The following is a 230,686-nucleotide window of genomic DNA, read 5'->3' on the forward strand; positions in this document are numbered from 1 at the left end:
GCTCCAATCTTTTGACCTGCAAGTCAAGACTGTAGTTGTTGAGCTGAACAGGCATATCTTAACGCGTGAGTACCATGAGTCAACGGTATTAAGAGAAGGCGATCGAATTGAGATTGTACATTTTGTAGGAGGCGGTTGATGATGTTGAACATTGGTAAATATACGTTTGAGTCCAGATTGTTGCTCGGAACAGGCAAGTTTTCGGATCTGGAAGTGCAAAGTCAGGCTGTGGAAGCATCTGAAACGGAAGTTTTAACCTTTGCTGTTCGTCGTCTGAATCTGGAGGAACGTAATCAGAAGCATTTCCTGGATACGTTGGATCTGGACAAATACACTCTTCTTCCGAATACCGCTGGGGCTTCCACTGCGGAAGAGGCGGTGCGGATTGCCGAGCTTGCGCGGGCTTCAGGACTTTGTGATATGATAAAAGTCGAAGTCATCGGAGATGGAATTACGTTGCTCCCAGATCCGATTGAAACGTACAAGGCTTGCGAAATTTTGCTTGAAAAGGGCTTCACGGTATTGCCTTATATTTCGGATGATGTCATTCTGGCCAAAAGGCTACAATTGCTTGGCGTACATGCTGTAATGCCTGGCGCTTCTCCCATCGGAGCTGGCAGAGGCATCATCAATCCCTATAACCTTGAGATCATCATTGAGCAGGCCGTTGTACCTGTAATTGTGGATGCAGGATTGCGCTCCCCAAAAGATGCTGCTTATGCGATGGAACTTGGTGCAGATGGCGTATTGTTAAATACAGCCGTATCTGGATCAAGTGATCCGGTGAGCATGGCTAAAGCGATGCGATTGGGGGTAGAAGCGGGCAGACTGGCATATGAAGCAGGCATGATTCCCGTAAAGCGTTATGCAGCAGCCAGCAGTCCGGTGGAAGGAATGGTTCATACATGATAGATCAACAATCAACATCTTCCGAGCAGGCCGATCGGTATTCCAGACAGGAACGCTACGCGCCACTTGGCAAGGAAGGCCAGGCCAGATTAAAGGGCAGCAGAGTTTTAATTATAGGCGCTGGCGCACTCGGAACAGGGATTGCAGAAACGTTAGTTCGTTCAGGAGTCGGACACTTAACGATTGTGGATCGTGATTATGTGGAGTGGAGTAACCTGCAGCGACAGCAATTATATGTAGAGCAGGACGCGATTAAGCGGATGCCAAAGGCGATGGCGGCGGAAAAACGGTTATCTGCCATTAATTCCACGGTTCATGTGGAAGGGAAAGTGTTGGACGTCAGAGTAGATGAGTTGGAAGAACTCGTTCAGCATACAGACTTGATCATGGATGCAACGGATAACTTTGATACCCGACTACTCATTAATGATATGGCACAGAAGCACCGCATTCCCTGGATTTATGGTGGATGCGTAGGTAGTTACGGTATCACCTACACGTTTATGCCTGGAGATACGCCATGTTTAAATTGTTTGCTGGGTGAAGTCCCTCTGGGTGGAGATACCTGTGATACGTCTGGCATCATACCTCAAGCGGTACAGATGGTAACGGCGAATCAGACAGCAGAAGCGATGAAATTACTTAGCGGCAATGCAAATGCATTGAGACGTAAGTTATTGTCATTTGACGTGTGGAGGAACGAATACATATCCATCAATGTGGATGGTGCGAAAAAGCAAGACTGTCCTTCCTGCGGCACTTCGGCAACGTATCCATATCTTTCTGCGTCCAATCTGGAGAAAACCGATGTGTTGTGTGGCAGGGACACCGTTCAGATCCGACCTGCACGGCGCATGAATCTGGATCTTCAACATACAGCGGATCGCCTGAACAGGCTTCAAGAAGGAAAAGTGGAATCCAATCCGTTTCTGGTTTCTTTTACAACAGGAGTCCATAGAATGGTTATTTTCCAAGATGGACGTGTCCTCGTACACGGAACAAAAGACACAGCTGAAGCACGTACGCTCGTCCATCGCTACTTTGGTTAAAGCAAGAAAGAAGCAAAGTCTGTTCCCTTGAGGGAATGGACTTTTTCATTTTACGGCATGCTATCTGTACCAACCATTGCTGCGAGCAGTGGGGATAGAGACAGGCCGGGTGAAAAAGAGTGAAAACAGCCATTTTGCTGATTGGAGTAGCAGAGCAGGTCAGCCTTATTCAGGATATTTTATGTAGCGAAGGGTATGACGTGCAACGAATGGAGTCGTCCGAACTAAACCAATCCGTCGAGCCTTCGTTGCTGCATATTAACCTGATCATCCTGGTAGACCGGGAAGAGGGGAAGAAACATTGTGGCCAGGATCAGAAATTAGAGTTAAAACGATGGTTAGATAAAGGTCAGGTTATACCTCTACTGGTTATTACTTCAAATGTATCTCCTCAATTCATCGTGGAATGGCTGGATTATGGAGCTAATGACGTGATGGAGGAACCCATTCACTTGAACGTGATGCTGGCTAGAATACGAAATTTATTGCGTGTTTTTGCGAATGCAACACCAGAGGGTGAAGAAGTTATTGTAGTTTATGATCTTAAAGTGAGTTTGCGTTCAAGACGGGTAAGTCGTGCAGGTGAGTACCTGACATTAACGCCAAAAGAGTACGAATTGCTGGAATTTTTGGCCCTGCATGTGAATGAGGCATGTACCAGAAGTGATATTTTGCGGGAGGTATGGGGATATGAGTATGCGATGGATACCAACGTTGTGGATGTGTACATCAAACATCTGCGGGTTAAGGTGGATAAGGGAAGAAGTGTGAAACTGATTCATACTGTGCGTGGGATCGGTTATATGCTTCATGATAAAAATTAGATTTTCACCGCATTCCATGAATCACCAGTTTAAAGTGTGGCAAAAAGAGGGTAAAAATAAAAGACCGGATAGTAACCTCCGGTCCTTACTGATTAGCTATGATGTGATTCTAAAGCACACGACGAGCTTTAACATACGTTCTTTCCCATGTACCGGAATTCAGATCCGAGATGGTTACGCCTGGAGATCCATACGTATGCAGAATCTTTCCGTCCCCTGCGTACACAGCTACATGGGTAATGTTGGAACCAGTAGAACGGCTACCGCTGGAGAAGAATACAAGGTCGCCGACACGCAGATTAGCTTTGGATACAGCTGTACCTTCTTTGGATTGGCTCACGGAAGTGCGCGGCAAGTCTACACCATACTTTTTGAAAATATATTTCATAAAAGAAGAGCAGTCAAAAACTTTGGTTGTTGATGTTGAAGCACCAAATTCATATGGAGTTCCAGTAAATTGTTTACCATAGTTAACAATCTGTTGACCTGTAGACACAGATGCGGTTGCTGCCTGTGCAACAGGGGCGTTAGTCATTAATACAGCTCCAAAACCTAGTGTAGCGCACAACCCGACGGTTACGGCCTTTTGGACAAAGATGTTTGTTTTCATATTAGTTAGTACCTCCAAAATTCGTTTTCGTTAAGTTGCTAGAGCGAGTATAACAGCTTTGTAACAGCCTAGAAATTGGATAGGGGAGTGTAATCCCTTGCGCCACAATGGTTTGGGTATGTTTATTAAAATATGATTAAAAATGTCAAAAAATTAATCATTGACGGATGAAGAATAATGATGAAATAACAAAGACCCTTGAATATCAAGGGTCTTTGTTATGTGTGAGCCTATTTTCTTAACGAAATCACTGGTTACAAAAACGTAATAAATAACTATGAAGCACTCGAATAGATTCAATCTTTGCTCTGAATAATCAGTAATAAGCCGCTATCGATAGTGACTGTACCGGAGGAGCCTAAGAGCTGGTTACTTACACCCAAGGATTGTCCCATGCGTATGGTGGCTTGATCTAGCGGATACATAAAACCATCTAGAGTTATTCCTGTAACTTCATGAGTCAAGGGGAGCAGAGAAACATATTTATATTCACGGTGCTCAACGACAGCTTTGGATGTGGTCAGTGTCATGTAATTGTGCTTGTCCTGAATGGCACAGGAGATATGATGCTGCATCGCGCGAACCATGATATGTACATTGGCGAGTGTGTGATCCATACGTGTACCTGTAGCACCTAACATTAAGATGTGAGAAGGTTCGTAATCTAGCGCTGTCTCAAAAGCCATTTCTGTATCAGTAAGATCCTTATGAACAGGGTCACATGCAATGAAACGAATGCTATTGTTGCTTACAATGATACGTTCCTCTTCAGTAATGGAGTCGAAGTCTCCAACTGCAATGTGAGGCTGAATGCCGTGTTCAATTAAAAATAATGCACCGCGATCGGCCGCGATGATCATATCATCTTCTCGTATTTCCTGAAGTAATTCTATAGATAAGTTTCCGCCTGTAAAAATAACAATCCGTTTCGCCGTCATTTTATTTCATCCTTCCTAATTCTTTCACCAAACCAGTATAATCCACAAAATGTGGTTGCACAATTTCAGTGCTCGCGGATACAATGGGTAGAGCGACATGGAGATGACTTGAAAAGTGAGGTTTGAACAGGTTGGACTTACACATTTTTGAAGTATTCAGCATTATAGGCACTATCGCATTTGCAATGTCCGGTGCCTTCGTGGCAATGGAAGAGGAGTATGACATTCTGGGTGTACTAGTGCTTGGACTTGTCACGGCATTCGGGGGCGGGATTATCCGGAATGTACTTATAGGTATACCTGTAACGACACTATGGAGTCAGGGATCACTTATTATGTTAGCCTTAGTATCTGTAGCGATTGCGTTTATATTACCTCTCAAGTGGATTAGTCACTGGAAGCGAACAGAGGCGTTGTTTGATGCAATCGGACTCGCAGCATTTGCAATTCAAGGGGCGCTGTACGCGGCCAACATGGGACATCCCATTAGCGCAGTTATCGTTGCAGCAGTAATGACCGGTATTGGTGGAGGCGTTATTCGTGATGTGCTTGCTGGACGTAAACCGCTTGTATTGCGTGACGAAATCTATGCTGTATGGGCAATGACAGCCGGTTTTGTTATAGGTATGGGTTGGTTAACAACGAATGCTGGATTATTATTTTGTTTTGCGGCCGTTGTGTTCTTCCGGATGTGTTCTGTACATTATAAATGGAAACTGCCACGGCGTTCGTTGGTGCCATCTGAGAACGGAAATGTCAGTCCTCAGCCCGAGAGCATTGTGACACAGCCAAAATCGTCGGTACTTCAAGGTACGCTAAGCAAGGGGGATTAATATGATTAATGTTTTGTTTGTATGTCTGGGCAATATATGTAGATCACCAATGGCTGAAGCCGTTTTGCGTCACAAAGTCCTGGAGAAGGGGCTTGAACACCAGATTCGTGTGGATTCTGCGGGTACAGGGGACTGGCATGTTGGTAAACCTCCGCATGAAGGGACTCGAAAATTGCTGGATTCGTACCAGATTTCTTATGCCAATATGGCAGCGAGACAATTCGCGAGCGAAGACTTTACTCAATTTGATTACATTGTGTGTATGGATAATTCGAATGCAGATAATGTGCGCAACGTTCCAGGCGGAGCTGAGGCGGACATCATCAAGTTTATGGACATGCTTCCGGAGGAAAAACTCAGAGAAGTACCTGACCCATATTACACAGGCAATTTTGAAGAGGTGTACGAGTTGGTTAACGCAGGCTGCGATGTTCTGTTGAGAAAGATTGAAGAGGAACATACTTTAACCTAGTAAATAAACATGATCTGATATGTAACTTGTAATCGGACAAAGAAGCAGGTGTGAGCACTCAAGCAAGCAGGATATCCTGCTTCTTTTTCAGATTATAATTGTAAGCGGTGTCATTGTGATTTAAAACAAAAGCGGCATTTCAGCCGCCTGTTAATGTGGTCCTTTTATCTTTCCTGGAGAAAATAAAGTAATGCTTCGGGCAATTCCTTCTGCCAAAAACCCCATTGGTGTTTTCCGTCTTTCTCCTGGTAGGAGACGAGGGCACCACGTTTCTCCAGCAATTCTCGAGTATCCCGGTTTAATTGAACAAAATTATACGTACCCGTGTCTGCCTCGAAATCAGTCTCCTGCAAACCAACGATCATCCAGATCGAGAGCCAAGACAGATCTTCAGCTGCAGCATAGATTTCTTGAGAAGCAGAGTAGAAGGCACCAGACATGCTGATGACACGTGTGAACAGATCCGGATATAACAGAGCAAGGTGAAGCGAAACACTGCCACCAAGCGAGTCTCCGGCAAGAATGCGTTCCTGCGGAGAACGGCGCACAGGATATTTCTCCTCTATATAGGGAATAATCTCTTCAGCGAAGCAAGCGGTATATGCCTTGAACCGATCTCCGAATGGGGCATATTCCTGCGTTCTCACAGACACATCGACCTGAACCCCTACAATAATGAAAGGTTCGGCTCCTTCGTCCAGAATAATTTGGTTAGCTGTTGTAGCAATTCGTCCGAAATTAAAAAATTCTTCGCCATCCTGACAATAAACGACAGGGTAGCTAAGCAATTCGTTATAGCCCGGAGGAAGGTAAATACGGAGCGTTCGCTTCTCACCGAGATAGCGACTTTCAATCTCTTCCTTCACAATCGTGCGTTTCAAATAGCGGGAATCCGTCATAAAACGTCACCTTTCTCGGTTAATTTTTTTGCATTCGACCGCGCAATACGGTAAGATTACCCTTGTGCGGGGTTAGGTCAAACACGCAATCATGTATTATGCTGTTATACCAATATTCAGCCCCTGTTATACATACAATCCGGCAGGAAACATAAAAAAAATACGGATTTCTTTGACGTATGGAGTGAAACAGGTGTATTATAATATTATAACAGCGGAACTTGATATTCAAATTTTTTGTTGAGGTGAAGAAAAAAATGAGCAAGGTTCCTTATGAAGTGTATACAGAGGATGTAGAAGCTCTGTCCGTGCTGTCTCCTGACGGCGAAATTGTTAACAAAGACATGATGCCAACACTTTCCGATGATCAATTAAAAGAAATTATGTACCGCATGGTATTTACCCGTACTTGGGATGACCGTGCAGTAAACCTGGGCCGTCAAGGTCGTCTTGGTTTCTATGCTCCAGTATCTGGTCAAGAAGCGACAATGGTTGGTAGTGAATTTGCAATTGAAAAAGAAGACTTTGTATGTCCTGGCTATCGTGACATTCCGCAACTCGTATGGCATGGACTTCCTCTTTATCAAGCATTCTTGTACTCCCGTGGACACCAACATGGTGGACAAATTCCAGATGGCGTTAATGTATTGATGCCACAAATCATCATTGGTGCACAAATTCTGCATGCAATGGGTATCGCTATGGGTTACAAATTGAAGAAACAAAAACAAGTTGTTATCACGTACACAGGTGATGGCGGTTCTTCTGAAGGTGACTTCTATGAAGGTCTGAACTACGCTGGTGTATACAAACTGCCTGTTATCTTCTTTGTACAAAACAATGGTTATGCCATCACAACTCCTTTTGCTAAGCAAACAGCAGCTCTGTCCATCGCTCACAAAGCGGTAGCAGCAGGTATCAAAGGTGTTAAAGTTGACGGTATGGACATCTTCGCTGTTATCAAAGCTGTCCAGGAAGCTGCTGAGCGTGGACGTAACGGAGAAGGCGCAACATTGATCGAAGCAGTAACTTACCGTTTCCGTCCTCACTCCCTTTCGGATGATGCTTCCAAGTATCGTACAAAAGAAGAAGAGGCAGAATGGTCTGCTAAAGATCCTATCGCACGTTTCGCTAAATATCTGGAGAAAAAAGGTCTTTGGACTGAAGAAGATACAGCACGTGTGAAAGAAGAAGCAAAAGCTAAAGTAAATGAAGAGATCAAAAAAGCGGAAAAAACCGAGAAAATGACGATTTCAGGCTTGATCGACAGCATGTTCGAACAAACGCCTAAGCACTTGGAAGAGCAAAAAGCTGATTTCCAATAAGTTTTTTCCGATAAAGCATAAACATCCGCGACTTTAATGTCCCGGTATACATGTACGAATTCAAATGTGAACTGTCAATGTTTAAGGAGGAAATGAAGCAAATGGCACAAATGAACATGAAAGAAGCAATCCGTGATGCGCTTCGCGTGGAGTTGAAACGTGATCCTAACGTTCTGCTTTTCGGTGAAGACGTAGGTAATGTAGGCGGCGTTTTCCGTGTAACGGAAGGTCTGCAAAAAGAGTTTGGCGAAGAGCGTGTATTTGATACTCCACTGGCTGAGTCCGCTATCGGTGGTTTGGCTGTAGGTCTGGGTGTACAAGGCTTCCGTCCGGTTGCTGAGATCCAATTCGTTGGTTTTATCTTCGAAGCCCTTGACCAAATGGTAGTGCAAGCTGCTCGTATGCGTTTCCGCTCTGGTGGAAAATACAATTCTCCAATCGTATTCCGTACACCATTCGGTGGCGGCGTAAAAGCGGCAGAATTGCATACAGATTCCCTGGAAGGTCTGCTCACGCAAACACCAGGTATCAAAGTAGTTGTTCCTTCTAATCCTTACGATGCAAAAGGTCTGATGATCGCTTCTATTCGCGATAACGATCCTGTATTCTTCATGGAGCACTTGAACTTGTACCATGCTTTCCGTGCAGAAGTGCCGGAAGAAGATTACGTTGTTGAATTGGGCAAAGCGAACGTTGTTCGTGAAGGTTCTGATGTTACTATCATTACTTACGGTATGATGGTTCACACTTCTGTGAAAGCAGCAGATGAACTCGAAAAACAAGGAATCAAAGTTGAAGTTATCGACCTTCGTACGGTTAGCCCGATCGATATCGATACTATCGTTGCTTCTATTAAGAAAACAAACCGTGCAATTGTTGTACAGGAAGCTCAAAAGAGCGCAGGTGTTGCAGCTGAAGTCATTGCCCAAATCAATGAAAAAGCAATCCTGCATTTGGAAGCACCGGTTCTGCGTGTAGCTGGTCCGGATACTGTATATCCTTTTGCACAAATCGAAGATTCATGGCTGCCTAACCCAGCGCGTATCGTTGCTGCGGTTAACAAAGTCGTAAATTTCTAATTTAATCATCTGACATGCCGCAAGGCGCAGTATGGTGATTCACACCGCAGCGCGAGCTGCACTGTAAACAGCCATTAGCCCCTTGAGTAACAGTTATTTGCATTAGCAGTAACAGTTGTTTCTTGGAGTTAAGGGTTGTTTTCAGGATTGAGCACATAATCAAGGAGGTTTTTCAGTTGGCTAAATTTGAATATAAATTCCCTGAACTGGGCGAAGGCCTTCACGAAGGCGAAATCATCAAGATGCACATCAAAGTCGGTGATAAAGTAACTGACGACGATATCATCATGGAAGTACAGAACGACAAAGCGGTAGTTGAAGTACCTTGTCCGGTAAACGGAACAATTACAGAAGTATTCGCTAAAGACGGTCAAATCTGTCACGTTGGCGAAGTTGTAGCCATCATTGATGCAGAAGGTGAACTTCCTGAACAAGACGACGCTCCTGCTGGCGATCAAGGCGAGCAAGAGAAAGATGCAGCTCAAGGCGGAGCTGACACAAGCGGTTCTTCTGCAGCAGCTTCCAGCTCGGATGCAGCTAAAGAGGGCGGCAACAACAGCGTTCCGGCAGTACCTGCCAAAGACGTTCTGGCAACACCAAGCGTGCGCAAATTTGCTCGCGAACAAGGTGTAGACATCTCTCAGGTTAACGGCACTGGTAACAACGGTAAAGTAACCAAAGAAGATGTTGAATCCTTCAAAAACGGTGGCGGTTCTTCCGCGGCGGCATCTTCCGAAGCTCCGACTCAAGAAGAGAAAAAATCCGCAGCACCAGCAGTGGCTGCAGCTGATCAACACGTTGAAGAAGAGCGCGTACCATTCAAAGGTATCCGTAAAGCGATCTCTAATGCAATGGTTAAATCGGCTTACACAGCACCTCACGTTACAATCATGGACGAAGTGGACGTAACTGATTTGGTTGCTTTCCGTACTCGTATGAAACCAATTGCAGAGAAAAAAGGAACAAAAGTTACTTATCTGCCATTCATCGTTAAAGCACTGGTTGCGGCTTCCCGCCAATTCCCGGCTCTGAACGCTATGATTGATGAAGAAGCTAACGAAATTGTTTACAAAAAATACTACAACATTGGTATCGCTACAGATACAGACAATGGCTTGATCGTTCCTGTTATCAAAGATGCTGATCGCAAATCCATCTGGATGATCGCTGATTCTATCCGTGATCTGGCAGCTCGTGGTCGCGAAGGTAAATTGAGCGCGAACGAAATGAGAGGAAGCACAATCTCCATCAGTAACATCGGTTCTGCTGGCGGAATGTTCTTCACTCCAATCATCAACTTCCCTGAAGTTGCTATTCTGGGAACAGGACGCATCAGCGAAAAAGCTGTTATCAAAAACGGTGAAGTAGTTGCAGCACCTGTAATGGCTCTTTCCTTGAGCTTTGACCACCGTATCATCGATGGCGCAACAGCACAAAACTTTATGAATTACATTAAACAGCTGCTCGCTAACCCTGAGCTGCTTGTTATGGAGGTGTAAGATATGGTAGTAGGCGACGCTTCTCTTGATATCGACACATTAGTAATTGGTGCAGGACCTGGTGGCTATGTAGCTGCCATCCGTGCTGCTCAATTGGGCCAAAGCGTATTGATCGTAGACAAATCCGAACTGGGCGGCGTTTGTTTGAACCGTGGATGTATCCCATCCAAAGCCCTGATCTCGGCTGCGCACCAATATGAGTCTGCACTTCACGGTGAAGCTTTTGGTATCTCTGCTGAGAACGTAAAAGTGGACTTCAGCAAAACTCAAGAATTCAAAAACGGCGTTGTTAAGAAAATGACTGGCGGCGTAGCTGGTTTGCTCAAAGGTAACAAAGTGGAAGTTTTCAACGGTGAGTGCATGTTCATTAACGAAAACGAAGCACGTGTATTCAACGATCATGAATCTCCGCGTTACCGTTTCAAAAATGCAATTATTGCAACAGGTTCCCGTCCAATCGAACTGAAACCTTTCCCGTTTGGCGGACGCATTCTGTCTTCGACAGAAGCATTGAACTTGCCTGAAGTACCAAAAAGCATGATCGTTATCGGTGGCGGATATATTGGTGCCGAGCTTGGTCAAATGTACTCTAAATTCGGTGCAAAAGTAACAATCATCGAAGGTTTGGATACAGTACTGCCAGGTTTCGATAAAGACATGACTAGCCTCGTGGCTAAAAACATGAAGAAAACAGGCATCGAAATCGTAACGGGTGCAAAAGCTGAAAGTGCTGAGCAAACGGATAAAGATGTAACTGTTAAATACTCTGTAAATGGTGAGTCCAAAGAAGTGACTGCAGATTATCTGCTTGTTACCGTTGGACGTCGTCCAAATACAGATGGTGAGCTTGGTCTGGACATGATTGGCGTAGATGTTGACGAGCGTGGATTCGTTAAAGTTGACCACCAAGGCCGTACTAGCATCCCGCAAATCTTTGCAATTGGTGATATCGTATCTGGTCTGGCTCTGGCACACAAAGCTTCTTACGAAGGTAAAGTGGCTGCTGAAGCAATCGCGGGACAACCATCTGTAGTTGATTACAAATGTATGCCAGCTGTTGTGTTCACAGATCCAGAGTGTTCCAGCGTAGGGTACACTGAAAAAGAAGCTAAAGAAAAAGGTCACAAAGTAAAAGCGGGCAAATTCCCTTATGCGGGTAACGGCCGTGCTGTATCTTTGAACCACGCTGAAGGCTTCGTGAAAATCGTAGCTGACGAAGAAAGTGGCCTTGTATTGGGTTGCCAAATCGTAGGTCTGGAAGCTTCCAACTTGATTGCTGAGCTTGGTTTGGCAATTGAAATGGGTGCTACTCTGGAAGATCTGGCTCTCACTATTCACGCTCACCCAACTTTGGGCGAAATCGTAATGGAAGCTGCGGAATTGGTTATGGGTCACCCGATCCACATCATCTCCCGTTAAGATCGTCTAAGCTTCGGATTCGTCCGGCATTATACGTATATCAGAAGAGACGAATGACGCTAACGCGTTATTCGTCTCTTTTTTCTGAGCAAGAGCCGAGAAATTTAAGATACTCGTGTATGTGATATGATGAAAATTTACACGCTCAAAAGTTTCATTGAATTGATTTTATCCAACAACTCAATTGTGGTACACTGTAGTAATGATCAGTCATGATGTGGCTCTAAGCCAATCACGGTCTATGTATTAGTATTTAAGTTAAACTTTTATACTTATGAAATAAGAGTGCGAGGGGATATCAACATGAAAAACTATCTCGATTTATTGCAGGATATTCTGAACAACGGCGCGCATAAAGGAGACCGTACAGGAACAGGAACACAATCTGTATTTGGCAGACAACTCCGTTATGATCTCTCCGAAGGATTTCCACTGGTAACAACCAAACGAATTCATCTCAAATCGGTTATTCATGAACTGTTATGGTTTTTGAGTGGCGATACCAATATATCTTATCTGAAAGAAAACGGTGTGAAGATCTGGGACGACTGGGCGGACGAAAATGGGGATCTGGGACCGGTATACGGCTCGCAGTGGCGCACATGGGAAGCACCAAACGGAGAAAAAATTGATCAGATCGCTGGGGTCATTGATTCGATCAAAAATAATCCGGATTCACGTCGTCACCTTGTCAGCGCATGGAATGTGGCTGAGATCAATAATATGAAGCTTCCACCTTGTCATTTTGCGTTTCAGTTTTACGTTGCAGAGGGTAAATTATCATGTATGCTTACGATGCGTTCCGTGGATACGTTCCTCGGATTGCCGTTTAACATCGCGAGTTATGCGCTCTTGACTCATATGATCGCCCAGCAATGTGATCTTGAGGTGGGTGATTTCGTTTGGTCTGGAGGGGATGTTCACATCTACTCCAATCACGTAGATCAGGTTAAAACTCAGCTGGAGCGTGAACCTTATGCTTTACCTAAACTGGTAATCAAACGTAAGCCGGATTCTATTTTTGATTATAAGTTTGAAGATTTCGAGTTTGAGAACTACCAGCATCATCCGGGCATTAAAGCTCCAATTGCAGTCTAATTATGTGTTCAATCTCGATAAGAGACTTGGATTGAAGGAGTGTATTACCCTTGAGTATTGAATTGGTATGGGCAATGGGGGAAAACGGTGTGATCGGATTGAATAATTCGATTCCATGGCGGTTACCCAAGGATATGGCCTTTTTCAAACAACGTACGCTGAACAAAACGATTATCATGGGACGTAATACGTGGGAATCTTTTGGCGGTAAGCCGCTTCCTCAGCGCCGTAATATCGTAGTGACAAGAGATCTGAACTACAAGGTGGAACAGGCTGAAATCGTACATACGATTGAAGAGGGTCTGGGTGTAACCAAAGGTGAGGAACTGTGCGTAATTGGGGGTTCCCAAGTGTATCGTGAGTTCCTGCCACTTGCAGATCGTCTTGTGGTGACCAAAATTCATGAGAATTTTGAGGGAGATACGTTTTTCCCTGATGTGGACTGGTCCGAATGGGAACTGATTGAACAGATTGAAGGCGAACAGGATGAAAAAAATGTTCATGCGTATACATTCGAATTTTACGAACGTAAACGGTAAATATGGCATAAGAAATTCCTGACTTCGGTCCTATTTGTATGATGAGAGGCGCTGATTACGAAATATTCGTGAACAGCGTCTTTTCTTTAGAAAAAAATGGGTCACTTGTTTAAACTGGAATACATATTACATTAATATAACATAATTAATTGATATTCATGTATATTATACATACGATTTAGCATTAAACAGTAAAAAAGTGTAAAAAATTTGAGGTTTTAACGTTGTGAAGTCCTAAAATGGGTCTGATATTCGGAATTGAGAACGATTTATAGCAAAATATGTTGGATTTGATGACAAATTATCTGACATTTACTTAATGTTTCGACCTTTTATTTCTTTAACACACACCAGATTTCGCAGTTCAAATCCACATTTAACACCATAATAAGGGTATTGACCATGGGTAGACTTGAAAGATATGATGTATAAAATACAAATAATTATGCGGATAATCCATTTAATATTCAGCACAGTAAATGCTACTATAATTGAAATATCTTCGAGAAGATTTTGTGATACAATAGACAAAAACTCAAGTAATGAGTAATCCATTTCATATAGAACCATGCACATGAAGGGATTAAGACAAGAACGGATGGGGGAAAACGTAAGATGTCTACACCTACTGGATTTATGGAATACAAACGTCAACTGCCAGCAGATCGTGAGCCAGCGGAGCGGATTAAGGATTGGGAAGAGTTTCATAAACACATGGCTGAAGAAGAGCTCAGAACACAAGGTGCACGATGCATGGATTGTGGTACCCCGTATTGCCATACAGGTATAGATATGATTGGCGGCACGTCAGGTTGCCCCGTGCATAACCTGATTCCAGAATGGAATAATCTTGTATATCGCGGACTGTGGAGAGAAGCGCTTGAGCGCCTTCACAAAACGAATAATTTCCCAGAGTTTACAGGTCGCGTCTGTCCAGCTCCTTGCGAAGGATCATGTACAGTTGGCTTAATCGGTCAGCCTGTAACCATCAAAACGATTGAAGAAGCAATTATTGAAAAAGGTTTCGAAGAAGGATGGGTCGTTCCCCAACCTCCTGAAAAACGTACGGGTAAACGTGTAGCTGTGGTAGGTTCAGGTCCAGCGGGATTAGCTACTGCGGCTCAGTTGAATAAAGCAGGACACTCGGTAACCGTATATGAGCGTTCGGACCGTGTCGGCGGATTGCTGATGTATGGCATCCCGACGATGAAATTGGATAAGAACGTAGTTCAACGTCGTGTTGATCTGCTTGAAGCAGAAGGCGTTCAATTCATCACGAATACCGAGATCGGTAAGGATATTGCAGCACAACAACTCGTAGATGATTATGATGCTGTTGTATTGTGTGGTGGTGCAACGAAGCCGCGTGAATTCAATATTGAAGGCAGCGACTTGAAAGGCGTCCATTACGCGATGGATTTCCTGAATGGTAGCATTAAGAGTTATCTGGACTCCAATCTGGAAGATGGTCAATATCTGTCAGCTAAAGATAAAGATATTATTGTCATTGGTGGCGGCGATACAGGATCTGACTGTGTTGCTACATCGCTGCGTCATGGTTGTCGTACTATTACTCAATTCGGTACGCATACACAAGCGCCTATGGAGCGTGATCGCATTAACAACCCTTGGCCGCAATTCCCGAACGTGTACACACTTGATTATGCGCAAGAGGAAGCCAAAGCGTTGTTTGGTCAAGATCCGCGTGAGTTCTCCATCATGACAACGAAATTTGTCGGAGACGATGAGGGGAACCTCAAAGAATTGCATACAGTACAGATCGAGCGTATTGTGGATGAGACTGGTCGCAAGATTTATCAGCCGATTCAAGGCACAGAGCGTGTATTCCCGGCTCAGATGGCCATGATTGCCATTGGTTTTGATGGACCGGAACAAACGTTGGTAGAGCAACTGGGACTTGCAACAGATCGTCGTACAAACGTTAAAGCACGCTACGGCAAATACAACACCAATGTGGATAAAGTATTTGCAGCAGGTGACATGCGTCGTGGTCAAAGCTTGGTTGTATGGGCGATTAATGAAGGCCGTGAGGCTGCTCGTGAAGTGGACAAATACTTGATGGGTGCTTCGGTTCTGGTGTAAAATTATAGAACAAGATATCAATGACAACCTTCGCGATCAGCGAGGGTTGTTTGCTGTTATTTTAACTAATTTGACTACATATTTCATGTAAGTGTGAGCAATATCATTGCTTTTTAAGCGATAAAGATTTATTATTATATTATAATGATTATAAATAAGGATTCACTGAAACCAACAATCAGAACGATAAAAGTAAAATTCAATGAATATAAACCGGAGGTGCGACCTGCTATGGCAAGTAACCGGGACAAGTCCATTTCAGAACAGATCTTTCACATTAAAAATCAACTGGTTGAAAAAGGATATAAATTAACACAACAACGGGAAGTTACTGTACGTGTATTGCTTGAACATGAAAAGGATCATTTTAGCGCAGAGGAAGTATTTCTCCTGGTTAAGGAGCAGTTCCCTGAGATTGGATTGGCTACCGTATACCGCACTCTCGAACTGCTGAGTGACCTTCAGGTCGTTGAAAAGATTAACTTTGGTGACGGCGCAGCGCGCTTTGATCTGCGAAGTACAGATGGTTCCCATCACCACCATCATTTGATCTGTACAGAATGTGGTAAAGTGGAAGAGATTATGGAAGATGGTCTGCTTCGTTTGGAACAACAAATCGAGCGTCAGTATGGCTTTGCTGTTACGGATCATCGTCTGGATTTCCAGGGTGTATGCAAAGAGTGCAGACAAAAGCATGTATTAAAAGAACAGGCAGTGGGATAATTCATTTCGGGAAGGTGCTCCCGAATCCAAAATCTGATATAATGAGTTTCAGAAGCAAGGGGCTTCCGTCGGCGGAATGCCCCTTTTTGCCGTCATGCGGACGGTGAAGGAGGAGAGATGGACGGATGAAGACACTGGTTATAGCGGAAAAACCCGACATGGGTCGAACCATTGCCGCCGTCATAGAACCAAAGGCCAAGAACAATCGCACGTATCTGGAGGGTGAGCATTACATCATCACATGGGCGATAGGGCATTTGCTTGGACTGGCTGAACCGGATGCCTATGATACAAAGTACAAGCGCTGGAATATAGCGGACCTGCCGATCATACCCGATCAGTTCAAGATTGTACCCAATCCTAGGACTAAAGATCAGCTTAAAATGATTGGAGAACTGGCAAAACGGGCTTCAGCGATCGTTAATGCTTGCGATGCAGGGAGAGAAGGTCAGTACATCTTCGCCCTCATACAACAGCAATTGAAGCTGCGTCAGCCTGTAAAGCGTTTATGGATATCGGATTTGACGGCAGAGAGCATTAGACGTGGTTTTGATGGTCTGAAGGATGCTTCTGAATTTGAAAATTTGACCCATGCTGCTCGCGCCAGAAGTGAAGCCGATTGGCTGATCGGCATGAATGCCTCACGGGCGTTTACAACCCGCCATAATGCATTGTTGTCTGTAGGCCGTGTACAGACGCCGGTACTCGCGCTAATCTACGATCGGGAAATAGAGATTGAAGCGTTCCAGTCACAGACCTTTTATGAAGTGGCCGCCTGGTTTCGGCAGGAAGGTGTCGAGTACCGGGGACTGCGTCAGGGAGATAAGTTGACCGATGCGGAGGCAGCAGAGGCTATTGCAGCCAGTGTGAAGGGCAAGACAGGGCATATTACCAAATACGAAGCGAAGCAGACGAAGGAGTATCCGTATCGTTTGTATGACCTGACCCTTTTACAGCGTGAAGCCAATGCCAAGTTCGGATATGGTGCCAAAAAAACACTGGATATCGCGCAGGCTTTGTATGAAAAACACAAGGTGATTTCGTATCCTCGGACGAACTCCAACTATGTTACAGAACAGAATATCGAAGGTATGCACAAAACGCTAAACCTGCTTAAAAATGGTACCTATAATGAGCTTGCGCAAGGGGCCAAGCCAGAGCTTGTTCATAAGAATAATAAAGGGGTATGTAATCCGAGCAGGGTTGAAGATCACCATGCGATCTTACCTACATTAAAGCGATCAGGTACCTTATCCAAGGATGAACAGAACATCTATGATTTGATTGTAAGGCGTTTCTTGTCTCACTTTTATCCTCCGGCGGAGTATAAGCAACATACCGTGCTCACCGAAGTGGAGAAACATCAGTTTAAGACATCTGTCAAAGAGCTACTGTCCCTCGGATGGAAAGTGGTTCTCGGTTCCGTAGATCAGGAACAGGGCGGTGCAGGCAAGAAGAAGGTCAAGAAAAACGGCAATGAAGAAGAGGAAACCGAAGAGTGGACGGACAAGGCTTTTAGTGTACAACCTGAATTGCCTGTTCAATGTACGAAGAGTGAGTTCAAGGAGAAGGCGACCCAGCCTCCCAAAAGTTATACCGAGGGGACATTGCTCAAAGCGATGGAAAGTGCAGGCAAGCAGATCGAGAATGAAGAGCTGCGAGATGCGATGAAAGACAGTGGTCTGGGTACTCCGGCTACACGTGCTGCTACGATTGAGCGTCTCAAAAACGTAGGTTACATTACGCTGCAGGGGAAGAAAATGCAGTTAACGCTCAAAGGCAGAACGGCTATCGAATTGATTCGTCGAGCAGGCGTAGATCTGTTAACCTCACCTGAGATGACTGGGCAATGGGAAAGAAGGTTATACCAGATTTCCAAAGGTGAGGCGGGTCAGGACAAGTTCATGGAGAACGTTAAGAAATTCACGTTGTCCATCATTGAGAAAGTGCGTGTGCAAGCTCCGGCGCCGGCAGATGCTTTTGGAGAAGATTCGCGTGCAGGCAGAGGGAAAGGCAAGGGAGCCAGAACCCAGGCCGGCAATACAAGGACATCTGCCAAGACAGCTAGTGGCGGTTCAACTGTAAAAACGTCCCGTCAGACTTCGGCATCTTCATCGAGAGCTGGCAGTGGGAAAAGCACGACCACCAAGGCGCCATCTTCAACTACGAGCTCATCCGGAGTGAGAGAGTTACTGGCACCTTGTCCTTCTCCCGGCTGTACAGGTCAGATTATAGAGGGCAAGAAGGGTTATGGATGCTCACGTTTCAAAGAAGGCTGTTCATTTGTGGTCTGGAAAGAGTATGCGGGTAAAAAAATCACCAGTACGATGTTAAAATCGCTGATTGAGAAGGGGAGTACCCAGGTACTATCGTTCAAACGAAAAGACGGGAGTTCGGTGAAGGCACGTATTATTTTGCAAGACGTGGTAACAGGCAAGTTATCTGGTGAGAAACAGGATGCTTGATGTTAGTCATCATAAAGTAAAAGGACCCTTATCCAAGGGTCCTTTTCTGTTGGTGCTGTTGTATGTTTTCGTGTATGACTTTTGGTACCTCTTCCAGTGCAGTGATGGTATACATCGACGTTTCCGGATTAGGCTGAAGTTCTACGATGTTGTATTGCCATTCATTCGGTTGTTTGATATATATGCTGTGAATTCCGGCTTTTACCGCAGGCATAATATCTGTGCGTAGTGAGTTGCCAATCATCCAAGTTGCACGACGATCAAACGGACCATTAGACAGAATGCCTTCCAGTGCCTCGATGTTTTTGTGTTGTCGGATATAGATCCGATCATCAAAATAAGCCGAGAGTTTCATCTGATCAATCTTCCGCTGCTGGATTACGGTTTCGCCGCCAGTATATAAGTAGAGGGAATGTCCTGCTACTTTGAGGTTCTCAAGCGTTTCGACCATATGAGGGTAGGGTTCAACCTCCTGATCGTACACACTCATACCCAACTTGCTCAGATAAGACTCTTCTCTGGGAGAGGTTAATCTGGCGAACTTGCCGGAGAAATAACGATAGGTATCAATCAGGGATTGCGGAAAATGATGACTCGCAAAACCAAGCTTGTTCACTCCGGTTACATCGATCTCCAGCTGTTTTTCCCGAATCTCTTGTGTTGTCAGAGAATGTCCATCAAACCACTCTTGCATATTCTCAAAGAATTCTCCCAGAATCAGGTTGAAGTACTTGTTGCAATATACGAGTGTATCATCAAGGTCAAACAAAATATGTTGTTTCATTATTTTCATGATCTAACTCACTCCTTGTAGCCAGTAAATCCACAATGGTTCAACTAAATTAAATGCGAATATAGGATTCCAGGAACATATTCAATTCAGATACGCCATCCGGCCGAATACTGTATTTCTCTTTACGGTTGCTTCCGAGCAGATGGGTCCGTAGCAGACCTGCGATGCGTAGCGCCATAACCTGGTCTTTGACCGTGTCTTCGTCTTTACCCAATTCTTCACACATCTCAGCGAGGGATTTGGGTTCATCCGATACGTAACGAAGCAGGCGAAGTCTTTCGGGATCAGCTAGCGCATGGGTAAAACGTAAAAGACATGTTGGTGGCTGGTCTTCGTTCTCTTCTGGTGCATCTACGGGATACTGCATGATCATCATACCCTCATAGAAGCAGTACATATTAATAGGACGATTGTGCACCGTTGGGAAGAGGATGACTTCGTTCAGTCCAGGCATCGGTTCAACAAGAACGCCCGCTGTAGCATATTCAATAAGCAGTTCAGAGCCCATTTTATCAAGCAAAATGCGTTTTTCTTCGGCATCTTCTTCCAGCCACACACGCTGATCTTCGCTCATATTCTGACAGTAGTGTTCATCCCATAGTCGCAATAATGGGACATAACTGTTCCGAATGCGCGTTGATTCTTCTATTGTAAGAGCGGGCAGAAGAGGAGAGACGCGTGCAAACAGGTCTTCCGCTGTCATTCCGGCAAGCATGTCCAGGAAATCACGATTCTCCGATGTGTCATTTTGATAGGCTGCCCATGCAAACAAAACATCAAAATCATCAAAAGGCCAAGTGGCAGCAGGTGCGAGCGCAGCTCGTACATTGGAACTTAGTGTTCCTTCCACTTCCAGGATCCATTCAGGACCAATATCCAGATGCTGAATCCATTTTTTCGTGACATAAACCAGAAAGCTGTTAAGCATTTCATATATCGGTGAAACATCAATTTTCACATGATAAGCCATAATGTTGCAGAATCCTCCCGTCACATCTAAATGTACGCAGCGACTTAAGTACTATTAGTGCGTGTTCAAAAAGTCTGGTTTCATCTTCGAAGTTGATGATGCTACTAGGCATGATTCGTAATCAAAAGTGAACTTTTTGAACATCCTCTATTATGGCTTGTTTTGCAGGGCGTTGTCCACTATAATGTTCAAGTCCGGGGCAAAGCCCCGATCTTTGAATAGCAGTTTAAAACCATATGTATAACATACAAAAGTCGTCAGCGATGGCGATTTTTCTTTGTGTGCTCGCAGGAGGAATGAATTCGTGTCATCGATTACTCGTCCCAAACTATCACACTCGACAGCCAACTATCTCATTTTGATTACGGTTATTGTGGTGGCGGGAATAAGTCAGGGGCTTTTGCTGCCTGTGCTTTCGATTTTTTTGGAGCAAAAAGGGGTTTCACCAGGTTTAAACGGATTAAACGCCGCCGCGTTGTACATTGGCTCTTTTGCCATGACTCTCGTTGCGGAACGGTTATTGGGAGCACTAGGGTTCAAAAAGCTGATTGTAGGTGGCCTGATATTAGTCATGGTCCCTTTAATACTATTTCCGTATTTACCAAATATTAAAATATGGTTCATTTTGCGTCTGATCGTTGGAATAGGAGACAGCGCACTTCATTATGCGGCTCAGCTCTGGGTGCTACTTGTCACTGCACCTGAAAAGCGTGGACGCTACATATCGCTATATGGCATGTCCTATGGTCTGGGATTCAGCATTGGTCCGCTGGGCATCAAGCTGCTTGGATTCGGTGTTGCAGTGCCTTTCTGGGTGTTGTTCGTATGTACTGCCGCAGTGCTTATACTGGTATTAATGAAGCTTCCGGATACGAAGCCAGAAAAAGCAGAGCATGGCCAACTGCCGGAACGTCGCTTCCGTCGAAGTCTGGCATGGGCCTGGTATGCACTTTTACCAGCACTCTTATACGGATATATGGAAGCAGGTATGAATAGTAACTTCCCCGTGTATGGGCTGCGTATTGGATTCGATACCAATCAGATTTCGTCGTTGCTTCCTTTTATCGGGATTGGAGGTTTGTTCCTTCAATTGCCTCTCGGAATGTTAAGTGACCGATATGGGCGTAAGAAGATATTGATGTTTGCGGGTATTAGCGGGGGAATCATCTTCATGCTGGTTCCAGTCGCAGGTACGCATTTCTGGTGGACGCTTGTATTGTTAACAATCGCAGGTGGCCTGGTCGGCTCCTTTTTCTCACTAGGCCTGGCCTACGCCGCAGATATTCTGCCTAAAGTATTGCTGCCTGCAGCCAACGTTGTGGCGTCCTTTCATTTTACGATTGGAAGTATTATTGGACCGAATCTGGGTGGTCAGATGATCAACTGGATTTCACCCGGAAGCATGTTCACCTTGCTCGGAATCCTGTACCTTCTTTTCGGCGTGGCAGGTATATTATTTCGTCGTAAACCTGAGTTCGAATCTGTGTTAAAATAGAAGCTGGTGTTCGCATGGAAATTGATGTCCATTTCCGAGTACACTAGTGGTAGGGAAAAACATGGACAAGAGGAGACATCGCGATGATCAGAGTAGAGAACTTGAGTAAATCCGTTGGCGTGGACCGCGTTCCCGTTCTGCGGGATATTCGATTTGATATGCAACAGGGTGAAATGATAGCTGTAGTTGGCTCAAGCGGTAGTGGGAAAAGCATGTTGCTTAAATGTTTGGCCATGATGGAAAAATGGGATTCCGGCCGGTTTACGGTGGATGGTGCCGAGATTTTGAAAGAAGGCTGGTCCGGAAAACGGAAAATCAAACGGGAATGGGCATACTTGGAACAGAATCCAGAATTATTTCCTAGACGTACGGCTCTTAAAAATGTATTAATCGGACGATCGGGTCAGACTCCAGTATGGAGAATGGTAACCGGTATGGTGCGTTCCGATGATTATATGGGTGCGATGGATTATCTCGAAAACTTGGGATTACTCGATAAAGCACATCAAATAGCAGAGAAGCTCAGTGGTGGCGAGAAGCAGCGTGTTGCTATTGCAAGAGCACTTGCTCATGGTGCCAAAGTCGTTTTGGCCGATGAACCAGTAATTGGTCTTGACCCTCACACAGCAGATTCGGTGCTGGAAACGCTGCGCAAATTATGTGAAGAAGAACGTGCAACAGTCATTGCAGTACTGCCTATTGAGCTTGCTGAGAAACATGCCACACGGATCTGGGGATTGGCAGAAGGCAAGATTGCTTTTGATATTCGTGGACGAAGACTGACACAGCAAGAAAAAAACCAGATTTAAACTATTGAAAAGAGTGATGAGATTGTTTAATTCACGGTGGGGACGCTTTGTAGCAGCAGGAACTATGGCGATTATGCTTGGTTCTGTTCTAAGCGGATGCACAGTCATAAGTGACCCCAAGGGTTTGATGAGAAAACCAATGATGTCCACCGATAAGGAGAAACTGTACAATGTGGTTCAGGTTAAACTGCCACCAGAGAGCACGTTGATCCGTCCCAAGGATATGAATAATACCAGTATGATTCGGGTGGAAGACCTGAACGGGGATGGAACTCGGGAAGCGATTGTTTTTTATGAGACACCAAATGAGAATGTACGAATCCATGGCATGATTTTGGAAGAGCAGGGAGGCACATGGGTTAAAAAACTTACATTTGATGTGCCGGGAAATGAGCTGCAATCCTTTAAAGTATTGGATATTACGAATGACGGAAATCCGGATATTATTCTTGGTGTAAGTTTGCAGGAGCAGAAGGCCCTGACTGCATATTCCTACAAGGGTGGGGCACTGGAGCAGGTCTTGGGTGGAGTGCCGTATAATCAATATATCATTGATGATGCGCAGGGGAACACGCTGGATTTGAGCGGAGATGGTAAAAGTGATTTTGTTATCATTTCGCTGAACAATAGCGGCTTTGCAACCATTGCGTTATACCAGTACGAAGATGGCAGCTTCAAGGAAGTTGATCGGGTGCAGACCGATTATACGGTTAAAGAAGTTTATAATGCTCTGGGCGGAGAGATCGCCGAAGGACAGATGGGCATTGTACTGGATGCTGAGCTGGATGATCGGAGTTCCTTCTCGCAAATTATGTATGTTAAGGATAACAAGTTAGTCAATGCTTTCAAATCACCGGATCAAACGTATAGAGATGACAAAATTTTAAGCGGTGATGTTGATAATGATGGTATTATTGAGTTTGGACTTAAAGAGACTCCAAAAGGCTGGGAGCATTACGTATTTGACTCTCGGTTGTGGTTTTACACCTATTATCAGTGGGATGGCAAAGACAGCAAGAAATTTGTCTCGTTCCAATTCCGGGATGATGCTGATTTATTTCATCTAAACCTCAAGCCAGAGTGGTACGGTAAGATCACTATTGACACCAAATCGGAAAAGGACAAATATATTCGATTTAAAATGATTGATACGGACGAAACCGTAGCAGAGATCAAATATTTCACCCTTTCCAAGTGGGAACAGGAGAAGGGTAAAAGCTGGAAGGAAATTACGCGTACCAAAGATCGGGTTATTGCTTCACGGGTAGCACAATCAGAGGCGGGTAAAGATGCACTGAGCAATACTTCTCAGCTGAATAGAAAGGGAGAACTTAATGAGTAAAGTACTTATTCTTGAGGATGAAGAATCCATCCGCAGTTTTATAGTGATTAATTTAAAAAGAAACGGATTCGAAGTGCTTGAAGCGGGTGACGGTCATGAAGCGCTTCGCATACTGCAGACGGTACCGGATATTGATCTGGCTCTGCTGGATGTCATGGTACCAGGTATTGATGGATTCGAGGTGTGTCGACGGATCCGTGAAACCAATGAACGTCTGGGCATCATTTTCTTAACCGCGAAAGTTCAGGAACAGGATAAAGTGTACGCACTCTCCGTTGGTGCAGATGATCACGTCAGCAAGCCTTTCAGCCCAACAGAGTTGATTGCACGTATTCAATCATTGTTACGCCGCGTGAACGTGCATCGGGAAACTGCGGCAAAGGTTACGTTCCAGTCTGGGCCATTCTCACTGGACCTGATCTCGAAGCAATTCAAAAAACAGAATGAAGCGATTGAATTAACTCCAACGGAATTTTCCCTGATTCAGTTTTTCCTGGAAAAAGAAAATACACCGCTCAGTCGCGATGTGTTGTTAGATCACGTATGGGGAAAAGAGTACATGGGTGATCCAAAAATTGTGGATGTAAACATTCGTCGTCTGCGTCAAAAAATTGAGAACAATCCTTCCGAGCCCGAATACCTGCAGACAGTATGGGGTCACGGGTACAAATGGAAGGGCCGGGAACAATGATTAAAAAAGGCATTACACGGCAGATCGTACTACATTATTTCTTTGTAGTTTTTCTCGCTCTGCTGTTGGTCGAATTCGTATTTATGTTGGCAGTTCAAAGGTATTATTATGAGAGTATCTACAATACGATTAGTACCCACATTTCTAATTCAAAGGACTTTTTCGAGCCAATCGCTCGTGAGAATACTACGGAGGATGGCAATAATCTGTCTAGACTCCTTGTGAACTTGGCATTGTCCAATACTGAATTGGAAATTTTGGATCTGAACGGGCGCGTATTGGCGAGTTCGACTGCTTTTGAATCTGACCGTGCTGTGCTGCAAACCAGTGATATTATGCAGGCTCTGAATGGGGATATGGGACGTTGGATTGGAAGACAACCAGGTACTGGAGAATCCGTCATGGCCGTTTCACACAAGTTTGATCTGGGCGGCGAAAATACTTATGTTATTCGATATCTGACATCACTTGAAGATGTGAATTCAAAGCTGTTGAATATGGGACTACTCGCCGCTGCCGTCGGTGTTGGAGTGCTTGCTATAGTGTTGATCATCAGTATTGGTATGGCAAATTCCATTGTACGTCCAATCAATAACATCACTGCAGTATCTGCCCAAATGGCCAGAGGGCGGCTGGATGTCAGGGTTAAGGGGAATTATAAGCACGAACTGGGCGAATTGGCATCAACACTTAACTTCATGGCACATGAAATCGTGCGCAGTAATCAGATCAAGGATGATTTTATCTCTTCGATTTCACATGAATTAAGAACACCTTTGACCAGCATTAAAGGCTGGAGCGAGACACTGGATTCAGGCGGTTATGATCCGGAAGAAACCCGTATCGGTATGGGTATTATCTCCAAGGAAACCGAACGACTGATTGGACTTGTTGAAGAGATGCTGGATTTCTCCAAATTGCAGCAGAATCAGATGAAGCTGGTCAAAGGAACGGTCAACATTCGTGAAATTGTACAGGAAACGATGTTGAATGTCTGGGCCAAAGCGGAACAAAAACAGGTCCATCTCAAGTTGGAAACGGACGAGACTCGTGCTTATAATGTCCATGGAGACGGCAACAGACTGAAACAAGTCTTCCTGAACGTTGTGGATAATGCGATCAAATTTTCACATGAGAATTCCTGGATCTTCTTGTCCGTCAAAGAGGAGAATGGTCAGATCATTGCAGCTGTTCAGGACACGGGTATCGGCATCAGTGAGGAACACCTAATTAAAGTGCGGGACCGCTTCTTCCAGGTGAATCATCAAAATGGGGGAACGGGACTGGGTCTTGCGATTACGCAGGAACTGGTAGAACTGCATGAGGGAACCATCTCGATGCAAAGTGAACTCGGATCGGGGACAACCGTTACGGTTACGTTACCGGCTGTGGCTGAGGAGATGGGTCCAGAAGAATCTGTAACCGCGTCTGGTGATGCTGAAGTCACAGATGAGCGGACAGCAAGTGATACAAAATCAGATCTAGAAAAGTCTTAAGGTTTTAAAAGATAAGAGAATTTTCTAGCTGATGAGCGAGCATGTACGCTTTATAACATCCATATCAACACCAAAAAAGGCGAGCCATCTGAGGCTCGCCTTTTTCATATTATGTTTACTTCATTATGAAGAGAGTTCACCAGCGCGCAGGCGCCCACTTTTCTCATATACTTCTTTCAACATACGAACAGGTTGCGTACGGACAGCCGGTTTGGCAGAGATGATCTCGTTAGGTCCAACGACCACAATTTCATCTGCCGTACCTTTAACGATTGCACCGTCCTTGATTATTGCACCTTCACCGATGATGGCGCGTTCGATGTGAACCCCACGGCCTATGCGTGCGTTAGGCATAACGACACTGTCTTTAACCTCAGAGCCTTTACCCACTTCTACACCGCAGAAGATAACGGAACGTTCTGAACGACCTTCGATTGCACAAGAGTCGTGAATCATGGAAGTCACATGTTCGATCTTTGTATGTCTTGCTTTGTAAGCACTTGGCTTGGAGCGCCAGTCGCGAGTATACATCGGCCAGTTTTCTTTTTGCAGACTCCAGTCTTCCTTGTTGTGTAACAGATCCATATGTGCATCCCATAGGCTCTTAACCGTACCCACATCTTTCCAATAACCATTAAAGTTATAAACAAAGAGGGGATTATTTTCGTTCAACATTTGAGGAATAACATCTTTACCGAAGTCATGGCTTGATTCAGGATTAGCGGCATCTTGCAAGAGATGGCGTTTCAGATAATCCCATTTGAACATGTAAATGCCCATTGAAGCCAGATTACTTTTTGGTTCAGCCGGTTTCTCGGCAAACTCGGTTACACGCAAATCAGCATCGGCAGCCATAATCCCAAAGCGATGTGCTTCATCCCATGGAACTTCCATAACTGAAATCGTTGCTGCGGCATTATTGGCTTGATGCGCCTCCAACATATCGCGATAATTCATATGATAAATGTGGTCACCCGACAAAATTAGAACATTTTCGGGGTTTTGTTGATCAATATAGTCGATATTTTTATAAATAGCATCCGCCGTTCCCAAGTATTCGTCATTTCCTGTATGATAAGATGGAAGCAAGGAGATTCCTGCCTCACTTGAGTTGCCATGTCCCCATGGTTCTCCTCCACCGATGTGATCGTGTAAAGATTCCGCTTGGTACTGCGTCAATACTCCTACAGTATCGATCCCTGAGTTTACGCAGTTACTGAGAGGAAAATCGATGATCCGGTAGTGCCCGCCAAACGGTACAGCGGGTTTTGCGATACTCGAGGTTAAAGGGGCTAATCGCTTCCCTTCTCCTCCCGCCAACAGCATAGCGATGCATTCTTTATTAAACATAATCGTTTCCCTCCCAAAATATTGTGCATTGTAGTACATCATTAACGCAAAGTAGAGCAAATGAAACGAAGCTTACTGTAAAAATTCTGAAAAAATACAACTTTTTCTAAAGCACCGCATTTTTCTTTTCAACTTGGCTAGAATGGGGTAATGGTAACTGTTATATCTATTTTCTGGAGAAGAAGGTGATCTCTTGGCCATTCAACCGTTAGCACACCCGGACATATTGCCGGAGCATATTTATTTATTTCATGAAGGTAACCTTCATCACAGTTATCGAATGTTGGGCGCGCAGCCTGAGACTTGCGATGGCCTTCGGGGGTATCGCTTTACCGTGTGGGCACCAAATGCCGTAGAAGTAGGACTGGCTCTGGACCGCAATGAATGGAAAGGCGAAAAGGAACCTTTATATAAGATACCCGAATCAGGATTTTGGAGTCGTTTTTTTCCGGAAATCAGCGAAGGAACTTTATACAAGTTCCGTATATTAACGGAAGATGGGACAGAATTGCTCAAAGCGGACCCATATGCCTTTCAAGCAGAGGTTCGACCTCAGACAGCCTCTGTCACCAGTTCAATCGAAGGGTACAAATGGAATGATGGAGCCTGGAGACGCAAACAACGTGCCATGTATAACAAACCTCTACATATTTACGAAATGCACATGGGAACCTGGAAGCGCAAAGAAGACGGAAGCCTCTATAGTTATCGCGAGATGGCTGATTTGCTTGTTCCTTACTTATTAGAAATGAAATATACACATGTTGAAATGATGCCCCTCAGTGAGCATCCGTATGACCTTTCGTGGGGCTACCAAAACACAGGGTTTTATGCGCCAACCAGTCGTTATGGGCATCCAAAAGATCTGATGTATCTAGTGGATACACTACATCAGGCTGGGATTGGCGTATTGCTGGATTGGGTACCTGCACATTTTGCCAAAGACGCTCATGGGTTGCGTATGTTCGATGGAACGCCTTTGTATGAGTATGCAGATCCGATGTTAGCAGAGAAGCCAGGCTGGGGTACACTTAGCTTTGACTACTCGAAACCTGAGATTCGTTCATTTCTGATCTCCAATGCATTATATTGGATGGAGATGTATCATTTTGACGGACTCCGTGTTGATGCGGTTACGAGTATGCTTCGGCTTGATTTTGAGAAGCAGCCAGGACAATATCGTACTAATGATGAGGGTGGTCTTGAGAACAAGGAAGCTGTAGCCTTTTTGCAGCAACTGAATGAGACGGTGTTCAAGTATTTCCCTTATGCATTGATGATGGCTGAAGAATCCAGTGCATGGCCAATGGTGACTTTACCTGTAGATGAAGGCGGTCTGGGTTTTAACTACAAATGGAACATGGGCTGGATGAACGATACGCTTGATTACATGGAATCTGATTTTCATGAGCGTCCTTCCAAACATCATTTGCTGACTTTCCCGGTCGTATACTCCTTTGCTGAAAATTATGTGCTACCTCTGTCACATGACGAGGTGGTTCATGGCAAAAAGTCGCTCCTCGACAAGATGCCAGGAACCTATGAGCAGAAATTTGCCGGCATGCGTGCTTTTCTGGGCTATTTTATGACTTTCCCAGGGAAAAAGCTGCTGTTTATGGGTGGAGACTTTGGCCAGTTCATCGAATGGAAAGATGAGGATCAACTGGATTGGTTCTTGCTGGATTATGACAGTCACCGCAATTTGCATAAGTTTGAGCGTGAGCTGTCTAACCTGTACTTGAGTGAAAAAGCTTTGTGGGAGCTTGATCATTCCTTGGACGGTTATGAATGGATCACTCCGGATGATCAGGACCAGAGTGTCATTTCATACGTACGCAAAGGAAAAAAACCTGCGGATACACTCCTTGTGCTCATTAACTTTCAGCCGGTCAAGCGGGAGCGTTACCGGATTGGTGTCATGCGTCCCGGTATGTATACCGAAGTACTGAACAGTGACCATTCCGTTTACGGCGGTTCAGGCATTACTAATGATATGCAACTGCCTACCGAAAAGATTCCTTTTCATGGGCATCCGCATAGTCTCGAATTGGTATTGCCTCCGCTTAGCATCGTGATTCTAAAAAAGAACACACGTCGGAAAACGGATGAATCACCTGTGAGTGTCACTTCCGTCAGTTCAAAAACGAAGAATAAAAAATGAAAGCAACACGCTCAAACCGAAGAGGAGGACAAAGGCATGAATATTCTATTTGCTGCTGCTGAAGTACATCCATTTATCAAAACAGGAGGCCTTGCTGACGTAATCGGTGCTCTCCCGTTTGCATTGAAGAAGAGCGGTGCAGATGTGCGGGTGATTATGCCTAAGTACAAAGGGATTCCCGATGAGTATAAAGACGCGTTACAGCCCGTAATTACAACAGATGTGCCTCTTGGCTGGCGGAGACCTTATTGTGGAATAGAAATGCTGGTTCATGATGGGATTCCAGTATATTTTGTGGATAATGAGTATTATTTTGGACGTGACGGAGTGTACGGGTATATGGATGATGGCGAGCGCTTCGCCTTCTTCAACCGTGCAGTGCTCGAAGTGTTGCCACAGATTGAGTTCAAGCCTGACGTGCTGCACAGTCATGACTGGCATGCAGGAATGATTCCTTTGGTGCTTGAAGCCCATTACAGACATGATTCATTCTACAGTGATATTCGTACGGTATTCACCATACATAACTTGTTGTACCAAGGGGTATTCCCGCATGAGTTATTCAGTGAAATCCTTGAGCTGGACGATCGATATTTCACCGTGGATGGAGCCGAATATTACGGTAACGTCAATTTTTTGAAAGCAGGAATTGTGTATGCTGACCATGTGACAACCGTAAGCCCAACATACGCACAGGAAGTGCAAACGTCTTATTATGGATACGGCCTGGACGGACTGCTCAGTTCACTTGGAGATCGTTTCAGCGGGATTGTGAACGGGATTGATACCAAGAGTTACAACCCGGCAACGGACACCAAAATTCCAGTGAAATACAGAACAAGTCTGTCCAAAAAAACGGAGAACAAAATCGAGCTGCAAAAGGAACTTGGACTTCCTGTTCGTCCTGATGTACCACTCATGGTGATGGTGACAAGGCTCGTGGATTCTAAAGGACTTGATCTGGTCTGCCGCATCTTGGATGAATTGTTGTACTATGATGACATTCAATTTGCGGTACTGGGGACAGGGGAGCAGGCGTATGAACACTGGTTCCGTGAAGCCGCGAATCGTTATCCACTCAAAATGTCTGCCCAGATCACGTTTAACGATGGATTATCCCGCCGTTTCTATGCAGGCAGTGATATATTCCTGATGCCGTCCAGATTCGAACCGTGTGGTATTAGTCAGTTACTGGCTCTGCGGTACGGTAGTGTGCCTCTCGTAAGGGAAACAGGCGGTCTGAACGATACTGTGCAGGCATATAACGAGTTTACTGGAGAAGGTAATGGTTTCTCATTCACAAGCTTTAACGCTCATGACATGATGAGTACCATTCGGCGTGCTGAGGAGATCTACAAACAGCCAGAACACTGGAAGAAAATTGTGAAAAATGCAATGGGCGGAGAATACAGCTGGAACGTCTCAGCTGAAGAATATATGGACATTTATCGTCGGATCACACTTGACCCTGTAAACTGATGCAATCCTGAATAAGTCACAGCATATCATGCTGTGGCTTTTTTTAATTAAATAAAGAAAAACACTTCCAAAAGTTCAGAATGAAAGTCATCATCTGAGACGGTGGAAGTGTTTTTCTTTTATATGACTGTCTGAATTTAAACCTCAGTTGTGTAGGATAGTTGCCGGATCAAGCTGTCTGTACAAAATGCGGTACCCATAGGGGTCAAGCTTAATATTCATCATTCCATCGGTTGGAAACACAGGCTCTTCAGTTAATGCATCTTTCCAGTCTTTCGTTTCCATAGGATGAGAAAGCGTTCGATCTTGAGGTGTATTGTTCATCCATACGGTAAAGTGAAGGTTGTCATCCACACGCTCGTACACGATACAGGGATCATTGTGATCAGCCTTGAGGAATCGGAAGCGCCCTTTGCGCAGGGCTTCATTGCTTTTGCGTAAATCGATCATCAGACGATAGAAATCATACAATTCTCTGTCTTGCTTGTCCGGGTCCCATTCCATACATTTTCGACAATCCGGGTCAGCATCACCACTAATTCCCACCTCATCGCCGTAGAAGATACAAGGTGTACCGATATACGTGAAAAGAAATACAACCGATAACTTTAATCGGCGTTTATCTTCCCCTAACCGAGTGAGCAGGCGAGGGGTATCATGGCTACACAGCATATTAAAGATCACTTCGTTTGTTTGTTGCGGATAGCGCATAATCAGTGAACCCATCTCGTTGGCAAAATGATAACCATCCATTGAACCGCAGAAGAACTGAAGCACTTTGTCGGCAAATGGATAATTCATGACGGAATCGAATTGATCCCCCATGAGCCATGTCAAGGAGTCGCTCCATACTTCACCAACAATATAGGCTTCAGGATTCGCTGCCTTAACAACCTTGCGAAAATCACGCCAGAAATGGTTGTCCACCTCATTTGCTACATCCAGACGCCACCCATCCAGCTTGATCTCCTTGATCCAGTACTCAGCTACATCAAGTAGATATGCCTTAACCTCAGGGTTGGCTGTATTGAACTTGGGCATGTTGCCATAGAAACCAAATGTATCGTAGGTTGGTATACCGTCCTTGATCTGAACCGGATATTCATTGATGTGGAACCAATCGGCATACTTAGAGTTTTTTCCATTCTGGAGAACGTCTTGAAAAGGAGGGAAGTCTTCGCTGCAATGGTTAAACACCGCGTCAAGCATGACACGTATACCCAGGCGATGACATTCTTCTGTCAATTGTTTGAGCAGGGCATTATCACCGAAATGGGGGTCGACTTTTTTATAATCAATCGTGTCGTATTTGTGGTAGGAATTGGCTTGGAATAACGGGGTAAAGTAAATGGCGTTCACGCCAAGTTCATTTAAGTCACACAGATGATCCAGCACACCTTGCAGATCTCCACCAAAATAATTGTCCAACTCAGGTTTGCCACCCCAGTCATGGGTTTCTTTTAGACTCAGCTTAGGATCTCCATTAGCAAACCGTTCCGTCATGATCTGATAAAAGACGGCTTCTTTGGCCCACTCGGGCACCTTAAACACATCAATTTCATGTATATACGAGAACTCATAATATCCTCCGGTTGGATAGGGGGTCTCATAATGAATTCCGTTATCCGCAAGAAAAACATCTTCTGAACCGGCAGTTATCCGAAATATATAGGTGAGACGTTTGAATTGTGGTTTGACGGCAGCCTCCCAATAATCAAACATGTTATCCGAAGCAGCCTTCTCCAATTGAATTTCCTTGTACGTTCCATTCCAATCGTACTTATCTCCGGTCAGTGCAGTCACGTATTGCACATCATTACGTTTGGTTCGTACGCGCAGATGTATGGTAGACGAATTATAAGCATAAGCCCACTTGTCACGAGGAACATGATACATGGCTTCGAGCAGCATGACAGCACCTCCTGAATATAGGATAAGTTATGAAAACCGGTCTTTTGAACACGCACTTATAGCTATAATTAACCAAGTTAGCCAGCAAATGAATCACATTTACTGTAATGAAATGTATTGTTTTCATCGTTTTCAAAGGTTTCTTTCACAGCATTTCCAGCTTCTTACTGAATATACTTACAGCTAATTTAGAAAAAGGGTGCCCTGAACAGCTTGGAATTCAAGATTGTTCAGGGCACCCTTATATAACATGTTGAAAGTGAATCTTAGCGAATAGCTTGCTCGAACTCTGTGCGGATGGATTGAAGCAACTCCGGCCGGCTCAGTACGTCATAGGCTGTTGTAGCAAGTGCCTTTGCTCCCAGAATCATGCCATCCAGCGCGCGCTCTTGAAGTGCAAGATCACGGAAAGCTATGGAGTGCAGTGTATGCACCTCATCCACAACACGAATGTAGGGATGGATTGCAGGACATTTCAGGGAAACGTTACCGATGTCCATAGAGCCGTGATCATTACCACTCACAATCTCTTCTTGCGGGATACCAAGTTCCATCAGATTTTGACTAAACGCAGCTGAGAATGCTTCATTGGTAACCATCTCGTCATACGACGTTTCATAGTTGGATGTCACCAGCTTGCAACCTGTCTGGAGAGCAGAACCTTCAGCGATCTGAATCACACGTTCTGTGAGGATATTCAGTTCTTTACGAGTTGCTGCCCGTACATAAAATTGCGCAGAAGCATAGTCAGGAATGATATTTGCTACCTGACCTCCGTTGTTGATCACACCATGAATCCGAACGGTGCTTTTCACTTGTTGACGGAATGCATTAATCCCGTTGAACGTTTGAATGACAGCATCAAGTGCATTAATACCTTCGTGCGGACTTGCAGCGGCATGTGAAGATCGGCCATGGAATTCAAATTGCACAGCATCAATAGCCAGCGAGCTGCCTGACTTTTCGTAGGCATAATATGGATGCGCCATGAGAGCGACGTCACAGTCATCGAACAAACCTGCTTCCGCCATCGGAACTTTGGCACCACGTGTCTCTTCAGCGGGTGTGCCAAACACTTTAATCGTTCCACCTACTTCATCCAGAATGGATTTTAGCCCAACAGCAGCTCCAAGACTCATCATACAGATCAGATGGTGACCACAAGCGTGACCGATCTCCGGCAAGGCGTCATATTCGCACAATAAAGCAATGGTAGGGCCGGGTGTGGCGGCTGAATAGGTTCCGATAAAGGCTGTCTCCAGACCGAGGATTGGAGCCTCTACAGTGAAACCGTGGAAGAGCAGTTCTTCTTTCAAACGGGCAGAAGCGAGATACTCTTCATTTCCCAGTTCGGGGTTGGCACCGATATATGATGAAATGGCTTTAAAACGGGAAGCATATTGATCAATAACCGTCAGAATTTGTGATTTGTTAGCTGTCATTAGTAAACTCCTTATGCAAAAATGAAAATAATTCATTGATTATATCATGTTTGCTTTATTTTTTCAGAAACAAGTCAAGATTCGTAACGTCAAAATGCATTGCATAATCATGCATTGTACTTTATAATGACTCAGTCATCAACATGAGAAGCATACAACGTATTGTAAGGGGAGAGAACAAGGTTGAAATTAATAAGTCGTTACACCATGATGCTGTTGACCTTTGTTGTTCTGCTGACGACTGCCGTTCCTGTGGCACTTGCAAGTGGGACTACAGACAATTCAAGCAGTAAAAAACTGGTGCTCGGTACAAGTGCCGATTTTGCACCATATGAATTCCATAAAGTGATTAATGGCAAAGATGAAATCGTCGGCTTCGATATTGAGATCGCCAAAGAGATTGCCAAAGATCTTGGCGCTGAGCTTGTGATTGAGGATATGGGCTTCGACGGTCTTCTGCCTTCATTGCAGAGCGGGCGTGTTGATCTGGTGATTTCAGGTATGACGCCGACGGATGAGCGGAAGAAAAGTATCGATTTTTCCGACACCTATTATAAATCAAAACAAGTGATTATGGTTCGCAATGTGGATAAAGACAAATATCCAACTATGGCAGAACTTGAAAATGCGAAGATTGGCGTTCAGAAAGGCTCCATTCAGGAAACGATCGGACAGAGTATTCCAGGAGCGAAGCTTACTGCGCTGGATAAAATCTCGGATATCGTGCTTCAACTGCAAACAAAACGCATTGACGCGGCAATCGTTGAAGATACCGTTGCTGCAGGTTATCTGGACGATATCATTGGACTTGCTGCTGCTGTTCCGGACGAAGAGCAAGCAGAAGCGGCAATTGGGATTCGTAAAGGTAATACCGAGCTGCTAGCTGCAGTAAATGGAACACTGGAGCGACTGAAAAGTGAAGATAAAATCAATCAGATGGTGACGGACGCCAGCCTCTTGATGGCGGATAAAGCGAACAAATCACAAAATATTTTCCAAGTATTCTGGGAGTACAAAAGTTTCTATGCTACAGGTGTAGGATACACACTTCTGTTGTCTGCACTTGGGGTTATCTTCGGGGTAATTATTGGATTGATCATCTGTTTGTTCCGTTTGCATGACGCTGCAATCTTGCGCTGGATCGGTACGGCTTATGTTGAAGTTATCCGTGGTACACCGATGCTGGTACAGCTGATGATTATCTATTATGGTATTTCCTTGACGTTTGGAATTAATTTCTCTGCTCTTCAAGCGGGTATTCTCACTCTTTCCATTAATAGTGGTGCCTATCTGGCGGAGATTTTCCGTGCAGGTATCCAAGGTGTGGATCGTGGTCAGTTGGAGGCAGCGCGTTCCCTCGGAATGGGCAGAGGGGCAGCAATGCGTTACATTATATTGCCACAAGCCTTCAAAGCTGTATTACCAGCGATCGGTAATGAATTCGTGACTATTATCAAAGAATCCTCCATTATCTCCGTTATCGGTATGGTGGACATTATGTATCAGGCTAGCGTGGTCAAGAACATTACGTTCCAAGGGTTGAGTCCGTTTCTAATTGCAGCAGCCATCTACTTTGTAATGACGTTCATTTTGTCCAAGCTGCTGGGACGACTGGAAAGGAAGTTGAGTGCAAGTGATAGACGTTAGACAATTACACAAATCTTATGGAAATAACGATGTGCTTAAGGGCATTAACGTGACGATTGGCAAAGGTGAGGTTGTCGTGGTCATCGGTCCTTCCGGTTCAGGTAAAAGCACTTTCTTGCGTTGTCTGAATTTGCTGGAACAGCCTACCTCAGGAGAGATTGATTTTGAAGGCGTGTCAATCACGGACCCTAAGCATAACATTAACGCAACTCGTGAGAAAATGGGCATGGTGTTCCAGCACTTCAACCTGTTCCCACACAAAACGGTACAGCAAAACATCACGATTGCTCCGATTAAAGTGAAGAAACAATCCACTCAGGAAGCGGAGAAAATTGCTGCTGATCTGCTTAACACCGTGGGCTTGTACGATAAAAAAGATACATTTCCGAATCAGCTGTCCGGTGGACAGAAGCAGCGGATCGCCATTGCAAGAGCATTGGCTATGCAGCCGCATGTGATGCTGTTTGACGAGCCTACTTCGGCACTGGACCCCGAGATGGTCGGTGAAGTGCTGGATGTCATGAAACGTCTTGCAGAAGGTGGGATGACCATGGTCATCGTAACGCATGAGATGGGTTTTGCACGTGAAGTGGGAGACCGAATCCTGTTCATGGATGGCGGGGTTATTGTGGAAGAGGGAACACCTGATGAGGTGTTTGGAGCACCGAAAAATTCACGTACACGTGATTTTCTTGCCAAAGTACTCTAAATGAAGTGATCGAATAGCGTTACTGACTTCGAGTCGGTAACGCTATTTTTTTATGGATAATAATCACGTATGGATTAGGAAAAGTAACTATTCTGTTACCAAATGTAAAGGAATCGGGTCGACCAATTTTTTTGAATTAACCAGTATTCTTACAAATGCTTACATGCTAAAAACCATTTGGTAAGAATTACTACAAGTCCAGGTTACAAAATTGTGATATATTGAACTCTGCCGAAACTTCCTGACAGGGAGTGCGGGGGATGTAACGATGCAGATTGTGCAGGGGGAAGATCTACAGCACACTGCTTGGGGTGAATTAGGGGTACATACCGTCTCAAATGTAATGAAGAACCTATAGGGTGGGCTCCTCATCCGAATCCGACAACTAACTTCGCAGGCATAATGAGGGAGGAAGACCATGATTAACAAGAAACGTATAGCCAAAACAGCAGTAGCATTATTGACAACAGCAATGCTCATTCAAGCCGTTCCGGCTCACGCCGATTCAGTTCATGTGGCCAAAGAAGGGGATACCTTCTACACCTTATCAAAACAATATGGAGTAGCAATCAACACGTTGGTTAAAGCAAACAACGACATTTCGGCTTACAACATTTATGGTGGTTTGAAAATTACGATTCCCGGTAAGGCAAACAATGTAGCCGCAGCTGCGGCTACGGAGAGCAAGACCCAAGCGAAGACTGTTACTACAGCAAGCTTGGACGTTAACGCAGATAACAAAGTTGTTCAAGCTTGGGGTAAAACATTCGATTACAGCAAAGCCGTGAACGTAAAAGCAACGGCTTACTCTGCAGATCCTTCTGAAAACGGAGGATGGGGTGCAGTCGATTATTTCGGAAATGACCTTGAACTGGGTACGATTGCAGTTGATCCAAGTGTAATTCCACTCGGAACCAAAGTACTGGTAACAGGCCATAGTCATCCCGGATTGCCAAAACAGGCTTTTGTAGCCACAGCACGTGATGTGGGCGGTGCAATCAAGGGTCACCGGATTGATATCTTTATCCCTGGTAGCAAGCAGTCTGTAAGCACATTTGGTTTCCAAGATATCGAGCTGTACATTCTGAAGTAGAGAGTAAATTAAATGAATTCAAACAGGGTGTCTGCCAATCGCTAATTTGCGATTGAACAGGCACCCTTTTAACATCGTTATCATTTCCTATCAAGGTTATCCTAATCTTTGGCCTTTGGCAACTCCAACATCTCGTCCAAGGTGACCAGTTCATACCCCCGATTACGCAGTTCCACAATAATTTCGGGCAAAGCCTCAATCGTGCCTTTCAGGTTCGATCCTACACCGCCTCCTGCATGTTGTAGAACGATGGAGCCTGGTTTCACTGCAGATAGGATGTTATCTTTCACCTTTTCCTTGGATAGGCCTTTCCAGTCCAGCGAGTCAACGTTCCAGTTCACAATGCTATAATGTTGTCTGGCAGCCCATTGCAGCTGTTCTTCATTAATGTCTCCGTAAGGTGGCCGAATCATCTTGGGCGTATATCCTGCCAGGTGATGGATGATATCCCCGGTATGTAAAATTTGTTTGCGAAAGGCATTCATCGATAGCTTACTGAATTCCGGATGATTGTAGCTGTGATTGCCAACGATATGACCTTCCTTAACCATGCGTTTCACGAGATCCGGATGTTTCTCAGCGCGACTACCCACGATGAAGAATGTAGCTCTGACTTTGTATTTCTTTAACACATCCAGCACCTGTGGAGTAAATCGTGGATCGGGCACATCATCAAAAGTCAGTGCAACCTGCTTCGTTGAAGGACCATTGGTTTTGAACGTATCTGCATATTTTTGCCGGAGCTGTCCCAATGTCAATTGTTCTTCTTCCACGGAATCTGAACCTGAACCTGAACCTGAACCTGAACCTGATACCGATTCACTTGGCGGGCTTGAAGCATCCCGCGATGAAGCTGGAGCATGATATCCTCCCAGAAAAATAACGATAACCAATACCATGATGAGGCGTACGCGCATTATAACGGCCTCCTTTTCCAAAATGAAGTTCTCCTTGTTATGCCCGGGGGTTCCATAAAATATGCGTAGTGTGAGAAGTTTCATTGCCGATTTAGCTCATGACAGCCATAATTCCTCCATATATAACATATAGAAAAGGATAGGTGGATGGGTATGAGTACATATGATTTGAAATCCATACGTTTACAGGTGATTGCAGCAGGAGAAGATAAGGTTTTTCTCGTTACCGGAGGAAAGGCGCATATTGGCGCCGTAGCCACGTTCTACGTGGATTATGAGCGCGTAAGCGGGACGACGGTACATATTCCTGGGCATAAAGAACAAGAGCTGTGTGAGCGGCTTGCCCGAAAGGCTGCCTTGCAGCTGAAAGTAACCGTTACGGTGATCATGGGTATCCATTTTGATTCCATTACACGGATGCAGATCGACGAAATCGTGCAGACTGCAGAAAGGTTGATGGAGGATCATCTGAACAAAGATAAACGATCTTCCTGACATAAGAGCCATCGAATGTTTTGATTTTATTTGCTAAAATTGAAACGAGTTGTAGGTTGTTACGTATGTATGTTTATATACGATGTAATATCGACTAGGAGGAATAACATAATGTCCATTTTCAAACGTTTGCGTGATCTAACCATGTCTAATGTTAACGCCATTATTGACAAGGCGGAAGATCCAATCAAGATGACGGACCAATATATCCGTGACATGCAAGAGGATCTGGAAGATGCGGAGAAAGCAGTAGCTCAACAGATCGCTATTGAGAAGAAATTCAAGCAGTTGTTCGAAGAGCAGGAAGCTCTTGTGAAGAAACGTGAAGAGCAGGCGCATACGGCGGCACGTGCTCAGAATCTGGATCTGGCGCGACGCGCTCTGGAAGAGAAAAAGGTTGCTGAAGAGAAGATGGCTGAGTACAAAACCAGCTATGATCAAAATAAGGCTTCTGCAGATAACCTGCGTGGCAAGCTCGATGAGATGCGTAAGCAGTTGACTCAAATGAAGAACAAACGTGAGACATTGGTAGCTCGCTATAACGCAGCAAAAGCTCAAACGGAAATCAACAAAGCGCTGAATGGGTTTGGCTCTGATACCGCAAGTGCTGGCATGAAGCGTATGGAAGAGAAAATGATGCAGATGGAAGCACAGGCAGAAGCAAGCAACGAAATGTCATCCAAAGGCAAGTCTTTGGATGAAGAGTTCGAGAAGTTGGGTAAAGATCAGGCTGTTGAAGACGAACTCGCAGCATTGATGAAACAATACGATAATAAGAACTAATACCTTGGTTGTCAGCAGGGTTAACCAGCGGAGGAGAAGAGCGTTTCTCCTTCGCTTTTAAATGCGGTTCATGTTGATATGTGGGGGCTGTGTAAATGGATTTGAATATTTTGGCGATGCTGGTCTGGACAGTATCTGGTTCGGTTTTGCTGTTTGTTTTGATGTATGTTGATTCACTGTTCACGAAATATAAAGATTTTGCTGAAGTTAAGGCCGGCAATATGGCCGTTACTACACGTATGGTTATGAAGTTATTTGCTCAAGGATATGTACTCGCTACGTCCATTTCTACGGCTGGTCATCTTGGAGAAGCATTGCTGGTCTCCGTTGTATCCTTTATCATTTTGTTGATTTTGGAGAGTGTCGTACACTTTATGATTCGCAGATGGGCCAATCTGGATCTGGATACCGGAATTCAGCAAGGGAAGACAGGATATGGCTTGTTCTCTGGCGCTTTACATATCGTGGGCGCACTGATTATTGCAGCTTGTTTATAAGATAAGGAACAGGAGTAATTCTCATGAGTGTATGGAAACGAATTAAAGGAATACTAACGAAACCTGAACCACTGCAGGCAGAGAAAACCATGCTTCAGCTTGCGCCTGGTGATATCTGTGAGGTTTCTCTGGTCACTTATGAAGTCGTTGGTCGGGTTCAAAATCGTGCTCGAAATGCGGTTGTGCTCACGCTGCAGGATGGTACCGCATTTCGATATTTGCATATCGAAGAACGAGAAATCACCCGTTATGCCTTATATACACCAATCGATGGCAGACTAGATGCACCTGATGAGGTGCCTACATTGCTGGACCTGGATGGACGCGCATATCATCTGGAGGAAGAGTATGGAGGCATGGTAACTACGGCAGGTAGAACTCCATATGGCCAGGCTGGAGAACAATTGGTATGGCAGTATCAGTCGGATGATAATATGCTTCTTCGCGTGGAGTGGCAAGACAGAAAATTTACACTGTATGAGGGTGAGTCCATTATTCCTGCGGATATCAAAGTGATTCGTTCGAGCTAGGAGAGGTTCCAATGAAAAAACGCTTGGCACATGGATTAAAATTAATGCTGGTCCTCAGCCTTGTGATGTCTCTGTTGTCCGCGTGCGGAGCAGCACCTTCTGTTCAGGACACATATCCGCTTGAATCGGTTAACGGGAGTGGTAACTCAACGTCCTATGTGTACCGGGCTTCGGACCGTACCGTTCCGGAAGTGGCTCAGGAATTGTCTGACCAGCGGCAACCGGATCAGATCTCGGCAGAGAACACAGAGCGTATGTTCCTCGTGTATCAGGACGAGTATTATCACCTGCAACAAGACCCTAACAAGCCGGAGGATACCTTGGTTGAGGTGGACTCCAAGGAATATGTTCGGCAGAACTACGATTCATCTTTTTTGCAAGGTTACCTGACCGCTACATTAATAGGTAATCTGTTCGATTCTTTTGGCGGGCGAGGTTATGGCAACTATCGAGGATATACCAATAAAGATACGTATAAACCGAGTGCAGGATCTTATCGTGCACCAACAAGTAATGATAAGAAGCTTGCTCCACCTATTACTGTTGATCGAAAAGGTACGATCACAAGGCGCGGAAGCGATAAAGATTCAAGCGTGGGATCTGGCGGAGGATTATTCAACCGCAACAAGGATCAGAGCAAGGGAACCATTGATCGCAACAAGAGCAGTGGTGGGTTGTTTGATTCACCTAAGAAATCCTACAAAAAACCAAAAACCAGAGTGGGCGGCGGCCGAATTAAGAGGCGAAGATAATAAACATCTAATTATAAGCATCGTTGTTAAACGCAAAGTTCATTTAAGAACAGTGACAAGGGAAGGCGGATTCACCTCGCCGACATGACCTTGGAGCTGTTCTTTTTGGTTTACGATTTGCGAACATGATTGGATTTACGTACACGGGGAATCGTTGTAGCAGGCTGTTTGCGAATCCAGCGGATAAATGGAATCATTCGTTCATCCTGTCTCAAGGATTGCAGATCAGTGAGACCAAGGGTTACAATGTCGCGATTGGTGTATAGCGAATGAATCTGTTTGTGACAGGGGATGCACAGGTTGGCTGTTGGCAGAAACGTTCCTCCCATTTCTTTGGGTGTCAGATGATGAACGGTCGTATTCACAGGTTCTCTTCCGCATAATTCACATCGATTACTCATGATCATCGCCTCCCTTTGTCACTTATATTATGGGCAGACAAGATGCCTTTCATGTTGAATATAGATCTAGGAATGTTACACCTGTAAGAATAAGATTGTGTCACAGGATTCAATAAGTGATGTACTTGTTATCTTACAGTATTCGGGCTACACTTTCTTAAAAGATGATATGTCTCTAGGAGGTAAGAATACTTTTGAAAACAAACTCACATTCACATGATATGACAACTGCCAAATTCAATCGTACGGCTGTACAGGTACCGGATGCCCAAGCCACAATAGCTGCAAGAGTGAATCTAGGCTCCATAGAAAAAGTTCACCTTGAATCTGCTCATGGCCGCACACTTGCAGAGACGATTCAGGCACCTCATCCGTATCCATTCTTCCGGAGATCGGGTATGGATGGATTCGCGATTATAAGTACAGATACCATAGATGCATCGAGTGATCATCAAGTTTGGTTTCGAGTAATTGATGAAATTCCTTGCGGCTACACCTCGGACCACACCATTGTTTCCGGTACGACGGCTCGTATCATGACCGGCGCACAGGTTCCGGAAGGTGCGGATGCGGTAGTCATGATGGAGATGACCGAGAGCAAGGTAGAGAACGGAGAACAGTGGATAGCATTGAAACGGCACATATTGTCAGGTGCTAACATCACCCCAATCGGACTGGAAGTCCAAGAGGGACAGCAACTGCTCGAAGCAGGAACGATCATCAGGGCAGGAGAGCAGTCCGTGTTAGCTACTTTTGGCATAGCAGAAGTTCCCGTATTTCAACGTCCAAAGGTGGCGATATTCGCAACCGGTACGGAATTGCTTGATGTAGATGAGCCATTACAACCAGGTCGAATTCGAAACAGCAACAGTTACATGCTGCGCTCTCTGGTTGTTGAAGCAGGTGGAGAGCCTGTGATGTACGGTTCTATTGCGGACGATGTGAATACGGCAAGGGCCAAACTGGAAGAAGCCATTCAAGATAATGATATCGTGGTGACCACAGGTGGTGTATCCGTCGGGGATTATGATATTATGGGCGAACTTGTGCTGGAAGAGCATGTGGAGATGTTGTTTAACAAAGTGACGATGCGACCAGGCAGCGTGACCACAGCTGCTATATATAAAGATAAATTGCTTTTTGCACTTTCGGGTAACCCGGGGGCTTGTTTTGTAGGTTTTGGTCTGTTTGTTCGTCCAACCATTCGTTCCATGCAGGCGGATGCTCATCCTTATATGGAAGAATGGACTGCGATCTTGGAAGAAGAGTACACCAAAGTTAATAATTTTACACGGTTCGTACGTGGACGCACAGAGATCCGCAACGGCATGGTGTACGCGATACCGGCTGCCGCCCGTATAGATGAATCCAGCGTGATGATCACCATTAAAGACAGTGATTGCCTGATTGTTGTTCCACCTGAGAAAAAAGGTATTTCTGCGGGTGAGCAGGTACGCATTCTCAAACTGCCCACAGGTCATGTGAGGTAGTGGTAGATGACTACAATAAGTGATACAAAGCCACATATCATACAGATTGTTGGATACAAAAACACGGGCAAGACAACCCTGACAGCCGCGCTGATCGGGCACTTTTCTTCTATGGGACTTAAGGTAGCGGCGATTAAGCATGATGGACATGACCATTTCGAGATGGATCAAGAAGGAACGGATTCGTATCGATTTGGAGAGGCAGGGGCCTCGGCGGTGGTTGTTATGTCAGAGAAACGTACTGCGATTATGGAGCGACAGGCAACCAAGCTGGAGGATATGCTGAGCTATCTGTCGGGTTATGATTGGATTGTTGTTGAAGGATTCAAGGATGCTTCTTATCCCAAATTCGTGATGGTTCGAGAAGAGAAAGATCTGACCTTGATTAATCAGCTTAAAGGGGTAGTGGGTATGATCTCATGGTTACCTTCAGAGCAGTTTATAGAGCAGAGCACCGTAAGCAGAGATATAACATGGTACTCGGTTCATGAAACGGAGTATATAGCCAATGCTTTGTTACAGATGGTTGAGAGCGAGTGTAGGCAGAATGGTGAAGTCTAATCGTAGAAACGTCAAGAAGTGTTATATTATGGTCGCTGGATATGATTGAATGTACAGAGAGCGTGATTGATCGCCTTTGAGTATAACGTAATTTTTATTATGTAAACTAAATTATTTCCTGCTTTTGCTATTCTCCTTGAATAATGCAAAAAAACAAAAAAGCAGCAAGACCTTTCTCGGATCGAAATCCTTGATGCGGTTTGCTGCTTTTATTATGTTCGGGATGTTACATCCCGTCGTCAGTACGACGTTCGATGGCTTCGGACATCGTTTTGTCGGTAAGGTGAGCATAGATCTCGGTCGTTTCCGTAGAAGCGTGTCCAAGCTGCTCTTTTGTTTTGTAAATATCATTTTGCAAATAATAGTCGGTTGCGAATGAATGGCGTAATTTGTGTACGGTCAAGAATGGTTTGCCAAAACGTTTAGCGTATTTCATAATCATGGCCTGGATCGCTCTTTTGGTCATTCGGCTGCCTTCTGATTCTCCGTTTCGCATGGCAATGAACAGACCTTTCTCCCGCTTGGGCGTACGGTAACGTGATTGCCGCAGATTCATATAGGTTGCGAGTTCGTCCTTGGCCTGTTCCCTGAAATAAACGGGTGTTTTGTAAGTCTCATCATTGTTACCTTTGCGATATACATACAGGAGTTTGTTGTTCAGATCGAGGTCATCGACGTTTAGATTCACGACTTCCGACACCCGTAAACCTGAATTTAGAATCAGGCTGGCAATACAGGCATCCCGTTCTTTGTTGATTTCATGGGAGTACAGGGCCTGCTTGTTCTTCTCCATATCAACAGCGTAACCTTCAAGGATATAGCCGATAAATTCCAGCAGTTCCTCTTCCTCCAGGATTTTACCTTTGAGTTTGGCAGCGGTGTCCTTGGGTTTATGGGTACGCTTGATCTCAATCTTGGCCATAATATTCCGTTTCAGCAAAGGGTAAAAGTCTTCATCTTCCGCAATCTGACTCAGGTAATGGAACAGGGAGCGGAGGGAAGAGAGTTTGCGAGAGACGGTAACTCTGGAGTTTGCTCCTTCCCGCTTCGTTGTGAGAAATAACCGATAGGCGGTAACCGAATCCATACGAAGGACTTCCAGTTCAGTCAACGTAACTTCTTTATTAGAGCTTGCCTCAGATAGTCCTTCTGCTCGCAACCAACCGAAGAAAGCTTCGTAATCTCTCAGATATTCGAGCAGGGTAGATGGGGACAGATCAGGCAGCTTGTAGTCCATGAATTGCTGAACGAACCAAGGCATGGAAGGTAGTTTGTCATCCAGCTTGCGTCGATCAATCTCTTTTTGCACGTTGGTCAAGTTCGACACCTCCATGTGAAAACATATAAAATTAATATTCAAATTAATAGTATTCTATGCTCTAGTGTACCATAATTTACATGCTCACAGCTTGCTCACCGAAGTAGGCAGTAAGTAGGGGATGCTTCCTTGCCCTTCGGCGCGTAAACCTTTAAAGTAATCAGTATACGTAGAGCAGAGGAGGTGAACCGGATGAATATGAAAATAGAGCTGGTTCCCCGGGAACGCAGTCAGGTGATTCGGCATTTAATGCAATTTTATCTATATGATTTTACCAAATATCTGAATATTGATGTGGACAGTAACGGTATTTTTCCGGAATATCCGGGTTTAGAAGCATTCTGGACAGAAGAAGACCGCAAGTTTCCTTTTTTGATTACAAGTGACGGGGCACCTGCAGGGTTTGCTCTGGTGGAGAAATTGGAGCCTGGCAGTAAGGATAACGACTACTATTTGACTGAGTTTTTTGTTATGCAAAAATATCGGCGCAGTGGAGTGGGCACCCGGGCAGCCTATGAGCTGTTTAAACGTTTTCCAGGAAGATGGAAAGTGACCCAAGTTCGTAACAATGTCATTGCGCAGGCGTTCTGGCGAAAGATTATAGGGGATTATACCGGAGGCCGTTTTCGAGAGAAGTTCCATCCGGAACTGGGTAATCCAAGCCAGTATTTTGTAACCTGATTCCCATCAGGGCTTCACTTACATATAAAGCATTCTGTTTGAATGCAGAAATTAAGAAACTAATAAAGGAGTGACTAACATGAACGTACCTACCTTCCATCTTGATGGACAGACAGCACTGGTGACAGGGGCGGGGAGAGGGATCGGAAAAGCAATTGCGATTGGACTTGCCCAGTCAGGCAGTGACGTTGTACTTGTATCCCGAACGATGAGAGAGATTGAGGAAACAGCTGCCTATATCTATGAACAGACAGGGCGTAAAGCGCTCGCTCTGACTGCGGATGTGACATCAAAAGAACAAATGGAAGAGACGTTTCAAGAGGCGATCTCGGAGATGGGTAGTCTGGACATTCTGGTGAATAACGCAGGTATGAACATACGGACACCAGCACTTGAAGTAACGGACGAGCAGTGGGAGACCATCATGCAGACAAACTTAAAATCGGCTTTCTTCGCTTCGCAATTGGCTGGTCAGCATATGAAGGAGCGCGAGGGTGGGAAGATCATCAATATCTCTTCGGTAGGCGGCCATACGGCTCTTCGAACAGGGGTCGTATATGGCGCGACGAAAGCTGCATTAATTCATATGACCAAAGTGCTCGCACTGGAATGGGGCAAGTATGGAATCCGTGTCAATTCAGTAGGGCCATGGTATTTCCGAACACCTCTCACTGAAAAACTTCTGGATGATCCCCAGTATTTGCAGGAAATTGTAAGCCGTACACCGCTACAGCGAGTGGGAGAACTGGAGGAAGTGGTAGGACCGGTTGTATTCTTGGCATCAGATGCAGCGGGATACATAACGGGTCAGACGTTATTGGTTGACGGTGGAATGTCCATTTATGGTTTCTAAATAAATGAAGTTGGTTGAAGTTTGGAAAAGTGGGTGGCATAACCCACTCATGGGTAATAACATAGGGAAGTTGAAGTTAATCTGTATTTCTATTTATCTGTACCCAATTCACTGAACTTGGAGGAAGATAACCATGGAAACGCGCAAGTACGGTAATACTGGCATGAACGTAAGTACACTTGGATTTGGCGGAGCGGAAATAGGCAAAAATGTATCCAAAACGGATGTAGCGACATTGCTGAATAGTGCCCTCGATGCTGGATTAAACGTGATTGACACGGCTGAATGTTACGGTGACAGCGAGGAATTAATCGGTGAGGTGCTGTCACATCGGCGTGATGACTACTATTTGTTCACCAAATGTGGACATGCTGCCGGGATCGAAGGTCCGGATTGGGATGCCAAAGTACTGGAGCAAACGATTGACCGTAGTCTGAAACGGTTGAAAACAGACTATGTGGATGTTATCCATTTGCATAGCTGCTCTGAGGAAGTACTTCGACAAGGAGCAGTAATCGAAGTACTGCAGCGTGCCAAGGAAGCAGGGAAAACCAGATTTATCGGATATAGTGGGGATACAACAGATGCGCTATATGCGATTCAGACCGGAGTATTTGACAGCCTGGAGACTTCATTAAATATCGCAGATCAGGAAGCAATTGATCTTACGTTGCCTGAGGCAAGGAAGAGAAACATGGGTGTAATCGCGAAAAGACCAATTTCCAATGCGGCCTGGACGTATGATACACTTTCGGAAGAGGCTTATCCATTTATATACTGGAAGCGCTTAAGCGAACTTAACTATGGTTTTCTGGGTGAAGATGCCCAGGCAGCGGTAGAAACTGCACTGCGTTTTACGCTAAGTACCGAAGGTATAGATACGGCTATTGTAGGAACAGCCAAGCCCAATCGCTGGCAGCAAAATGCTGATCTTGTGGCTAAAGGCGCACTTCCACAGGAATTGTATGATGAAATTAGAGCACGGTGGAAAGAAATCGCCGGAGTAGATTGGACTGGCCGAACTTAAATCGGAAATATTAGCAAAGCCGCCATATGGCGGCTTTTTTTACGACAAACATAAAATATTTTCAACATATGAAAAATTCACAACAATGATTGGAAAAGAGGCTGCGAAAATTACTAGAGAATAATGCCTATACGTCAGCCTAGTCCGAAACGGGTGAAAAAGGATGAAAGAGGAAAAATCCCAGGAAGTAGCCCTTCTTATAAACAACTAAATTTATAAAAAACGACGAAGCTATTGAGATAATACAAAATAAGAGGCAGTCTGCGTTCGAGATAATAGATATAACGACTTAATTTATAAAATTTCAATATATGAAAAATTCACAATAGAAAGATCATTTTCTCACCTTAGTTACCATCTCTCATACAGCCACATTAACGCACCACCAAGTTTAAAAGGAAAACCATTCTAAGCGATTCAAGTCAACCACTTTTTTTGCGGATTTAAATCAAATTGAAAATATATCTTTATGAATGATGCCTAAAAGCATGCAGCTTAAATTCATCATCAGAATGATTTTAACATATTAATTATTATGTAAACCAATAACAATTCTTTTGGCAATACAGACATAAAACCTCCATGACCTGTAAATCGTAAGGGGATAAGGCAGAAGGAGGAGCTTCATGAACAGTCAGCAACACCGTAAAAAAGACGACGATAAATTAAGTTGGGTCAGCCTATCCTTGTTTGGCGCGGGTTGCACACTGGGAACGGGATTTTTTCTAGGGACCAGTCTGGCGATCCATTGGGCCGGCATATCCGTACTTATATTGTTGGTGCTGGCGGCGACAGGTACTTACTTTGTATTTGGTGCGCTGGCACAGATGACGGCAGATGATCCAAAGGAAGGCGCTTTTCGAACCTATGCGGGCGAAGCATTTGGACCTTGGGCTGGTTTTGGTAGTGGATGGATGTACTGGTTTTCTGAAATGCTCATCATGGGCAGCTCATTGACGGCACTTGGGCTGTTCTCTCAATTCTGGTTTCCCAAGTTTCCGCTTTGGGCATTTGTTGCGGTCTATGCCGCTATAGGTCTGTTCATTGCTGCCCTGGGCGCCAAGGGATTAACCAAAACGGAGAATATTCTTGCGGTCATCAAACTTGCTGCAACGGTTGCATTTATAGCTATAGCAGGAGCGGCTTGTCTGGGTTGGTTACCTGTAAAAGTAACACCAGAGCAATTGAAGAATGAATGGTTCCCGCATGGAGGTAAAGGGGTATGGACCGGTTTCATCTATGCATTCTTTGCTTTTGCCGGGATCGAGGTTATGGGCTTGATGGCAGCTAACCTGAAAGAACCAAAAGATGCAGTGAAATCAGGTCGAGTAATGTTATTATCGGTGAGTACACTCTATGTGATTGCAATTGCGTTGATCCTATGGCTTGTGCCTTCAGCTCAGTTAACTCCAGATGAAAGTCCGCTTGTCAAAGCCATGTCAGCCATTGGATTCACCGTAGTGGTCCATATTCTCAACGGAGTTCTGATTATTGCCGGATTCTCAACGATGGTGGCTTCGATATATGCCATTACGTCCATGTTGGTGAAACTCGCAGAAGATGGAGATGCACCAAAGCTGTTCACGAATACCTGGGGAAAAAAGGACATGCCACTCCAGGCGTTGTGTTGCACAGCGGCTGGATTAGTCCTGTCTACGTTGATGGCATTATGGATGCCCAAGAGTTTGTTTGAATATGTGACGACAGCAGGTAGTCTGGTATTAATGTATACATGGCTGCTCATCTGCATCACGTACATTAAAAAAATGAAGCCTGTGAAGTGGAATCGCATCAAAGTGTGGATTGCCATAGTATTAATTGTGGCTGCTGTGGCAGGGACAGCGATGGAAAAAGCCAGCAGAACGGGTCTGCTGGCAAGTGTGGGACTTTTGGTGTTCCTTGGGATCATCACGTATGTTGTTCATAAGGTACGTGGCTCGAAACCGCCGCAGTCGGCACCATCCAAGACATAAGCAACTTTCAGCAACTTTCGTGGAGGTCGTACAACGAATTAACGAGTGCTTTAAGATTATTTCGTCAACTTGCCTATGGCTTGCTTCATCCGCATGAATGGACATTTGGAAGGTGTCTGCTCATCATCAGGCAGGAAATACTGTTTCCATTCCAGATTATCTTGCTGACCATACCACATCAGCGAAGGGTGAGCAGGTACGGCATCATACGCAGCGAGACGTTTGCGAATCAAGGTTTTCATTTTACGCCCAAGAGGGGTGTTGTCATTAATGGATTCGAATACCCACCGTGGTTGAAAAGCAAACATGAGATAAGGAAAATGCCGGCTGGCTCGGAGTTCATGTGCAGGAGTTGCACAGAAACAAAAGTAAGGCTCTCCGCCAAAGCAAAACTCCCATGATGAATCATGAGGATCGGTTGAAATATGTTCCGGCCACGGCTCGGTATCGTGTGAACTTACCCGATTAAGCATTTGCCAGAATAATGCCTGATATTGCTCTACCGTTGTATGATCTTTCAGATCACTTGGCGTCTCACAGATCACGACCAAGGAAGAATAATGACCGGTGTCTCTGGATACAGGACCATATTGTCTAAGCAGATCGGCCATATCTTCAGCAGCATGTTCAGATCGGGGGTCACACGTAAAGCCGTACCTCAAATGTCCGGACAGAAATCCCATTCGTCCAGGTACACATGGATACGTATTATTTTCATCGGCGATCATATCTGCAAATTGCGAATAAGCGTCCTGCTGCCAAGATGGAAGACGCTCAAACAAGGTATTAATTTCGTCGGCACTATACAGCTCCGCCATTGATTCCCAACTCCATTCCACATGATACCGTTACAGTATTAATGTGGGGGAAGTTGGGTGACTGTCCAGCCTGATATTGTTGTCAGAAAAATATGGAACGTACAGCTTCGTACCCAAAATACAAACCAAATCCGATCAGGCAGATTCCCGAAATGATGGAGATCCAGCGCAATACGTTCTCACTACTATGTTTATGGAATCGACTGGCCATGCCAGCCATTATGACATCCCACACCAGAATGCCAATAAATATGCCTGAACTGTAGAGCAGCAAATGAGCGGTATCTGTATGTTTCACAGTTGTCGCAAGAATGGAGCCATAGATCCCAAGCCAAAACAAAATATTCAGTGGATTGGACAGGGCCATCAAAAAGCCGGATATAAACGATTTTCGAACAGTCGCTTCCGCAGTAGATGTACCTTGAATGCCTTGCTTTAGCTTCGAGAGCGTTTCCACTCCCGTGTAAATCAGAATAAAACTACCAAATGACCAGAGAAAAGAGCGCATGAACGGCGTGTCCAGAAAATGGGCAACTCCAAAATAAATCAGCAGCATATACACCAAATCCGCAAACATGGCGCCGAGCCCCAAAATCCAGGCATGCATGAATCCATGTCGAGCCCCACGGTCGAGTTGGGCGGCGTTAATCGGACCGATTGGAGCAGACAATGATATTCCCAGAATAATATAACTGAACAGTACAGACATAAACACGTTCACTCCTTAACGGGTTCGATGAATTGTACCAGTCGTCACAGAAAATGGGTACAGGTCATCGTATTCCCGCAAGGAGTGAATTAGAACAAATTACTTTTATCTCATACTGCGTCATGGCCTTGTTATTCTGTTAAAGTTCCACATCCAATTGAATTGGGGTGCAGTTGTACCCGTTGCATGAGCTTTCTTCACAAGGACAGGCGGAGAGCCCAATCGTGAGATCCATTAATGCCTCCATCTCGATATAATCACCTGCACGAGAGTCGGGAGATACAACATCAATCTTGCCTTCACTGTCTACAACGGACTTCATAAACAGGTTAAACGGATAGTGTTGATCTGGTGGTAGAATCCCGAAGGGTTCCAGTGCCATGTTCAGATTGTGATAACAACTGGCATGATCCTTTTTGTCGTATAACACCTCATACATCTCTGGGCGACAAGCAGAGTTGAAGAAATCATGTACCCCAACGGTGTCACGGACAATCTTAAGTAATGGTTGATATTGATTGGAATACACAAACTGTCCTGGTTTAATACGATAAGTACGCAATACGTCCATTGTCACGCCGGGGTCCAAACGATGGTTAGCATCTGTAGCATCGTATGCCACAAAATCAATGACTTGCTGTCCCTCCAGATCCGTTATGCGTAGTAAAGAACCCTTGTTTACTTTCAAGGCATATCCCGTTTTGGCAGGGATACGATAAGACTGTTTATGGCGCTGATTCGTATTCATCCGTCACATTCCTCCGCTACTTTTTGTTTTCAGTATGCGGAGCAGATGAAGCTTTCATGCACTGTTATGGCGACGCACTGTACTCAGGCAAGAACATCCAATGGTGAATTTTTAAAAAAACCAAATTATACGCCTTTATGCTGGAAACAGTGGATTACCTCTCATTCCAATCCAGAGGTCTGATTGTTCAAGCTGTCCAGCCAGATGTAATAACCAATCTTCACGTCCCTTGGTTGCCATCACTTGAACGCCCATTGGCAAACCTTCAGGTGTCATATGCAGAGGTACACTTATCGCAGGCTGGCCTGTCAGATTCGCAAGCTGGGTAAATGGTGTATACGTAAGACTTGGCTCAAACATTTCATAGATGAGTTGCTGCTGCTGGGTCTTGTCCAATTCACTAATTCGCATCAGATTACAGATCTGTTCGTCATGAGGTGTTAATTCACCAATCTTAGGCGCAGGAAAAGCATTAACAGGTGTGACGTAGAAGTCATAACGCTCAAACAAGGTGGACATCTGGGCTGCAGCTACATCCCATTCAGCTAAGCTATGTACAAATTCCGCAGCGGAAACCTTTTTGCCAGCTTCAGCCAGAACCCAGGATTCAATCTCCATATCATCGGAGGTCAGAGCCCGGCCCATGGATCGTTCCATGGAAGAGATCATCGCGGCCATCTCACCGCTGTTCATCATGTAATAGTTCTCCATCAGCCTGACTCCATTGACTGGACTCAGCTTTTCTTCAACATGATGACCTTGATCTTCCAACCAGCGAACGAGCTTGTATACAGACTCTTTGGCTTCTGCGCAGACAGGTGTACCCACGGGCGAATCCGTTGTGTATGCAATTTTCAGTTTGCGTTGATGTGGATAGCTCATATCAGCCAAGTAACTGCCTGGAAAGAGTGGAGCATGGAACGCAGCTTCGGGCTGAATGACTTGTAACGTATCAAGCAATGCAGCACTGTCCCGAACCGAGCGAGAGAGGGCAAAATCAATCGATGCGCCTTGCCATTGACGACCAACTCCCGGTCCTACAGGTGTGCGCCCGCGGGTTGGCTTTAATCCAAACAATCCGCTAAAGGAAGCCGGGATACGAATCGAACCTCCTCCGTCACTGGCTCCGGCAAGAGGAACAATACCCGAAGCTACAGCAGCAGCGGCACCACCACTTGAACCACCCGGGGAGTGATTGATATTCCATGGATTGCGAGTTGGGCCATGAAGACGGGGTTCGGTAATATTTTTTAAACCAAATTCAGGCGTATTGGTATGTCCTATGAAGATAAAGCCTGCATCACGGAGTCGAGTGACAAAATTGGAATTGCGTAATGCACGATGCTGGCTGAACAAACGTGAGCCTGAAGTCAGAAATTCACCTTCCAAGGATTGCGAGATATCTTTCAGGAGCAGGGGCACACCGGCAAAAGGTTGTTCTCCAGGGCGAACCAAACCGGCTTCCTCCCGTGCACGGGTTTCATATGTACGAATGACCGCATTAAGTTGCGGATTCACTTCTTCAAGGCGTGCAAACGCCGCTTCCAGCATTTCAACCGGGGAGACTTCCCGGGATCGGATCAGTTCAGCCAAACCTACGGCGTCGTAGGAGGTATATGAGAATGAAGACATCATGATCGTTCCTCTCTGAATATAATTCATCTGTTTATTCCATATGTCATCGTACCATCGGATTAGACAAAAGACAAAACATAGAAGAGACTTAGCACGATGATTTTGATATTCGGTATGAGAGGAGAGAAAAGAGGGGAGGATTTGCGACATAGAAATAAAGCACAGGGTTAATAGCTCATACTGCTAATTGAAAAAATGATCGAGTAATATCGAGTCATGGAAATAAAGAAACCACTGCTCATCTAATTTGATGTGCAATGGTTTTATTTTTATATTTATTATTGGTTTACATGTGATCCTCGGATATATCCACTTACTCTGTACGCAGCTTCGGTGCCGCATCGGCCGCAGTTGATGATCTTTCCTGCTGTTTGGAAATGGCGAAGAGGGCCACCCAGATCAGGATAAAACCAAGCAGCTGCTCCCATGTAATCAGTGTACGGAAAGCAATCCAGTTCACCAACACCCCCGCCATAGGGAAGCTAAGTTCTGCGAGTGTTGCAACAGAGGCTTTGGTTGACGACAGACCTTTGTAATACAACAGAAGACTGAGCAAACCAGGTAACAATGCCTGACCGAGAATGTTGAGGATGACAGCAGTCTGTTCACCCGTTCCGGACGGAAACGTCCATGCCGCACCTTCGTTCCACGTCATAAAGATCAGGAGCGGGAGCGCAACGACAAAGCGAAGGGAGGTGACGGTTTCGTAACGCGCCTGTCCCAGCATCAATCGTCCCATAACGGTTGAACCTCCCCATAAAGCTGCAGCCCCAAGGGATAACAAGCTTCCGGCATGAATCCAGTTGTCCCAGTTACCTAATGGCAATGTGAAGCCAAATGTAAGCAGGTACGTTCCTGCTAATGCAATGAAGAACAATCCACCGAAGCGACGAGGCAACGTTTCTTTTAATAACAGTTTAGCCAGCACGATAGCGAAGAGGGGTTGCATTTTTTGCAATAAAAGCACCGTATTCGGATCGTTATGTGTTAGTGCCATGGTGAACAATACCGTTGCAAGTGCGGATCCTCCCCATGAGATAAAAATCACGGCAATCCAGTGGCGAGCACGCAGGTTTTTCAGGTCAGACCGGAATTTCCACAGCACGGGAATGGCAATAAGACTGACGATGATGTGTTCCACAAGTACAATCTGTGTGGATGTCATCGTATTTAGCAAAATAATGCGGAAGAGTGGGTCGACACCCCATAAGGCGGCGCCGAGAACTACAAGCCAGAATCCGGTATTACTTCGTTCCTTGCGGTAAACAGGTGATGCTGCTGATGTCTTTTCCATATTCAGGACTCCTTCGTCAGAACACGGAATCTTCAGTTGGCAAAATCGACAAAAGCCCCCGTTTTGGTATATACCAAATAAACGGGGGCTCATCCAAGGACATGCGTCAGGAAAGAGGCCTTCCCGTGAACGGCATGTCAATGTGTTGATCTTCTCTCATCCGGACTGTACCGTCGGCCTTGGATTCACACCAAGTCAGTCGCTGAATGTCCTTCGTTAAGAACAATTAGCGAGTCGCGGGCTGGTTCCGAAGAACATCACCGCCGGTTGGGAATTGCACCCTACCCCGAAGATCCTATTCAATTATATAGTGTGTTGAACAAGCTGTAACATTAATAAGTTCATCTTATTCCTGTAAGCGCTAGCAGTTCAAGCATTTTTTTCAGAAAACGATTTTCCAGCTTCCTTGCTGTCTGCGAAGGAGCACGATCTGACCTGCGTGATAGGCATCATGGAGTACCCAGCGAGCTAGTTCGTGTGCCCATTTCTCTTCGGAGTCCATATATGCGGCTTCAAGATCTGACTCTTGTAGTGCAGCCAATTGATCTCGCAACTGTTGGGCTAATCGAGTTGTACCCTGTAACAGTGTATTCCATCCGGCTGCGTCCGTTGCATCTCCAGGATTCCCAAACGTGTATTCATTGGAGTCTACAGCAGGGAGGGTAGGCTCCTTACCTTGCATGCGACATAATAAGCGATGGTTGTAATAATACATATGGTTAACCAACTGCCAGATGCTTAATCCCCCTGAGGGTGGAATCCAGGCTGCTTGTTCTGCTGTAAGACCCTCCAAGGATTTCGACAAAGGTACAATCCAATTACATTGATCCCAGGTGTCATCCTTTTGAATAAGTAACACATCTAGTGCTGTTGTTTTCGTCATTGCCTTTCCCTCCTTGCGTATAATTGTGATTTGTGATGTAACTAGCTAAAATTGATTAATGAGGTTACACTTAATATAACACATCAAAGATGAGTTGTAACCTTCTTTATTTAATTAGAAAGTTACATGAACGGGGGTATATATGGACAAGTTATGGACCGATTTTGTAAACAGCGATTATCACGACTGGCGTGGGGGAGATCGATCGGAGGACAGGCTTGGGAAGGCGAGCTGGCAGCAAGATTTTCTGGAGCGATGGCACCTTAACGCTTCTGTCCCTGCATCTCCAGAAGATGAGTTGTCGATGAGAAACTTCAGGAATGAATTGTTGGCTCTTGGAGCCCGCGTGTCTTCAGGAGCATCATTAACGGATATAGAAAAACAATGGTTGAACGGCGTTATGGAAGCAGGGCATGTGAGAAGAACATTGAATACAATTGATCAGGAAATTAAACTCCAACTGGTAGCTGTAGAAGCGCATTGGCAGCAGGTTATGGCTGAGGTAGCCGCTGATTTTGCTTTGACTTTGGTGGAGGGAGAAGGGCGTAGGATTCGGATCTGTGATAATTCGGATTGTCGATGGATGTTCTATGATGATACCCGAAGCAGAACACAGAAGTACTGTGATGATAAGATGTGTGGCAATCTGATGAAGGTCAGAAGATTTCGGGCGAAACGAAAATCCCAAAATTGATAAATACTAACAATAACTATATAATGTATATATACTAGCGAAAAAATAGTCAGAAGCAGTACAGATTCGTAAGCAGGATGTGATCGTCTTTCAAACCAAATCAGATGGGAGATGTGTATTGTGCGGACAAGTTATCTGTTGAAAAATGGCTGTGTGTTGTCGATGGATGCTAAAATTGGACAGTATAAGAGGGCGGACGTTCTGATCCAGGATTCACTGATCATGGCGATCCAGCCCGACCTGGATATTCCGGATGCGGAGATCATTGATGCTTCATCGATGATTATTATGCCTGGGTTGGTGGACACACATCGGCATGTGTGGGAATCACTTGTCAAAACAGCGGGAACCAACTGGTCGTTACCAGTTTATTTGCAAAATCTCTATTATGGTGCGATGGGAAGCAAGCTCCGTCCACAAGATAGTTATATTGCCAACCTGCTCGGTTCCTTGGAAGCGCTTAATGCAGGAGTTACGACGGTGTTGGATTGGAGCATGCCGTATACCCCTGACCATACGGATGAACTGATTCGTGGACTTCAGGATGCTGGCATTCGGGCGGTATTTGCTCATGGAATCCCTGGTGAGACGGACTACTGGAATCGGGATAGTCAACTCACGTATTCGAATAATGATGTGAGAAGAGTCAAAGAACGTTATTTTTCATCACGGGATCAATTACTTACTTATGGGCTGGCCATTCGTGGTCCGGAGTTCAGTCATTGGGATACAACCGTGAAAGAGATCGAACTAGCACAAGAGCTGGATGCGATCTGTTCCATGCATGCCGGATTTGGCAGTTGGGGATCTGTGGATCGTTCGATTAGTCAATTGTACGAAGAGGGACTGTTAAGTCCACGGGTGAATATCGTTCATGGTAACACCATGGGCATGGATGAATACAAAATGCTGGCAGATAGCGGTGCTTCCTTGTCGGTCACACCTGAGGTTGAAATGATGATGGGTCATGGATATCCGGCCACCGGCTATTTTCTTGAACATGGGGGAACCCCTACACTTGGTGTAGATGTGGTGACGTCCACAGGCGGAGATATGTTCTCGCAGATGAAGTTTGCACTTCAAGCTGAACGATCCAGAGCCAATGAACAACTTTTGCAGCAGGGTGAGATGCCTGGTGAGTTGAACTTGCAGTCCAGCCAAGTGCTGAGATTTGCAACTTCGGCTGGTGCCCAAGCATTGGGATTGGAGCAGAAGGTTGGAACACTGACCCCAGGGAAGGAAGCGGATCTGATCATGATTCGTACCACCGATCTGAATATGTTCCCCGTCCATGATCCAATCGGCGCTGTCGTGCAATTTGCCAATCCATCCAATGTGGATACGGTCTTTGTGGCAGGTAGACTCGTGAAGCGAGAGGGTAAGCTGTTGAATGTTGATCTGGATGCGATTCGTCATGCGGCGATGCAGAGCAAAGATTATTTGTTAACCCAATACCGGATGTCGGACGCGGAGAGAATTGCTTTCTCATAATTTACTTTTTCATAAAAACCTGAAATGAAGTCAGTTCGTATTTTTATATACACCTCTACCTATAGTAAGAAATAAAGGGCCGCATAATGATATGCGGCTCTTTTACGTGCCTTCATATCATGGAATTAGACAGGATAAGGTAGGAAGGGACAGCAGAAAAAGACGAAAAGAGCTCTCTTTTTCTTAAATTCAGATAACAAGGAGTATAAGATGTTTTCCGCGGAAAATTAGGCTCATAAAAACTGCGCATAATATAAATTATACGCAGTTTTGTTTTAAATCCATTTTCATATTCATCCACGTGCAACAGATCATGATAAATTTCGCGATAAAAGAACAAAATAAGTGATCTTCAAAAATAAATTTAACCAAGCAACGCGATAACGTGTAGAATTCGATAGGTTTTTATAGGTGATCGATAAGATAGAACAAACGACTTTTTCATAGAACAGTTGGGAAGCCATCCAATCGCTACTACATCCATAGCACATTCAAGATTCATGACGAGAGGAACATGACTATGCGTGAGAACAAACAACGATCTTCATTATTTCGTAAAAAACCAATTGCTTCGGAGGGCGATAACAGCAGTGCATTGAAAAGGGCGCTTGGTCCGTTGGACTTAACCACACTTGGGGTGGGTGCCATTATTGGTACGGGGATTTTTGTGCTGACTGGTGTAGCTGCCGCAACGTATGCCGGCCCGGGCCTTGTACTGTCATTTTTGCTGGCAGGTATCATATGTGCATTCGCGGCATTATGTTACTCGGAATTTGCATCAAGCATACCGGCATCGGGTAGTGCGTACACGTATAGCTATACGGCTTTTGGTGAAGTTATTGCCTGGATTCTGGGATGGGATCTGATATTGGAGTATGGTTTTGCGAGTGCGGCGGTAGCCAGTGGATGGTCTGGATACTTTCAAACGTTGTTGTCCGGATTCGGGCTGGAGTTACCACATGCTCTTACGAGTGCGTTCAGCCCGGAAAAGGGAACTTATTTTGACATCACTGCTGCGGTCATTACGTTAATTATTACTTTCCTGCTTACCCGAGGGGTGAAGGAAGCTGCTCGTGCGAATAGCATCATGGTAGCGATTAAAATTATCGTGGTGTTGATCTTCATTGGTGTAGGAGTTTTCTATGTAGAGCCAACTAACTGGCAGCCATTTTTGCCTTTTGGTATCTCAGGTGTAACAGCTGGAGCAGCTACGGTATTTTTTGCTTACATCGGATTTGATGCGGTCTCCACAGCGGCAGAAGAAGTTAAGCAGCCACAACGGGATTTGCCGATTGGAATTATTGCGTCACTGGCAATCTGTACCGTTCTCTACATTGTTGTATCGTTGATCCTCACAGGGATTGTGCCTTATAACATGTTGAATGTAAGTGATCCGGTTGCGTTTGCATTTGAATATGTCCAACTGAAGGGATTGTCCTGGATTGTTTCTCTTGGAGCGATTGCCGGCATTACGACCGTATTACTGGTCATGATGTATGGTCAGACACGTTTGCTCTATTCCATGTCTCGTGACGGACTGCTGTCTCCGGTCTTCTCCAAGGTTAGTGGCAAGAGTCAGACACCAGCGGTAGGAACATGGGTTGCAGGCATTATCGTCGCTCTGTTCTCTGGGTTCATCTCGTTGGGACATTTGGCGGAGCTTACGAACATCGGAACGTTGTTTGCTTTTGCAGTGGTAAGTCTGGGCATTATCGTATTGCGTAAAAATAACCCTGATCTCAAACGTGGCTTCCGCGTTCCCTTTGTGCCACTGATTCCGATTCTGAGTGCCTTGGGTTGTGCATACCTGATGACACGCCTTGCGGCTCTGACATGGATTACGTTTTTTGCTTGGTTGATCATCGGATTGATCATTTACTTTGCGTATGGACGCCATTACAGTCATCTGAATCCGGCACGCCGGATCTCGAGTGCTCTCAGAGCGAAGGATAAGTAGACAAGCCAAGAATAACTTCAACCGTTCCTCATTTCGTGTCGCCTTGGCGAAGCGGGATGGGGAATTTTCTTATAAAAAGATAAAGGGTGATAACAGCAGAAGAAGGTTGGAATTTTCTTCATATATGGGTAAGTAATAAGGGGCATGAAGAACTTAATCACGGGGTCGGGGTTGCGGCTAATCCAAATATGAAATATATTTGGGGATGTGATATGCCATCAGACATAAGAGAGGGGATGTATCATGAACACACCATTACATACGAATTCAGATCATCAAAATGCAGCTTTTGGATTTGCACTAGCTGACTCATCCGTACTTGCAGAGGCGCAATTAATTGTTTCACAATTAGAGGATTCACAAACCTTACAGTTGGATATTGATCCGCAGCGCCTTCTGAAGGATGGACGTAAAGTATCTGTCATTTCACAACAGTTGGATTCACCGGTCAATCGTCAGGATGCTAATATCATCTATGGTCAAGAGCTAGCATACGTGCAGTATGCTGTTAACCTGAAACCGGATAGCTCGATCTCCATTGCTTCTATTGAAGGCGTTGAACAGTCTGTTAATCTTGGTTGGGCAGCATTTACAGAGGGGGAATACGAACTTCGAATCTCCCTGCATATGAAAACACCTCGTATTGCTGAAGACGCGCTCGAACCTGAACAACTTGCAATGGTTAAGTATGCGCAGGTGATTACCGTATATATATCGCTTTTCCCGGCAGAAGCAGCGTCGTTGAGTTCACCATCTCAAGCTGTGTGGAGCAGAAACCATCATGTGTTTGACTCCTACGGGAGAGGAGGATTCATTCTCGCTGACCTGCCTCGACTCGCTGAACGTGTAGAGGAACTGATGGGACCGGGTAACCATAATCTGATCGAGCAATTTGCCGAAGGCAATCTGTCAGATACTTTGCTGGAAGAGGGGCTGATGGCGATTGCCTGGGGCGTGACTCCGTGGTGTTATTCACTCTATTCTGCACCAGATGAGCAGTCTGCTCGAATACTTGCCGTGGACAAGCTGGGCGATGAACCTGAACGGCAAGGGATTTACCATCTTGATCCGTCCATTCAACAATTAAGTATCGTACCTGCGAATGAGCTAGCTTACTGGCCTGCCTGTGTGCAGAACGATTGGCCTGTTATTGATGTAGCGGGCGAAGGCGAGACGTTGCATATGGATCTGTATACTCAGATCTGTGAATCCGTGAATGGGCTGCACGAGAATCCATTGCCATCGTTTGTACTTACCCGTAGTCAGGGCAAGCCCGAAGCGATCATCCCGCTGATTGACGTTGTCATTGTGGACGAAGCATAGGAGCACTGTTCAACTTATAAAGAATCGAATTGAGGTGACGTAGACAGATGATGACCGAGGAGATTCAGGAGCAATATGCGGACGAGCTTGAAGCTTTTCACATATGGATGAAGGACGCCGGATATACAGGACATACGTTAAAATCATACACGGGTGACGTGGTAGAATTCCTGGTCTCCATTCAAGGAAAGTCACTGGAGCAGGTCAAAAAGCTGCATGTATTGTCTTTTCTGTCCCGCGCTCGGGAGCGTGGGGTTAGTGATGCCACGAGAAATCGCAAACATGCGGCGGTGAACTGTTTTTACAAGTCCCTCATTGAACTCGAATTGTTAACGAATAATCCGGCGTTTGGGATCAAAAAATCCAAAACCGAGAAAAACCGTGCGCCCGTTTTCCTTGATGAAAGTGGTCTGACACGTTTCCTGGAGTCGGTAGATGGCAAGTATCGCACACGTAATCTGGCTGTTTTTCTGCTGATGGGCTATATGGGATTACGGGTTGGAGAAGTACATGCTTTGGATTGCAAAGATTATAATGCGGAGCGGCGTACATTGGATGTATTTGGTAAAGGTCGTAAATGGCGCTCGCTTCCTGTACCGGAGACCGTGGCAGACGTTTTATCTCAAGCTATGGCTGAGCGTCTGGACCCTTGGCGGCCAAAAGAGGAAGCTCTATTTGTCTCGCAAAAAGGGAAAAGACTGTCGATTCGCAGCATCCAGCTCATATCTACGGAAACCTTTGAACGTTTCCAGCAGGAATCACCAGCCAATCAACGTCAAAATTACTCCAGTCATAAGCTGCGTCACTCCTTCGCGACTATGATGTTACGGCGTGGAGCCGATCTGCGTACCGTGCAGGAGCTGCTTGGTCACGCGTCGATTCAAACGACCACCGTCTATACACATGTCACCAGTAGGGAGAAAGAAGAGGCTATGGCTCTGCTGGACGTTAAACTCCCGACATATTAGAAGATAAAGCCAGTATGTAATCCGAAGAGAAGTCTGTCCAAGTGACAGGCTTTTTTGTTTTCATTCAGATTATTAAACATAATAAATATTATGTAAACCTATATCTTGAATAATCATTTTTATAATTAAAATCAAACCAAAGGACCATCTGAATCTTCTCACTGGAAGAAGCAAATGATCCCTTTGGCTAAGACAGATATGTTAATTCACAACGGTTAACGTGCTTAATCGTTCACGACATGAATGATTACGTGGTCGGATTACTCCAATCCAGCGATTTGTTCTTTTAATTTGTTAGCAGAAGCCTGGAAAGCTACTTTCTCGGTCTCATTCAACGGAAGAGGCAGAATTTCGCGCACACCGTTGCGATCTACTACACATGGAACACCCAGATAGACATCCGATACGCCATTGTAATCTTCAAGGAACGTGGACACGTTCAGAACGGAGCCTTCGTTGCCCAGAATTGCAGCTACAATGCGGTCCAGAGCAAGGGCGATTGCATAGGAAGTCGCGCCTTTGGCATTAATAATCTCATACGCTGCATTTTTGGTGCGGTCGAAGATATCCTGTTGTGTTTCTTCATCCAGTTCCAGATCTGTTCCTGCAACGTTAGCCAGGCTCCATACCGGTACTTCGGAATCACCATGCTCACCAATAATGTGGGCGTGAATACTACGTGGGTCGATCCCTTTGTTCTTACCAATCAGGTAACGGAAACGTGCGCTATCGAGCAATGTGCCTGAACCGATGACACGGGAAGCAGGCCATCCGCTTTGTTTCCACGAAGTATAGGACAGAATATCTACAGGATTGGTTGCAATCAGCAAAATACCATGAGAGTTCACTTCAGTAATACGCTCAATAATATCTTTGAAAATGCTTGCATTTTTCTTCAGCAGATCAATCCGGGTCTCGCCTGGTTTCTGGGAAGCGCCGGCTGTAATAATAATGATATCTGCATCTTTGCAGTCGGAGTAATCGCCAGCCCATACTTTCACGCCACCCGTAAACGGAAGACCGTGGTTCATATCCAGCATTTCGCCGGTTGCTTTATCATGATTCACATCCACAAATACCAACTCGGACGAACGCTGTCTCAGCATTAGCGTGTATCCCGTTGTTGTTCCCACCGCACCCATGCCTACAATCACGACACGACTTGGTTTCAATGCTGCACTGTTTGTCATGTTCATATCCACTCCCTTGGGGTTATACTCCCATCCATATTAAGGGATTGAAGAATATAAAGCGAGTGTTGTCTATAAAATAGTTCACATTTCATGTCTTTTTACCAATTAATCCGTCGAAAAACAGATTAGGATGAAATTAATGGTAATAAATGTGCGACATATAGCCCAGAGCATCAGCTGGAAAAAGGGAGCGGGCTGATCAGGAGTGGGCAATGAGCCTTTTACACAAGGTTTGTGGTAGAATAGGAGCAGTGGATTCTGATGAATCGTAAATAAAAACGCCATAGGACAGGCATGCGCGCCTGTATATTGGATGAGAGAGGTGGAACCCACTTGCGTTTGCAATGGATTAAAATCGCGCAGACAGCATTGCTGTCTCTAGGTATAGCAGCTGTATTGGCTGCATGCACCGACTCAGATCAACCTCCGGAAGCAGAACCTCCGCAGCAACAGGAGGATGCTGGGAATACAGGGCAGACATTAACTGTCGTTCCCCCTGTCAACAGTACAGAATCTGCGGATAACGCCAAGTACCAAATACAGACCCGTTTGACCGATTTTCAGTTGCTCAATGACAACGGAGGATTGGCGTGGGGTGTGACGAGGAATGCGCTGCGCCTGTACTACACTCAGGATCAGGGAAAGACCTGGACCAATATTTCACCTTCGGAAAATGTACAGTTTCCGGCTAACCCTAAATATGGACAAAGCATTTATTTTGTAGATCGTGCACATGGTTGGATTGTTCGTGAAGGTATGGGTGGAACAGATACCATGGTGCTTCGCACTAACAATGGAGGCGTAACTTGGAGTCTGTCTTCTCTGTCCAAGACGGATAAAGTGACTGCGATCTCATTTGTATCTCCTGAAAAAGGCTGGATTCTCACCACGGTCGATACCGCTATTGGTAAACAGGACAAGAAACTTTACTTTACCGAGGACGGTGGAATTACCTGGAATCGGATGTCATCCAGTGATGAAGATGGCAAACAGGAAGCAGAAGAGATTTCCAAACGTGGATACACCACGGGGATGACTTTCTCGGATCCAAAACATGGTTTCTTAACAGCGCTGGAGTTCGGCACACCGAAGTTGTATGTAACATCAGACGGCGGAGAGAACTGGAATACTGGACCATCCTTCTTTGATCGAAACAAATTCAACGGGTGTGGTAATTTCAGTGTCAGTTCACCACAATTTTTTGGACGTGAAGCACAGTCAGCCTGGATGTCAATGTCCTGTTCTAAAGGCGAGAGCACGACATTTAATGGATTCTTTACCACCGATGGCGGAAAGAGCTGGAAGCTGTCCAATTTCACTTTAAACAAACAAACGGGTGCGAATCGTAACCTTTCACCGGTATTTCTGAACGCATCGGAAGGTTGGGCGATGCAAAAGGGCATAACCTACCACACCAAGGATGCGGGCAAAACGTGGAGCGCTCTTCCTGCAAGCAGTGTACTGGAGAAAATTCTCGAAGACTATCCGGAAATTGTGAAGATTCAGATGGTTACCCCTAAGCTTGGCTGGATATTGGTTGAAAATACAGATGCCAAAAGATCGTTGTTATTGCAAACGGTAGATGGCGGTGTACATTGGAAAGTACTATAAACGTAGAGTTTTATCGATGTGAATAGATAGGAGAAGGAGAGGAGCCTACGGGTTCCTTTTCTTTTTTTCTTAGTTTGTGAAATAAATCACAAATAAATCCGCTAGAAGGTGATATATTTAACTCAACAAGAGAAGGAGTGATGAAGATGAGAACCAACGGTCAAACTCAATTCACGCAGGCGGATGAATTAACCAGATATATGCTTCAATTATGCTACACATGCGACGATGCTAATCGTTGTACAACAGAGGATGCAGTGAAGGCTTGCATGGCAGAACACGCACAGGCAGACCAGCCCGAACCAGCCGAAGGTGGAGATGTAACTCGCGGGTATATGGATCTAATGTACGCATAGGCTAATGATACACGGATCAATCACGGAGAACGCTCCTGCGGGAGGGTTCTTTTTGATTTGTAGTAAAATGTATGCGCTTTTAAATTCACTTCGCAAATATTGCAGCATGGGTTATTATAGAAATTATTAAGGTGAATTACTCAAAATGTGGAATTGTTTTTATTGACTCTTAGTTTGGAGGTCGATGATATGGAGAAGAGTTCAACGGGAACGTGATCAGTAAGGGCATGAGATAGTAGAAAGGATGAAACCATGAATATTCAGGATCTCCCCATTGAAATAAAAGAACATATAGGGAAAGTTCAGAACATCACTTTTCCTAAGCAAGGTCATACCTCTACTGTGGCTATTCTGGATACGTTTGACCAAAAGTACATCATCAAGAAGACAGAAAACGATCTTTATAATGAATGGTTATCCGATGAATATAAGGTGCTCCAATACCTTTACCATACCGGACTCCCTGTTCCAAAGGTATATTCATTTCATACTGAGGAGACATCGAGATGGCTTCTGATGGATTATATTGATGGAATAAGTTTAAGAGAATTTCTCTCTAAGATGCCTGACCTCCGAAGTAAAGAAAAAGCGATTTTTAACTTTGGGCTTTGTTTAAAGAAAATGCATGAATGCTCTTGTCCTGTTGAATTATTGAACAATGACAGTCCTTGGTTAGATACAATGCTTAGTAAAGCAGAATATAATCTAACTCACTTTGCTGTAGACGGATCAGCAGAACTACTTCAACAGTTGAAAGAAGCAAGACCAAAACCAATAGACAACACTTTCATTCATGGAGATTTTACTATAGATAATGTGCTAGTTAATGATTGCAATATTGTTGGAGTTATTGACTGGGCAGGAGCAGCTTATGGTGACCCAAGATATGATGTAGCCTTAGCCATTAGACCGAAACATAATGCGTTTGACAATGAAAGAGATAGAGAAATATTTTATAACGGGTATGGAAAGTTAAGAATAACGGATGAAGAATACAATTATTTTGAAGATGGGATATATAACTTCTTTTAGCCTGGATATAAATTGTTCTTCAAACGTATATTAATCTCTCTAGAAGGAGTCGAATAAATGAGCCCTCCCAAACATATCTTATCTGCCGCTGCAATCGTGATCAACGAACAAAATGAATTATTACTTATTAGAGGACCACGAAGAGGTTGGGAAATGCCAGGTGGTCAAGTAGAAGAAGGAGAATCCCTAAGTCAAGCTGCGATCAGAGAAACGAAAGAGGAGTCCGGAATCGACATTGAAATTATCAAATTCTGTGGAATATTTCAAAATATCGAGAATTCAATATGTAACACATTATTTCTAGCCAAACCAATAGGAGGAGAATTAACGACAACATCGGAGAGCTTAGAGTCTGGTTTCTTTCCGATCAAAGAAGCCATTTTAAAAGTCGAATGGAAAAACTTCAGAGAAAGAATAGAGTATTGCTTAAAACCTGAGATGCAACCTTTTTGCATTGAGTTCAGTGATAAGAATAATATTTAAAACTTACTACAAGAACGGCTTTAAAAGCTTACTTAATGGCAATGAGATTACATATTTCAACGAAGGTAACAAGTGATGTTCTGAATGTAGTGTATAAGGGAGGCTATCAGATGAACAAGTACAGTGTTTATGAAACAAATAGCTTTTATTGGGATACAAAAGGGAATGACTTTTTGAGAGCAATCGTGCTTCCACATTATGGAGCATTTATCTCAGAAGAAAAACACCAACTTTTTGGTGATGTCTCAGGATTAAAGATGTTAGAGGTGGGCTGTGGAAATGGTCAATCCTTGCAGTATCATGGAGACCGCAAAGCTGGGGAGCTATGGGGTATGGATATATCCCAGAAACAGATAGAAAAGACACAACAACACTTGAGGACATACGGAATTCCTGCAACATTGATATGTTCACCCATGGAAGAGGAATGCGGTATTCCTACTAATTATTTTGACGCTGTGTATTCGATTTATGCCATAGGTTGGACAACCGATCTTGAAGGTACTTTCAGCCGAATCGCTTCTTATTTAAAGAAAGATGGCATTTTTATTTTCAGCTGGTCTCATCCAATTCATAGATGTGTCGTTGAAGAAAATGATAGATTTGTCTTCAATAAGCCATATTCTGATGAATCGTGGTATGCGGTATCTCCTGACTTTTGTCAGGGTGAATTAACCTTGGCTGATCGTCAACTATCAACCTATGTCAATGCGTTAGCGAAATCGGGATTTGTCATTGAACAAATGATAGAAGAATCCGATAGGGATATCATGCAATTACATAATATTAGCGATAGTCTCCTTAAAAGAGCAAAGATGTTACCTGTATCCTTTGTGATTAAAGCAAGAAAACGGTGATTAAATGAATCGGAGAGTGGGCTATGTTTAAATATCAAATGGATACTGCTACCTATATATCGCTATCATTTATGGCTTGAAAGCAGATCAATGGAGAACGCAATAAATCAAATTTTATTTTAACTAAAGGAGCTAGTTATGAGCAAATTACCGCTGTTTGTAGTGACAGGCGCAAGCGGAACAGGAAAAACAACGATCTCTTCGCATGTTCGGAAGCAGCTACCCGAATTTGACGTCTTTGATATGGATATCATCGATAACATGGATTGGCAGATTGCCAAAGAGAATTGGTTGAGGATTGCGTATAACATATCGCTAAGTGGACGAGGGACTGTTTTATGCGGAACGATGGTGCCGGAAAACATTGCATCGTCCGATTACATAGATCGATTTGATCGAATTCTATATATGAATTTGCATTGTGACGATGTTACTCGCAAGACGCGTTTAAGAGCCCGTGGGTGGAACGAGAACCTGGTTGAAGAACACAAAAACTTTGCCAACTGGTTACTCCAGAATTCGGAAACTGCGTTTGACCCGCCAATGCAAACAATTGATACGACAGAGCTTACAGCAGTGGGAGTAGCTGAACAAATTAAAGAATGGGTTTTAAAGAACTGGTGCGAGGAATGAACACCTAAAAGACATCTTGATGAAGCGAAGGAGGTCATGTATTGTTTCTCAATGTATTACTTTGGTTGATTATTCTCTGGGTGATCTCCCTTTATTTCAGTTTTCCTAAGAAAGATCGCATGTACACAGTCAGTGTGCCAAGCACATATTACATTCAATCTTCAAATCGGTTGGATATTCAGAAAAACTACGAATGCGCTGCATTTTCGAGTGCGTTCGTCTTGAGACATTTCGGTTTGGAGTCCAACGGAACAAAGATTTATGAAACCTATCCTCGCAAATTACTGGATGGAACCGTATATCCCAAAGCGGTCGTTGTTTTTTTCAGGAAGCTAGGATATCAGGCAATGTACTTACGAGGAAATGTGAACACGTTGAAGAAGCAGATCAGCCAAGGGGTGCCAGTTATTTTATTTATTAGAGTACATCCCAAACAACGTTATTTGCATTTTGTTCCCGTCGTTGGCTATGATGAAACACATTTTTACTTGGCAGAATCGTTAGATCACAAGATTAATTGTGATGAAGAATATTACAATCGAAAAATCAGCATTAGTGAACTGAACACGTTATGGAGGTCATGGTTGCCCTTTTGTCAAAACTCATATATCGTCGTACACCCGATGCAGATTTAAGACGGCCCTCTTTCAAGGGGCATGATATATTGGCTTTGAACGAACTAATAGGCTTTGTTCGGAACGTCTGCGTGGTTAAATCCTGCAACTCATGCCCAAATGGCATGAGTTTTTTTGTGAACAAGTCTCCTCATGTAAATCAACTCGCTTGAATCGATGATTATGAACAAAATAGATCAAACGTATAGGCAGTTGCTACTAATTTTATTGTTTTACCTGATAATTAGCGGAGTTTTTAGTTAAAATGGTTGTTCGTCCACGCATCTATTCATCTACATACGTACGTTAAACTATGTCTATAGGGAGGTGTCCACACTGTGAGTCATTCAGAAGTGAAGAAACGTATGAAGAGAAAAAAGGCAACAGTATGTCCATGTAAAGTTAAAAGAAAAGACCGCCGATTGAAAGTGGTTAAAAAGTTCGTTCAAGTAAAATGTCCGCCTCCAGAAGTAAATATATCTACCCCTACTGTTGTTGGTCCAACAGGACCACAAGGTACACAAGGCGTACAGGGTATCCAAGGTAAACAAGGGGTTGAAGGACCACCAGGAGCTCAAGGACCAGCGGGGGGGCCACCTGGACCACAAGGGCCCCAGGGACAGCCTGGTCCTGCTGGAGCGGTAGGTTCTCAAGGTCCGGTCGGACCTGCTGGACCTATGGGAGCGCAGGGGATTCCGGGAGAAGCAGGGGCTGTAGGGCCACAAGGTCCGCAAGGTAATCCCGGACCTGCCGGAGCAATTGGACCTCAAGGTTTTCCAGGAGCTGTTGGGCCGACGGGTGCGACAGGAGCAGCAGGAGCGGTAGGCGCTGCTGGAGCAGTAGGCCCGGCAGGCCCAGCCGGTGCAACAGGAGCGGTAGGCGCTGCTGGAGCAGTAGGCCCGGCAGGCCCAGCTGGTGCAACAGGAGCGGTAGGTACTGCTGGAGCAGTAGGCCCGACAGGTGCGACAGGAGTAGCAGGTCCCGCTGGAGCAACGGGAGCTACAGGTGCAACAGGGGCAGCCGGAAGCGTACTTGGATTCGCTGACTTTTTCGCACTGATGCCACCTGATAATGCTGCAACGGTTGCTCCCGGTACAGATGTAAGTTTTCCTCAGGATGGGCCGACAAGTGGAACAACTATCGCACGCACAGGGCCTAGTTCCTTCAATCTGGCAGCCATTGGTACGTATCAGATTTTGTTCCAGGTGAGCATCAATGAAGCGGGTCAATTAATCTTAACCCTCAATGGGGCAGATCTGGCTTTCACAGTAGTTGGGCGAGCAACGGGAACGTCTCAGATTGTTGGTATGGCTTTGGTTCAGACAACCGTGATTAATTCTATTCTGACCGTGCGGAACCCGGCTGGTAATGCTACAGCATTAACAATCACGCCACTTGCGGGCGGAACTAGACCTGTATCCGCACATCTTGTGATCACACAATTAGCATGAGTCCGTTAACAGGCTAGCAAACTCTCCTTAACTTTATTAAATATGCATCCACAACGGTAACATGGGTTTGCTTGAACTGAGATAGCAGTGTTTTACCTGAGGCTGTTATCTCAGTTGGAGCGGATAATGGTACAGGAGTAACTACATATCGGATACCCTTTTTGTTTTGTGAGGAATGGTGAAAACGTCACTATAAATTTTTTTCAGAACAGGATCTGGCTGTGACGAAGACCGACAGTGAGGATAAGATTACGTATGGAATGAGTCAGGAAGAGGTGGAGAAAATCCTCGGTGCGGGAACATCAACCAGTGTGGGTCAATCCTATCAATACAATAACGGGATTACGATTGGCTACAGGGATAGCAAAGTCGTTAGTATCATCTTGAATAAGGACTCGAAAGGTTACTTTAAGACGGCTCGCGGGGCAGAGGCGGGGATGACACATCAAGAGATTCTCGATCTGTATGGCAAGGAACATGTTTTGGTTGAATCTGAACGTAATATTGATTATGCCTATCATATTCAGAAGGAAACATTCCTGGATGAGAAGTCGCTGCAAGCGGAAAAAGATGATTTGGCTATCTATCGTGCATCGTTTATGCTGACAAAAGAGGGACAGGTTATATTGTTGGATCAACGATTTGCAACAACCTTTAAGTAAAACAGGGCTGCTAGGCAGCAGGGTATTAGATAATGAGATAGTACTTATTTTCGTATAAAGCAACCCTTCGGTATTCTGCCGGAGGGTTTTTCCCTTCACACCGTTCGATTTCAATCCGGATAACAAGTTCTTTGTTTAAGTGCATATACATTTACAGGAGACGGGTCAAGACTCCGGCTGTCCTAAGTTGTATGAACGGAGGGAGAGACATGGGCATTGAATCATCCTGGATGTTTGATTTGTTTGGAACCGTCTTTCCGGTTGTATTTGTTCTGATTATAGGTATAGTCCTTCTGTCGATGGGAAAGGAGGTATGGAGGTGGGGACGCAACAACTCGGAGCCGCTATTGACCGTGCCTTCACGAATCACCAGCAGACGGATGAAGATGAGTCAGTCGCAATCTGAACCGGGCAGTACAGCACGAACGTTATACTACGTCACCTTTGAAGTAGAAAGTGGAGATCGGCTCGAATTCAAAGTCAATGGCGAAGAGTATGGTTTGTGCGCTGAGGGGGATGAAGGACGGCTCTCGTTCAAAGGAACACGTTATGTAGGCTTCGAGCGATATAATCGCGTATATTCTGAACGCCTACGGGGTTAAACTGAGCAGCTTGCGCCAGAATGGCGTGAGCTTTTTTTGATTATTTGCTGGACAAGCGTTTCTTAATGGGCCTAACGTGTTTTTATATAAGAAGAGGCTTAATGAGATTATGATCAAAGGATCATTACCATAGAGGAGGCAATCAATATGTCATTTACAGATCAGGTCGTTGTTGTAACCGGGGCCGCTCAGGGAATAGGACGAAGTGTGGCTGAGGCTTATGCAGTCGCCGGGGCCAAAGTTGTACTTGCTGACTACAAGGAAGCAGAAGGGGCGGCAGCTGCAGCTTCCATTCGTAATGAAGGCGGAGAAGCCATCTTTGTCCAATGTGATGTTCGGAGCGAGCAGGATATTACGAATCTTTTTCGTACAACCGTGGAAGAATTCAAGCAAATTGATGTTCTGGTGAATAATGCAGGACTCGCCAAATGGAAATCACCCTATGAGCTGACGCTGGAAGAATGGGACGATGTGCTCAATACCAATGTGAGAAGTTGCTTTTTGGCGAGTCGGGAAGCAGCCAAACATATGAAAAGCAATGAACATGGAGGTGCCATTATCAACATGGCTTCTACTCGTGCGCTGATGTCTGAGCCGGATACCGAAGCTTATGCCGCATCCAAAGGAGCGATTGTAGCTCTGACGCATGCGCTGGCGGTCTCACTGGGCAAAGACCAAATTCGGGTCAATTGTATCAGTCCGGGATGGATTGAGACAGGTGACGTGGAGAAATTGAAAAAGGAGGATCATGAACAGCATCCCTCCGGTCGTGTGGGTGTTCCTTCGGATATCTCCCGTGCTTGTTTATATTTGTCTGATCCAAGCAATACCTTTGTCACAGGGACCAACCTCGTTATTGATGGAGGCATGACCCGAAAAATGATATATGAGGACTAGAACCGGGATTGAACCGGGCGAGCCCTAAGCTGTCCCAACTTAAGAGTGATAAGCCCAAGTTAAGCACTTGGGCTTATTTGTTTTTAATAACTCGGTTGCTATAATAAATGTGATTTTACAACAGTAGAGGAATGGAGGGAGTATATGTTCGGGAAACAATCCCGGAAGGTATTTTGGCTGTTACTGCTGATCGGAGGGATGATAATGATATGGAATGAGTCACCTGCTGAAGCTGACGGCGCAGATATACGGGCGGCCTGGGTATGGCAGGCACAGTCTGTTAGCAACGGAGATGAGCTGTTGGCCAATGCAGCTAAACATAAGATAAACAGGCTGTACGTGAATGTAGACATGACGCTGTCCAAAGAGGTATACCAGACGTTTATAGCCAAAGCAAGCCGTGCAGGTATTGCGGTTGAAGCGCTGGGAGGTGATCCATCCTGGGCACTCAGTGGTCGTGAAGGCCCCATGCTCAGATTAGCGTCGTGGGTAAGTGATTACAATCAAGCTGCTGAGCCCAACGAGCAATTTGATGCCATACATCTGGATATCAAGCCCTACGTGTTACCAGCTTGGAAAGAAGATGCCAAGCCACTGGTACAATCCTGGGTAGCCAATATGAATCTGTTATTTGAGCAAGTGAGACAGGATGGCGCAGTTGCAGTGAATATTGACCTGCCATTTTGGCTGGATTCCTATACCGTCACAGGAAATAGAGTTTCTGAGGATGCAGATAACGAACCATTGTCACGTTGGTTCATTGAACGAGTGGAGCATGTCACTTTACTCGCTTACCGTGATAACGCACAAGGGAACAATGGTATCATACGTTTAATTGAACAGGAAATGAACTGGGCCGATGCCAGCAATGTGAGCGTCACGGTTGGGTTGAACACCAAGCCAATGCCTGGCGAGGAGTTCACGACATTTGCCGGGAAAGGTGCAGCACAACTGGAAAGCGTTATTGAAGAAGTTGCCTCAGCATTCAGCGGACATAGTTCCTACGCAGGTTCTGCAGTACATGACATCGTATACTGGGGACAACTGGAGCCGTCAGAACTGCCATCACCGGAGATTCCATCCAATCAGCCAGAGATTCGGGGAACGTATATCTGGGAGGCCTCTCAGGTGACGCATGACGGCGGAGAGCACATACTAGCGTTTGCTAGAGAGCAGAATATTAACTGGTTGTATGTGCGGTTAGATCTGGATCAACCCTATTCCAGTTATCGCAGTTTTGTGAAACGGGCAAAAGCGCAGGGCATTGAGATCCATGCGATGGGTGGACACCCCATCTGGGGCAAAAAGGAGAATCGTCCACGCATTCAGCGATTGATTGATTATGTGAAAAACTATAATGCTGAATCCGAGCCGGATGAACGATTTGAAGGCATCCATCTGGATATTGAGCCTTACACATTGCCGGAGTGGGAGAATAGTCGGGACACCCTGTTGACCGAATGGGCTGCCAATATTACATTTTTCCAGGAAGAAACAAAGAAGGACAGTGATCTCGAAACAAGCGCAGACCTTGCTGTATGGCTGGATAGCTTCGCGTTGCCAGGAAAGGATACATCTGTGGCTGAATTTATGATCCGTACACTCGATCATGTGTCGCTGATGGCCTTCCGTAACAACGCCGAAGGTTCCAATGGGATTGCTGCTGTTGTGAGTCAGGAGATGGAGATCGCGGATCGTTTGGGAAAAAGGTTGATGATTTCGGTCGAAATGAAGCAGAACCATGAAGGTCCTCATATTTCCTTTTATGAGAAAGGGGCAGCGGAGATGGAACTTCAGCTTGCCAAGCTTCCGGATCTGCTGGCCGAACATCAGGCTTACCAAGGCAACATTGTTCATGCCTATGATTATTGGATTGAAGCCAAGCCCTGAACAGGCGAGTATTATAAGAAACGAGTTGCTTCGGGACTTCACCTTGGGTGAGGTTCCGGGCTTTTTTTTATGGAAAAAAGATGGAATCGTGTCACCGAATGGGCTCCTGCACAATACGATGTACGGAGATGAACAGCTGAAACAAGGGAGGAAACAGACTATGGCTGTTATTAAAGCCAACTCAGAGGACGTCAAGCTGCTGGCTAGGCTCATGAGGGCAGAGGCTGAAGGTGACGGCGAACAGGGTATGTTGCTTGTGGGCAATGTAAGTGTGAACCGGGTGCTGGTGGATTGTCTGGACTTTAAGGATATTCGCGATATCAATCGTATGGTATTCCAGAATCCAGGAGGCTACGAGTCAACACAGAAGGGGTACTTTTACCAACGGGCAAGACAGTCCGAGATTCGTCTCGCACAACGGGTGATTAATGGAGAGCGCTTCTGGCCTGCCAGCAATTCATTGTGGTTCTTCCGACCTGTGGCCGAGTGTCCGGAAACGTGGTATGACCAGCAAAATACAGGACGTTTCAAAGCGCATTGTTTCTTCAGTCCTTCAGGCGAAGACTGTCCGGAAGTATATTAAATTTGGGGAGGAATCATCATGATTAATCAGCCTTATCAACCAACAACTCAAACACTGGGTCAGCAAGCGAATTCCGTGTTGGGTCAGCAAGCGAATTCCGTGTTGGGTCAACAAGCCAATTCTCAGGTTCAAGGTACGTCTTACAAAATCGGTAACGGAATGCCTGCCATGTCACCAACGCCAGGGATGGTGTCCCCAAGCTCCACAAGTGTACCCCCACTCGTATCCAGTGGAAGCCCAATGACACCAACGGGTGCAGTGATTACAACAACGGCTCCACAGTTTGAGCAGTCATACATTGAGAATATTTTACGTTTGAATCTCGGGAAATTCGGTACGTTCTACATGACATATGAGGGCAACAAAGAATGGAACGCTCGTATATTCCAAGGTATTATTGAAGCAGCGGGCCGTGATCATATTATCATCAGTGACCCGAAGACAGGAAGAAGGATCATGCTGTTGATGGTCAACTTCGACTATGCTACATTTGATGAGCCGTTGTTGTATCAATATCCTGGAGTGGTAGGCAATTACCCGCAAGCTCCAAGCAGATTTTAATTGGCGCTTCACGATTTCAATTGATATTTGACATGTCTAACACATAGTGAATTGCAGGCTGTCCCGAATGTGGAGGTTATCCGCAAACGGGGCAGCTTTTTACATAAGCATATATACTAAGGTTACTATAGGTTTAGAGTCATACGTAACCTTTTGGCGATAACATGGCACTTATACATGAACAGAACAAGCAGCATGCTTATATGAAGGGAGTCCATAGCATTGAATTCATGGATTGAAGGAGCGATGAAGGGCGAACCCGAAGCTTACGCACAACTGATGTCTCAATATCGCGGGATGGCACTTGCTGTTGCCTACCACCGACTGGGGGATACATTTTGGGCAGAAGATGTCGTTCAGGAAGCATTTACTGAAGCCTTTGGCAATCTGTCCAAGCTGGAAGCTCCTGAGGCTTTTCCCGGGTGGTTCAAGGTGATTGTGGAGAGGCAGTGTTATCGCTGGCTAAGACGCAAGCAGCATACCATGATTCCAGTTCAGGAGCTGGAGCATGTATTCCATGAAGAGGATCAGGCGCATGATCCGGAAAAACAAGCGGTGCAAAATGAAATGCATCGTACGCTGCGTGATTCTATCTCAATACTGCCATCATCGATGCGGATTGCTGTTGAACTGTTTTATTTGGAAGGATACTCGCTCAAGGAAATATCGGATTTCCTCGGGGTGAAGGTACCTGCATTAAAGAAAAGACTGTTCGATGCCCGATCCAAACTTAAGCGCTCTATGCCAGTAAGGGATCTGGTCTCTGTATTCAGTGACTTGTATGAAGGGGGAAAAGGATTGTTACACATTATGAATGGGGATCACGCTGCCAATCGTTTAAGAGAGAGTGGAATTCAGGGAGACATCCTGGTATGGAGAGAGTTGTACACGTTTGGCCCGGTAGCCAAAGAGATGGGGGTTACGAAGGAGCGGCAGAATCGGGCATCCGTGTTAGAGCAGCAGTTGGGCATTCCACAGGCGGAATACTTGAAGATTGAGGAGCTTGAACGCAAGTTGCATTCGTTTCAACAATATAAGGAAATTGTCTTATGGTTCGAATACGATCTCTATGATCAGACGATGTTATCTTATCTATTGCATTATTTCAGAGGACAAGCACTCCAGAATACGAAACTGAATCTGCTCTGCATTGACTCGTATCCAGAGATTGAGCACTTTAGAGGACTCGGACAGCTTACCTCCACACAGATTGAACGTCTGTCCGGCAGTTGGCATGTGATTGAGAAAAACGAGTTACAAGCCGGTGCACAGTTCTGGGAAGCCTATACGTCGACTGATTTCCGGCATCATCTGGATTACTTGCAGGCAGATACTTCTGCGCTACCCTTTGCGAAAGCTGCCTTTAAGGCACATTTGTCCCGGCTGCCATCTGTATCGAACGGTCTGGGACTCATTGAGCAGACAACACTGGAGACTATTAGAGCAGGTGTGGAGCATCCGTATCCATTATTTCGCGAGGTAGGAGACAAGCTGCATATTCTCGGAATGGGTGATCTTGAATACTGGGCACATCTGAGGCGGATGACAGAAGGACCTCATGCTCTACTTCAGATGAGCGGTGCAACCACTTTCCCTAATTTCAAGCAGCATGATGAAAAATTCCGTGACGGAGTCCTGTCGCTAACGGAACTCGGAATTCAGGTGTTGAATGAAGAAGTCGATTGGGCACTGCTGAAGCAGGATGAATTCTGGATCGGTGGATTGCATAACGCAAGAGGGAAACAAGCCAGATGGCGCTGGAACCCCGCTTCGGAAACCGTAGTGGAGATTGAGTCTACATCGTAATTAGCGGATAGAATCTGAGAAAATAACAGTATTGCAAAAAGAGAGTATCCAGCCATGCGGAAGCATGAGCGAGGATACTCTCTTTAGTTTGGTTAGATCATTGTTGGCGAAATGTTAAAAAACAGCGTAATCGAGACTTTTGTTAAAGAAAAAAGGCGTTTGTGCCATTTCGTTGTCATAGGACACGGATTGACTGTGTAGTGTAGAATTATATAATAAAAGAAGCATATCTTTATTATTCGACAGAACAAGGTGGAGGTGGAAGCATTGGGAAGTTGAAATTGCATATGAGCGGCAGAATGGCAAATATCCTACATTTTCGAAGGAGGTGGACCTATTTGCCGAAGAATGACGGCGAATAGGATGAAAATTTGAGTGACCCCTTACCGAGTATTTTAAATTTAGTAATAATTGGTTTACTTGTATTAATGAATGGTTTCTTTGTGTCGGCGGAATTTGCGATGGTGAAAGTTCGTGGAAGTCGGATTGAGGCTTTGGTGGAAACAGGCAACAAAAATGCCATCTATGCTTCCAATATCGTACGTAATCTGGATGCATATCTGTCAGCTTGCCAACTAGGTATAACTTTGGCTTCACTGGGACTCGGGTGGCTGGGAGAACCGGCAATTGCACATCTGTTAGAGCCCGTGTTTACCGCATTTGGACTGGGACCAGTCTACGTTCATGGAATCTCTATTGCCATTGCATTTGTGATTATTACGATCTTGCACATTGTACTGGGAGAACTTGCCCCCAAAACGATGGCGATTCGAAAGTCTGAGACGATCACGTTGTGGTCTGCGGCTTTGCTAACGTTCTTCTACAAGTTAATGTATCCATTCATATGGGCACTGAACGGTATGGCTAACGGCTTGTTGAGACTGTTCCGAATAGCACCAGCTTCGGAGATTGACTCGGCACATAGCGAAGATGAAATACGTATTCTGATGAAAGAAAGCAATAAGAGCGGTTTAATTGATAACACTGAATTAGCACTTGTTGATAATATATTTGATTTTACGGATACAACCGCCCGTGAAATTATGATTCCGCGGACGGAGATGATCTGTCTGAATGCCAATGAGTCCATGCTGGAAAATCTGGAGATTGCCAGCGAGAGTATGCGAACAAGGTATCCGGTATATAACGGAGACAAGGATCATATTATCGGCTTTATTCACATTAAGGATCTGATGCGATCCCAACTCACGGATACCATCTCCGTAATCCGGCCCATCCTGGCTGTGCCAGATACCACGCTGATTAGTGATCTGCTGAAGCGAATGCAGCGTAGCAAGACACAGATTGCGATTCTGATTGATGAATACGGCGGAACCTCCGGGCTTGTCACACTTGAAGATATCATGGAAGAGATCGTAGGCGAGATTCAGGATGAATTCGACCATGAGCGTCCTGCCATTGAACAAGTGGATGAGATGGAATACTCTATTGATGGATTGATGCTGATTGAAGAAGTCAGCGAACGATTCGGACTGGAGATGGATCGTGCCGATTACGATACCATCGGGGGCTGGTTATACTCCAGAGTAGATGCTATTCCACCTGAGGTCGGTCAATCGGTTGAGTATGGGGGTTATGTATTTGTCATTCAAGAGACAGAGCATAAGCGGATTTCCCGAGTAAATGTGATTAAGCTGGAACTATTGGTTGAAGAAGAAGGCGCGTAGCCAGATCGAAATTGTAACAGATGAAGCTGTATGGTGACGTAATGGTCATCGTACAGCTTCTTTGCATGCTCATGATTCTTTGGGTGCATGAATGACAACATCGGCGTAACGGCTCTCTGTGACGAAGCTATTCTTGATATACATACGGAATGGAGTAATTTAGGTTTCACAATGCTGGAGATGCAAGCGTAGACAAAAGACGCTGCCGACAGAAACATCGGAGCGTCTAATTTTTTTTGAAACCTGTCACCCGATCCGTCCGTTTATACCCTTACACAAAATCAAGTATGGAAGCGGAGGATGGATCAATATGCGGAAAATGAATAATAAGAGTGCAGCATCTATACTAAAAACAACCCTTGTTGCCTTGTTAATGGTGCCAACAATCCTGGCTATACCTACGTCCGAACCAGCCGTTGCAAGCCCGATGATCAATGTGTCCTCTGGTGCTCTTACAGCTCCGCCTCCGCCAGAACCATCCATCCATTCGCTTGCTAACACTCGAGAACTTGGACATATCTATCAAGCGGTCGGTGCAGTCATTCCTGGGGGTGGACTATCGGCTATCGTCAATACCAAGACCATGACATATACAGCAATGAAGACACTTTCCGTAGATTATCGACTTGAGCGCTGGACAGGAACAGCATGGGTAACTTTTAAAACGAATTCCAACAATGCAACGAATACAAACTTACTGAATGCCGCATCGGATTGGACCGTCATGCCAGGATATTATTATCGCGTTACCAGTATTCATACAGCGTATGATGGAAGTACCACGGAAACAAGCAAACATGTCTCTGGCACCGTGTTATTCTGATCTTATCGACGGGTGCTGCCGGGAAACTTCTGCTCTTGAAAATCGTTGGCAATAGCAGTCATTTCTTCTTCCGAAAGGGTGCCAAACAGACTCATATTGTTGGAACCCATCATCCACTGAAATGAGTTATAGGGTGGGCCGATATACATCAGTGCTTCCGAGCCATCCGCCAGCTTTACGGTGCTCATATCACGAAGCATGGCCCCTTCAATTTTCTCCCCAGGCATGACATGGACATAATCAAACTGGATGATCTCATCCTCTATGCTCTTGCCTTCACTGGTATATTGAACTCTCATTTGTGTGGACTCATAATAATCGTCTGGATTCACAGGGTTTTCAGTATCAAGCACGAGTTCGAATTTGACCTTGTTGAATCGCTCGGGAATGGCATTGGATAACAGAAAGTCACCCATGAACCCTTCGCGTGCGATCTCTTCCGTAACAAGTACTGGACGAAACAGATGGCTCGATAACTCATACGAAGGTGTATTAAGAGCTTCTTCTTCTTGTACTTTAAGAATGTCGTCTAAGCTGGTTTCCGGCGGTGGAGGCGTTTTGGCTGTTGACGGATCAGCCCCCAGTTGGGTCGTGCGATCCTCAATGATAATGGATTTCATGCCATTACCCCAATCTTTGATGGATTGCACAAAAGGGGATACCGCTTGCGTACCGGACGGCAGGCTGAAAATAACGGCTCCGATGGTCACGGACGCAGCTACGACGATTGTAAGTCGCAAGGTACGTATTCTTTTTTTACGTAAACCGATTCTGTTAATTTCCCTGTTTACCTTCTGCCAGGATTGCTGCATGGCTTCGGTATGGGAGGCGGAAGGGGCAGAGACGGCCTGATGGAAAGCTTCATCAAAAGCCAGGTCAAACGCAGCGTCGAAATATTCGTCTTCCAGCTCTGAATCGAATCGCTCCGCGTTTTTATCGGACTTGCCTTTGCTCAATGCTTCCACCCCATTCCTTATGTAATTTCTTCTTGATACTGCCACGGGCTCTGAACAAGCGTTGCTTCACAATGTCTTCGGAGGTATCCAGCAGTTCGGCCATCTCTCGGTAAGAGAGACCTTTTTTCCACCGTAACTCCACCAGTACACGATATTCCGGTTTGAGCTGTCTGAGATAATATTCAATGGACTCTTCCATCATCTGCGTTTCTACCATGCTTTCCACGGAAGCTGCCGTCTGATTCATCGTCTCCATATCTATAAAAACACTATCCGTATCCAATTGGTTACGGTTATTTTTATTTTTTCTCAGATAATTAATAGCTGTGTTCCGTGTGACAACCTTGAGCCAAGCTTTCAGTTTGACCTCGTCTTCAAAGATGGGTTTGTTTTTAATGATTTTGATAAAAGCTTCCTGAATAATATCTTCTGCTGCAGCACGCTCCTTGATGATATAAACGATAAGACCATGTACCATATTATAATATTCATAATACACTTCTTCTTGAAGTGCAGAGCCTAAATTATGGAAATCTGAGGCTAGTAATAACTGGAGCCGATTGGCCATGATGTTCTCCTTTCTGGTGAACAATCCACAAACATTGGTATCATTACATTTTACAACATAATATGGAAACGGTACAATGGGAGGTTGGTCCGGGAAAAACCAGATGAGGGAAGTGTGTATAACATGCGGGAAAGTTTGCTGAAAATTAATAAAAGGCTGTCTCGCCAACCATGAATTCATGGTTGCAAGACAGCCTTTTCGACTGTTCAGTGAAAATACATTACAGGAGATTACTCTCCGTAATCAGTTAGAATGCCCAGTCTCCCTTAAGGAAGATGGCTTCGCGTTCGCCGTTTGCCGTGATACCGTAAATGTCCGTCTCGGGAGAGCCCATCATGAAGTCCACGTGGGTGATGCTGGTGTTCATGCCGCGAGCTGCAAGCTCTTCAGGAGACATCGTTTTGCCACCTTCGATATTGAATGCATAGGAACTGCCAATCGCAAGATGGCACGACGCATTCTCATCATACAATGTAGTGTAATACAGGATACCACTCTCAGAGATCGGTGAATGGAAGGGAACCAAAGCGACTTCGCCGAGATAATGAGATCCTTCATCCATGGAAATGAGTCTTTCCAGCGTATCCTGACCTTCTTCAGCATGAAAATCAATGATGCGTCCGTTCTCAAATGTGAGTGAAAAACGATCAATGATACTGCCGCCATAGCTGAGTGGTTTGGTGCTGGACACCTTGCCGTTAACACCGTGCTTGGCTGGAGCAGTGAATACTTCCTCTGTCGGGATATTGGCGACAAAAGGGGTGCCTTGCTCATTCACGCTACCTGCCTGTGCCCAGATATGTCCTTCTGGAAGCTCAACGGTCAGATCCGTTCCTGGGGAGAGGAAATGTAATGCTTGATACTTCTTGTTGTTCAGGGCAACGGCTTTGGTCTCCAGTCGTTCAATATGCTGTTCCCAAGCCGTTACAGGATCCTCCAGATCGGCTCTCACTGCAGCAAAAATGACTTCCCACAGCTGGCTAACCTGCTCGGCTGCCGGGAGATCCGGGAATACTTTGGCTGCCCAATCGGGGGAAGGACAAGCCACACCCGTCCAGCTCATTTTATCCGCCTGTTGATACTGACGGTACTTGGCCATCGCCTGACCATATGTACGCTGATGGGTAGAGATCCGCTCCGGGTCAATACCTTTCATCAGGTCTGGGCTGGATGACAACACGGTCAGGAAGGCTGCATTATTGGCCGCCAGTTCTTCAAGCTCCGCTGCATGCCATTTCGGCGGCTCTTGGAAGGATTCCTCAGGGGCCAACTCAAACCGCAAACGATTGACGGTTTCATCTCCGTATTTTACAATAACCTGCTTGGCGCCAGCCTCATATCCCTTGCGTACCAGCAAACGTACGAATTCAGCGGTATCAATCATCGCACTGATGACAAATACTTGCCCTGGCTGCACGTTAGCACCTACTCTTACAGCAAGTTCAGCGTAACGATCCAGTTTTTGTTCAAAACTTAACATATGAGTTCCCTCCAATTGTTGAATTGTTGACCTGTTGACGCAGGAAAAGAGAGGAGTAATCTCCTCTCTCCTAAATCACATCAAACGGGATTAAAATGCCCAGTTTCCTTGCAGGAAGATCGGCTCTTCCGCGCCTTCGGAGGTCACGCCGTGGATGTTCATTTCTCCGGATCCAATCATGAAGTCTACATGAGTGAGACTGGAGTTCATGCCACGTTCAATCAACTCTTCTTTGGACATCGTTTTACCACCTTCCAGACAGAAGGCATAGGCATTACCAATCGCCAAATGGTTGGAGGCATTTTCATCAAATAGAGTATTGTAGAACAAAATATTGGTATCGGAAATTGGGGACTGATGTGGAACGAGGGCTACTTCACCCAGATAGTGTGCACCTTCATCCATCTCGATCAGGTTTTTGAGTGCATCGAGACCTTGATCGGCGGTATAGTCAACGATTCGGCCGTTCTCGAATGTTAGTGAGAAACCGTCAATCAGGTTGCCGCCGTAGCTCAGTGGTTTCGTGCTTCGCACTGTACCGTTAACACCCGTTTTCAGCGGAGCCGTGAATACTTCTTCGGTAGGCATATTGGCAATAAAGACATGTCCTTGCTCATTCACACTTCCACCGGATACCCAGATATGGCCTTCTGGAAGTTCGATGGTCAAGTCTGTGCCTGGAGCTGTATAGTGAAGCTTGTTGTATTTCTTGTTGTTCAGCAGATCAGCGCGGGAATCGAGATTTTGCAAATGGGTTTTCCATTCGGCAACAGCATCCTGTTCACCGATCCGTACTGTTTTGAAAATAACATCCCACAGGCGGTCCACTTGTTGTGCTTCCGGCAGGTCCGGGAACACTTTAGCTGCCCATTCCGGAGAAGGAACGGCTACGATAGACCAGCTGAATTTGTCAGCCATCTGATAAGAACGATATTTTTCGAGCGCTTTGCCGCGTACTTTTTGGTTAGTAATAATGCGTTCCTGAGCTACACCGTTCAGAAGATCCGGATTTTCAGCGATGACGTGCAGAATAGCGGCACCTTCTTCAACGAGTTCAGTCATTTCAGCTGCAAACCATTTCGGTTCAATGGAGAAGGCTTCATCAGGTGCAAGATCGTAATGAAGACGTGTAACGGTTTCATCGCTCCAGTTTACTTTGACCAATTTCGCACCTTTACCGTAAGCTGCTTTGACAATCAGTCGTACAAAATGTGCTGCCGAGATTGGAGCGTTAACCACGAGTGTCTGTCCAGGATGGACATTGACACCAACTTGTACAGCCAGTTCAGCATATTGCTGCAGATTCGTTTCAAAAGTATTCATGCTATTTTTTCCTCCAATGTGATAATAATATCGTAGCTTGTTGGCTATTATAGATGTTGTTCAAACACGTATTATAGTCCTCATTACAACGATGTAAGGACTCAGAATGGTTCCTTCATTGAATAAGGTATACGTTGCTACGTTATATATTGTACAATTAACCAATAATAATTACCAAACTAGGTTTACCAGAAATGTTGGAGACCGACTGTAGATGAAAGATTAAAGGAGAGAATGATTGTGAATATTGAAATTATAAGTGTTGAAATGCGCCGTGAAGGTGAAAAAGGGTACGTGGGAAATACCGTTTACCGCACAGAAGGCGAAAAGTCCGTGTATGAGATTACTTTCATGAGCAAGAACGGAAAAGACTGGGACTACAGCTTACATTTCACGGAGCAATCCGGTGATGAAGATGAGTTGCTTCGTATGGACGAGCTGCTTGAGAATGATGACGATCTGTACAATCAATTGCTCGATGCTGCATTGGAGGCATATCCGGCTTAACTAGCCGAGATATTCTTGTTCTATTGTGTCGTGTTGATGACTATACTAGACGGTGTATGCCCGAAACAGGGTGTATACCGTCTATTTTATTGGTTATGTTGAATAGATGATCCAGAAAAGGGAAGTCTACGAGATGAATGGAACCAGAGAGACAATCCGCCTATTGGGAGGTAACCGTGAATGGCATCTGACAATCTGATTACAGAAGGGTTGACGGGGCTTGAAGAAGTCGCGCCCGATATTCTCAGTTTGCGTACACTATTCGTTAATGTCGTGTTCATCGGAGAGCCAGGAAGCAGGAACTGGGTCCTCGTGGACACCGGAATGGCGAGGTTCACGGATCATATTGTTCAGGTTGCAAGCGAACGTTTTCAAGGTCCACCGTCTGCGATCATATTGACACATGGTCACTTCGACCATGTAGGAACCGTTATTGAGCTGGAACAATTTTGGGGTGTACCCGTGTATGCTCACCCGCTTGAAATTCCGTATTTAACGGGATTGAAAGATTACCCACCAGCGGACCCTTCTGTAGGTGGAGGTTTAATGTCCAGATTGTCATTCGCTTATCCCAATGAGGCAATCAATCTGGATGATCGGATATTCAGTCTACCCAAAGATCATTCCGTTCCAGGCGTATCGGGATGGGAATGGGTGCACACACCAGGTCATACACCCGGACATGTGTCACTATTTCGGAAAGCGGATCGTTTGCTGATTGCTGGAGACGCGATCATTACGGTGAAGCAGGAATCGCTGTGGAGTGTTTTGCTTCAGGACAAACAGTTGCATGGACCGCCGTCCTATTTCACAACCGATTGGCAGGCAGCACATCAATCTGTCCAGCATATAAGGCATCTGGAACCGAAACTTGCGATTACCGGGCATGGGCATGCCTTGAGCGGAGATATGCTGAGTGAATCCTTGAAGCGGCTTGATCTGGACTTTGAAGAGAGCACTGTGCCGGATCACGGCAAATATGTGGATTAATTGAACCCTGATATGAATGGTGACAGAGACAGCCGCAGCCGTTTGCAGCTGTCTTTTTTGTGGCTCAATCATGAATTTGTTCTCTATCATAGATTGGTATTTTGGGCTCGGGCATGATATAGTCGAGCCGTATAATATAACCTTAGTATGCAGGAGGTACATATAACGATGACACAGCAAAATGCAGCATTTGAAGAACAATTTGGAGGGATTCCGGCCGTTTGGCTTCGTTTTAATCAGTTTGAAGCGGCGGTTATTCCAAGCGTGGGTGCCAACCTCGTTGCTTTCCGTGATACAGAAAAGGGTTTCCGTTACTTGAGAGAGCCGAATCAGGATCAGATGGATGAATTTATGGCTGCACCTGCGGTCTATGGAATTCCGATTCTTTCGCCACCGAACCGTTATGAGGATGGACGTTTCCCCTGGAATGGTAAAGTCTATCAGTTGCCTGTGAACGAACCGACTACGGGTAACCATTTGCATGGATTTTTGCATGATACCGAGTGGAAGGTCGAGGGATACGGTTCTGATCAGCTGGAGAGTTATGTGTTGCTTAGTCAGGACGTGAAAGAAGGACATACATTCTATAAGTACTTGCCGTTTACGTTCACGGTGACGCTTCGTTACTCTTTGAGCAGCCAAGGACTTCAGCAGCAATTGATCGTCCGCAACAACGGGACTGAATATATGCCGAATTTGTTTGCATTCCACACGGCGATTGCTGTACCTTTTGCACCGGACAGTCAAGCCTCGGATTACACGGCCAAAGTTACGATTGGACAACGTCGTGAATTGAACGAGCGTTCTCTGCCAACAGGACAATTTCAACCGCTTACACCTGAGGAAGAACAATTGAAGAAAGACGGGGTAAGTCCGTTCTTTGCTGCCATGGATAATCATTACACTGCGGAGCCTCAGAATGGACGTAACTATATGGAACTTACGGATCACCGTACTGGAGACATACTGGTCTACGATGTGGGTACCTCCTACAAGCACTGGATGATCTGGAACAATAACATGGGTGGCGAATTCTTCTGTCCTGAACCACAGATGAACCTGGTTAACGCTCCTAATGTTGAAGGCATCCCTGCAGAAGAAATCGGATTGATCGGTCTGGAACCAGGTGAACTATTCGAACAGAGCAGCCGATTGTATCCCATTGCGTCACAAAAATAATTCACGCTCATTTTGAGCTACGCTTACAATTTTGTCAAAAAGGTGAAAACCTGCTCGTAAATCATGTATAATATGACGAGATACACAAGCTTTGTAGAGACCCAAACCATCTTTTTGGAGGAGGACAAGCAAGTGGAATACCGCATTGAGAGAGATACGTTAGGCGAAATGAAAGTACCAGCCGACAGGCTGTGGGGAGCTCAGACGCAGCGCAGCAAGGAGAACTTCCCGATTGGCAATGAACATATGCCGATGGAAGTTATCCGTGCCCTTGCCATTTTGAAAAAAAGTGCTGCGGCCAGTAACCATAAATTAGGTAAATTATCTGCGGCTAAGTCCGATGCTATTGCTTATGCAGCAGACGAGATCATTGCAGGCCGAATTGATGACCATTTCCCACTGGTAGTATGGCAGACGGGAAGCGGAACGCAATCCAATATGAACGTGAACGAAGTGATTGCCAATCTGGGGAACCAACTTCTGGAGCAAAAGGGCAAGGAAGAGCGTCTGCATCCAAATGATGACGTGAATATGTCCCAGAGCTCCAACGATACATTCCCAACGGCTCTGCATGTCGCAGGTGTTCTGGCTGTTGAGGATCAACTCTTGCCAGCCATTGCGGTATTAAAAGCTACTTTTGCAGACAAGTCGGAGGCATTCAAGGATATTATCAAGATTGGACGTACCCACCTCCAAGATGCAACACCAATTACGCTTGGCCAGGAGATCAGTGGTTGGGAAGCCATGCTGGGCAAGAGTGAGCGTATGATCCGTGAAAGTGTACAGTACCTGAAGGAGCTTGCGATCGGCGGTACAGCTGTCGGAACGGGCATTAATGCGCATCCGGACTTTGGTGACTTCACTGCCAAGGAGATTGGCAAGCATACGGGGAAAGATTTTGTATCTGCACCAAACAAATTCCATGCACTTACAAGTCATGATGAAGTTGTATATGCGCACGGTGCGGTTAAAGCGCTTGCAGCTGATTTGATGAAAATTGCCAATGATGTTCGCTGGTTGGCCAGTGGTCCTCGTAGTGGATTGGGCGAGATCCGTATTCCTGAGAATGAGCCAGGCAGTTCCATTATGCCGGGTAAAGTCAACCCAACTCAGAGCGAGGCCATTACTATGGTGGTTACGCAGGTCATGGGTAATGATGCAGCGATTGGTTTCGCGGCAAGTCAGGGTAATTTTGAACTGAATGTATTCAAACCGGTTATCATCTATAACTTCTTGCAATCCGTGCAACTCCTGGCGGACTCCATTATTGCGTTTAATGACAAGTGTGCCGTAGGCATTGAGCCTAACCTGGATCAGATTGAACATAATCTTAACAACTCGCTTATGCTGGTTACAGCGCTTAATCCGCATATTGGTTATGAGAATGCAGCCAAAATTGCGAAGCTTGCACATAAAGAAGGCTTGTCCTTGAAACAGGCGACGTTACAAACCGGCCTGCTTACCGAAGAGCAATTTGATCAATATGTCGATCCAGCCAAAATGATCGCTCCAAAGGCCTAAAATCAGCCATAATGAGCAATATAGATCAATGAAGAGGACGACCTGCAGAAGCAGGTCGTTTTTCTCATGCTTACCGATGAACTTAAAGCTTGTCAGACTATACGTATACATATAAACTACATATGCACCGTTTTAATTTAATTGAATGGGATACGTATATATTTGGAGGTTTCCGCGTTGTCAAAAACGAGAAGATTTACGATACGCTCCAAAATTTTATTTGGCTATCTTGTGGTTGTGCTTTTGTTTGGTGCTGTTCTGCTAGTGCTTACGGCCCAAATTAATGTGTTACAGAAGGAAAATGACTTTATCTCCCATCATGATCTGGAAGTACATAATCTGACCAACGCGATTGAAAAAAATGTCTTGAACATGGAGACAGGACAGCGTGGGTTCATGATTACAGGCAATGAAAGTTACTTGGAGCCTTATTCCCAAGGCCTATCCCAATGGAGTTCCAACTATAATCAGTTGAATGCTCTCATTAGCGATAATCCTTCACAGCAGCAGAGTCTGCAAAGCATCAAAGCTCATATTACACGCTGGATTGAGATCGCTGGGGAGCCGTCGGTGGACTTGAAAAAGCAAGGGGATCAAGCGAAAGTAGTTGCATTCTTTCAATCTGATCCGGGTAAAACTGAAATTGATCTACTGCGCTCTCAACTTACAACCTTTCGCAACACAGAGATCGCTCTGACCGAGGCGAGGGTTACTGAACTTGCCAGACGCAGCTCCACACTGCTGACGATTATGTACACGCTGTGGGGTATTATTGCAGCATTATCCATTGCAGCCGCGATTGTGATATCAGGAAATATCGTCAAAACGTTGCGAGATGTTATGCAGACTATCAGTGATATCTCCAAAGGTGGAAACCTGAAGCAGCGAATTCAGGTGCGGACACATGATGAAGTGGGAGACCTGGGCCACGAAACCAACAAATTACTTGATGAAGTACAGGAACAGAATCGGGTCAAGGACCAGATTACAGGGATTGCCACACTCTTACAGAACCCGACCAATCTGGAGGGATTGTCCCGCTTGTTCCTGAACGAGCTAGCCGTGTTGTTTGAAGTTCCATATAGCGTCTTATATTACTGGAAAGACAATCGACTGCTGCGCGTGGCTGCATATGCTGGGGATGGAGAGAAAGAACGTTCGCTCGGTAAAGTGTCGCTTGCCCCGGGTGAGGGGCTTGTAGGTCAAAGTGCTGTGGAGAAGCGAGTTTTACGCATGAATGATCTGCCCCAGAACTATATCCGAATCTCTTCGGGTCTCGGGTATACATCTGCCACATCACTTACTGTCGTACCGGTCCTCTTCGAAGGTAGAACGATTGCGGTAATCGAGCTTGCTTCAATGAAGCCGTTGCAAGAGAATGATATGAAGCTGATGCAAGAACTGACGGATATTTTTGGTGTTTCACTACACTCGACCGTCACTCGAATGGAGTTACAGCAATTATATGATGAGTCACAAGTTCTGAATGAAGAATTACAGACACAATCAGAGAAACTTCAGGCTCAGACCGAAGAAATGCTGTCTCAGACGGAGGAACTGCAGATGCAGACCGAAGAGCTTCATATGCTGAACGATCGTCTGGAAGTACAGAAGAGTGCTGCAGAGACATCAGCCAATGAACTTTCGGTTGTGGCGGATCAGTTACGAACGAGCTCGGGGTACAAATCCGAATTCTTGGCGAACATGTCCCACGAACTGCGGACACCGCTCAACAGCATGTTGATTTTATCTGAGATATTGTCTGAAAATAAAAATCAACACTTGAATAGTGAAGAGCAGAACTATGCTTCAGTCATTCACAAATCAGGAAAAGACCTGCTGAATCTGATCAATGATATTCTGGATCTATCCAAGGTGGAAGCCGGACAGATGGAAGTGGATTTCGATGATGTCTATCTGGGCAGTGTTCCTGAAGTCATGAACCAGTATTTCCTGAAAACAGCGGAACAGAAAAAAATGGATTTCCGGATTCAGCTCCAAAGTCCTTTACCGGAAACGATCGTGACGGATGAGATGAGATTGCATCAGATTCTCCGAAACCTGCTCTCGAACGCATTCAAGTTCACGAGTGAGGGTGAAGTTGCCTTAAACATCTCCAGAATGAGTCTGGCGAACCCTGAAGCGAAAGGCCAAGAGACAGACGTGATTGCGTTCTCCGTCAGTGATACTGGGATCGGGATTGCGGATAACAAACTCGTGCAGATCTTCGATGCTTTCAAACAGGCGGATGGAGCTACAGCACGTAAATACGGGGGGACCGGACTTGGCCTGTCCATCTCTCAATCGCTTGCGAATTTGCTGGGTGGTTCAATCTCGGCTACAAGTCGTGAGGGGCAGGGCAGCGTGTTCACGCTATTCCTGCCACTGCGAAGAGATGAACCTGAGACTATGAATGCATCGCGGTTGTTCCTGAATGAGGTGGCTACCACTACACCTGAGATCAATAAGCTTCCTTCAATGACTTCCGGACAATCGGATGTTTTATTGACATCTCTGGAAGAAGCGTTGCTCAGCGGACGCCAAGTACTTGTCGTTGATGATGATATACGTAATGTATATGCCCTGGCTAACGCCCTTGAGAAATACGGTATGAATGTCATCTCAGCCCAGAACGGGTACGAGTGTCTGGAATTGTTGGAGCGTGGAGGAGTCAAACCTGATATCATCATGATGGATATTATGATGCCGGAACTGGATGGTTATGAGACGACTCGCCAGATCCGTGAACGACTTGGCATGACCCAGCTTCCGATTATTGCACTGACAGCCAAAGCCATGAAAGAGGATCGGGAGAAATGTATTGCAGCAGGTGCTTCGGACTATCTCAGCAAACCGCTTAATATCAAAGATGTATTATCCCGTATGAAATTATGGATGAATCACGAAACAATGGAAATCTGATCTAAAAACCTATGCCGATTACAGGAAAGTACGCTGTAATTAGGTCATAGGTTTTATTTTTTTGCCGTGTAAGCTTTATTCCGGAATTTGATGTTATAATACTTAACAATAAACGAAATTAAATGGATGAATATAGATTTAATTAGAAGTATAATCCAGAATTAAGTATGTTGAAACGAGAATAACACGATATTGTGTTATATATATGGGAGGTAGTGTCCATGCAACTTACGGTTAAAGAGGCTTTACAGGTATACCCGTTGTCAGAGGCCAAACTGGTTGCGGGTGGAGAAGGGACTTCACGGATGATGAAATCCGTTAACGTCATGGACGCTCCTGATATCGCGGATTGGATCAAATCCGGAGAAATGTTGTTCACCACCGCTTTTATTATGAAAGACAGTGAAACAGATGCATTACGTTTGATGCGACGATTGAATGAACGCGGCTGTGCAGGACTCGGCATCAAGCTGGGACGCTTCTGGCAGTCCATTCCCCAAGGCATTGTCGAGGAAGCCGATCGACTTCGTTTGCCGCTGCTTGAGCTTCCCTTTCAATTCACCTTCTCCGACCAGATGAATGCCTTATTCAAGGCTGAACATGAACGTAGTAACCGATTACTCAATGAGGTCGTGCAGAAGCAAAAGAAATTAATGCAGTTTGCACTGCAACAGCAGCCACACCGGAATGTGTTTGCCGAACTTGCCACGGTGCTGAACTATCCGATTGCCGTCATTGGTTCTCGTGGGCATGTGCTGTATGGTAGTGAAGGCATTGCAGGGGATGCTGTAACACAGGGCTGGCCTTGGAAATCCGTCATGCATCGAGTGAAATGGAATCAAGGAAGCTGTCACCGCGTACCAATTAAGCAAAATGATGAAGAATACGGATCGTTGCTTGTGTTTACCGATTCAGCCTTATCCCTTCGGGCAGAAGAAGAGCTGTTCCAGCAGGCTGCCGATGTACTGGCATTTTATATGGATATGACTTATCGCGAGCATATTAATCCGACTGTGCAAGATGAGATGCGTACGCTGCTTTCACAGTATCTAGATAACAAAATGACCATCCAGGAATTGACCACTTTGAGTGAAAACAAAGGTGTACATCTATTCCAGGGAACTTATCAGTGCGTATTGATTACGCTTGAATCGACTCTGTTTTCCGAAGGAAAGCTACTTAAACAGATTCATCGCGAATTACAATACAATCCGCTAATGCAATTCACGGCCTCACAGCATTTTCAGATTGAGGATGGCATTCTGTCCATCTACACCTGTCCAACAGGGCGAGATTATGGAGAGGAACTGTCAGGTTTTCTGTTGAACCGGTTCGGTGATGTTCTGGCAGCACAAGAAGCAAAAGGGGCACCGGCTCCGCGTTTCTGGATCAGCAAAATGAAACATGAACCCAAATCGCTCCGTGAAGCATACCAGGAGTGTCTGGATACACGACAACTGGCTCGTCGGTTCGGCATGAAAGACCGTGCGTTGCGATTTGAAATGCTCGAATTTGCCTATGTGTTCCAACACGTACCGGATAACATTATGGAGAACTACTGTAATAAAGTACTCGAACCACTGCTTGCCAGGGACGGTGATCCCAATCAGGTATTGATGAATACATTGGAGTCCTTTATCGAGAATGATGGACTGATCAATGAAGCTGCCAAGCAACTGTTTGTGCATCGCAACACGGTCACTTATCGGATGGAGAAAGTCGGCAGCTTGCTGCAAATGGACTTTAAGAAAACAAATGATCTGCTTAAATTAAAGCTGGTATTCACCTTCCGCAAGTTTGTACGGGACAAAGCAGCTACAAGACCACACAATGTCCAACTCTAGACCGCACATTGTGCAACATGACAATGCTACCGGGTCAGACCCCCAAGAACCGCATTCCCTTGATGGAGTGCGGTTTTTTCATGTTTGAGGACAACAAAAGCTGATCTTCCCGTGCACAGCAAACAAATCACAACTCTGATGTTATGTTATATTACAAAATTGCGTAAATATTGTTGTCGCGACATTGAACGACACTTAGAATGAAGAACAATAATCCACAACAGACCGGAGGTTCTAACATGAGCGACTTCATTAAACTTGTTAACAACTGGTCTATCACGCAGTTTGTGCATACGTTTGGCGGCTTATTTGAGGAATCACCATGGGTGGCTGAGCGTTCCGGGCTTTTACGACCTTTTGATTCATTTGAACAGATGATGAAAGTGATGAAAAACGTGGTTCAGGCATCGGATGACCAGGTGAAGTTGCAGTTGTTTCGAAATCACCCAGATCTTGGAGCACGAATCAGCATGAGCAGCAACTCCGTTCAGGAGCAGGCTGGTGCAGGGCTTGATTCACTCTCACAGGAGCAATATAACGAACTTCAACATTTAAACAAAGCATATACAAGCCAATTTGGCTTTCCTTTCATATTGGCCGTAAAAGGCCATACCGCAAGCTCCATCCTCGAATCCATGAGGCAACGTCATCGCCGAGGCAGGGAAGAAGAATTCGAGACTGCATTGAAGGAAGTATTCAAGATTGCGGGCATTCGCTTGGAGCAGTGGCTTGCACAGATCGGTCATGAACATGAGTTCGTGAGCAAGCCAGCCGCATTGCAGCAGCGGACCATGTATTACGGCAAAGGGGATGTGTGGATGTACCGTTCCTACGCCAAGCCATTGACGGGTATACAGTCCATTCCGGAATCTCCTTTTATGGGACGCAGCAATATTCTGTTTGGATTGAACATTAAGGTCGCTGTGCAGGGCGATGAATTCTTGCCTTCTTTTGCAGAAGGGGATAATTCGCTGGTGGTCGCAACCGATTCGATGAAAAATTTTATTCTCAAACATGCAGCGGATTACACAGGAGCGACGGTGGAAGGATTTCTTGCGCTGGTAAGTCGGCGTTTCCTGGAGACGTATCCGCAGATGAGCAAGGTTCAGATGACAGCGGACCAGATTCCTTTTGAAGATATACCCATTGGATTAGAAGGGAGTTATCGACCGAGTGCGCTCGTATTTCGTTATTCGCAGAATGATCGTGCGACAGCTGCGGTGGAAGCGGAACGAACAGGAGACTCGATTGAACTAAGCAACCATTTCAGTGGTGTAGCCGATCTGAGACTGATCAAGGTCAAAGGCAGTGAATTTGCCGGATTTATGCAGGATGAATATACCACTCTTCCAGAGACATGGGATCGACCGTTATTTATTTTCCTGAACATCAATTGGCGTTATGAAGATTCGAGGGATGGCATCGACGATCAGCGTGGACGGTATGTAGCGGCGGAACAGGTCAGAGATTTGGCTGCTGCGGTATTTCATGAGTGTCGATCCGCTTCCATTCAACATCTGATCTACCAGATTGGACGAAGGTTGTTAAGCCGATTCGAGCAACTGAGTGAGGTTTCATTTGAATCCAACAATCGGACATGGGAGACAGTGCTGGAGGAAGTGAAAGAGGGAGAAGGCAAAGTATTTACCGAGCCGAGACCACCATATGGATTCCAGGGTTTCTCGATGACAAGGGATGATCTGGGAACAGACGGCCGTGACTCCGTGAAAGAAGGTGACGTCTGATGTCGATATCTGGTGGACGAATTACAACACATGTGCTGGATACATCCAAAGGCGTGCCTGCTGCGGGTGTTCGGATCGAGCTGTATACCCTGAAGAGGGATGGAGAGCAGGAAAACAAGACAAAAGTTGCGGAGTCGGTGACGAATGCGGATGGGCGTTTGGATATGCCGCTGCTGGATGGCGGCAAGCTGGAGCAAGCGATATATGAGCTTCAATTCCATGTCGAGAGTTATTACGAACAGCGTTCGTTGGAGAAGCTGGGACAGGCGCTATGGACGATTGTTCCGATTCGTTTTGCTGTATCTGATGCCTCAAGCCATTACCATATTCCATTATTGATTGCTCCAGGAGGTTACAGTACATACCGGGGAAGCTGAATATGCACACATCCGGTTCTGATTCAGGGGGAGGGTCATCCATATGACAACATTTGATACCATCATCCGGGGGGCCCGGGTGGTGCTGAAAGATCGGGTAGAGCAACTGGATATTGGCATTACTGGTGAAAAAATAACAGACATATCCACACGGCTGGCCGCTGGCGAAGCGACTAGGATTATAGAAGCTGAAGGCCTTACGGTGATGCCGGGTGTCGTGGACATTCATGTACACTTCAATGAACCCGGACTCGCCAGTTGGGAGGGATTCCGATCGGGTTCGGCAGCCCTTGCCGCAGGGGGAATCACGACCTATGTCGATATGCCACTTAACGGCGTACCGCCAACCACAAGACCGGAAGCATGGGAAATGAAAATGAAAGCAGCGGCAGACCAATCCTATGTCGATTATGCCTTCTGGGGAGGCTTGGTTCCCGGCAATCGTGAGGAACTTGCTCCACTGTCACGGCTGGGTGCAGCCGGATTCAAGGCATTTATGTCCGAGCCGGGTGGAGAAGGGGAAGACATCTTTGCCAGAGCCGATGACCATACGCTGCTGGACGGGATGAATGAAATTGCAACTTTAAACCGTGTGCTTGCACTTCATGCAGAGGACGAAGGCATCGTTGCCGAACTCGGTGCGAAAAGTATCGCTGAGGGAAAGACTGAACCGATGGATTATATCCGGTCCCGTCCTGTTGAAGCCGAAGGCGTTGCGGTTGCCCGGGCGTTGAAATATGGTGAACAGACCGGATGTGCGCTGCATTTTGTGCATATTAGTACCCGGGAAGCACTGGACTTGATTGCAGCGGCAAAACGGCGTGGGCAGAATGTCACTTCGGAGACATGCCCTCATTATCTGACGCTGACCGATCAGGATGTGGTCCGATTGGGTGCTGTAGCGAAATGCGCTCCACCGCTTCGCAGCTCATCTGAACAGGAGCAGTTATGGGATGCACTGACGTCAGGATTAATTGATGTTATTGCCTCAGACCATTCGCCATGTCCTCCATCCATGAAACAATCTGATAACTTCTTTGAAATCTGGGGCGGCATATCCGGGGCACAAAGCACACTGCTAATTATGCTGGAGGATGGACATCTTCAGCGTGATATCGAACTTCCGTTGCTCGGAAGAGTGCTCTCCCTGCAACCTGCCAGAAGGCTTGGTCTGGAGAACAAAGGAGAGATTGCAATTGGCAAAGATGCAGATCTGGTTCTGATTGACTGGGAGAAGAGCACAACCCTGAATACGGAGGATCTGCTCTATACGCATAAACAGAGCCCTTATGTGGGACGTACATTTAACTGTCAGATTGCAGACGTATTTTGCCGTGGGCAGCGCGTCTACAACTCGGAATCAGGGTTATCTCCCAAACCAATCGGGCAACACATTGCGGCTTACTCTTTTAGTCCCATCGAAGCGGGAACGGAGGAAACGCCATGACGGAGTCTGGAGTATACCGGTCATCCGGTACAAACGCACCTCTTCCTTTGCCAAATGTAGAACAGGTGGAGCTGCAAGCCATGCTTGACTGGCTATCGACATATGGTGCAGACGCACAGGGCGGCGTCACACGACTGTTGTATGACGCGGCTTGGTGTGAAGCACAAGGTGCCCTTGCTGCCAAAATGCAGGAGAAAGGGCTGTCTCCCGAGTTCGACCAGTCCGGTAATCTGTATGGCACACTCAAGGGCGAGGGTGAGGAATCAGCGACTGGTGCTGAAGAATTACCGGTAGTGACCGGATCACATATTGATACTGTGGTGTATGGCGGCAAATATGATGGTGCTTACGGTGTGGTGGCAGGTGTTCTTGCTTTGGAGTATTTGCAGAAGCATTTCGGAGCACCGAGGCGCACACTTCAAGTGGTGTCGTTATGCGAAGAAGAGGGAAGTCGCTTTCCTTTTGCGTATTGGGGTTCACGCAGTATAACAGGAATAACGGCTCTGGAAGATGTAGTGCATTTGAAGGATCAAGACGGTATTACTTTTGCACAAGCGATCCAAGATGCGGGTTTTGGGCCCAATAGTGCATATAGACCGGCCGCGAAAAATTATGGTGCCTTTATTGAGCTTCATATTGAGCAAGGTCAGGTTCTGGAACGTCTCGGGCATTCGATTGGAGTTGTATCCGACATTGTAGGTCAGAAGCGGTTCAGTATTACGGTAAGCGGAGAAGCAAATCACGCGGGGACGACGCCGATGTCCTGGCGCAAGGATGCACTTGCCGGAGCAGCCGAGATGATTGCTGCGGTAAGGAATATCGCATTGGAAGCAGGAGAACCGCTCGTAGCCACGGTTGGGCGAATCACAGCTGATCCGGGTGTTGGGAATGTGGTTGCAGCAAGGGCGGTGTTTTCACTGGATATCCGCCATATCCGGCAGGAGAGTATTGATCGCTGCTGGCAGGATATGCTCCAGGCATTTAGTCGAATTGCAGCCGAGCAGCAGCTCGGACTGGACTGGGAAGAACATCTGTCGGTGACACCCATTCCTATGAATGCAGAGATGATCTCAGACATTCAGGATACCTGTGAGCAGGAACAGTTGTCCTACTGGTTAATGCCAAGCGGCGCGGGACATGATTCGCAGATTTTTCAGCCGGCTTGTCCAACAGCCATGATCTTTGTGCCGAGTCAGGACGGTATCAGTCATAATCCACTTGAATATACAGCTGAAGCAGACCTGATGCACGGTTTTCGGGTTCTGGTCCGGCTACTCTATAAATACGGTTACGGGAGTTGAATGAAGATGTCCAACTATAAAGAGTTATCTCCGTCCTTGCGGACCATTATGACCCCGGGCCCCGTTGAGGTTGATCCGCGTGTGCTAAGAGCATTATCCTTTCCAATCCTGGGTCAGTTTGACCCGGAGTTCACATCTTTGATGAATGAGACGATGGCGATGCTGCGTGAGCTATATATGACAGATAACGAGTGGTGTTATCCAGTCGATGGTACATCCCGTTCAGGCATTGAAGCTGTGTTAGTTAGTCTGATCCAGCCCGGTGACAAAGTTCTTGTCCCCATCTACGGACGATTCGGACATCTGCTGGTTGAAATCTCGGAACGCTGTGGTGCAGAGGTTGTCTTTTTTGAAACGGAATGGGGAACGGTATTTGATCCGGAAGAGGTGATCAAGGCGATCCATGCCCATAAACCGAGTCTGGTCGCGATGGTTCACGGTGAGACTTCCACCGGTCAGATGCAGCCTCTTGCTGAGATTGGCAAAGCCTGTCGCGACCTTGATATCTTACTCGTCGTGGATGCTGTAGCAACCATTGGTGGGACTCCGGTGGAGACGGATGCGTGGCATCTGGATGCGGTTATGGGTGGAACGCAGAAATGCCTGTCCGTTCCTTCAGGGATGGCACCTCTCACGTACAACAGTCGTGTGGAAAAGAAACTGATGAGCCGCAAAACAGTTGAACGCGGACTGCGAGATGCAACCAGTGCGCGGGCAGAAGGCCGCACGATTGCCAGCAATTATTTTGACCTAACCCAATTGCAGGATTACTGGAGTTCAGCACGGTTGAACCACCATACGGAGGCCACCTCCATGCTCTACGGTCTTTACGAAGGATTACGTATTCTGCTACAAGAAGGATTGGAGGCCAGGTTCCAGAGACATCTGGTAAATGAACGTGCGTTGGTCGCTGGAATTCAGGGAATGGGACTACAGTTGTATGGGGATATGTCCAGTAAACTTCCGGTGGTCACTTGTATCACGATTCCGGAGGGGATTGATGGTGAGTCGGTGCGCAGTATGTTGCTGAACGATTTCAGCATTGAGATTGCCAGTTCATTTGGACCGTTGAAAGGGCAGATCTGGCGGATCGGTACAATGGGATTCAGCTGCCAACGCAAGAACGTACTTCATGTGCTGGGAGCGCTGGAAGCTGTTCTTCTCCGTCATCATCACGTATTACCAGCCGGTGAAGCGGTGCAGGCAGCATTGGATGTGTATGCAGGGAAGGAGGGCGCCTTATGTTAAATCAGATGCCAATCTCCAGGGAGGTCATGGTTACTACTCCTCATTATCTGGCGAGTGCAGTGGGAAGCTCCATCCTCCAGCAGGGCGGGAATGCTTATGATGCTGCTGTTGCGGTCAGTGCGGCACTAGGTGTGGTATATCCGCATATGACCGGACTTGGCGGGGATGCCTTCTTCCTGATTCATGACGGAGCCAGCGGTGAGATTACCGCCTATAACGGAAGTGGCCGCTCAGCCGCAGGCATTCATGCGGATACGTTCAAAGCGATGGGGATGAGTGCCATTCCTCAGCGCGGTGTACTTAGTGCCATCACGGTTCCGGGAATGGTCGATGCCTGGTGGGAAGTCTGGTCACGGTACGGTAAGTTATCGTGGGAGCTGTTGCTTGAACCTGCCGCGCAGTATGCGGAAAAAGGATGCCCTGTATCCCGGAATCTCCGCCTGTGGATGGAAAGGGATGAAGATTTCATACTGGGTCATACACCGCTGCGAGCGGTATTTGCCCCTTCGGGTACACTTTTGCAGGAAGGCGAGCTGCTGATCCAGCCTGAACTCGCTGCCTCCATTCGTCTGATTCAGACGGGAGGGCGAGACTCTTTTTATACAGGGGAACTTGCGGATCGTCTGACTTCAGCTATTCGTGAGGATGGGGGCATGCTTGCACCAGTGGACTTTGCAGGTCATCGGGGCGAGTGGGTAAAACCGATTAGTACGGGGTATCGTGGCTATGAAGTTCATCAGATGCCGCCCAACTCGCAGGGATTCTCGATGCTGATGATGTTAAATATGTTGGAGCATACCGATCTGTCCTCTGTAGCACGTACCTCACCTGAATTCTATCATCTGATGGCGGAAGTGGTAAAAAAGGCGTTTCGTGATCGTGATCGTTATCTGACGGACCCGGATTTCAGGGACATTCCGCTGGATCATCTGTTGTCCAAGAGTTACGGAGACCAATTGTGGAATGAGATTCAGTCTGCTCCACCTGTGGCGCAGCCGTTTTTGTCCAAAACAATAGGTCAGGACACGGCGTATGCAGCGATTGTCGATAGCGAAGGCAATGCCGTTTCATTCATCCAAAGCCTGTATTTCGACTTCGGTGCAGCCTATGTTCCAGGGGATACGGGGGTTATCATGCAGAACCGGGGGTCGTTTTTCTCTCTAGATCCGAGAGATGCCAACGTACTGGAACCGAACAAACGCTCATTCCATACCCTCATGCCGGGCCTTGTTACACGAGATGGCAAACCTTATATGCTCGTAGGTACACAGGGGGGAGAAGGTCAGCCGCAGACACAATTATCGGTGCTTACCGGAGTGCTTGATTACGGACTCAACATCCAGGAAGCAATCAGCCTGCCGCGTTGGGTGTACGGACGTACCTGGGGCGAAGAAGGCGATACGATGCGTGTGGAGAACCGATATCATGATGACGTATGTGCAACCCTTGCCCAGTGGGGACATAACGTTGAAGCGAGAGCGCCGTGGGACGGTATTATGGGACAGTCGCAAGGCATTGTCATTCGTGAGGACGGCATGATTAGCGGCGCAGCAGATCCGAGAGGAGACGGTATGGCTATTGGATGGTAACAGACAGCGATCGGAAGGTTAGTCTGTCATTAGAGTGAAAGTGTAAATAAGTATGAGTTGTACTATATAGACAGACACAGATAGGGGAGATTGGCATGGGAACGATCCTGCTGAAAGGTGCACAGCTTGTGACGATGAATGCAGAAGAGGAAGTGTTCATCGGAGATCTGTTGATCGAGGATAACAAAATCAAGGAGATTGCAGCTCACATCGACGTTCAGACTGACCAGGTCATTGATGCTCGTGGCAAAGTGCTTTTGCCAGGCTTCATCCAGACGCATATTCATCTGTGTCAGACCTTGTTCCGTGGACGTGCGGATGATCTGGAACTGATGGATTGGCTCCGTCAACGTATCTGGCCGCTGGAAGCAGCACATGATGAGGAGTCCGTCTATTATTCTGCAATGCTTGGATTGGGCGAATTGATCTCCAGCGGAACCACGACCATTCTGGATATGGAGACGGTACATCACACGGACTCGGCGTTTCAGGCGATGGCACAGAGCGGCATCCGGGTCATTTCCGGCAAGGTTATGATGGATCATGGGGACGAGGTTCCGGAACCCCTGCGTGAGGATACAGCAACTTCGCTGCAACAGAGTGTGGATCTGCTGGAGAAATGGAACGGGTTTGGCGGAGGTCGCATTCAATATGCTTTCTGCCCACGCTTCGTTGTATCGTGTACCGAAGAATTGCTGGTAGAGGTGCGCGACTTGTCTAATAAATATCATGTCAAAGTCCACACCCATGCCTCCGAGAATCGCGGAGAGATTGAACTGGTAGAACACGAACGCGGAATGCGTAACATTGTATACCTCGATCATATCGGTCTCGCGACCCCAAGACTGGTGCTTGCTCATTGTGTATGGCTGAGTGAGGAAGAGAAAGAAATCATCCGCAAGCGCGGTGTCAAAGTCACTCACTGTCCTGGATCAAATATGAAACTTTCCTCCGGGGTAGCGGATATTCCGGATCTGCTGAATCGACAGATCGCGGTTGGGATTGGGGCAGATGGTGCCGCGTGCAACAACAATCTGGATATGTTTCAGGAGATGCGCCTCACAGCGCTGATGCAGAAAATTCCTCATGGTCCAACAGTGATGGATGCCCGGACCGTATTGCGCATGGCTACCATGGGCGGAGCAGAGGTGCTTGGCTTGTCGAAGGAAATCGGAAGTCTCGAAGTGGGCAAAAAGGCAGATATGCTGCTGCTGGATCTGGATGATTTCCACACGTACCCTTCCTATGAGACGGATGTCTATTCCCGCGTAGTGTATTCCGCAACACGTAGCTGTGTGGATACCGTTATTATTGAAGGAAGTATCGTGCTCAAGAATCGTAAGATTCAGACGATTGATCGTGGCATTGTGCTGCGTGAGTCGGATAAGAGCATTGCGAGATTAATGAAACGTATCTGATCGAAGGAAGCTTATGCGATTCCAGAAAGGATGGAGACCGATATGGAAATGCATGATCTGTGTGCAATTGCAGCCCGTGAAACGCGCTGTGTGCTCGCAACAGCGATCAAAGTAGAGGGTCATGCTTACCGTAAGCAGGGAGTCTCTATGCTGTTGACCGATGATGGTAGAATGTATGGCAGTATCAGTCCGGGATGTCTGGAGAGTGATCTTCAGGCCCGGGTGAGCCATGTGCTGGATACAAACCAGATGGAATTCGCGGAGTACGACATGCGTCCCGAGGATGATCTGTCCTGGGGGGAGACGATTGGCTGCGGCGGACTCGTTGTTGTGTTGCTTGAACCTGTGTATGGTGAACTTCGATATACGTTGCAGAAGATGTATGAGTGTTTTCAATCCGGCGTTGCAACAGCGTTAATCCGTACGTTCAAAGATGATTATACGAGGGTAGAATATGACTGGAAACGGATTGAACCAACGGGTACCCGGCACCAGCCAGTATTGCTTCCTTCGCTCGTCCCTCCTCATAATCGTGTGGCGAATTATAATCTAACTTCATTGCAGGTTGATGTACAACACAGCAGTGGTAATATCAAGCATGAACATACGGGATCGACACAACATTCTCCCGATATACCTCGCCTTACGCTTGTGCCTGAAGTGGTACCTGCTACGTCAAACAGATCTCACTCTTCCCATCTATCCGCTAATTCACAACATATCTCTGATGCTGATGCTGAAATAGCGACAAACAACACGGGTTCAACGAATCCCTGGGACCTCCCGCAGCAACTTACTTCGCTGTACACACCTAAACCACGCCTGATTATCATCGGAGCCGGGAATGATGTTATTCCTGTTGCCAGACTCGCCCAATCCGCAGGATTCCGAGTAGTTGTAGCCGATTGGCGAGAGTCCTTATGCACCTCTGAAAGGTTCCCTGAAGCTGAACTAGTAATGGGTTTCCCATGTGAGATCATGCCTCTGCTCAACGTAAACAAAGGGGATTATTTAATTTTGATGAGTCACAATTTCCCCCGCGAACGTGAACTGTTGGAGATGGTAGTGGACTGTGAGTACGCGTATCTTGGCATCATGGGTTCCAAAACACGAACAGCCCGTCTGCTGGATGGCTTACCACCGTTGAAATATGTGCATTCTCCCGTTGGTTTGAGCATCGGAGCAGACGGTCCAGAACAGATCGCCATCAGCATTGTAGCGGAATTGATCGCATGTAAACAAAAGGTCTCTTCCTTGAGTTCCGAGGTGCAGAGGGGGAGCGTTGCACATGCGAATGACGGGCATAGTTCTGGCAGCAGGTAAGAGTCGTCGCCTTGGTCGGGATAAACTCTCGGTTGTCATGCCTGACGGAAGGTCACTGGCTGCATGGTCATTGGAAGCTGCGCTGAATTCGGAGCTAGATCAAGTGGTCTGTGTGGTCAAACCGGAAGATTCGCTGGCATGGCTACCTGTAAAATGGTTTGATTCTGCTACGTATGCCTACCATCCCACAGCGAGACTTCGAATTGTGGTCTGTGCTGACTATGCCTGCGGCATGGCCAATTCTCTTCATTCTGGCGTATTGTCGGCCATGCAGTACAAACCGGAGGGCATTCTCATGTTACTGGGTGATCAGCCTTTATTAAAAGCGCAGGATATTAATCGGGTGACTACAGAACTGGCTACCCACAAGTTATGTGACTATGTCGCAGCTACCGACGGTGAGGGAGGCAAGCCGCCCGTTGCTTTTCGCTCCCATATGTTCGGTCCTCTGTTGTCCTTGCATGGAGATGAGGGGGCACGCAAAATTATGCGCAGCGCTAACTATTCAGGTGTACATGTACCACTGTCTGAGTCTAGTTTCTGGGATGCGGATACAGAACCGGAATTGGAACGCATTTTGAATCATGTATATGAATCGGAGCAGGCAGACTAAATAACAGGAGAAGATTATTAACTATGTATAATTTAATTACATGATCAGGTCAGCCAGGCAGTCTGGTTGGCCTATTTGTCTCCTTTTAACGTGTGGTGAAAGAGAGCTTGTGTTAGCTTTCGATAGATCATGATGCATCAAGCACAAATGGAACGCAGGTTTTATACATTTATCCAAAACGATGTGAAGGTAATTGACGTTGCTGCTGAACTCTCATATGATTTGAAGAATTATTTGGATTAGACGGTTGAATTTCCTGCCCATGGAAGAGAGAGAAAGGGGATGCAGCGATGGTAACACCGGCATACGGTTCTGGAGCCATGCCATCGGTATGGCAGCCTGAGAATCTGCAAGAACTGCAAACGTTGAGAAGTGGACTGAAGGGAATATGTTGTTTCACGGCAGGTGGAACATTGCTACGAACCCAGTGGGAAGGTGGCTTGATTCCAGCGCCTGAACACATGATTAGTCTGGGTCGTATTCCTGAAATGAGCGGTGTATCTATTCGTGGAGATGAGCTGGTCATTGGAGCCATGACCCGATTAAAGGAATGTGCTTCACAAGCATTGCTGCATCAACTGCCGATCCTGCAGGAAGCGGTGAATGCAATTGCTGCTCCTTCCATTCGCAATGTGGCAACCATTGGCGGGAATGTTGTATCCGGAGTCGGGGATACACTGACTGCTTTGCTTGTATATGATGCGGAGCTGCACTGGTTGACGGACAGTGGAATTGAGATCCGCAGTGTGTCTTCCTGGCTTCAGGGTGGACGGGATGGCAGCCGTAATCCAGGGGATGTATTAATCTCGATTCATATTCCGATGAGATCGTCCTCTATGCTAGATGTGGAAGGTGAGTACAGACCTGTTGCACGAGAAGTTTCCTTTTACCGCAAGCTGGGTAGAAGGGAGACGTTCAGCGCATCGCTGGTTACGGTTGCGTTGTTTGGGGAGATTGATTCGGATAACCGCTGGACCAAGATTGCGATTGCGGCTGGGGGAGGATCAGGCATGGCGATGCGACTTCTGGAGTCGGAACGACAGCTTCTTGGTAGCGAAGCTTCTGTCATGCAAGCGGCGAATCTCGCAGCTGCTGTGGCTGAAGAGTTTACGACGTATGGCGATGCATTTGCAACGGAACATTATCGCAAACAGACCGCGGGCAACATGCTTGGTGCCGGGCTATGGGAAGCACTTCACGAATAGAAGACTTCGATCACACAAAGGGGGAGAGGCATCATGCTGCTGAATCGGAAACAGAGCGGGAAACGCTGGCACTTGCGGCCAGATGGTGCACCCAAAGTAACAGGGCAGCTTCAATATCTGACGGATATGACGCTACCTGACATGATTCATGGCAGAGTGTTGCGAAGCGAATATCCTTATGCTCGCCTATTGTCTATAGATACTTCGGAAGCTGAGGCGTTGGAAGGTGTCTATGCGGTTCTGACCTCCAAAGATGTGCCTGGACTGAATCGTTTTGGTATTGCGACCCCGGATCAGCCTGTATTCTGCGAGGATATTGTACGTTATGTCGGTGACGCCATTGCAGCGGTTGCTGCGGATTCCCCGGAACGTGCGGCGCTTGCGCTGGATGCGATTCGCGTAGAGTATGAGGAACTTACACCTCTGAATAGTACAGACGCTGCATTGGCTCCAGGTGCACCAGAGTTGCATGAGCATGGTCCAGGTAATGTGCTGCATCGGACGGAGATCAAACGTGGAGATGCCGAGCAAGCCTTTGCCACGTGTGATCATATCGTGACAGAGACGTATTATACGCCTCGCCAGATGCATGCGTACATGGAGACAGAAGGTGGCCTGTTTGTCCCAGATGAAGAGGGAAGGCTGAATGTATACGCGGCAACGCAACATGGTTATAAAGACCGGATGCAGCTTGCGCGAATCATTGGTTGTCCTGAAGAAAATATCCGGGTGGTGTCTTCACCGATTGGGGGTTCATTTGGCGGAAAAGATGAACTAAACGTACAGCCTTATGGTGCACTACTGGCCTTGAGATGCGGACGTCCTGTGAAAATGCATAATTCTCGTAAAGAATCCGTGCGTGCAGGGCTGAAACGGCACCCAATGAAGATTGAAATGCAGACTGGCATGAGTCGAGAAGGCATCATACAGGCGCATCGTGTCCGCATTACAGCAGATACAGGAGCGTACGCCACACTTGGCGCACCCGTGCTGAACTTCTGTACCGAGCATTGCCTTGGACCCTACGCCATTCCAAATGTGGATGTGGAAGGTGTGTCTGTGTATACGAATAACGGGCTGTCAGGTGAGTTTCGCGGATTTGGCGGGAACCAGGCGATTTTTGCCATGGAAGGCCAGATGGATCGGCTTGCAGCAATCATGAACATGGACCCTTGGGAGTTCCGAAGACGTAATATGAGGGAAAAGAATGATCCTGGACCGCTGAATCAACGGATTCTGGTTACGGATGGACTTTCACAAGTATGGGAGGCATTGGATCGTTCTGAATTGTGGCAAAAACATCAGCATCCCCCGGCAGATCCTTCTATGCCGCCGTGGATCAAACGCGGAGTCGGAGCAGCCATCGCCATGCACGGTGCAGGGCTGGGTTACGGCATTCCGGACCCTGCGGGAGGCCGCCTGTCCCTGAATAACGAAGGCAAGATTGAGGTGGCGTTCAGCTACGAGGAATTTGGTCAGGGGCTTATTGCAACGCTGGAAATTATGTTATGTGATCTCTTTCAATGCAGTATATCGGATCTCAGTATCATCATTGGAGATACGGATCGTGTACCACACAGCGGATCAAGCACAGCTTCACGTTCAACAACGATGGCCTGGATGGCTCTTCAACGTTTGCAGACTCCATTTCGTTCCCGTGTTCTTGCTGTAGCGTCTGAAATGTCGGGCATTCCGTCGGATGAACTGGTAACAGGACCCGGTGGTGTATGGCGCAAAGGCCAGCTTCCTGCCGAAACTTCAGAAGTAGAAACACCAGAGAAGGCTGAAGGAACTAAAGTGGCTGAGATCGTTGCTGTAGGGTCTGAAAGTGATCAAACTGCTGAAAGTTATTTAGGCGCATCTCAATACCAGGCGAAAGAGGGAGTTTCATCAGGCTTATTGATCTCGTATGCTGAACTCGCAACGCAGGGCGAAGCCGATGAATGGATTTTCGATACAAAGTTCGATTACCCAACTACGCCAGACCATGTGGTAGGCGGGCATTATTTGTATACGTATGCGGCGGTTGCGGCAGAGGTGGAAGTAAATACTTTGACCGGAGAAACCAAGCTTCTTGATACGCGCCATGTTGTTGCGGCAGGTCCAGTTATCAACCCGATGGGTTATATCGGACAGATTGAAGGCGGCAGTGTCATGGCGCTTGGATTCACGTTAACGGAGGATACGGTCATGCAGGACAGCCGTTATGTAACCACGAACCTCGACACGTATCTGATCCCAACCATTCAGGATATTCATACCAATCTGGAGGTTGAGGCTATTGAAGACTTACCCGAAGGTGATGCGTTTGGCCCTAGGGGGATCGGTGAGATAGGCTCCGTAGCGCTTGCGCCGGCCATAACAGCTGCAATTCATCAGGCAACAGGTATATGGGTTAACCGTCTTCCTGTACCGAGGGAACAACTGGTCAGACCTTTAAATGTACCTTTGCAGGAAGGAGTGAGCCCATCATGAGTAAGCCACTTGAGAATCACTGGACAGCCGTTGTGAATGGCGAGCAGAAACATCTGCAGATTGCGCAAACGACCAGACTTGTCGATGTGCTTCGAACTCATTTGCAACTAACGGGTACCAAAGTATCCTGCGAAGTTGGTCGCTGCGGCGCATGTATGGTTTTGATGGATGGAGAGCCGGTGAATTCCTGTCTTGTCATGGCTTATCAATGTGAAGGTAGTGACATTATGACGATTGAAGGTCTGCATGGCGAGGAGAAAGGCACTCTGCATCCAATTCAACAGGCTTTTGTGGAGGAAGGTGGTTTTCAGTGCGGCTACTGTACTCCGGGCATGGTGATCTCAACCAAGGCATTACTGGATGCACATCCTGACCCTTCACAAGATCAGATTGAAACGGGATTGTGCGGGAATCTGTGTCGTTGTACCGGCTACGGTGGCATTATTCGAGCGGTACGCAAGGCAGGGGAACGCTGTGTGATAAAGGAAACATCTGCCGAGGAAAATGTAAGTTGAGCCGGGACGCAAGACGCAGACATAAGCAAGGAGGATTGAAGAAACGTATTCGAAAAAGCATCCGATCCAGGAATGCTTTTTTTTGTTTTTTTAGATTTTCTGTCAAGTACAAGTATATAACGGAAGATGAAGTTTAGGCCCGAAACTGGTTAGATAATGAACCGTTTTCGATTGTCTTCAATATTGGTGAAACGATGGAGTAATGTTGTTCAAAGTACTGGTACAAAAGAATTTAAAACATTCTTATTCACCATATATTTACAAATATTGATGTGCATGCTATGTTTAAAATGAAAGCGCCATCATAAATGGGTTCATTGACATTTCATTATCATATTTCACTTGGGAAGGAAGATGGAATTGATGAAAAATTTGCTTAAAAAGGCAACCGCAATGATGCTGGCATTGGTCCTACTGCTTGGATTAATGACAGCGCCCGTTCATGCAGACACACCATTGTTCACCATCGAAAGCGAAGATGCGCAGCTCACCCCGGATCTTCAAGTGGTTACTTCAATCTATGGACAACCCAAGCCCGGATTCTCCGGTGCCGGATTTGTCTGGATGCAGAACTCTGGCACATTAACCTTCACAGTTACTGTCCCGGAAACCGGCATGTACGCAATCTCCACACGATATATGCAGGAGCTTAGTGCAGATGGCAGGTCACAAAATTTAATCGTGAATGGTGTTACGAAAGGGGCGTATATGCTGCCTTACACGACAACATGGTCAGACTTCGATTTTGGCTTTCACAAGCTGAATCAGGGTGCCAACACGATTGAGCTGAAGGCTGGCTGGGGCTTCGCGTATTTTGATACTTTTACAGTGGATCATGCTGATCTGGATCCCCTGAATGTGCAGCCAGTTCTCACTGATCCTGAAGCTACACCGGAAACTCAAATTTTGATGAATTATTTAACGGAGGTATACGGAAACAATATTATTTCTGGTCAGCAAGAGATCTATGGAGGAGGGAATGACGGTGATACAGAGCTTGAATTCGAGTGGATTCATGATCTTACCGGAAAGTATCCGGCTATCCGTGGCTTTGATCTGATGAACTATAATCCGTTGTATGGTTGGGAGGACGGTACAACTGATCGCATGATTGATTGGGTGAATAACCGTGAAGGTATTGCAACAGCTTCCTGGCATATCAATGTGCCTCGTAATTTCAATACGTATGAGCTTGGGGACTTTGTGGATTGGAAAGAGGCTACCTACAAGCCAACCGAAACGAATTTTAATACAGCCAATGCGGTAATTCCCGGTACGAAAGAGTATCAATACGTGATGATGACCATCGAGGATTTGGCAGAACAATTGCTGACTTTGCAAGATAACGATGTGCCAGTGCTTTTCCGTCCGTATCATGAAGCAGAAGGCAACGGCGGGCTGAACGGGGAAGGTGCATGGTTCTGGTGGGCTTCGGCAGGCGCAGAGGTGTACAAAGAGCTATGGGATCTGCTATATACCGAACTAACCGAGACGTATGGTTTGCATAATCTGATCTGGACCTACAACAGCTATGTATATAGTACTTCTCCGGCCTGGTATCCGGGCGATGATCAGGTGGATCTCGTCGGATACGATAAATACAATACGATCTACAACCGTTATGACGGATTGTCGGGCGTGCCCAATGAGGTTGCAATCACCTCGATTTTCTATAAGCTTGTTGAGTTGACAGGTGGTACCAAAATGGTAGCCATGACGGAGAACGACACGATTCCAAGCGTGAAAAATCTGACAGAGGAGAAATCAGGATGGCTGTACTTCTGTCCTTGGTATGGCGAGCATCTGATGAGTTCTGCTTTTAATTACTCGGCAACATTGAAAACGCTTTATCAAAGTGATTATGTCATTACGTTGGATGAGCTGCCAAATCTAAAGGTTAACAATCCCAACCCCAGTGCATCCATCACACCTGGAAACGTGGAATTTGACAAATACACACCCAATCAAAGCGATAAAACAGTAACCGTGAATGCAAACGGCAATACGCTAACTGCTCTCCGGGCAGGCAACAATGCATTGACCGCAACGACAGACTATACCTTGAACGGAAGCACATTGCTGTTGAAAAAAGCTTATCTGGCAACCCTGCCAGTTGGTGAGCATTCGATTGTTCTGGATTTTAATCAAGGTCAGGACCCTGTGTTAAAAGTCAAAATTGTGGATTCAACACCGAGTACAAATGCTGTGATTTCTCCAGTGAATGCAACATTTGATAAAGCGACGAATCCCGCGCAGGATATTACCGTATCTCTCACCTTAAACGGCCGTCAGCTTACAAGCATCACAAAGGGGAATGTTAGTCTTGTATCAGGTCAGAATTATACAGCGTCCAGCGCTGCAGTTGTTCTGAACAAATCATATCTCGCTACGCTGCCCTTGGGTCAGAACGTGTTGACCTTTCACTTCAATGGAGGAAATAACGCTGTGTTAACGGTGAATGTCGTAGACAGCACGGTTACTGTGCCAGCAGGGGATTTGACGATTCAAGCTTTTAACGGCAATACAAGTGCATCCACCAACGGCGTCGCACCCAAGTTCAAATTGGTCAACTCAGGCAATTCGGCTATTCCGTTGAGTGATGTAAAACTCCGGTATTATTATACGATTGACGGGGAAGAAGCTCAGAGTTTCTGGTCCGACTGGGCAAGTATGGGCAGTGCGAATGTAACGAGCCAATTCGTTAAACTGGCGACTCCAGTTGCCGGGGCGGATCATTATCTTGAAGTGGGCTTTACAAGTGCGGCGGGATCACTGAATGCGGGCCAGAGCGCAGAGATTCAAACACGGTTTTCCAAAAACAATTGGACGAATTATACTCAGACTAACGATTACTCGTTCAAGGCAACCGGTAGTCAGTTCGCAAACCACGATAAGGTTACCGGGTATGTGAATGGTCAGTTGGTATGGGGAATTGAGCCGTAAAGTTAGGTAGCACGTTTAATGGGCTGGATCAGGGGTTGAACCTCTGATCCAGCCTTTTTTTGTGTAGTCGGTATACATCATTTTTTACTGTTAGATAATAAAATGAAGAAATTAAAGAGAATTATTACATAATAAATATTATGTAAACTTATTATTTTCGATGACCATCATAAGCTGCATCTATGGCATTTGTAAGAGCTAAAGGACTGATTAATACATAAATGGTATCAACATTTAGCCCGATAACGATGAAGGAAGCAGCTTGATCTCAAGGATCATCAATACAATTTATTAGTTTATTTCTACGTTTGGACAGTCAGCCGAAAATCGTTTTCGTTCGTAGTTTGTTAGATAGCGTTACGTTCTTAATAATCACTAAATATGTTGTATATACCTCATGTTAAAAGAACTTTTTGCCCGTGAAACGGACCGTTTAATTCACCATGTTTAACTATTTAGTTTTTTGAGCGCAAAATGGAAAATAAAATTAATATTTCAAGTGAGAAATCAGGTGGATTGAACTCTTAAAACCAGCCGAAAAAAGGAGAGAAATCGATCAATATATTAATTGGATAAATAAGGTATACATCGTTACAAAAGGCGCTACTACGCCGATTATAGATCAATTTCATATGGATTTGCGATGGATTTAGTACCGCTTTCACGTTATGCTTTTGGAAATTGGAAAGGAAGTGGGAAAAATGGAACGCGAACTGGCGTTGGAAATTGTCAGAGTAACAGAATTGGCTGCGTTGGCTTCAGCACCCTGGATGGGACGAGGCGACAAGAACAGTGCAGATGAAGCGGCTACTTTGGCCATGCGCGCCATGTTCGATTCCGTGTCCATTCGCGGCACGGTGGTAATTGGTGAAGGAGAAATGGATGAAGCACCCATGTTGTACATCGGCGAGGAAGTGGGCAACGCTGAGGGGCCTGAGGTTGACGTGGCTGTAGACCCGCTCGAAGGTACAGAAATCGTGGCCAAAGGACTGAACAACGCTCTATCGGTTATTGCAGTGGCGGGAAAAGGTAACCTGCTCCACGCACCGGACATGTATATGGAGAAACTGGCGGTAGGGCCTGCGCTTGTAGGCAAGGTCAGCATTGAAGACCCGGTTGAAGTCACCCTGGAGAAAGCCGCTGCCGCATTGAACAAAAACATCTCGGACCTCACTGTGATGATTCTGGATCGTGTACGACATGAGAGCACCATCAAGACGCTACGCAAGGTTGGCGTGAGAATTAAGTTCCTAAGTGACGGTGATGTTGCGGGTGCGATGGCTCCGGCATTCCCGGAGGCAGGCATTGATCTCTATGTCGGATCTGGAGGAGCGCCAGAAGGTGTGCTGGCTGCCGCAGCGCTATCTTGCCTTGGGGGTGAGATTCAAGGTCGTCTGATGCCTGCCAACGCAGACGAATTCCAGCGTTGCTTGCAGATGGGAATTGATAATCCTTACAAAGTGTTAACGATGCAGGATATGATCGGCACGGAGGACGTTATTTTTGCCGCAACAGGTGTGACGCCAGGTGAGATTCTGGGAGGGGTACGGTATCTTGCGGATGATCGCGCCGAGACGGATTCGATTGTTATGCGTGCCAAAACCAAAACAATTCGGTTTATTCGTTCCCAACACTTCCTGCCTAACAAAGAAGTACTGCACAAAGTAAGAGAGCTTCAATCCACACCAGAACCATCGGACCGCATTCCGAATCATGTGAAAACGATGGAGCAAGCTGAGTTTAGCCAATCCTCCGTTGATCATGGCGTTACAACCACGTTGTGAGCTGCACTCCCCAATAATTGAACAGATAGCAGCAACCATAATCGTTATAGTGTGTTTGATAAGTAACTTGTACCCCTAAGGTTACAGGCATGGAGTTAATGAAAGTACCATCTCTGGCAAGATAATAATGAGGGCTTGGATTAACCCAAACCCTCATTATTTTTTTGTGTTAAAAGCATTGACAACGGTTACATGTCATGAGAAAATGTACGCGCGTACATAAATGTCGATTTTTAATTATTACATCATTTATAGGTGAGCTAGAAGGGGGTGAAATTCATGGCATCTCGTAAAGAAGTGGCTGACCTTGCGGGTGTTTCCGAGGCGACGGTCTCCCGGGTGCTTAATGGGGTAGGCCCTATTAAAGAAGAGACACGCCGCAAGGTTCTTGAAGCTTCCGAACAGTTAGGCTATGTGCCCAGCGCTCTTGCTCGCAGTTTTGCCAGAAGTAAAAGCGGGAACCTTGGGGTGGTATTACCTTATGTTCCGAAGGCACATCTGTTCTCGGCGTACTTTTTCTCGGAAATGCTGAGTGGGATTGGAAGCAAAGCCAGAGACAATAGCATGGACCTGTTGGTTATGTTCCGAACACCCGGTGAAGTAATGAATTATACGGATCTGTTCCGGCGTCAGAAAGTGGACGCTTGCATTATCCTTGGTGCCAGAGATGATCATGAAGAACTGGCGGCCATGCAGCAGCTTCATCAGGAAGGACACCCGTTCTGTGTCATGAATCAGCATTTTGAGGGGCAATCGTTCACGGAAGTGGATGCGGATCATGTGGAAGGAAGTAGGCTTGTCATACGTCATCTTACGGATCAGGGATATCGCAAAATCGCTTTTCTCAATGGTCCAGACAGCTATTCCAACAGCCAGGAGCGTATGGGAGGTGTCCGTCTTGGCCTGCAAGAAGTAGGTATGGAGCTGGACCCGAGTCTACTGCTTGAAGGGAATTATAGTAGACGAAGTGGCATTGAGGCGGCAGCGATTGTAGCAGATCGGTTACATGAGATTGATGCTGTATTTGCCGCCAATGACCGGATGGCCATTGGTGTCATGCATGGTTTGCGTGAGCGGGGAATAGGGCCTGCGGATTTTCCGGCATTTGTGGGTTATGACGACTCCGATGCCGCCGAGATGGCGGTTCCGCCGCTGAGCAGCGTCAGGGTTCCATTTTTTGAGATGGGTGAACTTGCAGTATCGAAGCTTATGCATGGGTCTGTGGGTGACACACATAAAGCGAATAACTCTGTTGTAGCGGTAACCGAATCTGCGAGAGCGTTGTTGCCTACCGAACTGATCATCCGTGCTTCTTCTATCCGTCAATAGTTAATTGGTACACATATTGAAAGACTTTTTATTATTCCAAAGGAGGAAATGACCATGTCAAAACGTCTTCGTGTCGGAATGGTTGGATACAAGTTTATGGGGAAGGCCCACAGTAATGCCTATCGCAGTCTGCCGATGTTTTTCCCGTCTGCTCCGCTGCAGCCTGAGATGTCTGTAATCTGTGGACGTAACGAGCAGGGAGTGCAGGAGGCAGCAAGTCAGTTCGGCTGGTCTGAAAGTGTGACTGATTGGCGCGAACTGGTGAAGCGGGATGATATTGATCTGATTGATATTAACGCGCCAAGTGATGCCCATAAGGAAATTGCGTTGGAAGCGGCTCGTCAGGGCAAACATCTGTTTTGTGAGAAACCACTGGCCCTGTCCCTCGCGGATTCGCGTGAGATGCTTCAGGCAGCAGAGGATGCTGGAGTCGCCCATATGGTTGGGTTCAACTATCGTTTCTCACCAGCGGTGCAACTAGCGAAGGATCTGGTGGAGAGCGGACGACTGGGTAAAATCTATCATTTCCGTGCTTTTTTCTTGCAGGACTGGATCATGGACCCTTCGTTCCCGCTGGTATGGCGTTTGCAAAAAGAAGTGGCTGGCTCTGGTTCCCATGGGGATCTGGGCGCACACTTAATCGATCTGGCTCGTTTCCTCGTTGGTGAATTCCAGGAAGTCATCGGCATGAGCGAAACATTTATCAAAGAACGACCACTTGCAGCTGAGATGACCGGTCTGAGTGCAAAGGGCAGTTCGAATGCGGATGCACCGAAAGGAGAAGTGACCGTCGACGACGCTACGCTTTTCTTGGCACGATTCGCAGGAGGGGCGCTGGGCAGCTTCGAAGCTACACGTTTTGCAGCAGGGCATCGCAGTACGAACTCGTTTGAGATTAACGGCAGTCTCGGCAGTGTACGATTTGATTTTGAGCGGATGAACGAACTGGAAGTCTATTTCACAAAGGATGAAGAGGACGTACAGGGATTCCGCCGTGTACTGGCAACCGATCCGGCACATAAATATGCTGAAGCTTGGTGGCCTGCCGGACATACGATTGGATTCGAGCACACGTTCACACATGAGATGCTGGAGCTGGTGACAGCGATCTCTGAAGGACGACAACCATCACCGAGTTTCCACGATGGGGTCGCTTGTCAGGCTGTACTGGAAGCAGTAGAACGTTCGGTAACAGAACGGCGCTGGGTGACACTTGAAGAGATGTGAGCAAGCAAGACAGTGACGTCAGGAATAAGGTTGAACACACAAAACTAGGCGAAAGCGAGTGAATATACGATGAGTAAAGCACTGATTGTATGGGGCGGCTGGGATGGACATGAACCTGAGCAGGTAGCAGCGATTTTTGAACGTATTTTGAAGGAAGAGCAGTTTGAGGTTGAAGTCTCGAATACGTTGGAGTCTTATGCGGATGCAGAGAAGCTGATGGGTCTGGATTTGATCGTGCCGTTGTGGACAATGGGACAGATTGAGCAAGAACTCGTCAATAACGTATCAGCGGCTGTTCAGAGCGGTGTGGGATTGGCTGGTCTTCATGGCGGCATGTGTGATGCCTTCCGAAATAACGTAGACTGGCAGTTTATGACGGGTGGACAATGGGTTGCCCATCCAGGTAATGATGGTGTGGAGTATATGGTAAACATGAAGCGTGGCTCTAGCCCGTTATTGGATCATATTGAAGATTTTCAGGTGAAAAGTGAACAGTACTACCTGCACGTAGACCCGGCAGTGGAAGTGCTGGCAACAACTCGATTCCCAGTGGTGACTGGTCCGCATGCAGCGAATGGGCCCGTAGATATGCCTGTTGTCTGGACGAAACGCTGGGGCGCAGGACGGGTATTCTACAACTCGCTGGGACATCATGCAGACATTGTAGACATGAAACCTGTGACTGAAATGATGCGCAGTGGATTCAAATGGACGGCAGCAGGCAAAGAACTTGCCAAGAGTCGAGTAAGTTCAGCAACCGAAGTGTACACAGGTATGGCGGACAATCAGAACGAATGAGATTGTAGTTGGATTGCAAACGTAACTTCAGTGTTAACCATTCATCCTCAATGGATAAACCATTTCTGATTCACGGCGAAGGGAGCCCCAGGCATGAAAACAATGAAAGTAGGCATTATTGGCTGCGGTAAAATCAGCGGTATTTATATGGAAAACTGTCACCGGTTCGAGGTGCTGGAACTTGTTGCTGTTGCGGATCTCGACCGGAAACGTGCCGAGGAGCAGGCAGCAGCCTATAACGTGCCTAACGTATACAGCGTCGACGAAATCTTGGCTGATCCCGAGATTGAGCTGATCATCAACCTGACGATTCCTTCCGTTCATGCGGATGTATGCTTGCGGGCGCTTGAATCTGGCAAACATGTTTATGTAGAAAAACCGCTCGCTGTTACCCGTGAAGAAGGGCTGGCCGTGCTCGAAACAGCGAAGCGTAAAGGATTGCTCGTGGGTTGTGCACCAGAAACGTTCTTTGGTTCAGGCATCCAGACTTCACTTCAATTGGTGGAGGAAGGGATAATCGGCAAGCCGGTGGCGGCGACCGCATTTATGATGAGCCGTGGTCATGAGCACTGGCATCCCGATCCGGAGTTTTATTACGCTTCAGGCGGTGGGCCAATGTTTGACATGGGTCCGTACTATCTCACGGCATTGATCCAACTGATGGGACCGATCAAGTCGATTGCAGGCATGACGGGTAAAGCCATGGAAGAGCGGACGATTACGAGTGAGAAAAAGAGAGGCCAGACGGTTCCCGTCGAAATTCCTACTCACGTTACCGGTCTGTTACAGTTTGAACAGGGAGCCATTGGCACACTGATTACAAGTTTTGACGTATTTGGTGGAAGTGCATTGCCACCGATTGAGATATATGGCACACACGGTACATTGCAGGTACCTGACCCCAATACCTTCGGCGGTCCCGTTCGTTACCGATTGTTAGGTGAACATGAATGGACGGAAGTTCCGCTTCTCCCAGGGTATCAGGAAAATACACGCGGCATCGGTGTGGCAGATATGGCCTATGCAGCACATAGTGGACGTGCACACCGTGCGAGTGGGGAACTGGCATACCACGTACTTGAGGCCATGTGGGCATTCCACGATTCATCAGATGAGCAGACGTTCTACCAGATGAAAAGCTCGTGTCAGCGCCCGGCTGCATTGCCGGTGGATCTGCCATTGTATACATTGGATAAGTAAGATAGCCATTATGGCTTATGTCATGATAAATAGCCCCTTTTCCTTTGAACAAGGAAAGAGGCTATTTTTTATTAAATCAAAAAAATTGGGGATAACAAAGATCGGAAGGTTGTTCGGTCATTGGAGTGTCCAGTGTAAATATTCTTTAATTCAACTTATATAGCCATTTAGGGCTCAAATCCCGCCTGACTGATCCAGATCTCATCCTCGGCAAAATAGTCTTTCATCCGCTGAACCACAGTCTGATACGCATCTGGATGATACCAATGCTCCATCCCCACTTGCTGATAGAGCGACTCCATACCGAGTCGACGGGTGCGCTTGCCCTCACTACCATCGCCCATGAAATAATCGTCAATGCATACGCGCTGAACCAGAGGTCGTAAGACGGCAGCAAATTGTTCACTGCTGGGTAATACGGGAGCAATCGCAACCTGTGTGGGTATTCCGGCATCACGCAACTGTTCCAATGCACGTAATCGGCCTGCAATTGGTGGAGCGGAAGGACTGAAATGCTTCCGCATATATTCCAGATTGGTCTCCACCGTCATGCTGACCCGGACTCGGTCGCCTAACTGCTGTAGCAGATCTATATCCCGTGTAACCAGTGGACTGCGGGTCTGAACCAAGACGAAATCCGGCGGATGCTGTACCATGGTTTCAAGCAATGAACGCGTGATACGCTCCTTGTATTCGGCGGGTTGATACGGATCGGTACTGGATGACATGAACAGAGTGACTTTCCCTTTGGTCAGGGCACGCTGCAATTCTTTGGCGAACACTCGGGAAGCCTCTTGTTTCACATCGACCCAGCTCCCCCAATCCTCTTTGCGAAATAAAGAGACTGGCATCTGTCTGACATAACAATAGGAACAACCGAAGGCGCAGCCTGTGTAAGGATTCAGCGTATGTGTATAGCCATGAAGGAACCCTGTCCCCTTGTTGAGTAACGTTTTGGGTACTTTGTAAGTAAGATTCGTCTTCATAAGTTCTCATGCCTTTCGCGGTAGTGTGCAGGTGTGAGACCTATGTGTTTGCGAAATACAGTAATGAAATAAGCTGAATTGGATATACCGACATGGCGTCCAATATCGGTGACGGTAAGTCCGGTATGTTCAAGCAACTTCCGGGCTTCGGTAATTCGTTTTTCCTGAATATATTGAACGGGTGTGCGGCCAGTAATCCGCTTGAACACACGATGCAGATGATAAGGACTACCATGACTTACAGTGGCAAGGACCTCCAAGGTTAGAGGTTCGGCGTAATGATGTTCGATGTAATCCGTCATCCCGTATATCCACTCCTGATCAGGTACCCGCTCGCCTGTTGGTTTGCAACGTTTGCAGGGTCTGAACCTTCGTGCTAACGCTTCTTCAACATGTTGAAATATCAGCACATTTTCAGCTTTGGGTGCTCTGGACTTACAGGAAGGTCGGCAGAAAATGCCCGTTGTCTGCACACCATAAAAGAACGTTCCATCATAAGAATTATCGTTGTGGATGATGGCATGCCAATATTTTTCATCTATAGATTCGGGCAGTATGCGATCTTGATCTGGACTTTCCACGGTGATCACCTCATTTCTAATTATACCCTCAATTCCAAAGGATGGACGAGGTTTCAACTTAAAAAGCAAGATATCAATATCTGGGATAAAGTACCTTCCTTCAATCTGAACGAAATATGAGCTACAATATACAGGATGGAAGTGGTTTATATCTCAAATGAAATTTATAGATGAAAGAGGTAGGTAGGCATGGTTCGTTTTGGCGTAGTGGGTACCAACTGGATTACAGAAAGGCTTCTTGAAGCCGCAGCACAGGTTGAAGGATTCAAATTAACCGCCGTGTATTCAAGAACTGAAGATAAGGCTACTGCATTCGCAGATAAATATGATGTTGAACACCGCTTCACCGATCTGGAAGAGTTGGCGGCAAGTGATGTGATTGATGCAGTCTACATCGCAACACCGAATACGGTTCATGCGGAGCAGGCTGAGCTTTTTCTGAGAAACGGTAAACATGTATTGTGCGAGAAACCTCTGGCTGCAAATAGCGCCGAAGTTCGGAGCATAATCGATACAGCACGAGAACACGAGGTTCTGCTCATGGAAGCGATGAAATCGACCCTTGTTCCCCAGTTCAAAATGGTGCAGAAGAGCCTGCATAAAATCGGTCCTGTCCGCAAATATGTAGCAGGATACTCTCAGTATTCTTCGCGTTACGACAAGTACAAAGAGGGGATTGTCCTGAACGCGTTCAAGCCTGAACTCGCTAATGGGGCGTTAATGGATCTCGGTGTGTATTGTCTCTATCCGCTGATTACATTGTTCGGTGCACCTAACCGGGTTCAATCCCAAGCGATGATGCTGGAATCTGGCGTGGATGGACAAGGCAGTGTGCTGCTGGATTATGATGGGATGGATGCGGTTGTTACATACTCCAAAATCTCCAATTCTCATGTACCAAGCGAAATTATGGGGGAACTGGGCAGCATCATCATTGACAAGATTGGCTCACCGGAACATGCAGAGATACGTTACAATGACGGTACGGTGGAGCAGCTCACAGTCGAACAAAACCATCCGGCGATGTATTATGAAGTGGAGGAGTTCGTGAATCTGGTTCAGGAAGGCAAAAAGGAGTCTGACATGAACACGTATGAACGCTCCTATGTGACGATGCAGGTTATGGATCAGATTCGGAAACAGATTGGGCTTGTGTTCCCTAACGATTGATTCAAAAACAGGAAAGGTAGCTGAGACGAGATGAGCAGAGATGAGCTGAGCAACCGGTCCAATGATTCTGGAGGTTTGGAACTGAAACAGATTGTTTTCATAGGAAGAACCTTCGAAGAATATATGAAGATGTTCAACTTAACGGTGGACGAGATTAATGGCAGGTCCATTCTGGATTGTCCAGGCGGTGCCTGTTCGTTTAGTAGCCAAGCGCGCAAATTGGGTGCCAACCCCATGGCCGTGGATATGGCCTACGAATACAAGATCGACGAGCTTGAAGTAAAGGGATTCCAGGATATTGAGCATACGATGAAACAGATGGAACCGGTGCAAAGCATATATGTGTGGGATCAATTTGGATCAATCCAGGGGTTAAAGGAAGAGCGAACTCGTGCCATCACAGATTGCGTAGCAGATATGAAAATGTTTCCTGACCGTTATGTGGCGTCTGTGCTGCCGAAGCTTCCCTTTGCCGATGAACAATTCGATCTGACGTTATCAGCCCATTTCCTGTTTACGTATGCGGATCGATTGGAGGTTGATTTTCATGTTGCAACCGTGATGGAACTACTGCGTGTGACCAAACGAGAGGTTCGCATTTTTCCAACAGTTGATCTGTCTGGCGAACGTTACAAGCACATGGATGAATTAAAATTAAAACTTGAAGAGTGTGGGTGCACGGTATCCGAAGAACCAACAGCATATGAATTTCAACGGAATGCTCACACCATGCTTCAAATTGTTAAACATAATTGAACAAGATAGGAGGTTTTTTGGATGAATAAAGTACTTATACTTGGGGGTACACGTTTTTTTGGTAAACGTCTCGTGGATCACTTGCTGTGGGAAGGGAAGTCTCAGATCACAGTCGCGACTCGTGGTAAAACGGATGTCGACTTCGGTCCCGAAGTGAATCGAATCAAGATGGATCGTGAAGACCCGGAATCTCTGGCAGAGGTTGCGCAGACAGACATGTGGGATGTCGTGTACGACAATATCTGTTATTCCCCAGATGCGGCGAAAGCGGCATGTGAAGCTTTTGCAGGACGCACCAAAAGATACGTTTTGACATCCACACTCTCGGTGTACGGTGATCCCAGACCTGGATTTAAGGAAACGGATTTTGACCCGTATACATATCCATTACAGTATGGGAGTGCGGAGGATTTTTCGTATGGCGAAGGCAAACGGCTTGCGGAGGCAGTGTTTTTCCAGGAAGCAGACTTCCCGGTTGTGGCGATGCGCATTCCCATTGTACTCGGAATTGATGATTATACGAGAAGACTTCATTTTCATATTGAACATGTGCAAAAAGGAAAACCGATCGGCATGCCAAATCCGGATGCGGAGATTGGATTTATCAATTCCACCGAAGCGGCAAGATTTCTTGCTTGGCTTGGACACTCGTCCATTACCGGTCCGGTGAATGCAGCTTCCAAGGGGGCGATTACGCTGTCAGCCATGATACATCTGATCGAGACGGTCACGGGCATGCAGTCCCAGATTCTCACGGAAACGGTGAAAGAGGACATGTCCCCCTTCGGAATTGAGCAATCATGGACGATGGAGACGACCAAGGCAGAACAAGCAGGTTATACGTTCGAACCTCTGATGGACTGGTTCCCGGGAATCGTTCGTGAGGTCGCTCTTGCATTACAGTCGGAGCGGTAGATTATCGGCTCGGATGGAACCAAATGAAACTGAACGAACCTGACGAACCAATCGGTCCGGACGAACGGGTCATTCTAACGAATGAACTTCAAACAGGGTGCAACCAGAGTGTAATCTCCGGTGCACCCTGTTTATGTTGTACATTTTTCGAATTTGAACAGGACCTAATCCAGATAAGTGGGACTAATCATTTACGCGATAATATTTAGTCAACTCTGGTGCTTAACTCTATTTTTGCTCACGTGGAGCAGTAGCTGAAGCCCGTATGCGCAGTTCTGACGGTAGAATGACGGTTTGGGCTTCGGAAGGGGCCTTGCCCTCAATTCGGTCAATCAGCATCTGTACTCCCTGAAACCCAAATTCATATGCTGGCTGTGCTGCTACAGTCAGAAAAGGATCGAAGGCTGAAGCCAGATCCAGATCGTCGAAGCACACAACAGAGATGTCTTCTGGTACACGTAGTCCTCGTTTGCGCAAAAGCCGGATGACCCCAATCGCCAGCATGTTGTTGGCTGCAAAAATGGCTGTTGGTTGATTTGGTTGAGAGAGTAGTCTATCGAGTCCCTCTACATCACTGAAATCCCGGTACCCGGTTCGAAGCACAAGCTCGGGATCGATATCAGCTCCGGCCTCACGTAAACCCGCTATATAACCTTCCTCCCGCAGTCTTGCGGTAGAAACCTCCGAAGAACCATTGACCAGTGCAATGCGCCGATGCCCCAATTGCACCAGATATCGGATCAGCTCAATCGCGCCTTCCCGGCTATCTCCGGCAATCATATCTGACGTAATGCCAGGAACGGTTCGGTCCAGAAAGACAAACGGAATATGACGTTCCTGCAACTGTTTCAGATGAGGAAGAGAACGATCCCCCGCAGGGGCATAGAGTACACCATCCACGCGAGTAGACAGAATCGCATCCACGTAATCCTTTTCCTTATTGTAATCCTCGTCACTATTGCCGAATAAAAGACGGTACCCACGAAGATGGGCTGCATCTTCAGCACCACGGGCCAGTGTTGTATAAAAAGGGTTGGTAATATCCGTAATGAGCAATGAAAGCATTTGAGTTCGTTGAAGCACAAGGCTGCGCGCATTGGAGTTCGGGATGTAGCCCAGTTCGTCGATCACCTGTTGCACACGTTCGCGTGTCGCGGAACTTATGCGGCCTGTATGATTAATGACCTTGGAGACCGTCATGGCGGAGACGCTGGCTTTTTTGGCAATATCGTAAATGGTAATCATTAGGAATCCAACCTTTCCGCAACATAGTCTTACCATTCTATAGGATAATGCCAATTGACAGCAAGATAGGCCCATGCTATGTTAGGGTTACCGATAACCCTAAAGGGTACTGTACGTATTTACTACATAAACCATTTCGTTAAATTTGCTCATGCACGTTCCATTTTCTTGAATAGAGGAACTACATACATAGCTAATTAATGAAATGGTTTATTGGTATTTTTTCAAATATGTAAACGCATTCAACCCAAGCGAGGCTCTTGGCAATCTGTGTATGTAGCTCTTGTATGCCATTCGGGTATCGGTTCTATTTCCGTCATTATCTTATTCCAGTCACTGCACATGGATCAGACAGAAGGTTTCTCAATTCAACCCAAATTCTATGAAACGAATTGAAGGAGGACATTCCAGTATGACACATCAGGATTATCGTTATAAGCAGGCTTTCCCCAAGATTGGTATTCGTCCCACGATTGATGGAAGACGCAAAGGTGTTCGGGAATCACTGGAAGAGCAGACGATGCGGATGGCGACATCTGTTGCGGAACTGCTTGCAGCCGAACTACGTTATCCTGACGGCTCCGCGGTGGAGTGTGTTGTGGCCGAGACCTGTATTGGCGGAGTGGCCGAAGCGGCCGCAGCATCAGAATTGTTCAGCCGTTCGAACGTTGGCGTAACGATCACCGTGACACCATGCTGGTGTTATGGTACGGAAACGATGGATATGTCACCATCCATTCCTACTGCTATCTGGGGGTTTAACGGGACTGAACGTCCGGGTGCAGTCTATCTGGCAGCGGTACTTTCTGCTCATGCACAGAAGGGGATTCCTGCCTTTGGAATCTATGGAGAGGATGTGCAGGACGGCGGGGATACAACAATTCCCGATGACGTACGTGAGAAATTGCTCCGGTTCAGCCGTGCGGGTCTTGCAGCCGCAACCTTGAAAGGGCAAGCGTATCTGTCTATTGGATCGGTATCCATGGGGATTGCAGGATCGATTGTGAACGATTCATTTTTCCAAGAGTATCTGGGCATGCGCAACGAATATGTGGATATGAGCGAACTCACTCGTCGTATTGAAGAAGAAATCTACGATCCTGAGGAGTATAAGCTCGCACTGGCCTGGGTGAAGGAGAATTGTAGCGAAGGTCCGGACAACAACGCTGCCCATCTGCAAACGGATCGCAAACGCAAAGAGTACGAATGGGAAACGGTTGTGAAAATGACCCAAATCGTGCGTGACTTGATGGCGGGCAACCCAAGATTGGCAGAGCTTGGGTTTACAGAGGAGTCGATGGGTCACCATGCGATTGTATCTGGCTTCCAGGGACAACGGCAGTGGACGGATCATTCTCCGAACGGAGATTTTCTGGAGTCGATATTGAATTCTTCCTTTGACTGGAATGGCAAACGAGCGCCTTATCTGGTTGCAACGGAGAATGATAGCCTGAACGGTGTATCGATGTTATTCGGTTCGTTGCTCACACATACGGCTCAGATCTTCGCTGATGTGCGTACGTATTGGAGTCCGGATTCGGTACAGCGTGTGACGGGACATCAGTTGGAAGGAAATGCGAAGGACGGCATTCTGCATCTGATCAACTCTGGTTCGGCAGCTTTGGATGGCACTGGGCAACAATCCAGAGATGGTAAGCCTGTACTCAAGCCATTCTGGGAAATTACAGATGAGGAAGTTCAGGACTGCCTGAAAGCAACATCGTGGAGACCGGCATCCGTAGAGTATTTCCGCGGGGGCGGCTATTCAGCGGATTTTCTGACCAAAGGCGGCATGCCTGTAACGATGACACGTCTGAATCTGGTCAAAGGACTGGGTCCAGTGTTGCAAATCGCTCAAGGTTACACGGTCGATCTGCCTGAAAATGTGCATGATATGCTTGATCAGCGGACAGATCCAACCTGGCCATCCACTTGGTTTGCACCTGTTCTAACCGGATCGGGAGCGTTTACTTCCGTTTACGAAGTCATGAATCAATGGGGCGCCAACCATGGCTCTATCTCGTATGGACACATCGGTGCTGATCTGATTACGCTGGCTTCCATGCTTCGCATTCCGGTAAATATGCATAATGTACCTGAAACGGAAATTTTCCGTCCACGTGCATGGGGATTGTTCGGCACAAGTGAGCCGGAGAGCGCAGACTACCGTGCTTGTAGTGTGTTTGGCCCGCTGTATCGTTAAAATAAAGTTCCATTCCTGTCAAACGCCATGTACCTTGTGAAATGAGGTAACATGGCGTTCTCTTGAAAGCTGTGTTCAGAACTCGAATACGGCTTATCGCGTAGAGTTAAGGAGGCTTGAAAGAATGGGCAATCAAGCAACACATGTGCTTGCTGCCGATTACGGCGCTGGGAGTGGACGCGTAGTCCGGGGTTCTTTTGATGGAAACAGACTCTCGTTACAAGAAGTGCATCGTTTCAACAACGAACCCGTGCAACTGGGGGACGAATTGTATTGGGATTTCTTGCGACTTTTTCATGAATTAAAACAAGGCATTGTGAAAGGGACGCAAGGCGTCTCTCCATCGGTCCGTTCTATAGCTGTGGATACGTGGGGAGTGGACTATGGACTGGTGGATGGTGCGGGAAGGTTGTGCTCGAACCCGCGGCACTATCGGGAAGCACGCAATGCACAGTGGATGGAAGAAGTACTGCACATGGTGAAAGAAGAAGAACTGTATGCCATGTCCGGCGTTTTGCCGCAGCAGATTAATACAGTATTCCAGCTACTAGGCAGTGTACGAGAGCAGGCCGAAGGTTTGCGTCCGGATGTGCGCATGTTATTTATGCCGGATTTATTTCACTATTATCTATCTGGTCAGCTGGCTTGTGAGTATACGATTGCAAGTACCAGTGGGCTGTTGCATGCAGGCGAGGCGCGTTGGAATGAACACCTGATCGGGCGTCTCGGTATACCGGAAACATTATTTCCAAAACTCGTTCAACCGGGTACCGTGCTGGGCAATTTAACGAATGAGTTGTGCGCCGAGTTACGGACTGGACCGATGCAGGTAGTCTCTGTGGGCTCACATGATACTGCATCTGCCTTGGCAGCGATTCCCGCGATGGATTCGGACTTCGCTTTTATCAGCTGTGGAACTTGGTCTCTTATGGGTGTGGAGCGTGATACACCTGTATTGGATAACAGAAGTCGTGCATTGGGATTCACCAATGAAGGGACCGTGAATGGCAAAGTACGTACCCTGAAAAATCGTTCAGGCTTGTGGCTGCTACAGGAATGCAAACGGCAATGGGAGCGGGAGAATCAACCTTTTACACATGAAGAACTGATTCAACTGGCTACCTTGGTAGCGCCGCATCAAAGTTATGTATCGCCGGGAGATGGCATGTATTTGGCGCCAGGAAATATGGCTGAACGAATACGGCAACAATGCAGTCTCACCGGACAGACTGTACCCGAAACGACTGGAGCGATTGTACGCTGCATTCTGGAAAGTCTAGCACTGGAATTCAGACAGACGCTGGATGAACTGCAGTTGATTACAGGTACAAGACCTCGTGTCATTCATATGGTTGGTGGTGGTGTACACAATCGATTATTATGCCAGTTTACAGCCAATGCAGCCGGTGTCCCGGTGGTGGCAGGACCGGCAGAGGCGACTTCAGCCGGGAATTGCATGCTGCAATTCCTTGCACATGGAGAAGTGAGTAGCTTGGCCGAGGTCCGGGAGGTCATGGCTGCTTCCTTTTCCCCCGAGACCTATGAGCCTGAGGATACGGAGCTGTGGCAGGAAGCTTATGAATACTACCAAAGTCTGAATCAAATCAAAAGGTAATGAACAGATTCAATGCAATGAGCATTGACGCAAAATGCTAAAAAGAAAAGTATGAGGAGTGGTGAGCAACATGTCTGAACAGCAAGTAAGGGAAGAGTTGACGAAGTATGCACGGAGAGCAGTTGCCCAAGGGTTGGTGGTAGGACCCGGTGGGAATCTGAGCGCTCGCTCTGGGGGAACGATGTTATTGTCTCCGAGCGGTTATGCACTTGAAGACCTGGAACCGGACGAGTGGATCGCTATTGATATCGAGACAGGGGCGACTAGCGCCGGATCGACTCGTCCGTCTTCCGAAGTATTGATGCATCTGTATAGCTATCGTGTGAATCCTGATATCCAAGCCATTGTGCATACGCATCCGGCATATACGATCGCACTCAGTCTCGTTTTCGATGAATTGCCACACTTGTTCCCTGATCAGTCGGCATTGGTGGGCGATATCGGATTCGTTCCATATGTTCTGCCAACGACGAAACAACTTGCCGATGCAGTCACAGCAAAGGTAAAAGAACATACGGCACTCATTCTCGTCAATCACGGATTGGTCACAACGGGTAAAAACCTCCGCGAAGCCTATTATCGCACCCAGGTGGTGGAAGAAAGCGCGAAGGTATATATGATCGCAAAGGCAGCCGGGGAACCCAAAGTGCTTACTGCCGAAGAATATAAGGAAATCCAATCCCTTGAAAGTGAAGCCTACCGTGTACAGTTGCTGCAACAACTCAAGTCCTGAAAAGATTGCTACGTTAAGGGCAGATTGCATCCTCCAGATAAACGCTGGAATAAAGGATGTGAAATGCTCTTTTTAATTTTAATTTTGAATTTAAAAGGCGCAGAGTATAGCTGAGGGAATAATTCGCACTATTTTGATGAGAATTGTTGAAATTGTGATGTCTGCAAGGTATACTAACGTTAATCATCAATGAGTAACAACTACGAAGAAGATTAAAAAAACAATTAAGTATCTAAGAGGGGTGAAATCAGTGGGTCCTGAGTTAAACGAAATGGAGTTGGAATACGAACTGCTGAAGCAGCTTCGAGACGCTAACGCTCCCATCGGGGCCAGTACGTTGGTTCATACTTTGGGCAAAACGTATGGTCTGAGTCAGGCAACCATCGGAAGAAGGCTTATGGAGATGGATGTTGAAGGTTTTACAGTTCTGGAAGGTCGCAAGGGAAGGACGTTGACCGACCAGGGTCTGGATCGAATGAAGACGTTGGAAAGAGATTTGCAGCAACAAAGCGTGAACTCACAGTTAATTCAGATGCTGAACCATTCCGGGGAAAAGGCTCTGCTAGATGTTCTTGTTGCCAGAAGGACACTTGAGCGGGAGATCGCTTCCCTGGCAGCACAACGCGCCTCGAAAGAATACATAGTTCTGTTGCAAGCATCGATTGCGAACCAGCATGAATTGCTTTCCAAGAATATTATACCATACGAGGAGGACCGGGAGTTTCACAGATTGCTGGCTTATGCCGCGCAAAACCAAATTCTTCTGCATGCGGTTGAACTGGTGTGGGAGACAAGCCGCGATTTTCTGGAGACCGCGTATATTCGTAAGAGAGTAGGAAGTGAATTAGTTGTGGATCATCAGCACATTCTGGATGCTATTGTAGCGGGCTCTCCGGAGCAGGCTGAAGCGGCAATGGTGAATCATATCAACCAAATGATCGATGATGTCAAACGTTATTTCGCCATGCAAAACCAATAACATACCTTGGAATAAGACCCGGATATAAAGGAGTTGAGCTTGTGGACACAATCTACCGTTTAGGCATAGATATCGGAGGTACTTTCACGGATGCGCTGGTGATGGACCATCAGGGCAAGGTGATTGCGGCGCTGAAGACGCCATCGATTGCAGCAGCTCCCGAACAAGCGATTTTTAACGCACTGGATCAGCTCAAGGCGAGTGGCGTGAATATTCAAGAGATTGATCTTTTTGTGCATGGAACAACGCTTGGCGTCAATACGTTGATTGAGCGAAATGGCGGAGTTACAGGTCTGCTGGTCACTAAAGGATTCCGTGACATTCTTGAAATCCGCCGGTTGCGACTTGAGGATACAACCAATCTGTATGGTGACAAGACCGATGCGCTGGTACCGAGACATCGCGTTAAGGAAGTCGATGAACGGGTCATTGCGAGTGGGGGAATACTCCAGCCACTGAATCAGGAACAACTGCTGCAAGCGGTGGATGAACTGGTGCAGGGTGGCGTTACCGCTTTGGCGATCAGTTTTTTACATGCTTATGTGAATCCTGCTCATGAGCAGCTTGCGGAAGATCTGATCAGGGAACGTTATCCGCAGCTGTTCATCTGCCGAAGCAGCGCCATCTGGCCACAACAGCGTGAGTTCGAAAGAACACTCGCAACGGCCATGAATGCTTATGTAGGTGAACGAATGGGCTCTTACTTCCTGCGTCTGCAAGAAGGGATTCAGGCGTACGGCCTCAAAGCCAACTTGCTGTCGACCATGTCCAACGGTGGAATTATGACGGCTGCCAGAGCGGCTAATGAGCCGGTACGCACGCTCCTCTCCGGACCTGCTTCCGGTGTAATCGCCGCGACCCATATCGCTGAACGAGCTGGCATTCATCAGGTCATCACATTTGACATGGGGGGGACAAGCGTTGATGTTGCCCTTATTGACAAAGAACCGGCCTATTCATCCGAGAACAAGGTTGGAGATTTTCCTGTCATCATTCCTGCTGTTGATGTAACGGCTATAGGAGCAGGTGGTGGTTCAATTGCCTGGCTTGATTCCGTAGGCGTACTTAAGGTGGGACCGCGCAGCGCGGGTGCCAATCCCGGTCCGGCATGTTATCAGCGCGGTGGAGAAGAGCCGACAACCACCGATGCCTATCTACAGCTCGGTATCCTGCACGCTGACCGTTTCCTTGGCGGACAAATGCGTCTGTATCCCGAACTTGCAGAGCGTACTCTGGGCAATCTGGGAGAGAAGCTTGGACTGAATGCCGAACAGACTGCGCAAGCCATTCTCGATGTGGCAACCGCCAATATGTATGCCCAGTTTTCTCCCCTCATGGCTCGCAAGGGTGTTGATCCCCGCGATTTTACGTTGCTCGCATATGGTGGAGCTGGCCCGATGCATGCTTTTCTGATGGCACGCGAGGTAGGTATCGGCAGAGTGCTGGTCCCACCATCTCCGGGGACACTGTGTGCCATGGGCTGCACGGTCGCGAATCTCCGCAATGATTTCGTTCATACGTTACACAAAAGCACCCAGACTCTGGAGTCTGGTGAATTAAGCTCTCTTTTCACTGAATTGGAAAACCAGGGACGTAGCTGGGTCGATGAAGAAGCCCGTGGTGGTGTCAAGCTGGACAATATTTATTGCCTATACATTGCGGATATGCGATATGAGGGACAGGCCTTTGATCTTGAGGTCACGCTGACATTGGAAGAAATTGAAGATCCCAAGAAGGCAGGGATTAAATTCCATACTTCTTACCAAAACGTGTTTGGCATTAGTCAGCCAGAGGCAGAGGTGATGTTTGTAAGTCTCAGAGCGACCATTGTTGGTGTTTTGCCTACCCATAACACGGTAGCTCCGGTAAATTTGCCATTCGATGAGAGTGCAGCGGAAGAAAGGATTATTACCTTTGACCATGTACAGCAGACAGCCAAGGTACTGAAAAGGGGACAGATTCCATCGGTGGATGCTCCCATCCCTGGGCCTATTATTGTGGAGGAATATAATACAACGATCTTTATCCCGCCTGGATATAAGGTATACCGGGATGTGCACGGGAACGTGATTGGGGAGGTGGAAGCATGATCGGCGACAAGGTCTTTCTTGAGATTTTCAACAACCGGATTCAGGCCGCCGTGGAAGAAATGGCGAATGTCGTTTTGCGGACAGGATTCACCGCTTTTGTCAAAGAAACAGGCGATTTTGGAACCTACCTCTTATCTCCTTCCGGGGAAACGTTCGGGTCGCCGCTGGAGACGGGGTACAATCTGTCCCTGGGCATCCCTGCTGCTGCGACCATTAACAGCATAGAAGACTGGAAAGAAGGGGATCTCGTCATATGTAATGATCCTTATTCCACCAAAGGCATGGTCACACACCTTCCAGACATTCATCTCATCAAGCCTTATTTTCATGAAGGACGAATCATCGCTTACGGCATGTGCTTTGTTCATTCTTCCGATGTAGGCGGCAAGGTACCAGGGAGCGTATCTCCCAGCGCCTACGATATTCATATGGAAGGCATTCGCATTGCACCAGTCAAGCTGTACGAAGCCGGTATTCTGAACGAGCAGATCCTGCGCATGTTTCTGGACAACAGTCGAATTCCGGAGCAAAATCTCGGTGATCTCAAAGCGCTTATGGCTGCATTGAATCGGGGAGAGCAGCGGCTTGAGGAACTCATTGCACGTTATGGCATGGAAAAAATCCAGCAGGGCATAGAACATTTGCTGGAATATGCCGAGCTGAAGGCACGTGCTATCGTGCAGGATATCCCGGACGGTTCCTATGACTTCTGGGACTACCTGGAGAAAGGCCCAGGAGGATATCCTATCCGGTTGCGCTGCAGAATGACGATTGCAGGCAGTAACATTCATCTGGACTTTAGTGGCACCGATCCTCAGGTCAGGGCTTCATTCAACATTCCTACACACAACCAACAGGGGCATTACATGCTGGTGCCCGCACTTATTCGTTATTTCCGTACGCTCGATCCGACGATTCCGTGGAATTCGGGCATGATTCGTATGGTGCGAAATTACGCGCCGCCTGCTTCCGTACTCAACCCGGAGCCGATGGCAGCTGTTGGGGCACGCGCCGCGACCTTTATTCGGCTGATGGACGTTATCACGGGTGCTTTGGGGAAAGCTCAGGGCAGTATGGTTCCCGCGGCAGGAGCTGGACAGGCCTGCATCGTCATGATGGCGATGACAGATGCATCCGATGGTAAGAAGAAGGTTGGTGTAATTCAGCCGATCTGCGGAGGTTCGGGAGCTAGGCCGATGAAAGACGGGATTGATGGCATGGATTTTGCGGTCGGTCATCTTCGGAATATACCTGCGGAAACGGTGGAATCCGAGATGCCTGTGTTGATCGAGCATTATGGTCTTCGTGCTGACTCGGCGGGTGCAGGAACCTTCCGTGGCGGAAGCGGAATTGACTTGTGCGTCAGAATTCTAACACCGGATACCGTAATGACGGCCAGAAACATGGAGCGTATGGAGTTCCAGCCCTGGGGCAGGCTCGGTGGCGGCGTAGGTTCACATGGAGAAGCGATTCTTAATGCTGGACGTGCAAGTGAGGATCATCTGGGAAGAATTGATGAGTTGCTACTTCAACCTGGAGAAACAGTTACGTTTCTGTCGCAAGGCGGAGGCGGATATGGAGATCCATATGAGCGTGATTCTCGTCTGGTTCTGGAAGATGTAAGAAGTGGGCTGGTATCCCCGGAGAAAGCCCTTGAGTTATACGGTGTTGTGATTGACGACCTGAAGCTGAACGAGAGCGATACCGAACAAATGCGAGTCAAGCGACCACGGCAGCAGGAGGAATTCGCGTATGGCAAGGCGCGGGAGCAATTTGAAGACATATGGAGCGATGAGATGCAGGTAACGCTGAATCAGGCCTTGCTGAATGCTCCGCTTGCACTGAGAGACTACCTGAAGCGTCAGACCATGGGCGTTGTAGAGGAGAAGTATAAGGATTCCCTATCTGTAGATCCACGGGAGATATCGGGCATTATGGAAGGGTTACGCCAGCAAATAGGGTTGCATTGATCATGTGTATGGAGACTATTTAATTCTGTCTTATCGATAAAACCAACTACATGGATGGGGGAATTTGCATGTTTAAATCCAACAAAAAACGCTTTCTCAGGCTCGCCTCTCTGACACTGGCCGGTACATTGGTGCTTTCCGCCTGCGGTGGAGCAGGCAGCTCAAGTAATACTGCCGGAAAGACCGATTCTTCAGGAGCAAGCGGAGACAAAGTTAAGCTGACGATGTTTATCTGGGCTGGTTCCAATCAAGACATCGTTCCGAAAGAAGTGGTCGCCGAGTATGTGAAAGAACATCCGAACGTTGAAGTCACCTTTGAGGAATCCTCCAATTCGGTAATGTACCCAAAGATGGTCGCTGGCAAGCAGGCTGATGCCAACAATCCGATTGTTAACTTCGGTTACTTCAATGCAGATGCAACGGCAAAAGGCTTGAATGATGACATGTGGGAGCCACTTGATACCAGCATCGTTACTAATATCAAGGATATTCCGGAGTCCTTCCACAAGCCAGACAATAAAGGTGTGGTCTGGGGCGTTTCAAGCTTCGCCCTGGTGTATAACAAAGACCTGGTGAAAACGCCGCCTACCAGCTGGAACGATCTATGGGACAACGAGGAGTTCAAAGGAAAAACTGCGCTCTGGGACTACATGTTCTATTCCTATATCTCCCCACTTATTGCTACCAAAGGTCAAGAGATTGGCGCATCCTATGAAAATCCCGAGCCAGCCTTCCAGTTCTGGGCAGATCGCAGTGACCAGATTGGCACATTGGTCTCATCCAATGATCAGTTGAAGGCCCTGCTGGAGTCAGGTGATGCTCTTATTGCCCCATTTAGTGCACAGGTTGCACAGACATGGATTGATGGCGGTTCTCCACTTGCCGTAGCGTATCCGAACGAAGGTGCCATCTCCTTCCCGTACACACTTCAGGTAGTGAAGGGCTCAACACCTGAGCAAGCACGTGTTGCAAATGAAATTATTAACGAGTTGTTGAGCGCCGAGGCGCTGTCACAATATGCAGAAGCAACGGGTACGCCGGTAACCAGTACGACAGCTGCAGTTCCGGACAAGTACAAGGATGATCCTTCCTTCTCCGTGGAAACGCAAAGTAATGGTATTAATCCAGACTGGGATTTGCTTGCACAGAACAGCTCTTCCTGGAAGGAACTATGGGACCGACTCGTGAAAACAAAACTTCAATAAAAGGGGTGTTGCCAGGTACACAACAATTCCGGGTTCTGTTATGAACCTGGAATGGATGGGAGGGAATCAGAGATGAGCAGCGGACAAGAGACCATATCCATTGAAACAAGGCAAGTCACGAAGACTTATGGTGAGCGAGCCGCCGTTGATCAAGTAACATTCCAAGTGAAAAAGGGAGAATTCGTTTCCTTACTTGGTCCGAGTGGCTGTGGCAAAACAACACTGCTGCGCATGCTTGGCGGACTTGAGCAGCCGGATCAGGGCACCATTATGCTGGGAGGCCGGGATGTTACCGGCATTCCGGCCTATGGACGCAATAGCAATATGATTTTTCAGCAGCTTGCGCTGTTCCCTCATATGGACGTATTCAACAACATTGCCTATGGGCTAAAGGTGAAGAAGTTACCAAAAGCCGATATCCAACGGCAGGTAGCTGAAATGCTTGATCTGGTCCAGCTCGGAGACTATGGCAGGCGTGCTGTATCCGAGCTGTCCGGGGGTCAGGCTCAACGCGTCGCCATTGCTCGCGCACTGATCAACAGACCCGAAGTGCTGCTGCTTGACGAACCTCTCTCTGCATTGGATATGCAGCTGCGTCTAGATATGCAGCGCGAACTGAAACGTATTCAGCGTGAGTTCGGCGGAACGTTTATCTTTGTAACGCATGATCAGAGCGAAGCCATGAATATGTCTGACCGAATTGGCGTCATGCGCGCTGGAAAGCTGTTGCAATACGCAACCCCTGATGAAATCTATGAAAGACCAGCCGATAGCTTCGTGGCCAAGTTCATTGGAGATACCAATCTCTTTGAGACGGAAGTGTTAGGACATGATGTGAATGGAACTCGGGTAGAATGCTTTGGCAAGCCATTACTAGTGAAAGTCAATGATGGCAATGCCGTACCGAAGGCGGGAGCACGACATTCCTTATCGATCCGCAATGAGTATATTCGACTTGGTGAAGATGCAACTCATTGCCTGAACAAGCTGGATGGCCAAGTGATTGAAGCGGTGTATGGCGGAGCAAATATTCGATACAGCGTGCAGATTGCTGAGGGTTTTCTGGTTCAGGCCAGTGTGCTGCATCAGCGGGGAGCCTCACGTTATAGTCCAGGTGAGCTGATACAAATTGGCTTTGACCCGGAGGACGCACTCTTGTTAACCGAACCCATTGATGACCGTGTACAGGGGGAAAGAATATGAACCGGATCGCGGAACGGATCGTGAATCTGTATTCCTTTGGAAACCGCACATGGGTAACCCGATTGCTGCTTCTGTTGCCTGCGCTTACTCTGATGGGCATTGTGTATCTGGGTGGGTTGCTGATCTTTGGCAGATATAGCTTTGATATGTATGAGAATGGAAAGCTTATTCGTGGGTGGGATTTAGGAGCTTATCGTGCGTTTCTGTCCGACCCTTATTATTGGAAGCTGATTGGCACGACGTTTCGCATTGCCTTCAAGGTTACGATATGGAGTCTTCTGCTTGCATATCCACTGGCCTATTGCATTGCTGGTATAAAGAAGCCTGGCATGAAGCAATTGTTGTTGCTGCTCACGTTTCTCCCGCTACTGGTCAGTGCGGTTGTGCGTTCTTACGGATGGCAGCTGTTGCTGTCCAAACAGGGCTTTATGAACTGGCTATTCATCCGGCTGGGGCTTACCGAGGAAGGCTTCAGCATGATTTACAACGAAACAGGTGTTGTTGTGGCCCTTGTCCATATTTTCCTGCCATTTATGGTCTTTCCTATCCTGAATGTGTTGTCCCAAAGTGACGCTTCCCTAAAGGCAGCTGCTCAGGATTTGGGGGCGGGCAGCTGGCGAACGTTCCTGACCATTACCCTGCCTTTATCGGCAAGAGGCATTGCAAGCGGGGTGCAGATTGTGTTCACGCTATGTCTCACCGCATTCACCACACCTCAGCTGATCGGCGGGGGAAGAGTCATGACACTTCCGGTGTTTATATATCAGCGAACCTTGGACACCAACTGGCCGATGGCTGCGGTTGCCAGCCTGTTTTTACTTGTGTCTTCCATTTTCGTCTCGTTACTTGTTAATAAAGGAGCAGAAACGTTGATGTTCCGTCGTTCCCGTAAGGGAGGTCAGGCGTATGGTTAAGTCGAACAGGGGCACCAAGCTGTTACTCTACATATTTGTGGGCGCCGTAGCCATTTATTTGCTGCTGCCACTGCTGATGATTATGTTGTCATCTGTAGGCTCAGGTTCAGCCAGCAAATTTCCCCCGGAAGGTCTCACCTTGAAATGGTATGCCAATCTGAGTGAGCAGACCCAGTTTCTCGATGCATTCAAGAACAGCCTTATTGCTTCTACAGGGGCGGTTCTGCTGGCTTTGATTACAGGTACGCTTGCTGCGCTAGCGATCGTGCAATACCCTTTCCCGGGCTCTGGTATTTTAGGGGCATTTTTTGGTTCTCCGATGGTTATGCCAAAAATTACGCTGGGTATCGCATACCTGATTTTATTCTCGAAAATGCATATTGCAGGCGGACTGTTTGCACTTATTTTGGGTGAAGCGGTCATTGTTCTTCCATTTGTGCTCACTATTGTGGGCAGTGCGTTAGCCAATCTGCACCCGGCTCATCGGGAAGCTGCTTCGGACCTTGGTGCAGGGCCGATGCGTATTTTTTTCACGATTACACTTCCACAGCTCCGTCTATCCCTGCTTCTGTCAGGGTCAATCGCTTTTGTCTTTACTTTTGATCAGGTCGAGGCTGCACTGCTGCTGCTCCGTCAGGACAGCTACACGTTGCCGATACAGCTATTCCTGTATATGGAGAAATGGCAGGACCCAACGATTGCCGTGGTGTCTGTTGTTCTGATCGCTTTTGCGCTCGCTCTGTTTATGACGATTAAGTTAGTTTTGCGCTCTGTACCAGGACTTGAAAGTTTGTTTGGTCGCAGGAAAACAAAAGGAGGTCTGGATCAAAATGAATAATTCACAGCATCTATCCCATAGCACCGGTCTGAATCAGGATCGGGCTGAAGAAGTGATGAAAGCGCAGGGGCTAAGCGCCCTGATTGCAAGTACTCCAGAGAACATTCACTATGTCATCGGGTCCCAGCTGCGTGCAAGCAACTGGACCATGCAGATTTATGCGGTTTTGCCTGCCGACAGATCTGCTAAGCCGTGTATCGTCATTCCAACGAATCGGTTGGGCGTTGTGGCCCAGTTCGGTATCACGGGTGTGGACATATTTGCCTACAGTGATTTTTTTGTGGAAGGTTCAATTGAAGGCAAACCTTCCACTGACGACATTGATCTCTTCTATTCTCTCCTGCAAACGACGGTTATTCATCCAGGTCCTGTTGAAGCACTCAAGGCAGCATTAAAACAGCTTGAGATCGAAGATCAGCCGATTGGCATCGATGAGATGCGGATTGCTCCCGATATTCTGGCTAGAATCAGGGAGGAGCTTCCTGAAAGACCGGTGATTTCCGCATATAAGCTGTTCCGACAAATTCGCTTGGTCAAGACACCTTTTGAAATCGAGCAACTGCGCCAGGCTGCTCAATTAAATGAACGGATTGAGCAGGAACTGATTGACCTGATTGCCGCAGGTGTTCATGAGAAGCAACTTGCCGATCATTATCGTCTGGCTGTGATGAGAGCAGGTGGAACTCCAGCAATGACAGCGGTAGGGGCAGGGCCACGCAGTGCGTTACCACTCATCGAAAATTATTTTCATACGATTGAAGTTGGAGATCAGGTTCGTTTCGACCTCTGCCTACAGCTGGAAGGATACTGGGGAGATACGGGCCGCACGGTTGTTACAGGTGAGCCTACCGCTTGGATGAAAAAGCATTTTGATGCAGTCAAAAGTGGATGGGAGACGGCACTTGAAACCGTGCGCCCTGGCGTCAAGGCGTCGGAAGTATTCCATGCGGCAGTGTCTCGCGTACAGCGTGAGGGGATTCCGCATTACCGACGTCAGCATGTCGGACATGCCATCGGGTTGGAACTGTATGACGATATAACCCTCTCCCCGGGTGACCAGCGCATACTGGAGCCCGGTATGGTGCTATGTGTTGAGGTACCATATTACGAGCTCGGTGCTGGCGGATTCCAAATCGAGGATACAATTGTCGTAACGCCAGATGGTTATGAGTTTCTAACCCATATGGAGCGGAAACTGTTCACCAAATAACAATAAATGGAATGCTTCACTGACCGGCGATCAGGCCACAGTCGATCCAAGAAGCTTTCTTACCGAGAAAGTTGGAACATCCATGATTCAGCAGGGAACTAAGACGTTTCGTAACATTAGCCTTGCACTGTTCGCCGGAGGTTTTGTCACTTTTGCTTTGCTCTACAGCCTCCAGCCCCTGATGCCTGAGATTAGCAATGCATTCTCCATTACGCCGGCACACGCCAGTCTTACGCTATCGGTAACAACGATCGCCATGGCACTGACGATGCTGTTCATCGGCTCCTTGTCTGATTCGGTGGGACGACGCTTTATTATGACAGCGGCACTGGTGATATCTTCTGTTATTGCTTTGCTGAGTGCGTTCAGCCCGGGATATACCGAGCTTCTTCTGCTTCGTATTCTCCAGGGGGTGGCACTCGCAGGGTTGCCAGCGATAGCCATGACATATCTGTCAGAAGAAATTGAACCTAGAAGTCTTGGTTATGCTATGGGCCTATATATCAGTGGCAATTCGATAGGTGGCATGGCCGGCCGTTTCTTCAGCGGTGTGGTGACAGATTGGTTCAGTTGGCGCGCTGCTGTGGGTTTCATTGGTATTCTTGGACTGTGTGCAGCCGTTATTTTTTGGCTTGTCATCCCGCCATCCCGTCATTTTGTCAAAGCTGCACCCGGATTCAAAAATCCAATACCTCTTTTGTGGTCACAATGTCGCAACCCAAGGCTGCTGTGCCTGTATGGACTCGGTTTTCTCCTGATGGGGGGCTTCGTGACCCTGTTCAACTATATTGGTTTTGAATTAACGGGTGAGCCCTATCATCTAAGCCAGTCCATTGTTGGAAGTCTTTTTGTAGTGTATCTGATGGGCACAGTCAGCAGTACCTGGATGGGCAGGCTAGCAGATCGGTACGGCAGATCACATGTGCTTGGAATCGCGCTGGGAATTATTCTAGCTGGTGCAGTCTGTACCGTTCATCCAGCGCTTTGGGTCAAAATTATCGGACTCGCCCTGTTTGCCTTTGGTTTCTTTGGCGGCCATTCGATTGCCAGCAGTTGGGTTGGACTCGTTGCCAATCAGCACAAATCCCAGGCCAATGCGTTGTATTTATTTTTCTACTACCTTGGTTCAAGCATAAGTGGAACAGGGGGCGGATTGCTTTACAGCCATCTGGGATGGATAGGCATTGTAGGTATGATCGGTGTGTATGTTTTGATCGGTTTTGTCTTGTGTAATTTGCTTGTCCATAGGTTGAAGGGACAGGCTACATAAATCAACTTTTTCCGACAGGTATTGCATCTCCTGAAATACCGAGTATAATACTTGGTAAATAGACGAAAAGGGGATGCAATAAACGATGAAAACACATGCTGAATTGAACTCACTTCTTGTTGACGATTATCTGGATCTCCTGAACATTGCGAAACAGCTAGGTGATGACGAATGGAAAGATGCTATTCTGCAAGCATTGAAGGAAGAAGTTGATGCGAATCATCATCTGGATTCAAAAGAGGTAAGACAGGATTTATGGAGCCAATTTGAAGGCATTAATGAACAGATGCATGATCTGTTAATGCAACTGAAGCATGCCGACAGTCCTGAGGAGAAAGAGCAGATTATTGAGATGATCTGGGGATTGAAAGTGGACCGTCATGCAATTACACGTAAACTTGAAACCATGAGCCGTGCCAGCGCTGGACATCAATAAGCTCTAAGGTTGATTATACATTGAAAACCCGCGTGTTTCCTGGGATTATCCCCTGGGACGCATGCGGGTTTTGTTTTTGCTTTGAGTGTTTACTACACTTTAAGTGAGTGTTCAAAAGCGGACTTTTTGAACTACTTCTCTTAAAACTGTTTTGCGAAAGTACGTGCTTGCTCTATAGCTTGTTGCTTGATTTCATCCGCACGATCTTTATATTGATTGTGCCCCTCAACAAAAATGCCATCAAGCTTCGGCACACCGAGGAATGACATGATAATGCTTAAGTAACGATGACCGGATTCCATCTGTGCCGCTGGGCCTTCGGAATAAATGCCACCGCGAGCCTGAATATGCAACGCTTTTTTGTCAGACAACAGTCCAACAGGACCTTGTTCGGTATAACGAAATGTTTTGCCAGCTACGCAGATCGAGTCCACATAAGCCTTCAGAATAGGAGGGAACGAGAAGTTCCACATCGGGGTTACAAAAACATATTTATCTGCTGAGGCAAATTGATCCGACAGTTCATTCAAACGGCTTACTTTGGTCTGCTCTTCGGTAGTCAGATCACTACCCGATTGCAGTTTGCCCCAACCACTGAAGATATCCGCATCGATATGCGGAATATCCGAACGATACAGATCGAGGTGAACAACCTCATCAGATGGGTGACTTTCACGATAAGCATCAATAAATGCTTTGCCTGTAGCCATGCTGAAGGAGGTTTCATGATCATGAGGATGGGCAGTAATATACAATAAGGTAGACATGTAGTTCTTCCTCTCTGTGCGATTAATGGGGTGAAGCGATATTGGCAATGATGAAGCGACCGCAGTAGTATGCAGCGTTTCCCCCGTTTTATACGTCAGAAAGGGATATGAATGGATTGATCATGATACTGAATTGGATGTTATATGGTGACCAGATACTCAATCCATGTATAATAAACAGGACGAGTATTTATTTTCTAAAGACAATAGGATGAGTGAGATGAGCGCACATGGGAATGGACCTGGAGAAGCAACGATTAAGCATTGAAGCAGCGAAATTGTATTATCAGTCTGATTATAGCCAGCAGGATATTGCCGCAAGGTTGGGCGTGTCGCGTCCAACCGTATCAAGATTACTTCAGTACGCCAAAGATCGCGGATACGTCCGGATTGAAATTATGGACCCGCTGGAGGATATCGATATCATTGCTGGAGAACTCAAGTCGAAATATGATCTGGATACGGCACTTGTGTGTTTTGCCCCGTTGAAGAGTGATGAAGAAATACAGAAGCATATCAGCAAACGAGCAGCGGATTATCTTCAAGAGACGGTTCAGGATGCAGATATTATCGGGGTGACTTGGGGAACAACCATGCATGCTGTAGCACGCCAACTTCGTCCCAAGCAGGTTAAAGGTGTCGAAGTCGTGCAATTGAAGGGGGGCGTAAGCCACTCCCATGTCAATACGTATGCCGCTGAGATTGTTCATTTGTTCGCTGAGGCATTCCATACGGTACCAAGGTATCTGCCGCTGCCTGTTATTTTCGACAACATTGAAGTGAAAAAAATGGTGGAAGCGGATCGACATATCGGCAGAATCGTGGAACTTGGCAGACAGGCCAACATTGCTTTGTTTACCGTGGGTACTGTGAAAGAAGATGCATTATTGTTCAGGCTCGGTTATTTCAATGAAGAAGAGCAACAATTACTGATGAACTCCGGTGCAGGTGACATTTGTTCACGCTTTTTCGACGCGGAAGGTCAGTTGATCAGTGAAGAGATTAACAGCAGAACCGTTGGAATTGATCTAGCCGAGTTGAGAAATAAGGAAAAATCAATCCTTGTTGCCGGGGGACAACGCAAAATTGAAGCGATTCACGCCGCGCTCAAAGGTCATTACGCAAATATTCTGGTCACGGACCAGTACACAGCGCAGGCATTACTTCGATTCTAATTTCAAATGGATATGGATGACAACATCTGCCACGCAAAAAAGGCGGATGTTTTGCTTTTTTAGGCAGAAAATATAACGAAGAAGAAATGTAAGTGTAACTGTGAACAAAAGTTCAAGTTGATTTTTACATATGTTCATGTTAGTGTAAGGGTATAGAAAATAACTAGTTCAGATAAGGGAGAGATTCAATTGACTACACCACAATTAGCTAAAATGATCGACCATACGTTGCTTCGTGCGGACGCAACGCAAAGTGAAATGGCCAAGTTAACCGAAGAAGCGAAGCAATACCAGTTTGCTTCCGTATGTGTTAATCCAGGCTGGGTTGCTTATGCTGCTGAGCAGTTGCAGGGTACTGGCGTAGATATCTGCACCGTTATTGGTTTCCCTCTGGGAGCATCTACATCGGAGACAAAGGCTTTCGAAACGAAAGATGCGATTGCTAAAGGTGCAACTGAAGTCGATATGGTCATCAACATCAGTGCTTTGAAAGATGGCAAAGATGATTACGTTGAACAAGATATTCGTGTTGTCGTTGAAGCGGCTGCGAGTAAAGCTTTGGTGAAAGTTATTATTGAAGCTTGTCTGTTGACGGATGAAGAGAAAGTACGTGCTTGTCAGGCAGCTGTGCGAGCTGGAGCTGATTTTGTTAAAACCTCTACAGGTTTCTCCACAGGTGGAGCAACGCCAGAAGATATCGCTTTGATGCGTCGTACTGTAGGTCCTGATGTTGGCGTTAAAGCTTCCGGTGGCGTACGTAGCCTGGAAGATATGCAAAAAATGATCGAAGCGGGTGCGACTCGTATCGGTGCAAGCTCTGGCGTGAAAATTATGCAGGGTGGTCAGTCTACATCTTCTTATTAAGCAAAAGCATTTTCTTATCAAGAAAAGCTTAATAAATAAAAGTAATGTTATATTCTCTGTACTTGGGCGTTCGGCTCAGGTACAGGGAATACAACTTACACTTATATTTTATATAACGGAACTTATTGTAAGCGCTTCATAAATTTTCTGAAAGATTACTGATAAGAATGCTTAAGAACCCTTTGAGCTGAATTTTCACATCCGGCTTAACTACCTTCAAAGGAGAGATCAAATGAAATTTCTAATTGCCCTTCTTGGTTTACTCGTTGTTTTTGGACTGGCTTATATCGCAAGCAACGGTAAAAAGAAGATTCGATACCGGCCGCTGGCCGTAATGGTTGTTTTACAGGTGATCCTGGCGTATGCCTTGCTGAATACAGGGGTCGGGACATGGCTGATTGGCGGCTTCGCCACCGTATTTAAAAGTTTGCTTGATTATGCAAATGAAGGAATTGCATTTGTATTTGGTGATTTGACTACCGTAGGTGCAGATACCGTAGGGACACCGTTCTTTCTCAGTGTATTGATGCCAATCGTTGTCATCTCTGCACTCATTGGGATATTGCAGTATATCCGAATCTTACCTTTTGTTATAAAATATATTGGTCTGGTATTAAGCAAAATCAACGGAATGGGCAAACTGGAATCATATAACGCGGTTGCTTCGGCTGTATTGGGGCAATCTGAAGTGTTCATTTCTGTGAAAAAACAAATTGGGTTGTTGCCAAAACATCGGCTGTACACCTTGTGTGCTTCGGCGATGTCCACGGTATCGATGTCGATTGTCGGTGCCTATATGTCCATGATTGATCCGAAATATGTGGTTACGGCACTAGTGCTGAACCTGTTTGGCGGTTTTATCATTGCTTCCATTGTGAATCCTTATGAGGTTACAGAGGAAGAAGATATATTGGAAGTACAGGAAGAGGAGAAACAGTCCTTCTTCGAAATGCTCGGCGAATACATCCTGGATGGATTCAAAGTTGCCATCATCGTAGCTGCGATGTTAATCGGTTTTGTTGCCCTGATTGCACTTGTTAACGGAATTTTCAGCGCGGTGCTTGGCATTTCGTTCCAGGAGCTGCTTGGTTATGTGTTTGCACCATTAGCCTTTATTATGGGTGTTCCTTGGAAAGAAGCGATTCAGGCGGGAAGTATTATGGCAACCAAAATGGTATCCAACGAATTCGTTGCCATGCTTGCTCTAGCGAAGGAGACCTTATTGTCTTCCAGAACAACAGGGATCGTATCCGTCTTCCTCGTATCGTTCGCTAACTTCTCCTCCATTGGTATTATTGCCGGTGCGGTGAAGGGACTTCATGAGAAACAAGGTAATGTGGTAGCCCGCTTCGGTCTGAAACTGCTTTACGGTGCATCGCTTGTCAGTGTATTGTCAGCGATCATCGCCGGACTGTTCTTGTAAACCGGATTATTGGAAGGAGTGCTTAGGTTATGTCAACATTCAAAAGAGTACATCTGATCGTTATGGATTCTGTAGGGATCGGCGAAGCGCCGGATGCAGCAGAATTTGATGATTTTGATGTAGATACCTTTGGTCACATTGCACGTGAACGCGGAGGTCTGAAAATGCCTCACATGGCCAGTCTCGGACTGTCCAACATCAAAGAAATCGAGGGTGTCCCTGTAGCGGATGCACCTAAAGCGTATTACACCAAGATGCAGGAAGCATCCAGAGGCAAAGACACAATGACAGGTCACTGGGAGCTGATGGGTCTTTACATTGATACACCTTTCCGTGTGTTCGAGAATGGTTTTCCCGATGAGTTGATTCAGCGCATTGAAGAGAAAACGGGCCGCAAAGTAATTGGTAACAAACCGGCCAGCGGCACGGAAATTCTGGATGAGCTGGGTGCAGAGCATGTTGAAACTGGCGCGCTCATCGTTTATACATCCGCGGATTCGGTTCTGCAAATTGCAGCACATGAGGACGTTGTTCCACTGAAAGAACTGTATGAGATCTGTGAGTTCTGCCGTGAGATTACACTTGAAGATCCGTACATGCTGGGCCGCATTATTGCACGTCCATTTGTAGGTGAAGCGGGTAACTGGAAACGTACTGCGAATCGTCATGACTATGCACTTAAACCTTTTGGCCGTACTGTTATGAATGAACTGCAAGATGGTGGATTTGATGTGATTGCTTTGGGTAAAATCGCAGATATCTATGATGGCGAAGGTGTAACCAAGGCTGTTCGTACCGTCTCTAACATGGATGGCATGGACAAGTTGTCTGAAACGATGGATGAAGAGTTCACTGGACTCAGCTTCCTGAACCTGGTTGATTTTGATGCCCTGTACGGTCACCGTCGTGATCCGCAAGGTTATGCTCAGGCACTTGAAGACTATGATGCACGGCTGCCAGAGATTTTTGCCAAAATGACCAATGATGACCTGCTGCTGATCACAGCTGACCACGGTAACGATCCAACATACCGCGGTACAGACCATACACGTGAATATGTACCACTGCTTGCCTACTCTCCGCGCTTCAGCGAGGGCAAAAAGCTTGATCTGCGCAGCACATTTGCTGACCTTGGCGCAACCGTAGCAGAGAACTTTGGAGTGAAAATGCCGGAATACGGCACCAGCTTCCTGAAGGATTTGAAATAAGTTTTTCAAAAACTGGATAGGTGAGGTCGGAGTAGCTTGGGCTGCTCCGGTCCTGCCATCATAATAGACTAATTTGTATAACTGGAGGAGATTCATTCATGAGTACACATATTGGAGCAAAACCCGGAGATATCGCAGAAACGATCCTTTTGCCAGGAGACCCTTTGCGAGCGAAATATATCGCAGATACGTACCTCGAAGATGTTGTATGTTACAACGAAGTTCGTGGAATGCTCGGTTACACAGGTACATATCAAGGACACCGGATTTCGGTGCAAGGTTCAGGGATGGGAATTCCGTCCTTTGCAATCTATGCTAACGAATTGATCAGCGAATATGGCGTAAAAAACCTGATTCGTGTTGGTACTTGTGGCGGTATGCAGGAGCATGTACGTGTACGTGACGTCATCCTTGCACAAGCAGCATGTACAGATTCCAGCATGAACAAACACGTATTCGGTGGATATGACTTCTCGCCAATCGCTACGTTCTCCCTGCTGAAAGAAGCATATGACCGTGCAACAGCTAAAGGTATGAAGATTCACGTCGGTAACGTATTCAGCTCCGATTCTTTCTACCGCGATGACCGTTCCGTAACCGAGAAGTTGATGAAACACGGTGTACTCGGCGTAGAGATGGAAACAACAGCATTGTACACTATCGCTGCCAAGTTTGGTGTTAACGCACTGACCATCCTGACGGTAAGTGACCACTTGCTGACAGGCGAAGAAACATCTGCCGAAGAGCGTCAAAAAACGTTTAACGACATGATGGTAGTTGCCCTGGACACAGCAATCACACTGTAATTGTTGCATTTTATATTCACAATCAATTGATTTTAATCGAAACTTTTGTTTTGGCACGTAGTGAAGGAACCGGAATCGATTCTGAAGAAGCGAAGCGTTCGCCTTTGTCTCCGAGTTTTCTCCATTGCAAATGGATCAAAAAAAACTTGGAGACAACAGCGATCAAAAGAACGATCCGGAGCCGGAACGAATTAACATCAAAGTGTTCTATACAATCAATACACACACAAGGAGAGATCATCATGAGAATGGTAGACATTATTGCCAAGAAACGCGACGGAAAAGAACTGACAACAGCTGAGATTGATTTTGTTGTTCAAGGATACACACAAGGAGAGATCCCGGATTATCAAGTCAGCGCATGGGCGATGGCGGTGTTTTTCAAAGATATGACAGACAAAGAACGCGCCGACCTGACGATGTCGATGGTGAACTCCGGTGATACGATCGATCTGTCAGCTATCGAAGGCATCAAAGTAGACAAGCACTCCACAGGAGGTGTGGGCGATACAACAACACTGGTACTCGCTCCGCTTGTTGCTGCGCTGGATGTGCCTGTTGCCAAAATGTCCGGACGTGGACTTGGTCACACGGGTGGTACAACAGACAAGCTAGACTCCGTTGCAGGCTTCCACGTTGAGCTTGAAAAAGAAGAGTTCATTCGTCTCGTCAACGAACACAAGGTTGCGGTTATCGGACAAAGTGGTAACCTTACTCCAGCAGACAAAAAGCTTTATGCACTGCGTGACGTTACAGCTACCGTTAACTCCATTCCACTGATCGCCAGCTCCATCATGAGCAAGAAAATTGCAGCAGGTGCAGATGCGATCGTATTGGATGTTAAAACGGGTGCTGGTGCATTCATGAAAACAACGGAAGATGCTAAAGAATTGGCACATGCCATGGTAAGCATCGGTAACAATGTTGGCCGTAAAACGATGGCTGTTATCTCCGATATGTCCCAACCACTGGGTCTGGCAATCGGTAACGCGCTTGAAGTGAAAGAAGCCATCCTCACCCTGCAAGGTAAAGGTCCGAAAGATCTGGAAGAACTGTGTCTGGCACTTGGACGTCAGATGGTATTCCTTGCTGGCAAGGCAGATTCCTTGGAGCATGCTGAGGAGAAATTGAAAGAAGTCATCCAGAACGGTAAAGCACTGGAGAAATTCAAAGATTTCCTGGCAAACCAAGGCGGAGACGCTTCGGTTGTGGATCATCCAGATCGTTTGCCACAAGCACAATACCTGGTTGAAGTACCAGCAGACAAAGACGGCTATGTTGCTGGAATCGTCGCTGACGAAATCGGAACGGCAGCAATGCTGCTCGGCGCAGGCCGTGCAACAAAAGAGTCCGAGATCGATCTCGCGGTTGGTCTGATGCTGAACAAAAAAGTCGGTGACCCAGTCAAAGCGGGTGAGTCCCTCGTAACGATCCATGCCAATCGTGAAGACGTAGCAGATGTCATCACGAAGATCAAAGAAAACATTACGATTGCGGATCATGCCGATGCGCCTGTATTGGTTCATGACATCGTAACAGAATAATACAATCCGAGCAGACGAGATGTAATCTCATGTCTGACTGAACATGAAAGCCCCAAAGCGATGTAATCCATAGTTTTGGGGCTTTTTGTCGTTGAAGCGTACGCTGTTAGTATTAGCGATTAATTGCTCTTTATTTGCTCATACGCCATCACCGAATCGGCACTTGTGTAAATATAAGGCGTGGATGGCTCAGATACAGGTGTCACCTTTGTGGCGCGAATTTCAATCGTATCCTTACCGTTCACCTGTGCTGAACCGATGCTGCCATCGATTTGCACCCAACTGTCTGTAGGGAAGCTATCCGCTTCTGGGATGTGAATCATCACGCCGAAGGGAGCCGCATCCGCGGGGCAGCACATGACGAGAAATCGTCCCAGTGCAAAATGTGATTCATGATCCATGCTTTTGTCACGATAGACGAATCCGGTTAACGAGATATCTTTGCCTACAAATTGTCGCTGGAACATATCAATCGTGCCGAGAGTTTCAGAGAAGATCTCGGGATAGACTCGGATAATCTGTTCTGCATACAACTTCTCCGCCAGTTCAGCGAATTCGCGGCTGTACTCGTCGGGGGGAATGAATTGTACTTTGGTGGCCGATGCAGGCTGAACGGTCGTTAGTTTTTGTGTGAGATCTTGTACATTCAATTGCATTGCCGGATCAGGTAAAGGTTCTTTTCGACGAATCTCGGGAGGGGCATAGGTGAGAGACATCCCTTTCTGACTGGCCATGGAGCTGCCGAGAGCCCGATCAGGTAACAGAAATCCCAGCAACAAGGGTATGGCAATCAGACCATATACCATTGAACTGCGTAGGAATCCGGAAGGTGGTGGATGCTCACAGTCGCAATGAACCTCGTTTCTACCGAACAATCCATGCCATGCCATGATAACGGCAATAAACAATAAGGGAACAGGACAGCATAATAGCAGTTTTTGCATGGTAGGAGCCAAATAATAATGAAGCGAATCGCTTGAATTCAAGTGAATAATGTATACCGCAAGACCTCCTATCCAGACCGTACGGATCAAATTATGCCATTGGATGACGTGTGACCTTGGAACAGGAGGCTTGGTCATCGTATAGATAGTGTGGTTCATATAACATCACCTCATTTCTATTCATAGTTAGTATGAAAGTTCATGTGATTAACCATTCAGGCCATGAAGTATGTTGCTCAACCTTTATACCAGTAGGTTAATCAACCACGAGCCGGCGAAGACGAGTGTGATAATGGCTAGACTTAGACCAATAACAAACCGGGTACGGAAGGTGGAGAGCAGCATCAGGGTGCTTTTGAAATCCAGCATCGGACCAAGCACAAGGAAGGATACCAGCGGCCCTAGTGCAAACGTGTGTGAGAACGCAGAAGCCACAAAAGCATCGGACGTGGAGCAGAGAGACAGTACATAAGCAAAGCCCATCATGAACACGTAAGAGGCAACAGGACCATTACCAAGTGAGATCAGATCGCTGCGACTAATGAATGTTTGGATGCAGGCTGTAATCAGGGCACCGATCACCAGATATTTGCTCATATCGACAAATTCATCTCCGGCGTGAATGAAGAAGCTACGCCAGTTTTTCACATGGTTGTGATCAGGAGCATTTGCGTGTGCATGAACATGAGGTTGCGCCATTTTAAATCCAGGATGTGTCTTGACCTCTGTCACTGCGACTTTTGGCATCCAAAGGGGATTTCGACGAACAAACACATACACGAGCATACCTATGGAAGCTGCTACAGCAAAGGCCAGTCCCATGCGGGCAATGGTAATCTCAGGATGGGAGGGAAAGGCAAGCAAGGTTGCCGTAAATACGATGGGATTGACTACGGGACCACTCAGGATGAACGTCACTGCAATATAGGCTGGCATGCCTTTGTGCATCAACCGTCTTACTACCGGGACCATGCCACATTCACAGATTGTAAAAATAATACCAAGCAGTCCCGCGACTAGCACACCGCCGATCGGATTCTTGGGCGTGAGTTTACGGACCATTTCTTCGGATACAAACCACTGCATGAGCGAGGACAATAACACACCCATGAGCAGAAAAGGTGCGGCTTCAAGAAAGATACCTATGAATACGGTTTTCATATTTTGCAAAGCTTCACTGTTCCATGCTTCCTTCAAGTCTGGAGCCATTGTGATCAACACGGGAACAAGAAATGCACAAGGGATCAGGAAGGACAGGAGCTTCAGATTGGCTGCCATTTTCATGAAACAGACCTCCACAACTAGGACTTTGCTAAAATATATGCTTGTACGTGCGGCAACATACCGAAGCAGCTTGCACCAGCAGGAATATGGGTAGGTGCGATGAATGAGGAGGAAAGGCAACTTCATTTTGGCGACACGCTGCCCAGCATACCGGACTGGGATGATGAGTGGGGTGACCGGGTGACGAAATTGGTATTTATCGGTATTGACATGGACCGGGCTGAGATTGAACGTACATTGGATGAGACTTTTCTTACGGAGGAGGAGATGCGGATGAACTGGCGTGAACTGAAAGATCCTTTTCCAGCGTGGAGATGACAGTTAAATAAAAAAATCTTCAAGTGCACGTATGCACCTGAAGATAAAGATAGTACTGTTTAAAGCATCTTAGTTAAAGTACAAATCACCGAGATAAAAATCGCCGTTGCCGTCTTTTTGTGGACTAAACACAAACGAAAGGTTCACTCCAAAGGAACCCGTCCATCCTTGAGGATAATAAACAGCTTTGTAGCTTTTACTTATTTTAGTTTTGTCATTCATTGAAATAACTTTAAAATCAGCTGATTTGATGTTAATCAATTGATCCGCATATTTAGTCAATGTTTTTTTATCATTTGCTGCAATTAGACCTTTGACTTTGGTCTTGAATTTATCTTTTTGATATTGTTTGCCACGATCAAAGAAGTCGATCTCAGCATTTTCAATAACTTTAGCATCTATGTATTTATCAAATTCACTAGTGCTACCTGTTTTAAGTGCTTTACCATACATTTTGATCAGTGTTAAAGATTCTTTCTGCAATTTGACTATCATCTGAGCGTCAGTTCCAGTCATCTTGATTGAGCCTGAATTAGAAGTACTTGAGTTACTTGAACTACTTGGTTTACTTGAATCTTCAGAACCTTTGGTACCTGTACTGTTGTTATTACTACTCGAACTGCTTGACTTACCGCTACCTGAATTAGTGATACTTACAACTTTGTTGCTAACATTCAGAGATACGTTGGCTCCGAGTGCTTCTGCTGTGGTACTTACAGGCAAGTATACATCACCGTCATATACCAGTGCATTCAGTTTGTCTCCAGCTTCATTCTTGGGTGTCCAAGACAGACCGTTTACTTTAAAGCTAATGTTGCTGTCGAGTGCTGCTTCAATATCTTGAATTCCGTTTGAAGCTGCTACACCCAGGGCACCGAAAGCCAAACTGCATGCTACCAATGACCCAATAAAAGTTGATTTTTTGATCTTCATCTAGTTCCTCCGTAGGTAAAGTATAATGCTACCAAAGCAGTATATCATATGAAATTATATTGTGCATACAAAATTTTACTGTAGCAGATATGAAGTTGACAAAATAAAGATCATAGTCTAATATCATTAAATAGTAATAATTACGATTAAACAAGAGGAGGCAACCACGAAACACGCTAAATTTTTTTGTTCATTTTAAATCGTAATATTTACGAAAAGAGGGAATGGCATGATATTATCTTCCATGCGTGATGTTGTATTTGGATATGGCAAAGAGCCTGTCATTGATCAACTGTCGCTGGATATCCATGTGGGAGAGTTCATAGGCATCACAGGTCCCAATGGTTCTGCCAAAACGACCCTGTTAAAGCTGCTACTAGGGCTATTGAAGCCCTGGAGCGGCACGATACATATGAATCCGCAGTTGAAACGTGGGAACAAGTCCAATATCGGTTATGTGCCCCAGCAGGTGGCATCGTTTAATAGTGGATTTCCCAGCACGGTGAATGAGCTGGTCCGGTCCGGGTGTTACACCAGGCTCGGATTATTCCGCAGATTCACAGCAGAGCAGGATGCCATCGTTGAACGCAGTCTGCGTGAAGTTGGCATGTGGGAATATCGGAATACACGAGTCGGTGAGCTGTCTGGTGGACAGAAGCAGCGGATCTGTATTGCAAGAGCTATGGCTGCGCAACCGCAGGTTCTGGTACTGGATGAGCCGACAACGGGAATGGACCGCCACAGCCGTGAAGGATTTTACAATCTGATGCGCCACTATGCTGATGTTCATGGGATAACTATTATTATGGTTACTCATGGACTGGAAGAGATGGGAGATCGATTGGACCGAACGATTATTCTGGAGCGGCAAGAAAGTGAGGAATGGCAGTGTTTGAGTACGAATTCATGCAACGTGCCTTCTGGGCAGGTGGACTGATTGGAGTCATCGCTCCAATTCTGGGTGTCTATCTGATGCTCAGGCGGCAGGTCCTTATGGCGGACACGTTATCCCATGTCTCACTGGCAGGGGTTGATCTCGGTTCGGTCATGAATCTTAACCCGGTGATCTGCGGATTCACGATTGCAATTATCGGTGCATTACTGGTTGAACAACTGCGGCGAAGTTACCGAACCTACAGCGAGGTACCTGTGGCGATCATCATGACTTCGGGATTGGCTCTTGCTGTGGTGTTGATGAGTCTCAAAACCAATCTGTCCAAGACATTCAGCTCATACTTATTCGGATCTATTGTTGCAGTTAGCGATATGCAGTTGTGGATGATGGCGGGAGTATGTGTCATTGATTTTGCAAAAGAGCATCAGGTGAAGATCATTTTTTTCGAAACACTGGTTTCATCCAAAGTGTCTGAGACAATCGCAAGTGAAGTGGGGGCCAAGACGGCTGTATTGAATCCGATTGAGGGACTCACCGAGGAAGAAATTGCGGCGGGAATGGACTACATTAGCGTGATGAGACAGAATCTGGAGGCTCTGAAACTGGCACTAAACGAATAATTAAAAATCAGTTTGATGCCTGTCACCGAAAAAGGTACAATAATACAACATGCTGAGGAATGGATCGCCATTCCTTTGCCTTTTTGCAAAGCAGAGAGCACAGTGATGTGCTCTCTCTTTGTTGAATAAGGTGACCGGATCAAGGAGAACAGGAGGACGCATTGCATGAATTTAAATGAGGAACATGAAGTGCTGTTAAGTGAACAGCCTGCCCATCTGTGGAGACGGCGTAAGCTGGAGCTGATGCACTGGACGGAACGTGATAAACATACAGTATCCGCGAAGAAAACAGAGATTTGGAACGGTGTTGAAGTTGATGCCGAGCTTGTGAAGGCATTGTCCATACTTCAGAGTGAGGGCGTGAGGACGGAATTTTCATGTGCAGGGGTGAGTCCGCTTGATGAACCTGTCGATCATTCCCTTTATGCTTATGTTACCCTGATACAAAGTGAGGTAGCAGATCAATTCGTGCACTATGCCCTCCGTCGGATGCGGAATCGACTGCTCGTTACGCTAGAGGCCGAAAAGGGCCGCTATGATCTATCTTCTTTTTTCATTGGACACAATCGGAGCTTCTGCTGGTGGATGGAGCACTGTGCCTTACAGTTTGGAAGCCGAAACGAATCGAGTGAAAAAAGCGTAGTATAAAGGATAGGCTTGTTTACTTGATTGTTTACTTGAAGGTAAAGGAGGTATACACGATTGAATAAGTGGGTCAAAACGATACTTTTTCTACTAGGCTCCGTCTTTCTTACACGATTCATCCCATTTTCGTCCTTGTTCCGTAACCTGGATACGATGATTCACGAATTCGGTCATGCACTAATGACACTGGTATTGTCCGGTAAAGTGCTGCGCATTGAATTATACGCTGATCATAGTGGTGTAACTTACTCTTCCATGCTGACGCCAGGCAGATCGATCCTGGTTTCTCTGGCGGGATATATCAGTGCATCACTGTTCGCCTTGCTGTTGTTTTACTTATACCGCAAAGGCTTGCACATGTGGGGACTTGGTATTATGACGGCTGTCGCTCTGGTATCGCTCCTGTTATATGTAAGAGGGGAGTTCGGCATGTTATGGCTGACCGGGTTCATCGTACTGAACGTTGTCATTATGATTTTTGGTGCCAAGATCGTGAAGTACTATTATCTGTTACTGGCGTTTCTTACGCTGGAAGAGTCGGTTGTTAGTGCGGTATACGTTGGACTTATGTCCTGGACTCAGCCCTCACGGGCAGGGGATGCAGCGAATCTCGCTCAACAGACGTTCCTTCCGGCGCTGTTCTGGGGCACGTTGTTCGCTTTGTTCGCACTGTGGTGTGCCAAGGGAGCGCTCAGTCTCTTTTTCCGCAAAGAAGGCACTTCGCGACCGTCACGGTCTCGGGGATTACGAAGAGCGTAACGGATATAAGTTATACAAAAGCAAAGAAGGCACTTCCTTTCTTCATAAAAGGATAGTGCCTTTTAATTTTGGACTTACTTCTGAATTAAAGTCTGATATTAAAGATTATTGAACCTAATCTCCAAGATTATCCCATAACACATAAAAGTAATAAATCTCTTCCATAATCGCCTTATCATCCTCTGCCGCAACGCCGCCCTTGATCCGAGCAAGCGTGCCCAGAATATCATATATCGTTTCACGTTCCACACTGAACTGAATGCGGTTGACGACTTTATCCCAGGCCTTCATTGCGTAATTAACTTGAGAATTGGCTTCAGTCCATTTTTTACCCTCAACCTGTTTCTCTAACGTTTGTATAGATTCAAGCAAGCGATCATCGGTGCCAAAGGGCTTTTTGAGAAAGGCTCCGTTAGCCATAATTGCAACGAACACAAGAATGAGGAAGATCGGAAGCACATATAGCAACCAGAAACGCGTTTTCATTCAACCGCCTCCTTGATGTAAAGAGTTTAGAAAGGTCCCTCATAATCGCCCATATCGATTTTTTCGGTGATTTTATCTTCGAATAGATCAACATACAATTTGTCATTGGGCAATATGGCGGCAAAAGCAATATCCTGTATCGTGATCTTTTGTTTCTTAAGCTGTTCACTGAGCCATTTGATATCTTTATTTCTTTCCTCCAGATTTTGCTTAATCAGCAGGCCATCAATGATAATCTCGGTCATAAGCTTGCTCTTGGGCGGGTGCATATGCATGTCTTTGGCTGTTACCGGTTGATTCTCAGGTTTCAAAACAACCGAGAGGCTGCCATCCGGCTCCAGAATCGCATAATCCAGCGTTGTAATATCAAATACATCCTTTTGCCGCAGCATCATGGTCAATTCGTCAAATTTGACTCGCATTTTACTCAGGTTCTGTTCGAGAATTTTACCGTTCTGGATGATCAATGTAGGATCAGAGTCCATTAGTTTGGAAATGGTGCGATTTTTCAGCGTAATATACTGAAAGATGATCGTAATGATTGTGAAAATGGTCAAGGCCACAAAATGAATCCACGCCTTGGAGGAAAGATCGGTTGCAAAAGTCCCCGCAATGGAACCGATTGTGATACCGTTAATGTAATCAAAATACGTCAAGTTACCCATCTGCTGTTTGCCCAGCACCCTTGTATAGATGATCAGGGTCAGAAAGGCAATAATAGACCGTACGGCAACAACCCATGTTTCTTCCATCATATATGTATCACCATCCTTTACTTCACTTCGCATAGTACTATAACAAGCTTTTCCTAGCCTGGATGATCTTATGCTTGAACGCAAAAAAACCGAGACCTGGTTAAGTATCTCAGGTCTCGGTTTCATTAACTATCTATATGAGTTGAACTAATTCATTTATACGTTAATAGTTAAACACCGGAATACGCCATAAATCCGCCATCTACCGGAATGACTGTGCCAGTGACAAAGCCGGACTGTCTTTCATCCGCAAGCCACATCAATGTGCCAAGCAGGTCTTCCGGTTTGCCAAAGCGGCGCATGGGTGTATGAGCAATAATTTTACTGGAACGTTCCGTAGGTGAGCCATCTGGTTGCAGTAATAGATTACGGTTTTGCTCAGTCAGGAAGAACCCGGGGGCAATAGCGTTGACACGAATACCGGATTCGGCCAGATGAACGGCGAGCCACTGCGTGAAGTTGTTAATGGCTGCCTTCGCAGCGCTGTACGCAGGAACTTTCGTCATGGGCGATGGGGCGCTCATGGAAGAAATGTTTATGACAGTGGCGGGAATATCACGCTCTATCATATGTTTTGCAAAGATCTGAGTAGGGATGAGAGAACCGACAAAATTCAAATCCATCACCTGACGAAATCCCTCTACACTCACATCAAAAAATGTAGTGACATCGCTCTTTTCCAGATCTTCCAATCTGAAGATTTCATTTGTGGTGTTGGCACTAGCGTTATTGCCACCGGCGCCATTGATCAGAATATCACATGGTCCGAGCTGTTCCAGCACCGCATCTGCCGCTGCTTGCACACTATCGGCCTGGGTTACGTCACAGGCAATAGCAATCGCTTTGCCACCGGCAGCTTCTATCGCAGCTACAACTTCCTGCCCCTTGGACACAGTACGGTTCAGGATGGCTACACTAGCACCGTGCCGAGCCAGTTCTTCCGCCATGGAGCGGCATAATACTCCAGCACCTCCGGTGATTACAGCCGTTCTGCCTTCAAGACGAGATGAGCGTTCATATTGGTGTTCACTCATGCTTTTGCCCTCCTTTGCAGGGAATCCCAGACGCCCCAGAGATACATGATCCCCAAAGCCCGGTCATAGAGTCCATAACCAGGTCGGCACTGTTCTCCCCAGAGGTGACGACCGTGGTCGGGTCTTGCATAACCTTCATAACCGATATCGTGATAAGCCTCAACAACCCCCGCAATATCGACGCTTCCATCTTGACTGCGATGTGAGGTTTCGATAAAGTCGCCGTTTTCGTAGATTTTGACATTACGAATGTGGGCAAATGGAATCCGATCCTTGAACTCGTGTATCATCCCGATAATGTCATTATCAGCATTCGCTCCCAAAGAGCCACTGCATAATGTCACGCTGTTGTAAGGGCTATCATAAAGATTCAAATATTTCCGAACATTCTCCTGACTTGTAATAATCTTTGGTAATCCAAAGATTGGCCATGGCGGGTCATCCGGATGGATGGCCATTCGAATCCCCAGCCGTTCGGCTGTAGGCATAATCTCTTGCAGGAAATAACGTGCGTGCTCCCACATATGATCCTCGGTTACATCCTTGTAGGCTTCGAACAGACCTGTTAAATACTGCAATCGTTCCGGTTCCCAACCTGGCATGGTGAGTGCGGAGTTTTCCGTAATGCGTCGAACGAGTTCTAGAGGTTCTATATCTGCAAGTTTACTGTGCTCATAGAAGAGGGCAGTTGAGCCATCCTCCATTTCCTTGTGCATATCCGTGCGAAGCCAGTCGAAGATCGGCATAAAGTTGTAACAGATGACCTTCACACCAACTTGAGCCAGTTTCTCCATTGTTTTAATATAGTTCGCAATGTATTTATCCCTTGATGGCAGGCCCAACTTGATATCCTCATGGATGTTCACACTCTCAACGACATCCAGATGTAACCCGGCCTTGTCTGCTGCTGTTTTGACAGCGAGTATTTTGTCCATCGGCCATTCCTCGCCCGCAGGAACATCGTGCAGTGCCCACACAATACCTTCGACACCCGGAATCTGCCGGATATGATCCAGCGTTACCGTATCATTGCCTTCGCCGAACCAGCGAAAAACCATTCTCATCACGTTCACCTCATCATGAATAGTAGGAAGAAAATTCAGTCATTGAAAATAGGACGGATATGTATCCTGCAGGACAGCCAAATCGGTGACAGTTAAATGCAAATGTTCCTGCATCAGTCGCTCTGCTGTGTCGGCATCATGCTGCTGAATGGCCTTGACCATAGACCGGTGCTGTTCAATCAGGTGATCCCACTGGTGGTCCGAGGACAGGCGTAACATTCGACTTCGATTCAAATGTACATTCATCTGCTGGATAACAGTCCAGGTGTTGCTTTTGTTGCAGCCTGCAAAAAGAGTGCTATGGAATTCCTCATCCAATTGGAACATTCGTTCATCATCCGGTTTGACCCTGCATTCCTGTTGCCACGCAAGGTTCTGTTCAAGAGCTACCATCTGTTCGTTCGGAAAGTTCTCGCAGGCGAGTCTGATTACGGCTCGTTCGAGCTGTTCACGCATGAACCGTGCTTCCTCAACGAGATCGACCTGAATCAGAGAGACGTATGTGCCACGCTGTGGATACACTTCCAGCAGACCTTCCTGTGCAAGCCTTACAAAACTTTCTCGAACAGGTGTCCGGCTTACCTGGAACTCCAGCGAAATTTCCTTCTCTGAAATAGCTGTTCCTGGAGGCATTTTCAAACTCAAAATGAGTTGTTTCAGCGTGAAGTAAACGACATCTCGCGTTGAGTAAGATTGCTTATTATTCATGGAAGACATATTGCTCGCAACAGGCAACAAACCGGCTTTGGATGATAACTTTGGGGTATATTCCACAACTTCAACTCCTTCAATGCCATACTACCATACTTGTATGGTAGTATGGAAGCGCTTTATAAGCATTATATTAAATTTAGTTGATGGTTCACTTGCAGTTCAAGTGATTAAAGAGTACAATTCAGTCATTAGGTTCGAATGTTTAAACCAACAGATATCAAACAGAGAAAATATACGTAGAAATAATGAAGAAGAAATAGTATAGAGGTGAAACCATGGGACAAAAAGCAATTAGCGTTTTTCAAACCTGTATCCCGTTATTTCAGGTGTTAAGTGACAACCATCGTCAATCCATTTTGCTGACACTCACCGAGAAAGGCAGAATGACAGTGAATGAAATTACCGAACAATCCAGCCTATCCCGGCCAGCCATATCTCATCATCTCAAGCTGTTGTTAGAGAAAGGGCTTATATCTGTGGAACAGAAGGGCACACAGCGCTATTATTCGGCTTCTCTGAATGCATCGGTGGAACTGTTGAAGGAACTGGTAGCTGCTTTGGAAGAAGAGTGTCTGTAGATTAATCGTGATAAAACATGCTTTTGCATGTGCCTTATAGGTTCGTAAGTTTAAACGCTTGATCAATAATGAATAGAGGAGTATGTATATATGACAACGACTATACAGGAAGTAACCAGTCAGGAAGTTGAACAGATTTTGGAGCAGCAACGACAGTTCTTTCGTTCCGGGGCAACAAGATCGGCAGAAGCTCGAATTGCACATCTGACCCAACTGAAGCAGGCCATTCAAAAGTACGAATCCAGACTGACAGAAGCTCTCTATCAGGATTTGGGCAAAAGTGAGTTTGAATCCTACACAACCGAGATCGGATTTATGATGGATAGCATCACACACACCATTCGTAAAGTGAATAAATGGGTGAAACCTGTTAAAGTGAAAACGCAAATGGCGCTCCTGGGTTCCAAAAGTTATATCATACCTGAACCCTACGGGGCGGTTCTGATTATCGGACCGTTTAATTATCCTTTTCAACTCTTAATCGAACCATTGGTAGGTGCTATTGCAGCAGGTAACACAGCCGTGCTCAAAGCGTCAGAGAATACACCTGCGGTGTCCGCTGTTGTACGTGAAATGATTGCGAGCGTGTTCGAACCGGCATACGTACAAGTGCTCGATGGTGCAAAAGATACAACGACAGCGCTGATTAACGCGCCATTCGATTATATCTTTTTTACAGGCAGTGTACCGGTTGGCAAGATTGTGATGGAGGCAGCTGCCAAAAATCTCGTTCCCGTTACGTTAGAACTGGGAGGCAAAAGTCCGGTCATCGTGGATGAACAGGCGGATATCAAAGTAGCAGCTGAGCGCATTATATGGGGCAAACTGCTCAATACAGGACAGACCTGTATCGCACCCGATTATTTGCTCGTGCATGAGCGTGTTAAGGAACCGTTAATTACGGAGATGAAAGCAGCGATTGTGTCCTTCTTTGGTTCGGATATCCAGCACAACAAGGACTACGGGCGAATCGTGAATAAGGGACATTTTAAACGTCTGACGACTTTGATTGAGCGGGATCAGGCCAAAGTAATATATGGGGGAGCTTCGGATGAGGAAGATCGCTTCATTGAACCTACACTGATTGATGCGGAGTCCTGGGATGCAGCAACGATGGAAGATGAGATTTTTGGACCGATTCTGCCGATCATTAGCTACCGTAACATTGATGAAGCCATTGTAGAAATCGTAAAGCGGCCGAAACCGCTCGCCTTGTATCTGTTTACTTCCGACACCCGGGTTCAGGACAAAGTGCTGCGCGAAGTTTCTTTTGGAGGCGGCTGCATTAACGATACCATCACGCATGTAGCGAATCCGCGTCTGCCGTTTGGCGGTGTGGGTCATTCCGGTGTTGGCTCGTATCATGGGCAGTACAGCTTCGAAACCTTCTCTCATCTCAAAAGTGTACTGAAAAAAAGCACCAAATTGAATCTGCCGATTCTGTATCCACCGTATGATAACAAGCTGAAGTTGATTAAGCGTTTGTTGAAATAACACTTCATATTAAATACAGAGAACATCTTGAATCGAATTATGAAAAAGTTGAATCAAACCCGACAGCCTGCTACTGGACTTCATTCCAGAGCAGGCTGTTCCTGTCGGTAACGGGAGGGTGACATGCCGGACCAGCGCTTGAATTGACGACTGAAATGGGCAATATCCTTGTAACCAAGCATGACGGCAATATTTTGAACGGACAGCTTCGGATTGCCCAGAAGAAGCTTCGCTTCATGCAAAACCAACTGGGATAATACAGCACGTGGAGACTGACCAAACACCTGCTTGAACACGCGATTACAGTGAGAAGAACTGATGCCCAGCTCTGCTGCAATATCATCAATGCCATAGTGACCGTTGGACTCGTGTCCCTGTTTGAATTGCTGACTCATCAGGCCTTGCAATCGATTACGAATCTGATGGGCGAGTTCGATCTTCTCGTGTCCGTCGGTAAACCATTGCGCTGCCTCTTGCGAGACCGCCTCCCACAGATGACCAAATAGTTCGAATACTGCAGATTGCAACTGCATACGCTGGACCATCGTATTTGCTGTTTCATCATCCGCAGAGGACATCAATTTGTGCAATACCGGCTCAATCTGCTGCGTAACCGGACTATCCGCACTGAATCGCACTTGTTTGATACGTGCCAGCAACGATAGGAACAACTGATCATCAATGTCAAAATGCATGCAAAAATACGTGAATCCCTTGCCGTTATGGCTCTGGCTGGAATGAATGCTTCCCGGAGGAATCAGGAGCAGTTCGCCAGCCTTTTGAATGTATAGGGTACCATTCACCATCATGCGTTGCTCGCCTTCCGTGACATAATTCAATTCATATTGAGGGTGCTCATGTGCCGGATAATCCCAGTCCATACCCACACTTCGTAAATGAATGGCAAACAGATTGACCGTTGTTTGTACATCTGGATAAAAAACTTCATGGACACTTTCTCCCAAAGTAGGAGGCAAATACGTTGAAGACATGGAAGATCCCCCTTCATATGAGGTTGTTCAAAAAATGTGATTTTGATTACGCACGTATATCTAATGGAATGTTTTTGTGTAACCGCTTTAATCCATTATAGTCTATCAGCTTGATTTGGGTAAATATCCGATTGATTTGATCATGGTCGGAGGTGGAACCACGTGTTAGGATGGGGCTAATGAAAACGTATGCAAACCATTCTGAGAGGGGTTATGATTCATGAATACATCCAAATCCATCTTTTATAATGCACATCATGCACCGATCGGTGCTTTTGCGAGTTTTACACTGGGTTACAAAGGAGCCAAAGGCGGGCTGGGGCTTGAACTCGGCAAGCCGGCAGACCAGAATATATATATTGGATTACAATCTCGCGATGGCGACAATTATCAGGCGCTTCCTTTTTATGAAGCTTCCGAGGATGAGAGCAGCCGCTATGATGTAGAGAAGTTAGAGAATGGGGACCCTACGTCGACAACAGCGACCAAAGTTCCACAACCTCTTATTACGGCTTTTCGCGATGAAGATATTACCCGTGATTTTACCTCAGGTACAGATACGTGGACTGCTGGAGATCTGACGTTCCGTATCTACTCGCCTGTACGTCCAGTACCTGATCCAACGAATGGGGATCGTGAAAAATTAATGGATGCACTCGTGCCTGCCGTATTGGTTGAGATGACGATTGACAATACGGAAGGTCAACAACCCCGCAAAGCATACTTTGGCTATCAGGGCAATGATCCGTACTCTGCGATGCGTCTGATTGGGGGACCGGAAGGTGGCTCCATCACAGGTGTGGGACAAGGTCGACTTACAGCGATTATGTCAGCAGATGACGGACTGTGGCCCGCACGCGGATTTACGCTGGAGAAACTGTTGCAGGAGAAACATCGGGAGAATCTGGCATTTGGACTTGGCTCAACCGCTGCACTACTGATGGAGGTTCCGGCTGGAGAGAAACGTACGTATCAATTCGCAGTATGTTTCTATCGCGGGGGCATTGTGACGACCGGAATGGACACAACGTATTGGTATACGCGCTACTTCTCCGATATTCAGGCAGCAGGAGAGTATGCACTACAACGCTTCAGTGAGTTGACCGCATCCTGTGGAGAGGTTGAACAGCGCCTTGGATCGTCTGCTTTGACCAAAGATCAATCATTCATGCTTGCTCATTCCATTCACAGCTATTATGCCAGTACTCAACTGCTGGATGCCGATGGTGAGCCACTCTGGGTGGTGAACGAAGGGGAGTATCGGATGATGAACACACTTGATCTGACGGCTGATCAGTTGTACTTCGAGCTTGCCTTGAATCCATGGACGGTGCGTAATGAGCTGGAGTGGTTTGTGAAACGATACAGTTATACGGATCAGGTTCGTTTCCCCGGGGAAGAGAAGTTATATCCGGGAGGAATTACCTTTACCCATGATATTGGTGTTGCGAATGTGTTCTCACGCCCTGGACATTCGGCATATGAGCTGGTTGGCATTGACGACTGTTTCTCACAGATGAGTCACGAGGAGCTGGTGAACTGGCTCTGCTGCGCGACAGTATACATTGAACAGACACAGGATCAAGCTTTTGTGAAAAACATGTTGCCTGTTATCGAGGATTGCTTCGAAAGCATGCTTAATCATGACCATCCCGACACAGAGCAGCGTAACGGTCTGATGGGTCTGGATAGCAGTCGTACCCAAGGTGGAGCGGAGATTACAACTTACGACAGCCTGGATGTGTCACTTGGTCAGTCTCGCAATAATATCTATCTGGCGGGTAAATGTTGGGCGGTCTATGTTGCATTGGAGAAGCTGTTCGCAACTGAGAAGTTGGCAGATCTGTCCCATCAAGCAGGGCTTCAAGCAGATCGCTGCGCTGCCAGTATTGCTGCACAATTGACTGATGGCGGCTACATTCCAGCTGTTATTGCAGAAAATAATGATTCTCGAATCATTCCGGCGATTGAAGGTTTGGTGTTCCCGTACTTTACAGGCTGTGAAGCAGCACTGGATGTCAATGGTCGCTTTGGCCCTTATCTGAAAGCACTCCAAACTCATCTGAAGACGGTTCTTGTCCCGGGAACATGTCTGTTCGAAGATGGAGGCTGGAAACTGTCCTCAACAAGCAATAACTCGTGGCTGAGCAAAATCTATTTGTCCCAGTTTATCGCTAGAGAGCTGCTGGGTGTGGAATGGAATGAGACAGGCAAGGCAGCAGACGCGGCTCATGTCAACTGGCTGCTGCATCCGGAGGAATCCTACTGGTGCTGGAGTGACCAGATCCTGTCTGGTGTAGCGGTTGGCAGCAAGTACTACCCGCGTGGTGTAACGTCGATCCTATGGCTACTCGAAGGAAAAGGGAATCACCTTGCGCAGATCTATGCCAGCAAGGAGGCGGTACAATGAGCCAATCCGTCGTTCAAGCTGCCTTGTCAGGTCCACAGTATGATGCGTGGCTGGGGTATCACTCTAAATTGCCAGGAGCGAATGGACTTGCCCAAAAGACGGCTCCTGCGTGGAGCAAGCTGATATTGGTGGAAGAGAACCATGGAGTGATCACAACAGCTCTGACCGAACTTTCACGGGGACTGGGAAGGTTATATGGCGTGAAACCGTCGGTCAGTCATCTGTCTGATGCTCAGGAAAGTGAACGGAACAATCATGCTTCCACTCCCGCAATACGAATCGGCACTTGGACAGGGAGCGATTCCGTGGCTGGGTCGTTCAGTGAGACAGAGCGTTCAACTGTTCAAGGAGAAGGCTATGTCATTCGTGAGAACGAGACCGAGGGTGTACTGGTCATTGGATCAGAGACCCCCCAAGGTGTGCTGTATGGTGCATTCCATCTGCTTCGAGAGCTGACAATGGATCAAGGAAGTGCACATGAGGCGGATGACGCTGTGAATAAGTGGAGCTTCATTACAGAGCAGCCAACCAATGCGCTACGGATGATTAATCAGTGGGATAACGTGGACGGCAGCATTGAGCGTGGGTACGCAGGAGAATCCATTTTCTATGATAACGGGGAATTCACGCTGGACTTGGGACGCATCCGGGATTACGCACGTTTGCTCGCTTCCACGGGAATCAATGCTATATCGATCAACAACGTCAATGTACACCGCCGTGAGAGCCTGTTTCTGACGGAACGTTATCTTAGTGATGTGGCGAAGGTTGCCGCTGAATTCAGAGCGTATGGCATTCGATTGTTCCTGAGCGCCAACTACGCGAGTCCAATTGAGATTGGTGGATTGCGTACGGCTGATCCGCTGGATGCGCAGGTACGGGAATGGTGGAACATTCAAACGGCCAAGGTGTACGCAGCGATTCCGGATTTTGGCGGTTACCTGATCAAGGCAGACTCCGAGAATCGTCCGGGACCGTTCACGTATAACCGTGATCATGCCGATGGTGCGAACATGCTGGCTGAAGCCCTTCGGCCATTCGGTGGATTGGTCATCTGGCGTTGCTTTGTCTATAACTGCAAGCAGGACTGGCGGGATCGTTCCACAGACCGTGCGCGGGCAGCCTATGACCACTTTACGCCGCTGGACGGGCGTTTTGCCGAAAATGTCATTTTGCAGATCAAAAACGGGCCGATGGACTTTCAGGTGAGGGAGGCGGTATCCCCGCTGTTTGGCGCCATGGAACATACGAATCAGGTGATTGAATTTCAGATTACACAGGAGTATACCGGGCAACAACGTCATCTCTGTTATCTGGTTCCCCAGTGGAAAGAAGTATTGTACTTTGACACATACGCCAAAGGCGAAGGTTCAGAGATCAAGCGAATTGCGGACGGTTCTCTGTATAAACGACCATACAGTGGCTTCGCCGCAGTATCCAATATTGGTGCAGATGCCTGTTGGACAGGACATCCACTCGCGCAGGCGAATCTATATGGATACGGAAGACTTGTGTGGAATCCCGAGCTGACCGCGGAAGAGATTGCCGATGAGTGGGTGAGACTCACATTTGGACATGAAGACGAAGTTGTACGTCAGGTTACGGGCATGCTTTTGACTTCACTAGATATCTATGAGAATTATACGGCACCTCTCGGTGTGGGTTGGATGGTTAATCCGGAACATCATTACGGGCCGAATGTAGATGGATATGAGTATTCCAAATGGGGAACGTATCACTTTGCCGATTGTCATGGCATTGGTGTAGATCGAACCGTGAACAGCGGTACAGGATACACTTCACAGTATCACCCTGAGAATGCTGATCGCTATGAGTCCGTAGACACCTGTCCGGATGAGCTGATCTTATTTTTCCATCACGTGCCATACACCCATGTTCTGCATTCGGGTAAAACGGTCATTCAGCATATTTATGATACACACTTTGAAGGTGTTGCGCAGGCGGAGGCGTTAGCCGAGACATGGAGAGGGCTGGAGGGCAAAATCGACCCGGTCATTTTCAGAAAAGTTGCTTCATTACAGGACAACCAGGCCGAACATGCGAAGGAATGGCGGGACATGATCAATACGTACTTCTATCGCAAGAGCGGCATTGCGGATGAACAAGGTCGAACTATCTATTGATTGGTGAGGTGAAGAAAGAAGATCCTTGTTTTCTTTGATGTAGAATAGACAGCATGGACATACATGAGGAGGAGAACCGTATGGGACAACATCAACTGCCCGAGACCATGAAGGCCGCTGTCATGACAGAGCCAGGACACATCATTATTGAGGAACAACCCGTCCCGCAACCGGCAGCGGATGAGGTGTTAATCCAGGTAATGGCTGTCGGGGTGTGTGGCTCGGATGTGCATTATTTTGAACATGGACGCATTGGCAGATTTGTGGTGGAGAAACCGATCATTCTGGGTCATGAGTGTGCGGGGATCATTGCTGCTGTTGGCTCGAACGTATCACGTCTAAAAACAGGGGATCGGGTTGCTATTGAGCCTGGGGTGACTTGCGGACGCTGCACGGCATGTAAGGAAGGTCGTTATAACCTGTGTCCGGATGTACAATTTCTGGCGACCCCTCCGGTGGATGGGGCATTTGTACAATACATGGTGATGCGTGAAGATATGGTATTCCCGATCCCGGATCATCTGTCTTATGAGGAAGCAGCTATGAACGAGCCATTCTCTGTTGGTATTCACGCTGCACGCCGCAGCAAACTGGCTCCGGGTACAACCCTGGCGATTATGGGCATGGGTCCCGTTGGACTCATGGCCGTGGCTGCTGCCAAATCTTTCGGTGTAGAGAAGATCATTGTAACGGATCTGGAGGAGGTTAGGTTGGAAGCAGCCCGCCGCATGGGGGCTACTCATACCATTAATGTGCGGAATGAAGATGCGCTGGCTGTGATTCGTGAGTTAACAGGTGGCGTGGGTGTTGATACCGCATGGGAAACAGCAGGGAATCCAAAGGCGCTACAATCTGCTCTGTATTCACTTCGACGTGGAGGCAAACTTGCGATTGTGGGCCTGCCTGCACAGGACGAGATCGCACTCAATGTTCCCTTTATCGCAGACAATGAAGTTGATATCTATGGCATATTCCGTTATGCCAATACGTATCCGGCAGGAATTGAGTTCTTGAGCTCCGGCCAGCATGACGTGATGTCCCTGATTACAGATCGTTATTCACTCGAAGGGACACAGCAGGCGATGGAGCGCGCATTACACAATAAAAGCGGCAGTCTGAAGGTCATGGTATATCCGAACGGCATATAAGAACAACCTGGAAGAGTCCTGCGGTTCAGGACTCTTCCAGGTTGTTTTTTTCACAAAAAAGTATGGGTCAAGCTCCCATAACATGGTATAATTCATGAAGATTTTAATATATAAATGGATACACACCATATTGGTGAATAAGTACTTAGCGAAAGGAACTGAAGGTTGTGAGAGTACATGAATTTATGATACACGCTGATTTTCATCGGGATGATCTGATGTCGGTATCTTCTCAAGCGTCGCGTTTTTCCTCGGATATTATTTTGTCGTATATGGAATCTGAGCATGAGCATCGTGTAGATGTCAAAAGCCTGCTTGGAATGGCGTTACTTCCCATTCGATATGGTAGTGTTGTCAGATTACAGACAAGAGGCAGGGATGAACTTGAGGCTTTGGAGTACATGTTGAATGTACTGGAGAAAGGGACGGCGTGACACCTGATTAGGTGCAAAATCACAGATATCATAATTTTTTTAGCTATTCCTCAAATCCTGCTGGTACTTTGTCCAAAATAAGAGTATAATAAATTTTAGTTTGATTCTAAAGAAGTACCCATATTAAAGGAGTGTAAATAGATTATGCCAAAAGCTGACATCCATCCAAAGACACAACTCGTAATTTTTTACGATGCAAGTGCTGATTTCAAATTCCTGAGTTCTTCCACGAAGTTCTCTAACGAAACTATGGAATGGGAAGACGGTAACTCTTACCCAGTAATCCGTGTGGACACTAGTTCCGCATCCCACCCGTTCTTCACTGGTAAACAAAGAAACGTGGATATCGGTGGCCGTGTTGATAAATTTAACCGTAAATACAACATCAACAAATAAGTTTGTCCATACATTACAAGGAAACCTCGGGATTTGTCCTGAGGTTTTTTTGTGTACATTAAAAAAATTAATTCAACCAATTATTGCGCTTACAACACTTTCGGATGTACACTAGGAAACAGAGTACGAACATATTGGAGGAGGAAATAGAGATGAGCAGCATCACACATATGGTAACGTTTACACTTTACGCGGGTAAAGATACACCGGAGGCCGAAGCCTTTTTGAAGGAAAGTTCGGATGCACTGGCTGTCATTCCTGGTGTAGAGCAGTTTCAGGTTCTGAGACAGGTAAGTGAGAAGAATGAGTTTGACTACAGTTTCTCGATGGTATTTGCAGATCAGGCTGCGTATGATGCATACAACAATCACCCGGTTCACCGCCAATATGTAGAAGAGCGTTGGGAAAAGGAAGTCAGTCGCTTCCAGGAAATTGATCTACTTCAACAACATAATTAATATTCTCCACATATAGGAAAAAAGTTGAACTACCATATACAGCATTAAACAATGCTGTATATCTCTCTGAATAAAGCGTAATTAATGAACAAAATAACATATTTTCGAAATCGTTCTCGAACAAATGAATTCAAGGAGGTTTTCGCTGTTATGCAATTGGATCTCTCAGGAAAAACGGCTCTGGTTACAGGCGCAACCGGACAACTGGGGAGAGTAATCGCCCGCACGTTGGCAGCCTGTGGCGCCAATCTGGCTCTACATTATATAAATAATGATACCAAGGCTCGGGAGCTTCAGGGTGAGATTGAAGCACTCGGTCGTAAGGCTGTAATTGTACAGGGAGATATTACAAAGCAGGATACGGCATTTCGGATGCGTGATGAAATTCAGTCTGTCCTCGGCGGAGTGGATATCGTTGTTGCCAATGCGGTCGTTCAATATGAATGGACAACGGTGTTGGAACAGTCTCCTGAAGATTACTTGAGCCAGTTCGAATCCTGTGTCATGCAGAGTGTGTATCTTGCCAAAGCTTTCATTCCACATATGCAAGATATCAAAGCCGGTCGATTCATTGGCATCAATACGGAATGTGCGATGCAAAACTTCGCTCACCAATCGGCCTACACCGCTGGTAAGCGTGGCATGGATGGCGTATATCGCGTGCTTGCCAAGGAGGTTGGCGAGTATCAGATTACCGTAAACCAGGTTGCCCCTGGATGGACGATAAGCGAACGTGATCGGTCCAGTGAGCCTGGACATGATGAGGCATACACTCGTACCGTGCCGCTGAAGCGCAGGGGTGAAGATCAGGAAATCGCCAATGCAGTAGCTTTTCTCGCTTCGGATCTGTCCTCATTTATCACGGGTGCCTATATCCCGGTAAGTGGTGGCAATGTGATGCCTGCCATCTAGTGCATGCTTTGGATTCGGGAATTTACATGAAATAACAATAAAACTAGCTTAACCGTAATCCGTTTGCCATTCGACAAGCGGATTTTTTGGCATTTTTCTAACGCTGGAATAAGGGTTTAAGGGGCAGATTTTTGTTGCATATATCCAGAAATACATATGATTTGGTTCGGGTTTCAGCAGATTGGGGTATAAGAATAGGTATATTAACAGAGTGGAAACATAATCAAAATGAGCAATTAAAGGAGACCCATCTATCATGAAAAAAACAGTAGCGGATGTTCTGGTTGAATCCTTATTAAACGCTGGCATCAAACGCATATATGGCATTGTTGGAGACTCCTTGAATGCGGTACTCGACTCCATCCGTCGTTCTGGGAAGATCGAGTGGATTCATGTACGACATGAAGAAGTGGCTGCATTTGCTGCTGGGGCGGACGCTGAGGTCAGTGGAAGTATCGCTGTCTGCGCAGGTAGCAGTGGTCCTGGTAATATGCATCTGATTAATGGTCTGTACGACTGTCACCGCAATCGTGTTCCTGTACTCGCTATCGCTGCACATATCCCAAGTGACGAGATTGGCAGCGAATATTTTCAGGCGACACATCCGGAGTATCTGTTCCAGGAATGTAGCGACTATTGTGAAGTCATTACAACAGCAAAACAGATGCCGCGTTCTCTGACGATGGCCATTCAGACAGCAGTCGCACGTTCAGGTGTGTCCGTCGTTGTATTGCCGGGGGATGTAGCTGGACTGGAAGCGGCGGATCTGCCTGTGCCTGAGCATGTGTATCATGCGACCAATCCAGTGGTACATCCTTCTGAGCCGGAACTCGTGAAACTGGCGGAATATCTAAATCAAGGCAAAAATATCACGTTGTTGTGTGGTGCAGGCTGCGCGGGCGCTCGGGAGCCCCTTATGCAGCTCTGTGATCGGTTGAAATCCCCGATGGTTATCGCACTACGAGGCAAGGAATATTTGGAGTATGACAACCCCTATTCCGTGGGTCTTACGGGTCTAATCGGGTATTCATCCGGTTATCATGCCATGATGGACTGTGATGTACTATTGATGCTGGGAACGGATTTCCCATATCGTCAATTCTATCCCGAAGATGCCACTGTCCTTCAGGTCGACATTCAATCTTCCCATCTGGGTCGGCGCACGAAGCTGGATTACGGCGTATGTGGAGATGTGAAAGCAACCATTGAAACTTTGCTTCCTTATCTAACAGAAGAACACAGTGACAAACATCTGCGTAAAAGTGTGGATCGTTATGTGAAAGTACGCAAAGATCTGGACGAGCTGGCCGTTGGAAAACCGGGTAAAAAGCCCATCCATCCGCAATACCTGACCAAGGTCATTAGTGATGCCGCAGCTGAAAATGCCATCTTCACCTGTGATGTCGGAACTCCGACAGTATGGGCGGCCCGTTATATCGAGATGTCTCGTAATCGCAGGCTGCTCGGTTCATTCAGTCATGGTACGATGGCAAATGCTTTGCCACAGGCAATTGGCGCTCAGGTCGCCGATCCGGGCAGACAAGTCATCTCTTTGTCGGGTGATGGTGGTATTACGATGTTGATGGGTGATCTGTTGACATTGAAACAGCATAATCTGCCGATTAAAGTTGTGGTGTTTAATAATGGAGCACTCGGTTTTGTTGAGCTGGAGATGAAGGCTGCAGGGTTCCTTGAATCGGGAACAGAGCTTGTAAATCCCAACTTTGCGATGGTTGCTCAGGCCATGGGTATGGAAGGTATTCGGGTTGAGGATCCGGGTGAACTCGAAGGAGCTGTGCAGCGTGCGCTTCAGCATGATGGTCCTGTGCTGATTGACGTGGTGGTGAATCGTCAGGAATTGTCCTTACCTCCGAAGATTGATATCAAACAGGCGGAAGGATTCACCTTATGGATGATGAAAGCCGTGCTGAACGGACGCGGTGACGAAATTATTGAATTGGCAAAAACTAATTTGCTGCGTTAAAGTGTTTCGATAAGCGCATATGCACCGTTTGAAGTTGTAGAGATACCGACTTTAAAAGTATTGTCATGTAAAAGAGGAGCACGCAACAAGACATTATTGTTGCGTGCTTCTTGAATAAGAATGCTGAATATGTGACATGTAATATAGTATGAATACATATTATATGATTTGTTTTTATGTCGGAATTCTATTAGAATAGGTAAAGTCAGGAAGGTTTTATGACATTTTTGACCTACATATTGCATCATTGCATGTACGTACGTTTCATATCGTATTCATCGATCCAATCACAAGATGACACACACACATGGAGGAGATCAACATGAGTCACGCAGGAAAAGTAGCCATTATTACTGGAGCAGGAAGTGGATTGGGCCAAGCAGCAGCGCTGAAGCTGGCTGAGAAGGGTGCATCCATTGTCGTCGTGGATATTGTCGAAGAGACAGGTCTTGAAACGGTTAAGCAGATTGAGAAGCTGGGAAGTAAAGCTATTTTTGTAAAAGCAGATGTGAGTAAAGCACCTGAAGTTGAGAATTATGTGAAAAAAGCAGTCGAAGAGTTCGGACGAATCGACATGTTCTTTAATAATGCAGGTATTGCGGGTCCTGGTATCAAGTTGATCGAACATACGATCGAGCAGTTTGACCAGATTATTGATATTAACCTGAGAAGTGTATTCTATGGGTTGAAGTATGTGATTACGGAAATGCTCAAAACAGGCGGGGGTTCCATTGTGAACACGGCCTCCACAGCCGGTATTGTTGGTGTACCCACAGTTGCACCTTACGCAGCAACCAAACATGGTGTGGTGGGCTTGACCCGTACAGCTGCAATTGAATATGGCAAGGACAACATTCGTGTAAATGCGATTGCGCCAGGTACAATTGAGACACCGATGGTTGTTCAGTTCGGTAAAGACAACCCTGAAGTGTTCAAGGCCACCGTGGACAGCATTCCGTCCGGACGTCTCGGCAGACCGGAAGAGATCGCGAACCTGGTTTCCTTCCTGCTGGGAGATGAAGCACCGTATATCAATGGTGCAGTATATCCGATCGATGGTGCAGTTACGGCTCAATAAGAGTTCAGCTTATCGGCAATTGAATAGCCTTTAAAATAGTTAAAGAGAGGCCACTGTATACGTACAGTGCCTCTCTTTTTAATTTGTTTTAAACTTCAAGAATCTAGAGAATCAACATAGTCTTTGGCTTCTTTCAACGATAGACCTCTGGCTTCACGCAGTCGTTTGATCGCCATAATTTTTTTCCCTTGTTGTATGAGTGCAATCAGCTCCTGATCCAGATCAGTTTGGGCTGGTTGGTTTGTGTGGGAAGGAGATGCTTCCTTCGGCGACAAGGTGTAATTGAAGTCGGAGCGTGTGCCTGCGGTTGAACCGTTCTCCAGACGCTCGACATCTCTTTTCAATTCATTCAATTGGCGTTGCAGGCTGGTGACTCTGACCAGTAACACAAAGATCAGAAGCAGCAAAACGATCCATACCAAGGTGTTCATTTCCATGATGTAATGTGCCTCACTTTCATTTATTCATATTTAGCCATTATTTTAGTTGAACCGGAATTTCCTTGACACCACGAACATTCATACCGGGTCTCCATTCCAGTTCATTCACATCTGCCTGTAGCTGCATATTAGGAAAACGATTCAGAAGTGTGCTGACTGCAATCTCACCTTCCAGACGAGCAAGCGGTGCTCCCAGGCAGAGATGAATGCCTTTGCCAAAAGCCAGATGCGGACTCTTCTCACGTGTGATATCGAAAATATCAGCATCCTTAAACTGCTGTTCGTCCCGGTTGGCGGAATCAAGCGCAACAATGACAAGATTACCTTGAGCGATACGTTGTCCACGGAATTCAATATCTTCCAGAGCCCAGCGGGATGTGCTGAACTCCACCGGTCCGTTATAGCGAAGCATCTCTTCAATGGCATTGTGAATAAGCTCTGGCTGGTTGATGAGCAGTTCGCGTTGCTCAGGATGCTCCAGCAGGGCGAGAATCCCATTTCCAATCAGATTCACGGTTGTTTCATGACCGGCAATAATTAATAAGGAGACAACGCCAAGTAGTTCTTGTTCAGTTAACTGCTGCCCGGATTCTTCCGCAATGACGAGCTGGCTGATCAGATCAGTGCCGGGATCTTGGCGAACTTTCGCAAACCAGGCCGTCAGGTAATCCGTAAACTCCCTGGCATGCTGCTCAAACAGCTCGGCGCTCTCGGCTATGGAAGCATCAATTATCGTATTGGACCAGATGCGGAATTTGTCACGATCCTCAAGAGGGACTCCCAGAATTTCACTAATGACAATGATGGGCAGCGGGAAGGCAAAGTCATCGATCAGATTCATTTTTTCCTGTGACGGGAGGTTGTCCAGCAGTTCATCAGCAATGTCCTGAATATGGCTCCGCATGTCTGCGACCAGCTTGGGTGTGAATGCTTTCTGCACAAGTCCCCGAAGACGTTTATGATCCGGCGGATCGGAGAACAACATATTCTTGGAGAAGATGCTTTGATTCTCAGCGCCGTAACGTCGGACCATGTCTTTGCTGAAGCGAGGATCTTTCAGGATCTGGACTGCATCCTCGTATCGCGTAATAATCCAGCCGAATTCCCCGTGAGGAAACATGACTCTGAAAACAGGCTCCTCTTTTCTTAACTTTTCATACACCGGGTAAGGGTTATGCGTGAATTCTTTCGTGAAAAACGCTGGCTTTGAGGACTCGTTGGGTTCATTCGGGTTCAAATGCAAAATCTCCTCTCATATTCCTGCATAATACCTGCACCCTCTATATATTCAATACACAAGCTTTTGAAACCTTGTTTTTGGTCCATATGGATGATAGAGCAGGAAAATAGAGGAAGATGGAAGAAGACATGTGTAGAGAGAATCGGTTATTATGCTTGGTAAAAATGAAAATGAGGTGAACGCTGACATGTCTTACGCACAACTTCCTTTGCATCACCACCAGATTCCGGCAAGTCGAATGGTTCTTGGCTGTATGCGGTTTGGGGGTGAATGGGATGGGCTCCCCATTACTTCAGATCTTGTCGCAGAAGGTCATCGAGCGGTAGAAGCAGCTATCGAAATCGGCATTAATCACTTTGATCTGGCGGATATTTACACACGTTCAAAATGCATAGATATTGGGTGAAATTTGAACATATAAGAAGACACAGGCTGCTGATGGCCTGTGTCTTCTTTGTAATAATCGGCTTCATTTGGTTGAAACACATTATGGAAAGTGTAATGATTCCTATGGTCCTATGGCCTACAATGCGTTTACATGGGTAATAAGCATGCTGATTCGGATCCGAAACCAGTGTGTTGGCACGGCTGTAAGGATATTTCACCTTCATATTTGCGCTAGAGGCTATGTCCATGGACTTAGAAGAAGTGCTGATAAGAAGGACGTTTCAACCATTTTTATCGTTTTACCGGGTAGTTGCTGGAGTGCTGTGATAAAATGATAGGAATAAGAACATACGATCTGTTTATGTGAGAGGAGACACCTTGACGATGGAGATGCTTAAACCACCCGCCGAGACATTATACGAGGTTGAATTACGTGCGCTGCGAGAGGAAGATCAGGGGAAACGTCCCCCGAACTGGCTGTTATCTCCCGCCTATGTGCGCGATTTTATTATAGGCAGGGATAAGCCTGCGTTATTAAATGGAGAAGAGATCACGATTACCCGCAAATTCTATGGCAATGACGTGTTAATTGAACGTGCAGTGGTTACTCTGGCAGGCAATCGAGGATTAATGCTCGTGGGAGAACCCGGCACAGCCAAGACCATGCTTAGCGAACTGCTGACCGCAGCAATCTCCGGAACCAGTCTGAATACGATTCAGGGTACAGCAGGGACGACGGAAGATATGATCAAGTATTCCTGGAATTACGCCATGTTGCTCGATAAAGGTCCTTCGGAAGCGGCGCTTGTACCATCACCGTTATATAACGGCATGAAGAAAGGCATTCTTACCCGTTTTGAAGAGATTACACGTTGTCCAGCTGAAGCGCAGGATAGTCTGATCAGTATTCTCAGTGACAAGGTTATGAGCATTCCTGAACTGGACGGTGGTGTACTGTTTGCCCAGCCAGGATTTAACGTCATTGCTACAGCCAATATTCGGGATAAAGGTGTTAACGAAATGAGTGGTGCCTTGAAACGGCGGTTCAATTTTGAAACGATCAAACCCATTCATAACGTGAAGATGGAAGCCAAAATTATTGAATCCCAGGCACGAAGCCTGTTATTACATAGTGGAATTGATATTGACATTAACCCGGACGTGGTTGAATTGCTGGCTACAACATTCATGGAACTGCGCACCGGCATGACACGGGAAGGCTACAAGCTTGACACCCCTCAAGCATCCATGAGTACGGCGGAAGCGGTGTCTGTCTATGTCCAGAGTGCGATGACTTCCTATTATTACGAAGATAAAGCTATTGGGCTGGATCGGTTGGTGCAGAACATGCTGGGGACCATTGCAAAGGAAAACGACAAGGATCTGTCCATTCTCAAAACCTACTTCTCCAAGGTCGTAAAAGAACGTTCCAGGGAAGAGGGAATGTGGAAGGACTATTATGAGGAGAGAAAATGGATCGGTTAACAGCAGTTCTGGACCCTGATGTTGAGCAGTTACAATCCTTGTTCGAGTCCCAGGTATATAACCTGAGTAATCATACGGTCTATTATCCAATTAGACACCACAGCCCTGCATGTTCGTATCACTTGTTACGATTAATTGGGGAGTACAAGCCGGATATCATTCTGATCGAAGGACCGGAGAGCGGTAATCCATTAATTTCGGTGCTGAGTGATGAGGCAACGATACCTCCTGTCAGTCTGTACTATACCTATGAGAGTGAATTAGAGAGAGAAGTTTGCTATTATCCGATGCTTCGTTATTCGCCTGAATATGTCGCTTTGAAAGAAGCAAAACGGCTGGACATTCCGGCGAAGTTTATTGACCTGGACTATCAACACTTCTCCACTCGTGCATCCAAATCCGGCCAGACAGAACAAAAGGAGATCTCCATCCAGGACGAAACCTTGCTTGCCGGCTCTGACTTCATTAACCGGTTGTGTCAAAAAACAAACTGTCGCAGTTTTGATGAATTGTGGGAAAAGGTGTTTGAGATTGGCGGCCTGGAGAAATCTACTCAGGAATTCGTGCAGGATGTATTCACGTATTGTACCTTATCCCGAATGTGTTATTCCACGGAACGATTACAGTCTTCAGGTGATCTGGCAAGAGAAGCACATATGAAACAACATATTAATCAAGCGGTGCAGGAGCATGACCGTGTGCTTGTCATTACCGGTGGATTTCATACGTATGGACTGTTGATGTCAGAGAAACATGAATCCCAATTGGAACAGCCAGAAATGGATAAACAGCATACAGACCAACGTTTGGATGGACAAGGTAAACCAGGAACGTCTCAACAAAGTGCGGTTAATCCAGATACGGTTCACCAACAAATGTACCCGATGGTCTATACCTTTGCTGAAGCGGATCGGCTCAATGGATATGCGAGTGGCATGCCTTATGTAAATTATTACGATCAGATCTGGAACCAGCTGCTTCACAAAAAGAGTACACCGTATAATCTAACGGCTCTGGATTTGTTATCCCGGCTGATGCGCCAATTACGGGATGGTCACGAGCATGTATCAACGAGTGATGCGATTGAGGCGTACAGCATGATTCAAGGTCTTGCCGGGCTTCGGGGTAAAAGGGAAGGCGGCGTCTATGAGTTAATGGATGCAGCACTCTCTTCCTTTGTGAAGGGGGAGCTTACCTTGGCGACTGATAAACCGCTGCAAGAGCTGCAGCAATTATTGACAGGAGACGTCATTGGAAGCGTGGCTCCTAATTCATTCAGTATTCCCATCGTGGAGGACTTCAAGGCGCGTTGTACAGAGTACAAACTGCAGATTCGCACAACAGGTCAACACAAGAAAGTGCTGGATCTGTATGCGAAACCGGAGCATCGTCAGATAAGCCAATTGATTCAATGCATCACCTATCTGGTTCCGGAATTCGCGAAACGGCAATCCGGGCCGGACTGGATCGCAGAGCGTGATATGAATCTTGTGCGCGAAACATGGGTTTATATGTACTCATCCCGCATTGAAGCCAGATTGATAGAAAACTCTCTCTATGGCGGAACACTTGCTGGAGCGGCTACACGCAAAATGGAAGAACAGATGCAAGAAATACCGGATCATCATAGCGGTGAACTTGCCCGACTCATGCTTCAAGCGTTGCTCATGGGACTTCAGGACACAGCGATAAAACTCTATGAACAGGTTCGCTCGGCGCTGAGAACCGACGGGAATTTTCTATCCTTATGTAACAGTCTGCATATCTTGAACCGAATTCATCAACACCGCAGGTTGCTGGGATTATCTGACGAGCAACATCTCCCTGACCTGGTATCCGAAGCTTATAGGAACGCCGTGGACAAGTTGTTACAGCTCTCCAGAGCCAATCCGGATGAACATGAAGCCATTATTCAGGGATTGAAGCTGTTAGCTATGCTCGCGGAGTCATCGGAGGAGTGTTTTCAGGATGAGACATTCCGAATACATCTGAATGAGCTTTTGTCTGATCACCAGCTTCCGGCTCAGCTGGAGGGTGTATGTGTGGCTATTTCCTCAGGGCTCGGTGACAGGCCCAGGGATGAGATTGTTGATCGTGCTCGCGGGTATATCCATGGTACACCGGATCAGACCCGTCAAACGGCACTTTTTTTGCAGGGAGTATTCACTGTAGCACGTGACGCTTTTTTATATGAAGATCAGCTCTTGTCTGAGTTGAATTATCTGATTGAACAGCTGTCATACGACGACTTCATCAGTATGGTACCTGAATTGCGGTTGGCATTCACCTACTTTACACCAAAGGAGACGGGCTTGATTGCCGAGCGGGTGGCGAGTCTGCATCAGGTTGAGCCAGAGGAAATGTTGAGGCCTGCGGTTGATGAGCAGATGCTGATTCAGTCCAAAGCATGGGACGAAGCGCTTCGAAAGGAGTTTGCCGCATGGAAGCTAATATGAATGAAGCGAATCGGACAACGGAAGGAACCGGAGAAATCAATGAAAGTTCCAATCCGGATGGAAGCAACCGAGGGGATCAACATTCTGCTGAAACCTTGAATCGATGGCGTCTGATTCTCGGTGAATCCGCTGAAGAAGGGTTGTGTAATACAGACCAATATACTTCGGCTGAATTTCAATATACGGAAATCGATGAGATTCTGGGGTATCTCTATAACCGTGAATACGGTGAAGAACAAGGTTATCGAAAAGAGGGAGGACGCGGTGCGTCTAACCTGACTGTACCAAAATGGCTGCACAAGGTCAGGGATCTATTCCCCAAACCAACGGTAGAAATATTGGAGAAACAGGCGCTTGATCGTTATGGGCTGACAGAATTGTTAACGGACAAAAAGCTGCTTGAATCCCTTGAACCAAACATGAATCTGCTCAAGAACATTATGCAGTTCAAAGGACGGATGAAAGGTGAGGTGTTAAAGAGTGCCAAGGATATCGTTCGAACTGTGGTTGAAGAGCTGCGCAGTAAGCTGGAATCGCAGACCCGAGCCAGTATCATGGGCAAGCGCAGTCGCTATACCTCTAGTTCAGTACGATCCTTGCGCAATCTGAATTTCAAGCGAACCATCACCAAGAATTTGAAGAATTACGATAAAAACAAGCGCAGATTTGTGATTGATCGCCTTTATTTCGACGGGAATATCCAGCCCCATAACAAGTGGAACATCATCATTGGTGTAGACGAAAGTGGCAGTATGCTGGATTCAGTCATCTACAGTTCGGTAATGGCGAGCATCTTCTATCGCTTGAATGCGCTGCGCACGAAATTATTCATATTTGATACCCAGGTTGTTGATCTGAGCGACAGGCTGGAAGACCCCGTAGACGTGCTCATGAATGTACAGCTCGGCGGGGGGACACATATTACAAAAGCGTTGCGTTATGGCGAGACGTTAATCGATAATCCAGGCAAAACCATCTTTATTCTGGTCAGTGATCTGGAGGAAGGGTACCCGATCGCGCAAATGTACAAAGCCTGTAAAGATATCATCGATGCAGGATGCAAATTGCTGGTTCTCACCGCCCTCGATTTTAACGGGGATTCAGTCTATAACAAACATGCCGCACAGACATTAACCAATATGGGGGCACATGTAGCCGCAATTACGCCTAACGAACTCGCGGATTGGATTGGCGAGATCATCACTTAAATTCAAGGAGGAATGTGTAATGCTTACCGCAGACCGCGCAGTTGAAACTTTGGTGGAGAAATTCGCAGTAACCTGTTCAAACGAGTATTCATTAAAAACAGATCGCAGCTCCGAAATTATCGATTACGTCTTGGGAACGACAGACAAGTTCCCGGATATGATGGGAAATTCGAGTCATTATGTGTATCAAACAATTGATCTGCTCATGAAGCTCGCCAAAAAAGACGACGGGGATATCTTTTACCGCGCCGGGGCTATTGTGATATATCTGGAATCCAATTATTCCAAAAGAAATTCATGGAGAACGGATGCCTTTACTGTCTGTATGGGAAATGACTCCGAAGCCTACGGATTAAGCGGAAAGAGCAAAAGCGCTGATCGCATGGATGGATTGTTGTCCCGGTTGGAGAAGATCAGACAGTTTGCAGGCGAAAACGAAATTCTGACTGAATCTAAGAGTAAATTAAAGCGTGCCCAGTGGCTTTTTGATTCCAAAAAAGCGGACAGTCAAGGGGATTACCGGGATGTAATTAATGCATTAATGCTGCTGCAACTATATTCAAGACTCAGTGACACGGCTTCTCATCTTGCAGAGGTTCAATCTTCTGCTGAATCGTTGCCAGTGTTGTTTCAACATGTGATGGCTAATGATCCAGATAAGTTGCGGGACGAGCTACATACGTTGATTGAACCTGTAGTGGTCAGTAATATTCAAGGAAAACATAACGGATCTTCCCAAGAATTGAAGGATGAATTCCTCAAGGAGAAGCGTAGTCAGCTCATAGCTGAACTGTATCCCAATACGTCTTTCTCTTCAAAAGAGCAATGTTCAAACACAGTATTCCATCAAACTATGGTGCTTGTGAGTGGTGCCTTGTTGTACCTGATTAACATTAGTGGAGGTAAACAACGGTTCCTTGATACAAATAGTGAGATTGGGCATGTTTTGCTTCACACAGTACATCAATTACATGAGATTTATCCACTTGAAGTTCGCCGTTACTTGCTGAGTATGGACCCTAGAGCCAAGAGTCCAAATGATCTGCTTGCTGGACTTGTGCCTCTGGATGAACCTTATCAGTTGGTTGAAATGTTGCGGGACGAGCTTAATTCGTACACGGTATCTTGGAACATGTTACAATCTGCGATCGCGAATCGTCCTGAACAAGCGATTCGAGCATACGAGATTATGAGTCCGCCATTCCTCAAACTCTGCATTCAGAAATTCATGGAGGATCAAGGATTGACATTGCCTAATGCGGAGGGGGCACTGGAGCAAGCGGTATTTAACGCTCTTCGGCATCCTTTGGACGGGGGACGTCAAGGACTTGCGATTGCAAGATACTTAAGTGGGGAAAACACCCTGGAGGAATATTGGGAGGACCCGAATAGTCGCGGGTTGTTTAATCAACTGAATCGGGATAAGAAGCGTGTTCACAACCTCATTAGTATTAGTTTTCTGCCCTTGGACTCGGAGGCAATGCGCAGGTTCGCAATCCTGACCACTCATCCCGATTGGACACTGGATATTATCTCAGACATGTACAATTCATACGCGTTTAGTGGAGAGCAACTGCTTCAACGTTATGGGCGAGATCCTGAGGTGCAACGTGAGAAATTGCTAACCAGCCTGATCTCACTCAATGGCATGACCGACTACAGATACAAATCGATGCCGCATGACGAATACCGCCGAATCATTCAGCAGAATCTGGACTATGCACTGACACAGTACAAGAAACTGCCAACAGATACACGCATTTTAATTCTGGAGATTACCTTTGAACAGCGTGATGAGTTATCGAAGAAAATATTGGCCGAAGCGATTCGTGCCGGATTGCAGGATTCTTCCAAAAAGGCCAACGGCGTGGCGTTAGCGGAATTCAACCGAATTCCTGATCAGGACTTGTATACGCTCGTCTACCTCTCGGAGAAAAAAGTGGGAATCAAAGAAATGGCTCTGACCGCAATCCGCAGTCTGGTAAACAGCAAGGAGCTGTATGGTGAGCTTTTGAAGAAAGAGAAGGCAGAGGATTGGAAGAACCTGATTCAAATTCTGCTGGATACCGCAGATCTGAGCCCGGAGTATGCTCATGCTGCGCTCGCTGATCAGGCAGATAGCAAAAAGCTGTCCAGATTAAGCTGGTTGTCCCTGAAAGACCTCCCTTCCCTGATGAGAACAGAGGACAATCAGCCGTTAGATGACCGAATTAAGCTTTATGTTTTGGTGCAATCGCTGGATCACACGTCAGGACCCAATGAAAGATTAAATGAATTACGGGATTACGTAAGTGAGGCATCGCTCGCTCGTTTTGCAAGTGAATTGCTTCAGGTCTGGATTCAAGAAGGTGCCCCCGCGAAAGAAAAGTGGGTGATGTATGTTTCAGCACTCTTTGGCGATATTCAGATTGTGAATATTCTGGCTCCGCAAATTAAGGAATGGACAGAAAACAGTCGTGGCGCGATTGCAGCAGATGCTGTAAAAGTGCTCGCTTATCTGAAAGATCCATCTGCTCTTATGGCGATTGATAAAATCAAACGTGGCGTGAAGAACCGTCAGGTGAAAGGTGCAGCAGAAGAAGCGTTGCAGCTTGCAGCGGATAATATGGGACTTACCTCGGAACAACTCGAAGATCGGCTGGTCACTACACTTGGTTTTGATGAAAAAGGAACCATGCAGCTGAGTTACGGAGAGCGTTCCTTCCTGATTAAGGTGAATGGAGACTTGCAAGTCGTTGTCTTAAATGAAGAAACGGGCAAATCCGTGAAGAGTCTGCCTGCTCCTGCACAGAAAGATGATCCTGAATTGGCAGCCCAGTCCAAAGCACGTTTCACACAACTGAAAAAAGATCTCAAATCCATGGTTAGCATTCAGGCACAGCGTCTGGAAGAGTCATTGTCCAAGCAACGTCTATGGTCTGCTGATGAGTGGAAAGCCCTGTTTGTACAAAATGTAATTATGCAGAAATTTGCTGTTGGTCTGATCTGGGGAACGTATGAGGATGGCGCTCTGATCAACACGTTCCGTTATATGGAGGATGGCACATTCAATACCGTGGATGAGGATGAGGTTGATCTGCCTTCGGGTGCGCAAGTGGGACTTATACACCCGCTGGAACTGGATCAGGCGACGCTTGAAGGTTGGACAACGCAGTTGGAGGATTACGAGATCAAGCAGCCATTTGAGCAATTGAATCGTGAGATTCACCAGCCAGAAGATGAGGATAAAACGAAGAATGAATACGATCATCTGCCCGAGTCTGATTTCTCACCAACGGCTTTCCCCAAAGCACTGGAGAAATACGGCTGGATCAAAGGACCGGCACAGGACGGCGGTTGGTATCATGAATTTTATAAAGAGTACGGAGATCTTGTTGCGGAATTGCAATTCAGTGGTACGAGCATTACGTATTACGAGGGATTGGATGACATTACCCTGGAATCCCTTCATTTCTTCAAACCGAATAACAAGCAATATTATTACTATGGTGACAACAAACCCATTGCTCTAGGCAACGTACCAGGTCGAGTATTTAGTGAAACGATCTACGACATTCTGAGAGCAACGGGGCGTTGATGACGTGAGTGGATTCAAGGAAAAATTCCGGATTTTTTCGAAGCTGTGCACGGAGGATTATCTGATCCGGTACGCCAACAAGGGATTATACAAAAGGTCTTTGAAAGAGTTGGACAATGGTGTAAGTGTAACGTACACATGGAATGCATCATCGGTGAGTTGTCAGCTCAGTGACGGGACACACTGTACGCTTGAAGATACGCTGGATCATTGGGAATGCTCTTGCCCTGCCGATCATATCTGCAAACATGTGCTGATTGCAATTCTGTATGATCAACGGGAATATACGGCAGAGGATTCAATGAATGCAGACGATAAGAATGCGCTGGATAAGGATTCAGGGATACCGGATAATGATCCGCTGGACGTACCAAAAAACGTATCAGTAACAGAATCAGCATCAAACTTAGTATCAAATGTGGACGATCCAAGCGAAATTCCGCATACGGTATCACGTGAGATCGAGTCACGCTTCCGCTGGATGACGGAGTCTGACCTTACCGTGTTAATTAAATCGTATAGTTCTTCCATGATCGAGGAAGTTGTCTTCCGACTGAGATACCCAGAGGAAATTAAGATCATTGAAGATTCACTTCTTACGGTTCATCTGACCACCCAGAATATCGAGGTGTCTTTTACTGAGGAACCGAACCTTGCAAAAGCACTATGTAAGGTGCAGCAGACAGCCGGGAAAATGGCCAAGCTTGAAGCTTTGTTACGGTACCGGAACCTAGAAGGCCTGGATGATACGGATGCATTAAGTGGACGGGTATACGAAGCCAAGTTCTCTCTTCAGACAGTACAGGAATGTCGGGTTATGCTGGCAGGATTGTTAAAGACGGGACTGGCCCGCCTTCCTCAGTCCTATATGGCACAACTGGAGACCTTGGCAATCGCTGCTCATAGTGGCAACCTGCCTGACATAGAACGCAGTTTACGAGGGATTCAAGGAGAACTACAGTTGTTTTTCAACAGACATATACGTTTCTCCATGCAATCCATGTTGGATCGGGTAAGCAAGCTATATCTTGCACTCCAGGTTCTTGAAGAAGAAAAGGTGTCTGTCATTCAGCAGAGTCAGCTCATTGGCAGTTTTCGAAGTAAATACTTTACGGTTCCTTCACTTCACCTGTATGGACTGGGAGCTGACGCGTGGGAGACACGATCCGGTTTCCGTGGAATCACCTATTATTTCTATTGTTTCGATGATGAGGAAATCTACACCTATAGCGATGTACGTGCTGTATATTATGATGATCAGCAGTTCTCATATACAGAGCATTATGGTGCATTCACACCATGGCTGCCTAATCTGACCTTTCGCCAGTTCGTGGGTGAAGAAGTTCAATTCCATTCCGTTAAAGTGAATGAAGAACGCCGGATCTCTTCAGGGGAAGGTGCCAAGCTTGCGATTTTGCCACGAACGGGTGTGGAAACGTTGAATCTGGGCAAAACCATGCAAGACGTAACGTCTGTAATTCAAGAGGAATCGCGATCGTTCGACTTGTTTGCTGCTCCCAAAGAACGACTGGCTGTGATCAAAGTTGCTCGAATCGTGGACCATAACTTTGTCAAACAAACGCAGGAGCTTGTCCTGACGGTTGAGAGTACCGAAGGAGAACGATTGGCACTCACTCTCCCGTATTCATCTGACTGGCAGGCGATGATCCAAAGACTGGAGTCAGGATATGGTTCCCAATCGCTTGAACACTTCTATGCCTTTGTGCGTGTGGAACCAAAACGGATTAGTCCGATCAGTTTCCTGAAGGGTCAAACGGTGCTCAGTCTGAAACTGGATATCGGCAACGGAAGGATGGGAAGACTTGGAAGAGCATAATCAGTTCATGCAGAAAATTAGCGGATGGTCTGAAGAGTTGCTACTGCGCGGGTTATCCCAGTTTACGATCCGAGATATTGAGGTACTTGAGCAACTCACAGTGGAATCCTTACGGTTGCAGAAGAGTTTTCTTCATGAATTGCTGAATCATGTCATCAAGGAAGGTCGTAGCGTGGCTCTTGGACAAGGTAATGAAGAACTATTGTTATTTCAGTATTGTCGTCTCACCCAGTATGTGCAACTCAGTGTGCAAGAAGAGGCGTAATATTGGTTAGTATTCCAAGCGACTGCACATGAAGCGATATGATGTAATAAATAAGATGTATTATAGAATATAAGAAGATTTGCAGAAGACCACAAGGTCACTGCAAATCTTTTTTATCGTGGAGTAAGCGAATCAATCTCATAACTCATTAAAAACGGATTTATGTAACTAGATATAGACAAATTGAATCGTTTTGATCTATATCTAGCCTTGAATTGAAGCAGCCAAAGGTATTATGAAATTGATTTAAGTAAAAGTCATTTGCCAAACGAATATAGGTGGGAAGCACTGATTACCACGAGCACTCGTGATCATATTAGCATGGAAGGGAGGGTACATGTAATTGTGGAGGAAGAACAAATACGGAAGGCAGTAGCGAATCATGATCCTGATGCCATGGAATGGGTGATGAACCACTACGCAGGTTTGTTATGGAAGATTGCTCATTCCATCCTACATCATGCATCGGCAGAAGAGATTGAAGAATGCGTAGCAGATACATTTTTTGCTTTTTGGCAGAATCCGGATGCATTCCAGTCTGGGCGAAGTAGCCTGAAAAATTACCTTGCAACAATCACAAAATATAAAGCGATTGATCGCTACCGGAAACTTAATCGAAGATCTGAGCTTACATATGAAGAGGAGATTCATTCGGTGCAAACGGAGGATTTGTTGGTTCAGATGATCAGTAAAGAGACGTTTACGGAACTTAATCACATGATTGAATCTTTTCCAGAACCGGAACGGGAGATTATGAAACGTCGGTTTTACGAAGGACAGAGACCCCATGAGATATCGGAAGCATTGTCCCTGCACGTTAGGCAAGTCCATAACAAGCTTTATCGCTCCAGGCAACGATTGAGGACATGGTGGATGAACAGGAAATAAAGGAGGCAATCAAATGCGAAAATTCGAAAAAGAATTCACTGAGCAGAACCTCTTTAATATTAAAAAGTTGTTCTATGATAAATTGGCGATGGATGAACCACCAACCCTTACGAGATCAGATACATCATTTTATCCACCTGTATTATATCCATCGGCTCCATCCGCACATACCAAGAAGTCCATGAATAAAAGAAAAAGGTATCGCAAAGCCATCTATATTCCTGTAACCGCTGCGTTATCGTTATGTCTTGTTACTGGAGCAGCTGCATCGGTGGGTATCATTGACCTGTCTGCTGTTCTTCATTTTCTAGGTGCAGATCGGATTGGCATTCTTCAGCCTGTTCATCAGGTGAGTGAAGATCAAGGGATTCGAATGGAGGTTATAGGTGCTATCAGGGACGGAGATACAACGGAAATCTATGTTTCATTATCGGATCTGACGGGTCATCGCATTGACGATACACTGGATGTATATGATTACAGGGTAACCGGAGGTAATGCAAACAACGCTCAGATTATTCATTATGATGATGCGAATCAAACGGCTATTGTCCGATTCCTCATTCAAGGAAAAGTTAGCAAAAATCGAATTACAGTTCAGATTAATACGCTGATGTCGGGTGCATCTCGACAAGATGGATACAACGTACAAGTGGACTGGGAGCAGTTGCTACAAGAAAAGCAAAACAATAACTATGATATCGTGGATCAAGATCGTATAAGTGGCTTGGGAGGTACAACCGATATTCAATTGGATACTGATCCAATTCCGGTACTGCATCAGGATGTAACGAATATCCCTGTTGAGGGTATTGATTGGATGCATATTTCCAATATAGGTTTTGTGAATGGCAAATTACACATTCAGATTAATCCGGATAATGAGATAGGCGAGTATAACCACGGATATTTCTACTTCACAGATGAGCAAGGTCTAAAGCTCGATATTCCCCAGTATTCCATTAGCTATGGACACTATATGAAAGATGGGGTCGGGTATGGAGGAGATTATGAGGAGTTTGTGTATGATCTGTCTGCTGTTGACGATTTAGATAAGCTAAGACTTCAAGGCAGCTTTACGAGCATTAGTGAAGTTATACAGGGGAATTGGAAAACAACTTTTAACCTGAGTCAAAATGCTTTGAGTAAAACAGGAAACATTCAGCTTGATGTAAATGGAGGCTTACAGGCGAATGTAACTCTTTCTTCGGTTGGCGTCACGCTTACAAGTGAGGCATTGAGCAAGATTCGGTTGAAGGATCTGCATATTGAAGTACACCTGAAGGATGGTACAGAGTTGTCTGGCGCATCAGGTTTCCTCCAGTTGGATCAGGATCTCATCAAGTGGATATCCCCTACAACCATTCCGGTGAACGATGTGAGCTACCTGCTACTTAATGGAGAGAAAGTAACTTTGCAAGATAATTAATATATAAAGTGAAACAAAAAATCGGAGGATAACAGTGATCGGAAGGTTGTTCTGTCATCGGAGTGGTAAGTGTGAAATATTCATTAGTTCAACTTATATAAAATGAATTACATGTCATATCCCGATTTATGACGCATACCATTAGGCGAATGCGGTCATAAGGGAGGAAACTGAGATGTCCATGAGCGAACCGCTGTTAACGCAGATTGTGAATCAACATATTCCGGCTGGTGCAACGGTCGTCACTATTGATAAACCTGTTCAACATCCAGCAATCTACGCGGCAGATCTTACCGGTGACGGTATGCCGGAGATTGCTGCAGTCTATCAGTTGAATGGTGAGCTGTATTTGCTCATTCTGAAATTTGTTCAAGGACATTGGATCAAGATGGCACTAATTAAGGGATTGGGGTATGGGGTGACTTTAATGACTGCAGCCCCTGTAACTTCAACGGCAAGGAACAATCTCATTATCGGTTGGCGGATTGGTTCTATTTGGTCTAAGCTTGCCGTATATGAGTGGACGGAATCCGGGCTCAAAGATCTGGCGCCTGACGATCTATACTATAGCTATGCAGATATTATAGATATGCCTGGTCCACATGGTCGAGATGGGAAAGTGGAGATTGCACTCTGGATACATGACACAGGTGAAGCCTATCGTGTGGAGATTATCCGATGGCAAAATGGGAAATGGGTTCCTGCACCGGACGTATATGCAACCTATTATCCCAAAGTGGTGCAATATTACGAGCAACTAACCCAGCAATATCCTGATTATATCTTTTACTGGTATTACTTTGCGGATGCTCAGTACCATGCGGGCCAGTATCCGGCAGCTCTCGCTTCAGTTCAGAAGGCACTCAGTTTCCCGGAAGCGTATCCGTCCAGAGAAGTGCTACAGGAGCTGGAAAAGAAAATTAAGCAGGCGATGGTCCCTATAAGCCATGCTCGGGTAACGATATGGTTATATCCAATCTCCGTTCGAACCACGAGTGGGACGCGTTGGGGGTATATGGATGCCCAAGGCCACATTCGGCTTGAGCCGGTACTGGATGACGCGCAAGAGTTTCAGCCCAATGGATTGGCTGTGGTTGTGAAGGATGGTCGAGCCGGCGTTATTAATCTTCAGGGGCAGTATGTCGTTCAACCTGTATACGATTCCATCAATTCCTTTTCCGAAGAACGGGCGATAACGATTGATTCTCAAGGATTTAAGATGATTAATGAACAAGGTACAGTCCTGACCAAACGGGCGTACCCGTATATTTCGAATATGAACGACGGTCGAGCGTTATTTTACGATTCTAATCCTGGTCAGGCAGATGGATCGGTGAGTCGGTATGGTTATTTGGATGCGTCGGGCAATGAGGTGATTCCGGCACAGTTCGCGTCGGCGAATGATTTTCAAGATGGCAAAGCGGTCGTGCAGATTAAGGACAATGAATATGCGCTCATTAATCGCAATGGACATCGGCTCGCAACGTATCCATATGCCTATGTGGGACCACTAGGGGATGGACTGCTGGCTTTTCAAAAAGAAACCTCGGGCAAATATGGCTACATCGACGAACGGGGTAATATTCGCATTCAGCCCAAGTTTTCATCGGCATTTCCTTTTAGCGGCGGGCAAGCGATTGTTAATACAGCAGAGGATTACAAATCGATCTACGGTGTTATTAATACGCAAGGATCGTTTATCATTCAACCCGCATATAATGACATCCGCGAACTAGGCGAGCATCGTTATGCGCTGGGGCAAGCAATTAATCCGGAGCAGCCGTATATTGGCTCTGTATACGCGATTGCAGATACCAATGGCAGAAGACTTACGGAGTTCCTATATCGCGAAGTAAGCAATTACAAAAACGGCCTTGCTTCCGCATCGGATGGCAGACAAACCTATCTGCTGGATCTGAGTGGAAGACCTGCCGCTGGGTATCCACATGTAGAAGGTTCGGGTACGCTGGAGGTCGTGGCACCAGATCTGATTAAGGCCTATGTAGACCAGCGCTTATCGTATGTGAACCGGGCCGGACAGATCATCTGGCGGCAAAATACAATCGTTCCACTTCATCCGCCGTACCGTGTACGCGAAGAGAAATACAAGCCGAACAGGGACTATCTCGTATATTATCCGCAGGTGGAGGGATTAACGAACCAAGCGGAGCAAATTGCGCTGAATGCCAAGTTGAAGCAACTCTCCCAAGTTAAACCGATCCCTGCCGATCAACAGCTGGATTACACGTATACAGGTGATTTTGATGTTACGTTTTATCAGCAGCAATTGCTACAACTGCAACTCACAGGTTATAACTACCCGGCGGGTGCAGCGCATGGTATGCCTACGATGATCTATGCGATCATTAATCTGACGAATGGTCAGTTGTATGAGTTGAAGGATTTATTTAAACCGAATAGTGACTATGTAAAAGTGTTGAGCCAGATTGTGGGGGATCAGATCAAAAATGATCCTCAATACTCGTATGTGTTCCCGGACACCTATACAGGGATTAGTGCGGAGCAGCCGTTTTTTGTCACAGCGGATGCTCTGCATCTCTACTTCACTCCATATGATATCGCTCCTTATGCGGCAGGGTTCCCAACGTTTACGATTCCTTTTGCCCAGATCAAGGATATCATTAATACAGAAGGTTCATTCTGGAGAGCTTTTCATAGTTGATTGAGGGTACAGCCAACATTTTAACGAAAATATACGCTAAGGGCGTTAAGGCGCAAAGACAGCGAATTTTTCCTGCTTTAAGCAAATGACCGCTAATACTTAGCGTATAAAACAGTCAAAATGTTGGCGCTACCCCATATAGAACTACTATAAATCAATCATTCCATCCTTTACATACATCAATCCACTCTGAATAACTAGAGTATTTTTCTAATTGTTTTATTGTAAGTTCAATAGCACTATTGCTACTCCCGCAAGCTGGATAGATTGTCTCAAAACGTTTTAGTGATATGTCTAGATAAACAGAAACATCATTTTTAATAGCAAATGGACAAACACCTCCAATGGCATGACCAACCAGATCAATGGCTTCATCAGGAGAAAGCATTTTTGCTTTTGTTTTGAAATACTCTTTGAATTTTTTGTTATCCACTTTTGCATCCCCGGCGGCAACTACTAAAACAGCTTGTCCATTCACCATAAATGAAAGTGTTTTTGCGATTCTCTCTGGCTCACAACCTAATGCAGATGCAGCCAAATCCACGGTTGCACTAGATACCTCAAATTCTTTAATTTGAGAATCCATACCATATTGTTTAAAAAAATCTTTTGCTTTTTCAATTGCCATAATCATCACACCTCATTTTAAAATATTTTCTAGAAGATCATAGATGAAACTTGCCTATGTTCTTGGGTAAAAAATCATGTTGTAAATGACACATGGTTCTTGATAGAGATTATTATAGGAATGAAAAACATTAGCACGAAAGCGGAGTGCTTGATTTTCTTTTAAAACAATTTTTTTTGTGTTGACTACCATTTCTAACATACCTTGTACCACAAAAACATATTCTTCCACACCATCAAGGTGCCTTGTAGATGGATGGTGACATCCAGGATCAAATTCGATATAGAATATTTCAACGTTACGGGTAGGGTCAAAAGGAAAAACAGGAAATGCTCTCATTTTTCCATCATTTTCAATGATAGCGTCTTTGGACCGTGTATCAACCACACTGCACTCATCTTCTAGCTCTTCCAATAATAAAGATAAAGGGACTTTTAAGCCCACTGCGATTTTCCAAAGAGTTGTAATAGTGGGTGAAGACTGTCCTCTTTCAATCTGTCCAAGCATAGGCTTACTTACATCAGTAAGTTTAGAAACATCTTCAAGTGTAAGATTTCTAGTTGCTCGTATTTCTTTTAACCGTTCTCCAATAGTTAATACTGGCGATTGCATTACATCACTCCTTTTGTATGTTATAACATGTTAAAATATAATATAACATACTAATAGTTGAATTCAATAGGCGGCAGTTTAATGATGTAAGTAACTCCTTCACATATTTATCCATACTAAATGAAAAATATTACGGGTGTTACAGATCAAAGAAGTCATATTTATCTATACAAGTAAAAAACGAAAACTTTCTCCAACAACACTTTTTTTGCTTGGCGAGAATGTAAATACACCAGTCATTCTCAAGTTACGCGACGAGGTCATATGTCCAATAGGGCTTATAAGATGCTGTGAGACAACAATAATCCGTGATGAGGTATTATTGCTCCGTGAAGAGGTAGTGATCATTCAGGGCTCTATGAGATATTAATGTGCGTATATAGCACTGCACTATATTGAGAATGATTATTAATATCAGGAGGGATGAGATGAACAACACATCTGAAGTGTCCGGACTAATGCAAGTAACGAAGGAGCGCAAAGGTCTGCTGATTACAGCAAGTATCTTCTCGACCCTGTCGAGTCTGTTGCAGATTGTTCCTTTTGTCGGAGTGTATAAGATCGTCGAGGAACTGCTAACTCATGCGGGGCAACCCTCTGTCATGGACAAAGATCTGTTGATCTATTGGGGGATTGTTGCATTCGTAGCCCTGATTGCAGGGTTAATTGCGCTCTATATCGGGGGGATGTGCTCACACATTGCTGCGTTCAACATTTTGTACCAGCTCAGAGTGAGACTTGCGGAACATGTTGCCAAAGTACCCATGGGGTATCACACCCGGATGGCAACCGGTGAGCTGAAGAAGATCATCGAAGTCAGTGTGGAGAAAATTGAGAAGTTTATCGCTCATCAGTTGCCGGATCTGGTGAGTGCGATCGTCATTCCACTGATGCTCTTGGGATATCTGTTCTGGCTTGATTATCGCATGGCGCTGACGCTTTTGGTTCCGATTGGAATCGGGTTCTGGCTCCAAAGTCGTATCTTCCGCAGTGAACGCGGCCGTCAAGCTTATCGTGATTTTCAACTTGCCATCGAAGAGATGAATGCGACGGGTGTTGAATACGTGAGAGGTATGCCTGCGGTGAAAGTATTTGGCATTACAGCCGATTCGTTTCTGACGTTTAAACAGGCAGTCATGCGTTACCGGGATATTTCGTTGAGAATAACAGATTTATATAAAACATCTTACGGGCTGTTTTTTGTAATCATGATCTCGTTATTTACCTTCATCGTTCCGGTGGGTATTCTGCTGTCGAGTGGAAATGCGGAGAATCAGTCGTTTGCGATCACGTTCATTCTGTTTCTGATCATTACCCCGAGTCTATCTGCTCCGTTATTGAAATTAATGTATTTGGGTAGTGGGATGCGCGAGATTGTGGAAGGACAGAAACGGATTGAATCGGTGTTTGCCGAGCCGGTTGTACAAGAACCTGAGTTGCCTAAAGTTCCGGATACATATGAGGTTGCCTTTCGGCAGGTATCTTTTGCTTATGAACGTAAGGAGAGCGAAGCGTATAAACCCGTACTTGATCAGATTGATTTTGTAGCCAAAGCAGGCGAGATGACCGCACTTGTCGGACCTTCTGGCGGAGGGAAGTCAACCATTGCAAACTTATTGCTTCGCTTCTGGGATGTACAGGAAGGTGAGATCACGATTGGTGGGATTCCGATTCAGGAGATGGGAACGGAGAAACTGATGGATACCGTGTCCTTTGTATTTCAGGATGTACATCTGTTCTACGATACGATTGAAGAAAATATTCGGATGGGCAATACATCGGCTTCACTACAGGACGTTATAACTGCGGCGCGAACAGCCTGCTGTCATGAATTTATCGAGAAACTGGAGGCCGGATATGACACCAAAATCGGAGAAGGCGGCACGTACCTGTCCGGCGGTGAAGCGCAGCGAATTGCGATTGCACGGGCATTGCTCAAAAATGCCCCCATTCTGGTCCTGGATGAGGCGACGGCCTACGCGGATGCAGAGAATGAGCACAAGATCCAGCAAGGTCTGGCCCAATTGGTTCAAGGCAAAACGGTACTAATTATTGCTCATCGTCTAACAACGATTCGTGCAGCAGAGCAAATTCTCGTGATTCGAAAGGGAACGATTGCCGAGCGTGGGACACATGATCAACTACGTGCATTAGGCGGAGTATATGAGCACATGTGGCAGGCCCATATCAGTGCGGCTTCCTGGAAGCTTGGAGGTGCAGTACGATGAGGAATTATTTATACAATATATCTGGCGGTAACCCTCGTAGTCTGCTTCCTTCGGTAATTGCAGCGATTCTGGACGGGATTGCAAAGATCGTTCCTGCGGCGCTGCTTGTGGACATATTCAATACGATCTATAAATCTTTCGATGATCCGGACAAAGGACTGGATATCAACCGAATGTGGATTGTATGCTGCATCTTGTTTGTCTGGCTTCTGGTGGAGTATGCGGCTTACGCCTCACTTTATGACAAGACCTATCGGGCAGCATACAGCCTCGCGGCCTCAGGAAGGTTGAAGTTGGCGGAACATATTCGCCATCTGTCGCTAGGATTTTTCGGAAAACGTGATCCTGGAGATCTGACGAATCTGATCTTGAGTGATTATGGTCAGGTCGAGCACACGATCTCTCACAATCTGTCGCAGCTAATCAGCGCGATTGTGCTTCCTGTGCTTGCTTTTGTCGGACTTCTGTTGGTGGATTGGAGAATGGCCGTAGCTATGTTTATTGCGGTTCCCTTAGGTGTGGCTCTGTTATGGCTTACGGATTCCATTCAGGCACGACTGAGTGAGAACCATGTTCGAGCCAAAAACGAAGCCGCCAGCCGGCTGCAGGAATACCTGAGCGGTATTCGTGAGATTAAGGCCCACAATATGGGGGGCAAACGTTTTGAACGGCTGCGTCGTTCTTTTGACGAATTGAAATCAGCTTCCATTCGGTTGGAAGGTATCATGGGACCGATGATTATGGGCGCGATGTTGCTCGCACGATCAGGTATGACGTGGATGATTCTGGTGGGCAGTTATTTGCTTGCAGGCGGTGAGTTGTCGTTACCGGTATTTCTGTTATTTTTGCTGGTAGGTACGAAGATATTTGAACCTTTGACGGTTGTACTGATGAGTTATGGGGAGATGCGGTACTCCGCGTATAGTGCAAGACGCATTATGGATGTGCAGCAGGAGGCCCCGATGGCAGGAAAGGGAGATGTACAGCCTAATCAGGCGATTTCGTTCGACCAGGTGACCTTTGGATATGATGATCAGCAGCCGGTGTTGAAAGACTTGTCGTTTACGATTGAGCCGCATACGATTACTGCGCTGGTTGGACCATCCGGTAGTGGTAAGAGTACAGTCACACGTCTCATTGCGCGCTTCTGGGATGTACAGCAAGGAACTATTCGCATTGGTGGCAGCCCCGTTGATCAGATGGTCCCGGAGAAGCTGTTACAGGATATCTCTGTGGTCTTCCAGGACGTGTATCTGTTCCAGGATACGATCGGCAACAACATCCGTGTAGGAAAGAAAGACGCTACGCATTCCGAGATTGAAGAGGCAGCACGCAGAGCTTGTTGTCATGCGTTTATCTCCAGTCTGCCTCAAGGGTACGATACGCTCGTTGGCGAGGGTGGATCGACGTTATCTGGTGGGGAGAAACAGCGTATTTCCATTGCACGTGCCTTGTTGAAAAATGCATCGATCGTATTGCTTGACGAAGCCACCGCTTCACTTGATCCGGAGAACGAAGCGGCGGTGCAGCAAGCGATTAATGAGCTGGTCGCGGACAAGACGGTTATTTTGATTGCACACCGATTAAAAACCATTCAGAATGCCGATCAGATCCTTGTATTGGACCATGGTCAGCTCATAGAGCAAGGAACTCATGCGCATTTGTTAGATCACTCAGGCATCTACGCTCGGTTGTGGCAATTACAACAGGATGCGGAAGGCTGGCAGGTAAAAGTGAACGGATCATGAGTGTTCGATGAGATAATAAAGTAACTGAAGCAAATAAGCCTAATGTGGCTAATGAACTGACATAAAAGGAGAATGACAACGATGTTTAAACGAATTCCTGTATGGATTGCACTATATGCTGTATGCTCAACTTGGCGGCCTGTGGAACGACCCAGACCACCAGCGAAGTGGCCACCTCCTCAGAGGGAACAGCACAAGCGACGACCAAAGTGATTACCAACCCGAATGGAGAAGAGATTACGATTCCGTTGAGTCCAGAGCGCATTGTTGATCTGTCCGGCTCTACAGAAGAGCTGCTGATCATTGGGAAAACACCTGTGGCCACAATGAGCGCGGATTACGGTAATCCGGAGCAACTCACGCCAACGATTAAGGATCAGCTGAGTGCAGATACCGTTAATTTGGGCTGGTATGGTTCACCGTTCAGCATTGAAGCTATAGCGGGTGCCAATCCGGATCTAATCATCTTGGGAAAGGATTTTAACATGGATCAGTATGAAACTTTATCCAAAATTGCGCCTACGATTGCATTGCCATACTCATACTATGATTGGAGAGAACGCCTGACATACTTGGCAGACACGTTTGGAGAAGAAAACAAGAAAGATGAATATCTGACCAACTATGATGCGAAATCTGCAGAGTGGAAACAAAAGCTGGAGGCGGCTATAAACGGGGAATCATTTGCTGTAATTGAGACATATCCAAACAATCTGGTCATCTATTCCAATAAAGGTGCAGCCGAGATGTTATACGGTGAATGGGGTCTGAATCGCACAGAAGGTACCCCTGATCCAGAGGGTTGGGGCGGCAAACAGATCGCGCTGGAGGCTCTGGCTTCGGTCAATCCGGATCGTCTGTTGCTGATGGAGAATAGTGAGAACAAGATGGTTGATAGCAAGGTGTGGAATAACATGAACGCAGTGAAGAATGGCAAGATCTATAAAATCTCCAATGTAGATAACTACAATTATTCCTACACAGCGATGGGGAGAATGGAGCTTATGAACCGCTTGGGTACGATGATTCTGGAAGGACAGAAGTAGTCGTTGAGTTATAACAATTCACTATGGATTAACTTTAACATTCAACAGAACTAATGGCGGCCTATATGTAATTGTGTAATTTGTTCGAAATCATGTAACTTGAGCGGTTCTGGCTACGTTTAGACATTGGGGTGATCTGATGTTGGTGAACGCGGTTCAACGGTACATGGTATTAGGACTTATATTTATCGTGATAATTTTAACAGCATATCTCGTTCTTGAAAGGGTTGAAGGGTACCATATTACAACGACAGAGTATTACGGCTTACGCAATGCAGGGGGAGTAATATATATTCTTTCGCTCATCCTGGGATTCGGTCACTATATACTGGCTTTTTATGTTGTTATTCTTAGCCCGATCGCATGGCTGTTGCGGAAATATGTACGCTTTCCTATGGTGAGAACTTTCATCTATATGGTTGGGTTTGGGTGGGGCGGGCTGTGGGTTTTTGATCTCATGTACAATCCATATTTCGTGAATGGATACCATCTGAATCAAATGACATCGATATGGATCTTTGCCATCGCCGGTTTAGTCTATGCTAACGTGGAGAATAAGATTTGGCGAAGAGGGCAGATCCAGAACGAACAGAAGGCTACTTAACAAATGTTGAGTAGTTTTTTTGGTTTACATAATTATTATGGTGTTTTCATTGGATGCAAGTGAAATGAAATAGGAGTTTTATCGTAAAAAGGTAAAATTTTCTGTTATACTATTTGAGTTGTGTACATAAAGTTAGATATTTTAATGAAGGGAGTTCATGAAGTAAATTAGCCGTTTAGTTTAAAATTATAGTTTGGAGGAAAGCATTTTGTATAAAGCAGGTTTTTGGATTAGATTAGGAGCAGGTGTATTGGATAGTCTTATTATTTCAATTCCGTTAGTGATTATTGCAGGTGTGCTGACGGGTAACTTTGATGCGGATGAGCCGATTGCCAAACTACTTAGTGCGTTATACTCAATTTTATTACCAGTTTACTGGTATGGTCGAACCATAGGAAAACGTATATGTGGAATTCGAATCCGTAAATACGATACACACGAACCGCCAAAAATTGGTACGATGCTGATGCGAGTTGTTGTGGCTGGGGTTGTGTACGTATTAACTTTGGGTATCGGAGTTATTGTGAGTGCTTTTATGGTCGGTATGCGTGAGGATCGACGCGCAATTCATGACTTCGTAGCAGGAACAGAAGTAGTCTGGGATTAACTCGAAGATTATAAAGAATTGGCTGTACAGGGGTAAAAATCACTGTGCAGCTTTTTAATCATTAGTACTGTTTCACAAAACTCGTATTTTGTACATATGTATATCTAATCGGTAATTAGACTAGATCCCGCTATCTTCTGGCACCTGTGATCCGCCTGTTTAGCAACACCTGTCATGCTGGTTTTGTTTGGCACTATGCCTTTGTTGGCCCGAGCATTCCATATCTTTATTGAATCCTCCTGCTCCTGCATCTGCAGAATAATTTTCCCCTAATCTAATGATATGTCAATCATTTTGGCTGCACGTGCACGCCAGCATCCTCCTTCCAATAACCCAACACTCACATACAGGATGATGCCAGATTTCGGGAACGTTTCATAAGTTACTTCATCAATAAACTCAGTTGTTGCATTGTTATTGCTAGAATATCCAAACAGGTCTCACCGTAGCCCCCATGCGAGATTTTCTGGAAGATCTATTAGTTCTATAAAAGTATTAGATTAAATTCTGGATTATCAGAGTTCCTATGACCAAATGATCTAATGGAGAATATGTATATTCATTAATCGGGCTAAGTTCTTTGTTTAAAAATGAACTTGTATCGCAATATTGTACATGACACAACATTATAAACACTTCCACTGAACACTATCCATCTCAGCAAAAAGAATTGATCTCTAACTTCTTTTCTTCTCCAGGACAGTTGGGAACTTTATGTCAAATTCCAGCCTGGTAGGGAACTTTATGTCACTAAAAATTGACAAGAAGTTCCCTACTAAAAATTTAAAACCCCTTGTTTTATAAGGAGTTTCTTGGTTGGCGACTTTATGTCATTCTACATGAACCACTTTGAATGTCCCTCGTCATTGGCAATATTTACTCATTCGAGATTTAGACCATCCAAAAATTCCTGCACTAGCCGGAACCTGCCTACTATTCGTAGCGAACCCCCAATTAATGAAAGTCGAGAAACGGTACAAGCAAAAATACACCCCCTAGAATTTCATCGGCTAAACTCAGGGGTTTTTCCAATGTCTATTCTAGGGGGTGCACTTCATTTTCGAATGATGAAACTAAATTCTTCATCTTTTTCTTGCGACATTCTTGATCTCTAAAGCTGGCGTTTTTTTTGTTTAGCACGCTTCATGCATTCGTTGTAGTAGCTTCTCCCCTCCCATTTTATATGTAGCATCAATGTTTAATTGTCTATTCCATCAAATCTGTTACTGCACCTCTTGAAGCAGAGGAAACTAATTTAGCATATTTGGCAAGTACACCGGATTTCACTTTCAGTGGCGGTTGTACCCAAGCTTGCGCTCGAGCGGCCAACTCTTCTTCTGGCACTTCAACCTTAATTTCCTGAATGTCGCTATCGATGGTGATAATATCTCCATTTTGGAGCAAAGAGATCGGTCCACCTACTTGTGCCTCAGGGGATACATGGCCGACTACAAATCCATGCGAGCCACCCGAGAACCTACCATCTGTTATGAGAGCAACTTTCCCACCGAGACCTTTCCCTACAATGAGTGCTGTAACGGAAAGCATCTCAGGCATACCTGGTCCACCCTTCGGTCCACAATAGCGTATGACCAATACGTCCCCTTCTTGAATTTCATCATTCATGATCGCTTCTGTCGCTTCATCTTCGCTATCGTACACCTTTGTCGGTCCGGAAAACTGTTGTATCTTCATGCCTGACATTTTGGCAACAGCGCCTTCAGGAGCTAGGTTTCCTCGAAGCACAACCAGTGGTCCATTTGGTTTAAGCGGATTATTGAGTGGACGTATAATCTCTTGATCATTCTGTAGTGGAGCAGCTTCCGCTAAATTCTCCGCCAACGTTTTACCAGTTACGGTGAGGCAATCCCCATGAAGTAATCCCTCAGCGAGCAATAGCTTCATTACCCCGGAAACACCACCAATATCATTCAAATCCTGCATGACATACTGACCACTTGGCTTCAGATCTGCCAAATGAGGAACACGCAAGCGAATTCGTTCAAAATCATCCAAGGTTAAATCCACTTCTACGGAGTGCGCAATAGCTAGCAGATGGAGAAATGCGTTGGTTGATCCCCCTAGAGCCATAACAACGGTGATCGCATTCTCAAATGCTTTCTTCGTCATAATGTCTCTTGGGTAGATTTCCTGTTCAAGAAGTGAGATGACCTGCTTACCGGCTGCTTCGCATTCCAATGCTTTATCCGCTGAGATAGCTGATGTCGAAGAAGAACCAGGCAAACACATACCCATTGCTTCTGCAGCTGCGGCCATCGTATTAGCGGTATACATCCCCCCACAAGCCCCTGGACCTGGACAAACACTGCATTCGACCTTATGCAATTGTTCGTCTGTTATTTTTCCATCTTGATATTGCCCAACGGCTTCAAAAGCTGAAACGATATCCACTTTTTTACCGTCGAGATTACCAGGTTGAATGGTTCCTCCATATACATAAACAGAAGGAATATTCATCCGTCCAATAGCCATCAAACATGCAGGCGTATTCTTGTCACACCCACCGATTGCAACAACGCCGTCAAAACGCTCGGCTCCGGTCACAATTTCAATCGAATCAGCTATAGCTTCCCGACTTGGTAGCGAGAACAACATCCCGCCATGCCCCATCGAGATCCCATCAGAAACGGTAATCGTATTAAAAATTAGTGGGGCACCGCCGTTATTACGTGCGCCCCGCTTAGCTTGCACCGCTAAATCATTGATGTGCATATTACACGGTGTTACTTCACTCCACGTACTTGCTATTCCGATCATTGGCTTTTTAAAATCCTCATCTTGAAATCCAACTGCACGCAGCATCGCTCTGTTCGGTACCCGGTTAGCACCTTCACTGATTACCTTGCTTCGAATGCGAAGATCTTTTTTATTTTCCATGTTTCTTCCCTCATTTCAAAGTATTTCGTTCAGTTCCTGCATCGGTCGAATAAAATTTTGTTTCATTAAATTATGGGCATCGTTGCTATTTTTGCCTTCAAAAGCTTTAATAATCTGATCATGTTCTTCAACTGAAGCTAGTGTAGCCTTAATAGGTTGTTTTAAAAATACGTATTTAAATCGCCTAATGTGAATCTGAAGAGATGTATTAAATGTAGCTACATAAGGATTATCTGAGAGCTCCACAATATAATTATGAAATTGCTCATCCACCTCCATAGCCTGATAAACTTGGCCATTCTTAATGGAACTTGCAAATTCCAAATTTAGTAATCTTAGTTTCTCAATCTGTTCTGAAACAATAATTTTGGCGGTAATTTCAGCAGCCAAAGCCTGAAGAGCAGCCATGGTTGAATACATCTTAAAAATATCGTTTTTCTCAATATTCGTTACTTTTGTTTCTTTTCCTGGATGCATAGTCACGAGGCCTTGAACTTCGAGTAACTGAAATGCCTCCCGAATCGGTGTCCGGCTGACTCCAAGCGATTCAGCCATTTCCGCATCAATAAGCTTTTCACCTGGTTGCAGTGTTCCATCAATAATCCATCGTTGAATCTGAGAAAAGGCTCTTTCTTTTGCGGACATACGGACTGGTAAGGAAAAATCTTTAGGTATTGGCATTGTTTTCATCCTCATTACAATTATTCTTATATGCAATATATCGCATACACGATCGAGAAGCAATTATTATTTCATTTACTCGCTCAATTAATTTTATCCAGATAACTACCTGTTTTTATTGAGAGTCTGAGACAAAAAAGAGAACTATAATTTAAGAGTCTTTCTTTGAGAAATGTTACATAAGTAATATATTTTAATGTGAATGTTCTTATATAAAATTATTTGGTACTAATGAGGGCTTATGTACTTTTTATTTAAGTACACATCTAATCGGCAATCGGACGATGTTCTTGTCCATTACGGTAATCGGTACAAGTTCTTGTCCCTCGACATGAGTTTGTAGTTTTAACTCCCACCCCTCCGTCGTATAATCTATCTAAAACGCCGAACTCATATTCCGAGTTCGGCGTTTTTAAAATTCAATGGTCACAATTAATATGCCGGTTTGATCGACTCTCGCATCCTCCAGATTCATGAATTTATGCCCTTTGTCTAAATAATGGAAAATGAATGCCTCAAAGAAGAATGAACCGTCAAAGCCGGCTTTCCAAAGGCTGTTGCATATTTCTCAACAAGTTTTTCTATAGAACGTTGTGTTAAACGTCTATTTTTAAAATGCTGTTCTACGTCCGCAGGCTTTTGAATGCCTTCCAGCCCTTAGTTTCGGGCTAGATGTTTTTGTTTGTCAGTAAAAAGTGTTTTCGTATAACTTCCCCGTATGCGCATCAAGCACTTCGGGCGTCCGCTCGTGCTCGCTACCAATCATTCGATACACTAGTTCGTACGGTGCCTCTTCCGCCCTAGCATTGTGCATCCGTTCCCATTGCAGACGCAGCTTGGCCTGTGCCGTCCATCGGAGGATGGCTGTCTGGTAATCAAATGAGGGCACGGTCTCCAGCTTCTTTAACTGTTCTGGCCTTATGGAGGGGGACATCAAACTTTTGACCCTCCCATTAGAGCGGTCAACAGCTAGTTGATAGCATTCATCCCTGACAGATACGTCTTGAACATATACACCAAAGCGAATGATTTCCAAACGATCTTCGTCGTCGGTCTCTTCAGTTAGAAGCTTGAGATACGGCAACATTTCGGCTGCTAGTCCTCGGACATAGTCTATAGCTACTTCTATACATGCGTCTCGATCCCAGGTTAATGGAGCTAGTTGATCTGGCTTACCATGCGAAACAAAGTCAATCAGTTGTCCGGATTGGCTGTCTACTCGCGCCTTGACTGCTCCCTCCATCTGATCAGCCCAATAGGCCTTCCAAGACCGGTCATTCTTGGCTGGACGCTCTTCATTCTGTTGCTTCCACACCATCAACTTGGTGTTCGAGCCAATATTGTCGTCTTGTACTAACTGAAATTGGTCGTTGTCTACGCCAATCCACTCTTCTAGGCTTCGTGCGGGCGGGAACTCACCTGGCCACTCGTCCAGAGTTCTTGGGTCAGAGGGGACAGCTTCTGCCCTATAGGCTGTCGGAACTTCCTCCTGTGATGATGCAGTATAGATTAGCCCTCTACTTCGGGGGGCGTAAACAAGATGGACCTGATCGTCACCATCCGTGTACACGGCTTTGTCCAATACGCAATATTCCACATGTAGCAAAAAATTCGCCTTCATACACGCCATCTGTTCCTCTTCTGGTGTGATCATGGTTGGGAGTGCTGGCCCTGGAACGGTTCCATAGTACCTAAATCCGACCACGCGACCGCTGGGATGAACCATAATCAGGCAGCCCGTCTCAGGAAGCGGCAGCCCCATCGCCTTCTGCTGTCGTGTGTACACAAACATCCCTTCCATCCACTCCATCTCACAATACGGAAAATCACGCAGTGCGCCGGGATAATGATCTTCCAGGAATTGCTCTGCCTGCTGTTTGAGCTCCTCCTCAGATATCCGTGTCTCGTTGTCCAATGAGGCCCAGGAAATGGCATAGTCTAGCAAGTTGCCGTCCCTGGAGAGCGTGGCAGAAACGGCGTCATCACTCCCCGTTTTAACCCATAAGAATCCCGCTTCTCCCTTCCCTGTTCCCCTCCCGGTGTTCTCTTGATAGTCATTGACGATCAGATCATAATCCGGTGAAACGGCAAACTGGTGCTCTGCCTGTTGTCTTAACTGCAGGCGTAATGTATCCAGGTCTCGTTCGAGAAAATCTTGAGCCATTTCGTTGCGCAAATGTTCCAGCCCCTTCCGTAATTGTGTTTTTACAGTACCTAATGGCATATCCAGGAGATGGGCGATTTGCTGCTGGGTCAGGTCCTTCTTATATTTTAAGAACAGGAGCTGACGCAGCTTCGGATTCAGACTGGCCAATGCACGCTCCAGATCCAGGGTTTGATCGATATCATTAACGACCACTGGCTCTTGCGCCTGCGGGTCTTCGCTCAGGTGAACACGCTTGGATTTCTTCAAATGATTGAGCGCTCGGTTCACCACAATTCTGGTAAGCCAGCTCTCAAACGCTTCGGCTTGCTGCAGCGTTTGCAGTGACTCATAAGCCTTAACCAGGGCATCCTGAACGATATCCTCCGCATCTTTGGACTCCCGTACATAATGGCGAGCCACTCGGTGCAGCTTATCCGTTCGATCCTTTATAAGAGATACGAAGGCATCGTGATCTCCGTTTTGTGCGGCGTTGATTTGTTGCTGTGCATCGATCATTGTCGTTCACCTCCTGTTATATAGACAGCTAACTCGGGGGTTTGGATTTAATTAATGTAACATTATTCTTATAGTTGTTCCCAAATAAGTGCATATGCTGATTATTTAGATATACATCTAATTGGCAATCGGGACAAGAACTTGTACCGATAAAACAAAAAAGCCGCTAAAATAGCGACTTCAATGGGACCATGTTCTTGTCCCTCGACAATTATATGACACAAGAAAATATCAAAAAAACTAGAGTGATTGTGATTTTTGTAACTGTTTTATTATGGAAATATTTGTATTGTTATTATTGTAAAATCCAATTTATATCTAGGGGGTGAGGAAAACATCCATTAGCATCCTTTGTATTGTTCCTTGTTGTTTTACTTGTAAGAATCATGTCTAAAATGTAAAATCAAAAACTCTCAAGGAGATGTTGATCGTGAAAAAATATCAAAAAACAACGATTGCATTACTCTCAGCCCTCTCTATGATTGTCCCTTTTCAAGCTGCTTTTGCTGATCAAGCTTTGACTCCCACTACCCCTGTCTCACAAGATATTCTTATGCAGAGACAATTGAAAGATGGAATCAGTATATTTGCAAGCAATCCATACCCCGGTTATTTTGATAATGGAGTGTACACTCCTTATATTTATATGACGGGGACAATTACAATAACTTTTCAAGCTAATGTTCTAGGCACCTACTACTTCCAACTCAGAAATGAGAATGGAACATTATATCCTGTAAGATATGAAGCCACTCAATATGGAAGTCAAACAGTAACAATTCAAGGGGCCTATGGTTATCAACAAATATATGCGTCATCTCCGAATGGCCTCGGTGGTGGTTATTTCAATATTCATTATTAATCCTAACTAAATTATTTAGGATTCAGGAAGAAATGATTTCAGGCTGTCTCAGAGATAGTTTTACAGATACAATTCCGATAACCTACTAATCGGTCATGACTAAGCTCTCTCATGCTTTACTACCCTTATCTAAGACTCGAACAAAAGCAGCCGATCACGTTGATCAGCTGCTTTTTGGTGTTTTCATATGCTCAAGCTAGCGCAGGCTTCCCTGGAATTTTTTTCTCCTAGTCTCTCATAATAATCTTACTTCAATAGCGAGTACGATGCTCTACCAGAAGATACCACACATTATTCATTGCTCTTTAAAGTAATATCCAATATGTTTCGATACTCTATAAGCATTTGATTAAGTGCTTTCCCCGTATTCAGATGTTTTACTACTTGATTTTCGCTTAGAGAGCAAAGCTTATTTTTAAAGTCACTTTCATTCCGCTGCACATGAACAATAAACTGATCCCTTTCGTGCTCATTTTTAAATAAAAGTATGACTTAAAAAAAACTTTTAAGTGAAATCCCTTCTATATCGTGAGTCGTACTACCTTCAATGAAATATCCAAAGTCATAATCCTCTAAAAACTGAGCCCTACTCTGTTCAGGAATAATCGTTGGGGTGGTACCATGTTCTTAACCTTTCCAGCAAATACGAAGTTCTTGCGTTAGGTCCGAAAAACCTATTCTGGATACAGAAAAATCGTTATTCAAGCGGCGAAGTTATATATTTATGTGGCGTTTATCTCGCCATGAAAGTTCCATCATGATGCTATTTAGATATCTACCTAATCCGAAATGACACAATTTTCTTGTCCCTCGACAATAAAAAAAGTCGCTAAGCAGTTTGATTATAACCTGCCCTATCCTCGGTTTTATTGAGCTATCGTTTCCCGAATCTTTAGATTGCAACTTCTTCCATAACTCGCCTCAATTTCTTTAGACAATACATTTGTTTGTTCCCCTAGATATTTCAAGTCGTTAGTCAGAACTGTTGTATCGTCGCCTAACCGAGCCATAACTGATACACTTACAACATTTCGAACATCAACATCATTACTTAAAGCCATTTGTTCGATAAAACCCAAAATTATCACAAGTTTTTTTCCTCACTTTTGGTTAATTCATGGTTAATTTAAGTGTGAACAACATTTTTATAATTTAATGTTATCTCTTTCCTCTTTAAGCAAGGTTAGTCCCACTCAACTCTTCGACTTATTTGTTAAACTATCCTGCTCTTATGATACGGTTCGGCGTATTATCTGTAGAGCGAAATCGAAGGCACCCAGTAGGGTGCCTTCGATGTTCTTACTGTCTCTCTTTGGCAAGTTGGATAAACGAACTCAAATCCATCAACCAACCTTGTTGGGACACTCGTTCATTGTAAAGAACGTGCAAGTGCTGCAACAGAACCGCGGAAATCGGGTCTGCCGTCAGCCGTCCACAAAAGCGCTGTTAGAAATGTATGGCGATTCGGATCGTACAGCGGATCTCCTATAATGTTCTTGTACGTTCTTGCGTGAAACACAAATAGCGTCTCTTCGTCGTCCTCTGACACCGTGAAGGAATTATGACCGGGACCATACATTGAGATGCTCTCATCTGTCGAGAGAACCGGTGTTTGCGACTTGCGCCATGAGGTGGCATCGAGCAAATCAGCATCCGCATCGGCTTCAAGTAGGCCCATGCAATAATTGAAATCGGTGGCGCTAGCCGAGTAAGAGAGGAATACCCGATTACCCTTGCGAAGAAATGCCGCGCCTTCGTTCACTTTATAACCAATGATCTCCCAGTCATATTCCGGCATCGAAATCATCGTTTGCGACCCAGTCAGCGTCCACGGATTGCTCATTTTAGATATATACAGATTAGAGTTACCTCCGATGTTCGGATCCTTTTGTGCCCATACGTAATAACGGCTGCCATTATGCTCAAAGGTAGTGGCATCGAGGGCGAAGCTTTCCCATTCGGTACGAACCTGCCCTCTTTCCATCCAACTGCCTTCGAGCGGATTGTCATTTTCATTCTCTAGCACGTACATCCGATGGTCGAACAAGCCTTCATTCGTTTCCGTCGTGTATGCGGCAGCGAAATACACGTACCATTTGTCATCAATAAAATGCAGTTCGGGTGCCCAAATATTGGCACTAAGGATACCATTCTCGCGCTTTCTCCAGATCACTACAGGAGTTGATGTAACAAGCTTCTCAAGGTTCTGGGCTCTACGGATTTCAATCCAATCATACTCCGGAACGGATGCTACGAAGTAATAATAACCATCCGAATGTCTGTAAATAAAAGGATCAGCTCTCTGTTCAATTAATGGTTGAATGTCGTGTGACGCTCGTTGTTGGATTTCCATCTTATCACCTGTTTCATCATAATATAGATTACCCTTTAACAGCGCCTGCAGTCATACCGTCTATGAAATATTTCTGAAAAGCAATGAATAGTATGAAAATTGGAATGATGGAGAAGAAGGAGCCCACGATTAATAAGTCATAGTTATTGCCATAAGGAGTTAACAACGTTTTCAAACCGATTGGAAGTGTATATTTACTCTGATCTCCCAACACCATGAATGGCCACAATAGATTATTCCAGCTATTCATACCATTCAATATGGCCATTGCTGCAAACGATGGCTTCATAATCGGCATAATTAGTCTGAAATAAATCGCATACTCGTTTGCGCCATCAACCCGCCCAGATTGAATAATCTCTTTGGGTATGCTTCGTAGATATTGCCTGAAGAAAAATATTGTCGCGGCATTGGCTATACCGGGCAGAATGATTGCCGAATAGCTATTCACCATTCCCAAATCATTAATTAGGCTGTACAAAGGAACCAGCAGTATTTCGAAAGGCACCATCATAATGAGTAAAACACATATAAAGAGGAAGTTCTTACCTTTAAAATGATATGCTGCAAAACCATATGCAACAAATGCGCTTACAAAAAGTGTTAAAACCACTTGAACGATTGTTAAAATCATACTGTTCCAAAACCACACAAAATAATCATGTTCTCCAGTAAACAGAAAGATGAAATTATCAAAACTCATGATTTCAAAATCCAAACTTAGGTTAAGACCATATCTAACTAATGATTCACCTGGTTTAAAGGAAGATAGGGCCACTGCGTAGAATGGGATCATAATTATAACGAATAGTATAATGAATAAACAAATAATTACTATTCTAGAGATGAAATCACTCCTCGTCTGACTTCTGCCCACTTTAATCCTCCTCCTTTTTGAACATTCCACTAAATTTCAACTGCGTTAAATTGATAACCATAGCAATGACTAACAGAACGATACCAACTGCAGCTGCGTAACCCAGCTTATTCTGCTCAATCCCTTGTCTATACAGATATCCAACAATGGTTAAGCCAATATTTTGGGGTGATTTGTTACCGTTGAACATCATCAGGCTCTCGGTAAACATTGCTAAACCTGCATAAACACTAATTGTGGTAACATATACCGTGGTCGGCTTCAATAATGGCATTGTGATCGTTCTAAACTTCTGCCAAGCAGATGCACCGTCAATTGAAGCAGCCTCATAATATTCATTGTCAATGCTTTTCAAACCCGATAGATAGTAAAGCATATTAACGCCTGTCCATCTCCAACATGCGAGGATTAACAGTGCTGCCATACTCCAATTTCCGTCTTTCAAAAATTTGATAGGCTCTACACCAAATAGACCTAGGAAACTGTTCATTAATGAACCTTCCATCTCACCGAATGTAAGGCGGAAAATGGTACCCGCAACTGCGACAGATGTCAATGCAGGGAGAAAGAAAGAAGATTTAAAAAACTCTCTTCCCTTCATTAACTTACTGTTGATCATAACGGCGAATAACATGGGAAAAGGAATCAACAGCACTAAGGTTCCTAACATGTACACAACGCTATTTTTAATAGATGTCAAAAACACTTTATCAGTAAGTAATTTCGAATAATTTGCTTCACCAATCCATTTAGGATCCTGTCCCAGCATCCTATCTTGAAAGCTCATTACGAATGAATTTACAAGCGGAAAAAACCAGAATATCAAAAATATGAGTATAAATGGCAATACAAAAACATAAGGTGCAACTTTTTGAGAGTATACAAATTTCTTTATCATATTCTCAATCTCCCTTGACTATGGTTAAACCTGCCGACCACTGTACCTGCCGACAGGTTTAATCAAATCATTTACTTATTATATTTATTTCAATTCTTGTTCAATTGCTGCTTGTGCTTCATCCAACGCTTCCTTCACGTCTTGGCCATCTTCAAAGATAGCATTCAAAGTAACCGTATTGAATATATTGCCGATGGTTGGTGAAGCTTTAACGGACTTAATCGCTCTAATTTCGTCTTTGATTTCATTCAAAGTATCAAATGCATTTGTTTTAAAGTATTGGACATATTCATTTTCAGGGTTTTTCGTAACTGCATCATCTTTCCATACTTCCATGTTGATTGGGTCAAATCCAAGTGTATTCCAGATTTCTGTTGTAGCTTCTTTCGAAAGCTTAGCAAAGGCTACAAATTCTTTTGCCAACTGAACGTCTTTACCATTCTTAGTAACAACTGTGCCAGTACCGCCTAAGCCAACGGAACGAGGATTACCTTCTTCGAATACAGGCAATGGAGCTATTGCATACTTACCTTTAAGGTCTTTCATTTCGTTTACAAAGCGGGACATGTACCACTCAGGCATCAATGCACTTGCGTAGTTGCCTTTGTTATATTCACCTTTTGCTTCTTCTGTGTCGGGTTGTCCGCCAGGGATCGTATGAATAACATTGTTCTTCTGCAGATCGACTAACATTTCATACGCTTTAATCATTTCAGGCGAGTTCACTTTTGGATTACCATTTTCATCTGTAAAATCGGCATTTTGCTGAGCTAGTAGCAGCGATGCTTGCCACGAAGCTGATGTATCAGCAGTACCTAAGTACTTGCCAGTCTTTTCGTAAACCTTGATACCTGCTTGTTTGTAATCTTCCCACGTTTTGATTGTCTTGTAATCAACACCTGCTTGTTCGAGAATTTCAGTGTTGTAGAAAGCAAGCGTAGCACCTACATGATAATCAAAGCCATAAACCTGATCAGCTTTGGAGTAAATCTCGACACGTGAAGGAACAACAACGTCTTTGTATGGTGCAAATACATCATTCAAAGATTCCAGGGGAACGTTGTCACCTTCCAAGAATTTAGGGAATTGACCAAGCTCAATATCCGCGATATCAGGAGCACCTTTTCCGCTTGTAACTGCCAATAAGAGCTTGTTGTGCATATCATCGTAAGGCATAACCGTTACATTCAACTTAATCTGTTTGTCTGGGTTCTGTTGGTTCCATAACCCCAGCATTTTATCCAAATGCTTGCCGTGCAAATCTGCGAATGTCCAAAATGATAATTCTGTTGCATTCTCACCGGCATTAGCGCCTAATTGCTGTGTTTCCGTTTTTGAACCAGAAGGATTACCACATGCAGTAAAAACAAGTGACATAATAAGGAGTGTAACGATGGAGATTAAAGCACTGCGTTTTTTCATTTGTTCGTCATCCTCTCTTTTTTGTTATGCATTTGAAAAGTCGGCTGACTGGTTAGTTCTGTTAATTTAAGCGGTTACAATCCATCTTGGCACCACCATCCTTAACATAATTCTAACCTTTCAAAGAAAAGACCCCTTCGCAACAATTTCTCAGATTCCATATTGTAAGCGCTTTACAAGCCGTATTATAATATATATGAAATAAGCTTTATATAACCAATTGATTATAAAATCATAAAGTTTATGGGGAGATGCTACTCTTTGAAAAAGCTGGCGCTCTACAAACAAATTCGAGAAAATATTATACAGAAAATTAAATCAGGGCAGCTTCGGCCAACGGACCGCATTCCTTCTGAACAAGAACTAATGGACGAATTCAGAGTAAGTAAAATAACCGTCAGGAACGCCCTAACCCTACTAGCTGACGAAGGATTAATTATACGCGTACAAGGCAAAGGCTCATTCGTCTCTTCTAGTCTTGTTGTTTCTAGCATCAATTTCTCGCCATCCCCAAGCAGCGCGTGCTCCATGCCGCTCATCGGCTTCATCATTCCGACGATGAGAACCCGTGTCATTCAGAAGCTCGTTGACTACACGGAACACTTCCTACAAGAAGCCTGCCTCAGCATGGTACTAAGCATCACGCGCGAGTCCTCCTCTATCGAATCAAACGTCATTCGTACACTAACGGAGCTCGGTGTGAAGGGGTTGATCGTTTTTCCAACAGAAGATGAGAAGTATAACGAATCATTACTGCGTCTGTCGCTCGATAAATTCCCGTGTGTGTTCATCGACCGCTATCTGCGCAACATTGAGACGTACACCATTACATCCGACAATTACGGCGGTGCGTATAAAGCTGTATCCCATTTGTTATCCAAGAGTCATCAGCAGATTGCGCTCATCTCACCTGAAAATGCCAATACAGCCGTCGAGGATCGCACGCTCGGCTTTGAGCAGGCGTACACAGATCAAGGCATCTCGATTGACAAGAGCTTGTGGTGTCACATCCCTCTCGACATTCTACGCAGCGAGCAAGCATTGGACTATGTAAGCAACTTCTTGCAGAACCACAGTGGAATTTCGGCAGCCTTTTCCTTGACCGAAGAAACAGCACGCCTTACATCCGCCGCTATCAGTCTTCTGAACGTTCACTCAAATATCGACTTGCTATCTTTTGATAATCCACATCTTTCAGGCGTAGCTTATGTGCAGCAGGATGAACAGGAAATGGCACGAACAGCCGTAAAGCTGTTACGTGAACAAATGGATGATATCTATTCTCCTAAGAACGCCGTTATTCCCGTGCAACTCATCTTCCCTTGACACGACAAACGTTGCAGCCTACACAATGATCTTGTCTTCAGCTTGGGACAAGACTGGTTCCTAAAAACAAAAAAAGGCACCTCTGTGGAGAGATACCTTTAGCTATATTATCCGCAAGACATGTTTCTGGCTGAGCAACGGATAAACATTGAATAATGCTGCAGATTTCAAACACCATAAATAAATTTAGTTGTCATTGTATACAGCCTCCCTTTTTCGCAGTACCACTACGATATCTGTCTGAGGTACAAATAAATTATAATTCGTTACATGCACTTGTCTCGTTTCGGTTACTGATTCTATCTTTAATTCAGGAGGAAGACAGCGCTCTATGTGAGTAATTAATGTATCTTTGGTAAATCTCCAAATTACACCATCAATTGAAGAGTTCGCCATATAACCACCGTCCGTTACAGAACCTGAAAGAGACTTGAGAACAACCGGGTCCGCAATAATGATAGATCCACCGTCACGTAACAGTCTGCAGCTCTCTATGAAGGCTTTTTTGTGATAGCGAATGTGATGAAAGCTTCTTGCAAACAAAATCATATCGCAACTATGATCAGGTAAAGAAGTTGGTTTATCAATGAAAGCATGGATATAAGAATTAAACCTTCCCCACTTCTTTCCAAGTTTTAGAGCATTTATATTCGGATCCATGTTGAGAAAACGAACATCCTTCTGCTTGCGAAGATACTTGTTCAATAAACCTGTACCACAGCCCACCTGAAGAACATCGCCTTTTAAAGGGGGTAAAACTTTGTAAACATTACGAGGAATAGGAAAATTTTGAACGTACATGGCCAATTCGTAGAAAATCGGATAACGCTCTTGCAATCGAACCAATTTACTGGTGTAGAAAGGATTCCGCTTTTTGTGACGTTTAAAGTCCCATTTGTTCAAATAGTAGACAGGGGTTAACAGCAAGAACAGAATAATAAAGACACTTTGGACGCTATAAATTCCAAGTTTACTAAAACGATCATTGGAATTATGAGACATCATTTGTTTAGAAGTATTCAAAATGATCACTCCCCTCTCACAACGCTATAAATGGTGTAGAACCTCTTTAACATAATAAACGAATCCAATATATGGTTGAATGCGCCGAAAAATACAGACATACTATCCGTAAGCAATGCTTCCTTCCAAATGACTTAAGAAGCGAAGGGAATCTGATCATGCACAATTCAATCGTATTTAGAGAAGAGTATTTTTTGACTCCTTCACCCCCGTCCATTTGAAGCTGACAAAAGAAGAGCCGTTCACGATGATGCATCACCATGAGTTTGTTGAAATAAGAAACTTTCAACGAATGTTTAAAAAAGAAACGGGTATCTTTATTTCATAAGAAAACATCTTCGTTGGACTCACTTCTACACTTAGATATTTATCTAATTGGAAATTGGAAAATGTTCTTATCCCCTCATCTGAGCATCGAAAAAGCCGCCCACAGGCGACCTTTTGAGCAAGAATACGATTTTCAATTTGAAGTATGGTCATCAGGACGCTGGATCATATAGGTCTGCATCATGTTCTTCGATCCAATCAATTTGCCTGAATCCATAGCCTGCCATCGTTTGCTGCACATCCAGCACCTCTAATTCCAGTGCCTGCCAAGGCGTTTTTTTCGTTTCTATCGGTCGTCCCCTCCTTTCTACAAAAACTGGAACCAAGATGCGAGCACCCTTACATTACTTGCGCGATACAAACTTTTTAAGATACGATATGTATCTTTATGAAAAATTATAAGACACAATACGTATCTGAGTAAACAAATATTTCATCCCTTTCTATGGGTTAAGTATTTCCCTGTAGCGCTATTGACCCAAGTTAAAGCCCACTCGCTCTATATAGTGTTTTTATTTTGACACATATCTAATCGGTAATCGGACTATGTTCTTGTCCATTCCGGCAATCGGTACAAGTTCTTGTCCTTGGCTCGGGACACGAACTTGTACCGATAAAATAAAAAAGCCACTAATATAGCGACTTTAATGGGACCATGTTCTTGTCCCTCGACAGTTCTGTTTTTTTATAAGTTCCCCTTTCTTGTAAAAAAGCAATTCGGATTTAATCCGAATTGCTTTTTCTAGCGATGTCACTCTTCGATCGAATTCATAATAACTTTAAGCCTTGCGAAGCATTTGTCTCTCGCTTAGCTGTGAAAGCATATCCTTCGTCATGGCCTTCAGGTCGTAGCGAGCATGAAATCCCCATTCTGTTTTCGCTGCCGTCGCATCAATGGAATGCGGCCAGCTATCGGCAATCGCCTGTCTCTTCGGATCAACGTCATAATCGAGGATAAAGCCTGGAAGCTCATCCCGAATCGCTGCAGCGATCGCCTCCGGATCCACGCTCATTGCGGTGACATTAAATGAATTTCGGTGCATCAACCGGGAAGAATCCGCTTCCATCAAATCGATGATAGCGTTCAGGGCATCCGGCATATACATCATGTCCATGTTTGAGTCCTTGGCGATATAAGATGTATACCGGCCAGCCGTCACGGCTGCGTAATAAATTTCCACGGCGTAATCCGTCGTTCCTCCGCCGGGAGGCGTCATATAAGATATCAAACCCGGGAATCGCAGCCCCCTAGTATCCAGGCCGTATTTGTGAAAATAATAATCACAAAGCAGTTCGCCGGACACTTTGTTCACGCCGTACATCGTATTGGGTCTCTGGATCGTATCCTGAGGGGTATTGTCTTTCGGAGTCAAAGGACCAAAAGATCCTATGGAGCTTGGAGTGAAAAATTGGCAGCCGAGCTCCCTGGATATTTCAAGTGCATTCATCAATCCGCCCATATTCAAATTCCAGGCAAGCAGCGGTTTCTCCTCTGCGGTAGCCGATAGCAGCGCAGCCAAATGGATGACGGTATCAACTTCGTACCGCTTGGCGATTTCGAACATCGCCTTATCATTCGTCACGTCAAGCAGCTCGAATGGCCCGGATCGGGTAATTTCGTGGGCTGATGACCTGAGATCCGTAGCAACGACGTGATCCGCACCATAAATCTCACGTAATTTAACAACTAACTCAGAACCGATTTGGCCCAGTGCTCCGGTCACCAAAATCTTGTTCATAAGACATTCCTCCCGAAATGTACTCCCGCGAATGCAGCTAAATCAGCTTCATTTCCTTGCCAACTTTCTCATAAACGGAGATCACCTGGTCGAGCATCTCCTTGGTATGGGCAGCTGTCGGCATGTTGCGTATTCTTCCGGTTCCTTTCGGAACCGTCGGAAACAGGATTGCCTTGGCGTAAACGCCTTCTTCATAAAGCCGTTTGCTGAACTGTTGGGTGGTTACTTCATCGCCAATGATACAAGGTGTGATCGGCGTTTCGCTTTGGCCTACATCATATCCAAGCCGGCTCAAGCCATTTTTCAAATCATTGCCGTTCTCCCACAGCTTCTCGATCAGCTCTTTGTCATTCATCAAAATGTCGACAGAAGCGCTGCAAGAAGCGATTGCAGCCGGAGGTAGCGATGTCGAGAATAGAAACGGACGGCTTCTCAGCTTCAACCATTCGATCAGTTGTTTTTTACCCGCCACATAACCGCCGACAACACCAATCGCCTTGGAAAGAGTACCAATTTGAAAGTCAATGCGGTCGGACAATCCAAAATGCTTCACGGTTCCCGCACCTGCTCCGAGAACGCCCGAACCGTGGGCATCATCCACATAAGTAATCAGATCGAATTCTTCTGCTATTTTCACGATTTCAGGCAGCTTTGCTATATCACCATCCATGGAGAAAACCCCGTCGGTGATGACCATAATTTTATGGTACTGACCGGATTCCTTGGCATCTTTCGCCTGCTGTCTTAAATCATTCATATCCGAATGCTTAAAGCGAATCACCTTGGCTCTCGACAGGCGGCAGCCATCAATAATCGAAGCGTGGTTCAGCTCATCTGATAAAATCGCATCATGCTGGTCCATTACCGCGGATATAGCAGCCATATTGCAGTTAAATCCCGATTGATACACGATAACGGCTTCCGTTTTTTTGAAACGGGCCAGTTTTTCTTCAAGCTCAATATGAAGATCCATCGTACCATTAATTGTTCTCACAGCCCCTGCGCCTGCCCCGTATGTCTGCGACGCCTTAACTGAAGCATCAATCAGGCGGTAATCTGTTGCCAGTCCCAAATAGTTATTGGAAGACAAGTTGATTAGGGACTTTCCGTCGATACTAATAACAGGACCATTTGCCCCCTGCAGCGTATCGATGACGTTATATAGACCTTTAGTTTTTAGATCTTCGATGTTCCAACTTAAAAATTGGTCCAATGCTTGACTTGACATTCCATTCCCTCCTCGATATACGTATGTCCTCGTACAGGAGACATAGTATTATTCAAAAAAACCTTGTTACAAAAGGAAATAAACTAATTTCAATGTATCATCATTTTTATTTTTTGTACACATGTGGCGGACAAAAAATAAAAATATCCGCAAAAAAACATAGCGATTGCTTCCCCCATTCTCGGAAGCAATCGCTACTAAATCTTTGCTTATATCTTTTGCTGCTCGGTAGTTTGCGATACCATGCCGATTAGATACACGACTAATCGGTAATAGGAACAGGTTCTTGTCTTCGGCTCGGGACACGAACTTGTACCGATAAAATTAAAAAGCCGCTAAAATAGCGACTTCAATGGGAATATGTTCTTGTCTCTCGACATCTCATCCGTAAGGTTTAGTTTCCAAAGCCAATTTTTCATATACAGACCAAGGCGATTCTTATTCATTGATCCATTTTTTTATCACCACTACCTGCTAAAGATATATAAATTTCTAGTTGGTCTCAATATATGGATAAATGTGTCTATCTGTATCTATGTTCCTCGTAATTCCTCTCATTTCATATGGTTTAATATGCCAACGCTATGAAGATATTTCCGCTATGGAGTACTGGCTGATAATCCCCCATTTATTGAGCAGACACAATTATTTTGTGGAGAAACTCTATTTCAACCTGGGAGGTGATTTGATGAACAAGATTTTAGCGATCTCGATTTGGGGAATGGGTTTAAAAGGTGCTGTTTTAATCATCTCAATTGCTCTGTTGTTTAACCCCCCAATAGGAAGTGTGTTGAAGATGGTTACTGCTGCTTCAACATTATCTTTATTATATTTGCTGTTTCGGCTTTGATATTTCGTCGGCGATTAGATGATGAAAATAGAGAGTAATATATTTATACTTCCTCGATTTAGGACGAATGATTCCCAGTAGTAATCCTAACAATGTTTTTTGTTTCTATTGAGCTGTGTCCGGCTCTAACCTAAAATACCTTCTTTATTAAAAGTCCTCCATTCAGCTTTTGGGTTCCATAGGATAGCAGTGGATTTAATCTTGAGCTTCTTCGAATAACTCTCTGAGCATCCTATCCTTGTTATTCACAAACTCTTTCATAATCATATAATGGTCGGTTTCTTCCAATACTTGGACTTCGATACCATCCGGCTTTAGATTGTAAATAATCGAATCTGGATATGCCATAAGGATTGGGGAATGGGTCGCAATTATAAATTGAGAGTTTTGCAAAACAAGTTCATGGATTCGTGTCAGCATCGCCATTTGGCGAAGGGGAGACAATGCAGCCTCAGGCTCATCCAGTATATATAATCCATTCTCCCCGAACCGATGAATGAAAGTGGAAAAGAACGACTCTCCGTGCGATTGCTCATGCAAGGACTTGACACCGTACGAATCTTTAATAGGGCGACCGAATGAAGGCTGGCTGTCCAACTCATCGATCGTCGTGGCTAAATTATAATAACTTTCTGCCCGGAAGAAGAAGCCATCCCTCGGGCGTAGCGGACCTCTGATCAATTGTATATATTCATATAAGCTCGAGTGAGTAGCCTGGGTTGAAAAGGAAAAGTTGACCGTCCCACCCTCCGGGTTAAATCCCCATGCGACAGCAATGGACTCCATCAGTGTTGATTTGCCCATCCCATTTTCACCTACGATATAGGTTACCTTGGGGTGGAAATCAAGAGTATTTAGGTTTCGAATGACCGCCAAATCAAAGGGGTAACGATTATAGGTGGGTACTTGTTGCCTCTTAAGCTGAATTTGTCGTAAATAGGGATGCTGTATATTAATATAGTTCACTTCCTTTTAAGCCTTTGATCGTTATGCTTACCTTTGTTGGGAAACGCTGACTCATGTTAGTCTCACCCTTTAGTTTACGCCATCAAACAAATAATACCACATACCGAAACTAACCTGCCCGTTAGTTTATGGGATCATGTTCTTGTCTCTCGACATCTAAAGAGTTCTTAATAGTTTGTATGGAACAATGTTTGTGTCCTTGGACAATTATTACAATTTTATTTATTATCCTCAAATTTATGTGGCTCTTTAACAAAACTTTTTAAAATAAATCCACACGTTATACAAATTACATGAGTAATATCTGATCCTAATGTTAGCATCTTTTTCATAGGATATACCCTAGCTTCGCCGTGCGACTTGCCCTCTCCAAATTTTGTTCCTCCACATTCAGGACAACATTCTTCGTTTCTCATCTTGATCATAATCCATCCTGTAGTCTTTTAATCGCTCAAAAGAGACTCACTTCTACACTTAGATATTTATCTAATCGGAAATGGGACCATGTTCTTGTCACACGCCACCAGTTACACCATGCTTGGTGTTAAATTCATCAATTATTGGTAATTCAGCATCGGAATTGGCTAATGATCCACGAGTTCATTCCAAATTAAGTCCGGATTGGATCGATATTTTGAACTCAAGCTTCAATCATCCCACAAGGCAATATGGAGAACAGCTTTAAGAATGTAATGGATCTTCACCGTGCCGGAGTTTATATTCTTGTAGGGACGGATGTCGCACCGGTTCCCGTTCCGAACCTTGGTGGCCTTGCTCATAGGGCCAGTGTTCACCACGAAATGCAGCTGCTGGTGAAGGCTGGGTTCACTCCGATCGAAGCTCTTCAGTCGGCTACTATCAAACCGGCCCGTTGCTTTGGTCTACATGATCGTGGCCGGATTACCGAAGGTGCACGTGCTGATCTTATTCTTATAAACGGTGATCCGATCACTAATATTTCAGATACTTTGTCAATCAAATCCGTGTGGTTCAATGGTTCGCAAAAACTAGGCTAAAACTAGTAGTTTATATTTTCCTAATTGTAAAATGACTAAGAAGAGGGAGTGCAAAATGCAGTCCCTCTTCGACTTTAATCTATTTATCCAACTCCCAATTTTTTGGAACGATGCCCAGATCGAGGAGATGTAATTATACTTTTGGAATTGCCCCTATTTGTTGAAGCAAGCCGAGCATATCCGGTTGACCATACTCTTCAATAATTTGGCCATTAGAGATCCGATAAAAATTCATTGCATTTACTTCGATTTTTTTGCTCGTTGGTGGAAACCCGAGAAACTCTCCGTCTTGTGTGCCCTTCATGACAAAATGAGCTGCTATTAGATCCTCTTCTGCTACCAGCTCCTTAACAGTCCATTGTATATCGGAAAAACCAGATCTCATCATATGAATTATGGAGAGATAACCACTTGGACCATTCATTGGTTCTTTTTGCATAGGTACATAAAAAACAGCATCTGGAGAAATCAATTCTTCAGCAAGTTCCTTGCTTGCTGTATTAATGAAGTTCGTGAAACGATGCATCAATTGTTTGTTTTCTGTAATCGTCATATTTAAACCCCTTTCTATTTTCGTGAGCATATGCCTTCACTTCAATTTTATCTCTACTTTAGATAATTGGTAAGTAGGCACCTTTTTGTTTTATAGGAACCTTTTTGTAACTATTATTTTATCTTTAGGTTGCAGAGAAGTTATCCTTTGTGCAGATTCAAGTAAAGACATGGACACACCTTGTAACCCGGATACTGTATTCATTAGGTCCATTTCTCGGAACGACCGTATTTAGTTGATAAGGTACCTAATGTAACTCCGATAAGTGTAGAACCCATTAATGCCAATAAACTGATCTCTAAATGCTGTCTCCAAGAATTCAAGAACGTTAACATATGATTCGAAAAATAGTCACTCAGTTGTATCCATAAACTATTTTGCGAACTCCCTCCTCCTTTCATTCATTTTCATTTTGATTTTTCATCGACAGAATTATAATATAAGCAATGTATTGGTTTTGAAAGTAGGCACCTTTTTGTTATATAGGAACCTAATAGTAACTATTGGAGGCGATAATGTAGTGATTTCAAAAAAAGAGTTGCCGTTGTGTCCCGTCGCAACGACAGTTGGGTTGATAGGTAACAAGTGGAAGTTATTGGTTATGAGGGATCTTTTGAAGGGAACTCAACGATTCGGAGAACTTCGTAAAAGTATCCCGGAGATCAGTCAAAAGGTTCTCACTGAAAATTTACGTTCAATGGAAGAGGATGGAATAGTCATTCGTACTGTTTTTGCAGAAGTCCCTCCGAGAGTCGAATACAGCTTAAGTGATTTAGGAAATTCACTGAAGCCGATTATATTCTCTATGGAAACATGGGGACTCGGGTACCAGAAACTCAATGATGAACTTCCAAACGATATTCATCAGAGTGAATGATGGCAAATCGTTACTCCACGGTCATTTCAAGTTAAGTCAATGGAGGACTCATGCGTCCTCCATTAATTTGTAAGAGAAAGTTGATCTTCGAACAACAGCTGCAATATTTCTATTGCATGAAGAAAAAACGGGCAAGATCCTCATAAAATGAATGGTTATATAAAATCAAAATGGATATGCGCTGTATTTGGATACATGAATTATTTCAGATGGAAACCTTGCCTTAAAATATTTTTCCACTTTCAGATGAATGCTTTTCTCGTACCATTTATCCCAGCCGTTCACATCAAATAATTGTGGCATCCCTAACCGCTCAGATCTCATCCCCATTTGACCATCACCAATCAATAGCGTATCAATCCAAATTCGATCAGTTATGCCTTGTATCATGTTAGCGAAATTAGGTGAAAAAGGTAGCACAGGGGAAATAGATACTTGTGTATGTATCCCTGCATCATTTATCTTTTTCAATGCTTTAACTCTTAAATTTATTCCAGGAGCATAGGGCGAAAAAATTCGTTTCACATCTTCGCGATCTGTCTCGATTGTCATTGAAACCAGAATTCGACATTTTCCCTTTAATTTCAGCAGTATATCAAGGTCTCTGGCAACCAGAGGGCTTCTAGTTTGAATTTGAAGTGAATCTGGTGGGTTTGTATCCATTGCTTCCAATAGGCTTCTTGTAATGTTTGCCCTCTGCTCTACAGGTTGATAAGGATCTGTGGCTGATGACATGAATATACTTATGGGTTTATTTTTTCGTCTTAGAAGAGAGACTTCCTTTAGATAGTTTTCTGCTGCATTTTTCTTGACATCCACCCACGATCCCCAAGGAATATCCTTAAACTTTTGAATAGGCATTTCTCTGACGTAACAGTATTCGCAAGCAAATGCACAACCCGTATAGGGATTTAGTGAATGAGTAAAACCAATATCTAGATAACCTTTTACTTCACTTAATATTTTCTTAGACACAATGTCTTTGATTTCAATTGGCATGACGCTACCATCCCCTCAATTACTTTTATGCCCACTTCTCCTATTTCGTTTTATCTTAAAATTTCTCATGCAACTTGAAAAGTAGGCACCTTTTTATTAGATAGGTTTGCCGCATCCATGAGTTAGACTCTTATTTTCTATGTTCATTTGAGCAAATCAGTAATATCAACGTTCATATGTTCGGTAAGCATTAAGGTTACATCCACTTTCACTTTGCTCCATAATAGTGTCATTTTATGAATGTAACCTCTCACCGAATAATCTACCGTTAAACTCAGCTCGGATCTCACTTCATCTATGATTTTAATATGATGTTCCTTTAGCCTTTGTTTCGATTTGTACATTTCTAAAGCAATTTTCTTTTGGATACCGTCCAAGTAGTCAACATACACAGATTTCATTTTGAAATTTGAAGCGTATATTTTATGCTTATCTACCTCCAGAGCACCTAAAAGATAAGGGAGCTCCACCACCCTCTTCACGAGTGAAAGTTCCTCGAAAGTCTGTCGCACATTACACGCCTCCTTCTTCAAGTTTTACAGTGACCAATTGATCATAATCGACCCATTCAAATCCATTAGTCATTTCAATTTTTATTTTCTTTCCAAAGGAACTGACTGAAGTGACGATTCCGTGTATATACCGATTGCCTGACTCATTAAATACTTCAAAGGCGGCTTGTAATGTATAATTGAGAGACATATCTATATTCTGAGTAATAATCTCCCACTCATCTTGATGAATCAGTGGTTTCGTTTGATAATGAATTTGAGTACGATGCTGTATAATTCGTTCTTTATGTTGTGGAAGCATCATGCGGCTCGATTCCCATAATCCATTGGCCTCCAGTTTTTTGCTCATTTGTAATGCCCCCCTATTTTAGATGCTCTATCGATCGCTTGGCCAGCAGCCGTAATGGAGCTCGCTCGTAGAATGGCAATGTCGCCAAATCGATCCTTAATGTCGTCCATCACCTGATCAATAGCTCGTTTCTGCTCCTGATCATCAAAAAAAGATAGTTGATATGTATCCGCGTTGGATAATTGAGACAGGGATACGCCAACCCGGCGCACAGGTTGCCCATCCCAATGTTGATGAAATATGCGTTTGGCTATCTTGCATACATCAACGGTTATGTTTGTAGGATCAGACAGTTTAATCTGCCTGTGAAAACCAGTGGGGTGGTCAAAATCCGCTCCAGACACACTTACGGATACGACACTACCCATCAGTCCCTTTTGGCGGGCTCTTCTGCATACTTCTGTGCAGATATCGAGAATAACCACTTCGATCTCCCAAGCCTCTGTGAAATCTCTAGGCAGGGTCATTCCGTTTCCGATATCTTTTTGTGTACTGTGCGTATTGACGGTTACCGGCGAATTATCGAGTCCATTTGCAACTCGCCAGATGACTTCTCCATTAACACCCCACTTACTTCTTAATTTGGAAAGAGGCGTATTCGCCAGGTCTCTAATGGTTCGGATGCCCATCTTCCACAGATGTTTTTCCATTCTTGAGCCAATCCCCCACATATCGCGGATGGGCTTATCTCCAATATGGAGGTGTAACTCCTCTTTCTTTAGATGGAAAATGCCCCCCTCTGCTTTTTTAGCGATCATATCGCAGCATAATTTACTGATGATTTTGTTTTCACCAATGCCCGCTCTCGCGTAAACGCCTGTTTCATTATAGATTTTGTCTTGAATTTGCTTGGCCAAATCGACTGGATCATTACCGAATAGATGCATAGACCCTGTAAAATCAGCGAATAATTCGTCTATACTGTACGGTTCGACCAGATCGGTGAACTCCTCAATAATGGACATGATTTGAGTGGATACTTCGATGTATTCTTGCATGTGTGGTCTCACAATGATCAGTTCAGGGCACTTCTGAAGAGACTGCCAGAGTGGTTCCGCGGTAGAAACACCCTTCGCTTTGGCAAGTGGACAAGCGGCAAGGATAATTCCAGAACGTCTTGCGGGATCTCCCGCGACAGCTAATGGTCTATTTTTGTAATGAGGCATTTTTGCCTTTTCGACTGAAGCATAAAAGCTCTGCATATCAATGAGCATAATGGTTCGTTGCTTAGTCAACACTGAAATCACTCCTGTATATTTGAGAACGTATGTTTGTATATATTATAAACCGAACACATGTTCTTTATGCAAGAGGTAAATATTTATAGTAGACCACGACGAAGTGATGGATTCAAATCATACTAAGTCACACCAGCTTCTCCATCAATTGAACTCCCACCTGTAAACACAGTTTTCATTCACAGAGTTAGTTAAACAAAAACAGCCGATCACGTTGATCGGTTGCCTCCTTGTTATTTGAGCTATCGTCTCAATGGTATATTTACTTTCACACGGATCTACCTCCGGCTTCACATTCCAGAAGTCAAACAATGCCTCTTCCAGCACATTACAGTGCTCACACTCTACTCCTCCTCTATGATATACATTCATCAAATCGGCAATAAAACCATGTTCTTGTCCTGCGATAAATAATAAAAGCAGCCGACATCAGCTGCTGCTTTCGTAGTATTTTATTGTTGAATGTTACTCCATCCGCTTACATCACATTGTCCATAATCATTATCACCCACAGCAACCATCGTACCATCCGATTTCAGTCCAATCGTATGGGCACACCCCGCTGAAACAACTCGAATTTCGTACCAGGCACTTACATCGCATTGGTGAAGTTTATTCGAACCCACAGCAACCATCGTTCCGTCGGACTTAAGACCAACAGTATGATAACTCCCCGCTGCAACTGCTACAATATCGCGCCAACCGCTTACATCGCATTCACCATCATTATTTCTACCCACAGCCACTACCGTGCCATCCGATCTAAGCCCAACTGTATGAAGATAGCCCGCCGAAACAGCTAATATGTCGCCCCAGTCGTTTACGCTACATTGGTTATATTTATTGTTACCAACTGCTGTTACCGTTCCGTCTATTTTTAGACCGACTGTATGCCAGTCACCCGTCGTGACCGATACAATATCATGCCAGCTGCTCACGTTGCATTCCCCTTCATTATTTCGCCCCACCGCAACCACGGTGCCATCTGATTTAACCCCAACCGTACGGCACCAACCTGCCGAAACGGTTACAATATCGCGCCATTCGCTTACATTGCATTGGTCATGCTTATTCCAACCTATAGCAGTTACCGTACCATCAGATTTAAGACCAACGGTATGTGCATTACCGGTGTTCGTAGCCATATGAACATTACCAGCCGCAACTGCGACAATATGGCACCAATCGCTTACCTTACATTGACCGTATTTATTATCACCCACAGCTGTTACTGTTCCGTCAGATTTAAGAGCAACGGTATGACGACGACCCGCCGCTATGGTACAGTTACGGAACCGTTTCGTCTCAAAGACCGCTTCATACCGTGAATTGTAGTCCATATCTTTCTCCCCTCCACCAATTGAAAATCCGCCGTTAGTTCAACTGTTAAGTCATAAAGTTTGTTGTTAAATCGCACTGTACAAAAGAAAGGCTCGCACAGGCAGGGTATTATTAGTTCCCTGCCCAATACGAGCGTCTATGTCATATTGCACTCAAACGGTTGATCCGAATGTGTACTTTTAGCAATCGTTTCATTTCATGTAGCGATAGTCTAATAGATCCTTCAAATTTGAAATTTTCTGCAACAGCTGTTCCCCGACATTGGTTTCCCTCACCAGTTTCCGCGCCAGTTCTTTGTCCACCAATCTTTTTAGAGATAACACGTCCGTTCCGTTACATAACACATCTTCTTTTGAGTTAAATTTCTTATGGGCAACGAGCTGCATGCCAAAGGAATTGTACAACAAGGTATATCCGGCAATGCCCGTTGTGGATTGATAGGCTTTGGAAAAACCTCCGTCAATCACGATCATTTTTCCGTTTGCTTTAACTGGGCTCTCTCCGCTAATTTCTTTGACTGGCGTGTGGCCGTTAATGACATGTCCATGATCGGGATTCAAATCAAACTCCTGTAAGATTTTTCGACAGGTCTCTTCATTTTCACGTAAATGGTAGTACGGATTCTTTCTCTCCTTATGTGCTTCTTTATCTTGGATAAAATACCGTTCAAAAGTGGTCATTTCTCTCTTTCCAAAGAGCGAGGAGCATTCCCCTGTCCAGATGTACCATACCATATCCGTCGCCAGATCTTCTGTCTCTTCCGGATGCGCAAAGGCGTAACGTAAGTTATCTTCAAAAACATCGAGCAATTGACGGCCCGCATATGTCTTGTCTTCAATCTGCATTTCTTCCATATTTCCTTCTTCATCCAAAGGAATACAGCCGTGGATTAACAAATTCCCGTTGTATTTTAAATAAAGGCTACCCTTTTTCATGAGAAAATTCATATGTCTGGCCATCTTTTCGGAATGCTGAACGGAGAACAGCAGCTTTTCCATCACCTGGCGTTCTTCCTCCAGCAATTGTTCAGGCTTCTGCGGATTTACGGTTGCGAAACAGGTGTTTTCCAACAGGTACGTTTTACCGCAGATGTTAATTTCATTGTTGTCGTAATCAATCTGCTCCAGCAAAAGTCTTTCAGACATATTAAAGTATGGGCGTCTCTTGATAATCGGGCTTTCAAGTTTAAACTGAATCATGGCAATGGCTTGGTGAATTTTAGTGATCTGCAGAATTTCCTGCTCCGATACATTATGTCCAGCCTGTAACTTAGGTCTGAAGGACGGATTGTCTTCATAATATTTCTCCGCGAGGTTTAGCAGTGGGCGCAGATTGATTCCGTATACATCTTCAATGATGTCCAGATTATCGTATCTGGCGCAGATTCGAATAATATTCGCAAGGCAGACCAGAGAACCTGCGTAGGCTCCGATCCAGAGGACATCATGGTTCCCCCACTGTATGTCTACAGAATGGTAGTTGATCAGCGTATCCATAATTTTATCGGGGTACGGCCCCCGGTCATAGATATCTCCAACCACATGAAGATGGTCAACCACCAGGCGCTGTGTCGTATAAGCAAGGCCGATAATGAGATTGTCCGCCTGGCCCAAGGATATAATTTGCCGATATATTTCCTCGTAATAAGGATCCTTATTGTTGGTCGAATCCGTCTTGTATAGAAGCTCTTCTACAATATATACATATTGCTCTGGCAGAGCTTTACGCAATTTCGAGCGTGTATACTTGGAAGAGGCATAAGAAATAAGCTTAAGCATGTGTTCAATTGTTAATCTATACCACTGGTTCAAAGCCTGTTTATTGCTCAGTTCCCCTATAACCAGCTGTATTTTTTCTTCCGGGTAATAAACCAACGCCGCAAAATCATTGATTTCTTGATCCGTCCAAACCTCCCGGAATAATTCTTTGATTTTCTCTTTGACGGTACCCGAACCGTTTCGTAGTACGTGCTGAAAAGCCTGGAACTCCCCATGCAAATCACTGACAAAATGCTCGGTTCCCTTCGGGAGATTGGAGATCGCTTCAAGGTTGATGATCTCTGTTATGATTTTTTCTTCCGTATCATACTTCTCGGCCAATAAATCTAGAAACTGCTCATCCAAAACAGATGTCCCCCTTCAAGGTAGTATGGTGTTGTATAGCCGGGTCCAAAAGCTTTAGACCTATATAAAATTTCACTCTATACTTGGCATTGATCTTTATAGTGATTATCAGCATTGCCTTCCCTCATCATACTCCAGTTCATCATATATGAACAAATTTCATTGAATGGATTTGAATGAAATTTGTCTGTAGTTATAAAATAAAAAAAACGCTAAAATAGCGACTTTTAATGGGACCATGTTCTTGTCCCTCGACATATCGGGTTGCTCTAAGCGGTGCAATTCTCCATTTCGATACCGGTACCTCTGCCAGTCTCATTTCTATGGCTTTCATCTTTAATTCCACCGGATAACTCACTCTGGTTGCTATTACAAAAACACCTCCAGGATGATCTCCCTATCTTACGACAAGGTTTCATTCTCTTGAAGGTGTGTTTGATTAATACATATTCTTAATGATTATAACTGCAATTAAGTAAGTACGGTCATCGCCTCTCTTGTAAATGGAACCAGATCACCAGTACGTCCTTCTTGAATTTTCTTAACCCATTCAGGGTCGACTAGAAGAGCACGCCCTACAGCAACCAGATCAAACTCATCATTCTGAAGTCGTTGTACCAATCCATCGATACCGACGTTAGTTGCGCCTTTACCTTCTGTGAACAGACTTGTAAAGTCACCATCAAGACCAATAGATCCAACAGTGATTGTCGGTTTACCGGTCAGTTTTTTGGTCCATCCAGCAAAATTCAGATCAGACCCTTCGAATTCCGGCTCCCAGAAACGGCGTGTGGAACAGTGGAAGATATCGACTCCAGCTTGAACCAACGGTGCGAGAAGCTGCTCCAGTAATTCCGGTGTTTCAGCCAATTTAGCCTGATAATCATCTGTCTTCCACTGAGATAAACGCAGTACAATCGGGAATTCCGGTCCCACTACTTCACGGCAAGCCTCAATCACTTCAACTGCAAAACGTGTGCGAGCCATCATATCTCCACCGTAACGATCCGTACGAGAGTTGGTTTTCTCATACAGGAATTGGTCGATCAGATAGCCGTGTGCTCCATGGATTTCAACACCATCGAACCCAACGCGTTTCGCTTCTGAGGCTGCTTGTGCGAATTCCTGAACGATTGTAGCAATCTCAGCTTCCGAATAATCATTAACATGACCTTTGGCTCCCATATGCCAGATCTGTGGAATAATTCGACCGCCAGCTTCATGTACTTCAGATACAACATGTGCCCAACCATTCATTGCAGCTTCGCCATAAAAGTGCGGCACATTGGCTTGATTGGATGCATCCGGATGATTAATTATTGTCCCTTCTGTCACAATAAGCCCCACTGCGTTCTCTGCTCTGCGGCGGTAATAGCCCGCAACATTCGAACCCGGGATACCGTCCGGAGAAAATTGACGCGTCATCGGCGCCATCACGATCCGATTGGATAACTTCAAGTGACCTAACTCTACAGGTTGGAACAATGCTTCTACGGATTGAGAATAATTCATAATAACCTCCACATATTTCGTTTTATATAAATTGACCTAGGAGATGTTAAACAGCAACCAGCCTGGTTAACAGCTAGACGTTATTTCCAAATGAATCAATACACGATTTTTATCGAAAAGCCCCACCTCCTTCAAGGTTTCGTGGTGTATTAATCCGCCTTCAATTATTTTTGACTTTGTAGTCAAGAATTTCACAAAAAAAAGATCAAGACATGATCATGCCAAATGAAGTGCGCAGAACCGTCTCGATCTGTTCACGGGATGAACCTGATTTCTCCATAACTCTCACACCAAGAATGGTGTTATTTAGATAAGATGCAAGCTCTATACTCGTATACCGGTTGGAAATTAACTGTTGATTCTGGCCACTACTTATGATCTTCTCTAATACCAGTTGAATCTCTTCTGCCATGAGCGCAGCTTCGCGTGTGACCTGCTCGTCATCTGTTCCGAATTCGAGTGATGCATTCACAATTAGACACCCTTGGCAGCTAGTTTCATCGTCTAAAAGGGAATATCGTAAGGTATCCAGTTTATCAACGGGAGACGAGTCCAGGGCTTCAATCTCTTTCAGTTTCGCTATAACCTGTTCACGGTAAAGTGCCAGCGCCTTCAGGAACAACGATCGCTTGTCTTTAAAAACACAGTACAAACTTTGCTTTTTGACTCCTGTAGTACGCGTAAGGTCCTCATAAGAAGTTGCTTTGAAGCCTTGATTCCAGAACACTTCCATAGACTGGTGTAATACACGATCGACATCAAATTCTCTTGGTCTGCTCATGGGATTAATGTATCAGTTATTGACCATATAGTCAAGAACTGATCATTTTACATCCTAATCTCTACGGTAATTTTCTGCAGGTCCATTGAATACGGTCTAACTCTTCCGGTAAGCAACCTTGTGAAAAGCATTGATATAACGAAACAGTGCTTCACCATCATCAGGCACATGCGTACTTGTATCCAGTGGCAGCATCATTGCCTGATACGGCTCTGGCACCATTCTATATTGATGGACATAGGAGGTTAGGATGAACCCGTTGCGTTGCCAGAACTGAATGCGTTCCTGATGAGCCTCCGTTGTCCCGAACTCCGCCTCGATAATCATACCTTTGATCTGGTGTTCCCTTAACGCCCAGGCTCTGAGCTGCTCTAGCATCCAGGTCCCTATGCCCCACCCACGCAGCTTCTGTTCAACCGCAAGGTAATCGATGATCAGGATGCGGTCCGCAGCCTTCCCCTCCAGTCCGGTAACAGCCATCGCAACCACTTCTCCATGATGCACGCCCGTGTGTAAATAACCAATCTTGCGGTCCAGCATACTGCGCAGAATCGCTTTTGTCTTAGCGCCGCTTTGAAAAGCCTCATGATAGATTCGCTCCATCCGCGCCCACGATGCTTCATCCCACTCCTCTATAGTAGTAAACTCTAATTCCAGCATCTCATTCGCCTCCAACTTCGCTTTATCAGCTTACACCGAATTCAAGACATGTAAGAGATATTCCTTCCGGTTTAATGGATTATGATCGTATCTTGTACATGAAGGAACTTCACCATCGAAG

General features: G+C 45.6%; 200 protein-coding genes, 2 pseudogenes and 2 riboswitches (1 of these 204 running past the window's edge). Of the genes and pseudogenes, 140 read left to right on the plus strand and 62 right to left on the minus strand.

Annotated features, from left to right (window positions below; all coding sequences use genetic code 11):
* The 4 genes from thiS to D829_RS0106585 form a co-directional block, all read left to right on the plus strand.
* Positions 1-139, plus strand: the 3' portion of a protein-coding gene (thiS, locus tag D829_RS0106570; protein ID WP_017688063.1) for a sulfur carrier protein ThiS. It extends 65 nt beyond the left edge of the window; only the last 139 of its 204 coding nucleotides appear in the window; its start codon lies off the left edge, out of view; its stop codon occupies positions 137-139.
* Positions 140-141: 2 nt separating this feature from the next.
* Positions 142-909, plus strand: a complete 768-nt coding sequence (locus D829_RS0106575; protein ID WP_026081037.1) for a thiazole synthase — start codon at positions 142-144, stop codon at positions 907-909.
* Positions 906-1,958, plus strand: a complete 1,053-nt coding sequence (locus D829_RS0106580) for a ThiF family adenylyltransferase (RefSeq protein ID WP_017688065.1) — start codon at positions 906-908, stop codon at positions 1,956-1,958. The genes D829_RS0106575 and D829_RS0106580 overlap by 4 nt, the downstream gene beginning before the upstream one ends.
* Positions 1,959-2,077: 119 nt before the next feature.
* Positions 2,078-2,782, plus strand: coding sequence for a response regulator transcription factor (locus tag D829_RS0106585; protein WP_017688066.1), 705 nt, complete (start codon positions 2,078-2,080; stop codon positions 2,780-2,782).
* A 109-nt stretch (positions 2,783-2,891) separates the two neighbouring features.
* Here D829_RS0106585 and D829_RS0106590 read toward each other — a convergent pair whose 3' ends face one another.
* Positions 2,892-3,392 carry a C40 family peptidase gene (locus D829_RS0106590; RefSeq protein ID WP_017688067.1) on the minus strand — a complete coding sequence of 167 codons (501 nt, stop codon included), beginning with the start codon at positions 3,390-3,392 and terminating at the stop codon, positions 2,892-2,894.
* A gap of 296 nt (positions 3,393-3,688) precedes the next feature.
* Positions 3,689-4,330 (minus strand): thiamine diphosphokinase, encoded by a 642-nt coding sequence (locus D829_RS0106595; protein WP_017688068.1) that lies wholly within the window; start codon positions 4,328-4,330, stop codon positions 3,689-3,691.
* A gap of 131 nt (positions 4,331-4,461) precedes the next feature.
* Here D829_RS0106595 and D829_RS0106600 point away from each other — a divergent pair, with 131 nt between their 5' ends.
* Together D829_RS0106600 and D829_RS0106605 are read left to right on the plus strand one after the other, a co-directional pair.
* Positions 4,462-5,163 (plus strand): trimeric intracellular cation channel family protein, encoded by a 702-nt coding sequence (locus D829_RS0106600; protein WP_017688069.1) that lies wholly within the window; start codon positions 4,462-4,464, stop codon positions 5,161-5,163.
* Between the two features lies 1 nt (position 5,164).
* Positions 5,165-5,635, plus strand: coding sequence for a low molecular weight protein-tyrosine-phosphatase (locus D829_RS0106605; RefSeq protein ID WP_017688070.1), 471 nt, complete (start codon positions 5,165-5,167; stop codon positions 5,633-5,635).
* A gap of 164 nt (positions 5,636-5,799) precedes the next feature.
* Here D829_RS0106605 and D829_RS0106610 read toward each other — a convergent pair whose 3' ends face one another.
* A complete protein-coding gene (locus D829_RS0106610; protein ID WP_017688071.1) occupies positions 5,800-6,534 on the minus strand; it encodes an alpha/beta hydrolase-fold protein in 735 nt (244 codons plus the stop codon).
* A gap of 257 nt (positions 6,535-6,791) precedes the next feature.
* Between D829_RS0106610 and pdhA the strand changes: the two genes are divergently transcribed.
* The 9 genes from pdhA to D829_RS0106655 all read left to right on the plus strand — a co-directional run bounded on the left by pdhA (position 6,792) and on the right by D829_RS0106655 (position 18,784).
* Positions 6,792-7,859, plus strand: coding sequence for a pyruvate dehydrogenase (acetyl-transferring) E1 component subunit alpha (pdhA, locus tag D829_RS0106615; RefSeq protein ID WP_017688072.1), 1,068 nt, complete (start codon positions 6,792-6,794; stop codon positions 7,857-7,859).
* Positions 7,860-7,960: 101 nt separating this feature from the next.
* A complete protein-coding gene (locus D829_RS0106620) occupies positions 7,961-8,938 on the plus strand; it encodes an alpha-ketoacid dehydrogenase subunit beta (RefSeq protein ID WP_017688073.1) in 978 nt (325 codons plus the stop codon).
* A 176-nt stretch (positions 8,939-9,114) separates the two neighbouring features.
* Positions 9,115-10,437, plus strand: coding sequence for a dihydrolipoamide acetyltransferase family protein (locus D829_RS0106625; protein ID WP_017688074.1), 1,323 nt, complete (start codon positions 9,115-9,117; stop codon positions 10,435-10,437).
* Positions 10,438-10,440: 3 nt separating this feature from the next.
* Entirely contained in the window at positions 10,441-11,856 is a 1,416-nt protein-coding gene (gene lpdA / locus D829_RS0106630) for a dihydrolipoyl dehydrogenase (RefSeq protein ID WP_017688075.1), read from the plus strand.
* A gap of 303 nt (positions 11,857-12,159) precedes the next feature.
* Complete coding sequence (gene thyA / locus D829_RS0106635; RefSeq protein WP_017688076.1) at positions 12,160-12,954, plus strand: thymidylate synthase; 795 nt, start codon at positions 12,160-12,162, stop codon at positions 12,952-12,954.
* 50 nt (positions 12,955-13,004) lie between these two features.
* Entirely contained in the window at positions 13,005-13,493 is a 489-nt protein-coding gene (locus D829_RS0106640) for a dihydrofolate reductase (protein WP_017688077.1), read from the plus strand.
* Between the two features lie 615 nt (positions 13,494-14,108).
* Entirely contained in the window at positions 14,109-15,596 is a 1,488-nt protein-coding gene (locus tag D829_RS0106645) for a glutamate synthase subunit beta (RefSeq protein WP_017688078.1), read from the plus strand.
* A gap of 255 nt (positions 15,597-15,851) precedes the next feature.
* Positions 15,852-16,319, plus strand: coding sequence for a Fur family transcriptional regulator (locus D829_RS0106650; protein ID WP_085981439.1), 468 nt, complete (start codon positions 15,852-15,854; stop codon positions 16,317-16,319).
* Between the two features lie 125 nt (positions 16,320-16,444).
* On the plus strand, positions 16,445-18,784 hold the full coding sequence (locus D829_RS0106655; protein ID WP_017688080.1) for a type IA DNA topoisomerase: 2,340 nt from the start codon (positions 16,445-16,447) through the stop codon (positions 18,782-18,784).
* Positions 18,785-18,812: 28 nt separating this feature from the next.
* Here D829_RS0106655 and D829_RS0106660 read toward each other — a convergent pair whose 3' ends face one another.
* Complete coding sequence (locus D829_RS0106660) at positions 18,813-19,577, minus strand: HAD family hydrolase (protein ID WP_017688081.1); 765 nt, start codon at positions 19,575-19,577, stop codon at positions 18,813-18,815.
* Between the two features lie 49 nt (positions 19,578-19,626).
* Positions 19,627-20,547: a helix-turn-helix domain-containing protein gene (locus tag D829_RS0106665; RefSeq protein WP_017688082.1), complete on the minus strand. Its 921-nt coding sequence runs from the start codon at positions 20,545-20,547 to the stop codon at positions 19,627-19,629.
* A 304-nt stretch (positions 20,548-20,851) separates the two neighbouring features.
* On the opposite strand from D829_RS0106665, the gene D829_RS0106670 reads away from it, so the two are divergent.
* The 5 genes from D829_RS0106670 (at position 20,852) to D829_RS30560 (ending at position 26,380) form a co-directional block, all read left to right on the plus strand.
* Positions 20,852-22,042, plus strand: a complete 1,191-nt coding sequence (locus D829_RS0106670) for an MFS transporter (protein WP_017688083.1) — start codon at positions 20,852-20,854, stop codon at positions 22,040-22,042.
* An 83-nt stretch (positions 22,043-22,125) separates the two neighbouring features.
* Complete coding sequence (locus D829_RS0106675) at positions 22,126-22,851, plus strand: ATP-binding cassette domain-containing protein (RefSeq protein ID WP_017688084.1); 726 nt, start codon at positions 22,126-22,128, stop codon at positions 22,849-22,851.
* 22 nt (positions 22,852-22,873) lie between these two features.
* The gene (locus tag D829_RS30555) at positions 22,874-24,193 is read left to right on the plus strand and encodes a hypothetical protein (RefSeq protein ID WP_193748452.1); all 1,320 of its coding nucleotides are present in this window, start codon (positions 22,874-22,876) and stop codon (positions 24,191-24,193) included.
* The gene (locus D829_RS0106685) at positions 24,186-24,884 is read left to right on the plus strand and encodes a response regulator transcription factor (RefSeq protein WP_017688086.1); all 699 of its coding nucleotides are present in this window, start codon (positions 24,186-24,188) and stop codon (positions 24,882-24,884) included. Before D829_RS30555 ends, D829_RS0106685 begins: the two co-directional genes overlap by 8 nt.
* Complete coding sequence (locus tag D829_RS30560; RefSeq protein WP_017688087.1) at positions 24,881-26,380, plus strand: HAMP domain-containing sensor histidine kinase; 1,500 nt, start codon at positions 24,881-24,883, stop codon at positions 26,378-26,380. The genes D829_RS0106685 and D829_RS30560 overlap by 4 nt, the downstream gene beginning before the upstream one ends.
* A gap of 123 nt (positions 26,381-26,503) precedes the next feature.
* Here the strand turns inward: D829_RS30560 and D829_RS0106695 are convergent, their stop codons facing one another.
* Positions 26,504-27,730 (minus strand): glucose-1-phosphate adenylyltransferase, encoded by a 1,227-nt coding sequence (locus tag D829_RS0106695; protein WP_017688088.1) that lies wholly within the window; start codon positions 27,728-27,730, stop codon positions 26,504-26,506.
* Between the two features lie 193 nt (positions 27,731-27,923).
* Here D829_RS0106695 and glgB point away from each other — a divergent pair, with 193 nt between their 5' ends.
* Complete coding sequence (glgB, locus tag D829_RS0106700; RefSeq protein ID WP_017688089.1) at positions 27,924-29,891, plus strand: 1,4-alpha-glucan branching protein GlgB; 1,968 nt, start codon at positions 27,924-27,926, stop codon at positions 29,889-29,891.
* A gap of 36 nt (positions 29,892-29,927) precedes the next feature.
* The gene (gene glgA, locus D829_RS0106705) at positions 29,928-31,370 is read left to right on the plus strand and encodes a glycogen synthase GlgA (protein WP_017688090.1); all 1,443 of its coding nucleotides are present in this window, start codon (positions 29,928-29,930) and stop codon (positions 31,368-31,370) included.
* Between the two features lie 144 nt (positions 31,371-31,514).
* Here glgA and D829_RS0106710 read toward each other — a convergent pair whose 3' ends face one another.
* A complete protein-coding gene (locus tag D829_RS0106710; RefSeq protein WP_017688091.1) occupies positions 31,515-33,281 on the minus strand; it encodes an alpha-glycosidase in 1,767 nt (588 codons plus the stop codon).
* Between the two features lie 266 nt (positions 33,282-33,547).
* The gene (locus D829_RS0106715) at positions 33,548-34,723 is read right to left on the minus strand and encodes a M20 family metallopeptidase (protein ID WP_017688092.1); all 1,176 of its coding nucleotides are present in this window, start codon (positions 34,721-34,723) and stop codon (positions 33,548-33,550) included.
* 183 nt (positions 34,724-34,906) lie between these two features.
* Between D829_RS0106715 and D829_RS0106720 the strand changes: the two genes are divergently transcribed.
* The 3 genes from D829_RS0106720 to D829_RS0106735 all read left to right on the plus strand — a co-directional run bounded on the left by D829_RS0106720 (position 34,907) and on the right by D829_RS0106735 (position 38,172).
* Positions 34,907-36,370, plus strand: a complete 1,464-nt coding sequence (locus tag D829_RS0106720) for an ABC transporter substrate-binding protein/permease (RefSeq protein WP_017688093.1) — start codon at positions 34,907-34,909, stop codon at positions 36,368-36,370.
* Positions 36,357-37,079, plus strand: a complete 723-nt coding sequence (locus tag D829_RS0106725) for an amino acid ABC transporter ATP-binding protein (protein ID WP_017688094.1) — start codon at positions 36,357-36,359, stop codon at positions 37,077-37,079. The genes D829_RS0106720 and D829_RS0106725 overlap by 14 nt, the downstream gene beginning before the upstream one ends.
* Positions 37,080-37,298: 219 nt before the next feature.
* Positions 37,299-37,495: riboswitch (cyclic di-AMP (ydaO/yuaA leader) on the plus strand.
* 2 nt (positions 37,496-37,497) lie between these two features.
* Positions 37,498-38,172 (plus strand): 3D domain-containing protein, encoded by a 675-nt coding sequence (locus tag D829_RS0106735; RefSeq protein WP_017688096.1) that lies wholly within the window; start codon positions 37,498-37,500, stop codon positions 38,170-38,172.
* Between the two features lie 101 nt (positions 38,173-38,273).
* On the opposite strand, the gene D829_RS0106740 is transcribed toward D829_RS0106735, so the two are convergent.
* Positions 38,274-39,089, minus strand: coding sequence for a polysaccharide deacetylase family protein (locus D829_RS0106740; protein ID WP_017688097.1), 816 nt, complete (start codon positions 39,087-39,089; stop codon positions 38,274-38,276).
* 153 nt (positions 39,090-39,242) lie between these two features.
* On the opposite strand from D829_RS0106740, the gene D829_RS30565 reads away from it, so the two are divergent.
* From D829_RS30565 to D829_RS0106765, 5 genes are all read left to right on the plus strand, one after another.
* On the plus strand, positions 39,243-39,584 hold the full coding sequence (locus tag D829_RS30565; RefSeq protein ID WP_017688098.1) for a hypothetical protein: 342 nt from the start codon (positions 39,243-39,245) through the stop codon (positions 39,582-39,584).
* Between the two features lie 111 nt (positions 39,585-39,695).
* Complete coding sequence (locus tag D829_RS0106750) at positions 39,696-40,367, plus strand: PspA/IM30 family protein (protein ID WP_017688099.1); 672 nt, start codon at positions 39,696-39,698, stop codon at positions 40,365-40,367.
* Between the two features lie 95 nt (positions 40,368-40,462).
* Positions 40,463-40,864 (plus strand): DUF350 domain-containing protein, encoded by a 402-nt coding sequence (locus tag D829_RS0106755; protein ID WP_017688100.1) that lies wholly within the window; start codon positions 40,463-40,465, stop codon positions 40,862-40,864.
* Positions 40,865-40,887: 23 nt separating this feature from the next.
* Complete coding sequence (locus D829_RS0106760) at positions 40,888-41,394, plus strand: DUF4178 domain-containing protein (protein ID WP_017688101.1); 507 nt, start codon at positions 40,888-40,890, stop codon at positions 41,392-41,394.
* 11 nt (positions 41,395-41,405) lie between these two features.
* The gene (locus D829_RS0106765) at positions 41,406-42,146 is read left to right on the plus strand and encodes a DUF4247 domain-containing protein (RefSeq protein ID WP_017688102.1); all 741 of its coding nucleotides are present in this window, start codon (positions 41,406-41,408) and stop codon (positions 42,144-42,146) included.
* 110 nt (positions 42,147-42,256) lie between these two features.
* Here D829_RS0106765 and D829_RS0106770 read toward each other — a convergent pair whose 3' ends face one another.
* Complete coding sequence (locus tag D829_RS0106770; RefSeq protein WP_026081039.1) at positions 42,257-42,553, minus strand: HNH endonuclease; 297 nt, start codon at positions 42,551-42,553, stop codon at positions 42,257-42,259.
* A 215-nt stretch (positions 42,554-42,768) separates the two neighbouring features.
* Here D829_RS0106770 and glp point away from each other — a divergent pair, with 215 nt between their 5' ends.
* Positions 42,769-44,037, plus strand: a complete 1,269-nt coding sequence (glp, locus tag D829_RS0106775; RefSeq protein ID WP_026081040.1) for a gephyrin-like molybdotransferase Glp — start codon at positions 42,769-42,771, stop codon at positions 44,035-44,037.
* Between the two features lie 6 nt (positions 44,038-44,043).
* A complete protein-coding gene (mobB, locus tag D829_RS30570) occupies positions 44,044-44,598 on the plus strand; it encodes a molybdopterin-guanine dinucleotide biosynthesis protein B (RefSeq protein WP_017688105.1) in 555 nt (184 codons plus the stop codon).
* A gap of 226 nt (positions 44,599-44,824) precedes the next feature.
* On the opposite strand, the gene xerS is transcribed toward mobB, so the two are convergent.
* The gene (gene xerS, locus D829_RS0106785) at positions 44,825-45,916 is read right to left on the minus strand and encodes a tyrosine recombinase XerS (RefSeq protein ID WP_017688106.1); all 1,092 of its coding nucleotides are present in this window, start codon (positions 45,914-45,916) and stop codon (positions 44,825-44,827) included.
* Positions 45,917-46,108: 192 nt separating this feature from the next.
* Here xerS and D829_RS0106790 point away from each other — a divergent pair, with 192 nt between their 5' ends.
* The 4 genes from D829_RS0106790 (at position 46,109) to D829_RS0106805 (ending at position 50,450) form a co-directional block, all read left to right on the plus strand.
* Positions 46,109-46,597, plus strand: a complete 489-nt coding sequence (locus tag D829_RS0106790; protein ID WP_017688107.1) for a GNAT family N-acetyltransferase — start codon at positions 46,109-46,111, stop codon at positions 46,595-46,597.
* 79 nt (positions 46,598-46,676) lie between these two features.
* A complete protein-coding gene (locus tag D829_RS0106795; RefSeq protein ID WP_017688108.1) occupies positions 46,677-47,450 on the plus strand; it encodes a glucose 1-dehydrogenase in 774 nt (257 codons plus the stop codon).
* Between the two features lie 133 nt (positions 47,451-47,583).
* A complete protein-coding gene (locus D829_RS0106800; protein ID WP_017688109.1) occupies positions 47,584-48,477 on the plus strand; it encodes an aldo/keto reductase in 894 nt (297 codons plus the stop codon).
* A 626-nt stretch (positions 48,478-49,103) separates the two neighbouring features.
* Positions 49,104-50,450 carry an amino acid permease gene (locus tag D829_RS0106805; protein ID WP_017688110.1) on the plus strand — a complete coding sequence of 449 codons (1,347 nt, stop codon included), beginning with the start codon at positions 49,104-49,106 and terminating at the stop codon, positions 50,448-50,450.
* Between the two features lie 56 nt (positions 50,451-50,506).
* Here the strand turns inward: D829_RS0106805 and D829_RS0106810 are convergent, their stop codons facing one another.
* The 6 genes from D829_RS0106810 to D829_RS0106835 all read right to left on the minus strand — a co-directional run bounded on the left by D829_RS0106810 (position 50,507) and on the right by D829_RS0106835 (position 56,537).
* Positions 50,507-51,268, minus strand: coding sequence for a YqcI/YcgG family protein (locus D829_RS0106810; RefSeq protein WP_017688111.1), 762 nt, complete (start codon positions 51,266-51,268; stop codon positions 50,507-50,509).
* 82 nt (positions 51,269-51,350) lie between these two features.
* Positions 51,351-51,977 (minus strand): LysE family translocator, encoded by a 627-nt coding sequence (locus D829_RS0106815; RefSeq protein ID WP_017688112.1) that lies wholly within the window; start codon positions 51,975-51,977, stop codon positions 51,351-51,353.
* A 139-nt stretch (positions 51,978-52,116) separates the two neighbouring features.
* The gene (locus tag D829_RS0106820; protein ID WP_017688113.1) at positions 52,117-52,725 is read right to left on the minus strand and encodes an urea carboxylase-associated family protein; all 609 of its coding nucleotides are present in this window, start codon (positions 52,723-52,725) and stop codon (positions 52,117-52,119) included.
* Between the two features lie 135 nt (positions 52,726-52,860).
* Positions 52,861-54,357, minus strand: a complete 1,497-nt coding sequence (locus tag D829_RS0106825; RefSeq protein ID WP_026081041.1) for an amidase — start codon at positions 54,355-54,357, stop codon at positions 52,861-52,863.
* Positions 54,358-54,673: 316 nt separating this feature from the next.
* Positions 54,674-55,654: a DMT family transporter gene (locus tag D829_RS0106830; RefSeq protein ID WP_017688115.1), complete on the minus strand. Its 981-nt coding sequence runs from the start codon at positions 55,652-55,654 to the stop codon at positions 54,674-54,676.
* Positions 55,655-55,798: 144 nt separating this feature from the next.
* Positions 55,799-55,952, minus strand: a riboswitch (FMN riboswitch).
* Positions 55,953-56,036: 84 nt separating this feature from the next.
* Positions 56,037-56,537, minus strand: coding sequence for a DinB family protein (locus D829_RS0106835; protein WP_017688116.1), 501 nt, complete (start codon positions 56,535-56,537; stop codon positions 56,037-56,039).
* Between the two features lie 142 nt (positions 56,538-56,679).
* Here D829_RS0106835 and D829_RS0106840 point away from each other — a divergent pair, with 142 nt between their 5' ends.
* From D829_RS0106840 to D829_RS0106860, 5 genes are all read left to right on the plus strand, one after another.
* Positions 56,680-57,231, plus strand: coding sequence for a CGNR zinc finger domain-containing protein (locus D829_RS0106840; protein ID WP_017688117.1), 552 nt, complete (start codon positions 56,680-56,682; stop codon positions 57,229-57,231).
* Positions 57,232-57,351: 120 nt separating this feature from the next.
* Positions 57,352-58,722 carry an amidohydrolase family protein gene (locus D829_RS0106845; protein ID WP_017688118.1) on the plus strand — a complete coding sequence of 457 codons (1,371 nt, stop codon included), beginning with the start codon at positions 57,352-57,354 and terminating at the stop codon, positions 58,720-58,722.
* A 520-nt stretch (positions 58,723-59,242) separates the two neighbouring features.
* On the plus strand, positions 59,243-60,679 hold the full coding sequence (locus D829_RS0106850; RefSeq protein WP_017688119.1) for an amino acid permease: 1,437 nt from the start codon (positions 59,243-59,245) through the stop codon (positions 60,677-60,679).
* Between the two features lie 243 nt (positions 60,680-60,922).
* Positions 60,923-62,002, plus strand: coding sequence for a hypothetical protein (locus D829_RS0106855; RefSeq protein WP_017688120.1), 1,080 nt, complete (start codon positions 60,923-60,925; stop codon positions 62,000-62,002).
* Positions 62,003-62,049: 47 nt separating this feature from the next.
* Positions 62,050-62,970 (plus strand): tyrosine-type recombinase/integrase, encoded by a 921-nt coding sequence (locus D829_RS0106860; protein WP_017688121.1) that lies wholly within the window; start codon positions 62,050-62,052, stop codon positions 62,968-62,970.
* 260 nt (positions 62,971-63,230) lie between these two features.
* On the opposite strand, the gene D829_RS0106865 is transcribed toward D829_RS0106860, so the two are convergent.
* Complete coding sequence (locus D829_RS0106865; protein WP_017688122.1) at positions 63,231-64,160, minus strand: L-lactate dehydrogenase; 930 nt, start codon at positions 64,158-64,160, stop codon at positions 63,231-63,233.
* 336 nt (positions 64,161-64,496) lie between these two features.
* Between D829_RS0106865 and D829_RS0106870 the strand changes: the two genes are divergently transcribed.
* From D829_RS0106870 to D829_RS0106950, 17 genes are all read left to right on the plus strand, one after another.
* Complete coding sequence (locus tag D829_RS0106870; protein ID WP_017688123.1) at positions 64,497-65,774, plus strand: YCF48-related protein; 1,278 nt, start codon at positions 64,497-64,499, stop codon at positions 65,772-65,774.
* Positions 65,775-65,920: 146 nt separating this feature from the next.
* On the plus strand, positions 65,921-66,130 hold the full coding sequence (locus tag D829_RS30575) for a hypothetical protein (protein ID WP_017688124.1): 210 nt from the start codon (positions 65,921-65,923) through the stop codon (positions 66,128-66,130).
* Between the two features lie 252 nt (positions 66,131-66,382).
* Positions 66,383-67,162 carry an aminoglycoside phosphotransferase APH(3') gene (locus D829_RS0106880; protein ID WP_017688125.1) on the plus strand — a complete coding sequence of 260 codons (780 nt, stop codon included), beginning with the start codon at positions 66,383-66,385 and terminating at the stop codon, positions 67,160-67,162.
* A gap of 57 nt (positions 67,163-67,219) precedes the next feature.
* Positions 67,220-67,645: an NUDIX hydrolase gene (locus tag D829_RS0106885; RefSeq protein ID WP_017688126.1), complete on the plus strand. Its 426-nt coding sequence runs from the start codon at positions 67,220-67,222 to the stop codon at positions 67,643-67,645.
* Between the two features lie 110 nt (positions 67,646-67,755).
* Positions 67,756-68,502 (plus strand): class I SAM-dependent methyltransferase, encoded by a 747-nt coding sequence (locus D829_RS0106890; protein WP_017688127.1) that lies wholly within the window; start codon positions 67,756-67,758, stop codon positions 68,500-68,502.
* A 138-nt stretch (positions 68,503-68,640) separates the two neighbouring features.
* Positions 68,641-69,135 carry an AAA family ATPase gene (locus D829_RS0106895; protein ID WP_017688128.1) on the plus strand — a complete coding sequence of 165 codons (495 nt, stop codon included), beginning with the start codon at positions 68,641-68,643 and terminating at the stop codon, positions 69,133-69,135.
* 41 nt (positions 69,136-69,176) lie between these two features.
* Complete coding sequence (locus D829_RS0106900) at positions 69,177-69,770, plus strand: C39 family peptidase (protein WP_017688129.1); 594 nt, start codon at positions 69,177-69,179, stop codon at positions 69,768-69,770.
* Positions 69,771-70,087: 317 nt separating this feature from the next.
* Complete coding sequence (locus tag D829_RS0106905) at positions 70,088-71,200, plus strand: collagen-like protein (protein WP_017688130.1); 1,113 nt, start codon at positions 70,088-70,090, stop codon at positions 71,198-71,200.
* A gap of 221 nt (positions 71,201-71,421) precedes the next feature.
* Complete coding sequence (locus tag D829_RS0106910; protein ID WP_017688131.1) at positions 71,422-71,862, plus strand: hypothetical protein; 441 nt, start codon at positions 71,422-71,424, stop codon at positions 71,860-71,862.
* Positions 71,863-72,071: 209 nt separating this feature from the next.
* Positions 72,072-72,464 carry a DUF2500 domain-containing protein gene (locus D829_RS0106915; protein ID WP_017688132.1) on the plus strand — a complete coding sequence of 131 codons (393 nt, stop codon included), beginning with the start codon at positions 72,072-72,074 and terminating at the stop codon, positions 72,462-72,464.
* A 147-nt stretch (positions 72,465-72,611) separates the two neighbouring features.
* Positions 72,612-73,361, plus strand: a complete 750-nt coding sequence (locus D829_RS0106920) for a glucose 1-dehydrogenase (protein ID WP_017688133.1) — start codon at positions 72,612-72,614, stop codon at positions 73,359-73,361.
* A gap of 204 nt (positions 73,362-73,565) precedes the next feature.
* Positions 73,566-75,251 (plus strand): hypothetical protein, encoded by a 1,686-nt coding sequence (locus tag D829_RS0106925; protein WP_152416959.1) that lies wholly within the window; start codon positions 73,566-73,568, stop codon positions 75,249-75,251.
* A 160-nt stretch (positions 75,252-75,411) separates the two neighbouring features.
* Complete coding sequence (locus D829_RS0106930; protein WP_026081043.1) at positions 75,412-75,834, plus strand: cell wall hydrolase; 423 nt, start codon at positions 75,412-75,414, stop codon at positions 75,832-75,834.
* Positions 75,835-75,993: 159 nt separating this feature from the next.
* Entirely contained in the window at positions 75,994-76,395 is a 402-nt protein-coding gene (gerQ, locus tag D829_RS0106935) for a spore coat protein GerQ (protein ID WP_085981440.1), read from the plus strand.
* A 222-nt stretch (positions 76,396-76,617) separates the two neighbouring features.
* The gene (locus tag D829_RS0106940) at positions 76,618-78,201 is read left to right on the plus strand and encodes a sigma-70 family RNA polymerase sigma factor (RefSeq protein WP_017688137.1); all 1,584 of its coding nucleotides are present in this window, start codon (positions 76,618-76,620) and stop codon (positions 78,199-78,201) included.
* A gap of 371 nt (positions 78,202-78,572) precedes the next feature.
* Positions 78,573-79,889: a hemolysin family protein gene (locus tag D829_RS0106945; protein WP_036660345.1), complete on the plus strand. Its 1,317-nt coding sequence runs from the start codon at positions 78,573-78,575 to the stop codon at positions 79,887-79,889.
* Between the two features lie 310 nt (positions 79,890-80,199).
* Complete coding sequence (locus D829_RS0106950; RefSeq protein WP_017688139.1) at positions 80,200-80,712, plus strand: hypothetical protein; 513 nt, start codon at positions 80,200-80,202, stop codon at positions 80,710-80,712.
* A gap of 2 nt (positions 80,713-80,714) precedes the next feature.
* Here D829_RS0106950 and D829_RS32355 read toward each other — a convergent pair whose 3' ends face one another.
* The 4 genes from D829_RS32355 to D829_RS0106970 all read right to left on the minus strand — a co-directional run bounded on the left by D829_RS32355 (position 80,715) and on the right by D829_RS0106970 (position 85,039).
* Entirely contained in the window at positions 80,715-81,668 is a 954-nt protein-coding gene (locus D829_RS32355; RefSeq protein ID WP_017688140.1) for a hypothetical protein, read from the minus strand.
* The gene (locus D829_RS0106960; protein WP_017688141.1) at positions 81,646-82,236 is read right to left on the minus strand and encodes a sigma-70 family RNA polymerase sigma factor; all 591 of its coding nucleotides are present in this window, start codon (positions 82,234-82,236) and stop codon (positions 81,646-81,648) included. The genes D829_RS32355 and D829_RS0106960 overlap by 23 nt, the downstream gene beginning before the upstream one ends.
* Before the next feature lie 247 nt (positions 82,237-82,483).
* Positions 82,484-83,716 carry an aminopeptidase gene (locus D829_RS0106965; RefSeq protein ID WP_017688142.1) on the minus strand — a complete coding sequence of 411 codons (1,233 nt, stop codon included), beginning with the start codon at positions 83,714-83,716 and terminating at the stop codon, positions 82,484-82,486.
* A gap of 90 nt (positions 83,717-83,806) precedes the next feature.
* Positions 83,807-85,039, minus strand: coding sequence for an aminopeptidase (locus D829_RS0106970; RefSeq protein ID WP_017688143.1), 1,233 nt, complete (start codon positions 85,037-85,039; stop codon positions 83,807-83,809).
* A gap of 240 nt (positions 85,040-85,279) precedes the next feature.
* Between D829_RS0106970 and D829_RS0106975 the strand changes: the two genes are divergently transcribed.
* The 24 genes from D829_RS0106975 to D829_RS0107095 all read left to right on the plus strand — a co-directional run bounded on the left by D829_RS0106975 (position 85,280) and on the right by D829_RS0107095 (position 118,539).
* Entirely contained in the window at positions 85,280-85,546 is a 267-nt protein-coding gene (locus D829_RS0106975; RefSeq protein WP_017688144.1) for a hypothetical protein, read from the plus strand.
* A 180-nt stretch (positions 85,547-85,726) separates the two neighbouring features.
* Entirely contained in the window at positions 85,727-86,536 is an 810-nt protein-coding gene (locus D829_RS0106980; protein WP_017688145.1) for an MBL fold metallo-hydrolase, read from the plus strand.
* A gap of 168 nt (positions 86,537-86,704) precedes the next feature.
* Positions 86,705-87,715 (plus strand): aldose 1-epimerase, encoded by a 1,011-nt coding sequence (locus tag D829_RS0106985; RefSeq protein ID WP_017688146.1) that lies wholly within the window; start codon positions 86,705-86,707, stop codon positions 87,713-87,715.
* Positions 87,716-87,847: 132 nt separating this feature from the next.
* Positions 87,848-89,236, plus strand: a complete 1,389-nt coding sequence (gene fumC, locus D829_RS0106990) for a class II fumarate hydratase (RefSeq protein WP_017688147.1) — start codon at positions 87,848-87,850, stop codon at positions 89,234-89,236.
* A 177-nt stretch (positions 89,237-89,413) separates the two neighbouring features.
* A complete protein-coding gene (locus tag D829_RS0106995) occupies positions 89,414-92,158 on the plus strand; it encodes a CHASE3 domain-containing protein (protein ID WP_017688148.1) in 2,745 nt (914 codons plus the stop codon).
* A gap of 221 nt (positions 92,159-92,379) precedes the next feature.
* The gene (locus D829_RS0107000) at positions 92,380-94,002 is read left to right on the plus strand and encodes a PucR family transcriptional regulator (protein ID WP_017688149.1); all 1,623 of its coding nucleotides are present in this window, start codon (positions 92,380-92,382) and stop codon (positions 94,000-94,002) included.
* A 239-nt stretch (positions 94,003-94,241) separates the two neighbouring features.
* Complete coding sequence (gene pucL, locus D829_RS0107005) at positions 94,242-95,747, plus strand: factor-independent urate hydroxylase (RefSeq protein ID WP_017688150.1); 1,506 nt, start codon at positions 94,242-94,244, stop codon at positions 95,745-95,747.
* On the plus strand, positions 95,747-96,124 hold the full coding sequence (uraH, locus tag D829_RS0107010; RefSeq protein WP_017688151.1) for a hydroxyisourate hydrolase: 378 nt from the start codon (positions 95,747-95,749) through the stop codon (positions 96,122-96,124). The genes pucL and uraH overlap by 1 nt, the downstream gene beginning before the upstream one ends.
* Before the next feature lie 43 nt (positions 96,125-96,167).
* The gene (allB, locus tag D829_RS0107015; protein ID WP_017688152.1) at positions 96,168-97,571 is read left to right on the plus strand and encodes an allantoinase AllB; all 1,404 of its coding nucleotides are present in this window, start codon (positions 96,168-96,170) and stop codon (positions 97,569-97,571) included.
* Positions 97,568-98,872, plus strand: coding sequence for a M20 family metallo-hydrolase (locus tag D829_RS0107020; RefSeq protein ID WP_017688153.1), 1,305 nt, complete (start codon positions 97,568-97,570; stop codon positions 98,870-98,872). The genes allB and D829_RS0107020 overlap by 4 nt, the downstream gene beginning before the upstream one ends.
* A gap of 6 nt (positions 98,873-98,878) precedes the next feature.
* Positions 98,879-100,120 (plus strand): alanine--glyoxylate aminotransferase family protein, encoded by a 1,242-nt coding sequence (locus D829_RS0107025; protein ID WP_017688154.1) that lies wholly within the window; start codon positions 98,879-98,881, stop codon positions 100,118-100,120.
* A complete protein-coding gene (gene ggt, locus D829_RS0107030; RefSeq protein WP_017688155.1) occupies positions 100,114-101,709 on the plus strand; it encodes a gamma-glutamyltransferase in 1,596 nt (531 codons plus the stop codon). The genes D829_RS0107025 and ggt overlap by 7 nt, the downstream gene beginning before the upstream one ends.
* Before the next feature lie 95 nt (positions 101,710-101,804).
* Complete coding sequence (locus D829_RS0107035; protein WP_017688156.1) at positions 101,805-103,127, plus strand: 5'-deoxyadenosine deaminase; 1,323 nt, start codon at positions 101,805-101,807, stop codon at positions 103,125-103,127.
* 42 nt (positions 103,128-103,169) lie between these two features.
* The gene (locus tag D829_RS33645) at positions 103,170-104,450 is read left to right on the plus strand and encodes an XdhC/CoxI family protein (protein WP_017688157.1); all 1,281 of its coding nucleotides are present in this window, start codon (positions 103,170-103,172) and stop codon (positions 104,448-104,450) included.
* Positions 104,416-105,063, plus strand: coding sequence for a nucleotidyltransferase family protein (locus tag D829_RS30595; protein ID WP_017688158.1), 648 nt, complete (start codon positions 104,416-104,418; stop codon positions 105,061-105,063). The genes D829_RS33645 and D829_RS30595 overlap by 35 nt, the downstream gene beginning before the upstream one ends.
* Before the next feature lie 290 nt (positions 105,064-105,353).
* Positions 105,354-106,268: an FAD binding domain-containing protein gene (locus D829_RS30600; protein ID WP_017688160.1), complete on the plus strand. Its 915-nt coding sequence runs from the start codon at positions 105,354-105,356 to the stop codon at positions 106,266-106,268.
* A 33-nt stretch (positions 106,269-106,301) separates the two neighbouring features.
* Positions 106,302-108,743, plus strand: a complete 2,442-nt coding sequence (locus D829_RS0107060; protein WP_017688161.1) for a molybdopterin cofactor-binding domain-containing protein — start codon at positions 106,302-106,304, stop codon at positions 108,741-108,743.
* The gene (locus D829_RS0107065; RefSeq protein WP_017688162.1) at positions 108,740-109,258 is read left to right on the plus strand and encodes a (2Fe-2S)-binding protein; all 519 of its coding nucleotides are present in this window, start codon (positions 108,740-108,742) and stop codon (positions 109,256-109,258) included. The genes D829_RS0107060 and D829_RS0107065 overlap by 4 nt, the downstream gene beginning before the upstream one ends.
* Positions 109,259-109,621: 363 nt before the next feature.
* The gene (locus tag D829_RS0107070) at positions 109,622-112,201 is read left to right on the plus strand and encodes a X2-like carbohydrate binding domain-containing protein (RefSeq protein WP_017688163.1); all 2,580 of its coding nucleotides are present in this window, start codon (positions 109,622-109,624) and stop codon (positions 112,199-112,201) included.
* A 701-nt stretch (positions 112,202-112,902) separates the two neighbouring features.
* Positions 112,903-113,985 carry a class II fructose-bisphosphatase gene (gene glpX / locus D829_RS0107075; RefSeq protein WP_017688164.1) on the plus strand — a complete coding sequence of 361 codons (1,083 nt, stop codon included), beginning with the start codon at positions 112,903-112,905 and terminating at the stop codon, positions 113,983-113,985.
* Between the two features lie 279 nt (positions 113,986-114,264).
* Positions 114,265-115,314: a LacI family DNA-binding transcriptional regulator gene (locus D829_RS0107080; RefSeq protein WP_017688165.1), complete on the plus strand. Its 1,050-nt coding sequence runs from the start codon at positions 114,265-114,267 to the stop codon at positions 115,312-115,314.
* Positions 115,315-115,368: 54 nt separating this feature from the next.
* Positions 115,369-116,541 carry a Gfo/Idh/MocA family oxidoreductase gene (locus tag D829_RS0107085; RefSeq protein ID WP_017688166.1) on the plus strand — a complete coding sequence of 391 codons (1,173 nt, stop codon included), beginning with the start codon at positions 115,369-115,371 and terminating at the stop codon, positions 116,539-116,541.
* Positions 116,542-116,610: 69 nt separating this feature from the next.
* Positions 116,611-117,339: a ThuA domain-containing protein gene (locus D829_RS0107090; protein ID WP_017688167.1), complete on the plus strand. Its 729-nt coding sequence runs from the start codon at positions 116,611-116,613 to the stop codon at positions 117,337-117,339.
* 93 nt (positions 117,340-117,432) lie between these two features.
* Complete coding sequence (locus tag D829_RS0107095; RefSeq protein ID WP_017688168.1) at positions 117,433-118,539, plus strand: Gfo/Idh/MocA family oxidoreductase; 1,107 nt, start codon at positions 117,433-117,435, stop codon at positions 118,537-118,539.
* A gap of 167 nt (positions 118,540-118,706) precedes the next feature.
* Here D829_RS0107095 and D829_RS0107100 read toward each other — a convergent pair whose 3' ends face one another.
* Complete coding sequence (locus D829_RS0107100; protein WP_017688169.1) at positions 118,707-119,525, minus strand: radical SAM protein; 819 nt, start codon at positions 119,523-119,525, stop codon at positions 118,707-118,709.
* The gene (locus tag D829_RS0107105) at positions 119,522-120,106 is read right to left on the minus strand and encodes a bifunctional transcriptional activator/DNA repair enzyme AdaA (protein WP_017688170.1); all 585 of its coding nucleotides are present in this window, start codon (positions 120,104-120,106) and stop codon (positions 119,522-119,524) included. Before D829_RS0107105 ends, D829_RS0107100 begins: the two co-directional genes overlap by 4 nt.
* A gap of 189 nt (positions 120,107-120,295) precedes the next feature.
* Between D829_RS0107105 and D829_RS0107110 the strand changes: the two genes are divergently transcribed.
* From D829_RS0107110 to D829_RS0107120, 3 genes are read left to right on the plus strand one after another with little or no spacing between them, the layout of a single operon-like run.
* Positions 120,296-121,276 carry a Gfo/Idh/MocA family oxidoreductase gene (locus D829_RS0107110; RefSeq protein ID WP_017688171.1) on the plus strand — a complete coding sequence of 327 codons (981 nt, stop codon included), beginning with the start codon at positions 120,296-120,298 and terminating at the stop codon, positions 121,274-121,276.
* Between the two features lie 30 nt (positions 121,277-121,306).
* Entirely contained in the window at positions 121,307-122,032 is a 726-nt protein-coding gene (locus tag D829_RS0107115; protein ID WP_017688172.1) for a hypothetical protein, read from the plus strand.
* A 21-nt stretch (positions 122,033-122,053) separates the two neighbouring features.
* Complete coding sequence (locus tag D829_RS0107120; RefSeq protein ID WP_017688173.1) at positions 122,054-122,947, plus strand: NAD-dependent epimerase/dehydratase family protein; 894 nt, start codon at positions 122,054-122,056, stop codon at positions 122,945-122,947.
* 228 nt (positions 122,948-123,175) lie between these two features.
* On the opposite strand, the gene D829_RS0107125 is transcribed toward D829_RS0107120, so the two are convergent.
* The gene (locus D829_RS0107125; RefSeq protein ID WP_017688174.1) at positions 123,176-124,192 is read right to left on the minus strand and encodes a LacI family DNA-binding transcriptional regulator; all 1,017 of its coding nucleotides are present in this window, start codon (positions 124,190-124,192) and stop codon (positions 123,176-123,178) included.
* Positions 124,193-124,604: 412 nt separating this feature from the next.
* Here D829_RS0107125 and D829_RS0107130 point away from each other — a divergent pair, with 412 nt between their 5' ends.
* The 13 genes from D829_RS0107130 (at position 124,605) to D829_RS0107190 (ending at position 140,858) form a co-directional block, all read left to right on the plus strand.
* On the plus strand, positions 124,605-126,395 hold the full coding sequence (locus D829_RS0107130) for an L-fucose isomerase (RefSeq protein WP_017688175.1): 1,791 nt from the start codon (positions 124,605-124,607) through the stop codon (positions 126,393-126,395).
* A 124-nt stretch (positions 126,396-126,519) separates the two neighbouring features.
* Positions 126,520-128,010, plus strand: a complete 1,491-nt coding sequence (locus D829_RS0107135; RefSeq protein WP_017688176.1) for a rhamnulokinase family protein — start codon at positions 126,520-126,522, stop codon at positions 128,008-128,010.
* A gap of 70 nt (positions 128,011-128,080) precedes the next feature.
* Complete coding sequence (locus D829_RS0107140; RefSeq protein ID WP_017688177.1) at positions 128,081-128,743, plus strand: class II aldolase/adducin family protein; 663 nt, start codon at positions 128,081-128,083, stop codon at positions 128,741-128,743.
* 250 nt (positions 128,744-128,993) lie between these two features.
* On the plus strand, positions 128,994-129,722 hold the full coding sequence (locus D829_RS0107145) for an FCD domain-containing protein (protein ID WP_017688178.1): 729 nt from the start codon (positions 128,994-128,996) through the stop codon (positions 129,720-129,722).
* Between the two features lie 41 nt (positions 129,723-129,763).
* Complete coding sequence (locus D829_RS0107150; protein ID WP_017688179.1) at positions 129,764-131,812, plus strand: hydantoinase/oxoprolinase family protein; 2,049 nt, start codon at positions 129,764-129,766, stop codon at positions 131,810-131,812.
* A complete protein-coding gene (locus D829_RS0107155) occupies positions 131,809-133,782 on the plus strand; it encodes a hydantoinase B/oxoprolinase family protein (RefSeq protein ID WP_017688180.1) in 1,974 nt (657 codons plus the stop codon). Before D829_RS0107150 ends, D829_RS0107155 begins: the two co-directional genes overlap by 4 nt.
* Positions 133,783-133,850: 68 nt before the next feature.
* Entirely contained in the window at positions 133,851-134,987 is a 1,137-nt protein-coding gene (locus D829_RS0107160) for an extracellular solute-binding protein (protein WP_017688181.1), read from the plus strand.
* Between the two features lie 72 nt (positions 134,988-135,059).
* Entirely contained in the window at positions 135,060-136,190 is a 1,131-nt protein-coding gene (locus D829_RS0107165; RefSeq protein ID WP_017688182.1) for an ABC transporter ATP-binding protein, read from the plus strand.
* Positions 136,187-137,104 (plus strand): ABC transporter permease, encoded by a 918-nt coding sequence (locus D829_RS0107170; protein ID WP_017688183.1) that lies wholly within the window; start codon positions 136,187-136,189, stop codon positions 137,102-137,104. Before D829_RS0107165 ends, D829_RS0107170 begins: the two co-directional genes overlap by 4 nt.
* Complete coding sequence (locus D829_RS0107175) at positions 137,097-137,942, plus strand: ABC transporter permease subunit (RefSeq protein ID WP_017688184.1); 846 nt, start codon at positions 137,097-137,099, stop codon at positions 137,940-137,942. The genes D829_RS0107170 and D829_RS0107175 overlap by 8 nt, the downstream gene beginning before the upstream one ends.
* Complete coding sequence (locus tag D829_RS0107180; protein WP_017688185.1) at positions 137,935-139,152, plus strand: Xaa-Pro peptidase family protein; 1,218 nt, start codon at positions 137,935-137,937, stop codon at positions 139,150-139,152. The genes D829_RS0107175 and D829_RS0107180 overlap by 8 nt, the downstream gene beginning before the upstream one ends.
* An 82-nt stretch (positions 139,153-139,234) precedes the next feature.
* Positions 139,235-140,422 carry an MFS transporter gene (locus D829_RS0107185; protein WP_017688186.1) on the plus strand — a complete coding sequence of 396 codons (1,188 nt, stop codon included), beginning with the start codon at positions 139,235-139,237 and terminating at the stop codon, positions 140,420-140,422.
* 85 nt (positions 140,423-140,507) lie between these two features.
* Complete coding sequence (locus tag D829_RS0107190) at positions 140,508-140,858, plus strand: hypothetical protein (protein WP_017688187.1); 351 nt, start codon at positions 140,508-140,510, stop codon at positions 140,856-140,858.
* A gap of 140 nt (positions 140,859-140,998) precedes the next feature.
* On the opposite strand, the gene D829_RS0107195 is transcribed toward D829_RS0107190, so the two are convergent.
* Positions 140,999-141,625, minus strand: a complete 627-nt coding sequence (locus D829_RS0107195) for an FMN-dependent NADH-azoreductase (RefSeq protein ID WP_017688188.1) — start codon at positions 141,623-141,625, stop codon at positions 140,999-141,001.
* 236 nt (positions 141,626-141,861) lie between these two features.
* Here D829_RS0107195 and D829_RS0107200 point away from each other — a divergent pair, with 236 nt between their 5' ends.
* The 6 genes from D829_RS0107200 to D829_RS0107225 all read left to right on the plus strand — a co-directional run bounded on the left by D829_RS0107200 (position 141,862) and on the right by D829_RS0107225 (position 148,645).
* The gene (locus tag D829_RS0107200) at positions 141,862-142,800 is read left to right on the plus strand and encodes a sugar-binding transcriptional regulator (RefSeq protein WP_026081051.1); all 939 of its coding nucleotides are present in this window, start codon (positions 141,862-141,864) and stop codon (positions 142,798-142,800) included.
* A gap of 213 nt (positions 142,801-143,013) precedes the next feature.
* Positions 143,014-143,664 (plus strand): deoxyribose-phosphate aldolase, encoded by a 651-nt coding sequence (gene deoC, locus D829_RS0107205; RefSeq protein WP_017688190.1) that lies wholly within the window; start codon positions 143,014-143,016, stop codon positions 143,662-143,664.
* Between the two features lie 232 nt (positions 143,665-143,896).
* Entirely contained in the window at positions 143,897-145,087 is a 1,191-nt protein-coding gene (locus D829_RS0107210) for a NupC/NupG family nucleoside CNT transporter (protein ID WP_017688191.1), read from the plus strand.
* 29 nt (positions 145,088-145,116) lie between these two features.
* Complete coding sequence (gene deoB, locus D829_RS0107215; RefSeq protein WP_017688192.1) at positions 145,117-146,295, plus strand: phosphopentomutase; 1,179 nt, start codon at positions 145,117-145,119, stop codon at positions 146,293-146,295.
* 98 nt (positions 146,296-146,393) lie between these two features.
* Complete coding sequence (gene deoD / locus D829_RS0107220) at positions 146,394-147,101, plus strand: purine-nucleoside phosphorylase (protein ID WP_017688193.1); 708 nt, start codon at positions 146,394-146,396, stop codon at positions 147,099-147,101.
* Positions 147,102-147,343: 242 nt separating this feature from the next.
* Entirely contained in the window at positions 147,344-148,645 is a 1,302-nt protein-coding gene (locus D829_RS0107225) for a pyrimidine-nucleoside phosphorylase (RefSeq protein WP_017688194.1), read from the plus strand.
* Positions 148,646-148,764: 119 nt separating this feature from the next.
* Here D829_RS0107225 and D829_RS0107230 read toward each other — a convergent pair whose 3' ends face one another.
* Positions 148,765-149,748, minus strand: coding sequence for a TIGR03943 family protein (locus tag D829_RS0107230; protein WP_017688195.1), 984 nt, complete (start codon positions 149,746-149,748; stop codon positions 148,765-148,767).
* An 84-nt stretch (positions 149,749-149,832) separates the two neighbouring features.
* Positions 149,833-150,873, minus strand: coding sequence for a permease (locus D829_RS0107235; protein ID WP_017688196.1), 1,041 nt, complete (start codon positions 150,871-150,873; stop codon positions 149,833-149,835).
* Positions 150,874-150,972: 99 nt separating this feature from the next.
* Here D829_RS0107235 and D829_RS0107240 point away from each other — a divergent pair, with 99 nt between their 5' ends.
* Positions 150,973-151,191, plus strand: coding sequence for a GTP-binding protein (locus D829_RS0107240; RefSeq protein WP_017688197.1), 219 nt, complete (start codon positions 150,973-150,975; stop codon positions 151,189-151,191).
* A gap of 69 nt (positions 151,192-151,260) precedes the next feature.
* Here the strand turns inward: D829_RS0107240 and D829_RS0107245 are convergent, their stop codons facing one another.
* Positions 151,261-152,124, minus strand: coding sequence for a hypothetical protein (locus D829_RS0107245; RefSeq protein ID WP_017688198.1), 864 nt, complete (start codon positions 152,122-152,124; stop codon positions 151,261-151,263).
* 229 nt (positions 152,125-152,353) lie between these two features.
* Between D829_RS0107245 and D829_RS0107250 the strand changes: the two genes are divergently transcribed.
* From D829_RS0107250 to D829_RS0107265, 4 genes are all read left to right on the plus strand, one after another.
* Positions 152,354-153,061 (plus strand): metal ABC transporter ATP-binding protein, encoded by a 708-nt coding sequence (locus D829_RS0107250; RefSeq protein ID WP_017688199.1) that lies wholly within the window; start codon positions 152,354-152,356, stop codon positions 153,059-153,061.
* Complete coding sequence (locus D829_RS32835; RefSeq protein ID WP_081594953.1) at positions 153,007-153,639, plus strand: metal ABC transporter permease; 633 nt, start codon at positions 153,007-153,009, stop codon at positions 153,637-153,639. The genes D829_RS0107250 and D829_RS32835 overlap by 55 nt, the downstream gene beginning before the upstream one ends.
* A gap of 165 nt (positions 153,640-153,804) precedes the next feature.
* Positions 153,805-154,287 (plus strand): hypothetical protein, encoded by a 483-nt coding sequence (locus tag D829_RS30610; RefSeq protein WP_017688201.1) that lies wholly within the window; start codon positions 153,805-153,807, stop codon positions 154,285-154,287.
* Between the two features lie 54 nt (positions 154,288-154,341).
* Positions 154,342-155,043, plus strand: a complete 702-nt coding sequence (locus D829_RS0107265) for a M50 family metallopeptidase (protein WP_017688202.1) — start codon at positions 154,342-154,344, stop codon at positions 155,041-155,043.
* A 114-nt stretch (positions 155,044-155,157) separates the two neighbouring features.
* Here the strand turns inward: D829_RS0107265 and D829_RS0107270 are convergent, their stop codons facing one another.
* The 5 genes from D829_RS0107270 to D829_RS0107290 all read right to left on the minus strand — a co-directional run bounded on the left by D829_RS0107270 (position 155,158) and on the right by D829_RS0107290 (position 159,099).
* Positions 155,158-155,529, minus strand: coding sequence for a DUF4363 family protein (locus D829_RS0107270; protein WP_017688203.1), 372 nt, complete (start codon positions 155,527-155,529; stop codon positions 155,158-155,160).
* A 26-nt stretch (positions 155,530-155,555) separates the two neighbouring features.
* Positions 155,556-156,284, minus strand: a complete 729-nt coding sequence (locus tag D829_RS0107275) for a DUF421 domain-containing protein (protein WP_051153893.1) — start codon at positions 156,282-156,284, stop codon at positions 155,556-155,558.
* Between the two features lie 170 nt (positions 156,285-156,454).
* Entirely contained in the window at positions 156,455-157,318 is an 864-nt protein-coding gene (locus D829_RS0107280; protein WP_017688205.1) for an SDR family oxidoreductase, read from the minus strand.
* Positions 157,315-158,382 (minus strand): mannonate dehydratase, encoded by a 1,068-nt coding sequence (gene uxuA, locus D829_RS0107285; RefSeq protein WP_017688206.1) that lies wholly within the window; start codon positions 158,380-158,382, stop codon positions 157,315-157,317. The genes D829_RS0107280 and uxuA overlap by 4 nt, the downstream gene beginning before the upstream one ends.
* A gap of 39 nt (positions 158,383-158,421) precedes the next feature.
* On the minus strand, positions 158,422-159,099 hold the full coding sequence (locus D829_RS0107290) for a GntR family transcriptional regulator (protein ID WP_026081054.1): 678 nt from the start codon (positions 159,097-159,099) through the stop codon (positions 158,422-158,424).
* Positions 159,100-159,371: 272 nt separating this feature from the next.
* On the opposite strand from D829_RS0107290, the gene D829_RS0107295 reads away from it, so the two are divergent.
* On the plus strand, positions 159,372-159,674 hold the full coding sequence (locus tag D829_RS0107295) for a metalloregulator ArsR/SmtB family transcription factor (protein ID WP_017688208.1): 303 nt from the start codon (positions 159,372-159,374) through the stop codon (positions 159,672-159,674).
* A 90-nt stretch (positions 159,675-159,764) separates the two neighbouring features.
* On the plus strand, positions 159,765-161,168 hold the full coding sequence (locus tag D829_RS0107300; RefSeq protein WP_017688209.1) for an aldehyde dehydrogenase: 1,404 nt from the start codon (positions 159,765-159,767) through the stop codon (positions 161,166-161,168).
* 80 nt (positions 161,169-161,248) lie between these two features.
* Here the strand turns inward: D829_RS0107300 and D829_RS0107305 are convergent, their stop codons facing one another.
* Positions 161,249-162,160, minus strand: coding sequence for an AraC family transcriptional regulator (locus D829_RS0107305; protein WP_017688210.1), 912 nt, complete (start codon positions 162,158-162,160; stop codon positions 161,249-161,251).
* Between the two features lie 220 nt (positions 162,161-162,380).
* Between D829_RS0107305 and D829_RS0107310 the strand changes: the two genes are divergently transcribed.
* From D829_RS0107310 to D829_RS0107350, 9 genes are all read left to right on the plus strand, one after another.
* Positions 162,381-164,570, plus strand: coding sequence for a glycoside hydrolase family 52 protein (locus D829_RS0107310; protein WP_017688211.1), 2,190 nt, complete (start codon positions 162,381-162,383; stop codon positions 164,568-164,570).
* The gene (locus D829_RS0107315) at positions 164,567-166,714 is read left to right on the plus strand and encodes an alpha-glucuronidase family glycosyl hydrolase (protein WP_017688212.1); all 2,148 of its coding nucleotides are present in this window, start codon (positions 164,567-164,569) and stop codon (positions 166,712-166,714) included. Before D829_RS0107310 ends, D829_RS0107315 begins: the two co-directional genes overlap by 4 nt.
* Positions 166,715-166,794: 80 nt before the next feature.
* Positions 166,795-167,862 carry an NAD(P)-dependent alcohol dehydrogenase gene (locus D829_RS0107320; protein ID WP_017688213.1) on the plus strand — a complete coding sequence of 356 codons (1,068 nt, stop codon included), beginning with the start codon at positions 166,795-166,797 and terminating at the stop codon, positions 167,860-167,862.
* A 167-nt stretch (positions 167,863-168,029) separates the two neighbouring features.
* Positions 168,030-168,296, plus strand: coding sequence for an HPr family phosphocarrier protein (locus D829_RS0107325; protein WP_026081056.1), 267 nt, complete (start codon positions 168,030-168,032; stop codon positions 168,294-168,296).
* 144 nt (positions 168,297-168,440) lie between these two features.
* A complete protein-coding gene (locus tag D829_RS0107330) occupies positions 168,441-168,692 on the plus strand; it encodes a type B 50S ribosomal protein L31 (RefSeq protein WP_017688215.1) in 252 nt (83 codons plus the stop codon).
* A 152-nt stretch (positions 168,693-168,844) separates the two neighbouring features.
* A complete protein-coding gene (locus D829_RS0107335; RefSeq protein ID WP_017688216.1) occupies positions 168,845-169,150 on the plus strand; it encodes a Dabb family protein in 306 nt (101 codons plus the stop codon).
* Between the two features lie 150 nt (positions 169,151-169,300).
* Complete coding sequence (locus D829_RS0107340; protein ID WP_017688217.1) at positions 169,301-170,062, plus strand: SDR family oxidoreductase; 762 nt, start codon at positions 169,301-169,303, stop codon at positions 170,060-170,062.
* Positions 170,063-170,318: 256 nt separating this feature from the next.
* Positions 170,319-172,046, plus strand: coding sequence for a ubiquinone-dependent pyruvate dehydrogenase (gene poxB, locus D829_RS0107345; protein ID WP_017688218.1), 1,728 nt, complete (start codon positions 170,319-170,321; stop codon positions 172,044-172,046).
* Positions 172,047-172,368: 322 nt separating this feature from the next.
* Positions 172,369-173,124: an SDR family NAD(P)-dependent oxidoreductase gene (locus D829_RS0107350; protein WP_017688219.1), complete on the plus strand. Its 756-nt coding sequence runs from the start codon at positions 172,369-172,371 to the stop codon at positions 173,122-173,124.
* A 95-nt stretch (positions 173,125-173,219) separates the two neighbouring features.
* On the opposite strand, the gene D829_RS0107355 is transcribed toward D829_RS0107350, so the two are convergent.
* Both D829_RS0107355 and D829_RS0107360 read right to left on the minus strand, forming a co-directional pair.
* On the minus strand, positions 173,220-173,561 hold the full coding sequence (locus D829_RS0107355) for a ribosomal protein L7/L12 (RefSeq protein WP_017688220.1): 342 nt from the start codon (positions 173,559-173,561) through the stop codon (positions 173,220-173,222).
* A gap of 40 nt (positions 173,562-173,601) precedes the next feature.
* Entirely contained in the window at positions 173,602-174,801 is a 1,200-nt protein-coding gene (locus D829_RS0107360) for a cytochrome P450 (protein ID WP_017688221.1), read from the minus strand.
* Positions 174,802-174,991: 190 nt separating this feature from the next.
* Here D829_RS0107360 and D829_RS0107365 point away from each other — a divergent pair, with 190 nt between their 5' ends.
* The 10 genes from D829_RS0107365 (at position 174,992) to D829_RS0107410 (ending at position 191,019) form a co-directional block, all read left to right on the plus strand.
* Complete coding sequence (locus tag D829_RS0107365) at positions 174,992-175,210, plus strand: aldo/keto reductase (protein ID WP_152416961.1); 219 nt, start codon at positions 174,992-174,994, stop codon at positions 175,208-175,210.
* Positions 175,211-175,575: 365 nt separating this feature from the next.
* Positions 175,576-176,676: an AAA family ATPase gene (locus D829_RS0107370; RefSeq protein WP_017688223.1), complete on the plus strand. Its 1,101-nt coding sequence runs from the start codon at positions 175,576-175,578 to the stop codon at positions 176,674-176,676.
* Positions 176,664-179,132 (plus strand): DUF5682 family protein, encoded by a 2,469-nt coding sequence (locus D829_RS0107375; RefSeq protein WP_017688224.1) that lies wholly within the window; start codon positions 176,664-176,666, stop codon positions 179,130-179,132. The genes D829_RS0107370 and D829_RS0107375 overlap by 13 nt, the downstream gene beginning before the upstream one ends.
* On the plus strand, positions 179,117-180,340 hold the full coding sequence (locus D829_RS0107380) for a VWA domain-containing protein (protein WP_017688225.1): 1,224 nt from the start codon (positions 179,117-179,119) through the stop codon (positions 180,338-180,340). Before D829_RS0107375 ends, D829_RS0107380 begins: the two co-directional genes overlap by 16 nt.
* Positions 180,341-180,359: 19 nt before the next feature.
* Positions 180,360-183,917 (plus strand): DUF4132 domain-containing protein, encoded by a 3,558-nt coding sequence (locus D829_RS32365; RefSeq protein ID WP_017688226.1) that lies wholly within the window; start codon positions 180,360-180,362, stop codon positions 183,915-183,917.
* Between the two features lie 4 nt (positions 183,918-183,921).
* Positions 183,922-185,754 (plus strand): hypothetical protein, encoded by a 1,833-nt coding sequence (locus tag D829_RS0107390; protein WP_017688227.1) that lies wholly within the window; start codon positions 183,922-183,924, stop codon positions 185,752-185,754.
* Positions 185,741-186,019, plus strand: a complete 279-nt coding sequence (locus D829_RS0107395) for a hypothetical protein (protein ID WP_017688228.1) — start codon at positions 185,741-185,743, stop codon at positions 186,017-186,019. The genes D829_RS0107390 and D829_RS0107395 overlap by 14 nt, the downstream gene beginning before the upstream one ends.
* Positions 186,020-186,364: 345 nt before the next feature.
* The gene (locus D829_RS0107400; RefSeq protein ID WP_017688229.1) at positions 186,365-186,907 is read left to right on the plus strand and encodes a sigma-70 family RNA polymerase sigma factor; all 543 of its coding nucleotides are present in this window, start codon (positions 186,365-186,367) and stop codon (positions 186,905-186,907) included.
* Positions 186,908-186,920: 13 nt separating this feature from the next.
* Positions 186,921-188,336: a DUF4179 domain-containing protein gene (locus D829_RS0107405; RefSeq protein ID WP_017688230.1), complete on the plus strand. Its 1,416-nt coding sequence runs from the start codon at positions 186,921-186,923 to the stop codon at positions 188,334-188,336.
* A gap of 175 nt (positions 188,337-188,511) precedes the next feature.
* The gene (locus D829_RS0107410) at positions 188,512-191,019 is read left to right on the plus strand and encodes a WG repeat-containing protein (RefSeq protein ID WP_017688231.1); all 2,508 of its coding nucleotides are present in this window, start codon (positions 188,512-188,514) and stop codon (positions 191,017-191,019) included.
* Between the two features lie 154 nt (positions 191,020-191,173).
* On the opposite strand, the gene D829_RS0107415 is transcribed toward D829_RS0107410, so the two are convergent.
* The gene (locus D829_RS0107415) at positions 191,174-191,647 is read right to left on the minus strand and encodes a YbaK/EbsC family protein (RefSeq protein WP_017688232.1); all 474 of its coding nucleotides are present in this window, start codon (positions 191,645-191,647) and stop codon (positions 191,174-191,176) included.
* A gap of 54 nt (positions 191,648-191,701) precedes the next feature.
* Positions 191,702-192,259, minus strand: coding sequence for an XRE family transcriptional regulator (locus tag D829_RS0107420; protein ID WP_017688233.1), 558 nt, complete (start codon positions 192,257-192,259; stop codon positions 191,702-191,704).
* Positions 192,260-192,687: 428 nt separating this feature from the next.
* On the opposite strand from D829_RS0107420, the gene D829_RS0107425 reads away from it, so the two are divergent.
* The 5 genes from D829_RS0107425 (at position 192,688) to D829_RS0107445 (ending at position 198,492) form a co-directional block, all read left to right on the plus strand.
* Positions 192,688-194,487 (plus strand): ABC transporter ATP-binding protein, encoded by a 1,800-nt coding sequence (locus D829_RS0107425; protein WP_017688234.1) that lies wholly within the window; start codon positions 192,688-192,690, stop codon positions 194,485-194,487.
* Entirely contained in the window at positions 194,484-196,235 is a 1,752-nt protein-coding gene (locus D829_RS0107430) for an ABC transporter ATP-binding protein (RefSeq protein ID WP_017688235.1), read from the plus strand. The genes D829_RS0107425 and D829_RS0107430 overlap by 4 nt, the downstream gene beginning before the upstream one ends.
* Positions 196,236-196,357: 122 nt before the next feature.
* On the plus strand, positions 196,358-197,281 hold the full coding sequence (locus tag D829_RS0107435; RefSeq protein WP_017688236.1) for an ABC transporter substrate-binding protein: 924 nt from the start codon (positions 196,358-196,360) through the stop codon (positions 197,279-197,281).
* Positions 197,282-197,471: 190 nt separating this feature from the next.
* Entirely contained in the window at positions 197,472-197,885 is a 414-nt protein-coding gene (locus D829_RS0107440) for a hypothetical protein (protein ID WP_193748453.1), read from the plus strand.
* Between the two features lie 205 nt (positions 197,886-198,090).
* The gene (locus D829_RS0107445; RefSeq protein WP_152416975.1) at positions 198,091-198,492 is read left to right on the plus strand and encodes an RDD family protein; all 402 of its coding nucleotides are present in this window, start codon (positions 198,091-198,093) and stop codon (positions 198,490-198,492) included.
* Positions 198,493-199,698: 1,206 nt separating this feature from the next.
* On the opposite strand, the gene ilvD is transcribed toward D829_RS0107445, so the two are convergent.
* The 4 genes and pseudogenes from ilvD to D829_RS0107465 all read right to left on the minus strand — a co-directional run bounded on the left by ilvD (position 199,699) and on the right by D829_RS0107465 (position 204,733).
* Positions 199,699-201,390 carry a dihydroxy-acid dehydratase gene (gene ilvD / locus D829_RS0107455; RefSeq protein WP_017688240.1) on the minus strand — a complete coding sequence of 564 codons (1,692 nt, stop codon included), beginning with the start codon at positions 201,388-201,390 and terminating at the stop codon, positions 199,699-199,701.
* Between the two features lie 15 nt (positions 201,391-201,405).
* A complete protein-coding gene (locus tag D829_RS0107460; protein WP_017688241.1) occupies positions 201,406-202,071 on the minus strand; it encodes a GntR family transcriptional regulator in 666 nt (221 codons plus the stop codon).
* A gap of 501 nt (positions 202,072-202,572) precedes the next feature.
* Positions 202,573-202,683, minus strand: a pseudogene (locus tag D829_RS33990) (tyrosine recombinase XerS); the annotation flags it as partial.
* A 73-nt stretch (positions 202,684-202,756) separates the two neighbouring features.
* Positions 202,757-204,733: a sigma-70 family RNA polymerase sigma factor gene (locus D829_RS0107465; protein WP_017688242.1), complete on the minus strand. Its 1,977-nt coding sequence runs from the start codon at positions 204,731-204,733 to the stop codon at positions 202,757-202,759.
* Positions 204,734-205,163: 430 nt separating this feature from the next.
* Here D829_RS0107465 and D829_RS0107470 point away from each other — a divergent pair, with 430 nt between their 5' ends.
* Positions 205,164-205,595, plus strand: a complete 432-nt coding sequence (locus D829_RS0107470; protein WP_017688243.1) for a hypothetical protein — start codon at positions 205,164-205,166, stop codon at positions 205,593-205,595.
* A 1,369-nt stretch (positions 205,596-206,964) separates the two neighbouring features.
* On the opposite strand, the gene D829_RS0107480 is transcribed toward D829_RS0107470, so the two are convergent.
* From D829_RS0107480 to D829_RS0107495, 4 genes are all read right to left on the minus strand, one after another.
* The gene (locus D829_RS0107480) at positions 206,965-207,948 is read right to left on the minus strand and encodes a family 43 glycosylhydrolase (RefSeq protein WP_017688245.1); all 984 of its coding nucleotides are present in this window, start codon (positions 207,946-207,948) and stop codon (positions 206,965-206,967) included.
* 28 nt (positions 207,949-207,976) lie between these two features.
* Positions 207,977-208,825 (minus strand): carbohydrate ABC transporter permease, encoded by an 849-nt coding sequence (locus tag D829_RS0107485; protein ID WP_017688246.1) that lies wholly within the window; start codon positions 208,823-208,825, stop codon positions 207,977-207,979.
* Position 208,826: 1 nt separating this feature from the next.
* Complete coding sequence (locus tag D829_RS0107490; protein WP_017688247.1) at positions 208,827-209,723, minus strand: sugar ABC transporter permease; 897 nt, start codon at positions 209,721-209,723, stop codon at positions 208,827-208,829.
* An 84-nt stretch (positions 209,724-209,807) separates the two neighbouring features.
* Positions 209,808-211,145 (minus strand): extracellular solute-binding protein, encoded by a 1,338-nt coding sequence (locus D829_RS0107495; protein ID WP_017688248.1) that lies wholly within the window; start codon positions 211,143-211,145, stop codon positions 209,808-209,810.
* 261 nt (positions 211,146-211,406) lie between these two features.
* Between D829_RS0107495 and D829_RS0107500 the strand changes: the two genes are divergently transcribed.
* The gene (locus tag D829_RS0107500; protein ID WP_017688249.1) at positions 211,407-212,471 is read left to right on the plus strand and encodes a GntR family transcriptional regulator; all 1,065 of its coding nucleotides are present in this window, start codon (positions 211,407-211,409) and stop codon (positions 212,469-212,471) included.
* A gap of 186 nt (positions 212,472-212,657) precedes the next feature.
* On the opposite strand, the gene D829_RS0107505 is transcribed toward D829_RS0107500, so the two are convergent.
* From D829_RS0107505 to D829_RS0107520, 4 genes are all read right to left on the minus strand, one after another.
* Positions 212,658-213,494, minus strand: a complete 837-nt coding sequence (locus D829_RS0107505) for a class I SAM-dependent methyltransferase (RefSeq protein ID WP_017688250.1) — start codon at positions 213,492-213,494, stop codon at positions 212,658-212,660.
* 479 nt (positions 213,495-213,973) lie between these two features.
* Complete coding sequence (locus tag D829_RS33350) at positions 213,974-214,147, minus strand: paeninodin family lasso peptide (protein WP_017688251.1); 174 nt, start codon at positions 214,145-214,147, stop codon at positions 213,974-213,976.
* A 453-nt stretch (positions 214,148-214,600) separates the two neighbouring features.
* The gene (locus D829_RS0107515) at positions 214,601-215,560 is read right to left on the minus strand and encodes an NAD-dependent epimerase/dehydratase family protein (RefSeq protein WP_017688252.1); all 960 of its coding nucleotides are present in this window, start codon (positions 215,558-215,560) and stop codon (positions 214,601-214,603) included.
* A gap of 37 nt (positions 215,561-215,597) precedes the next feature.
* Entirely contained in the window at positions 215,598-216,788 is a 1,191-nt protein-coding gene (locus tag D829_RS0107520) for a glycine C-acetyltransferase (RefSeq protein ID WP_017688253.1), read from the minus strand.
* 688 nt (positions 216,789-217,476) lie between these two features.
* Here D829_RS0107520 and D829_RS30625 point away from each other — a divergent pair.
* On the plus strand, positions 217,477-217,638 hold the full coding sequence (locus tag D829_RS30625) for a hypothetical protein (protein WP_241230736.1): 162 nt from the start codon (positions 217,477-217,479) through the stop codon (positions 217,636-217,638).
* A gap of 195 nt (positions 217,639-217,833) precedes the next feature.
* Here the strand turns inward: D829_RS30625 and D829_RS0107530 are convergent, their stop codons facing one another.
* Positions 217,834-218,595, minus strand: coding sequence for an AAA family ATPase (locus D829_RS0107530; RefSeq protein WP_026081058.1), 762 nt, complete (start codon positions 218,593-218,595; stop codon positions 217,834-217,836).
* A gap of 535 nt (positions 218,596-219,130) precedes the next feature.
* Here D829_RS0107530 and D829_RS30630 point away from each other — a divergent pair.
* Positions 219,131-219,620 (plus strand): annotated as a pseudogene (locus D829_RS30630) (amidohydrolase family protein); the annotation flags it as partial.
* Between the two features lie 133 nt (positions 219,621-219,753).
* On the opposite strand, the gene D829_RS0107545 reads toward D829_RS30630, so the two are convergent.
* Positions 219,754-220,173 carry an ester cyclase gene (locus D829_RS0107545; protein ID WP_017688257.1) on the minus strand — a complete coding sequence of 140 codons (420 nt, stop codon included), beginning with the start codon at positions 220,171-220,173 and terminating at the stop codon, positions 219,754-219,756.
* Between the two features lie 520 nt (positions 220,174-220,693).
* Here D829_RS0107545 and D829_RS0107550 point away from each other — a divergent pair.
* Positions 220,694-221,050 (plus strand): helix-turn-helix domain-containing protein, encoded by a 357-nt coding sequence (locus D829_RS0107550; RefSeq protein ID WP_017688258.1) that lies wholly within the window; start codon positions 220,694-220,696, stop codon positions 221,048-221,050.
* 165 nt (positions 221,051-221,215) lie between these two features.
* On the opposite strand, the gene D829_RS0107555 is transcribed toward D829_RS0107550, so the two are convergent.
* The 9 genes from D829_RS0107555 to D829_RS0107600 form a co-directional block, all read right to left on the minus strand.
* Positions 221,216-222,049, minus strand: a complete 834-nt coding sequence (locus tag D829_RS0107555) for a radical SAM protein (protein WP_017688259.1) — start codon at positions 222,047-222,049, stop codon at positions 221,216-221,218.
* A 143-nt stretch (positions 222,050-222,192) separates the two neighbouring features.
* The gene (locus D829_RS0107560) at positions 222,193-222,561 is read right to left on the minus strand and encodes a hypothetical protein (protein ID WP_017688260.1); all 369 of its coding nucleotides are present in this window, start codon (positions 222,559-222,561) and stop codon (positions 222,193-222,195) included.
* 1 nt (position 222,562) lies between these two features.
* Positions 222,563-222,910 (minus strand): YolD-like family protein, encoded by a 348-nt coding sequence (locus tag D829_RS0107565; RefSeq protein ID WP_017688261.1) that lies wholly within the window; start codon positions 222,908-222,910, stop codon positions 222,563-222,565.
* Positions 222,907-224,124, minus strand: coding sequence for a DNA polymerase IV (locus tag D829_RS0107570; protein WP_036660485.1), 1,218 nt, complete (start codon positions 224,122-224,124; stop codon positions 222,907-222,909). Before D829_RS0107570 ends, D829_RS0107565 begins: the two co-directional genes overlap by 4 nt.
* Positions 224,125-224,600: 476 nt before the next feature.
* The gene (locus tag D829_RS0107575; protein ID WP_017688263.1) at positions 224,601-225,488 is read right to left on the minus strand and encodes a hypothetical protein; all 888 of its coding nucleotides are present in this window, start codon (positions 225,486-225,488) and stop codon (positions 224,601-224,603) included.
* A gap of 192 nt (positions 225,489-225,680) precedes the next feature.
* Positions 225,681-227,612, minus strand: coding sequence for a fructose-bisphosphatase class III (locus tag D829_RS0107580; protein ID WP_017688264.1), 1,932 nt, complete (start codon positions 227,610-227,612; stop codon positions 225,681-225,683).
* A 471-nt stretch (positions 227,613-228,083) separates the two neighbouring features.
* Positions 228,084-229,124 (minus strand): NADH:flavin oxidoreductase, encoded by a 1,041-nt coding sequence (locus D829_RS0107590; protein WP_017688266.1) that lies wholly within the window; start codon positions 229,122-229,124, stop codon positions 228,084-228,086.
* Between the two features lie 205 nt (positions 229,125-229,329).
* Positions 229,330-229,905, minus strand: coding sequence for a TetR/AcrR family transcriptional regulator (locus D829_RS0107595; RefSeq protein WP_026081060.1), 576 nt, complete (start codon positions 229,903-229,905; stop codon positions 229,330-229,332).
* A gap of 96 nt (positions 229,906-230,001) precedes the next feature.
* Positions 230,002-230,565 carry a GNAT family N-acetyltransferase gene (locus tag D829_RS0107600; RefSeq protein ID WP_017688268.1) on the minus strand — a complete coding sequence of 188 codons (564 nt, stop codon included), beginning with the start codon at positions 230,563-230,565 and terminating at the stop codon, positions 230,002-230,004.
* Positions 230,566-230,686: the final 121 nt, after the last annotated feature.

The sequence above is a fragment of the Paenibacillus sp. PAMC 26794 genome (assembly GCF_000316035.1).
Taxonomy (GTDB): domain Bacteria; phylum Bacillota; class Bacilli; order Paenibacillales; family Paenibacillaceae; genus Paenibacillus.

Excerpts from the sequence above, each read along its gene's own strand:
- D829_RS0107090 (WP_017688167.1), top strand. The coding sequence starts at position 116,611 with ATGAGTAAAGCACTGATTGTATGGGGCGGCTGGGATGGACATGAACCT.
- D829_RS0107305 (WP_017688210.1), bottom strand. The coding sequence starts at position 162,160 with ATGTCTTCAACGTATTTGCCTCCTACTTTGGGAGAAAGTGTCCATGAA.
- D829_RS0107315 (WP_017688212.1), top strand. The coding sequence starts at position 164,567 with ATGAGCCAATCCGTCGTTCAAGCTGCCTTGTCAGGTCCACAGTATGAT.
- glgA (WP_017688090.1), top strand. The coding sequence starts at position 29,928 with ATGAATATTCTATTTGCTGCTGCTGAAGTACATCCATTTATCAAAACA.
- D829_RS0106755 (WP_017688100.1), top strand. The coding sequence starts at position 40,463 with ATGGATTTGAATATTTTGGCGATGCTGGTCTGGACAGTATCTGGTTCG.
- D829_RS0107465 (WP_017688242.1), bottom strand. The coding sequence starts at position 204,733 with ATGATCGATGCACAGCAACAAATCAACGCCGCACAAAACGGAGATCAC.
- deoD (WP_017688193.1), top strand. The coding sequence starts at position 146,394 with ATGAGTACACATATTGGAGCAAAACCCGGAGATATCGCAGAAACGATC.
- D829_RS0106820 (WP_017688113.1), bottom strand. The coding sequence starts at position 52,725 with ATGAATACGAATCAGCGCCATAAACAGTCTTATCGTATCCCTGCCAAA.
- D829_RS0107295 (WP_017688208.1), top strand. The coding sequence starts at position 159,372 with ATGGGACAAAAAGCAATTAGCGTTTTTCAAACCTGTATCCCGTTATTT.
- D829_RS0107095 (WP_017688168.1), top strand. The coding sequence starts at position 117,433 with ATGAAAACAATGAAAGTAGGCATTATTGGCTGCGGTAAAATCAGCGGT.
- D829_RS0107225 (WP_017688194.1), top strand. The coding sequence starts at position 147,344 with ATGAGAATGGTAGACATTATTGCCAAGAAACGCGACGGAAAAGAACTG.
- D829_RS0106880 (WP_017688125.1), top strand. The coding sequence starts at position 66,383 with ATGAATATTCAGGATCTCCCCATTGAAATAAAAGAACATATAGGGAAA.
- D829_RS0107480 (WP_017688245.1), bottom strand. The coding sequence starts at position 207,948 with ATGGAAATCCAACAACGAGCGTCACACGACATTCAACCATTAATTGAA.
- D829_RS0106620 (WP_017688073.1), top strand. The coding sequence starts at position 7,961 with ATGGCACAAATGAACATGAAAGAAGCAATCCGTGATGCGCTTCGCGTG.
- D829_RS0106930 (WP_026081043.1), top strand. The coding sequence starts at position 75,412 with ATGGCTGTTATTAAAGCCAACTCAGAGGACGTCAAGCTGCTGGCTAGG.
- D829_RS0107120 (WP_017688173.1), top strand. The coding sequence starts at position 122,054 with ATGAATAAAGTACTTATACTTGGGGGTACACGTTTTTTTGGTAAACGT.
- D829_RS0106985 (WP_017688146.1), top strand. The coding sequence starts at position 86,705 with ATGACACAGCAAAATGCAGCATTTGAAGAACAATTTGGAGGGATTCCG.
- D829_RS0106695 (WP_017688088.1), bottom strand. The coding sequence starts at position 27,730 with ATGTTTAATAAAGAATGCATCGCTATGCTGTTGGCGGGAGGAGAAGGG.
- D829_RS0107335 (WP_017688216.1), top strand. The coding sequence starts at position 168,845 with ATGAGCAGCATCACACATATGGTAACGTTTACACTTTACGCGGGTAAA.
- D829_RS0106805 (WP_017688110.1), top strand. The coding sequence starts at position 49,104 with ATGAACAGTCAGCAACACCGTAAAAAAGACGACGATAAATTAAGTTGG.
- D829_RS0107320 (WP_017688213.1), top strand. The coding sequence starts at position 166,795 with ATGGGACAACATCAACTGCCCGAGACCATGAAGGCCGCTGTCATGACA.
- D829_RS0107350 (WP_017688219.1), top strand. The coding sequence starts at position 172,369 with ATGAGTCACGCAGGAAAAGTAGCCATTATTACTGGAGCAGGAAGTGGA.
- D829_RS0107195 (WP_017688188.1), bottom strand. The coding sequence starts at position 141,625 with ATGTCTACCTTATTGTATATTACTGCCCATCCTCATGATCATGAAACC.
- D829_RS0106795 (WP_017688108.1), top strand. The coding sequence starts at position 46,677 with ATGAACGTACCTACCTTCCATCTTGATGGACAGACAGCACTGGTGACA.
- D829_RS0107545 (WP_017688257.1), bottom strand. The coding sequence starts at position 220,173 with ATGACGATTACAGAAAACAAACAATTGATGCATCGTTTCACGAACTTC.
- D829_RS30560 (WP_017688087.1), top strand. The coding sequence starts at position 24,881 with ATGATTAAAAAAGGCATTACACGGCAGATCGTACTACATTATTTCTTT.
- D829_RS0107410 (WP_017688231.1), top strand. The coding sequence starts at position 188,512 with ATGTCCATGAGCGAACCGCTGTTAACGCAGATTGTGAATCAACATATT.
- D829_RS0106610 (WP_017688071.1), bottom strand. The coding sequence starts at position 6,534 with ATGACGGATTCCCGCTATTTGAAACGCACGATTGTGAAGGAAGAGATT.
- D829_RS0107210 (WP_017688191.1), top strand. The coding sequence starts at position 143,897 with ATGAAATTTCTAATTGCCCTTCTTGGTTTACTCGTTGTTTTTGGACTG.
- D829_RS0106800 (WP_017688109.1), top strand. The coding sequence starts at position 47,584 with ATGGAAACGCGCAAGTACGGTAATACTGGCATGAACGTAAGTACACTT.
- D829_RS0106860 (WP_017688121.1), top strand. The coding sequence starts at position 62,050 with ATGATGACCGAGGAGATTCAGGAGCAATATGCGGACGAGCTTGAAGCT.
- D829_RS0107330 (WP_017688215.1), top strand. The coding sequence starts at position 168,441 with ATGCCAAAAGCTGACATCCATCCAAAGACACAACTCGTAATTTTTTAC.
- D829_RS0106655 (WP_017688080.1), top strand. The coding sequence starts at position 16,445 with ATGAAGACACTGGTTATAGCGGAAAAACCCGACATGGGTCGAACCATT.
- D829_RS0107080 (WP_017688165.1), top strand. The coding sequence starts at position 114,265 with ATGGCATCTCGTAAAGAAGTGGCTGACCTTGCGGGTGTTTCCGAGGCG.
- pucL (WP_017688150.1), top strand. The coding sequence starts at position 94,242 with ATGAGCGACTTCATTAAACTTGTTAACAACTGGTCTATCACGCAGTTT.
- D829_RS0107340 (WP_017688217.1), top strand. The coding sequence starts at position 169,301 with ATGCAATTGGATCTCTCAGGAAAAACGGCTCTGGTTACAGGCGCAACC.
- D829_RS0106815 (WP_017688112.1), bottom strand. The coding sequence starts at position 51,977 with ATGTCTGTACTGTTCAGTTATATTATTCTGGGAATATCATTGTCTGCT.
- D829_RS0107280 (WP_017688205.1), bottom strand. The coding sequence starts at position 157,318 with ATGAGTGAACACCAATATGAACGCTCATCTCGTCTTGAAGGCAGAACG.
- D829_RS0107065 (WP_017688162.1), top strand. The coding sequence starts at position 108,740 with ATGAGTAAGCCACTTGAGAATCACTGGACAGCCGTTGTGAATGGCGAG.
- D829_RS0107070 (WP_017688163.1), top strand. The coding sequence starts at position 109,622 with ATGAAAAATTTGCTTAAAAAGGCAACCGCAATGATGCTGGCATTGGTC.
- D829_RS0107125 (WP_017688174.1), bottom strand. The coding sequence starts at position 124,192 with ATGATTACCATTTACGATATTGCCAAAAAAGCCAGCGTCTCCGCCATG.
- lpdA (WP_017688075.1), top strand. The coding sequence starts at position 10,441 with ATGGTAGTAGGCGACGCTTCTCTTGATATCGACACATTAGTAATTGGT.
- D829_RS32365 (WP_017688226.1), top strand. The coding sequence starts at position 180,360 with ATGCTTACCGCAGACCGCGCAGTTGAAACTTTGGTGGAGAAATTCGCA.
- D829_RS0107415 (WP_017688232.1), bottom strand. The coding sequence starts at position 191,647 with ATGGCAATTGAAAAAGCAAAAGATTTTTTTAAACAATATGGTATGGAT.
- D829_RS0107590 (WP_017688266.1), bottom strand. The coding sequence starts at position 229,124 with ATGAATTATTCTCAATCCGTAGAAGCATTGTTCCAACCTGTAGAGTTA.
- D829_RS0106580 (WP_017688065.1), top strand. The coding sequence starts at position 906 with ATGATAGATCAACAATCAACATCTTCCGAGCAGGCCGATCGGTATTCC.
- D829_RS30625 (WP_241230736.1), top strand. The coding sequence starts at position 217,477 with ATGAACAAGATTTTAGCGATCTCGATTTGGGGAATGGGTTTAAAAGGT.
- D829_RS0107035 (WP_017688156.1), top strand. The coding sequence starts at position 101,805 with ATGGGAACGATCCTGCTGAAAGGTGCACAGCTTGTGACGATGAATGCA.
- D829_RS0107110 (WP_017688171.1), top strand. The coding sequence starts at position 120,296 with ATGGTTCGTTTTGGCGTAGTGGGTACCAACTGGATTACAGAAAGGCTT.
- D829_RS0106855 (WP_017688120.1), top strand. The coding sequence starts at position 60,923 with ATGAACACACCATTACATACGAATTCAGATCATCAAAATGCAGCTTTT.
- gerQ (WP_085981440.1), top strand. The coding sequence starts at position 75,994 with ATGCCTGCCATGTCACCAACGCCAGGGATGGTGTCCCCAAGCTCCACA.
- D829_RS0106605 (WP_017688070.1), top strand. The coding sequence starts at position 5,165 with ATGATTAATGTTTTGTTTGTATGTCTGGGCAATATATGTAGATCACCA.
- D829_RS0107180 (WP_017688185.1), top strand. The coding sequence starts at position 137,935 with ATGAATAATTCACAGCATCTATCCCATAGCACCGGTCTGAATCAGGAT.
- D829_RS0107600 (WP_017688268.1), bottom strand. The coding sequence starts at position 230,565 with ATGCTGGAATTAGAGTTTACTACTATAGAGGAGTGGGATGAAGCATCG.
- D829_RS0106970 (WP_017688143.1), bottom strand. The coding sequence starts at position 85,039 with ATGAATACTTTTGAAACGAATCTGCAGCAATATGCTGAACTGGCTGTA.
- D829_RS0107595 (WP_026081060.1), bottom strand. The coding sequence starts at position 229,905 with ATGAGCAGACCAAGAGAATTTGATGTCGATCGTGTATTACACCAGTCT.
- D829_RS30600 (WP_017688160.1), top strand. The coding sequence starts at position 105,354 with ATGGTAACACCGGCATACGGTTCTGGAGCCATGCCATCGGTATGGCAG.
- D829_RS0106835 (WP_017688116.1), bottom strand. The coding sequence starts at position 56,537 with ATGACGAAAACAACAGCACTAGATGTGTTACTTATTCAAAAGGATGAC.
- D829_RS0106590 (WP_017688067.1), bottom strand. The coding sequence starts at position 3,392 with ATGAAAACAAACATCTTTGTCCAAAAGGCCGTAACCGTCGGGTTGTGC.
- D829_RS0107085 (WP_017688166.1), top strand. The coding sequence starts at position 115,369 with ATGTCAAAACGTCTTCGTGTCGGAATGGTTGGATACAAGTTTATGGGG.
- D829_RS0107380 (WP_017688225.1), top strand. The coding sequence starts at position 179,117 with ATGGAAGCTAATATGAATGAAGCGAATCGGACAACGGAAGGAACCGGA.
- D829_RS0106675 (WP_017688084.1), top strand. The coding sequence starts at position 22,126 with ATGATCAGAGTAGAGAACTTGAGTAAATCCGTTGGCGTGGACCGCGTT.
- D829_RS0106915 (WP_017688132.1), top strand. The coding sequence starts at position 72,072 with ATGGGCATTGAATCATCCTGGATGTTTGATTTGTTTGGAACCGTCTTT.
- uraH (WP_017688151.1), top strand. The coding sequence starts at position 95,747 with ATGTCGATATCTGGTGGACGAATTACAACACATGTGCTGGATACATCC.
- D829_RS0107245 (WP_017688198.1), bottom strand. The coding sequence starts at position 152,124 with ATGAAGATCAAAAAATCAACTTTTATTGGGTCATTGGTAGCATGCAGT.
- thyA (WP_017688076.1), top strand. The coding sequence starts at position 12,160 with ATGAAAAACTATCTCGATTTATTGCAGGATATTCTGAACAACGGCGCG.
- D829_RS30595 (WP_017688158.1), top strand. The coding sequence starts at position 104,416 with ATGCGAATGACGGGCATAGTTCTGGCAGCAGGTAAGAGTCGTCGCCTT.
- D829_RS0107355 (WP_017688220.1), bottom strand. The coding sequence starts at position 173,561 with ATGGAAATGAACACCTTGGTATGGATCGTTTTGCTGCTTCTGATCTTT.
- D829_RS0107275 (WP_051153893.1), bottom strand. The coding sequence starts at position 156,284 with ATGATGGAAGAAACATGGGTTGTTGCCGTACGGTCTATTATTGCCTTT.
- D829_RS0106885 (WP_017688126.1), top strand. The coding sequence starts at position 67,220 with ATGAGCCCTCCCAAACATATCTTATCTGCCGCTGCAATCGTGATCAAC.
- D829_RS33645 (WP_017688157.1), top strand. The coding sequence starts at position 103,170 with ATGGAAATGCATGATCTGTGTGCAATTGCAGCCCGTGAAACGCGCTGT.
- D829_RS30565 (WP_017688098.1), top strand. The coding sequence starts at position 39,243 with ATGAGTACATATGATTTGAAATCCATACGTTTACAGGTGATTGCAGCA.
- ggt (WP_017688155.1), top strand. The coding sequence starts at position 100,114 with ATGTTAAATCAGATGCCAATCTCCAGGGAGGTCATGGTTACTACTCCT.
- D829_RS30610 (WP_017688201.1), top strand. The coding sequence starts at position 153,805 with ATGAATTTAAATGAGGAACATGAAGTGCTGTTAAGTGAACAGCCTGCC.
- D829_RS0107310 (WP_017688211.1), top strand. The coding sequence starts at position 162,381 with ATGAATACATCCAAATCCATCTTTTATAATGCACATCATGCACCGATC.
- D829_RS0107190 (WP_017688187.1), top strand. The coding sequence starts at position 140,508 with ATGAAAACACATGCTGAATTGAACTCACTTCTTGTTGACGATTATCTG.
- D829_RS0107250 (WP_017688199.1), top strand. The coding sequence starts at position 152,354 with ATGATATTATCTTCCATGCGTGATGTTGTATTTGGATATGGCAAAGAG.
- D829_RS0106920 (WP_017688133.1), top strand. The coding sequence starts at position 72,612 with ATGTCATTTACAGATCAGGTCGTTGTTGTAACCGGGGCCGCTCAGGGA.
- allB (WP_017688152.1), top strand. The coding sequence starts at position 96,168 with ATGACAACATTTGATACCATCATCCGGGGGGCCCGGGTGGTGCTGAAA.
- D829_RS0106765 (WP_017688102.1), top strand. The coding sequence starts at position 41,406 with ATGAAAAAACGCTTGGCACATGGATTAAAATTAATGCTGGTCCTCAGC.
- D829_RS0106890 (WP_017688127.1), top strand. The coding sequence starts at position 67,756 with ATGAACAAGTACAGTGTTTATGAAACAAATAGCTTTTATTGGGATACA.
- D829_RS0107460 (WP_017688241.1), bottom strand. The coding sequence starts at position 202,071 with ATGCCAATACCTAAAGATTTTTCCTTACCAGTCCGTATGTCCGCAAAA.
- deoC (WP_017688190.1), top strand. The coding sequence starts at position 143,014 with ATGATCGACCATACGTTGCTTCGTGCGGACGCAACGCAAAGTGAAATG.
- D829_RS0106740 (WP_017688097.1), bottom strand. The coding sequence starts at position 39,089 with ATGCGCGTACGCCTCATCATGGTATTGGTTATCGTTATTTTTCTGGGA.
- D829_RS0107520 (WP_017688253.1), bottom strand. The coding sequence starts at position 216,788 with ATGTCAAGTCAAGCATTGGACCAATTTTTAAGTTGGAACATCGAAGAT.
- D829_RS0107570 (WP_036660485.1), bottom strand. The coding sequence starts at position 224,124 with ATGCTCATTGATATGCAGAGCTTTTATGCTTCAGTCGAAAAGGCAAAA.
- D829_RS0106750 (WP_017688099.1), top strand. The coding sequence starts at position 39,696 with ATGTCCATTTTCAAACGTTTGCGTGATCTAACCATGTCTAATGTTAAC.
- D829_RS0106825 (WP_026081041.1), bottom strand. The coding sequence starts at position 54,357 with ATGTCTTCATTCTCATATACCTCCTACGACGCCGTAGGTTTGGCTGAA.
- D829_RS0107135 (WP_017688176.1), top strand. The coding sequence starts at position 126,520 with ATGGGCAATCAAGCAACACATGTGCTTGCTGCCGATTACGGCGCTGGG.
- D829_RS0107565 (WP_017688261.1), bottom strand. The coding sequence starts at position 222,910 with ATGAGCAAAAAACTGGAGGCCAATGGATTATGGGAATCGAGCCGCATG.
- ilvD (WP_017688240.1), bottom strand. The coding sequence starts at position 201,390 with ATGGAAAATAAAAAAGATCTTCGCATTCGAAGCAAGGTAATCAGTGAA.
- D829_RS0107230 (WP_017688195.1), bottom strand. The coding sequence starts at position 149,748 with ATGAACCACACTATCTATACGATGACCAAGCCTCCTGTTCCAAGGTCA.
- mobB (WP_017688105.1), top strand. The coding sequence starts at position 44,044 with ATGACTACAATAAGTGATACAAAGCCACATATCATACAGATTGTTGGA.
- D829_RS0107025 (WP_017688154.1), top strand. The coding sequence starts at position 98,879 with ATGTCCAACTATAAAGAGTTATCTCCGTCCTTGCGGACCATTATGACC.
- uxuA (WP_017688206.1), bottom strand. The coding sequence starts at position 158,382 with ATGAGAATGGTTTTTCGCTGGTTCGGCGAAGGCAATGATACGGTAACG.
- D829_RS0106770 (WP_026081039.1), bottom strand. The coding sequence starts at position 42,553 with ATGATCATGAGTAATCGATGTGAATTATGCGGAAGAGAACCTGTGAAT.
- D829_RS0107270 (WP_017688203.1), bottom strand. The coding sequence starts at position 155,529 with ATGAAAACGCGTTTCTGGTTGCTATATGTGCTTCCGATCTTCCTCATT.
- D829_RS0107240 (WP_017688197.1), top strand. The coding sequence starts at position 150,973 with ATGAATGAGGAGGAAAGGCAACTTCATTTTGGCGACACGCTGCCCAGC.
- D829_RS0106735 (WP_017688096.1), top strand. The coding sequence starts at position 37,498 with ATGATTAACAAGAAACGTATAGCCAAAACAGCAGTAGCATTATTGACA.
- D829_RS0106810 (WP_017688111.1), bottom strand. The coding sequence starts at position 51,268 with ATGGCGGAGCTGTATAGTGCCGACGAAATTAATACCTTGTTTGAGCGT.
- D829_RS0106715 (WP_017688092.1), bottom strand. The coding sequence starts at position 34,723 with ATGACAGCTAACAAATCACAAATTCTGACGGTTATTGATCAATATGCT.
- D829_RS0106865 (WP_017688122.1), bottom strand. The coding sequence starts at position 64,160 with ATGACAAACAGTGCAGCATTGAAACCAAGTCGTGTCGTGATTGTAGGC.
- D829_RS0107175 (WP_017688184.1), top strand. The coding sequence starts at position 137,097 with ATGGTTAAGTCGAACAGGGGCACCAAGCTGTTACTCTACATATTTGTG.
- D829_RS0107420 (WP_017688233.1), bottom strand. The coding sequence starts at position 192,259 with ATGCAATCGCCAGTATTAACTATTGGAGAACGGTTAAAAGAAATACGA.
- D829_RS0106685 (WP_017688086.1), top strand. The coding sequence starts at position 24,186 with ATGAGTAAAGTACTTATTCTTGAGGATGAAGAATCCATCCGCAGTTTT.
- D829_RS0106950 (WP_017688139.1), top strand. The coding sequence starts at position 80,200 with ATGCGGAAAATGAATAATAAGAGTGCAGCATCTATACTAAAAACAACC.
- D829_RS0106710 (WP_017688091.1), bottom strand. The coding sequence starts at position 33,281 with ATGCTGCTCGAAGCCATGTATCATGTTCCTCGTGACAAGTGGGCTTAT.
- deoB (WP_017688192.1), top strand. The coding sequence starts at position 145,117 with ATGTCAACATTCAAAAGAGTACATCTGATCGTTATGGATTCTGTAGGG.
- D829_RS0107575 (WP_017688263.1), bottom strand. The coding sequence starts at position 225,488 with ATGGACTACAATTCACGGTATGAAGCGGTCTTTGAGACGAAACGGTTC.
- D829_RS0106895 (WP_017688128.1), top strand. The coding sequence starts at position 68,641 with ATGAGCAAATTACCGCTGTTTGTAGTGACAGGCGCAAGCGGAACAGGA.
- D829_RS0107495 (WP_017688248.1), bottom strand. The coding sequence starts at position 211,145 with ATGAAAAAACGCAGTGCTTTAATCTCCATCGTTACACTCCTTATTATG.
- D829_RS0107290 (WP_026081054.1), bottom strand. The coding sequence starts at position 159,099 with ATGTCTTCCATGAATAATAAGCAATCTTACTCAACGCGAGATGTCGTT.
- D829_RS0107200 (WP_026081051.1), top strand. The coding sequence starts at position 141,862 with ATGGACCTGGAGAAGCAACGATTAAGCATTGAAGCAGCGAAATTGTAT.
- D829_RS32835 (WP_081594953.1), top strand. The coding sequence starts at position 153,007 with ATGGCAGTGTTTGAGTACGAATTCATGCAACGTGCCTTCTGGGCAGGT.
- D829_RS0106665 (WP_017688082.1), bottom strand. The coding sequence starts at position 20,547 with ATGGCTTATCATGTGAAAATTGATGTTTCACCGATATATGAAATGCTT.
- pdhA (WP_017688072.1), top strand. The coding sequence starts at position 6,792 with ATGAGCAAGGTTCCTTATGAAGTGTATACAGAGGATGTAGAAGCTCTG.
- D829_RS0106840 (WP_017688117.1), top strand. The coding sequence starts at position 56,680 with ATGGACAAGTTATGGACCGATTTTGTAAACAGCGATTATCACGACTGG.
- D829_RS0106760 (WP_017688101.1), top strand. The coding sequence starts at position 40,888 with ATGAGTGTATGGAAACGAATTAAAGGAATACTAACGAAACCTGAACCA.
- D829_RS0107020 (WP_017688153.1), top strand. The coding sequence starts at position 97,568 with ATGACGGAGTCTGGAGTATACCGGTCATCCGGTACAAACGCACCTCTT.
- D829_RS0106925 (WP_152416959.1), top strand. The coding sequence starts at position 73,566 with ATGATATGGAATGAGTCACCTGCTGAAGCTGACGGCGCAGATATACGG.
- D829_RS30575 (WP_017688124.1), top strand. The coding sequence starts at position 65,921 with ATGAGAACCAACGGTCAAACTCAATTCACGCAGGCGGATGAATTAACC.
- D829_RS0106850 (WP_017688119.1), top strand. The coding sequence starts at position 59,243 with ATGCGTGAGAACAAACAACGATCTTCATTATTTCGTAAAAAACCAATT.
- D829_RS0107165 (WP_017688182.1), top strand. The coding sequence starts at position 135,060 with ATGAGCAGCGGACAAGAGACCATATCCATTGAAACAAGGCAAGTCACG.
- D829_RS0107515 (WP_017688252.1), bottom strand. The coding sequence starts at position 215,560 with ATGAACAAGATTTTGGTGACCGGAGCACTGGGCCAAATCGGTTCTGAG.
- D829_RS0107490 (WP_017688247.1), bottom strand. The coding sequence starts at position 209,723 with ATGATAAAGAAATTTGTATACTCTCAAAAAGTTGCACCTTATGTTTTT.
- poxB (WP_017688218.1), top strand. The coding sequence starts at position 170,319 with ATGAAAAAAACAGTAGCGGATGTTCTGGTTGAATCCTTATTAAACGCT.
- D829_RS0107405 (WP_017688230.1), top strand. The coding sequence starts at position 186,921 with ATGCGAAAATTCGAAAAAGAATTCACTGAGCAGAACCTCTTTAATATT.
- D829_RS0107300 (WP_017688209.1), top strand. The coding sequence starts at position 159,765 with ATGACAACGACTATACAGGAAGTAACCAGTCAGGAAGTTGAACAGATT.
- D829_RS0107365 (WP_152416961.1), top strand. The coding sequence starts at position 174,992 with ATGTCTTACGCACAACTTCCTTTGCATCACCACCAGATTCCGGCAAGT.
- D829_RS0107155 (WP_017688180.1), top strand. The coding sequence starts at position 131,809 with ATGATCGGCGACAAGGTCTTTCTTGAGATTTTCAACAACCGGATTCAG.
- D829_RS0107435 (WP_017688236.1), top strand. The coding sequence starts at position 196,358 with ATGCTCAACTTGGCGGCCTGTGGAACGACCCAGACCACCAGCGAAGTG.
- D829_RS0107235 (WP_017688196.1), bottom strand. The coding sequence starts at position 150,873 with ATGAAAATGGCAGCCAATCTGAAGCTCCTGTCCTTCCTGATCCCTTGT.
- D829_RS0106575 (WP_026081037.1), top strand. The coding sequence starts at position 142 with ATGTTGAACATTGGTAAATATACGTTTGAGTCCAGATTGTTGCTCGGA.
- D829_RS0107000 (WP_017688149.1), top strand. The coding sequence starts at position 92,380 with ATGCAACTTACGGTTAAAGAGGCTTTACAGGTATACCCGTTGTCAGAG.
- D829_RS0107100 (WP_017688169.1), bottom strand. The coding sequence starts at position 119,525 with ATGAAGACGAATCTTACTTACAAAGTACCCAAAACGTTACTCAACAAG.
- D829_RS0107375 (WP_017688224.1), top strand. The coding sequence starts at position 176,664 with ATGGATCGGTTAACAGCAGTTCTGGACCCTGATGTTGAGCAGTTACAA.
- D829_RS0106980 (WP_017688145.1), top strand. The coding sequence starts at position 85,727 with ATGGCATCTGACAATCTGATTACAGAAGGGTTGACGGGGCTTGAAGAA.
- D829_RS0106830 (WP_017688115.1), bottom strand. The coding sequence starts at position 55,654 with ATGGAAAAGACATCAGCAGCATCACCTGTTTACCGCAAGGAACGAAGT.
- glpX (WP_017688164.1), top strand. The coding sequence starts at position 112,903 with ATGGAACGCGAACTGGCGTTGGAAATTGTCAGAGTAACAGAATTGGCT.
- D829_RS0107370 (WP_017688223.1), top strand. The coding sequence starts at position 175,576 with ATGGAGATGCTTAAACCACCCGCCGAGACATTATACGAGGTTGAATTA.
- D829_RS0106645 (WP_017688078.1), top strand. The coding sequence starts at position 14,109 with ATGTCTACACCTACTGGATTTATGGAATACAAACGTCAACTGCCAGCA.
- D829_RS0106965 (WP_017688142.1), bottom strand. The coding sequence starts at position 83,716 with ATGTTAAGTTTTGAACAAAAACTGGATCGTTACGCTGAACTTGCTGTA.
- D829_RS0107060 (WP_017688161.1), top strand. The coding sequence starts at position 106,302 with ATGCTGCTGAATCGGAAACAGAGCGGGAAACGCTGGCACTTGCGGCCA.
- D829_RS0106960 (WP_017688141.1), bottom strand. The coding sequence starts at position 82,236 with ATGGCCAATCGGCTCCAGTTATTACTAGCCTCAGATTTCCATAATTTA.
- D829_RS0107555 (WP_017688259.1), bottom strand. The coding sequence starts at position 222,049 with ATGCCAATTGAAATCAAAGACATTGTGTCTAAGAAAATATTAAGTGAA.
- D829_RS0107430 (WP_017688235.1), top strand. The coding sequence starts at position 194,484 with ATGAGGAATTATTTATACAATATATCTGGCGGTAACCCTCGTAGTCTG.
- D829_RS0107130 (WP_017688175.1), top strand. The coding sequence starts at position 124,605 with ATGACACATCAGGATTATCGTTATAAGCAGGCTTTCCCCAAGATTGGT.
- D829_RS0107185 (WP_017688186.1), top strand. The coding sequence starts at position 139,235 with ATGATTCAGCAGGGAACTAAGACGTTTCGTAACATTAGCCTTGCACTG.
- D829_RS0106595 (WP_017688068.1), bottom strand. The coding sequence starts at position 4,330 with ATGACGGCGAAACGGATTGTTATTTTTACAGGCGGAAACTTATCTATA.
- D829_RS0107170 (WP_017688183.1), top strand. The coding sequence starts at position 136,187 with ATGAACCGGATCGCGGAACGGATCGTGAATCTGTATTCCTTTGGAAAC.
- glp (WP_026081040.1), top strand. The coding sequence starts at position 42,769 with ATGACAACTGCCAAATTCAATCGTACGGCTGTACAGGTACCGGATGCC.
- D829_RS0107115 (WP_017688172.1), top strand. The coding sequence starts at position 121,307 with ATGAGCAGAGATGAGCTGAGCAACCGGTCCAATGATTCTGGAGGTTTG.
- D829_RS0107160 (WP_017688181.1), top strand. The coding sequence starts at position 133,851 with ATGTTTAAATCCAACAAAAAACGCTTTCTCAGGCTCGCCTCTCTGACA.
- D829_RS0106790 (WP_017688107.1), top strand. The coding sequence starts at position 46,109 with ATGAATATGAAAATAGAGCTGGTTCCCCGGGAACGCAGTCAGGTGATT.
- D829_RS0107140 (WP_017688177.1), top strand. The coding sequence starts at position 128,081 with ATGTCTGAACAGCAAGTAAGGGAAGAGTTGACGAAGTATGCACGGAGA.
- D829_RS0107425 (WP_017688234.1), top strand. The coding sequence starts at position 192,688 with ATGAACAACACATCTGAAGTGTCCGGACTAATGCAAGTAACGAAGGAG.
- D829_RS0106660 (WP_017688081.1), bottom strand. The coding sequence starts at position 19,577 with ATGAAAATAATGAAACAACATATTTTGTTTGACCTTGATGATACACTC.